This is a genomic window from Gottfriedia acidiceleris, from assembly GCF_036421055.1.
GTDB lineage: Bacteria > Bacillota > Bacilli > Bacillales > Bacillaceae_G > Gottfriedia > Gottfriedia acidiceleris_C.
Genome location: NZ_JAZGQS010000002.1, coordinates 1 through 230,686 on the forward strand (window position 1 = coordinate 1; position 230,686 = coordinate 230,686).

Annotated in this window: 220 protein-coding genes, 2 tRNA genes, 2 riboswitches and 7 other annotated features (1 of these 231 cut by a window edge); of the genes, 174 read left to right on the forward strand and 48 right to left on the reverse strand. The window is 33.1% G+C overall.

The window, feature by feature from the left end; translation table 11 throughout:
* Positions 1-132: 132 nt before the first annotated feature.
* Positions 133-969 (forward strand): DUF2935 domain-containing protein, encoded by an 837-nt coding sequence (locus RAH41_RS02690; RefSeq protein ID WP_331220432.1) that lies wholly within the window; start codon positions 133-135, stop codon positions 967-969.
* A 131-nt stretch (positions 970-1,100) separates the two neighbouring features.
* Here the strand turns inward: RAH41_RS02690 and RAH41_RS02695 are convergent, their stop codons facing one another.
* Together RAH41_RS02695 and RAH41_RS02700 are read right to left on the reverse strand one after the other, a co-directional pair.
* The gene (locus RAH41_RS02695; protein ID WP_331220433.1) at positions 1,101-1,574 is read right to left on the reverse strand and encodes a pentapeptide repeat-containing protein; all 474 of its coding nucleotides are present in this window, start codon (positions 1,572-1,574) and stop codon (positions 1,101-1,103) included.
* Positions 1,575-1,759: 185 nt separating this feature from the next.
* Positions 1,760-2,233 (reverse strand): hypothetical protein, encoded by a 474-nt coding sequence (locus RAH41_RS02700; protein ID WP_331220434.1) that lies wholly within the window; start codon positions 2,231-2,233, stop codon positions 1,760-1,762.
* Between the two features lie 230 nt (positions 2,234-2,463).
* Between RAH41_RS02700 and RAH41_RS02705 the strand changes: the two genes are divergently transcribed.
* The 5 genes from RAH41_RS02705 (at position 2,464) to RAH41_RS02725 (ending at position 7,151) form a co-directional block, all read left to right on the forward strand.
* Entirely contained in the window at positions 2,464-3,354 is an 891-nt protein-coding gene (locus RAH41_RS02705) for a PhzF family phenazine biosynthesis protein (RefSeq protein ID WP_331220435.1), read from the forward strand.
* An 18-nt stretch (positions 3,355-3,372) separates the two neighbouring features.
* On the forward strand, positions 3,373-4,347 hold the full coding sequence (locus RAH41_RS02710; protein WP_331220436.1) for an HD domain-containing protein: 975 nt from the start codon (positions 3,373-3,375) through the stop codon (positions 4,345-4,347).
* 49 nt (positions 4,348-4,396) lie between these two features.
* Positions 4,397-5,071: a GNAT family N-acetyltransferase gene (locus tag RAH41_RS02715; RefSeq protein WP_331220438.1), complete on the forward strand. Its 675-nt coding sequence runs from the start codon at positions 4,397-4,399 to the stop codon at positions 5,069-5,071.
* Between the two features lie 37 nt (positions 5,072-5,108).
* A complete protein-coding gene (locus tag RAH41_RS02720; RefSeq protein ID WP_331220439.1) occupies positions 5,109-5,645 on the forward strand; it encodes a 2'-5' RNA ligase family protein in 537 nt (178 codons plus the stop codon).
* 180 nt (positions 5,646-5,825) lie between these two features.
* Positions 5,826-7,151, forward strand: a complete 1,326-nt coding sequence (locus RAH41_RS02725) for a Na+/H+ antiporter NhaC family protein (protein WP_331220440.1) — start codon at positions 5,826-5,828, stop codon at positions 7,149-7,151.
* 80 nt (positions 7,152-7,231) lie between these two features.
* Here RAH41_RS02725 and RAH41_RS02730 read toward each other — a convergent pair whose 3' ends face one another.
* Positions 7,232-7,519: a hypothetical protein gene (locus RAH41_RS02730; RefSeq protein ID WP_331220441.1), complete on the reverse strand. Its 288-nt coding sequence runs from the start codon at positions 7,517-7,519 to the stop codon at positions 7,232-7,234.
* A gap of 322 nt (positions 7,520-7,841) precedes the next feature.
* On the opposite strand from RAH41_RS02730, the gene RAH41_RS02735 reads away from it, so the two are divergent.
* Positions 7,842-8,102, forward strand: a complete 261-nt coding sequence (locus RAH41_RS02735; RefSeq protein WP_331220442.1) for a DUF1292 domain-containing protein — start codon at positions 7,842-7,844, stop codon at positions 8,100-8,102.
* A 214-nt stretch (positions 8,103-8,316) separates the two neighbouring features.
* A complete protein-coding gene (locus RAH41_RS02740) occupies positions 8,317-9,525 on the forward strand; it encodes a dicarboxylate/amino acid:cation symporter (protein WP_331220443.1) in 1,209 nt (402 codons plus the stop codon).
* Positions 9,526-9,580: 55 nt separating this feature from the next.
* On the opposite strand, the gene RAH41_RS02745 is transcribed toward RAH41_RS02740, so the two are convergent.
* Both RAH41_RS02745 and RAH41_RS02750 read right to left on the reverse strand, forming a co-directional pair.
* On the reverse strand, positions 9,581-10,480 hold the full coding sequence (locus RAH41_RS02745) for an SDR family oxidoreductase (protein WP_331220444.1): 900 nt from the start codon (positions 10,478-10,480) through the stop codon (positions 9,581-9,583).
* A gap of 129 nt (positions 10,481-10,609) precedes the next feature.
* Complete coding sequence (locus RAH41_RS02750; RefSeq protein WP_331220446.1) at positions 10,610-11,725, reverse strand: aminopeptidase; 1,116 nt, start codon at positions 11,723-11,725, stop codon at positions 10,610-10,612.
* 199 nt (positions 11,726-11,924) lie between these two features.
* On the opposite strand from RAH41_RS02750, the gene RAH41_RS02755 reads away from it, so the two are divergent.
* The 12 genes from RAH41_RS02755 (at position 11,925) to RAH41_RS02810 (ending at position 25,210) form a co-directional block, all read left to right on the forward strand.
* Positions 11,925-12,422: a DUF948 domain-containing protein gene (locus RAH41_RS02755; protein ID WP_331220448.1), complete on the forward strand. Its 498-nt coding sequence runs from the start codon at positions 11,925-11,927 to the stop codon at positions 12,420-12,422.
* A complete protein-coding gene (gene ytxJ / locus RAH41_RS02760; protein WP_331220450.1) occupies positions 12,388-12,717 on the forward strand; it encodes a bacillithiol system redox-active protein YtxJ in 330 nt (109 codons plus the stop codon). Before RAH41_RS02755 ends, ytxJ begins: the two co-directional genes overlap by 35 nt.
* 435 nt (positions 12,718-13,152) lie before the next feature.
* Positions 13,153-14,433 (forward strand): hypothetical protein, encoded by a 1,281-nt coding sequence (locus tag RAH41_RS02765; RefSeq protein ID WP_331220452.1) that lies wholly within the window; start codon positions 13,153-13,155, stop codon positions 14,431-14,433.
* 145 nt (positions 14,434-14,578) lie between these two features.
* A complete protein-coding gene (locus RAH41_RS02770) occupies positions 14,579-15,475 on the forward strand; it encodes a sugar ABC transporter permease (protein WP_331220453.1) in 897 nt (298 codons plus the stop codon).
* 16 nt (positions 15,476-15,491) lie between these two features.
* Entirely contained in the window at positions 15,492-16,322 is an 831-nt protein-coding gene (locus RAH41_RS02775; RefSeq protein ID WP_331220455.1) for a carbohydrate ABC transporter permease, read from the forward strand.
* Between the two features lie 49 nt (positions 16,323-16,371).
* Positions 16,372-17,316 carry a glycoside hydrolase family 43 protein gene (locus tag RAH41_RS02780; RefSeq protein ID WP_331220458.1) on the forward strand — a complete coding sequence of 315 codons (945 nt, stop codon included), beginning with the start codon at positions 16,372-16,374 and terminating at the stop codon, positions 17,314-17,316.
* Between the two features lie 85 nt (positions 17,317-17,401).
* Positions 17,402-18,385 carry a LacI family DNA-binding transcriptional regulator gene (locus RAH41_RS02785; RefSeq protein ID WP_331220459.1) on the forward strand — a complete coding sequence of 328 codons (984 nt, stop codon included), beginning with the start codon at positions 17,402-17,404 and terminating at the stop codon, positions 18,383-18,385.
* Between the two features lie 214 nt (positions 18,386-18,599).
* Positions 18,600-20,396, forward strand: coding sequence for a glycoside hydrolase family 2 protein (locus RAH41_RS02790; RefSeq protein ID WP_331220461.1), 1,797 nt, complete (start codon positions 18,600-18,602; stop codon positions 20,394-20,396).
* 72 nt (positions 20,397-20,468) lie between these two features.
* Positions 20,469-21,650 carry a galactokinase gene (locus RAH41_RS02795; protein ID WP_331220462.1) on the forward strand — a complete coding sequence of 394 codons (1,182 nt, stop codon included), beginning with the start codon at positions 20,469-20,471 and terminating at the stop codon, positions 21,648-21,650.
* Positions 21,647-22,636, forward strand: coding sequence for a UDP-glucose 4-epimerase GalE (gene galE / locus RAH41_RS02800; protein ID WP_331220463.1), 990 nt, complete (start codon positions 21,647-21,649; stop codon positions 22,634-22,636). Before RAH41_RS02795 ends, galE begins: the two co-directional genes overlap by 4 nt.
* A gap of 12 nt (positions 22,637-22,648) precedes the next feature.
* Positions 22,649-24,142 (forward strand): UDP-glucose--hexose-1-phosphate uridylyltransferase, encoded by a 1,494-nt coding sequence (gene galT / locus RAH41_RS02805; RefSeq protein ID WP_331220464.1) that lies wholly within the window; start codon positions 22,649-22,651, stop codon positions 24,140-24,142.
* Positions 24,143-24,160: 18 nt separating this feature from the next.
* Positions 24,161-25,210, forward strand: coding sequence for an aldose epimerase family protein (locus tag RAH41_RS02810; protein WP_331220465.1), 1,050 nt, complete (start codon positions 24,161-24,163; stop codon positions 25,208-25,210).
* A gap of 66 nt (positions 25,211-25,276) precedes the next feature.
* Here RAH41_RS02810 and RAH41_RS02815 read toward each other — a convergent pair whose 3' ends face one another.
* On the reverse strand, positions 25,277-25,666 hold the full coding sequence (locus tag RAH41_RS02815) for a rhodanese-like domain-containing protein (protein ID WP_331220466.1): 390 nt from the start codon (positions 25,664-25,666) through the stop codon (positions 25,277-25,279).
* Positions 25,667-25,900: 234 nt separating this feature from the next.
* Between RAH41_RS02815 and RAH41_RS02820 the strand changes: the two genes are divergently transcribed.
* From RAH41_RS02820 to ccpA, 4 genes are all read left to right on the forward strand, one after another.
* Positions 25,901-26,848, forward strand: coding sequence for an acetamidase/formamidase family protein (locus RAH41_RS02820; RefSeq protein ID WP_331220467.1), 948 nt, complete (start codon positions 25,901-25,903; stop codon positions 26,846-26,848).
* Between the two features lie 35 nt (positions 26,849-26,883).
* Positions 26,884-27,723: an alpha/beta hydrolase gene (locus RAH41_RS02825; RefSeq protein WP_331220468.1), complete on the forward strand. Its 840-nt coding sequence runs from the start codon at positions 26,884-26,886 to the stop codon at positions 27,721-27,723.
* A gap of 176 nt (positions 27,724-27,899) precedes the next feature.
* Complete coding sequence (locus RAH41_RS02830) at positions 27,900-28,970, forward strand: bifunctional 3-deoxy-7-phosphoheptulonate synthase/chorismate mutase (protein WP_056473486.1); 1,071 nt, start codon at positions 27,900-27,902, stop codon at positions 28,968-28,970.
* A 259-nt stretch (positions 28,971-29,229) separates the two neighbouring features.
* A complete protein-coding gene (ccpA, locus tag RAH41_RS02835; RefSeq protein WP_331220471.1) occupies positions 29,230-30,228 on the forward strand; it encodes a catabolite control protein A in 999 nt (332 codons plus the stop codon).
* A 372-nt stretch (positions 30,229-30,600) separates the two neighbouring features.
* Here the strand turns inward: ccpA and RAH41_RS02840 are convergent, their stop codons facing one another.
* From RAH41_RS02840 to RAH41_RS02850, 3 genes are read right to left on the reverse strand one after another with little or no spacing between them, the layout of a single operon-like run.
* Positions 30,601-31,773 carry an acetoin utilization protein AcuC gene (locus tag RAH41_RS02840; RefSeq protein WP_331221044.1) on the reverse strand — a complete coding sequence of 391 codons (1,173 nt, stop codon included), beginning with the start codon at positions 31,771-31,773 and terminating at the stop codon, positions 30,601-30,603.
* Positions 31,773-32,414 carry an acetoin utilization AcuB family protein gene (locus tag RAH41_RS02845; protein WP_331220473.1) on the reverse strand — a complete coding sequence of 214 codons (642 nt, stop codon included), beginning with the start codon at positions 32,412-32,414 and terminating at the stop codon, positions 31,773-31,775. Before RAH41_RS02845 ends, RAH41_RS02840 begins: the two co-directional genes overlap by 1 nt.
* Before the next feature lie 35 nt (positions 32,415-32,449).
* The gene (locus RAH41_RS02850) at positions 32,450-33,082 is read right to left on the reverse strand and encodes a GNAT family N-acetyltransferase (RefSeq protein WP_091023612.1); all 633 of its coding nucleotides are present in this window, start codon (positions 33,080-33,082) and stop codon (positions 32,450-32,452) included.
* A gap of 180 nt (positions 33,083-33,262) precedes the next feature.
* Here RAH41_RS02850 and acsA point away from each other — a divergent pair, with 180 nt between their 5' ends.
* Positions 33,263-34,981 (forward strand): acetate--CoA ligase, encoded by a 1,719-nt coding sequence (acsA, locus tag RAH41_RS02855; RefSeq protein ID WP_331220478.1) that lies wholly within the window; start codon positions 33,263-33,265, stop codon positions 34,979-34,981.
* A 47-nt stretch (positions 34,982-35,028) separates the two neighbouring features.
* Here the strand turns inward: acsA and RAH41_RS02860 are convergent, their stop codons facing one another.
* Positions 35,029-35,754 carry a TPM domain-containing protein gene (locus RAH41_RS02860; protein ID WP_331220481.1) on the reverse strand — a complete coding sequence of 242 codons (726 nt, stop codon included), beginning with the start codon at positions 35,752-35,754 and terminating at the stop codon, positions 35,029-35,031.
* Positions 35,751-36,326: a LemA family protein gene (locus RAH41_RS02865; protein ID WP_331220483.1), complete on the reverse strand. Its 576-nt coding sequence runs from the start codon at positions 36,324-36,326 to the stop codon at positions 35,751-35,753. The genes RAH41_RS02860 and RAH41_RS02865 overlap by 4 nt, the downstream gene beginning before the upstream one ends.
* Positions 36,327-36,513: 187 nt before the next feature.
* Positions 36,514-36,745 (forward strand) — a binding site (T-box leader).
* A gap of 66 nt (positions 36,746-36,811) precedes the next feature.
* Between RAH41_RS02865 and tyrS the strand changes: the two genes are divergently transcribed.
* From tyrS to RAH41_RS02895, 6 genes are all read left to right on the forward strand, one after another.
* The gene (gene tyrS, locus RAH41_RS02870; RefSeq protein ID WP_331220486.1) at positions 36,812-38,068 is read left to right on the forward strand and encodes a tyrosine--tRNA ligase; all 1,257 of its coding nucleotides are present in this window, start codon (positions 36,812-36,814) and stop codon (positions 38,066-38,068) included.
* 4 nt (positions 38,069-38,072) lie between these two features.
* Positions 38,073-38,315: a binding site (T-box leader), on the forward strand.
* 137 nt (positions 38,316-38,452) lie between these two features.
* Entirely contained in the window at positions 38,453-38,914 is a 462-nt protein-coding gene (locus RAH41_RS02875; protein WP_331220488.1) for a GNAT family N-acetyltransferase, read from the forward strand.
* A 19-nt stretch (positions 38,915-38,933) separates the two neighbouring features.
* Complete coding sequence (gene nhaC, locus RAH41_RS02880) at positions 38,934-40,313, forward strand: Na+/H+ antiporter NhaC (RefSeq protein ID WP_331220490.1); 1,380 nt, start codon at positions 38,934-38,936, stop codon at positions 40,311-40,313.
* Positions 40,314-40,371: 58 nt separating this feature from the next.
* A complete protein-coding gene (locus RAH41_RS02885; protein WP_088013475.1) occupies positions 40,372-40,506 on the forward strand; it encodes a hypothetical protein in 135 nt (44 codons plus the stop codon).
* A gap of 200 nt (positions 40,507-40,706) precedes the next feature.
* A complete protein-coding gene (locus RAH41_RS02890) occupies positions 40,707-41,288 on the forward strand; it encodes a YdcF family protein (protein ID WP_331220495.1) in 582 nt (193 codons plus the stop codon).
* 131 nt (positions 41,289-41,419) lie between these two features.
* Positions 41,420-41,791, forward strand: a complete 372-nt coding sequence (locus RAH41_RS02895) for a hypothetical protein (RefSeq protein ID WP_331220497.1) — start codon at positions 41,420-41,422, stop codon at positions 41,789-41,791.
* 142 nt (positions 41,792-41,933) lie between these two features.
* Here RAH41_RS02895 and rpsD read toward each other — a convergent pair whose 3' ends face one another.
* A complete protein-coding gene (gene rpsD, locus RAH41_RS02900; protein WP_331220499.1) occupies positions 41,934-42,536 on the reverse strand; it encodes a 30S ribosomal protein S4 in 603 nt (200 codons plus the stop codon).
* Positions 42,537-42,823: 287 nt separating this feature from the next.
* On the reverse strand, positions 42,824-43,312 hold the full coding sequence (locus tag RAH41_RS02905) for a GAF domain-containing protein (protein ID WP_331220501.1): 489 nt from the start codon (positions 43,310-43,312) through the stop codon (positions 42,824-42,826).
* Positions 43,313-43,458: 146 nt separating this feature from the next.
* Here RAH41_RS02905 and refZ point away from each other — a divergent pair, with 146 nt between their 5' ends.
* The 11 genes from refZ to tpx all read left to right on the forward strand — a co-directional run bounded on the left by refZ (position 43,459) and on the right by tpx (position 55,181).
* Positions 43,459-44,106 (forward strand): forespore capture DNA-binding protein RefZ, encoded by a 648-nt coding sequence (refZ, locus tag RAH41_RS02910; protein WP_331220503.1) that lies wholly within the window; start codon positions 43,459-43,461, stop codon positions 44,104-44,106.
* Positions 44,107-44,368: 262 nt separating this feature from the next.
* On the forward strand, positions 44,369-46,087 hold the full coding sequence (ezrA, locus tag RAH41_RS02915) for a septation ring formation regulator EzrA (protein ID WP_331220505.1): 1,719 nt from the start codon (positions 44,369-44,371) through the stop codon (positions 46,085-46,087).
* 78 nt (positions 46,088-46,165) lie between these two features.
* A complete protein-coding gene (locus tag RAH41_RS02920) occupies positions 46,166-47,308 on the forward strand; it encodes a cysteine desulfurase family protein (protein WP_331220506.1) in 1,143 nt (380 codons plus the stop codon).
* Positions 47,309-47,312: 4 nt separating this feature from the next.
* Complete coding sequence (gene thiI, locus RAH41_RS02925) at positions 47,313-48,542, forward strand: tRNA uracil 4-sulfurtransferase ThiI (protein WP_331220508.1); 1,230 nt, start codon at positions 47,313-47,315, stop codon at positions 48,540-48,542.
* An 81-nt stretch (positions 48,543-48,623) separates the two neighbouring features.
* Positions 48,624-48,833 carry an alpha/beta-type small acid-soluble spore protein gene (locus RAH41_RS02930; protein WP_331220510.1) on the forward strand — a complete coding sequence of 70 codons (210 nt, stop codon included), beginning with the start codon at positions 48,624-48,626 and terminating at the stop codon, positions 48,831-48,833.
* Positions 48,834-48,969: 136 nt separating this feature from the next.
* Positions 48,970-49,842 carry an aldose 1-epimerase family protein gene (locus tag RAH41_RS02935; protein WP_331220512.1) on the forward strand — a complete coding sequence of 291 codons (873 nt, stop codon included), beginning with the start codon at positions 48,970-48,972 and terminating at the stop codon, positions 49,840-49,842.
* 223 nt (positions 49,843-50,065) lie between these two features.
* A complete protein-coding gene (mbcS, locus tag RAH41_RS02940; RefSeq protein ID WP_331220514.1) occupies positions 50,066-51,640 on the forward strand; it encodes an acyl-CoA synthetase MbcS in 1,575 nt (524 codons plus the stop codon).
* 105 nt (positions 51,641-51,745) lie between these two features.
* Positions 51,746-53,320, forward strand: a complete 1,575-nt coding sequence (locus RAH41_RS02945; protein WP_331220515.1) for an amidohydrolase — start codon at positions 51,746-51,748, stop codon at positions 53,318-53,320.
* Positions 53,321-53,627: 307 nt separating this feature from the next.
* Complete coding sequence (locus RAH41_RS02950) at positions 53,628-54,134, forward strand: DUF2953 domain-containing protein (RefSeq protein ID WP_331220516.1); 507 nt, start codon at positions 53,628-53,630, stop codon at positions 54,132-54,134.
* Positions 54,135-54,146: 12 nt separating this feature from the next.
* Positions 54,147-54,590, forward strand: a complete 444-nt coding sequence (gene ytfJ / locus RAH41_RS02955) for a GerW family sporulation protein (protein WP_331220517.1) — start codon at positions 54,147-54,149, stop codon at positions 54,588-54,590.
* 90 nt (positions 54,591-54,680) lie between these two features.
* The gene (gene tpx / locus RAH41_RS02960; protein ID WP_056472180.1) at positions 54,681-55,181 is read left to right on the forward strand and encodes a thiol peroxidase; all 501 of its coding nucleotides are present in this window, start codon (positions 54,681-54,683) and stop codon (positions 55,179-55,181) included.
* A 121-nt stretch (positions 55,182-55,302) separates the two neighbouring features.
* On the opposite strand, the gene proC is transcribed toward tpx, so the two are convergent.
* Entirely contained in the window at positions 55,303-56,109 is an 807-nt protein-coding gene (gene proC, locus RAH41_RS02965) for a pyrroline-5-carboxylate reductase (RefSeq protein WP_331220519.1), read from the reverse strand.
* 165 nt (positions 56,110-56,274) lie between these two features.
* Between proC and RAH41_RS02970 the strand changes: the two genes are divergently transcribed.
* The 5 genes from RAH41_RS02970 (at position 56,275) to RAH41_RS02990 (ending at position 61,577) form a co-directional block, all read left to right on the forward strand.
* Positions 56,275-57,318, forward strand: a complete 1,044-nt coding sequence (locus RAH41_RS02970) for a phosphatidylglycerol lysyltransferase domain-containing protein (RefSeq protein WP_331220521.1) — start codon at positions 56,275-56,277, stop codon at positions 57,316-57,318.
* A gap of 664 nt (positions 57,319-57,982) precedes the next feature.
* Positions 57,983-58,975, forward strand: a complete 993-nt coding sequence (locus RAH41_RS02975; RefSeq protein WP_331220523.1) for a class I SAM-dependent methyltransferase — start codon at positions 57,983-57,985, stop codon at positions 58,973-58,975.
* A gap of 90 nt (positions 58,976-59,065) precedes the next feature.
* Entirely contained in the window at positions 59,066-60,256 is a 1,191-nt protein-coding gene (locus RAH41_RS02980; protein ID WP_331220524.1) for an acetate kinase, read from the forward strand.
* Positions 60,257-60,362: 106 nt separating this feature from the next.
* Positions 60,363-61,214, forward strand: a complete 852-nt coding sequence (locus RAH41_RS02985) for an EcsC family protein (RefSeq protein WP_331220525.1) — start codon at positions 60,363-60,365, stop codon at positions 61,212-61,214.
* Between the two features lie 174 nt (positions 61,215-61,388).
* Positions 61,389-61,577, forward strand: a complete 189-nt coding sequence (locus RAH41_RS02990) for a hypothetical protein (RefSeq protein WP_056472195.1) — start codon at positions 61,389-61,391, stop codon at positions 61,575-61,577.
* Positions 61,578-61,624: 47 nt separating this feature from the next.
* Here RAH41_RS02990 and RAH41_RS02995 read toward each other — a convergent pair whose 3' ends face one another.
* Positions 61,625-61,948, reverse strand: coding sequence for a hypothetical protein (locus RAH41_RS02995; RefSeq protein ID WP_331220527.1), 324 nt, complete (start codon positions 61,946-61,948; stop codon positions 61,625-61,627).
* A gap of 372 nt (positions 61,949-62,320) precedes the next feature.
* Between RAH41_RS02995 and RAH41_RS03000 the strand changes: the two genes are divergently transcribed.
* The 3 genes from RAH41_RS03000 (at position 62,321) to RAH41_RS03010 (ending at position 64,769) form a co-directional block, all read left to right on the forward strand.
* Positions 62,321-63,094 (forward strand): SDR family oxidoreductase, encoded by a 774-nt coding sequence (locus RAH41_RS03000; RefSeq protein ID WP_331220529.1) that lies wholly within the window; start codon positions 62,321-62,323, stop codon positions 63,092-63,094.
* Between the two features lie 196 nt (positions 63,095-63,290).
* Positions 63,291-64,424 carry an alanine dehydrogenase gene (ald, locus tag RAH41_RS03005; protein ID WP_331220531.1) on the forward strand — a complete coding sequence of 378 codons (1,134 nt, stop codon included), beginning with the start codon at positions 63,291-63,293 and terminating at the stop codon, positions 64,422-64,424.
* Positions 64,425-64,553: 129 nt separating this feature from the next.
* Positions 64,554-64,769 (forward strand): hypothetical protein, encoded by a 216-nt coding sequence (locus tag RAH41_RS03010; RefSeq protein WP_331220533.1) that lies wholly within the window; start codon positions 64,554-64,556, stop codon positions 64,767-64,769.
* A 276-nt stretch (positions 64,770-65,045) separates the two neighbouring features.
* Here RAH41_RS03010 and RAH41_RS03015 read toward each other — a convergent pair whose 3' ends face one another.
* Both RAH41_RS03015 and RAH41_RS03020 read right to left on the reverse strand, forming a co-directional pair.
* On the reverse strand, positions 65,046-65,567 hold the full coding sequence (locus tag RAH41_RS03015) for a GNAT family protein (RefSeq protein ID WP_331220534.1): 522 nt from the start codon (positions 65,565-65,567) through the stop codon (positions 65,046-65,048).
* A 1-nt stretch (position 65,568) separates the two neighbouring features.
* Positions 65,569-66,663 carry a M24 family metallopeptidase gene (locus RAH41_RS03020; protein ID WP_098426562.1) on the reverse strand — a complete coding sequence of 365 codons (1,095 nt, stop codon included), beginning with the start codon at positions 66,661-66,663 and terminating at the stop codon, positions 65,569-65,571.
* Positions 66,664-66,853: 190 nt separating this feature from the next.
* Here RAH41_RS03020 and RAH41_RS03025 point away from each other — a divergent pair, with 190 nt between their 5' ends.
* Both RAH41_RS03025 and RAH41_RS03030 read left to right on the forward strand, forming a co-directional pair.
* On the forward strand, positions 66,854-67,540 hold the full coding sequence (locus tag RAH41_RS03025) for a metal-dependent hydrolase (RefSeq protein ID WP_331220538.1): 687 nt from the start codon (positions 66,854-66,856) through the stop codon (positions 67,538-67,540).
* Between the two features lie 130 nt (positions 67,541-67,670).
* A complete protein-coding gene (locus RAH41_RS03030) occupies positions 67,671-68,987 on the forward strand; it encodes a DRTGG domain-containing protein (RefSeq protein ID WP_331220540.1) in 1,317 nt (438 codons plus the stop codon).
* A gap of 115 nt (positions 68,988-69,102) precedes the next feature.
* Here the strand turns inward: RAH41_RS03030 and RAH41_RS03035 are convergent, their stop codons facing one another.
* Both RAH41_RS03035 and RAH41_RS03040 read right to left on the reverse strand, forming a co-directional pair.
* The gene (locus RAH41_RS03035) at positions 69,103-70,116 is read right to left on the reverse strand and encodes a hypothetical protein (RefSeq protein ID WP_331220541.1); all 1,014 of its coding nucleotides are present in this window, start codon (positions 70,114-70,116) and stop codon (positions 69,103-69,105) included.
* A gap of 33 nt (positions 70,117-70,149) precedes the next feature.
* Entirely contained in the window at positions 70,150-70,440 is a 291-nt protein-coding gene (locus tag RAH41_RS03040; RefSeq protein ID WP_331220542.1) for a YtpI family protein, read from the reverse strand.
* A gap of 93 nt (positions 70,441-70,533) precedes the next feature.
* Here RAH41_RS03040 and RAH41_RS03045 point away from each other — a divergent pair, with 93 nt between their 5' ends.
* On the forward strand, positions 70,534-71,472 hold the full coding sequence (locus RAH41_RS03045; RefSeq protein ID WP_331221045.1) for a bifunctional oligoribonuclease/PAP phosphatase NrnA: 939 nt from the start codon (positions 70,534-70,536) through the stop codon (positions 71,470-71,472).
* Positions 71,473-71,521: 49 nt separating this feature from the next.
* Here RAH41_RS03045 and ytrI read toward each other — a convergent pair whose 3' ends face one another.
* Together ytrI and RAH41_RS03055 are read right to left on the reverse strand one after the other, a co-directional pair.
* Positions 71,522-72,025, reverse strand: a complete 504-nt coding sequence (ytrI, locus tag RAH41_RS03050; RefSeq protein ID WP_331220543.1) for a sporulation membrane protein YtrI — start codon at positions 72,023-72,025, stop codon at positions 71,522-71,524.
* Positions 72,025-72,321, reverse strand: coding sequence for a YtrH family sporulation protein (locus RAH41_RS03055; RefSeq protein ID WP_091023738.1), 297 nt, complete (start codon positions 72,319-72,321; stop codon positions 72,025-72,027). The genes ytrI and RAH41_RS03055 overlap by 1 nt, the downstream gene beginning before the upstream one ends.
* A gap of 212 nt (positions 72,322-72,533) precedes the next feature.
* On the opposite strand from RAH41_RS03055, the gene dnaE reads away from it, so the two are divergent.
* The 7 genes from dnaE (at position 72,534) to RAH41_RS03090 (ending at position 82,910) form a co-directional block, all read left to right on the forward strand.
* Positions 72,534-75,878 (forward strand): DNA polymerase III subunit alpha, encoded by a 3,345-nt coding sequence (dnaE, locus tag RAH41_RS03060; RefSeq protein WP_331220545.1) that lies wholly within the window; start codon positions 72,534-72,536, stop codon positions 75,876-75,878.
* Between the two features lie 136 nt (positions 75,879-76,014).
* The gene (locus tag RAH41_RS03065; protein ID WP_056472228.1) at positions 76,015-77,247 is read left to right on the forward strand and encodes an NAD(P)-dependent malic enzyme; all 1,233 of its coding nucleotides are present in this window, start codon (positions 76,015-76,017) and stop codon (positions 77,245-77,247) included.
* A gap of 370 nt (positions 77,248-77,617) precedes the next feature.
* The gene (accD, locus tag RAH41_RS03070) at positions 77,618-78,418 is read left to right on the forward strand and encodes an acetyl-CoA carboxylase, carboxyltransferase subunit beta (RefSeq protein ID WP_098232217.1); all 801 of its coding nucleotides are present in this window, start codon (positions 77,618-77,620) and stop codon (positions 78,416-78,418) included.
* On the forward strand, positions 78,418-79,374 hold the full coding sequence (accA, locus tag RAH41_RS03075) for an acetyl-CoA carboxylase carboxyl transferase subunit alpha (protein WP_419471556.1): 957 nt from the start codon (positions 78,418-78,420) through the stop codon (positions 79,372-79,374). Before accD ends, accA begins: the two co-directional genes overlap by 1 nt.
* A 245-nt stretch (positions 79,375-79,619) precedes the next feature.
* Entirely contained in the window at positions 79,620-80,579 is a 960-nt protein-coding gene (pfkA, locus tag RAH41_RS03080; protein ID WP_069034601.1) for a 6-phosphofructokinase, read from the forward strand.
* Positions 80,580-80,656: 77 nt separating this feature from the next.
* On the forward strand, positions 80,657-82,411 hold the full coding sequence (gene pyk, locus RAH41_RS03085; protein ID WP_331220549.1) for a pyruvate kinase: 1,755 nt from the start codon (positions 80,657-80,659) through the stop codon (positions 82,409-82,411).
* 103 nt (positions 82,412-82,514) lie between these two features.
* Positions 82,515-82,910, forward strand: a complete 396-nt coding sequence (locus tag RAH41_RS03090; protein WP_331220551.1) for an FxsA family protein — start codon at positions 82,515-82,517, stop codon at positions 82,908-82,910.
* A 95-nt stretch (positions 82,911-83,005) separates the two neighbouring features.
* Here the strand turns inward: RAH41_RS03090 and ytvI are convergent, their stop codons facing one another.
* Positions 83,006-84,118 (reverse strand): sporulation integral membrane protein YtvI, encoded by a 1,113-nt coding sequence (gene ytvI, locus RAH41_RS03095; protein WP_331220553.1) that lies wholly within the window; start codon positions 84,116-84,118, stop codon positions 83,006-83,008.
* Between the two features lie 123 nt (positions 84,119-84,241).
* Between ytvI and RAH41_RS03100 the strand changes: the two genes are divergently transcribed.
* The 4 genes from RAH41_RS03100 to mdh all read left to right on the forward strand — a co-directional run bounded on the left by RAH41_RS03100 (position 84,242) and on the right by mdh (position 88,383).
* Positions 84,242-84,700, forward strand: coding sequence for a DUF441 domain-containing protein (locus RAH41_RS03100; protein ID WP_331220555.1), 459 nt, complete (start codon positions 84,242-84,244; stop codon positions 84,698-84,700).
* 174 nt (positions 84,701-84,874) lie between these two features.
* The gene (gene citZ, locus RAH41_RS03105; RefSeq protein WP_331220557.1) at positions 84,875-85,993 is read left to right on the forward strand and encodes a citrate synthase; all 1,119 of its coding nucleotides are present in this window, start codon (positions 84,875-84,877) and stop codon (positions 85,991-85,993) included.
* Between the two features lie 134 nt (positions 85,994-86,127).
* The gene (icd, locus tag RAH41_RS03110) at positions 86,128-87,408 is read left to right on the forward strand and encodes an NADP-dependent isocitrate dehydrogenase (RefSeq protein ID WP_097979088.1); all 1,281 of its coding nucleotides are present in this window, start codon (positions 86,128-86,130) and stop codon (positions 87,406-87,408) included.
* Between the two features lie 36 nt (positions 87,409-87,444).
* The gene (gene mdh / locus RAH41_RS03115; RefSeq protein WP_098862867.1) at positions 87,445-88,383 is read left to right on the forward strand and encodes a malate dehydrogenase; all 939 of its coding nucleotides are present in this window, start codon (positions 87,445-87,447) and stop codon (positions 88,381-88,383) included.
* Positions 88,384-88,442: 59 nt separating this feature from the next.
* Here mdh and RAH41_RS03120 read toward each other — a convergent pair whose 3' ends face one another.
* Positions 88,443-88,907, reverse strand: a complete 465-nt coding sequence (locus tag RAH41_RS03120; RefSeq protein ID WP_331220560.1) for a phage tail protein — start codon at positions 88,905-88,907, stop codon at positions 88,443-88,445.
* A 317-nt stretch (positions 88,908-89,224) separates the two neighbouring features.
* Here RAH41_RS03120 and RAH41_RS03125 point away from each other — a divergent pair, with 317 nt between their 5' ends.
* The 17 genes from RAH41_RS03125 to rplT all read left to right on the forward strand — a co-directional run bounded on the left by RAH41_RS03125 (position 89,225) and on the right by rplT (position 105,483).
* Complete coding sequence (locus tag RAH41_RS03125; protein WP_331220561.1) at positions 89,225-89,695, forward strand: MaoC/PaaZ C-terminal domain-containing protein; 471 nt, start codon at positions 89,225-89,227, stop codon at positions 89,693-89,695.
* A 178-nt stretch (positions 89,696-89,873) separates the two neighbouring features.
* Positions 89,874-90,590: a response regulator transcription factor gene (locus tag RAH41_RS03130; protein WP_331220562.1), complete on the forward strand. Its 717-nt coding sequence runs from the start codon at positions 89,874-89,876 to the stop codon at positions 90,588-90,590.
* Positions 90,583-92,349 (forward strand): two-component system histidine kinase PnpS, encoded by a 1,767-nt coding sequence (pnpS, locus tag RAH41_RS03135; RefSeq protein WP_331220563.1) that lies wholly within the window; start codon positions 90,583-90,585, stop codon positions 92,347-92,349. The genes RAH41_RS03130 and pnpS overlap by 8 nt, the downstream gene beginning before the upstream one ends.
* Positions 92,350-92,716: 367 nt before the next feature.
* A complete protein-coding gene (locus RAH41_RS03140) occupies positions 92,717-92,893 on the forward strand; it encodes a DUF4177 domain-containing protein (RefSeq protein WP_167555369.1) in 177 nt (58 codons plus the stop codon).
* Between the two features lie 219 nt (positions 92,894-93,112).
* A complete protein-coding gene (polA, locus tag RAH41_RS03145) occupies positions 93,113-95,737 on the forward strand; it encodes a DNA polymerase I (protein WP_331220566.1) in 2,625 nt (874 codons plus the stop codon).
* 19 nt (positions 95,738-95,756) lie between these two features.
* Entirely contained in the window at positions 95,757-96,590 is an 834-nt protein-coding gene (gene mutM, locus RAH41_RS03150) for a DNA-formamidopyrimidine glycosylase (RefSeq protein WP_331220568.1), read from the forward strand.
* Between the two features lie 19 nt (positions 96,591-96,609).
* Positions 96,610-97,293, forward strand: a complete 684-nt coding sequence (gene ytaF, locus RAH41_RS03155; protein ID WP_286134016.1) for a sporulation membrane protein YtaF — start codon at positions 96,610-96,612, stop codon at positions 97,291-97,293.
* A 76-nt stretch (positions 97,294-97,369) separates the two neighbouring features.
* Positions 97,370-97,966 (forward strand): dephospho-CoA kinase, encoded by a 597-nt coding sequence (coaE, locus tag RAH41_RS03160; RefSeq protein ID WP_331220570.1) that lies wholly within the window; start codon positions 97,370-97,372, stop codon positions 97,964-97,966.
* Between the two features lie 92 nt (positions 97,967-98,058).
* On the forward strand, positions 98,059-99,078 hold the full coding sequence (locus tag RAH41_RS03165) for a glyceraldehyde-3-phosphate dehydrogenase (RefSeq protein WP_331220571.1): 1,020 nt from the start codon (positions 98,059-98,061) through the stop codon (positions 99,076-99,078).
* Between the two features lie 486 nt (positions 99,079-99,564).
* Positions 99,565-99,951, forward strand: coding sequence for an adenosylmethionine decarboxylase (gene speD / locus RAH41_RS03170; protein WP_088013420.1), 387 nt, complete (start codon positions 99,565-99,567; stop codon positions 99,949-99,951).
* Positions 99,952-100,193: 242 nt separating this feature from the next.
* Positions 100,194-100,664, forward strand: coding sequence for a transcriptional regulator NrdR (gene nrdR, locus RAH41_RS03175; RefSeq protein WP_025568424.1), 471 nt, complete (start codon positions 100,194-100,196; stop codon positions 100,662-100,664).
* Positions 100,665-100,700: 36 nt separating this feature from the next.
* Positions 100,701-102,128 (forward strand): replication initiation and membrane attachment family protein, encoded by a 1,428-nt coding sequence (locus tag RAH41_RS03180; RefSeq protein WP_331220576.1) that lies wholly within the window; start codon positions 100,701-100,703, stop codon positions 102,126-102,128.
* A gap of 14 nt (positions 102,129-102,142) precedes the next feature.
* On the forward strand, positions 102,143-103,078 hold the full coding sequence (gene dnaI / locus RAH41_RS03185) for a primosomal protein DnaI (protein WP_331220578.1): 936 nt from the start codon (positions 102,143-102,145) through the stop codon (positions 103,076-103,078).
* Between the two features lie 111 nt (positions 103,079-103,189).
* Positions 103,190-104,023 carry a sporulation protein YtxC gene (gene ytxC, locus RAH41_RS03190; RefSeq protein ID WP_331220580.1) on the forward strand — a complete coding sequence of 278 codons (834 nt, stop codon included), beginning with the start codon at positions 103,190-103,192 and terminating at the stop codon, positions 104,021-104,023.
* Between the two features lie 132 nt (positions 104,024-104,155).
* Positions 104,156-104,282: a sequence feature (ribosomal protein L20 leader region), on the forward strand.
* A 74-nt stretch (positions 104,283-104,356) separates the two neighbouring features.
* Positions 104,357-104,860, forward strand: coding sequence for a translation initiation factor IF-3 (gene infC, locus RAH41_RS03195; protein WP_069034593.1), 504 nt, complete (start codon positions 104,357-104,359; stop codon positions 104,858-104,860).
* A 23-nt stretch (positions 104,861-104,883) separates the two neighbouring features.
* Positions 104,884-105,084 (forward strand): 50S ribosomal protein L35, encoded by a 201-nt coding sequence (gene rpmI / locus RAH41_RS03200; RefSeq protein ID WP_025568429.1) that lies wholly within the window; start codon positions 104,884-104,886, stop codon positions 105,082-105,084.
* Positions 105,085-105,126: 42 nt separating this feature from the next.
* A complete protein-coding gene (gene rplT / locus RAH41_RS03205) occupies positions 105,127-105,483 on the forward strand; it encodes a 50S ribosomal protein L20 (RefSeq protein WP_025568430.1) in 357 nt (118 codons plus the stop codon).
* A gap of 181 nt (positions 105,484-105,664) precedes the next feature.
* Here the strand turns inward: rplT and RAH41_RS03210 are convergent, their stop codons facing one another.
* The gene (locus tag RAH41_RS03210; RefSeq protein ID WP_331220585.1) at positions 105,665-106,486 is read right to left on the reverse strand and encodes an MBL fold metallo-hydrolase; all 822 of its coding nucleotides are present in this window, start codon (positions 106,484-106,486) and stop codon (positions 105,665-105,667) included.
* Between the two features lie 121 nt (positions 106,487-106,607).
* On the reverse strand, positions 106,608-107,678 hold the full coding sequence (locus RAH41_RS03215) for a nitric oxide synthase oxygenase (RefSeq protein WP_331221047.1): 1,071 nt from the start codon (positions 107,676-107,678) through the stop codon (positions 106,608-106,610).
* Between the two features lie 202 nt (positions 107,679-107,880).
* Here RAH41_RS03215 and RAH41_RS03220 point away from each other — a divergent pair, with 202 nt between their 5' ends.
* The 3 genes from RAH41_RS03220 (at position 107,881) to RAH41_RS03230 (ending at position 112,468) form a co-directional block, all read left to right on the forward strand.
* Positions 107,881-108,972: a M42 family metallopeptidase gene (locus RAH41_RS03220; RefSeq protein ID WP_419471557.1), complete on the forward strand. Its 1,092-nt coding sequence runs from the start codon at positions 107,881-107,883 to the stop codon at positions 108,970-108,972.
* A 549-nt stretch (positions 108,973-109,521) separates the two neighbouring features.
* Positions 109,522-110,724, forward strand: coding sequence for a glycine betaine/L-proline ABC transporter ATP-binding protein (locus tag RAH41_RS03225; protein WP_331220590.1), 1,203 nt, complete (start codon positions 109,522-109,524; stop codon positions 110,722-110,724).
* 4 nt (positions 110,725-110,728) lie between these two features.
* Complete coding sequence (locus RAH41_RS03230) at positions 110,729-112,468, forward strand: glycine betaine ABC transporter substrate-binding protein (RefSeq protein ID WP_331220592.1); 1,740 nt, start codon at positions 110,729-110,731, stop codon at positions 112,466-112,468.
* A gap of 70 nt (positions 112,469-112,538) precedes the next feature.
* Here RAH41_RS03230 and sspI read toward each other — a convergent pair whose 3' ends face one another.
* Positions 112,539-112,748, reverse strand: a complete 210-nt coding sequence (gene sspI, locus RAH41_RS03235) for a small acid-soluble spore protein SspI (RefSeq protein WP_025568436.1) — start codon at positions 112,746-112,748, stop codon at positions 112,539-112,541.
* Positions 112,749-112,851: 103 nt separating this feature from the next.
* Here sspI and RAH41_RS03240 point away from each other — a divergent pair, with 103 nt between their 5' ends.
* From RAH41_RS03240 to RAH41_RS03265, 6 genes are all read left to right on the forward strand, one after another.
* A complete protein-coding gene (locus RAH41_RS03240) occupies positions 112,852-113,601 on the forward strand; it encodes an RNA methyltransferase (protein WP_331220593.1) in 750 nt (249 codons plus the stop codon).
* Between the two features lie 130 nt (positions 113,602-113,731).
* Positions 113,732-113,981: a binding site (T-box leader), on the forward strand.
* Between the two features lie 54 nt (positions 113,982-114,035).
* Positions 114,036-115,070: a phenylalanine--tRNA ligase subunit alpha gene (gene pheS / locus RAH41_RS03245; protein ID WP_331220595.1), complete on the forward strand. Its 1,035-nt coding sequence runs from the start codon at positions 114,036-114,038 to the stop codon at positions 115,068-115,070.
* 19 nt (positions 115,071-115,089) lie between these two features.
* Complete coding sequence (gene pheT / locus RAH41_RS03250; protein WP_331220597.1) at positions 115,090-117,504, forward strand: phenylalanine--tRNA ligase subunit beta; 2,415 nt, start codon at positions 115,090-115,092, stop codon at positions 117,502-117,504.
* A 239-nt stretch (positions 117,505-117,743) separates the two neighbouring features.
* A complete protein-coding gene (locus tag RAH41_RS03255; protein ID WP_331220599.1) occupies positions 117,744-119,306 on the forward strand; it encodes an exosporium glycoprotein BclB-related protein in 1,563 nt (520 codons plus the stop codon).
* Between the two features lie 203 nt (positions 119,307-119,509).
* Complete coding sequence (locus RAH41_RS03260; protein ID WP_331220601.1) at positions 119,510-121,189, forward strand: hypothetical protein; 1,680 nt, start codon at positions 119,510-119,512, stop codon at positions 121,187-121,189.
* Between the two features lie 226 nt (positions 121,190-121,415).
* The gene (locus RAH41_RS03265; protein ID WP_331220603.1) at positions 121,416-122,792 is read left to right on the forward strand and encodes a glycosyltransferase; all 1,377 of its coding nucleotides are present in this window, start codon (positions 121,416-121,418) and stop codon (positions 122,790-122,792) included.
* Between the two features lie 22 nt (positions 122,793-122,814).
* Here RAH41_RS03265 and RAH41_RS03270 read toward each other — a convergent pair whose 3' ends face one another.
* Both RAH41_RS03270 and RAH41_RS03275 read right to left on the reverse strand, forming a co-directional pair.
* A complete protein-coding gene (locus RAH41_RS03270; RefSeq protein WP_331220605.1) occupies positions 122,815-123,873 on the reverse strand; it encodes a glycosyltransferase in 1,059 nt (352 codons plus the stop codon).
* Between the two features lie 103 nt (positions 123,874-123,976).
* Positions 123,977-125,062, reverse strand: a complete 1,086-nt coding sequence (locus RAH41_RS03275) for a glycosyltransferase (RefSeq protein WP_331220607.1) — start codon at positions 125,060-125,062, stop codon at positions 123,977-123,979.
* A 122-nt stretch (positions 125,063-125,184) separates the two neighbouring features.
* Positions 125,185-125,405: a binding site (T-box leader), on the forward strand.
* Between the two features lie 42 nt (positions 125,406-125,447).
* Here RAH41_RS03275 and argS point away from each other — a divergent pair.
* On the forward strand, positions 125,448-127,136 hold the full coding sequence (gene argS, locus RAH41_RS03280; protein ID WP_331220609.1) for an arginine--tRNA ligase: 1,689 nt from the start codon (positions 125,448-125,450) through the stop codon (positions 127,134-127,136).
* A 251-nt stretch (positions 127,137-127,387) separates the two neighbouring features.
* Positions 127,388-127,981, forward strand: a complete 594-nt coding sequence (locus RAH41_RS03285; RefSeq protein WP_331220611.1) for a nitroreductase — start codon at positions 127,388-127,390, stop codon at positions 127,979-127,981.
* 48 nt (positions 127,982-128,029) lie between these two features.
* Here the strand turns inward: RAH41_RS03285 and RAH41_RS03290 are convergent, their stop codons facing one another.
* A complete protein-coding gene (locus RAH41_RS03290) occupies positions 128,030-129,586 on the reverse strand; it encodes an ABC-F family ATP-binding cassette domain-containing protein (RefSeq protein ID WP_331220614.1) in 1,557 nt (518 codons plus the stop codon).
* Positions 129,587-129,899: 313 nt separating this feature from the next.
* On the opposite strand from RAH41_RS03290, the gene RAH41_RS03295 reads away from it, so the two are divergent.
* Positions 129,900-130,514, forward strand: coding sequence for a PH domain-containing protein (locus RAH41_RS03295; RefSeq protein ID WP_331220616.1), 615 nt, complete (start codon positions 129,900-129,902; stop codon positions 130,512-130,514).
* A gap of 201 nt (positions 130,515-130,715) precedes the next feature.
* Here RAH41_RS03295 and RAH41_RS03300 read toward each other — a convergent pair whose 3' ends face one another.
* Together RAH41_RS03300 and RAH41_RS03305 are read right to left on the reverse strand one after the other, a co-directional pair.
* The gene (locus tag RAH41_RS03300; RefSeq protein ID WP_331220618.1) at positions 130,716-131,165 is read right to left on the reverse strand and encodes a PH domain-containing protein; all 450 of its coding nucleotides are present in this window, start codon (positions 131,163-131,165) and stop codon (positions 130,716-130,718) included.
* Positions 131,166-131,180: 15 nt separating this feature from the next.
* Positions 131,181-131,621, reverse strand: coding sequence for a DinB family protein (locus tag RAH41_RS03305; RefSeq protein WP_331220620.1), 441 nt, complete (start codon positions 131,619-131,621; stop codon positions 131,181-131,183).
* A 119-nt stretch (positions 131,622-131,740) separates the two neighbouring features.
* Here RAH41_RS03305 and RAH41_RS03310 point away from each other — a divergent pair, with 119 nt between their 5' ends.
* Positions 131,741-132,013 carry a hypothetical protein gene (locus RAH41_RS03310; protein WP_331220622.1) on the forward strand — a complete coding sequence of 91 codons (273 nt, stop codon included), beginning with the start codon at positions 131,741-131,743 and terminating at the stop codon, positions 132,011-132,013.
* Positions 132,014-132,069: 56 nt separating this feature from the next.
* Here RAH41_RS03310 and rnhC read toward each other — a convergent pair whose 3' ends face one another.
* Positions 132,070-133,002, reverse strand: coding sequence for a ribonuclease HIII (gene rnhC / locus RAH41_RS03315; protein ID WP_331220624.1), 933 nt, complete (start codon positions 133,000-133,002; stop codon positions 132,070-132,072).
* A gap of 97 nt (positions 133,003-133,099) precedes the next feature.
* Here rnhC and zapA point away from each other — a divergent pair, with 97 nt between their 5' ends.
* From zapA to RAH41_RS03345, 6 genes are all read left to right on the forward strand, one after another.
* Positions 133,100-133,390: a cell division protein ZapA gene (zapA, locus tag RAH41_RS03320; protein ID WP_419471558.1), complete on the forward strand. Its 291-nt coding sequence runs from the start codon at positions 133,100-133,102 to the stop codon at positions 133,388-133,390.
* The gene (locus RAH41_RS03325) at positions 133,383-133,913 is read left to right on the forward strand and encodes a CvpA family protein (protein WP_331220626.1); all 531 of its coding nucleotides are present in this window, start codon (positions 133,383-133,385) and stop codon (positions 133,911-133,913) included. Before zapA ends, RAH41_RS03325 begins: the two co-directional genes overlap by 8 nt.
* Positions 133,914-133,959: 46 nt before the next feature.
* Positions 133,960-135,684: a DNA polymerase/3'-5' exonuclease PolX gene (gene polX, locus RAH41_RS03330; protein ID WP_331220627.1), complete on the forward strand. Its 1,725-nt coding sequence runs from the start codon at positions 133,960-133,962 to the stop codon at positions 135,682-135,684.
* Positions 135,685-135,700: 16 nt separating this feature from the next.
* A complete protein-coding gene (locus tag RAH41_RS03335) occupies positions 135,701-138,055 on the forward strand; it encodes an endonuclease MutS2 (protein ID WP_331220628.1) in 2,355 nt (784 codons plus the stop codon).
* 227 nt (positions 138,056-138,282) lie between these two features.
* Positions 138,283-139,152: an alpha/beta hydrolase gene (locus tag RAH41_RS03340; RefSeq protein WP_331220629.1), complete on the forward strand. Its 870-nt coding sequence runs from the start codon at positions 138,283-138,285 to the stop codon at positions 139,150-139,152.
* 9 nt (positions 139,153-139,161) lie between these two features.
* On the forward strand, positions 139,162-139,617 hold the full coding sequence (locus tag RAH41_RS03345; RefSeq protein WP_331220631.1) for a GNAT family N-acetyltransferase: 456 nt from the start codon (positions 139,162-139,164) through the stop codon (positions 139,615-139,617).
* 42 nt (positions 139,618-139,659) lie between these two features.
* Here the strand turns inward: RAH41_RS03345 and RAH41_RS03350 are convergent, their stop codons facing one another.
* Complete coding sequence (locus RAH41_RS03350) at positions 139,660-140,100, reverse strand: hypothetical protein (protein ID WP_331220632.1); 441 nt, start codon at positions 140,098-140,100, stop codon at positions 139,660-139,662.
* Positions 140,101-140,192: 92 nt separating this feature from the next.
* On the opposite strand from RAH41_RS03350, the gene RAH41_RS03355 reads away from it, so the two are divergent.
* The 7 genes from RAH41_RS03355 to RAH41_RS03385 all read left to right on the forward strand — a co-directional run bounded on the left by RAH41_RS03355 (position 140,193) and on the right by RAH41_RS03385 (position 145,125).
* Positions 140,193-140,459, forward strand: a complete 267-nt coding sequence (locus RAH41_RS03355) for a hypothetical protein (RefSeq protein ID WP_331220634.1) — start codon at positions 140,193-140,195, stop codon at positions 140,457-140,459.
* Positions 140,425-140,709 (forward strand): hypothetical protein, encoded by a 285-nt coding sequence (locus tag RAH41_RS03360; RefSeq protein WP_331220635.1) that lies wholly within the window; start codon positions 140,425-140,427, stop codon positions 140,707-140,709. Before RAH41_RS03355 ends, RAH41_RS03360 begins: the two co-directional genes overlap by 35 nt.
* A gap of 99 nt (positions 140,710-140,808) precedes the next feature.
* Entirely contained in the window at positions 140,809-141,165 is a 357-nt protein-coding gene (locus RAH41_RS03365; RefSeq protein ID WP_331220636.1) for a hypothetical protein, read from the forward strand.
* Positions 141,166-141,167: 2 nt separating this feature from the next.
* Positions 141,168-142,412 carry a glutathionylspermidine synthase family protein gene (locus RAH41_RS03370; protein ID WP_331220637.1) on the forward strand — a complete coding sequence of 415 codons (1,245 nt, stop codon included), beginning with the start codon at positions 141,168-141,170 and terminating at the stop codon, positions 142,410-142,412.
* Between the two features lie 23 nt (positions 142,413-142,435).
* Complete coding sequence (locus tag RAH41_RS03375) at positions 142,436-142,837, forward strand: DUF350 domain-containing protein (RefSeq protein WP_331220638.1); 402 nt, start codon at positions 142,436-142,438, stop codon at positions 142,835-142,837.
* 173 nt (positions 142,838-143,010) lie between these two features.
* On the forward strand, positions 143,011-143,895 hold the full coding sequence (locus RAH41_RS03380) for an ABC transporter ATP-binding protein (protein WP_331220640.1): 885 nt from the start codon (positions 143,011-143,013) through the stop codon (positions 143,893-143,895).
* Positions 143,896-145,125, forward strand: coding sequence for an ABC transporter permease (locus tag RAH41_RS03385; protein WP_331220642.1), 1,230 nt, complete (start codon positions 143,896-143,898; stop codon positions 145,123-145,125).
* A 90-nt stretch (positions 145,126-145,215) separates the two neighbouring features.
* Here RAH41_RS03385 and RAH41_RS03390 read toward each other — a convergent pair whose 3' ends face one another.
* Both RAH41_RS03390 and dat read right to left on the reverse strand, forming a co-directional pair.
* The gene (locus tag RAH41_RS03390; RefSeq protein WP_331220644.1) at positions 145,216-146,016 is read right to left on the reverse strand and encodes an SGNH/GDSL hydrolase family protein; all 801 of its coding nucleotides are present in this window, start codon (positions 146,014-146,016) and stop codon (positions 145,216-145,218) included.
* Positions 146,017-146,234: 218 nt separating this feature from the next.
* The gene (gene dat, locus RAH41_RS03395; protein ID WP_331220646.1) at positions 146,235-147,119 is read right to left on the reverse strand and encodes a D-amino-acid transaminase; all 885 of its coding nucleotides are present in this window, start codon (positions 147,117-147,119) and stop codon (positions 146,235-146,237) included.
* A 155-nt stretch (positions 147,120-147,274) separates the two neighbouring features.
* Between dat and RAH41_RS03400 the strand changes: the two genes are divergently transcribed.
* The 6 genes from RAH41_RS03400 (at position 147,275) to RAH41_RS03425 (ending at position 153,458) form a co-directional block, all read left to right on the forward strand.
* Positions 147,275-148,084, forward strand: coding sequence for a sugar nucleotide-binding protein (locus tag RAH41_RS03400; RefSeq protein ID WP_331220648.1), 810 nt, complete (start codon positions 147,275-147,277; stop codon positions 148,082-148,084).
* Positions 148,085-148,211: 127 nt separating this feature from the next.
* Positions 148,212-149,918 carry an AMP-binding protein gene (locus RAH41_RS03405; protein ID WP_331220649.1) on the forward strand — a complete coding sequence of 569 codons (1,707 nt, stop codon included), beginning with the start codon at positions 148,212-148,214 and terminating at the stop codon, positions 149,916-149,918.
* Positions 149,919-150,187: 269 nt separating this feature from the next.
* Positions 150,188-150,775: a TetR/AcrR family transcriptional regulator gene (locus RAH41_RS03410; RefSeq protein ID WP_331220651.1), complete on the forward strand. Its 588-nt coding sequence runs from the start codon at positions 150,188-150,190 to the stop codon at positions 150,773-150,775.
* Positions 150,776-150,812: 37 nt separating this feature from the next.
* Positions 150,813-151,583, forward strand: a complete 771-nt coding sequence (locus RAH41_RS03415; protein ID WP_331220653.1) for an enoyl-CoA hydratase — start codon at positions 150,813-150,815, stop codon at positions 151,581-151,583.
* 56 nt (positions 151,584-151,639) lie between these two features.
* Positions 151,640-152,413: an electron transfer flavoprotein subunit beta/FixA family protein gene (locus RAH41_RS03420; RefSeq protein ID WP_331220655.1), complete on the forward strand. Its 774-nt coding sequence runs from the start codon at positions 151,640-151,642 to the stop codon at positions 152,411-152,413.
* A 67-nt stretch (positions 152,414-152,480) separates the two neighbouring features.
* Entirely contained in the window at positions 152,481-153,458 is a 978-nt protein-coding gene (locus RAH41_RS03425; RefSeq protein ID WP_331220657.1) for an electron transfer flavoprotein subunit alpha/FixB family protein, read from the forward strand.
* Positions 153,459-153,641: 183 nt separating this feature from the next.
* Here RAH41_RS03425 and RAH41_RS03430 read toward each other — a convergent pair whose 3' ends face one another.
* From RAH41_RS03430 to RAH41_RS03440, 3 genes are all read right to left on the reverse strand, one after another.
* Positions 153,642-153,881, reverse strand: a complete 240-nt coding sequence (locus RAH41_RS03430; protein ID WP_331220659.1) for a hypothetical protein — start codon at positions 153,879-153,881, stop codon at positions 153,642-153,644.
* Between the two features lie 291 nt (positions 153,882-154,172).
* Complete coding sequence (locus RAH41_RS03435) at positions 154,173-154,331, reverse strand: FbpB family small basic protein (RefSeq protein ID WP_331220661.1); 159 nt, start codon at positions 154,329-154,331, stop codon at positions 154,173-154,175.
* 207 nt (positions 154,332-154,538) lie between these two features.
* Complete coding sequence (locus RAH41_RS03440) at positions 154,539-155,009, reverse strand: GNAT family N-acetyltransferase (RefSeq protein WP_331220663.1); 471 nt, start codon at positions 155,007-155,009, stop codon at positions 154,539-154,541.
* Positions 155,010-155,179: 170 nt separating this feature from the next.
* On the opposite strand from RAH41_RS03440, the gene trxA reads away from it, so the two are divergent.
* The 3 genes from trxA (at position 155,180) to RAH41_RS03455 (ending at position 157,924) form a co-directional block, all read left to right on the forward strand.
* Positions 155,180-155,497 (forward strand): thioredoxin, encoded by a 318-nt coding sequence (gene trxA / locus RAH41_RS03445; RefSeq protein WP_088068441.1) that lies wholly within the window; start codon positions 155,180-155,182, stop codon positions 155,495-155,497.
* Between the two features lie 283 nt (positions 155,498-155,780).
* Positions 155,781-156,218 (forward strand): MarR family transcriptional regulator, encoded by a 438-nt coding sequence (locus tag RAH41_RS03450; RefSeq protein WP_331220667.1) that lies wholly within the window; start codon positions 155,781-155,783, stop codon positions 156,216-156,218.
* A gap of 77 nt (positions 156,219-156,295) precedes the next feature.
* Positions 156,296-157,924: an MDR family MFS transporter gene (locus RAH41_RS03455; RefSeq protein ID WP_331220669.1), complete on the forward strand. Its 1,629-nt coding sequence runs from the start codon at positions 156,296-156,298 to the stop codon at positions 157,922-157,924.
* Positions 157,925-158,443: 519 nt separating this feature from the next.
* Here RAH41_RS03455 and RAH41_RS03460 read toward each other — a convergent pair.
* Positions 158,444-158,875 carry a hypothetical protein gene (locus RAH41_RS03460; RefSeq protein WP_331220670.1) on the reverse strand — a complete coding sequence of 144 codons (432 nt, stop codon included), beginning with the start codon at positions 158,873-158,875 and terminating at the stop codon, positions 158,444-158,446.
* Positions 158,876-159,022: 147 nt separating this feature from the next.
* On the opposite strand from RAH41_RS03460, the gene uvrC reads away from it, so the two are divergent.
* The 3 genes from uvrC to RAH41_RS03475 all read left to right on the forward strand — a co-directional run bounded on the left by uvrC (position 159,023) and on the right by RAH41_RS03475 (position 162,815).
* Positions 159,023-160,798 (forward strand): excinuclease ABC subunit UvrC, encoded by a 1,776-nt coding sequence (gene uvrC / locus RAH41_RS03465; protein ID WP_331220671.1) that lies wholly within the window; start codon positions 159,023-159,025, stop codon positions 160,796-160,798.
* A 72-nt stretch (positions 160,799-160,870) separates the two neighbouring features.
* A riboswitch (Lysine riboswitch) is annotated at positions 160,871-161,046 on the forward strand.
* Positions 161,047-161,151: 105 nt separating this feature from the next.
* Positions 161,152-162,393, forward strand: coding sequence for an aspartate kinase (locus RAH41_RS03470; protein WP_331220672.1), 1,242 nt, complete (start codon positions 161,152-161,154; stop codon positions 162,391-162,393).
* 227 nt (positions 162,394-162,620) lie between these two features.
* The gene (locus tag RAH41_RS03475) at positions 162,621-162,815 is read left to right on the forward strand and encodes a hypothetical protein (protein ID WP_331220674.1); all 195 of its coding nucleotides are present in this window, start codon (positions 162,621-162,623) and stop codon (positions 162,813-162,815) included.
* 171 nt (positions 162,816-162,986) lie between these two features.
* On the opposite strand, the gene RAH41_RS03480 is transcribed toward RAH41_RS03475, so the two are convergent.
* Positions 162,987-163,433, reverse strand: coding sequence for a YslB family protein (locus RAH41_RS03480; protein ID WP_331220676.1), 447 nt, complete (start codon positions 163,431-163,433; stop codon positions 162,987-162,989).
* Positions 163,434-163,734: 301 nt separating this feature from the next.
* Here RAH41_RS03480 and RAH41_RS03485 point away from each other — a divergent pair, with 301 nt between their 5' ends.
* From RAH41_RS03485 to RAH41_RS03520, 8 genes are all read left to right on the forward strand, one after another.
* Positions 163,735-164,370: a succinate dehydrogenase cytochrome b558 subunit gene (locus RAH41_RS03485; RefSeq protein ID WP_331220677.1), complete on the forward strand. Its 636-nt coding sequence runs from the start codon at positions 163,735-163,737 to the stop codon at positions 164,368-164,370.
* Positions 164,371-164,382: 12 nt separating this feature from the next.
* Positions 164,383-166,149 (forward strand): succinate dehydrogenase flavoprotein subunit, encoded by a 1,767-nt coding sequence (gene sdhA, locus RAH41_RS03490; protein WP_331220678.1) that lies wholly within the window; start codon positions 164,383-164,385, stop codon positions 166,147-166,149.
* Between the two features lie 7 nt (positions 166,150-166,156).
* On the forward strand, positions 166,157-166,918 hold the full coding sequence (gene sdhB / locus RAH41_RS03495) for a succinate dehydrogenase iron-sulfur subunit (RefSeq protein ID WP_098848600.1): 762 nt from the start codon (positions 166,157-166,159) through the stop codon (positions 166,916-166,918).
* A 164-nt stretch (positions 166,919-167,082) separates the two neighbouring features.
* On the forward strand, positions 167,083-167,790 hold the full coding sequence (locus tag RAH41_RS03500; RefSeq protein WP_331220680.1) for a hypothetical protein: 708 nt from the start codon (positions 167,083-167,085) through the stop codon (positions 167,788-167,790).
* Between the two features lie 177 nt (positions 167,791-167,967).
* Positions 167,968-168,441: a thioesterase family protein gene (locus RAH41_RS03505; protein ID WP_331220681.1), complete on the forward strand. Its 474-nt coding sequence runs from the start codon at positions 167,968-167,970 to the stop codon at positions 168,439-168,441.
* A gap of 406 nt (positions 168,442-168,847) precedes the next feature.
* Positions 168,848-170,764 (forward strand): threonine--tRNA ligase, encoded by a 1,917-nt coding sequence (gene thrS, locus RAH41_RS03510; protein WP_331220683.1) that lies wholly within the window; start codon positions 168,848-168,850, stop codon positions 170,762-170,764.
* 239 nt (positions 170,765-171,003) lie between these two features.
* Entirely contained in the window at positions 171,004-172,683 is a 1,680-nt protein-coding gene (locus RAH41_RS03515) for a DUF2339 domain-containing protein (RefSeq protein WP_331220684.1), read from the forward strand.
* A 17-nt stretch (positions 172,684-172,700) separates the two neighbouring features.
* A complete protein-coding gene (locus RAH41_RS03520; RefSeq protein WP_331220685.1) occupies positions 172,701-173,207 on the forward strand; it encodes a GNAT family N-acetyltransferase in 507 nt (168 codons plus the stop codon).
* A gap of 295 nt (positions 173,208-173,502) precedes the next feature.
* Here the strand turns inward: RAH41_RS03520 and hmpA are convergent, their stop codons facing one another.
* Complete coding sequence (gene hmpA / locus RAH41_RS03525; RefSeq protein ID WP_331220686.1) at positions 173,503-174,750, reverse strand: NO-inducible flavohemoprotein; 1,248 nt, start codon at positions 174,748-174,750, stop codon at positions 173,503-173,505.
* A 186-nt stretch (positions 174,751-174,936) separates the two neighbouring features.
* Between hmpA and RAH41_RS03530 the strand changes: the two genes are divergently transcribed.
* The gene (locus RAH41_RS03530) at positions 174,937-175,380 is read left to right on the forward strand and encodes an RrF2 family transcriptional regulator (RefSeq protein ID WP_331220688.1); all 444 of its coding nucleotides are present in this window, start codon (positions 174,937-174,939) and stop codon (positions 175,378-175,380) included.
* 90 nt (positions 175,381-175,470) lie between these two features.
* Here RAH41_RS03530 and racE read toward each other — a convergent pair whose 3' ends face one another.
* Entirely contained in the window at positions 175,471-176,262 is a 792-nt protein-coding gene (gene racE / locus RAH41_RS03535; RefSeq protein WP_331220689.1) for a glutamate racemase, read from the reverse strand.
* A gap of 230 nt (positions 176,263-176,492) precedes the next feature.
* Positions 176,493-176,602, forward strand: a riboswitch (TPP riboswitch).
* An 89-nt stretch (positions 176,603-176,691) separates the two neighbouring features.
* Between racE and RAH41_RS03540 the strand changes: the two genes are divergently transcribed.
* The 5 genes from RAH41_RS03540 to RAH41_RS03560 are packed head-to-tail and all read left to right on the forward strand — an operon-like array spanning position 176,692 to position 180,254.
* Entirely contained in the window at positions 176,692-177,684 is a 993-nt protein-coding gene (locus tag RAH41_RS03540) for an ABC transporter substrate-binding protein (protein ID WP_331220690.1), read from the forward strand.
* 12 nt (positions 177,685-177,696) lie between these two features.
* Positions 177,697-177,987, forward strand: coding sequence for a thiamine-binding protein (locus RAH41_RS03545; RefSeq protein ID WP_331220692.1), 291 nt, complete (start codon positions 177,697-177,699; stop codon positions 177,985-177,987).
* Complete coding sequence (locus tag RAH41_RS03550) at positions 177,987-178,754, forward strand: ABC transporter permease (RefSeq protein ID WP_331220694.1); 768 nt, start codon at positions 177,987-177,989, stop codon at positions 178,752-178,754. The genes RAH41_RS03545 and RAH41_RS03550 overlap by 1 nt, the downstream gene beginning before the upstream one ends.
* On the forward strand, positions 178,751-179,482 hold the full coding sequence (locus tag RAH41_RS03555; protein ID WP_331220696.1) for an ABC transporter ATP-binding protein: 732 nt from the start codon (positions 178,751-178,753) through the stop codon (positions 179,480-179,482). Before RAH41_RS03550 ends, RAH41_RS03555 begins: the two co-directional genes overlap by 4 nt.
* 4 nt (positions 179,483-179,486) lie before the next feature.
* The gene (locus tag RAH41_RS03560; RefSeq protein WP_331220698.1) at positions 179,487-180,254 is read left to right on the forward strand and encodes a TatD family hydrolase; all 768 of its coding nucleotides are present in this window, start codon (positions 179,487-179,489) and stop codon (positions 180,252-180,254) included.
* Positions 180,255-180,546: 292 nt separating this feature from the next.
* On the opposite strand, the gene RAH41_RS03565 is transcribed toward RAH41_RS03560, so the two are convergent.
* The gene (locus RAH41_RS03565) at positions 180,547-180,771 is read right to left on the reverse strand and encodes a helix-turn-helix domain-containing protein (RefSeq protein ID WP_056472461.1); all 225 of its coding nucleotides are present in this window, start codon (positions 180,769-180,771) and stop codon (positions 180,547-180,549) included.
* Positions 180,772-180,971: 200 nt separating this feature from the next.
* On the opposite strand from RAH41_RS03565, the gene RAH41_RS03570 reads away from it, so the two are divergent.
* From RAH41_RS03570 to yihA, 13 genes are all read left to right on the forward strand, one after another.
* A complete protein-coding gene (locus RAH41_RS03570; protein WP_419471559.1) occupies positions 180,972-182,015 on the forward strand; it encodes a GerMN domain-containing protein in 1,044 nt (347 codons plus the stop codon).
* 187 nt (positions 182,016-182,202) lie between these two features.
* A complete protein-coding gene (gene rph, locus RAH41_RS03575) occupies positions 182,203-182,943 on the forward strand; it encodes a ribonuclease PH (RefSeq protein ID WP_098231844.1) in 741 nt (246 codons plus the stop codon).
* A gap of 23 nt (positions 182,944-182,966) precedes the next feature.
* Positions 182,967-183,590, forward strand: coding sequence for an XTP/dITP diphosphatase (locus RAH41_RS03580; protein ID WP_331220705.1), 624 nt, complete (start codon positions 182,967-182,969; stop codon positions 183,588-183,590).
* Positions 183,587-184,090 carry a metallophosphoesterase gene (locus RAH41_RS03585; RefSeq protein ID WP_331220707.1) on the forward strand — a complete coding sequence of 168 codons (504 nt, stop codon included), beginning with the start codon at positions 183,587-183,589 and terminating at the stop codon, positions 184,088-184,090. The genes RAH41_RS03580 and RAH41_RS03585 overlap by 4 nt, the downstream gene beginning before the upstream one ends.
* A 308-nt stretch (positions 184,091-184,398) precedes the next feature.
* Positions 184,399-184,472: transfer RNA gene (locus RAH41_RS03590), tRNA-Gly, on the forward strand.
* A gap of 3 nt (positions 184,473-184,475) precedes the next feature.
* Positions 184,476-184,549 (forward strand) — tRNA-Arg (locus RAH41_RS03595).
* Positions 184,550-184,760: 211 nt separating this feature from the next.
* A complete protein-coding gene (locus RAH41_RS03600; RefSeq protein ID WP_331220709.1) occupies positions 184,761-185,318 on the forward strand; it encodes a DUF4240 domain-containing protein in 558 nt (185 codons plus the stop codon).
* Positions 185,319-185,435: 117 nt separating this feature from the next.
* On the forward strand, positions 185,436-186,419 hold the full coding sequence (locus RAH41_RS03605; RefSeq protein WP_331220710.1) for a hypothetical protein: 984 nt from the start codon (positions 185,436-185,438) through the stop codon (positions 186,417-186,419).
* 508 nt (positions 186,420-186,927) lie between these two features.
* Positions 186,928-188,208, forward strand: coding sequence for a trigger factor (gene tig / locus RAH41_RS03610; protein ID WP_331220711.1), 1,281 nt, complete (start codon positions 186,928-186,930; stop codon positions 188,206-188,208).
* Positions 188,209-188,560: 352 nt separating this feature from the next.
* On the forward strand, positions 188,561-189,832 hold the full coding sequence (clpX, locus tag RAH41_RS03615; RefSeq protein ID WP_098231850.1) for an ATP-dependent protease ATP-binding subunit ClpX: 1,272 nt from the start codon (positions 188,561-188,563) through the stop codon (positions 189,830-189,832).
* A 188-nt stretch (positions 189,833-190,020) separates the two neighbouring features.
* A complete protein-coding gene (gene lonB / locus RAH41_RS03620; protein WP_331220713.1) occupies positions 190,021-191,721 on the forward strand; it encodes an ATP-dependent protease LonB in 1,701 nt (566 codons plus the stop codon).
* A 613-nt stretch (positions 191,722-192,334) separates the two neighbouring features.
* On the forward strand, positions 192,335-194,659 hold the full coding sequence (gene lon / locus RAH41_RS03625; protein WP_331220715.1) for an endopeptidase La: 2,325 nt from the start codon (positions 192,335-192,337) through the stop codon (positions 194,657-194,659).
* Positions 194,656-195,240 (forward strand): ribosome biogenesis GTP-binding protein YihA/YsxC, encoded by a 585-nt coding sequence (gene yihA, locus RAH41_RS03630; protein ID WP_069035199.1) that lies wholly within the window; start codon positions 194,656-194,658, stop codon positions 195,238-195,240. Before lon ends, yihA begins: the two co-directional genes overlap by 4 nt.
* Positions 195,241-195,558: 318 nt before the next feature.
* On the opposite strand, the gene RAH41_RS03635 is transcribed toward yihA, so the two are convergent.
* Complete coding sequence (locus tag RAH41_RS03635) at positions 195,559-196,041, reverse strand: hypothetical protein (RefSeq protein WP_331220722.1); 483 nt, start codon at positions 196,039-196,041, stop codon at positions 195,559-195,561.
* Positions 196,042-196,259: 218 nt separating this feature from the next.
* On the opposite strand from RAH41_RS03635, the gene hemA reads away from it, so the two are divergent.
* From hemA to ysxE, 8 genes are all read left to right on the forward strand, one after another.
* Positions 196,260-197,612 (forward strand): glutamyl-tRNA reductase, encoded by a 1,353-nt coding sequence (hemA, locus tag RAH41_RS03640; RefSeq protein WP_331220725.1) that lies wholly within the window; start codon positions 196,260-196,262, stop codon positions 197,610-197,612.
* A 10-nt stretch (positions 197,613-197,622) separates the two neighbouring features.
* Positions 197,623-198,456, forward strand: coding sequence for a cytochrome c biogenesis protein CcsA (ccsA, locus tag RAH41_RS03645; protein WP_331220727.1), 834 nt, complete (start codon positions 197,623-197,625; stop codon positions 198,454-198,456).
* Positions 198,457-198,468: 12 nt separating this feature from the next.
* Positions 198,469-199,401 carry a hydroxymethylbilane synthase gene (hemC, locus tag RAH41_RS03650; RefSeq protein WP_331220729.1) on the forward strand — a complete coding sequence of 311 codons (933 nt, stop codon included), beginning with the start codon at positions 198,469-198,471 and terminating at the stop codon, positions 199,399-199,401.
* Positions 199,394-200,158 carry a uroporphyrinogen-III synthase gene (locus RAH41_RS03655; protein WP_331220731.1) on the forward strand — a complete coding sequence of 255 codons (765 nt, stop codon included), beginning with the start codon at positions 199,394-199,396 and terminating at the stop codon, positions 200,156-200,158. Before hemC ends, RAH41_RS03655 begins: the two co-directional genes overlap by 8 nt.
* A 31-nt stretch (positions 200,159-200,189) precedes the next feature.
* Positions 200,190-201,176 carry a porphobilinogen synthase gene (gene hemB / locus RAH41_RS03660; protein ID WP_097978417.1) on the forward strand — a complete coding sequence of 329 codons (987 nt, stop codon included), beginning with the start codon at positions 200,190-200,192 and terminating at the stop codon, positions 201,174-201,176.
* Positions 201,177-201,182: 6 nt separating this feature from the next.
* Complete coding sequence (gene hemL, locus RAH41_RS03665; RefSeq protein WP_331220735.1) at positions 201,183-202,469, forward strand: glutamate-1-semialdehyde 2,1-aminomutase; 1,287 nt, start codon at positions 201,183-201,185, stop codon at positions 202,467-202,469.
* A 405-nt stretch (positions 202,470-202,874) separates the two neighbouring features.
* Positions 202,875-204,758: a LysM peptidoglycan-binding domain-containing protein gene (locus RAH41_RS03670; RefSeq protein ID WP_331220737.1), complete on the forward strand. Its 1,884-nt coding sequence runs from the start codon at positions 202,875-202,877 to the stop codon at positions 204,756-204,758.
* A gap of 87 nt (positions 204,759-204,845) precedes the next feature.
* Positions 204,846-205,877 (forward strand): spore coat protein YsxE, encoded by a 1,032-nt coding sequence (gene ysxE / locus RAH41_RS03675; RefSeq protein ID WP_331220739.1) that lies wholly within the window; start codon positions 204,846-204,848, stop codon positions 205,875-205,877.
* A 79-nt stretch (positions 205,878-205,956) separates the two neighbouring features.
* On the opposite strand, the gene RAH41_RS03680 is transcribed toward ysxE, so the two are convergent.
* A complete protein-coding gene (locus RAH41_RS03680; protein WP_331220741.1) occupies positions 205,957-206,721 on the reverse strand; it encodes a sporulation protein in 765 nt (254 codons plus the stop codon).
* Positions 206,722-206,948: 227 nt separating this feature from the next.
* Positions 206,949-207,190, forward strand: a binding site (T-box leader).
* A 55-nt stretch (positions 207,191-207,245) separates the two neighbouring features.
* On the opposite strand from RAH41_RS03680, the gene RAH41_RS03685 reads away from it, so the two are divergent.
* From RAH41_RS03685 to RAH41_RS03745, 13 genes are all read left to right on the forward strand, one after another.
* Complete coding sequence (locus tag RAH41_RS03685) at positions 207,246-209,888, forward strand: valine--tRNA ligase (RefSeq protein WP_331220744.1); 2,643 nt, start codon at positions 207,246-207,248, stop codon at positions 209,886-209,888.
* Between the two features lie 87 nt (positions 209,889-209,975).
* The gene (locus RAH41_RS03690) at positions 209,976-211,277 is read left to right on the forward strand and encodes a folylpolyglutamate synthase/dihydrofolate synthase family protein (RefSeq protein WP_331220746.1); all 1,302 of its coding nucleotides are present in this window, start codon (positions 209,976-209,978) and stop codon (positions 211,275-211,277) included.
* Between the two features lie 24 nt (positions 211,278-211,301).
* Positions 211,302-213,017, forward strand: a complete 1,716-nt coding sequence (locus RAH41_RS03695; RefSeq protein WP_331220748.1) for a sensor domain-containing diguanylate cyclase — start codon at positions 211,302-211,304, stop codon at positions 213,015-213,017.
* A gap of 171 nt (positions 213,018-213,188) precedes the next feature.
* Positions 213,189-214,160, forward strand: a complete 972-nt coding sequence (locus RAH41_RS03700) for a hypothetical protein (RefSeq protein WP_331220751.1) — start codon at positions 213,189-213,191, stop codon at positions 214,158-214,160.
* A 620-nt stretch (positions 214,161-214,780) separates the two neighbouring features.
* Positions 214,781-215,341 carry a Maf family protein gene (locus RAH41_RS03705; RefSeq protein ID WP_331220753.1) on the forward strand — a complete coding sequence of 187 codons (561 nt, stop codon included), beginning with the start codon at positions 214,781-214,783 and terminating at the stop codon, positions 215,339-215,341.
* 21 nt (positions 215,342-215,362) lie between these two features.
* Complete coding sequence (gene radC, locus RAH41_RS03710; protein ID WP_331220755.1) at positions 215,363-216,049, forward strand: RadC family protein; 687 nt, start codon at positions 215,363-215,365, stop codon at positions 216,047-216,049.
* Between the two features lie 135 nt (positions 216,050-216,184).
* Positions 216,185-217,225 carry a rod shape-determining protein gene (locus RAH41_RS03715; protein ID WP_331220757.1) on the forward strand — a complete coding sequence of 347 codons (1,041 nt, stop codon included), beginning with the start codon at positions 216,185-216,187 and terminating at the stop codon, positions 217,223-217,225.
* 172 nt (positions 217,226-217,397) lie between these two features.
* A complete protein-coding gene (gene mreC, locus RAH41_RS03720; RefSeq protein ID WP_069035182.1) occupies positions 217,398-218,252 on the forward strand; it encodes a rod shape-determining protein MreC in 855 nt (284 codons plus the stop codon).
* Between the two features lie 7 nt (positions 218,253-218,259).
* A complete protein-coding gene (gene mreD / locus RAH41_RS03725) occupies positions 218,260-218,778 on the forward strand; it encodes a rod shape-determining protein MreD (protein ID WP_331220760.1) in 519 nt (172 codons plus the stop codon).
* Between the two features lie 47 nt (positions 218,779-218,825).
* A complete protein-coding gene (gene minC, locus RAH41_RS03730) occupies positions 218,826-219,512 on the forward strand; it encodes a septum site-determining protein MinC (protein ID WP_088014420.1) in 687 nt (228 codons plus the stop codon).
* Between the two features lie 2 nt (positions 219,513-219,514).
* The gene (gene minD, locus RAH41_RS03735) at positions 219,515-220,309 is read left to right on the forward strand and encodes a septum site-determining protein MinD (protein WP_331220761.1); all 795 of its coding nucleotides are present in this window, start codon (positions 219,515-219,517) and stop codon (positions 220,307-220,309) included.
* A gap of 169 nt (positions 220,310-220,478) precedes the next feature.
* Complete coding sequence (locus tag RAH41_RS03740) at positions 220,479-221,249, forward strand: M23 family metallopeptidase (protein WP_331220762.1); 771 nt, start codon at positions 220,479-220,481, stop codon at positions 221,247-221,249.
* Positions 221,242-222,102, forward strand: coding sequence for a site-2 protease family protein (locus RAH41_RS03745; protein ID WP_331220763.1), 861 nt, complete (start codon positions 221,242-221,244; stop codon positions 222,100-222,102). The genes RAH41_RS03740 and RAH41_RS03745 overlap by 8 nt, the downstream gene beginning before the upstream one ends.
* 175 nt (positions 222,103-222,277) lie before the next feature.
* Here RAH41_RS03745 and RAH41_RS03750 read toward each other — a convergent pair whose 3' ends face one another.
* Positions 222,278-222,844 (reverse strand): glycosyltransferase family A protein, encoded by a 567-nt coding sequence (locus RAH41_RS03750; RefSeq protein WP_331220765.1) that lies wholly within the window; start codon positions 222,842-222,844, stop codon positions 222,278-222,280.
* A gap of 187 nt (positions 222,845-223,031) precedes the next feature.
* On the opposite strand from RAH41_RS03750, the gene RAH41_RS03755 reads away from it, so the two are divergent.
* From RAH41_RS03755 to obgE, 6 genes are all read left to right on the forward strand, one after another.
* Positions 223,032-224,489, forward strand: a complete 1,458-nt coding sequence (locus RAH41_RS03755) for a ribonuclease E/G (RefSeq protein ID WP_331220766.1) — start codon at positions 223,032-223,034, stop codon at positions 224,487-224,489.
* A 61-nt stretch (positions 224,490-224,550) separates the two neighbouring features.
* Positions 224,551-224,628: a sequence feature (ribosomal protein L21 leader region), on the forward strand.
* 13 nt (positions 224,629-224,641) lie between these two features.
* Positions 224,642-224,950, forward strand: a complete 309-nt coding sequence (rplU, locus tag RAH41_RS03760) for a 50S ribosomal protein L21 (protein WP_025672164.1) — start codon at positions 224,642-224,644, stop codon at positions 224,948-224,950.
* 9 nt (positions 224,951-224,959) lie between these two features.
* A complete protein-coding gene (locus tag RAH41_RS03765) occupies positions 224,960-225,295 on the forward strand; it encodes a ribosomal-processing cysteine protease Prp (protein ID WP_331220768.1) in 336 nt (111 codons plus the stop codon).
* Positions 225,296-225,311: 16 nt separating this feature from the next.
* A complete protein-coding gene (gene rpmA / locus RAH41_RS03770; RefSeq protein ID WP_025672162.1) occupies positions 225,312-225,602 on the forward strand; it encodes a 50S ribosomal protein L27 in 291 nt (96 codons plus the stop codon).
* 250 nt (positions 225,603-225,852) lie between these two features.
* The gene (locus tag RAH41_RS03775; RefSeq protein WP_331220770.1) at positions 225,853-226,395 is read left to right on the forward strand and encodes a Spo0B C-terminal domain-containing protein; all 543 of its coding nucleotides are present in this window, start codon (positions 225,853-225,855) and stop codon (positions 226,393-226,395) included.
* A 15-nt stretch (positions 226,396-226,410) separates the two neighbouring features.
* Positions 226,411-227,697 carry a GTPase ObgE gene (gene obgE / locus RAH41_RS03780; RefSeq protein ID WP_331220772.1) on the forward strand — a complete coding sequence of 429 codons (1,287 nt, stop codon included), beginning with the start codon at positions 226,411-226,413 and terminating at the stop codon, positions 227,695-227,697.
* 524 nt (positions 227,698-228,221) lie between these two features.
* Here the strand turns inward: obgE and RAH41_RS03785 are convergent.
* Together RAH41_RS03785 and RAH41_RS03790 are read right to left on the reverse strand one after the other, a co-directional pair.
* A complete protein-coding gene (locus RAH41_RS03785) occupies positions 228,222-228,758 on the reverse strand; it encodes a transcription repressor NadR (RefSeq protein ID WP_331220774.1) in 537 nt (178 codons plus the stop codon).
* A gap of 14 nt (positions 228,759-228,772) precedes the next feature.
* A complete protein-coding gene (locus RAH41_RS03790) occupies positions 228,773-229,903 on the reverse strand; it encodes an IscS subfamily cysteine desulfurase (protein ID WP_331220776.1) in 1,131 nt (376 codons plus the stop codon).
* Positions 229,904-230,041: 138 nt separating this feature from the next.
* On the opposite strand from RAH41_RS03790, the gene nadB reads away from it, so the two are divergent.
* Positions 230,042-230,686: the 5' portion of an L-aspartate oxidase gene (gene nadB, locus RAH41_RS03795; protein WP_331220778.1), read on the forward strand. Its footprint extends 837 nt past the window's final position; the window shows 645 of its 1,482 coding nt (coding positions 1-645); it begins with the start codon at positions 230,042-230,044; the stop codon falls past the right edge of the window.

Consider the following 230,686-nt stretch of genomic DNA (forward strand, 5'->3'; position numbering starts at 1 on the left):
ATTACTTCAATTGAAGTAATGCTTTTTTTATAATTAATTTTAAATTTAAGTAGACTAATAGCTAATCTACTTAATAAAGATGTATCTGTAATAATTCATTTTTTTATCAATATATTAGAAGTGAAATGAAGTATGTTAGGAGGGGTCCGATTGTCAGATTTATTTATAGCACGTTCTTTAGATGAAATCCTGTTTTGGTCAAGGATCATGAAAGAGCATTCACTTTTTCTTAAATTAGGCTTTAATTGTGATGATACAGAGCTAATACAAGAAGCAGATCAATTTTATCAAGTTTTTGAAGCAATTGGAAATAAAGCCCAATCATTTTCGCTTCAAACCGATCCTCAACAAATTAAACAGTTTAATAGTGAAGTTCATCAAGCAGCTTCCATGATTTGGGCCTATAAGCGGAAAATCCTTAATTTACTCCTTACTTGTAAAATAACGGGCAATAACTTTCCATTATTAGTTGACCATACAAGTAGAGAAGCGGCCTATTTTGCCAATCGCTTAACTGAATTAAATAATGGTCAACTCCAACCGTTACCTGCTGCAATTATCCAGGAAAATGTTTTCTTTTTAAGAATTATGGCAGACCATGCAAAATTTATTGGACATTTATTAGATCCATCAGAAAGAAAACTAGTAGATCAAGCCAGGGAGTTTAGCCATGATTTTGATCAACTTCTATACCAAGCCGTCGATTTAGAATCAATGAGACCACAATCGGAAACTGTTCCGATACTTGACCAATTCCTTGATGAAAACCGAGTATCGGTAAAATCACTTAGAGATTTTAAGAAAACAGCTCGCGACCTAATTGAAGCTTGTAGAATTAAAAGTATCATTCACCCACTGCTAGCTGACCATGTATTTAGAGAAGCAGATCGATTTTTGCACATAATTGACGCGTTTGAAGCACAGTTAACAGGAACGGGGAATAGGAATATTGTACTGGACGACCATTAATAACACCGCAAGTTACCATAGAAACGAAAAAAGAATCTGATTAAAGATTCTTTTTTATTGCTTGAAATGGATAGATAACTCATGAGTAAGAAAAAGGGCTTATATAATTGACTACGGTCTTTATGTAGAAATTATTTTCTCTGACTATAATCCTTTAACAAATCCTCAATTAAAATGCCATTAATTTTCACTCCAGATAAATTGCAGTTATTAATTTCGACATGACTTAAATCACAGTTTGTGAACTGACTATTTGTTAAATTGCAATTTTCAAATTTAATCGAATTAGCGTGATCGTCAAGATTTAGATCTTCCGGAATAAAAATATTTCGGAAGATTGTACCAGCTAAATGAACATGATCAATCACTAAGTCTCTTAAATTACCATTTGTTATTATTGTACTAGATAAATTAACATCTGAAATACGAGTGCCGAATAAATTCACGTCATTTAATTCGAGATTTCTCATGTTTGCATTTGTAAATTTCGAATTTATCAAGCTTACATTTTTAAAGTTTAAGTGTTCAGCTCTTACTTCATTAAATGTAGAAAAAGACATATCTGTTTTTTGTAACTCAAATAGTGCAGTTTTCCAATTTGACATTTCTTCTCCTCCTAAAGCTTTGATAATTGAATATATTTAACTTTATTTCTGAGAATCCCTTCACTCTATTTCATTTTTATTTTCGACAAAGAACCATGTAAATGAAAAAAGTAAAAAAGCATTAATAATCAGTTTGATCATTAATGCTTTTCTTATGGAAAAAAATAAAATAATTGCTAAACAATTTAATATAAAACACCAATAAATTCAAACGCTGTAAATATAAAAGACCCAAAAATAATGGTTGCACCTGTTGAAGTGAAATATTCATCAGGATCAATGATCACAGATGTTGTATGCCATCCACCAATATCTGGTGTTGCCTCACCAGTTGTACGTGGAGCAAATTTAATATAAAGCATGAGTAATAGAGCAAAAAGTCCGACAAACGGTGCAGTAGATGAAAATGACATATTAAAATAAAGTGCAATCAAAAACGATATAAAATATAAAACGATAATTGATATACTTAATTTTAAGAATTGTTTAAGCCAGTAACTGCGTCGATTGATTGGTTGGTCCCGCAATACCTCTTTCATTTTCTGTGCATCCTTGTATCGGAAATATAATCCGATAGGCCATGCAATTAAGAAGCAAATTAAAGTAAAGGCCAAGCATAGTATAAGTTTTCCTCCGAAAGCTGTTATGAATAATAACATAATTTCCTCCAAATTTAAAAGATTAATATTATTTTATCAAACTTTTAAAATTAAAAATATTGGGAAAATGTATTATCATATAGAAAATATAATCGTTTTATTTAATTCCTTTAATAATTAGATTTCTAAATAATTGAATAGAAGTACTGATCTAACAATTTAAAAAAATTCGTTATGTTTGATTTGATGGTAGAGAATAGAATATAAAAAGCACTTTATGAGGTGAGAAAATGAAAAATATTACAGTATACCATTACGATGCTTTTAGTAAAGAGCCCAATAAAGGAAATCCGGCTGGAGTCGTTTTAGATTGTGATACTTTGACTGATTATGAAATGCAGGATATTGCGAAACAAGTGGGGTTTAATGAAACTTCATTTCTACTAAATTCGAAAGTTGCTGATTATAAAATTCGTTATTTTACACCTGGGCATGAAATGGATTTATGTGGTCACGGGACAATGGCAGTAATATATGCTTTGGTCACAAGAGGGATAATTGAGTTTAAAAGTGAGTTAACGATTGAAACAAAAGCTGGGATTTTGCCAATCAAGATTCACAATTCGAATAATGAGATCTACATAACAATGAAACAAAAAAAACCAGAATTTGTAGAGTTTAAAGGCTCTACTGATAAAGTAGCGTCCTCAATTGGTATTAGTGTAGAAGAAATTGATACAAGTCTACCAATTCTTTATGGAAGTACTGGTGCCTGGAATTTACTTTTACCGATCAAAAAATTATCGTCATTCGAGAAAATGAAACCTAATAATCTACTTTTTCCAAGTATTTTAACAGAAATTCCGAAAGCGTCCATTCATCCGTTTTGCCTAGAAACATTCGATTCAAATGCAGATTTTCATGCTCGTCATTTTTCTTCTGCATTTTCAGGAACGATTGAAGATCCGGTTACAGGCACTGCTTCTGGGATTATGGGAGCTTATTATGCAAAATATATTCATAATGATGTTAGTGATGCAGTTGAATTAGTTGTTGAACAAGGAACAGAAATTCAAAAAGATGGACGTGTAAAAGTAAATGTAAAAAAAGTAAATTCGACTTATGACATAGAAATTACTGGAAATGCTGTTTATGTTAAGGAGATGGAATTTCAAATATAAAATGAAAAGGAGTACAGTATGTTTTTGAGCGATAGGCTATACGGACAATACGATATTGATCAAGTTCTTATTGAATTAATTGATACAAAACCAGTTCAACGGTTAAAAAAAATTCACCAAGCTGGTGCTACCTTTTTAGTCAATCAACATTTTAATGGAACTCGATATGACCATTCAATTGGCGTTATGTTGTTAATAAAAAGGTTAGGGGGTTCGGTCAACGAACAAATAGCAGGTTTATTACATGATGTTTCACACACGGCATTTTCCCATGTAATTGATTTTGTATTTGATAATAGTGAAGAAAATTATCATGAAACAATCTTTGAAAAAGTAATTTTAGATTCAGAGATCCCCTCTATACTTGAAAAATATCATATCGATAGTAAAGAAATTTTTGATCTAGATAAATGGGAAATACTTGAAAAAGAGCTACCGAAGCTCTGTGCAGATCGAATAGATTATACATTAAGAGATATGCATGCCTATTTCGGAACACCTAAAAAAGAAATTGAATCATTTTTAAATTCATTAATTATTGTAAATGGAGAAATCTGTGTAAACTCTATTGAGATGGCTGAGTGGTTTACAGAGCTTTATTATAAGCTTGCGATTGATTATTTTTTAGGTCCAATCAGTATTTATTCATATGATTCACTTGCCATGATTATTAAACTAGCATTACAAAAAGAAATAATTAAGTTAAACGATTTATTATTGAACGATATGCAGTTAATGACATTAATTCAAGAAAGCAATGATAAAGATATTCAAGAATTAATCAATAATTTATACGCAAAAGTTGAGCTCGAAGAAAACGAGCAGGATTATGATATTCATCGAAAGGCTAAAAAAAGGATTATCGATGTGTCTGTGTCTCTAGACGGAAAAAATGTTCAACAATCATCTCTTCTATCAGAAAACATTGCTAAAATAAACAAAATCGCAATTGAAAAGTCTGAAAAAGGAACATTTGTAAAAATTAAAAGATAGTGTAAAAAGAAATTTGACTGTAAATTAACTAGTGCTAGGGGGAATCCTTTTGAAATCACAGCTAGAACTTATGGAAATGCATATTAACGTATTATTTAAACACGATGAATTTGGAAAAATAACACAAATAAATGAACCACCCTATACAAAAGCACCGCGATTTTATATAGGAAGCACCAAAATGGGAAATGTGAAAAGGTTTTTAGATTGTCTTAAAAACGAGGAACTAATTGAAATAGAGAAAGTCTTAGACATGAACTCTAGTATACCCTTAGTAAATATTATGCAGATTTTAAGTAAAATCCATCCGATAGACAGTTTATGGATGGGTCCTGCATATGTATTTCAAACAGTTGAAAAAGCAGTATCAAAAGCAATAAAAATTACCCAGGCAAATAAACAATATTTACTACCAAATTTTCCTTATACTTATGAGGAGCTAGAAAGTAAAGAACCATGCTATGCAATTATTGAAAATAACATAGCTGTGTCGATTTGCTGTAGTGCCAGACAAACAGTAGAAGCTGCTGAAGCAAGCGTATATACACTCGAAGATTTTCGTGGAAAAGAGTATGGATTAATCGTTTCAAATGCATGGGCTGCGGACATCCAAAGCCAAGGACGAACTGCTTTGTATAGTACATCTTGGGATAATTATGCATCTCAAGCTGTTGCGCGAAAATTAAAATTAGTCCAATATGGAACGGATATACATTTTAGTTAACGAAAATTCTCTTAAGGACTATTAAAGGAGTGTTTAAATGCAATACTTTATCGGAATTGCACCTCCAGATGCTTTTATGAAAAAAATTGTAAAGTTCCAACAGCAATGGGAGAATAATAGACTAGTTGAAGGTGTCGAACCACATATTACCGTAAAGGCTCAAGGGGCACTAACCCCTGATATGAAATGGCTAGAAAGGGTAAAAAAGATATGTGAAAACTTTTTATCTTTTAAAGTTAAGATAAGCAATCCAAAATTTTTTGGTGAAGATATATTGTATTTAAGCGTAGAGTCTGATGAATTAATTAAATTGCATGAAATAGTAGTTGAAGCCATTTCACCCCCGCAGGAATTAATTAAAACTTATTTTGAACTTGATGAATATATCCCGCATTTAACGATTGGTCAAACACACTTTGGGTTAACAAATTTAGAGTTAAATGATATGGCAATAAAAGCTATTGAAGAACTAACTCCTTCTGAAACTTTTAAAGTAGAATTCGTTAGAGTTTATGAATCGACAGAAACGGGTAAATACATAAAATTGATAGATATCCCACTAAAGAATATCTAATTAACTAGACTAAAGAAATAGGCAATCAATTAATTAAAATCAATAAGTCGCATTACTGCTTAAACTGAAGTAGTGCTTTTTAATTTAAATATAAGTGTATTCTAACTTGAAAGCTTATATAATTATGAATGACATTTATCAATTTAAATGTCATAACTCTGTTCGAAAGAAGGAGAATAGATGGATCAATATTCAGTTCAACAGGCAAGTTTCCTAATATTAGTAACTTTGACTGGAATTATTAGTTCCGTCATATTACATATCTCTCTTGTATTTGGAATTTTACCAGGATTAATTTTTTTAATCGTATTAAGTTTAAAAAGAGGATATGAAGTTAGAAATATTATGAAGTTAAGCTATCAAGGAATGGGAAAAGTTAAAATTGTACTCTTTATCTTATTTTTAATTAGCTTCTTACTTCCATCATGGTATTTATCAGGAACGATCACATCAATGGTTTCGATTACTTTACAGGCAATTAATCCACATCATTTTTTTGTATTTTGTTTTCTAACGACGATGATTTTTTCAATGATTTTGGGTTCGTCGATTGGAACATTAAGTGCATTAGGGGTTCCTCTTATTAGTAGTGCTATACTACTACATATACCGGTGGAAATATCGGCGGGAGCAGTTATTTCGGGAGCATTTGTCGGTGATCGAACTTCACCTTTTTCAAGTGCGCATCAACTTTTAGCTAACATTCTTGAAACAACTGTCAAAAAACAAGGTAAAGCGATGCTTTTTACATCAATTACTGCTGTAGTCGTAACAATCTTATTTTTTAGCGTAATGGATTTACAGTTTGCGAAAGGAATTACCCAGGCACATCATGAAATCGTGAGCACTAAGGATATTTCGTTTATTCAATTTATCCCACCGATTTTATTAGTTGTACTTGTTTTATTTCGAATCAATATTATTTATTCTTATGTCATTAGTATTTTATCTGGAAGTTTAATAGCATTGTTTAATGGAATTTCTTTTAGTAAAATTGTCAATTCTTTTTGGAACGGAATTAATGGACTTGGTGGAGGGCTAAGTCATATGTATAGCTTATTATTGTTTATTGCAATAGCAGGAATTTATAATGCGTTATTGGAGGAGCTTAATATTATTCAGCCTATGTTAGATAAATGGCTTCAAACCTCAACTTCAATGCTATCCGATTCTTTAAAAACAATTGGTGCTACAGCTGTAATATGTGTAATAGCAGGAAACCAAACGATGCCGATCATTTTAACAGGGCGCTCTTTTTTGTCGCATTGGTCAACTAAATATAACAAAGAAGAATTGGCTCGATTAATGGCAGATACAACTTTATTATTTCCAGCGATGATCCCTTGGAATGTACTTGCAATCATGAGCAGTACAGTCATTAATATGAAAATACATGAGTATTTACCTTATGCAATATTCCTATGGCTACTTCCGTGCTTAACGATTTTCATCAATATGTTTAAAAAAGTTAAGTCATATGAAACGAAGTATGAGGTTAGTTCTTAATTAGGAAAAATTATAATTCAAGAGAAATGAACATAGAAAAAGAGATAAGTAGCTACTATGCTATTTATCTCTTTTTTATTTTATACAACACTAGCAGACTGTATTTCCTTTAATTGTCTAACAGTAATACTATATTTTGTACGAATAGCTTCTAATTCCATAATAGCTACATCAATGTATTCAGGATCCGCATAAATAAAATTAATTTCTTTTAGCTCTAAAAGTTTTTGTAAACTTCTTAACTCATTATGTAAAAGTTGTGATGGCGTTTCATCAATTAATTGATTTTTAGTAAAACGTTGAAAGAATGATTTAAAATTGACAGTTTTTCTACTAGTTTGTTCTTGACCCATTATTAATTTTGACATTCAGTAATCCTCCCTAAATAAGAAAATAATCTACTATTTGAAGATATAGGCTTGTCCAACTTAATAAACTTGATAGAAACTTAAGAATTGGTTGTTCTAAATCTTATTACAGTGTTAGTAAGAATATTCATGTAAATTTAAAAAAAAATAATTTTTACTACTAAAGTTGATTCTCCAGAAAAAGATGGTTTAAAACTTGAACGATTTAGAAAAGCTTTAAGTGTATTTACAATTTAACGTTTTGCATCATTCTGTTACACTAAAGGAACATAAAGGTTTTTCTTTATGCAAAATGAATTTGAAATAAGTGAGGTCAAGATTTATGGAAAAGATTGAAGTAGGCGAAATTCTTACACTTAGCTATGATGAAGGAGACGAGCAAGATTACGAAGTACTAGGCTCAATTACGATTGAAGGTCATGAATACATAGCAGTAGGTTTACTAGAAGAAGTAGAAAAAGAAAGTGAAGATGATATTGACGTTTTCTTCTTAAGAGTCGAAGAAGATGGCGAGTTTTATGATATAGAAACAGAAGAAGAGTTTGAAAAAGTTTCAGCTGCTTTTGATGAAGTATTAAGATAATTAAATTAGAAAATGTAGGATTAAAGAATAGGAATACGGGCAAGGGTATAGGAAGTATTTCTTAATTTTAATGAAAGAAGAACACTTGTAGATAATACAAAGTGTTCTTTTTTGTATGATTATGTAGATATATGTAGTTTTTATTAAAATTTTGGAGTACAAACTATCAAATTTTCGGTATACTACTAAGTAGCAATTATTTAGGAGGAAGCTTATGAAATTTTCACTTAGAAATTACGCTTTCCCTTTGATTTTACTAAGTAGTATCATCATTGGTTCAGTCATCGGTTATAATTTTGAAAGCGTAGGAGTTGCCCTAAAGCCAATAGGGGATTTCTTTTTAAACTTATTATTCGTGGTAGTTGTACCGCTTGTATTTTTCTCTGTTGCTTCAAGTTTTGCAAATGGCGGAGGAGAAAAATTCGGTAAGATTATTCGAAACATGTCAGGTGTATTCTTATTTACAGGTATTATTGCAGCAATTATAATGCTTGTTGTTATGAAAGTTTATCCACCTGCACAGGGCGTTCATATTCCAATTATTAAACCAGATGCAGCTGAAAAAGTATCAGTGGCAGAACAAATTGTTAACACATTTACTGTTAATGATTTCTCTGGATTGTTTTCAAGAAGTAATATGTTGGCGATCATCGTATTTGCTGTATTAGTTGGATTAGCAACGAATAAAGCTGGCGATAAAGCAGATATCGTCAAAAAATTATTATCAAGTAGTAATGTAGTGATTATGAATATGGTTAACTATATTATGTATCTTGCACCTGTAGGACTTGGAGCATATTTTGCATATCTTGTTCCAACTTACGGTAAGCATTTAATTGGTTCATATGGCCGAGTTTTTATTTTATACTATGTAACTGCAATTCTATTTTATTTTATCGTTTATAGTATTATTGCTTATATGGCCGGTGGTAGTTATGGTTTTAAAATTTATTGGAAAAACGTATTACCTTCAACGTTAACCTCTTTAGGTACTTGTAGTAGTGCGGCAACTATTCCAACAAATTTTGAATCAGCTGAAAAAATGGGCGTATCTAAAAATATTAGAGAGACAGTTATTCCTTTAGCTAGCGCATTACACAAAGATGGATCTGTTTTGGGTGGAGTAGTAAAAATTGCCTTTGCCTTTGGTGTATTTGGAATGAATTTCTCAGGTTTGAATATTTATCTTGTAACAATTGGTATTGCTTTACTAGTAGGTATGGTAATGGGGGCAATTCCAAATGGTGGAATGATTGGTGAAATGTTGATTCTTTCTCTGTTTGGATTACCGGTAGAATCATTACCAATCCTTGCAGCAATTAGTACGATAATTGACCCACCTGCAACAATGTTAAATGCAACAGGCGATCTATCTGTAAGTATGCTAGTTGAGAGATTGACTAATGGTAAAAAAGCCGCGTAAAAATGAAGACTGGGAATCTCCCAGTCTTTTATATTTGTAATAGTATTTTTTGTTTTTAAGTTTCAGTCATAATGCCGCCATTTACATGTAGTACTTGGCCTGTTACAAAAGAAGAGTCATCAGAAGCAAGATAAATATAGGTTGGGGCAAGTTCGAATGGTTGACCGGCTCGTTTCATAGCAGTATCTAAACCAAATGTTTTTACATACTCTGCAGAGTAGCTTGAAACGATTAGCGGAGTCCAGATAGGTCCAGGGGCAACTGCATTTACACGGATTCCTTTTTTAGCTAGTTGAAGTGATAGAGAGCGAGTAAACGAAACAATTGCGCCTTTTGTAGACGAATAATCGATGAGTAATGGAGCACCGGCATAAGCTGTAACAGAGGCTGTAGAAATGATTGAACTACCTTCTTTTAAATAGGGTAGAGCAGCTTTTGTTAAGTAAAACATTGGAAAAATATTCGTTTGATAAGTAAGTCCTATTTGCTCATTCGAAATATTTTCGATACTTTCTTGAGGAAATTGGACACCTTGATTCATAATAAGAATGTCTAATCTACCATAAGATTCAATGGTTTTCTTTATGACATTATTACAAAAATCGGGATTTCTGAGATCACCTTCGATTAATAAACAATTTTTCCCATAATTTTCGACCATCTTTTTCGTCGCTTCAGCATCTTCTCGTTCGTATAAGTAGGCAATAACTATGCTAGCTCCTTCTTTTGCAAATCCAATCGCAACAGCACGACCAATGCCACTATCGCCACCTGTAATAATAGCCACTTTTCCTGTCAACTTACCGCTGCCTTTATATTCAGGATTATCTGATATTGGTACAGGATTCATTAAATATTCCAATCCAGGCTGCATATCCTGATGTTGAGGTGGAAAAGTATTTGGAACTTGTTCACATTTTTCTTCGTAACTATAGTAAGGATAATTTGGAATCAAGTAACATCCCCCCTATACTTATTTAGTCAAAGCAAGATATTCGCTTAAGACAATATTTATGCAAGTCAGAAACATAGCAAACCATAAAAAAAGAACACATAGCTTAATATGCGTTCTTTTTTCTAAAGATTATTTTAAGTTTTCAGGGTTTAATCCTTTTAATTCTTCGATTACGAAAAGACCATCTTTGCGGATTAATACGTCATCGAAATAGATTTCTCCTCCGCCATATTCAGGGCGTTGGATACAAACCATATCCCAGTGGATATTTGAGTTGTTACCGTTGTATGCTTCATCATAAGCTTGACCAGGTGTAAAGTGGAAGCTTCCATCGATTTTTTCATCGAATAAGATGTCTCCCATTGGGTGTAAGATGTATGGATTTACACCAATTGCGAATTCACCGATAAAGCGTGCACCTTCATCTGTATCAAAGATTTTGTTGATACGCTCAGTGTCATTAGCAGTTGCTTCTACAATTTTACCATCTTTGAATTTAAGTTGAACATTTTCAAAAGTAAATCCATTGTTAGGAGATGGAGTGTTGTAAGAAAGTGTACCATTTACTGAATTTCGAACAGGTGCCGTAAATACTTCACCATCAGGAATATTCATTTCACCAGCACATTTAATAGCTGGGATATCTTTAATTGAGAATGTAAGATCAGTTCCAGGACCTTTAATTTGAACTTTATCTGTACGGTTCATTAATTCAACAAGAGCATCCATTGCTTTGTCCATTTTACCGTAATCTAAATTACATACATCAAAATAGAAATCTTCAAATGCTTCAGTGCTCATTTTTGCTGATTGAGCCATTGAATCAGTTGGGTAACGTAGTACAACCCATTTAGTTTTTGGAACACGAATTGCTCTATGTACTTTTTGACCTACTGTTTTACCATGGATTTTAGTTTTTTCGTCTGGTACATCAGAAAGTTCATTAATATTAACACCCGAACGTAAACCGATATAAGCGTCCATATCTTTCATAACATTTGCTTCGTATTCTGCTACTTTATTAAAGTGTTCTTCAGTAGCACCCATTAATAATGCACGATCTACTTTATGATCCTTGATTGATACGAAAGGAAAACCACCAGCAGCGTATGCTTCTTTAACTAAAGCTGTAACTAATTCAGTTTCTAGCTTAAAGTTTTCAATTAAGATTTTTTCTCCTGGTTGTAATTTTACTGAGTAATTGATTAAGTTTTTAGCTAATTTTGAAATACGTGGATCTTTCATTGAAAATTCCCTCCAATAATTATAACTATATACCTATTGTAAACTATTTAGTCAGTTTTGTTTACTAAAGTATTCTTTTTTTACTAAAGAATTCGAAAACTTGTTTTACGACAAGTTTAGTGTTTGGTAAAATTTGTAGTATAATACGAAATAAGTGATTAAATTTGTGGAAGGCTATGAAGGAAAGGGGTTTTTTCGAATGGATTTAATTTCTATTAGTGCATTAATTGCAGCAGTTGCATTTGTGATCTTAGTTGTATTTATTAGTCGTACTTTATTCCGACTAGAAAGGGTATTTAGAGGTGTAGAGTCTACTATTGCTGAAACACAAAAAGATTTACACAATGTTTGTGTCGAAGCCGTTCAATTAGTACATACTTCGAATCATTTAGCAAATGAGGCTAAAATTTTTGTGAATAATTCGAATGAACTTACGAAAGATATGCGTGAACGAGCAAAATCCCTTGATGTATTAGCTAAATCAGTCGAAGAAGTTGGAGTTACAATCTCAGAAATGAATGAAAAAGTACGAGATACTGCTAATAATGTATCGAATACTGTAAAAGTTAGTACTGAAAAAATGTCCCAATTGGTAAATTGGGGAAATACAGCAATGGATTTATGGGAAAAGTACAAAACGAAGCGTGAGGGAAAAAAGAGAAATGGTAAATCGAATAGCAACGATTCAACAATTTGATGAACTAATTAACACCGAAGAGAAATTTGTGTTTTTAAAGCATAGTACAACATGCCCAATTAGTCATGCAGCTTATACTGAATTTTTAGCATTTGCATCCGCATATGAGAATGTACCATTATATTTTTTACAAGTTCAAGATGACAGAGAATTGTCTAACTATATTGCTGAGAAAACGGCAATAAAACATGAATCTCCTCAATTATTTATTTTTGAAAATGGGGAAACTGTTTATAATACTTCACATTTTTCAATTAAGAAAGATTCAATCGAAAATGCTTTACTCAAAAAATAATCATTTATTTTTTTATAAAAAGAACTCCGACTTGTAATTGGGGTTCTTTTTGTTTTGTTCTTTGTTAAGAATAAGTTTGGCTAACCTTGAGGTCTTAGTGCAATGTGAATGTAATGGATCATCTATTAAATTATTTAGTAAAATTTTCATGTTAGTAAATTCATTCTGTATTATTCCTTTTGAATTACAAAAAATTTCAAGTAAAGTTTTACTTGATTAATAGTTTAATTTTAAAGTCATTTAGTAATTTTCTAATTAAAAAATTTAATTTGAATATAGAAAAAGAAAAAAATACTGATGAAATCAATAACTTAAAAGTAAGTTAAAATTTTTAGTAAAAACTTTAGTAAAATATATTGACTGTAAATTAAGAATATACTATCCTTACTTTGAAGGCGCTTTCAGATTGTGCTAATAATAGGAAGGAGAAACAAAATGAAAATCTCAAAGATATTTGCTTTAGTGGTTTCAGTATTTTTAGTACTTGCTGGTTGCTCTGGCGGTAAATCTACTAATTCAGATGCAAACACAAATGGTGATGGTAAAGTAAAGATTTCCTTTATTAATGGTTTTACTGGTGGAGATGGTGTTTACATGAAAAAAATTACTGACGCCTTCAACGCCTCTCAAGATAAGTATGTTGTTACAGAGTTACAAGAAAAAGATCATTATACTAAATTTAAATCAGGAGATTATGACCTTGTTGTAATCCACGGTAATAACCTTAAAACATATAAAGAAGATGGATTAATTCAAGATATAAAGCCGGTGCTTGATAAAGCTGGAATAAAAGAAACTGATTTCCATAAAGCCGGGATGGATATTGTAAACATAGATGGTAAAATGATGGCTGCGCCGCTGGATATTCATCCGTTAACAATGTTCTACAATAAAGAGTTCGTAAAAGAAGCTCCAAAAACATATCAAGATTTACTTAAAATAAATACAACACTTCAAGCTGAGAATAAAGATCTTTATGCTCTTGGGGTTCCTTCAAGTGGATTAGTAGAATTCTACATGTTTATGATTGCCGTTCAAAATGGTATTGATTTAAAAGAAGGTAATCAATTAAATTTTGCGCAACCTAAATTTGCGGATGCATTAATGAAGTTTCATGATATGGTTTGGAAGGATAAAGTGTCTCCATCAGGATTAGGATTAGACGGTGAATTCCAAACTTTCATGAAAGAAGCAAAGAATGGAAAAGCTTATCAAACTGCTGTAGCACTTACGGGCCCTTGGTTCTATGGTGCAGCTAAAGAAAAGTATGGAGAAAATTTAGGGGTGGCACCAATTCCTCAAATTGGCAGTAAACTAGCTGCTTATGGTAATGCACACACAATTGCTCTATCTTCAAAAGTAAAAGATCAAAAAGTTTTAAATGGGATATCTGAATATTTAAAATTTATGTTCACTCCTGAAAACTTAATTCATTGGGCTGAAGGTGGTCAAGCTCCTGTGCATCTTGCTACTCTAGAAAAAATTAAAGCTGAACCAGATAAGTACCAAATCGCTTACCAAAACTCTCAACAATTTGCTAACTTTGTCAGCCCTCCAGCAGTTTATCAATATGGTGAACAAATGAGATATATGAATGAAACCGTATTTGGAAAACTAGTAAAAACTAAGAATTTTACAAAGGCTGATTTAATGAAAGAATTAAAAAAAGCAACAAAAATGGCTAAACAAATCGCAGATACAGCACCACAAAAGTAAAAATGTGCGAAGAATGACTCTGTATAAAAACGGAGTCATTCTTTCTAATAATCTATTAAAATTAATGTAAGAGTTTTCTTTGATAAAGTATTAAATAACTAAATGAAATTAGTGAATATTTAAGGTTCACATAGGAGGTCACAATATGTATAAAGGAGCATCCTATAAAGTTTGGTCATTGCTTATGGTATCCCCTTTTGTCATTTTATTTTTACTATTTTGGGTGATTCCGTTGGTTTTAGGAGTTTGGATAAGCTTCCATAATTGGAATATTTCCTCAGGGAACTTGGGGTTTAATGGCCTAGAAAACTATAAAGCTATTCTTACACCGGACACAATTTATAATGAATTATTTATAAAAGGGTTAAAAAACACTCTTTATTTTGTAGTTCTAAGTGTTCCGCCACTAGTTATAATTAGTTTAGGACTTGCGCTTATTATTGATAAACTCCCCAAAAAATTTAAAGGCATTTACCGCACAATCTTTTTTATTTCATACTCTGTTTCAGTTACAGCAGTATCATCAATATTTCTTTGGTTGCTGAATAGTAACGGAGGTTATGTAAATAATGTACTTTTGTCTATTGGAGTCATAAGGGAGCCAATCAATTGGTTAGGTGATCAACCATTTGCGTGGATTGGCGTATTAATTGCTACAATTTGGTGGACAATTGGGTTTAATATGATGTTATTTATTAATGCATTAGATGAAGTCGATCCTTCATTATATGAGGCTGCAGATTTAGATGGTGCGGGCAATTGGGCGAAATTCCTCTATATTACTTTACCGCAAATAAAAAATGTTGCTTTCTTTATTCTAATCATGACTGTGATTGCTTCCTTTAATCTTTATGGACAAACAAAGTTAATTACTGCCGGTGGTCCTGAACAATCAACAAATACACTCATAATGAATATTCAAACGTCGGTATTCGGTATGAACCAACTTGGAATTGGTTCATCAATGGCAATTCTCATGGGACTAATTATGATGTTAATTACTGGGATTCAATATTGGGTTTCTTATCGAAAGAAAGATTGAAAAGGAAGTGATAAAAATGAGTAAAACTACAAAGAAAGCACTCCCAATTCTAATTTTAGCTACTATAATAGCTATTTTATTTCTCTTGCCATTAATATGGATGGTTTTTACATCTTTTAAAACGTTAAGTGAATCAATGTCAAGTTCGAGTATTTTACCTACGAAGTGGACAATTGAAAATTATACAAGTATTTTTAGCTCGGTATCAGATACGCCAATTTTAAAGTGGTTGTTTAATACAGCTTTTATTACAATAATTGGCACAATTTTAGTAGTATTCGTGGATATTTTAGCGGCATATGCATTAGCAAGATTGAATGTTCCAGGTAAAAAATTTATTATGGGGATGATATTTTTTTCGCTAGCAGTTCCTGGGATTGTTACTCTTTTCCCTGCGTTTTATCTGTTTAAGTCTTTAAATCTATTAAACTCCTTTATTCCTTTGATTCTTCCGTATTCTGCAAGTACAATGGGAGTGTTTTTAATATATAATTTTCTAATTTCATTTCCAAAAGACTTAGAAGAAGCAGCTCATATTGATGGAGCAACGCGATGGCAAATTCTTTTTCATGTAATATTTCCTGCGATTAAACCTGTAGCGATGACGTTAAGTGTAATTACGTTCTTAGCAATATACAATGATTTCCTTTGGCCTTCTTTAGTAACGGATTCAAATGAAATGAAAACTATTACACTAGGAGTAGCAACACTAATTCAAGGATCAAATTTTGTTAATCCTGCCAAAATGATGGCATCAACTGTAATCGCTACAATCCCTGGGATTATTGTTTTCTTAATAGCAAATAAATACATTGTAAAAAGCGTTACTAACACTGGTATTAAATAAAATAATTAGTTATGTAGTAGTAGTTTAATATTAAGAATAGGAGAAGAATATGAACCCAGGATTTCGAACAATTAGAAAATATAAAACAGATATGATTCATATGAGAGATCCTTTTATCTTTACATATCCTAAAGAACAAAAGTATTATCTATATGGTACAACTTTTGCAGATGGATGTGGTGATAAAGATCCAGTTTTTGAAGTATTTGTTAGTGATGATCTAGAAGAATGGGAAGGTCCATATGTGGCATTTGATCCACCAAAGGGTTTTTGGGGAGTTAGACATTACTGGGCTCCTGAAGTCTTCGAAATAGATGGTCTATTTTATATGTTTGCATCGTTTAAAGGTGGGATTGGTGAGCATCGTGGAACTGGTATTTTAGTAGCAGAACACCCTGCAGGTCCTTATATTCCTCATAGTGAAGGGGCTATTACTCCTAAAGACTGGGAATGCTTAGATGGAACGTTTTATGAAGATAATAAAGGTGTACGTTGGATGGTTTTTTGTCACGAATGGACTCAATTATATGAAGGTAGAATAAAAGCAGTGAGGTTGTCGGAGGATTTAAAAAAATCCGTAGGTGAGCCAATTGAAATATTAAATGCTGCAGATATGCCGTGGATTCGTCATTTTAGCGATTCAAGAATTGAGAAAAAGGGTTATTTAACTGACGCACCATTTATGTATAAAGCTAAAAATGGAGAACTAATAATGATGTGGTCAAGTTATTCTATTCCTAACTATGGAGATGTTGGGATGGGAGGGTATACTGTAGCGATTGCAAGATCAAAAAATGATGAGATAACTGGTGAATGGGAACATGACTTTAAATTACTTCTAGATCGAAATGCAGGTCATTCTAGTCTTTTTCGTGATCTGCAAGACCAGTTATATATTTGCACACATTATCCTGATACTCCTCACGGTAGTGAAAGACCTTTGTTTATAAAAATTGTAGAAACAGTAGATGGAATAATGATCGAAGATAAATAAAAAATTGGGAGAATTTCGTTCTAAGAGATATATTTAAATATGAGAGGAAAATGATTCCTTTCAATTAGAAAAAAAGGGGTATACTATGGCAACCATTAAAGATATTGCTGACCGTATAGGTGTCTCTATTGCTACAGTTTCAAGAGTACTTAATTATGATACGACATTATCTGTAAGTGACGAAACAAAACAAAGAGTATTTGAAGTAGCTGAAGAGCTTTCCTATAGAAAGAAAAATGGAAGACGTCCTACGTCCTATAAAATTGCAATTGTACACTGGTACACTGAGAAAGAAGAGTTAGATGATATGTATTATATGTCAATCCGACATGGTGTGGAAAAACAGTGTGAAGAGCAAAACATACAAACAATAAAGATGTATATGGATGCACAAAATAGTAATGAAGAATTTCATGGGATTATAGCAATAGGCAAATTTAGTACGAAGCAAGCAGAAGAGTTAAGTAAACGAACGGAAAACATTGTATTTGTAGATTCTTCACCTGATGATGATCGATTTGACTCTGTCGTTAGTAATTTTACTAAGGCGACAGAAAATGCTCTTCAATATTTTATTGATCATGGTCATACTAATATTGGGTATATTGGTGGAAAAGAGACATACAAGGATCAGACTTCTGATATTGATGATCCACGAAAAGTTAGTTTTGAGAGATTTCTATCAGAAAAAGGACTGTATAACGATTCCTCAGTCTATATTGGAACATTCTCCGTAAATGATGGATATAAACTTATGAAGCAGGCAATACGTAAACAAAAAGATAATTTACCTACAGCGTTCTTTGTTGGTAATGACCCACTTGCAATTGGGGCCTTAAAGGCTCTTAATGAGGAAAATATTAAAGTACCCGATAGAGTAAGTATTATTGGAGTAAATGATATTAGCGTTTCTAAATATGTACATCCTCCTTTAAGTACAGTTAAAGTTTTTACTGAAATTATGGGAGCCACTGCTGTTGATTTATTATTAGAAAAATTGGCAGATCGACAAGTCACAAAGAAGGTTAGTATTTCTACTAAATTAGTGATTAGAGAAAGTAGTAATTAGTTAAAAACACATGATTAAGGCACTTTTAGCCAAGAGTCATGTGTTTTTTTATTTTTTTACAGAAACACATTAAAAATAAGTTGATTTTTTTAGTTAAATTTTTAGTAAAAACATTGACTGTTTTTTACTTTTTTAATAAAATTAGTTAAAAGCGCTTTCAATGGTATGTACTTAGAAAAATATATTTTTACTAAATAATGAGGAGAGATTGTATATGACTCATCGCCATGAATATCCAAGACCACAGTTAGTTCGTAAACAATGGCTTAACTTAAATGGAAAGTGGAGCTTTACATTTGATGATGATAATGTAGGTTCTAAACAGAAATGGTATAAAAATAATTGGAATTTTGATAAAGAGATTGAAGTACCATTTGCATTTCAAACGAAACTTAGTGGAATAAACGACAGTACTTTCCATGATGTTGTTTGGTATAAGAGAGACTTTGAAGTACCTGAAAACTGGAGTGGTAAAAGTGTCATTTTACATTTTGGTGCTGTAGATTATCGTGCCTGGGTTTACGTAAATGAACAATTCGTTGGGCTCCATGAGGGTGGGAATACTGCATTCAAATTCGATATTACAAATTATTTAACAAATGGTAAACAAACAGTAGTTGTTAAAGTAGAGGATCCTTCAACAGATGAAACGATTCCACGGGGAAAACAATATTGGATAGAGAAATCTGATAGCATTTGGTACACACGTACAACAGGGATTTGGCAAACGGTTTGGCTTGAAACGTTAAATCCTACTCATATTTCGAAATTACGATTTACACCAGATATAGATAAAGGTGAGATAGGTGTTGAATTTGAGCTTGAAGGTAATTTTTTAGATAAAGTAGTTCAGTTTGAGGTTGAATTTAAAGGTCAAAGAGTACTTAAAGATAAGATAATAATTCATGAAAAGTATAATAGAAGATCCTTTAACCTATATAATCAAAGAATTTTTCGTACAAGTTTTCACCATGATGGGTGGAACTGGACACCTGAAAATCCTAACTTATTTGATGTGAAAATTACATTATTCGAAGGGGATAATCAGCTAGACGAAATCAAATCCTATTTTGGAATGAGAAAAATTCATATCGAAAACAAAATGATTTATTTAAATAATCGTCCTTATTATCAAAAATTAGTTTTAGACCAAGGTTACTGGCCAGATGGGTTATTGACTGCTCCAACTGATGAAGATTTAAAAAAGGATATTATTTTTTCGAAGGAAATGGGATTTAATGGTTGTCGTAAGCATCAAAAGGTAGAAGATCCGAGGTTTTTATATTGGGCAGATAAACTAGGGTTTCTAGTTTGGGGAGAATGCGCTGCAAGTCCATCTTATAGTGAGGATGCTGCAGCGCGGTTAATGAAGGAATGGGTTGAAATTGTTGAAAGAGACTATAATCACCCATCAATAGTTGCTTGGGTACCGCTCAATGAAAGCTGGGGTATTCCTAATGTAAGAGATAACCGACAGCAGCAACATCATTCACAGGCAATGTATCATTTAATACATTCGATTGATCCAACTAGACTTGTTATTTCAAACGATGGCTGGGAATTAACAAAATCAGATATAGTAGCAGTTCATAATTATAATCATGGAAATAAAGATGAAGGTTTGAAATACGATGGTTTTATAGAGGAACTAGCTACGGAAGATGCTATTCTTTCCTCAATGCCAGCAAGAAGATCGATTTTTGCAAATGGTTTCAAGTATGAAGGTCAGCCAATATTATTAACAGAATTTGGAGGGATTGGCTACAAAGTCGGGGACGATACAGGATGGGGATACACATCAGTAGCAAATGAAGATGATTTTATTAATGATTATTCAAGAATTATGCAAGCAGTATATAGTTCTAAAATTCTACATGGGTATTGCTACACACAATTAACAGATGTTGAACAAGAGATTAATGGATTACTAACTTATAACCGTGAACCAAAATGCGATTTAAAAGAAATTAAGAAGATTAATGATATGTGGCATTCAGTAATAGTTAAGTAATTGATTTTTTACTGATATTTATAAAGGGATTATATTCAATAGAAAATTGGAAGTACTTTTGGAGGAATTTGTATGGATTTATCACCTTTAAGAAAAAAATTCTCTGATATATTTGCTATACCTCATAATCGCTATTTCTTTGCCCCTGGTCGAATAAATTTAATTGGAGAGCACACAGATTATAATGGTGGAAATGTGTTTCCATGTGCCATTACATTTGGGACTTATGGATTGGCAAGAAAAAGAGATAATGACTTGATAAGGCTATATTCAATGAACTTTCCAGAAAGCGGGGTTATTGAATTCAGCCTCCAGGATTTAGATTACAATGAAGAACACACTTGGGCGAACTATCCAAAAGGAATAATTAAGTTCCTTTTGGAGGAAAACTACCAGATTAATTCTGGTGTTGACATTTTATATTACGGTAACATTCCCAGTGGAGCAGGATTGTCTTCATCTGCATCAATTGAACTAGTAACGGGTGTAATTATAGATTCTTTGTTTGAACTAAATGTTGATCGTTTGAAATTGGTGAAAATAGGTAAAAAGGTTGAAAATGAATTCATAGGTGTAAATAGTGGAATCATGGATCAATTTGCAATTGGAATGGGCTCAGCAGGTTGTGGAATATTACTAGATTGTCAAACACTAAAATATGAGTATGCACCCATTCATTTAGAAAACCATCATCTTATTATTATGAATACGAATAAAAGGCGAGAATTAGTAAGCTCTAAGTATAATGAGCGTAGAGATGAGTGTCAACAGGCACTCGCTTATATACAAAAACTTATAAAGATTGAATCATTAGGACAATTGACAGAACAAGAGTTTGAAATGGTTAAATATATGATAAAGAATGAAACAGTAAGAAAAAGAGCAAAACATGTTGTTTATGAAAATCATCGAACATTAAAAGCTTTAAAAGAATTAAAGAATAATAATTTAAGAGAATTTGGGGAGCTAATGAACCTATCACATATATCATTGCGTGATGATTATGAAGTTACAGGGCTGGAGCTTGATACGCTTGTAGAAGTTGCTTGGCAACAACCAGGTGTAATTGGTGCTAGGATGACAGGAGCAGGTTTTGGTGGTTGTGCAATTGCGATTGTAGAGAAAGAACGTACTCAGGTGTTTATTGAAAATGTTGGCAAGGTTTACAAAGAGAAAATAGGATATGAAACAAATTTTTATATCGCCGGTATTGGTGATGGTGCAAAGGAAATTACAATGGAGGTCTTACAATGAGTATTCTAGTTCTTGGTGGCGCTGGATATATTGGCTCCCACGCTGTGTATCAGTTAATTGATCAAAAATATGATGTTGTTGTTGTTGATAATCTTCAGACAGGTCACCGAAAAGCAATACATCCAAATGCTAAATTCTATCATGGAGATATTCGTGATAAATGTTTTTTACAGAAAGTATTTGAAAATGAGAAAATAGAAGGTGTTTTACATTTCGCTGCTAGCTCTTTAGTAGGGGAATCTATGATTCATCCAATAAAATATTTTAATAATAATGTTTATGGAACTCAAGTATTACTTGAAGTCATGGTCGAGTACGGTGTGAAAAATATTGTGTTCTCTTCAACAGCAGCAACGTATGGTGAACAAGAAGTTATGCCAATTACTGAAGAAATGAATACTGTTCCCACAAATGCTTATGGAGAAACAAAGTTAATGATGGAGAAACTTATGAAATGGTGTGATATTGCCCATGACATTAAATTTGTTTCTCTAAGATATTTTAATGTTGCTGGTGCTCGATTAACTGGAGAGATTGGTGAAGATCATAATCCAGAAACCCATCTAATTCCATTAGTACTTCAAGTGGCATCAAATCATCGCGAATTTATTTCAATTTTTGGTGATGATTATGACACAAATGATGGCACTTGTATCCGGGATTATATACATGTTGAAGATTTAATTGATGCACATATTCTTTCGTTACGATATTTGCAAAATGGTGGAGCAAGCAATATTTTCAACCTTGGAAGTAGTCAAGGCTACTCTGTAATAGAAATTATTGAGTCTGCAAGAGAAGTTACTGGGCATGAAATCCCAACTAAGATAGTTGAACGAAGAGCGGGTGATCCTAGTAAGTTAATTGCATCTTCTACGAAAGCAATTGAAGTATTAGGTTGGCAACCCAAACATGCTTCCATCAAGCAAATCATTCAAGATGCTTGGAACTGGCATAAGTCAAATCTCGATGGATACAATGACTAGGAGTGATTAAATATGAATATCTATGCTTTAATCCAAGGACTTCTGCAAAAAGTTATTTCATTAGATTTGATTGATTCAGAAGATGAGATTTACTCCCGAAATAAAATCATGAGTCTATTATCTTTGGAAGCATTTCCTAAACAAGTACTATTTAATAGTAATAAGGATATTCCTGAACTTCTAGAAGAAATTACTGACTATGCAATAAAAGAGGGGCGTATTAAGAACCAGTCTGTTGAAATAGAGATTTTTTTAAGTGAATTGATGGATATATTTTTACCAAGACCTTCAGACTTGAATGACAGGTTTTATCGGAAATTTCAAAATGATCCAAAATTAGCTACTAATTATTTTTATAAAATTAGCCAAAATAGTAATTATATTAAAACGAAAGATATCTCAAAAAATATTAGCTATAAAGTCAATACTAATTATGGAGAATTAGATATCACGATAAACTTATCTAAGCCAGAGAAAGACCCAAAGCAAATTGCTTTGGAACGTAAAATGAAATCAGAAACTTCTACTTACCCAAATTGTCTTTTATGTATCGAAAACGAAGGATATATCGGAAGAGTTGGGCATCCTGCACGTTCAAACCATCGAATGATACGCATACATGTAAACGACGAGAAATGGTTATTACAATACTCACCGTATGTTTATTACAATGAACATTGCATCCTTTTATCGAATACTCACCGTGAGATGAAAATAGATCGTGAAACTTTTACTAGATTACTAGATTTCATAGAAAAGTTTCCTCATTATTTTATTGGGTCTAATGCTGATTTACCAATCGTAGGAGGATCTATTCTCTCACATGATCATTATCAAGGTGGAAATTATGAATTTGCAATGGCAAAAGCAGTAAATGAATTTGAATTTAAGATGAATGATTTTCCGTTAATATCTGCCTCGATCCTTAAATGGCCAGTCTCAGTCATACGTCTTAGAGGAGGTAATAAAAGCGACCTTATAAATGCATCAGAGTATATTTTAGATAAGTGGAAGAATTATAGTGATCATGAAGTTAATATCGTGGCGTATACCGGTGAAGTTCGTCATAATACAATTACACCGATTGCTCGTATTAAAAGTAATAATGAATTTGAAATCGACCTAGTTTTACGAAATAACAGAACAAATGAAGAGCATCCAATGGGAATCTTTCACCCCCATGAGGATGTTCACCATATTAAGAAAGAGAATATCGGTTTAATAGAAGTGATGGGTTTAGCTGTCCTCCCCGCAAGGCTAGATCAAGAAATTACTGAAATCGAAAAATATCTACTTGGACAAGCAAATGAAATAGAGGCATACCACATAGCTTGGGCAGAGGATATGAAAAAACGTTACGTAGGAAAAATTTCAACTCAAACCGTGTCTGAAATAGTTCGAAATGAGATAGGTAGGAAATTTCTAAGAGCACTAGAAGATGCAGGAGTATATAAGTGGGATGAAAAAGGAATAAAAGCATTCCATCGGTTTATTGAAATATTATGATAAATAGGAGTTAAAATCATGAAAGGGTTTAAGGAGAAGTTTGGTGAGATAGATGGGCAAATAATTTCGGCATATACAATGATAAATTCTCATGGAATGGAAGTAACCTGTCTAGATTACGGATGCATAATTAACAAAATCATCGTTCCTGATAAATATGGAAAGTTTGAAAATGTAGTTCTTGGATTTGATTCGATTAATGAATATGTTGAGCTGTCCCCTTATTTTGGAGCAGTAATTGGCCGAATAGCGGGAAGGATTAATAAAGCTAAATTTGAATTAAATAATCAGAATTATCAACTTGCTATTAATAATAAGAATAATCATCTTCACGGTGGTTTAAAAGGTTTCGATAAGGTTATTTGGGATACAGAGATTATAGAAAATAAAGAAAATATTAGTCTTGTATTTACTTATCAAAGTCCAGATGGTGAAGAAGGATATCCAGGGAATATAAATATGAAGGTTATCTATTCATTAAACAATAAAAATGAGTTAGTTATGACGTATGAAGGAAAAACAGATCAAAGAACATTGTTAAATGTAACAAATCATTCTTATTTTAATTTATCAGGAGATTTAAAAAGAGATGTTTTAAATCACACCTTGAAACTAAAAAGTAAACACTTTGTTGAACTTGATTATGAATTAATTCCAACTGGAAGGTTATTAGATGTCAATAACACACCATTTGATTTTACGGAAGGTAGGAAATTAATTGATGGAGTAGAATCATCCCATCCTCAAAATGTTTTAGCAGGAAATGGATATGATCACCCCTTTCTTTTAGAGGAAAATGATACTGAGCAGATTATACTTAGTGATGAAGAAAATGGCCGTGTACTAATGATTGAAACGAATCAACCTGGGGTGGTTCTTTATACTGGTACACAACTTTTAAATGATTTTTCAATCAGAGGCATTCAATCTAGAAAGTATCTTGGACTCTGTCTAGAGACTCAAGGACTTCCTGACTCTATTCATCACAATAACTTTCCATCTTGTATTATTGAAAAAGATGAGGATTATCATTCCTTTACTAAGTTATTGTTTTTAGTTGATAAATAAATAAATTATTAAAAAACGTGTAGGTTTTCTACACGTTTTTTAGAATTTGTTGACTTAAGTAAATAATTATTCTACGTCAAAACCAGCAGCTTTCCACGCAGCAGTACCACCATCAATATATGCTACATCAGTAAATCCCATTTTTTTAAGTAAATATGCTCCTAAAGTTGCTTGGCCACCTGCACCACATGTTACAAGAACAGGGCGGTTTCGATCTGCTAACTTAGGCTCACGTAAATGTTCTGGTAATTCTAAATCTGCACGGATTGGTAGCATGCCAAGTGAGATATTCAAACTGCTTGGTATTAATCCACAAGCACCTGCATCAGCTGCGTCTTGAACATCAATTACTAATGTATCAGGATTAGAATTAATTTTTTCACGAGCATCTGCTGAACTTATTCCTTGTACATTTTCGCGTGCTTCCGCAACCATTTGTTTAAATGTAATTGCCATTTTTATTCCTCCAATATAATGAAATAATTAGAAATTCCTAAATTTGGAAACCTCATCTATACAATACACCGAAAGTCTTATGCAATTCAAATTGATCGAGCTAATCATAGCATTTATAGGAAAAAAGTAATGAAAATTTAAAATTAAAACAAGGGAAATGAAGTTACGTGCAGAAATTAAATATAGTTAAATTATTTTACATACTAAAATTGAGCGTTGAAAGAAGGAATAAATATGCCAGAAACATATAAATTTAAGACATCAAATCAGCATTTGCATGCATCTTTTAGTAACGTATATGAACCAATTCAACTTATTCGTTCTGGTGATTCGATTGAATTTGATACGATTGATATCGGGTGGGGATATTCGCATCAAAATGGAGAAAGAGTAAGATTCAAGTCAAGGGAAAAGGAAGAAAAATGGGGTCATCCTATGATTGGTCCAATCTTTGTAGAAGGTGCTAAACCGGGGATGACACTTGAAATTAAAATAAACGAATTAAAAGCTGGTTGGTATGGCTGGAATTGTGCAGGTGGTAATAAGAATTGGCAAAATAACGCATTAGGTATTTCAGAAGAACTAGAAGTGACATTAAATTGGTTAATCAATGAAAAAAACAATACAGCGAAGACTAAAATCAGAGATAAGGAAGTTTCAGTACCTGTCGCTCCATTTTTAGGAGTCCTAGGTACAGCTCCTTCTGAATCAGGTGTTCATTCGACTATACCACCGAGATATTGTGGGGGAAATATAGACTGTAAAGAGTTAGTAGAAGGTAGTACTTTGTATTTACCTATAGCTGTTGAAGGAGCACTTTTTTCTGCAGGTGATGGACACGCTGCACAAGGAGATGGGGAAGTATCGGGTCAAGCGATCGAATCTCCTTTTGATAAAGTGAATCTAACTCTTACAGTAAAAGAGGACATGCAAATTAATATGCCACGAGCTAACACACCAGTAGGGTGGCTTACTTTTGGTTTTGACGAAGATTTAAATATAGCAACTAAAACTGCATTAAATGGCATGGTCGAGTTAATTCAAGAGCTATATGCTATTGAAAAAACAGAAGCCGTTGCTTTAGCTAGTGTTTGTGTTGATTTGAGAATAACTCAAATTGTTAACCATGTTAAAGGTGTCCATGCTGTTTTGCCTCATAATATTAATATCTCTTCAATTTAAAAAATGAATAGATTTGTAAAAAGGAGGGTCACAATTTGCCGTTTTGTACTATAAATAATGTTGATTTAAACTATGAAATAATGGGAGAAGGAAAACCAATCGTTATGATTCATGGGTTTACCCCAGACTCTAGGTTAATGCAAGGTTGCATGGAACCGATTTTTACAAAGAAAAGCGGTTATAAAAGGATTTACTTTGACCTTCCAGGTATGGGTAAAACTAAGGGTGGAACAAACATTAATACGACAGATGATATGCTGAATATCGTCTTAAAATTTATTGATACGATCATTCCGGGTCAATCATTTTTATTAGCCGGAGAATCTTACGGAGGATATTTAGCACGAGGAATAATTGCAAATAGACCTGAAAAAGTTAAAGGTGCTGCATTTATTTGCCCAGTGATCATTCCACAATTAGAGAAAAGGTCGTTACCAAACCATACCGTAATAGTCGAAGATAAAACTTTTTTAAATCAATTAAATGAACTTGAAGAAACTGAATTTCGTTCAAATAACGTAGTTTTAGATGAAAAAACTTGGGTTCGTTATAAAGATGAAATTGTAAGTGGATGTTCAATCGCTGATCAAGAAATTTTATCTAAAATAAGGAATAACTACGGATTTTCATTTGAAATAGATAAAATTAAGTATAAAAAACCTAGTCTATTTTTATTAGGATTACAAGACTCGGTCGTTGGATTTAAAGACGCATTTACTATTCTTGAAAATTTTCCAAGAGCATCATTTGCAATTTTAGACAAAGCTGGCCATAATCTTCAAATAGAACAAGAGCACTTATTCAACTCGCTTGTCAATGAATGGTTAGACAGAGTATTAGAAGATGAAGAAGGACATACTATTACTTTAGTTTAAATGGAAGAGTTACTAAGCTAACTCTTCTTTTTATTTGGTCATTAACGACCCCCAACGAGAAAACAAAATATTCACTAAAAAAACATTTTTTTAAAATAATGCTCAAGTTTTGATTAGCTTTCAATAAAGTGTCATAATAACAAATGAGATATTGGTATTTGCAAGGAGGATTTAATTTGACTAAAAATGATTTAGAACAACTTAGAATTGAAATAGACGAGATTAATCATCAAATATTTGAGTTACTAAATAAAAGAGGCGAAATCGCAAAGAAAATTGGAATAGCAAAAATTGATCAAGGTGTAAAACGTTATGACCCAGTTAGAGAACGTAAAATGCTAGATCATATTGCCGAAATCAATGAAGGTCCTTTTAGTACGGCTACCCTCCAACATATTTTTAAAGAAATTTTTAAAAGCAGCTTAGAGCTACAAGAGGAAGACGATAAAAAAGTTCTCCTTGTTTCAAGAAAAAGAAAATCAGAAAACACAATCGTCAATGTAAATGGCGTTAATATTGGCGATGGAAGCCCAATTATTATTGCAGGTCCATGTGCAGTCGAGAGCTATGAACAAGTTGATTCAGTTGCGAAAGTGTTAAAGGAACAAGGAATAAAAATTATGCGTGGTGGTGCATTTAAACCACGTACTTCTCCTTATGACTTCCAAGGACTAGGTGAAGAGGGATTAAAGATTTTAAAAGAGGTTGGCCAAAACCATGGGTTAGCAATTATTAGTGAAATAGTAAGCCCAGAACATATTGAAATGGCATTAGATTATGTTGATATCATTCAAATCGGCGCAAGAAATATGCAGAACTTTGAATTATTAAAAGCAGCAGGTTCTGTAAATAAACCAATCTTATTAAAACGAGGTTTATCAGCGACAATCGAAGAATTCATTTATGCAGCTGAATATATCATGTCAGAAGGTAATCAAGAAATTATTTTATGTGAACGTGGCATAAGAACTTATGAAAAAGCTACGAGAAATACATTAGATATAACAGCTGTTCCAATTTTAAAACAAGAAACACATTTACCAGTATTAGTAGATGTTACACATTCGACAGGTAGAAGAGACTTACTAATACCTGCAGCAAAAGCGGGACTAGCAATTGGAGCTGATGGTATTATGGCAGAGGTTCATCCTGATCCTGCTACTGCTTTAAGTGACTCATCTCAGCAAATGAATTTTGATCAATTTGACCAATTTATGTCTGAAGTTAATTCTTTCATAAATCGATAATCAACATATAAGCGCTGGCTGAAGAAAATCAGTCGGCGCTTTTTGAATAATTTGTGAACGTTTGTTTTAAATTAGCAATATATCGTGATAAACTACGAATAATTTACATTTTTTTCTAATAGGTGTATTGAACGAATATTCGTTTCACTATAAGATAGAATGAAGCACTATTTTTGTGGAATATTACGTTTTATGACTATTTTACCTAAATAAAAAACAAACTACATAATAGATAGAATAAAATAGAGGAGTGATGAAAATGACGGTTACGATTTATGATGTAGCACGTGAAGCAAACGTTTCCATGGCTACAGTTTCACGAGTAGTTAATGGTAATCCAAATGTTAAGCCTACTACACGAAAAAAAGTAAACGAAGCGATCAGCCGTTTAGGATATAGACCAAATGCTGTAGCAAGAGGACTAGCAAGTAAAAAAACAACAACAGTTGGTGTAATTATTCCAGACATTTCAAATACTTTTTATGCAGAACTAGCACGTGGTATTGAAGATATTGCAACAATGTATAAATACAATATTATCTTAAGTAACTCGGATGAGAATATTGAGAAAGAAATAACATTAATAAATAATATGTTAGCAAAACAAGTTGACGGAATTTTATTTATTGGTGGAACAATTACGGATATTCATCAAGAAGAGTATGAAAAGGCTGGTGTTCCAATCGTATTAGCAACTACATATGATGAAGCTAATAAAATCCCTTCAGTGAATATCGACTATGCTCAGGCGGCATTTGATGCAGTAGATTACTTAATTAAAAAAGGTCACCAAAAGGTAGCATTCGTAAACGGACCTACTGAAACGAATATTATCGGATTAAGTAAGTTAGAAGGATATAAACGTGCTTTACAAGAAAATGGTATCGAATTCGATGAAGAGTTAGTAACTTATGGTGATAATACGTATGAATCAGGTAGTGAAGCTTTTGAAGCTTTCCATGAGCGTAATATTATTCCAAGCGCCATTTTCGTAGCATCTGATGAAATGGCGATTGGTGTTATCCACAGTGCCCAAGACCATGGAATATTAGTACCGAATAACCTTGAGGTTTTTGGATTTGATAATACAAGGCTGGCATTAATGGTGCGTCCAAAATTATCATCTGTTGCTCAACCAATGTATGATATTGGTGCTGTTGCAATGAGATTATTAACGAAGTATATGAATAAAGAGACAGTGGAAGATCATACAGTCATTCTTCCGCATCATCTTCAAATTAGACAATCAACAAAATAAATGATGAAAAAGTTTAGAATTTTAGTGATTCTAGGCTTTTTTTGTTGTTTAGGGAGTGCAAATAAACAATAGAATGTTGCAAATAAAGTTTAAAAAGTGCAATTAAAATCTGAGAACCGCAATTAAATTTGATAAATCTACAATTAAAATGATCGTAATCACAAATAAGATAATATTTTACCTATACTGGTTGGGGGATAAAGAGCTAATTTCCTACAATAATAGGTTCCTTTTTTAAGGAAAACTGGTAAATTAACCGGAAAGCTATCTAAAAATGAACCATTATTGAATTGAAGTTTACTTTTTCAAGATCAAAAATTACCCAAAATTAAAAAACGCCGTCGAGTTACCCTCTCAGGCGGCGTGTAGTATTCAAATAAAAGGCTTCTTTTGCTGAATATGTAATGGCTCAAGTGCTCGGTATAAGATTTGTTCGTTATATTCCTCTATTTCCTTTTTTCTTGGAATAGGCTTTACGATAGATGGATTGTCTGTCCACGTTGTAGGTAACTTAACATTAGAAATTTTCTGCCATTTTTCTAGCCAACTATTCGGTATTAGGTTAGTAGTTGGTTGTTGATTTGTCATAGCTAGCCATACTTGTGACCAAGCCCTTGGTACTACTCTCCAGTAATCGTATCCTCCTCCAGCAACTGCAATCCATTTGCCATCGCAATATTTATGAGCGATTTCGTGTGCGATTTTTGGGATTTCCTCGAATGTTTTCATTGTCGTGCAAAGATGAGTTAATGGATCGTAACAATGCGAATCAGAGCCATTTTGGGTGAGAATTACGTCTGGTTTGAAGTATTGAGCTATATCATTTATTGCTTTTTTATAGCTTAATAGAAATGATTCATCCTCGGTGAATGCATCGATTGGAATGTTAAATGAGTATCCTAAACCATTCCCTTGTCCTCTTTCGGTTACAGCACCTGTACCGGGAAATAGATATCTACCAGTTTCATGGATTGAGAGTGTACAAACAGTCGGATCATCATAAAATGCCCATTGAACTCCGTCACCATGGTGCGCGTCCGTATCTACATATAACACCTTTAAACCATATTTTTGTTGAATATATTTTATAGCGATTGCACAGTCATTATAAATACAAAAACCAGAAGCTTTTCGTTTAAAGCCGTGATGTAGTCCACCACCTAAATTAAAAGCATGATTGGATTTACCTTCTAAAACGGCATCTACAGCAGTTAAGGTGCCACCAACAATTAGTGAACTGGCCTCGTGCATATTTTTAAAAATGGGTGTATCTTCAGTTCCAAGTCCAAATTGTTCAGCAATATTTGCACTAACTGGTTCGTAGCTTGCTTTTTTAACTTGTTCGATAAATTGTAAATCATGAAAAAGGAGTAGCTCGTCATCTGTTGCCAATCTTGGTGGGATAATATCAGCATCGTTTAATAGATTACTAGATGTTAATAGTTCATAAACTAATTGGGAGCGAATCGGATTAAATGGATGTTTTTCATTAAATTGATAGGCATGGTACTCTTCGCTATATACTAAGTATGCATCCTTTTTCATCATGATTCACTCGCTTCATTTGGCCAAAGAATTTTATATCCTTCAGTTTTTAAGGTTTGAATAATCGAAAGTGGATTCATCGTTTGAATTCGAAATACAAGAACCTTATGATCCACTTCTTTTGCAGGGTAAACAAGGACACTTACAATATTAATGTTTTCTTTTGAAAATACGTTAACAACGTCACTTAAAATGCCTGGATGATCATGGACTAAAATTTCTATTTGTGAGCTTGGTTGATATGCTCCTGTTAAAGTTACTAGAGTGTGTAATACATCAATTTCAGTGATAAGTCCTATTAATTTTCCGCTAGATACGACAGGTAGACAGCCTATTTTATATTGATAGAAATAAGTTGCTACTTCTTCAACAAAGTCAATCGGACTGCAAGTAATGACATTAGTAGTCATAATTTTTTCAACTGGAACCTCCAGAACAGATGAAAATGCTTCAGGAAATAATGTTGAAGGTAAAGCATCGCGTACATCTCGATCAGAAATGATCCCAACCACTTGAGCATCTTCATTTATGATTGGAATATGGCGTACCTCACCTGTTCGAAAAATGGTTACTGCATCACCGATTGTATTTTCTTTTTTTAAAGTAATGTTTGAACTGCGCATAATATCTTGAATAAGCATTATTTTGAATCCTACCTTTCGAGATTAAAGTTCAATTAGTACATATATCTTTGTAAAAAGCGTAGTGCGTCAAATGCTTGAATTTCTTCAGTTGTTACTCGTTTTCCCATTCTTACCATTAAACAATTTGCTGGATGGGAACAGATTTCAGGATCATCAGTTGCAAATTGGATGAGTCCACCGGCATTCATCATTTTTTCCATCATTTTCCGATATTCCCAGACATTTAAACCAGTACCTTTTAAATCCCAATGCCAATAATACTCTGTTGTGATAATGATATAGTCTTCCATTGCATCATCTAGCATTGAGAGAATTAACATATTTTTAGCAACTGAAAAACCTCGGAATTCAGGTATTACCTCAATTGCTCCAAGCTCGATTAAATTTTCTAGAGTTGTTTTTGACCATCTTTCAAGTGGGTCTGGATATAAATAAGTTACGTAGCCAACTATTGTTTGATCAAGTCTAGCAATAATAATTCTAGCTTCAGGTAGACTAGCAATTTCAACAATTGCTTTATGTTGCTGTGCTGGTTGTCTAAAAGATGTTAAATTTTCATGAAAATGATATGTTTCAAGTAAGGCAGATTCGACTGGTCCCTCTATAATTAATTCACCATGCACAGTTTGGATTGTTTTTGAAAAATATTTTTTTGGGTGATCCAATATTTCTCACTCCCTTTAGAAAACACCTTTTTAATAATCATACTAAAAAATGCAAGAAAGACATACAGGAAAAAAAACAGTATGTGTCTAATACATATAAATGGGTAATTTATTAAAAATACTGAAAATTAAATCTTATCATTGTATAATGATAGTAGAGAATATCAAGGAGGGATTTATATGAAGGTGGAAGCGCTTCCTGTAAAAAACGGACAATTTAATTTAAAAAACTATGAGGAAACTTATAAAAATTTTAAGTGGGAAGATGTAGAAAAAGAGTTTTCTTGGTATACAACAAAAAAGTATAATATGGCTTTTGAAGCGATCGATCGTCATGCAAATTCTAATCAAAAAGATAAAGTTGCTTTGTATTACAAAGATGATAAACGAAATGAAAAATATACGTTTGAAGAAATGAAAATTAATTCAAATAAGGCTGCAAATGTTTTAAAACAATTCGGTGACGTTGAAAAAGGTGATCGAGTATTTATTTTCATGCCTCGTCAACCAGAGTTGTATTTTGCACTTTTAGGAGCTTTAAAATTAGGTGCTATTGTTGGACCTTTATTCGAGGCATTTATGGAAGGCGCTGTTAAAGATCGTTTAGAGGATAGTGAGGCAAAGGTATTAGTTACAACACCTGAATTATTATCACGTGTTCCAGTTAATGATCTACCTGCGTTAAAAACAATCTTCCTTGTAGGTGATAACGTTGAGGAAGGCGGTAAATTTGTAGATTTTAAGGCTCAATATAAAGAGGCGAAAACAGATTTTGAGATTACATGGTTAAATCGTCATGATGGTTTAATTTTACATTATACATCTGGGTCGACTGGAAAACCAAAAGGTGTTCTTCACGTTCAACAAGCGATGATTCAACACTATCAAACTGGTAAATGGGTGACGGATCTTCAAGAAGATGATGTATATTGGTGTACAGCGGATCCAGGTTGGGTAACTGGAACTTCTTACGGTATTTTTGGACCTTGGTTAAATGGTGCTTCTAACGTCATATTAGGAGGTCGTTTCAGTCCTGATGCTTGGTATGAAACCATTCAAGAATTCGGTGTTACGGTTTGGTATAGTGCTCCGACAGCATTCCGTATGCTTATGGGTTCAGGGGAAGACATTCTTAAGAAATATGATTTAAGTTCGCTTCGACATATTTTAAGTGTTGGTGAGCCTTTAAATCCAGAGGTAGTTCGTTGGGGAGCAAAAGTATTTAATTTGCGAATCCATGATAATTGGTGGATGACAGAAACTGGCGCTTCATTAATTTGTAACTATCCATGTATGCCAATTCGCCCAGGTTCAATGGGTAAACCATTCCCTGGAATAAAGGCAGCAATTGTTGATAATAACGGTAATGAAGTTGCTCCATATACGATGGGAAATCTAGCAATTAAAAAGGGTTGGCCATCAATGATGAACACAATTTGGAATAATGAAGCAAAATTCCAATCCTATTTCTTAAATGATGAGTGGTATGTTTCAGGTGATTCAGCTTATATGGATGAGGATGGATATTTCTGGTTCCAAGGTCGAGTAGACGACGTCATTATGACTTCTGGTGAGAGAGTAGGTCCATTTGAAGTAGAAAGTAAGCTTGTCGAGCATCCTGCGATTGCAGAAGCTGGTGTAATCGGTATACCGGATCCTGTAAGAGGTGAGATTATTAAAGCATTTGTTGCGCTAAGAGATGGTTATGTTGCTTCAGATGAATTGAAAGAAGAAATCCGTAACTTTGTAAAACTAGGACTAGCAGCTCATGCGGCACCTAGACAAATCGAATTCCGTGATAAATTACCAAAAACTCGAAGCGGAAAAATTATGCGAAGAGTATTAAAAGCATGGGAGTTAGACCTTCCAACTGGTGATTTATCAACGATGGAAGATTAATTAAAAAAGAAAACCATTGGAAAAAAATCCAATGGTTTTTTGTTAGTCTAAAATTTTCGATCGGCGCCACCGCCACCGGAGCTTCCTCCGCCACCACCTCTTGGGCCACCGCCACCTGAGGAGTTTAATAGCGCAGGTAATAAATTCAAAATGAAATAAGTAAGTACACCATTAAAGAAAATCATATCAATGATGATCATCGCGATTACAATCGCAATGATGATGAATACTTTTAAATTATCCCATAAATTACTTGTTTTAGAATGACCAGTTTGTTCAGAGCCATTTAAAATAACATTATATAGTGATTTATATGTGTTTGTTATCGCAAGAGATTCTTCACCTTTTTTCAAATATGGAATAGCGCTCTGGTCCAAAATGTTACCAGATCTAATATCTGTTACAACTCCTTCTAATCCATATCCTACTTCGATTCTGATTTGTCTGTCTTTTTTAGCATATAACAAAAGAACACCATTATTTTTCTCTTTATTACCTAAACCATATGTTCGAAATGCTGTATTAGCATATTCTTTAATATCGTTTCCTTCGAGACTTGGTATTGTTAATACCGCAAGTTGAGCAGAGGTAGTGTCTTCTAACTTTCTCCCTAATTGAATTAGAGTTTGTGTATCTTCTCTGTTAAGAACATTTGCATAATCTTGTACATATATGTCTCCTACTTGAGAAGGGACTTTAATTTCAGCATTTGCTCCTGTAGCAAATGAAAGAAGAAATCCTATTAAGAATATTGATGAGAGAAATTTTCTCATTTATTACCATCGCCACTAAAGTCAACCTCAGGTGTAGCTTTATCTTTTTCAGATACTTCAAAGTAATCTTTCTTCTCGAATCCAAAAGGTCGAGCTACTAGCACACCCGGGAATTTTTTAATTTTTTGGTTGTATACAGTTACTGCATCATTATAATCTTTACGAGCAATAGCTAATCGGTTTTCAGTTCCTTCTAGGCTATCCATTAATGCTTGGAAATTTTGATTTGATTTTAAATCAGGATAGTTTTCTACGACAACTAAAAGACGACTAAGCGCCCCAGACAACTCTGCATCAGCTTTACTTTTATCGGCAGTCGTTTGAGCACCAGCTAATTTTGCGCGTGCATCCGTTACTGAAGCAATCACATCTTTTTCTTGTTTAGCATATCCTTTTACTGTATTTACTAAGTTTGGTATTAAATCTGAACGACGTTTTAGTTGATTATCAACTTGCGACATTTTATTTGTTACATTTTCTTCCTGAGTCACAAAGCTATTATAGCTACCGACGCCCATAAAGATTAGAATGACTACAATAATTAAAGCAATCCATATTCCTTTATTCTTCAAGAAAAAACACTCCATTTCCAAAATATGTATTTTTAAAGATGTTAGTAATAATATTTAACCATATTATTTGATTTAAAGCATTTTTATTCAAATATTGAATGACAATTTAAATTAAATTAATAAAAATTTAATTATCTATTTGACTTAAACGTTTTATTTGTGATATAAATGTTTCATAACATTTTAATAGTGAGCGTTGAAAGGCTTAGTAGTGTGAATGGTATTGGATCAGAGAGCTAATGGTTGGTGAGAATTAGCACAGACATTGACATGAATTACACCCTGGAGCATTCTTTTTCGAAATTTGTTTTATGCAAATTAGGATTAGAACGGTTAACAACCGTTAATTGTATGAGAGGTAGCTAGTTTTATTAGCTACAACTAGGGTGGTACCGCGATTTTAATTATTCGTCCCTACTGTTTATCAGTAGGGACTTTTTATTTTGTTTAAACGACGTATAGAGCATAGAAGGGGTGGACTGAAAATGGAAAATATCTTACAAGATTTAGAATTTCGTGGATTAATTAATCAAATGACAGATGAAGAAGGTCTACAAAAAATATTAAGCGAAGAATCTGTTTCATTATATTGTGGTTTCGACCCAACTGGTGATAGCTTACACATTGGTCACTTATTACCAGTGTTAATGTTAAAAAGATTTCAAGTTGCAGGTCATAAACCGATTGGTTTAGTAGGTGGAGCAACTGGAATGATCGGTGATCCAAGTGGTAAGAAGGCAGAACGTACGTTAAATACTGCTGATACAGTAAAAATGTTCAGTGAACGAATTCGTACACAATTATTACCATTTTTAAACTTCGAAGGTGAAAATGCTGCTAAAGTAGTTAATAACTTTGATTGGACAGGCGAATTAGATGTTATTACTTTCTTACGTGACATCGGTAAAAACTTCGGATTAAATTACATGCTAGCTAAAGATTCAGTTGCATCACGATTAGAAGCAGGTATTTCATTTACTGAATTCAGTTACATGATTTTACAATCATATGATTTCTTAAAATTATACCAAGACCATAACTGTAAATTACAAATTGGTGGTAGTGACCAATGGGGTAATATTACAGCAGGTATGGAACTAATCCGTAAGACAGAAGAAGATTCAAAAGCTTTTGGTCTTACAGTACCTTTAGTAACAAAAGCTGATGGTTCTAAATTTGGTAAAACAGAAGGCGGAGCAGTTTGGTTAGACCCTGAAAAAACAACTCCATACGAATTCTACCAATTCTGGATTAATACAGATGACCGTGATGTAGTTAAATACTTGAAATACTTTACTTTCTTAACGAAAGAGGAAATTTTAGAGCTTGAGAAACAATTTAATGAAGCACCAGAACAACGTATTGCTCAAAAAGCATTAGCTGCTGAAGTAACGAAACTTGTTCATGGTGAAGCGGCTCTTGATCAAGCAATTAAGATTACAGAAGCATTATTTAGTGGATCTGTAAAAGAATTAACGGCTGCTGAAATCAAACAAGGTTTTAAAGACGTACCTTCATTCAATTTAAGTGAAGCAGAAAAAGGATTAGTAGACTTACTAGTTGAAGCAAAAATTTCTCCATCAAAACGTCAAGCACGTGAAGATGTACAAAACGGTGCGGTTTATGTAAATGGAGATCGTATACAAGACGTTGCAACTGTGTTAACTAAACAAGATGCAATTGAAGAGCAATTTATTATTATCCGTCGTGGTAAGAAGAAATACCACTTGGTTACATTATAATATCGAACAAACAGTGAACGAAAAAGCAGTAGTTTGGTTGGGAGTAGTCTAGAGAGCGAGTGGTTGGTGAAAACTCGTCTACACAATCAAATGAATTACATTTCGTGAGTTTTCTTTTCGAAGTTAGTTGTACTAATGGAGGGAAGAACGTAAATCTACGTTACAGATTCGAGTGATAAGGATTTTTACTAGTAATCGTATTTATTCTTATAACTAGGGTGGTAACGCGATCGAGGTCGTCCCTACTTTAATAGGGGGGGGCCTCGATTTTTTATTGCACTTTAATAGGCATAAGTTGGCAGCGATGATCCTTGCTCGACGTAGTAGCTAAAAGGCTCGTTAATCAACGTGTTTTCTTTATCTTTTTTTGAAAGGGTTAAAATTATGGAGATATTTGCAACGAGAGATTACCGAATATTGGCAAAACTTAATGAAGATGTACAAAATTTACATGCTGAATTGTTGCCAGAATTTTTTAAGGTTCACAATCTAGCGGAGATAACTGAGTTTTTCAAGAGTGTAGTAGATAAACCAGATCATCATTTTTTCGTAGTTAAAGATATTGAAGATTTGATCGGATATGCTTGGATTGAAATAAAACATATACCTGAAGGACCGATTAAAAAAGCTTTTCGGTTAGGTTATGTTCATCAAATAAGTATTAAAGAAGAAAAAAGAAATAAAGGATACGGTTCATTTTTAATCCATAAAATTGCTTCATTTGCTCGTGAAAATCATCTTTCTAGAATTGAACTAGATTATTGGATCGACAATAAATATGCAAGAAGCTTTTATGAGAAACTTGGGTTCATAAAGTTTCGTGAACACGTATATTTGGATATATAAATAAGGGAGAGTATATAAAATGAAAAATATTGAATTAGGTGCGTTAATCGCACTGTTTGCAGTGATTATGTCTTGTTGTCTAGTTATATTAAAATCGGATCCACAAATTCCACTTTTATTATGTGTTGTTTGTTTAGCAGTTTTTGGACTTTTTAAAGGATATAAATGGGAACAGATTGAAAATGGTATGAAAAAGGGAATTCAAAATGGTTTGTCACCTACATTAATCTTAATGATGATCGGTCTATTAATCGGTTCTTGGATGCTAAGTGGTACAGTACCTACATTATTATTTTACGGAATATCTGTTCTTTCAGCTAAATGGTTTGCGATCAGTGCCATTTTTATTACAATCATTGTTGCTAGTTTCACAGGTAGCACTTTTACAACTATCGCTACAGTTGGTGTAGCGTTAATGGGTATCGCACATATTATGGGGATTCCACCAGCAATTGCAGCAGGTGCGATTATTAGTGGAGCTTGTTTTGGTGATAAGATGTCACCAATTTCAGATACAACAAATTTCGTTCCAAGTATTTTAGGAATAAAAGTTAATGAGCATATTCGACACATGGCATATACAACAATACCAGCATTAATTGTTACAGTTATTTTATTCTTAATCATCGGAATGGGCCATGGAAATACAGATATGTCGCAAGTTACACAAATGAAAAAAGCAATTTCATCTAGCTTTGAAGTGAATCCGTTATTATTAATCCCTTGTTTAATTGTTTTTATTATGGCATTCAGAGGTTTTTCAACTTTACCAACGATGTCTGCTGGTATTGTTAGCTCATTAGTTTTAGCATTTTTCATTCAAAAGGATATTACGCTTGCAAAAGTGTTTACAACATTACAAAATGGATTCCAAACGGATACAGGAAATGAAATGCTTAATTCGATTGTTAACCGAGGAGGATTACAATCGATGATGTGGTCCGTGTCATTAATATTTATTGCACTTGCTTTAGGCGGATTATTACAAGAGTTACGTGTATTCGAGACATTAATACAGTCATTATCTAATTTAAAACGTAAAGGGAATATCATTATTGCAAGTACATTATCTGCAATGAGTGTAAATCTTTTAACAGGTGAACAATACTTATCAATTCTACTTCCTGGGCAATTATTAAAGGATGTATTTATTAAAAAAAATATTCCACTTAAAAACTTATCACGTGCGTTAGAGGATGGTGGAACCTTATTTAATCCAATTATTCCTTGGAGTGTAAGTGGAGCATTTTTTGCTTCAACATTAGGAGTACCTGTTATTGATTACTTACCGTTTTCATTCGTATTATTTATTACACCATTATTCAGTATGTTAGCCGCTTTAATGGGTAAAGGATTAGAAGTTGAAAATAATGGTGAAAGTTCAAGAAAAGTCGCATAAACAAATTGTTTCTACGTAAACTAGTTTTTGTACGAACTGGTTAATGGAGGGAAAGAAAATGAGTCATGCAGCAGGTGGTTCAAAGAAAAATCGTCCAAGTGATGCAAATCATGTAGATGCAAAAACGAAAGCACATCAAAAAAGGCTTTCGAAGGATCAACATAATCCAATGGGCGAAAAGTATCCTAGATAATTGAATAAATAATTTTAAATCAATCCTTTATATGAAAGAAATGACATCCATTTCTTTTCATATAGGGGATTTTTTATTTGCAACCTATTTTTATGAGGAAAAGTGTTAAACATTTGTGGAATATTCCGAATTTTAGTGAATTCCACTTAATTATTCGTTAAAATAAAATTTAAAGTAATTTTACTTAAGGAGAAAAGGGAATGAGCTTTTTTAAAATAATTACATATACAATTATTATTGGGATATTAAGTTATGTTTTCTGCATCGTTTTTATTGGTGTAAATAGCTTTTTACAATATCAGCATAAAGTACCTAAAAACGCTGATTATGTTATTGTGCTAGGTGCTGGTCTGAAAAAGGATAAGCCAACTAGAGCTTTACGTTTTCGAATTGAAACAGCAGCTAAATATGCTAAGGAAAATAAAAGTGCAAAAATTATTGTCTCAGGTGGAAAAGGAAACGATGAATTGATATCAGAGGCTGAATGTATGAAGGTAGAATTAATCAAATTAGGAATTGAAGAAGATCGAATTGTGAAAGAAGATTTATCAACAAATACATATGAGAATATGAAATTCTCCAAAAAACTTATTAACAAAGATCAAGCTCTAGGCGTCGTTGTTTCAAATGATTATCATTTATTTAGATCTTTAAAATTAGCTAAAAAACAAGGATTAAATGTAGTAGGTCTTCCTGCAAAAACACCAAAAGTAATCATACCAACAGCATACTTTAGAGAATGTTTATCTATTTTAAAAGCAGCTTACTATAAACAAATTTAGTTTTAGGTAATCTATCATTTTTATTAAAACTATTCTTTAATTTGTACCAATGTCCGTTTCATTTCTACTGATTGAAACATTTTATATTATATGGATTTGCTTGTCCAAATAATATGAAAGGAGTGACGTTGATGTCGTCAAAATTTTTATCAACTGGCGTTTTAAGAAGACATTCAGATACTCAATTTTTAACAGTTGAAGCAGTTAATCTTGATCCAGAGGACGCTCGTTCTGTGAGTGTATTAATGTTTGACTGGTCAAGTGGTTCACCAGTGATTCTTCCTATGGTTGACCCATCTTCAGTAACAATTCCACCAAATCAATATAGAACATTTAGATCTTTCCAACTTCCAGCAACTTTATTCGCTTATGAAGTAAGAATTCTTCATCCGAAAGATCGTGATGTTGTAGTAAATGTATTTGGACTTAGTGACATTGCATTTGATCCTCAAGAAGGTAATAATGCAATGCAACATGACTTAGCGGTAGTGAAATTAAAATAATATAAAAGGTTATTTTAATCCACCCCTCATTTCCGCATAAGTAGCCCTTCGAGTAAAGTCGAGGGCTTTTTTTTGATTGAAATCAAAAAAAACCACAATCAATTGATTGTGGTTTTTCATCGCTTTCTATGAAGCGATATAATTAACGGTTGTAGAATTCAACGATAAGAGCTTCGTTGATTTCAGCTGGTAATTCAGAACGCTCTGGTAAGCGGTTGAAAGTACCTTCTAATTTGTCAGCGTTGAAAGTGATGTACTCAGGTACAAAGTTGTTAACTTCAACAGCTTCTTTAACTACAGCTAAGTTTTGTGATTTTTCACGTAAGCTGATAGTTTGGCCAATTTTCACACGGAAAGAAGGGATGTCTACACGTTTGCCATCAACTAAGATATGACCGTGGTTAACTAATTGACGAGCAGCACGACGAGTACGAGCAAGACCCATACGGTAAACTACGTTGTCTAAACGAGTTTCTAATAAGATCATGAAGTTTTCACCATGTTTACCAGTTAATTTACCAGCGATATCAAAAGTGCGACGGAATTGACGCTCATTAACACCGTACATGTGACGTAATTTTTGTTTTTCAGTTAATTGTAAACCGTATTCTGATAATTTTTTACGTTGGTTAGGTCCGTGTTGACCTGGTGCGTAAGGGCGTTTTTCTAATTCTTTACCTGTTCCGCTTAATGAAATGCCTAAACGGCGAGATAATTTCCAAGTAGATCCTGTATAACGAGACATTGAGTGTCTCCTCCTTTAGTTTTTATTTTGGAGTAAAATAAAAACGTTCGTGTAGCCCCAAGTCTTGTTTATTTTGCTTTCATGTATCCTCGCTCCAGCAGCCAGAGTTACGCGATGACACCTCTTAAACAGTAGAGGAACAAAATAAATATCAAGCCTGTGCTTACAACGCTGCGTTATTTTACACAAAAAATATTATAACCAGATAGTATAAAATAGTCAAGGCCAGTTTTGTTTTAGCATTTTATAAAAAGAAAATAAAGAATTTCTTTTTGAATCAAATTTTCTTATCTAATTGTTTCTTCAATTAAATTTACGATTGCTTGAAGATATTTTTGATCCGTTTCATCAAAACGATTGAAATCTGGACTATCGATATCTAATACACCAATTACTTCACCGTTATGCATCAAAGGAATAACAATCTCTGAATTCGATGCAGCGTCACAAGCGATGTGGCCAGGGAAATCGTGAACATTATCGATTCTTTGAACTGTTTTTGTTTGAGCAGATGTCCCGCAAACTCCCTTGCCGTATGGTATACGAACACACGCAGGAAGACCTACAAATGGGCCTAAAACTAATTCATTTCGATCTCCATCTTTTAAATAAAATCCAACCCAATTTATTTGGTGCAAAAACTGATTTAATAAGGCAGATGTGTTTGCTAAATTAGCAATTAGGTTATGTTCGCCATCTATTAAAGCTTTAACTTGTGCTGTTAGCGTATTATATTGTTGTTCTTTTGTGCCTGAATATTCGACTTTTTGAAACATTTGTAGACCCCTTTCCCTATATCATGTGAAATATCATAGCATATTTCGAAAGATTACTGGTAATTTTGTCGACCGATTTGTAGAGGAAATTATCATCATTTCGCTAATTAATAAAGGAATTGAAGTTGTAAAAGAGGGTGACGAGTATGGAGCAAGATAAACTTGCAACAAAGAAGAAAGTCATCGAGACAGCGCTTACGTTATTTAAAATTAATGGATACCATGGTACTTCAGTAAGGGATATTTCTAAAAAGGCAAATGTAAATATTGCGACGATTTCATATTATTTTAAAGGTAAACAAGGTTTACTTGAACATATCATAGTAGATTTTTTGGAAGGATACGTGGAAATCTTAGATAAACATAGTTTGTCATTGTATGATAAAAACGCAAATTTAATTTTAATGAACCTTGTTGATGAAGTACTTAATTATTACTTTTTAAAGAAGGAATATGCTTCAATTTTTTACAGAGAGCTGACAATTGACTCTGTCTTTATTCGTGAAATTATGATGACTTATTTAGCAAGAGAGCGTTATACTTTTACTCAAATTTATGATGCTGTTCGTATTTCGAATGCGAAACTAACAATGCCATTTTCAGTCTTTTTTGTTCAATTAAAATCCTTCCTTTCAACACCGTACTTATTTCCAGGCTATTTAAATGAAGTATTGTATATACAGCAAAATGATCTGTATTTTTTTGAGAGATATAAAGAATATGTAGAAAAGTGGATCGAATCACTATTCGATAAGGATGAGAGACTAGTTAGTCGAGTAGAACTTTCATCCTAAAAGTTCGCCTTTTTCATTGTGAAAAATTACAATGAAAAGGCGTTTTTCGTTGTTTAAAAATCTGAAATTTCTACAAGCTTTTACAGTATTTATTATAGTTTGATAAAAATATGAAAAAATTGAAAAAATTAAGCCAAAAATCAACTTTATCATGTTATTATTAACTATGACCTAAATTAGAGCGATTTATTAATTCAAAAAATAACGTACAAATAAATATAAATAGATTCAGATGGCAGTAAAAGGAGGTACATCAGGGAAAATGACAATGACATTCTATGTAATTTTAGTCGTAATAGCTATTGTTATCGCATTAATGATTGTAGCCTTAACAATTCGACAACGTTTATTCAAAAAACTCGATGAACTTGAAGCGTGGAGAATGCAGTTAATGAGTAAGCCAGTTACGGATGAACTTTCAAAGCTAAAGGCCTTAAATATGACGGGCCAAACGGAAGAGCTTTTTGATAAATGGAGAACTGATTGGGATGAACTAGTTACAACTTTTTTACCGAAAGTAACTGATTCCATCTCAGTAATTGATGAGGCAATTAATAAATATCATTTCATGAAAGCTAAAGCAGGAATTAGTGAAATTGAAGGAAACCTTACTGAAGCAGAGGCAAGCATCGAAAACATTCTAAATGAGGTAAGCGACCTAGTAGGAAGTGAAGAACAAAATAATTCGGATATTGAAATATTAAACCAAGAGTACCTTGAGCAAAGAAAGCTTTTATTAACACATCGTCATTTATATTCAATATCTGAAACTCAGTTGGAACAAAAAATGGATGATATTAAACAACAAATCCAATTATTTAATGAAACAACTGAAAAAGGAAACTATTTAGAAGCAAGAGGCTTAGTAAAAGAAATTGCTGATCAAGTACATATACTGAAAACAAATATGCAAATCATTCCGGATATTTATATTGAATCTTCTACAACAATGCCTTCTCAAATACATAATTTAACAGATGGTTTGAAGCAAATGAAAGCAGAAGGATATGCGCTTGATTTTGAAGCATTAGAAAATGAAACAATCGATTGTTCTAAAATATGTATTGAATGTGTCGAATTAATTAAAAAACTAGAAATCACAGAAGCGAATGACAAGCTTGAATTTGTGAAAGCAAAAGTCGATTCAATCTATGATTTATTAGAAAAAGAAGTAGAGAGTAAATTTGTTGTAGAAAAAGAAATATGGGCTTCTCAAGAAGAAATTCAAAGTATTCGAGAAGATAATCTAAAAACAAAAGAAGAGACTCAATTAGTTCAGCAAATTTATGAATTAAGTGATGAAGATACACAAGCTCAAAAAATGGTTGAAAAGCAAGTAAGTATCATTACAAAACGCTTTGAATTATTGCAGATTCGTGTAGCAGAACAAGATCTTGCTTTTTCCGTAATAAGAGAAGAATTAGATTTACTAAAAAAGCAAATGGAAGATGTTAAAGAATCTCATTTGATGTATGTTGAAATGCTAAAAGCACTTCGTAAAGATGAATTACAAGCTCGTGATCAATTAATTGAAATGAAACGATTAATGTTAGAGGTCAAACGTCTTGTTCAAATTTCTAATTTACCTGGTATGCCAATTTCTTCTATGAAACAAATTCAAGATGCTCAAGAAAGTATGCAAATTGTTTATTTGGAATTAGAGAAAAAGCCTTTAAAAATGACGCATGTATCATTTTTACTAGAAAAAGCAACAAAAGCTGTACAGGATTGCTATAATGATACGAAATATATGATAGAACAAGGTTATTTCGTTGAAAAAGTGATACAATATGGAAATCGCTATAGAAGTACAAATGTACAAATGGCAACGTCAATGGACAAGGCAGAGCAATTATTTAGAGAATTCCAATATAATGAAGCTCTAGAAGAAGCCGCTGTTTCAATTGAAAAAGTTGAACCTGGTGCAATCGATAAATTACAAGAAATACTAAATGAACAAAAGTACACACTACCCCTATAGATGAAAATCTTAGGGGTTTCGTCTGTTTTCAGATATAATGAAAAATGGACTCAAGCAATATGGAGGTACGGAAAAAATATGATTTATTTTGATAATAGCGCGACTACTAAACCTTATAAAGAGGTTTTAGACACATATATTACTGTTTCAGACCAGTTTTTTGGAAATCCCTCTTCGATTCATAAGCTAGGTGGACGCTCAGAGCAATTACTCTCAAAAGCTAGAAACCAAATTGCAGAGCTTTTATCAGTTCTACCATCAGAGATTATCTTTACTTCAGGTGGGACAGAGGGGAATAATTTAGCAATAAAAGGAACAGCTATGATGCATCGTTCAAGAGGAAAGCATTTGATTACGACTGAAATTGAACATCCTTCAATTTATGAAGCGTATAAACAATTAGAGGAACTAGGATTTGAAGTAACCTACTTATCCCCAAGTGAAGATGGATTTATTTCTGTTGACCAATTAAAAAATGCGTTAAGAGATGATACGATATTAGTTTCTGTCATTCATGTAAATAATGAAACAGGAGCAATTCAACCGATAGCCGAAATTGGAAAATTATTAAGGGATTATCCAAAAGTATTTTTCCATGTTGACGCTGTTCAAGGGATAGGGAAAGTTCCATTAAATATTAAACAAGCTGCGATTGATTTATTATCAATTTCCGGTCACAAATTTCATAGTGTAAAAGGAACTGGAATTTTATATATTAGAGATGGTGTGACATTATCATCATTAATGACAGGTGGTTCACAGGAAAGAGAGATTCGTTCAGGAACAGAAAATCTAGCAGGAAGTGTTGCGATGGCAAAAGCGTTGAGAATCACGCTAGAAAAACAAAAAACAATGATTGATCACCTATATAATATGAGAAATGAACTTATTCAAAATTTGGAAATGATTGACGGCGCAGTTATGAACTCACCAAAATCAGATTTTGCTCCTCATATAATAAATATTTCATTTGTAGGATTAAAGCCAGAAGTAATTGTACATGCTCTATCTGAAGAAAATGTTTTTATATCTACAAAATCGGCATGTTCTTCTAAAACTTTCGAGATAAGCCGAGTATTACAAAGTATGGGTAAGAGTGAAAAAGTAGCAAGTAGTGCTGTCAGAATAAGTCTTTCTTATGAAAATACAATGAGTGAAGTAATGCAGTTTAACAAAATAATTAAAGAAGTAATTAAAAATTTATATAAAGTAATGGGGTAACAGCATGAATGTTGAATATATTTTAATTCGTTATGGAGAAATGACTACAAAAGGAAAAAATCGAGGCCGATTTACAAGTATATTAAGAGAAAATGTTCGAAATCGATTAAAAGCTTTTGAAAAAATTAAAATCACAGCAACGCGTGATCGTATGTATATAAAATTAAATGGTGAAGACCATGAGAAGGTTGCTGCCAATCTTAAAGAAGTTTTCGGGATTCATACGTTTAGTTATGCTAGAAAAGTTGATACTGAATTAGATGCAATTAAAAAAGGTGCTCTTGAGGCTATTAAAGAGCTTGGTGATAGTGTTAAAACGTTTAAAGTGAACGTACAACGTAGTTATAAACAATTCCCATTAAACACGCCACAGTTAAATCGCGAGCTAGGTGGGTATATTCTTCAAAATACAGAACACTTAACTGTAGATGTTCATCAGCCAGATGTAGCTGTACGAGTAGAAGTGCGTGATGATGCTACTTATATTACTTGTGGAGAAGAATACGGTGCAGGTGGCTATCCAGTTGGAGTTGGCGGAAAAGTTATGTTATTACTTTCTGGAGGAATCGATAGTCCGGTAGCAGCGTACATGTTGTTAAAACGAGGGGTGTCAATAGAAGCCATTCATTTTGAAAGTCCCCCATTTACGAGTGATCGTGCAAAACAAAAAGTAATGGATTTAGCAAGTAAACTAACTAGATATTGTAGACGAGTGACTTTACATGTTATACCATTTACTGAAATTCAAAAAGCAATTCATAAAGAGATGCCTGCAAGCTATACAATGACAATTATGAGACGCGTGATGCTTAGAATTGCTGAGCAAGTTTCTGTTAATCGTAAAGCACTTGCATTAGCAACTGGAGAAAGCTTAGGACAAGTGGCAAGCCAAACATTGGAAAGTATGCATACAATCAATGAAGTAACGAATTATCCAGTTTTAAGACCACTATTGGCTATGGATAAATTAGAGATTATGGATATTGCTAAAAAAATTGATACGTATGATATCAGTATTAGACCTTATGAGGATTGCTGTACAATCTTTACTCCAGCTAATCCAACTACAAAACCAAAACGTGATAAGGTGGCTCGTTACGAGAGTCGTTTTGACTTTACTGAACTAATAAATGAAGCTGTTGTTAATAGAGAATCAATCATTTTTGAGAACGAAATGATTCGAAATCAATCGTCAACAAAAGAAGAAGAAATCGATATCGACGCACTTTTATAAAATTACTAAAAATTACCAGTCGAAATATGAATGAAGATCTGTGTTTTGTCACACTCTATACTCACAAGGAGGTGACAACACATGTCAAATAGAAATAATTCAGGTAGCAATCAATTATTAGTTGATGGTGCTCAAAATGCTTTAGACCAAATGAAGTATGAAATCGCTACAGAATTTGGTGTAAACCTTGGTCCAGATTCAACTTCACGTGCGAATGGTTCTGTTGGTGGTGAAATCACAAAGCGTTTAGTACAAATGGCTGAACAAAGCCTTGGTGGATTTTCTCGATAATCAATTTAAATAATTATGGATTAAGGGGTAGGGTAAAACCTACCTCTTTTCTATTTGTTCAATCTCTTCGCTTAATTTAATATTTAAGAATAACTTTGCTATAATAGAGGGAATAAATTAAAGGAGAGACCTGTTCATGTCATATATTGAAAATGAATTTATTAAAATTACAACCAAATCACAGGGAGCAGAGTTGACGGGTATCTATACAAAAAAAGATAATTTAAATTATTTATGGAATGCTAACCCAACATATTGGGGGAGACATGCGCCAGTTTTATTTCCAAATGTAGGGAAATTAATTGATAATCAATATAAAGTGGATAATAAAGTTTATGAGCTATCTCAACATGGTTTTGCAAGAGATATGGATTTTCAATTAACTGAAATGAAAGAAAACTATATCAACTATGAGTTAATCAGTAGTGAACAAACGCTTTTAAAATATCCATTTCAATTTTCTTTAAATATTAATTATATGATTAAGAACAATACTGTTTTTATTAAATATGTTGTAACGAATAATGATGAGAAATCAATGCCATTTTCAATAGGAGCTCATCCAGCGTTTAATATACCTCTTAAGGAAGATGAAACTTTTGAGGATTATTACTTACAATTTGAAGAGGAAGAAAGACTAGAAACAATTAAATTAGAAGGATCATATCGTAGTGGTAAAAGAGAGCTAATTGGTCAAAATATAAAAAACTTACCATTAACTCGAGAACTGTTTAAGAATGATGCATTAATTTTTGAAAAACTTAATAAAAACGTGCTGACAATTCGTTCGAAAAACCATAGTAATAAAATCAAAGTTCATTTTGAAGGGTTTCCATACGTTGGAATATGGACTACACAAACAGCACCATTTCTATGTATTGAACCTTGGTATGGAATTGCAGATGAAATCGGCCCAGTAAAAGAAATGAAAAATAGACTTGGTATTCAAATGCTAAATCCAAATGAAACTTTTACTTGTACATACAGTATTACCGTTGAAAGTGATTAATTTACAGGAAAGGCAAATGACGATTTGTATAGAGCGCGCTATTTTGATGAAATAAACTATCTTTTCTGGATAGTTTATTTTTTTGTGTATTTTTATTTAAATTTTCTGAAAAATAGTCAGAAAATAGCAGGAATTGACTATACAATTAACGAAACCATTATTATTCTATTTTGCAAAATTCAAAATATAATTTTAGTAATGATCAAAAGGGGGACTAACTAAGATGAACAGTACAAGTCTAATCGCTCCAAAAGTATATAATCTCGTTTGGGAAATTGAAAAATTTGCTTCAACTGATAAAGTGGCGTTAAAGTGGGTTGACCTAAATGGAGTATCCCATCAATTAACATATAAGGAACTTTATAATAAAGTTCACCAATATGCTTTTACATTTAAAAATAGTGGCATTGAAAAAGGGGACAAACTTTTTGTGATGATGCCAAGATGTATTGAGACTTATGTTGTTTATTTAGCTATTTTAAAAATTGGATGTGTTGTAATTCCAGGATCAGAAATGTTAACGGTTAAGGATATTAGGTACCGTCTTGAACATGGAGAAGTAAAAGCAATTGTATCGCATGATGAATATATAGCTACCTTTAGCGATATTGCTAAAACTGGAAAATATAAATTATTTACCATTCATAATCAACAATCCGTGTGGACGTCATTAAATGACCAAGCAATTAGTGGAGCACATGTATTAACTGTGGAAACAAAAAGTGATGATTTAGCATTTATTTCATATACGTCAGGAACGACTGGTAATCCTAAAGGTGTCGTACACACTCACAGTTGGGGTTATGCACATATTCGTACAGTTGCTTCGAATTGGTTGGATGTGACAGAAGATGATACTGTATGGGCAACTGCAGGTCCAGGATGGCAAAAGTGGATATGGAGTCCATTTTTAGCGACATTAGGCAGTGGGGCAACAGGGTTCTTTTATGAAGGGAAATTTGATGCAAATACATTCCTAACATTGCTAAAGGAACAAAATATAACAGTATTTTGTAGTACGCCAACCGAATATCGATTTATGGCAAAGGTTGAAAATCTAGATCAATATCAATTACCTACATTAAGAAGTGCTGTATCAGCAGGAGAACCTTTAAATCAAGAAGTAATCCGAACATTTAAAAAGCATTTCAATATTGATGTAAGAGATGGGTATGGACAAACTGAAAATACATTATTAATCGGAACGATGAAGGATATTAAAGCTAAAGTAGGTTCAATGGGTATTCCAACGCCAGGAAACTTAGTTGAAATCGTTGATGATGAAGGAAATCCAATCGGTGTTAATGAAGTGGGGCATATTGCAGTACATTTAAGCTCTCCAGCATTATTTAAACATTATTATAATGATATGGAACGTACAATAGCACAAAGAAAAGGTCAGTATTATTTAACGGGTGACCGAGCTAAGAAGGATGAAGATGGCTACTATTGGTTTGATGGACGTAGTGACGACATAATTATTAGTTCTGGCTATACAATTGGTCCTTTTGAAATAGAAGATGCTTTAGTACAGCATAAGCTTGTAAAAGAATGTGCAGTTGTTGCTAGTCCAGATCCATTACGTGGCAACGTTGTTAAAGCATTTGTTGTTTTGACTGAAAATGCCTCCAATCAAGATGACTTAGTATCTGAACTGCAAGAACATGTGAAAAAAATTACGGCACCATATAAATATCCACGTAAAATTGAATTTGTCCAAGAACTACCAAAAACTACTTCTGGTAAAATTCGCCGAGTAGAATTACGTGCGATGGAACAATTACGTGAATCAAATTAAATACTTATGTTAAAATGAGGGAAAATTCCCTCTTTTTTTGATTTTGGGACAATTTATCATGCAGGAAATAGTAGATTTTATTTAATGAACGGATGGTGGTATGAAATGAAGAAGCTTTGGCATAATGGTTTGTTTTATACAATGGAAAAGGAAGGGGAAACGGTAGACTCAATCATTACTGAAGATGAACAAATTTTAAAAACAGGAACATATGCAGCCCTGCTTTCTTTTTTAGATGGTGAACAATTTGAGAAAATCAATTGTAACGGAAAAATTGGTTTTCCAGGTTTTATTGATAGTCATTTACATTTAATAGGTCATGGAGAAGCGATGAATCGTGTCGATTTGTCAAAATGTCAATCATATGACGAGATGATTAGTCGAATGAAAACAGTTGTAAAGGATGCGCACCCGAATGAGTGGATTGTTGGAGAAGGTTGGAATGAAAACGAATGGGAATCAAAAACAGTATTCTGCATTGACGATTTAAATAGTTTATCAAGTACAAATCCAATTGTATTAAAAAGAACTTGTAGGCATGTCTATTTTGTAAATTCTCTTGCACTTAGTCATGCTGCAATAAATGAACATATGCAAATCGAAGGAGGTCAAGTTGGCTGCTCTGAAGATGGTCGTTTAAATGGATTATTGTATGATGAAGCTGTTAATTTAATCATTAAAGCAATGCCGGCACCTGACGACCAGTATTTGTCAAAAGCGATCATTTCCGCCATTAAAGATTGTTATCAATATGGTATTGTTGGTGCGGTAACAGAGGATTTATCCTATTATGGAAATGCAAATTTAGTGATCGATTTATATGAGAGATTGTTAAATGAAGTTCCATTTCATACTCATGTTTTAATTCATCATACAACTTTAGATGAAGTCAAAGGAAGATTACATAAAGGGAACAACAATGTATCATTTGGAGGCGTAAAAGCATTTATTGATGGCTCATTTGGTGGTCGCACTGCTCTTTTAGAAAAACCTTATGACGACGATCAAAGCATAACAGGATTACAAGTGACTTCTCCAAAAAAATTAGAAGTAATTACAAAAAAAGCGCGTGAAAATGAGTTACCAATAGCATTTCATATGATTGGAGATCTAGCTGTTAAGCAAGCCATTGATGTAGTTAAAAAATATCCTAATCAAACTCGGCTACCTGATCGATTTATACATTGTGCACTATTATCCCCAAGATTAATTGAGGAAATGAAAGAATTAAATATTGTTGTAGATGTGCAAACATCATTTATATATGCTGATTACCCATGGCTAGTAGAACGTATTGGTCAAAATCGAAATGAATATGCATTTTTAATTAAAACACTGTTAAAAGAATCAATCGCTATAGCAAATGGTTCAGACACACCGATTGATACAATTAATCCTTGGCAAGGTATCTATACAGCGGTTACTCGAAAAGCAAAAGACGGGGTAGCATATAATATCGAGGAAGCAATTAGCCTATTTGAAGCAATTAAACTTTATACAATTGATAGTGCAGCTTCGTTTCGTCAAGAAGACAAAAGAGGTCTCCTAAAAGAAGGATATTCTGCTGACTTTGTTTTATTTGATGAAAATCCATTTAAGTTAGAAAAAGATGATTTACTGTACGTGAAATGTAGTGAAACTATTTGCCGAGGAAATATTGTCTATAAAAGACATGGGTAAGTTATTGAAAGGACAAGCGAGTGTATCCTAGAAGGTATTTGTTATCAAAAAACAACTAGAATTTATCAACGAAGTTCAAAATCTTATATTTTTCTACTGAAAAAGAATGGTATGTAATTTTACCATTCTTTTTTGTTTATCCAGAAGTTGGTTTGCCCATACTGATACAAAAAAGGGTGGTTTTTTGCTTTACATATACTCTATTCTAATTTTTATTGCAATCGTTTTTTTACTGTTAATCATTTTCGTACTTTTTATAAATATGAAGGTCAATATTTTATCCGTTTATACAAATGAAGAGCGATTTATGAATATTAAACTGTCTATCTTGAACAACCTATTGCATTTTGCCTTTACGATTCCTTTAAAGAGACCAAAAGAGGTAAAGGAGGATGTATCAGATTTAGAGAAAAAAAGGGATTTGTCTGTCTTTCAACAAATTGATTTTTTCATAAATTTATACTCCAATGGACATACTATCATTACAAAATTTTTAAACACTGTACAAATTTACAATTTTACTTATCATATTCATTTCGGTGTCGGAAATTCTGCTTTAACAGGGATATCTATTGGAACAGCATATAGTGCGATCGGAATTTTTGAAAACTTATTAAAGAAATTTACGATATTACATCATCCGCCAACTATAGATATCACTCCCAACTATTATACGTCCGTAATGGAAACTACAGGTAAGATACGGTTTTCATTTTCAGTAAGAAAGGCAGTCTTTACGGGATTATTATTACTTAAAGCATATTTAAAAACTAGAAAAGAATTTAAAGCAACACATCCAATCGAAACTAATTAGAGGTGATTAATAATGAGTCAACATCCTATTGGAGACTTAATGCACGCGGCAATGGAAAATTTATCAGCAATGATTAATGTAAATACAATTATTGGTGATCCAATTTCAACACCAGATGGAAGCTTAATCTTAACCGTATCAAAAGTAGGGGTTGGCTTTGCAGCTGGAGGAAGTGAATTTCGAAATTACCATTTAGTAGATGGTGTTAAAGAAGCAGAAGTAAGAAGTCCACATCCATTTGGAGGAGGTACAGGTGGAGGTGCATCAATTACTCCAATTGCATTTTTAATTGTTGGTAAAGATGGAGTAAAATTACTTCACTTAGATCAAAATACACATTTAATTGAAAAGCTGATGGATATAGCGCCACAAGCGCTTGAAAAAGCAAAGAAATATATGAAGAAAAAAGATAATTCTGTTGATGATGAAGCAATTTTTGATACAGATTTAGATTAAATTTAAAATTTAAGTAAAGTTAATTGCATTCAAGGTTTCCTTCCAGTAAGATAAATGTTGTGAACATTTTGTATTTTGGGAGGAAATATCATGGCATCTGTAACATTTAAAAACAATCCAGTAACTCTTATTGGACAAGAAGTAAAAGTAGGAGAAAAAGCTCCAAGCTTTACTGTATTAGCAAATGATTTAAGCCCTGTAACTTTAGAGGCTTCAGCTGGTAAAGTACGCTTAATTAGCGCAGTACCTTCTGTAGATACTGGAATTTGTGATGCACAAACTCGTCGTTTTAATGAAGAATTATCAAACGTAGAAAACGTTGAAGTTTTAACAATTTCAATGGATTTACCATTCGCACAAAAAAGATGGTGTGCTGCAAGTGGTTTAGAAAATGTACATACTTACTCTGATCACCGTGATGCATCATTTGGTGAAGCATTTGGTGTATTAATGCAAGAATTACGTTTATTAGCTCGTGCAGTATTCGTAGTAGATTCAAATGATGTTGTTACTTACGTTGAGTACGTAGCTGAAGGTACAACTCATCCAAACTATGAAGCAGCAATCGAAGCTGTAAAAGCTGCAAAATAATAACAATCACTCTATTAAGAGGTAAAAAGCTGTCGAGGAGATCTCGGCAGTTTTTTTGCATTAAAAAGGCATTCATAAATATGAATGCTTTTTAATGTATATTATCAGACTATTGCCAAGATTATTTACCTAAAGATACTGATTTCTCGGTACAACGTTCCATAGCCGAAATAATAGATGAGCGGAAGCCCTGTTTTTCTAATTCTGCAATCGCTTCGATAGTTGCCCCACCTGGTGTGCAAACTTGGTCCTTTAATTCTCCAGGATGTAATTCAGTTTCAAGTACCATCTTTGCTGCACCTAAAACTGCTTGGGCAGCTAACTTATATGCTTGGTCGCGCTTTATACCTTGTAATACAGCTCCATCTGCTAAAGCTTCGATCATTAAGTAAACATAAGCTGGTGAAGAACCACTAACGGCAGGAATCGCATCCATAAATTTTTCATTTACTAATTCACATTTTCCGAAGCTATTAAAAATTTCAATAACTTCACTTAATTCTTCATTGGTCACAACTTGATTATGACAAAGTGCACTCATGCCTTCTCTTACTAACGAAGGAGTATTTGGCATCGTTCTAACGATTTTAACCTCTTTACCGAATGATTTCTCAACACCTTCTAAAGTAATTCCAGCGGCAATCGTAATGATTACAGTGTTATTTGAAACAACTTCTTTAATTTCTTCAATAATAGTTGGATATAAATCAGGTTTAACTGCTAAAAACAAATAATCAACCTGACTTGCTAAATCCATATTACTATTTAATGTATGAACATTATATAAATCTTTCACTTTTACAAGTGTTTCATTAGACCTTGCACTTACATAAATTTGATGATTTTCAATTACATTCGAATCAATTAACCCACCAATCATAGCTTGGGCCATTTTACCGCAACCAATAAAACCAATCTTCTTATTCATTTGTTCTCACATCCAATATATTTAATAAATTGAATTATACAGGAGGGGTCACATATTACCAAATAATACATGATTAAAAAAATATAATGTACGGATATCCACAAGGAATTATTTTTTGTAAAATAGAAATTGTAAAGAAAATTGACTCTTTGTTTTGGGGGTATTATGAAACAAATTTTAAAAGAATCAAATCATAAAACTACAATTGAGATTATTCAACAACTAATTCAAACATATGGTGGAACTTCATTAACACATTTAGGATTACTTGGGGATAAAAAAGTATATCTTTCAGAAGATCAAAAATCTGCATTTGTTTACCGTAAACAAGGTAATAAATTAGTTGTTCTATGCAATCCAATTGGTGAGGTTTCTTTTGAAAAAATAAAGGAGTTTGAAAAGTATTCAAGGACTATAAAATGTATTCCGTGCTTTTATCAAATAAACGAAAACTCAAAAATGTTGTATGAAAAAGCTGGCTATCGATTGTTAAAATTAGGTGAAGAAGCGATAGTTGAACTAGAGAATTTCGAAATTGTAGGTAAAAAAGGAGCAAAACTAAGAACAAAGAGGAACAAATTCATTCGACAAGGATATCAATTTGAAGTGGCTATGCCTGGACATTCTATCGGTTTACTTCAAGAGCTAAAAGGAGTTTCGGATGTATGGTTAAACGGAAGAGAAGAGCTTTCCTTTTCAGTTGGTTCATTTCATTTTGATTATGTTTCAAATTTTCCGATAGGAATCTTAAGGGATAAAAATGGTCAAGTTATTGCCTTTGCAACATTACCGATACAAGGTGACAATATAACAATTGATTTAATGAGATATTTAAAGGAATTACCTTATGGAACGATGGATATGCTTTTTGTTTCGATTATGTTTTGGGCAAAAGAAAATGGATTTAAAAGCTGTAGCCTTGGAATGGCTCCTTTAGCAAATGTTGGCATTGATCCAAAATCATCAATCATCGAAAAATCTGCAAAAATGATTTTTAAATATGGTAGCTCAATATATAACTTCAAAGGATTATTAACTTTTAAAAGCAAATTTGCGAATAAATGGGAGTCAAAGTACTTAGCATATAAACCATTTACATTACTCTCTGTTATCACAAGCATATATCGCCTAGTACATGGAACGAATTCCTTTAACTATATAACTCGATTTAAAAAACCTTTAGAAAAGAAGAAAGTAAAAATTAGTTAAACTGAAGCACACAAAATAAATCTATCGTTATACATATCTTTAAGAGACAAAATTAGGAACTCAATTAATGAGATCTTTAGCTTGTTGAAATAAAACATAGTCAAGTGAGTATTACTTATCTATAAAAGGCTCATAATTCCTACAAACTGATAAATGAAAAAGTGTTAGTTTCATTAGAGTAAAGGGTATTTGATTAGGTTATATTGTAGAGACTTTATTGATGAATAAGTTGATTGGAGCGGATAGAGCTCGACTCCGATGAGATTAGCGGAAAGGCTATAGACCCCGCAGGCTTGCCGAGGAGGCGAAAGAATCTCGCCCCTTAGAAATCGAGCATCCTGTAATGGAAATCAACATCATTCTACGCCTTTTACGAAAATTTGATGATTTTGACAAGGTAGTTTTTCAACAGCATAAAGACCTCACTTAAGGAGGTCTTTTTTTTATATGTACTGATAATTTAAAAACTACATAAAAAGTTCAAAATGTATTAAATTAAAATAAACATTCATCAATTAAAATTAAAATTAACAGTACTGGATTAAAATTGATTAAAAAAACCAAATACTTTCTAATAGAAGAATTTATTAAAGTGGACACGTTTAAGAGGCATACGTATAATGAAACACAATGACTGTTCTATTATGAAAGTGAGGAATGAAAAATGGTAAAAGAAAATTCAGTGGAATTTTTATTTAATTACATAGATGAATCGACAGAATGTTTAAAAGATAATTTGGAAATTTCTTATTTAGAAGCATTAATTGAAACTGGTGAAAATTTCTTTGAAGGTGAAGTTTTACAAGAAGAAATGCATGGTTTACAAAAAGATCAGCTTATGAATACAATTCATCAATTTACATCGGCTTCAAAAGATAATGAGAGTATCCGTAGAGCATTTCAATTAGCAATATTAAAAGGAATGAAGCAAGGGGTACAAACTAATCATGAAATGACGCCAGATGGTATTGCTTTTATTATTACTTATTTAGTTGGAAAACTTACTGAGGGAAAACAAAATTTAACTATTTTAGATCCGGCAGTTGGTACTGGAAATCTTTTATTAACAATTTTAAATTCTTCAAAAGATAAATTTACTGAATCTGTCGGAATCGATGTAGACGATGTTCTTGTTAGAATCGCATTTGTTATTGGTAACCTACTTGGTCATGAAATAGAACTATTTAATCAAGACAGTTTAGCACCTTTATATGTAGATCCGGTTGATCTTGTTGTTTGTGATCTGCCAATTGGTTTTTATCCAAATGCTGAACGTGCAAAAGATTATACATTAAAAGCAAAAGAAGGCATGTCATATGCTCATCATTTATTTATTGAGCAAAGCATGAACCACTTAAAATCTGGAGGATTTTTCATCTCGTTAGTTCCAAATCACCTATTTACTTCAGAGCAATCTGCGCAATTACAAAGGTATATTAATGAAACAGGTGTTATTCAAGGATTGATACAGTTGCCAGTATCTGCCTTTAAGGACGAAAGACATCAAAAAAGTATATTAATAATCCGCAAAAATGCAGAAAATATGAAGAAGCCAAAACAGGCTTTATTAGTTGATTTCCCTAAGTTATCGAATATGAAAGCAGTTGAAGATATTATGCTTCAAATGAATCAATGGTTTAAAGAAAATTTACAATAATTGAACTTTTAAACACGTAAACTAATTTGTGTTATAATAATTTCAGCTAAAAAAATATAACAGTTTCATGTTTAAAGGAGATGTAAAAACATGGCAAATATTCTTGCTATTAATGCAGGTTCATCATCATTAAAATTTCAATTAATTGAAATGCCTAGCGAAAAAGTACTTACAATTGGTTTAGTAGAACGTATCGGTTTAAAGGACAGCGTTTTTGTCATTTCAGTAAACGGGGAAAAAGTTAAAGAAGTAACTGATATTGCGGATCACTCTGTAGCAGTAAAAATGCTTCTTGAAAAGCTAACAGGTTTAGGAATTATTTCTTCATTCGATGAAATTCATGGAGTTGGACATCGTGTCGTTCACGGTGGAGAACTATTTACAGATTCTGCTCTAATCACTGAAGATGTTGAAAAACAAATTGATCAACTTTCTGATTTAGCACCACTTCATAACCCAGCTAACCTAGTTGGTATTCGTGCATTTAAAGAATTATTACCTAATGTTCCTGCAGTAGCTGTATTCGATACTGCATTTCATCAAACAATGCCTGAAGAGTCTTACTTATATAGCTTACCGTATGAATACTATAAACAATTTGGTATTCGTAAATATGGATTCCACGGTACATCACATAAGTATGTAACAGAAAGAGCTGCTGAATTAATTGGTAAGCCACTAGAAGAGTTAAGACTTATTTCATGTCACTTAGGAAATGGTGCAAGTATTGCTGCAGTTGATGGTGGAAAATCAATTGATACTTCAATGGGATTCACTCCACTTGCAGGTGTAACAATGGGAACTCGTTCAGGTAACTTAGACCCAGCTTTAATACCATTTATTATGGAAAAAACAGGTAAAACAGCTGAGGAAGTACTTGATGTTTTAAATAAAGAGAGCGGTATGCTTGGAATCTCTGGATTCTCAAGTGACTTACGTGATATTGAGAGTGCGGCTGAAGAGGGTAATAAGCGTGCGAAGATTGCTCAAAGTGTATTCATAAACCGTATCCACAAATATTTAGGATCTTACGCTGCGCGTATGAAAGGCGTAGATGCGATTATTTTCACTGCTGGTATTGGTGAAAATGGACCAGAAATTCGTCAAGCTGTTTTAGAAGGTCTTGAATTTATGGGTGTTTATTTTGACCCAAGTAAAAATAACTTTAGAGGAAAAGAAGCGTTCATTAGCTTTGATCACTCTCCAGTTAAAGTAATCGTAATTCCAACTAATGAAGAAGTAGTAATCGCAAGAGATGTAGTACGAGTTGGAATGAAATAATCTGTTGATTAAACATAAACGTAGAGCATACAAAAATAGATGACCTCATATTCTTAAATTGAGATCACTTTTTGGCTCTACGTTTTTTTATATTCGGGGTGATAGTATGGATCAATTAAAAGAGTATAATTTATGGCTTGAACTGAACGATTTGGTTGAAATGAAACAACAAAAGCAAAGTTTAAATAAATTTGAACTAATCTATCAAAATGCTTCTAACTTTCTCCTTCAAAAAATACCTCAGAGCTATTCAAATACTTTTAATGAATTTTTTTCAACTGCATTTTTCCACACTCAATCTTTAATACAAACAACAAAACAGTTTCAAGAAAAGAAATTAGATATACTTAAACGAGCACAAATTTTAAGAAGTGATGTTAAGACAATAAGTGATTTAAGAAAGCTACCATTAAGACAATTGAATTTCTTAGCTGAGCAAGAAATATCGAAAGCATTAATCGTTTCAAGTGTTCAAGGTGGAATAAGTGGAACTAGTTCAAAACTCGCTTTTTTTGGTGATTTACCGGCTTTATTATTTATTAATCTTAAAACGGTACAAGAAATAGCCCTCTGTTATGGATATGATGTGAGTATTCCAAAAGAAATGGAATGTAGCTTGAAAGTACTACAAGGTGCAATCCTCCCATCAACCGAAAAATATGTTGTTTGGAGTAAATTAATGAACGATATTTTAAAGCATGAGGATTCTGACGTATTTGCAACTTGGGAAAATGAATTTAATGAAGAAGGGGTGTATTACACAGTCATATTACAAATGTGCAAGTTATTAATGATCCATTCATTGCGGAATAAGGTTTTAGGTGGTATTCCTTTATTAGGTGTTACTGTTGGGGCAAAATGGAATGAATCTTTTACAAAAAACATATTAGACTATACACAGAAATTTTATCAATATCGTATATTATCGGAACGGGTAAACCAGGATCCAACAGATTAAATCATTTTTAAGAAGCTAACATATTATCTGTTAGCTTTTTTAGAGTGTAAAATGAGTGAAAACCGAAATAATTGAACCTCCAACGGACAATTTACTCTTAGCTCAACGAATACCCGTTTGGTTGTAAACCAGTATATGGTATGCTAAAAGAAAACTATATTTAAGGAGACAAGTATGAAGCCTACATCAAGTTTTCAACTAGAACAATCCGTCGGAAAGTTACGAAAAGTGATTGACCAATTAAATAAGCAAATTAAAGAAGCATCTTCCGAAAAAGTTGCAAATGAAACAATCCGACTAAAAGAGGAATTGAAAACAATCGGAGACACACTTTTACAAATTCAAAAACGCGAAAATGAATAAACGGGTACAAACAAAATGAAAAAGCTAACAAATTTATTGTTAGCTTTTTAACCATGTATTTTTGTATCATTGGACATTTGTTGGTTACTTCTAAACCAAATCCATAGATCATTAATAATTGATGCTAATTCTGCAATTTCAGAATTTAATTTACAGCTCAAAGCAAAATCAGATTCATGATTTAATTGCTCTTGTTTATGATTAATCGAAAACTCTAAACGTTTAATTTGATCAGGTATTTCACCACGGATATATTCCCATTCAGTAATAATCTTTAGTTGTTGATCGTGAGAGTAATCTTCCCAATCCAGCTTCAGGCTTGGTAGAAAAATACCTAATCGTTCATCGTATGAAAAATAATCTTGTAACATTTTTTACTCCCCCTCATGACTATATTATACATTGAAAAAATATGTGAAACATATTGATTTTTAAAATTTTTGATTATGTGAAATAAAAATTGTTTGTAAATAGCCTAAAATCTAAAAATAAAAATTATTAAAATAAAAGGAAAATAATTCATAATAATAGAAAATATAGTTATCTTTTAATAAAATAATCTTACTAAATTAAAGATATATGTATAAGTGAATGACATATTTTTTTATGGATTGACTTTATGCTTAAATAACCAATAAAAAAGTTGAATGAGAATAGGTTTAACGAATACATACAATTGATTGATTTATCTAGATAATTTTCACAAATATATAAAATTATTTAGACTCGAAAGGAAGAGTTTTATGAGGCATGCTGTCATTACGGCAGGATCGAAGGGGTTAGGGAAGAAAGTAACTGAAGCATTTTTAAACGATGGTTATTCAGTAACTGTTACGTACTTTTCTGATGAACAAGCGATCAAAGAGCGAAAAGAAGAATGGAAGGATTATTCGGACCGAATTCTTTTTGTAAAAGGTGATATATGCGATAAAAATTTTATTAAGGAGATTGTCTCAAGAACGATGGAGAAATTCGGTAGGGTTGATTGCTTGATTAATAATGCTGGCCCTTATCTATTTAACCGTAAAAAACTGGCTGACTATACTGATGAAGAGTGGGAATACTTGTTGTATGGAAATTTGCACAGTGTGTTTTATCTTTTAAAGCAAATTATTCCAATTATGAGAAAGCAGAAATATGGACGTATCATAAATTATGGATTTCAAGGTGCCAATTCAGCTTCGGGATGGATTTATCGTTCTGCATTCAGTGCAGCTAAAGTAGGTCTAGTTTCATTAACTAAAACAATAGCTTATGAGGAAGCAGAGAATGGTATAACATCTAATATGATTTGTCCTGGGGATATTTTTGGTGAGATGAAAGAAGCAAATCAAACTGAAGCAAGTAAGGATGGGAAAGGTCTTGCACCAGTTGGAAGATCTGGTACTGGAGAAGATATAGCAAGAATGGTGCAATTTTTGTGTAAAGAAGAGTCTGATTTTATAACAGGTGATATATTTGAAGTCACCGGTGGCTTGGACGTCATTAATAAATACAGACATATTCCATTATCATGAGAATTCGTGGGACAATTCCATTTTTAAAGCATAATTTATAATAAAAAAGATTCTGAATTAATATTTATTAAACGAAATTAAGCGTTTTCATTTTCTGCACTATATGTTTTGTGTTAATATAAAAATGTATTATTTTTTAATAAATAGAGCTCATCCTAAGAGGCAGCGAATTAAATATATTTCAGGGGGAAATAACATGCGTATTGGGGTACCAAAAGAAATAAAAAACAACGAAAATCGTGTAGCAATGACACCAGCTGGAGTAATGAACTTAGTTGGACATGGACATTCAGTATACATTGAAACAAATGCTGGACTTGGTTCAGGATTTACTAATGAAGAATACGTAAATGCTGGCGCAACGATTGTTGAAACAGCTGAAGAGGCTTGGAATAATGAAATGGTTATGAAAGTTAAAGAACCAATTCCAAGTGAATATGGCTATTTCCGTGAAGGATTAATTTTATTCACATACTTACATTTAGCTCCAGAGCCTGAATTAACTAAGGCTTTAATTGATAATAAAGTAGTAGGAATTGCTTACGAAACTGTACAAGTTGGTAATACATTACCGTTATTAACTCCAATGAGTGAAGTAGCAGGACGTATGTCAGCTCAAATTGGTGCTCAATTCCTTGAGAAAAATAAAGGCGGAAAAGGTATTTTATTAGGTGGTGTACCAGGAGTACGTCGTGGAAATGTTACAATCATTGGTGGAGGTGTAGCAGGAACAAATGCTGCTAAAGTAGCAGTTGGTCTTGGTGCTCATGTAACGATGATTGACTTAAATCCAGATCGTTTACGTCAATTAGATGATATTTTTGGTCATCAAATTACGACTTTAATGTCTAACCCTTACAATATTGCTGAAGCGGTTAAAGAATCTGATCTTGTAATTGGTGCAGTATTAATTCCAGGTGCAAAAGCGCCAAAACTTGTTACAAAAGAAATGATTGAATCAATGGAACCAGGTTCAGTTGTAGTTGATATTGCAATTGACCAAGGTGGTATTTTCGAAACAACAGATCGTATTACAACTCATGATTTCCCAACATATGAGAAACATGGAGTAGTACACTACGCTGTAGCTAACATGCCTGGTGCAGTACCTCGTACTTCTACAATGGCATTAACAAATGTTACAGTACCTTATGCAGTTCAAATTGCTAACAAAGGTTATCAAAAAGCTTGCTTAGATAACTCTGCATTATTCAAAGGTATTAATACACTTGATGGATATGTAACTTACGAAGCAGTAGCAGAAGCTCACGGCTTAGAATACAAAGAAGCAACTACTTTATTACAAGGTACATCTGTTTCTACAAACTAATAATAATTAAAATCCCTTTATCGATGGCGGTAAAGGGATTTTATTTTATTCTCATTCTATAACATCCACTTTGAATATATAGTAAAATTATATCATAATTTCCATTTTATGTAAAAAGTAGTGAAAGTATTGGAATACATTTTTATTCTTATTTTTCTGATTGCAGGTATTTTTGGGTTTAACTGGCTAATGGGTTATCGTAATCAAAATATTACATTAGATTTAGATGAGCGTTATTTAAATCTAAATGACTATGCGAAGGCTGTTAAGGCTGAATTAGAAAGCCAAGGTAAAACAGTTGAATACAGAGGAAATAGACTTTTTATAATAAATGAGAAACAATAACATCTTATTGAACGAAATATATCAATGGGTGGTGTACCCTTACAACATACGATCCTTCAAATTTCAGACTGTCCGTCAAACGATCGCTTTCTTTGTTATTTCACCTTTCTGCGGTGCTCATTACCGTTAAAGGTAACTCCGCCTCACCAAGCTTCGTGCTTCGAAAGACAAGCGCTTGCAATCAGTCTGAAATGTCAAGTTTTAGAATTTTGTTTATTCAATTAAAAAATCCCAATCTTCAACTGAAGAAAGGGATTCTTTTTCTTTATTCATGACTCAATTATATTCTTCTTTCAACATGCTATATTGATACATATCACGATGAGCGCCTTTGAAAAACTCATGCTTGCGCAATATACCATCTAAATGAAAGCCTAATTTTGTAAGAAATTTTTGTGAAGTGATATTATATTCGTATACTTCACCATATATTTTTATGAGTTTTAATTCATTAAAAGCATAATTTAGTAGATAGCTTAATGCAAAGGAACCAATTCCTTTATTTTGCATTGATTGATCTCCAATAACGATACCAAAAGCGGCATGATTATTCTCTTTATCGAGATTTCCTAATTCAATTCTTCCTACACAATTACCTTTGTATTCGATTGTGAACAAGTGGAGATTAGGTTTAAGTCCGTCAAAATATTTTTCATAGCCTTGTACCATTTCATTTAAAGAACGTGGTTTTTCTATTCCTACAAGCTTACCAAGCTCATCGTCACATTCCCATTTATGCATAATAGGGATATCTGAGGGCAGAACTTGTCGAATATTTATTAATCCGTCTTGCTTCATATTATAGGATGATTAATTCTTTAGGGAACTTCGTTAATGTCATTGCACCTGTTTCTGTAATAACGATATCATCTTCAATTCGAACTCCACCAACATTTGGTACATAGATTCCTGGCTCTATTGTATATGACATACCAGTTTTAATAATACCAGTATTTGAATCATTTACTGATGGGTAATCATGGATACCAATACCTAAACCGTGACCAATACGGTGAACGAAGTATTCGCCATATCCAGCGTCTGTAATAATTTGACGAGCAGCACGATCAACATTTCCTAATACCTCGCCTGGTTTACTCACTTCGATTGCAGCAAGTTGACCTTTTAAAACGGTTTCATAAATTTCTCGTTGTTGCTCATTTGGTTGACCAAACATTACTGTACGCGTAATATCTGAGCAATACCCATCAACGATAAAACCTAAGTCCATAAGTACGAAATCACCTTTTTTAATTGGGTTTGTACCTGGATTTCCATGTGGTAATGCTGAGTTTGCACCAGTTAAAATTAAAGTACTAAATGAAGTTTTAGAAATACCTTTTTTCTTCATTTCGTATTCCATTTCAGCAATTAAATCCATTTCTGTTTTGCCTTCAGCAATACGATCAACAATAATTTGACATGCCATGTCAGCAGCTTCGGCAGCCACTTGCATACGACGAATTTCTTCACTATCTTTTATTAAACGTAAGTCATGTAATTTTTCTTCAGCTGCAAGGAATTGTACGCCAGGGAAAAGTTGTACTAATCTTTCATAGCGGCCAACAAGAAGATGTTCTTTTTCGATTGCCATACGATTTACTGTAATATTACGTTTTGCTAATGATTCTTGTATCATTGCCCAAGGATCTTGACTATCATTAAAGCCTATTACGTCATATTTCCAGCCTGCGTTTTGTACATGTCCAACTTCCATTTGTGGACATACAAGAATTGGTTCATCATTTGGAAATACAAGACAAGCTAGAAGACGTTCATGTGGATTACAATGGAAATTAGTTAAATAAAATACGTTCTCAGTAGATGTAATAAATCCTAGTTGAATATCTTGCTCTTTTAACCAAGTTGATAGATTTTGTATACGGTGTTCCATTTGTAACATCCTTTCTTAAAAAAACAAATTACTGCAATAAACAAAAAAGTCTTTACAGTTTATCACATTCTTATTTTATCATTTTTTATCGAATTACGTAAAATAGTTAACTTATTTCTTATTTTTGTAATAGAAAATAATCTGTTAAAATGTGGTAGAGACTAATTTTATAAAAAAGGAGCGACTTCATTTGAACATTACATATTTTGGGCATAGTGTTATTTTAGTAGAACACGGTCAAGATTCAATTATTATTGACCCATTTATTAACGGAAATCCACATACTAATGTGAAAGTAGAAAATATTAAAGTGAATTATATTTATGTAACACATGGTCATGGCGATCATTTAGGTGATACAGTTGAACTAGCAAAACGAAATGATGCAACTGTTATTGCTCCTGTGGAATTAGCAACTTGGATTTCGTGGCAAGGTGTCAAAGTTGTACCTATGCATATCGGGGGAGAAAAAGAGTTTTCATTTGGAAAATTAAAATTAGTAGAAGCAATCCATGGTTCAAGTATTGTTGATGAAGAAAATAAACAAATAATTAATGTAGGACCACCATCAGGCGTTTTATTAAAAATAGCTGGTAAAACAATTTATCATGCTGGTGATACTGCATTATACAGAGGTATGAAAACATTAGGCGAGTATGAAAAGATCGATCTAGCATATTTACCAATTGGTAACCACTTTACAATGGGAATCAGTGATGCAGTAATTGCTTCTGAATGGATTAATGCACAACAAGTAATTCCGATGCATTATAATACATTCCCACCAATCCAAGTGGACCCAAATGAGTTCCTTGCAAAATTACCAAAGAATAATGGTTTCATACATGAACCAAATACAACAATTTCACTATTGTAGTATAGGCCATCGAAGAAAATATTAGTACAGTATTAGAAGCACGTTGAAACGTGCTTTTTTTCATGGTATGAATTGTTATATAATAGTTAATAAAAATATTAATACAACCATTGAAAGCTTGGTGAGGTAATTGACTACAAAGCACGATCAAATACTAGAACATATTGAACAACTACCGGTCGGTCATAAAATATCAGTCAGACAAATTGCAAAAGATTTAAGTGTAAGTGAAGGTACTGCATATAGAGCAATTAAAGATGCGGAAAACAAAGGATTTGTTAGTACCATTGAACGTGTAGGTACGATTCGTATTGAAACGAAAAGAAAAGAAAATATTGAAAAATTAACTTTTGCCGAAGTTGTTAATATTGTTGATGGACAAGTTTTAGGTGGTAAAGAAGGATTACATAAAACACTTAATAAGTTTGTTATTGGTGCAATGCAGCTTGATGCGATGATGAGATATATTAGTGCAAATAATTTATTAATCGTCGGAAACCGAGTGAAAGCTCATGAATTAGCATTAAAAGAAGGATCAGCGGTATTAGTAACAGGTGGATTTGATACAGATGAAAGTGTAAAACGTCTTGCGGATGAAATGAAAATGCCGATTATTTCTTCTAGTTATGATACGTTTACTGTTGCGACCTTAATTAATAGAGCAATTTATGATCAATTAATTAAGAAGGATATAGTACTAGTTGAGGATATACTCATTCCAACTGAAAAAACAGCCACACTTTCTCCACTTGATGAAGTTGAAAAGTGGTATGAACATAATAGAGACACAGGTCATGGAAGATATCCAGTAATTGATGATCGAGGTAAGCTAATAGGAATCGTAACTTCAAAGGATATCATACATGAACAACGTACTCAAAGAATTGATAAAGTTATGACTAGACAACCAATAAGTGTAAATGAAAAGATGTCGGTTGCGGCAGCTGCTAGAATGATGGTTTGGGAAGGCATAGAGTTGCTACCAGTTGTAAATACATCCAATAACTTAATCGGTATTATAAGTCGTCAAGATGTACTTGAAGCTTTACAGCAATTGCAACGTCAACCTCAAGTAGGGGAAACAATTGATGATATAGTAACTAGTCAATTTCATAATAATAAAGATCAAAAAAATGATGACTTTACGATTAGATGTAATGTAACTCCTCAAATGACGAATGTAATTGGTACCCTTTCTCATGGCGTATTTACGACGATTGTAACCGAGGCAGGTAAAAGAGCAGTTCGTGATATGAAAAAAGGTGACTTAATCGTAGAGAATATTACAATTTACTTCGTACAGCCAGTTCAAATTGATGATGTAATTGAAATTAAACCAAAAGTATTAGAATTAGGTCGTAAATTTGGAAAAGTTGATGTTGAAGTATTTCAGCAAGGGATATTAGTAGGAAAAGCATTAATGATGATGCAGTTATTAGATCGATGAAAAATGGAAGCCATAATAGGCTTCCATTTTTTTGAATTACTTGAAATCAAGGGATAAAAAAAAGCAGGAAATCATTCCCCGCCTTTGAAATTTATGAAAAAATCATCCCGTATTTTTAATTCAAAAGTAGTTTATTAACTCGATTTACAAATTCATTATTTTCGTTTCTAGTATCAAAATCTTTTGCTAAGTCATATACAATTTTCTCTAATTTCTCTAAGTCATAAATAAATTCATCTTCATTTATTTTCAATTTTTTCGCCATAAATAATGCTGCTAGCCAAAACTCAAATTTGTATGATAGATTCGAAAGATTATCACATAAATCAACATGTTTATAGAACAATTCAATTGCTCTATCAGGATCACAATAAGTTAAAAAGATCATTTGTTCACTTAGTTCAGGAATGAATTTTGTGCGATTATATGTTACAAAATAAGCTTTTTGTTGAATAATTAATGCTTCATCTATTTTGCTTTCTTTTAATAAAGGAAGCAGTAATTTTGAGTAAGATTTGTGAATCGCTTCGTCACAATCTACTGAGCTATTCATTATTTTATTTTGTAAATTTAACGCTTCTTGAAGATGATTAGTATTTAGTAAATAAATCATTTCACCATACATTTCACATTTTTCACAATTACTTAAATGATCCCTTGGAGATTTTTTATATAGTTGATAGTTTTGTTTTGCGTAATCTATTTGATTTAAATATAAGTTCATTAGAAATAGAGCTTGAAAATAAGGTCTTAAAGAATAGTTAGCAATGACTAAACGATTCTTAAAATCTTCGAAATAATGGTGAATTTCTTCTAACGAGAATCTAAGGGACTGAGGTATTATTTCTAACAGCCACTTGTATAGCCATAGGATCTGCTCTTGCTCGATACGTTCTTCGTTTTGATCATATAAATCTACACACCACAAAAAGGTATCAATAAATAAATCTATTTCACCAATAGAAAAAGCAGTTTCTGCTAATTCCATATTAACGTAATATAAATATCCCCATTCCTCTTGATTCTCTAATTCTTCTGCAAAAGTAAGTAGCTCTTGCAGTTTCATACTAGAATGTGATAATTCTACTAGTTCATCAAATTTTGATGAAAATAGTTCTTCAGTCATCATGTAAGTTTTCTCACTTTCTAGATTACTATAAGATTAAACAGTTTGTTTATTTTCAATTGCTTTATAATGCTTATTCTGTAAGTATCCACGATATAGATTTGCCGCACCAAATAGAATGAAAACAATACCGACACAAATTGTTATTAATTCAAGCTTTGCGACCATTTGATTTATACCGTAAAGCAATAAGAATAATCCAAAAGTTAATCTTGCGCGTGATCCTGCAATTTTTTTTGTTAATAGTTCGCTTGTAAAGAAAAATTTGGTAACGTAAAATAAGAAGAATAGAAAAGATATAATTACGATTGTTGCAATGCTATTCACTTAGCTTCCACCTTTCAATGACTAATACATATTTCTATTTTACAGTCATAGATACTATATTTCAAAAGTTTTCATATAAAGGAGAGTTTAATGTTGAAGGAACAAATTTTAAAAGATATACACTCGTTTGATACGATAATCATTCATCGTCATGTACGCCCAGATCCAGATGCAATTGGTTCACAGTGCGGCTTAGCAGAAATGATTAAAGCAAGTTATCCTGCAAAAAAAGTATATGTAGTAGGACATCTACCGCAATCGCTAGAGTATTTATATAAAATGGATGAAATAGAAGATGAAGTATATAAGGATGCACTTGTCATTGTTTGCGACACTGCAAATACTGAACGAGTAGATGATGCAAGGTATTCAACTGGAAAGAAATTGATTAAAATTGACCATCACCCTAACGTAGATCAATACGGTGATATTATGCATGTTGATACTACTGCAAGCTCAACAAGTGAGTTGATTTTTGAACTTGCAGAGAGTAGTAATGGACAATTAGTCGTAACTGACAAAGCTGCGAGACTAATTTATGCGGGGATTATTGGAGATACAGGAAGATTCTTATTTCCAAGTACAACAGAAAGAACTTTTCATGCAGCTAGTCATTTGATAAAAAAGGATTTTTCTATTAATGAAATATATGACAATATGTATGAAACATCAATTGAGATGGCTCATTTAAATGGATATGTTCTTCAAAATTTTAAACTAACAGAAGAGGGAGTCGGTCATATAAACATGACAAAGGCTCTAATGGAAGAATACAATGTAAACTCTGAACAAGCCTCATTGGCTGTAAGTTCACTTGGACATATAAAAGGAGTAAAAGCTTGGGTTATCTTCTTAGAAGAAGATGATTTAATTCGAGTTCGTCTTCGTTCAAAAGGACCAGTTATAAATGGAGTAGCTGCTATGTTTAATGGTGGTGGACATCCGCTTGCATCTGGAGCGAAAGTCTTCTCATGGGAAGAAGCAGAAAAAGTAGTGGAAGAATTAAAAAAGGTTTGTAGGGAAGAAAAATAAAGTTTTGAAAATAAATTTGAGAGGCTAATTATAAATTCTAGCCTCTCATTTATTTTGTGCTTTTTATTTTTAATGTGATTTCTAATACGGTATCAAAGTAGATTGTATCTATTTCAAGTTTAAATCGCCGATCATCTTTAATATAAACTTTGTTTTCGATTGCGCGTCTTAATAATTCCCGATTTTGAGAAACGCTTTTTATATCTTGAGTAAGTAAATTACTTAAGTCATCCTTTACATCAGTAACAAGTTGATTATTAGTAAATGCATTTAAATTGTATTGTTTGTAGTTTAATATTGTCACTTTGATTTCTTGCACTGTTAATTTTCGTTTGTTTTCCTTGTTCATTCGCTCCATATTTTCAAAAAATATATTTTTATCTCTTAAATACTCTTTATTGAGCATTTTTAATTCAGATATTTGTTTTACTTGTTCTTCTTCTGTCACACCATAAAAATAAATAAAGACAAGCCAACTAATGATAAACCCGAAGAAAATGCCTACAAAAAATTTTGCCCAAGCCTGGGAGAGCTGTTCTGGAGGAGCTTTCATTAAACATGTTCTCCTGTAAACCATTGGATAATAATTGTCCCTGTATGAGTTCCTCCCATAGCGGCTATAATCATGAAAATTTGTTTAATGAATTCGATTGTTTCTCCTTCAAATAATCCTTTTTCAAAACTATAGAATGTATCAAATGTTCCGCCAATCGCCCCCACAATTGCCCAAATTCGTAACTTCATTGATAAATCATACATGCTGCTAAGTGGTGGCTGTCCAATGACGTAGTAACCAATTGAACCAATTATCGATCCACCTATTATGATTCCTAGTGAAATAAAATACATTGAAATTAATGCCGGTATAAATGGCAACTTAAGCTCCAATTGTCCTCACTCCCTCAATTAATATATATGGACAAAGTGTTATGTGTATGATGAGTATTAAAGTAAGTTTAAAATAAATCATTTGTTTTAATTTTCACGAACAAAAATAGAATGTAAGTTCGTATTTTGTGATAGAATAGATTATATTGAAAAGATGGTAAGGAGGAATGTAGATGAGTTTTGTTCATTTGCAAGTTCAAAGTTCTTATAGTTTATTGCAAAGCGCTTGTAAAATAGATGAATTAATTAATGCCGCTGTTAGAGAAGGACATCCTGCGCTTGCTATTGCAGATGAAAATGTCATGTACGGGGTTATTCCTTTTTATCATGCGTGTAAAAAAGCAGGAGTTAAGCCAATTATTGGAGTGAAAATCTCAATTTTAATGGATGAATATCAGTCTTATCCGATGCTTTTACTAGCGAAAGACTTGGCTGGTTATCAAAACCTTTTAAAACTTACAAGTATAATAGGGACAAAATCAAAAGAAGGCATTCCTAAAAAGTGGTTATCGGCATATAGTAACGGCGTGATTGCAATTACGCCAGGAATAGAGGGAGAAATTGAAAACTTACTAATGAATGGAGAAATCGAAAGAGCTATTGTTCATGTAAAAGAGTATCAATCAATTTTCGATCACTTTTTTGTCAGTATTCAAGATCATGGCTTATCTGAAGATCGTTCGCTATATCCATTAATTAAACAATTACAAAAAGAAACAAACATCAGTTTAGTTGTTACAAATGACGTTCGATATATTGAAAAAGAGGATGCACTTATTCAAGATGCATTATTTTCAGTTAAAAATGGTACTAAGTTATCAGACGAATCAAGACCAAGATTACATTCGAACGAATATTATTATAAATCGAAAGCCGAATTATTAAAGTTGTTTGCTGATGAGGAAGAAGCATTTCAAAACACAATACATATTTCAGAGATTTGTAATGTAACGATTCCTTTTCATCAGCCATTATTGCCTAAGTATCCAGTACCTGAAGGATATTCAACATTGGAATATTTAAAAATGGTATGTGAAAATGGCATGATTGAGCGGTATGGGGAAGTAAATGATGAACTTAAACAAAGATTAGCATTTGAGTTAAATACAATTAATAAGATGGGATTTAATGATTACTTCCTCATTGTCTGGGATTTCATTAAATATGCACTTGAACAAGGGATATTTGTTGGACCAGGACGTGGTTCAGCTGCGGGATCTTTAGTGGCTTACGTATTAAAAATTACGAATGTAGACCCAATCCATTATAATTTACTATTTGAACGTTTTTTAAATGAAGAAAGAATTACAATGCCAGATATTGATATTGACTTTCCAGATCATCGACGAGATGAAATGATTGATTATGTCGCTTCAAAATACGGTGATGTGCATGTTGCGCAAATTATTACATTCGGAACATTAGGAGCAAAAGCAGCAATTCGAGATATTGCCAGGGTAATGGGGCTTGCACCAACTGAAATAGATCGGTATTCAAAGTTAATTCCATCATCACTAGGAATTTCATTAAAAGATATTTATGAGCAATCAAATGCATTTAAAAGTCATGTTGAACATTCTGGTATTCATAAACGGATATTTGAAGTAGCTTGCCAAGTTGAAGGATTACCACGTCATACAAGCATCCATGCAGCAGGTGTAATTATATCTGAACTTCCGTTAACAAACGTTGTCCCGTTACAAGAGGGGAATCATGGAGTGTTTTTAACACAATATCCTGCGGAAATCCTTGAAGAACTTGGATTAGTAAAGATGGACTTCCTTGGCCTACGTAACTTAAGTTTATTGGAAGAGGTCTGTCGATTAATTTATGAAGCAAAAGGCGAAGTAATCAATTTGGAAGAAATTCCTTTACAAGATCTAAAAACATTTGAAATCCTTAGTAAAGGAGATACCTCAGGTGTTTTTCAGCTAGAATCTTCAGGAATGAGAAGAGTATTACAGCAATTACAACCTAATCAGTTTGAAGATATAGTGGCTGTAAATGCGTTATATCGTCCGGGTCCTATGGAGCAAATCCCTAGATTTATTCAATATAAGCATGGATTGGAGAAGGTTACGTATCCTCATCCAGTTTTAGAAAAAATATTAAAACCAACATATGGTGTCATCATATATCAAGAGCAAATCATGCAAATTGCTTCAACTCTTTCAGGATTTACTTTAAGTGAAGCAGATTTACTTCGAAGAGCTGTAAGTAAAAAGAAGAAGGAAGTTTTAGATGAAGAAAGAATTCATTTTGTAGAAGGTGCAATAGCTAAAGGTTATGATGAACAAGTAGCAAATGAAGTATACGATTTAATTGTCCAATTTGCTAACTATGGATTTAATAGGAGTCATGCTGTTGCGTATAGTATGATTGCGTATCAACTAGCATATTTAAAGGCAAATTTTCCTTTAGAATTTTATGCAGCACTTTTATCGAGTTTTATAGGGAGTGAAGAGAAAGTATCGAATTATATTGGTGAAGCAAAAATGAAAGGGATCCCAATCTATCCACCTTCAATCAATAAAAGTCATTATGCATTTGTAGTTGAAGGAAACGGAATTCGATATAGTTTATTAGCTATAAAAAATATAGGAATGGCAACTGTTAGAGAAATTCTACAAAAGAGGCCATATAAAGATTTTTTTGAAGTGTGCATTAAAATTTCACCAAAAGCATTAAACCGAAAAAGTATAGAAAATTTAATTTTTTCGGGATGCTTTGATGAGTTCGAGCTCGACCGAGCAACATTATTAGCAAATATTGATATGATTTTCGATTACGTAGATATAGTAAGACCTGAGAATGAAGATCAATTTGATTTATTTCTTGATGAAGATTTTGTGCCTAAACCAGAAATTATAAAAGTGGAGCCAATGAAAGTTTCAATTAAGCTTGAACTTGAAAAACAGGCATTAGGTACTTATTTATCAGGTCATCCGATTAGTCAGTACGAGAAGTTGCTGAATGAAAGCGATGCCGGGACTATTTCATCTATAATGATGAAGAAAGATAAAGAGCATCTATTATTTGTCTATATTAAGGATTTAAGAGTTACAAAAACAAAAAAACAACAGCATATGGCTTTTTTACAAGTTGAAGATTTAAGTACATCAATTGATGCTGTAGTATTTCCGACTACTTTTGAAAAATACCGTCATAAATTAAAAGAAAAAGAAGTAGTTGTAGTTAAAGTAAAAGTTGATGAACGGGATGAAAGAAAACAATTAATAATTAATGAAGTCCTTACAATCGAAGAAATGGAAGAAATAAACGACCAAAAGAAGTATACTTTATTTATTAAAATAACGGGACATACTAATAAAAATATTGCCTATACAATACAGCAAACGATTTCTAAGTTTAAAGGGCATGCAAAAGTGGTGCTTTATTATGAGGAAGATAAAAAAGCTGTTCAATTATCTGAACACTATTTTGTGAATCCTTCTGTGAATTGTCTTTCGATGTTAAGAAATATTGTTGGAGATGCAAATGTTGTATTAAAGAAATAGACATTCTCCTCTAAACTATTTATTATTAACATACATGTGATATCATACAAAAAGAAAATTTTACTTTTAAAGAGAAAATCACTAAGAAATATACAGTTGAAAAGTCAACTCGTCAACATTAGGGAGAGTGAATAGTTTGTCATTATTAAGTGAAGAAGCATTACATATGCATAGAGTACATCAAGGTAAATTAGAAACAGTGTCTAAGGTGCCAGTTACAAATGCTAAAGAATTAAGTTTAGCGTACTCACCAGGTGTTGCCGAGCCATGTAAAGAAATTTACGAAGAAAAAAGCAGAGTGTATGAATACACTATGAAAGGTAATATGGTTGGTGTAGTTTCGGATGGATCTGCTGTTCTTGGATTAGGCAATATTGGACCAGAGGCTGCATTGCCTGTAATGGAAGGTAAAGCTGCATTATTTAAAAGCTTTGCTGGTGTTGATGCATTTCCAATCTGCTTAAATACGCAAGATGTAGAGCAAATCATTCAAACAGTAAAATTGTTAGAACCTACATTTGGTGGAATAAATTTAGAGGATATTGCAGCTCCAAACTGCTTTATAATAGAAGAGCGCTTAAAGCGTGAAACAAATATTCCGATATTCCATGATGATCAACATGGAACGGCTATCGTTACACTTGCAGGTTTAGTAAATGCATTAAAAATAGTGAATAAAAATATGGCTGATATTAAAGTGGTCCTAAATGGTGCAGGAGCAGCGGGTATTGCTATATTAAAATTATTATATCGTTTTGGAGTTCGCCAAATTATTATGTGTGATACAAAAGGCGCGATTTACGAAGGACGTCCAAATGGTATGAATAGCGTAAAAAATGAAGTTGCAAAATACACAAATAAAGATAAAATTCAAGGTAGCCTTAAAGAAGTACTTGAAGGGGCAGACGTATTTATTGGGGTTTCCGTAAAAGGAGCAGTAACTCAAGAAATGGTTCGTTCGATGAATGAAAATCCAATTATTTTTGCAATGGCTAATCCTGATCCAGAAATTATGCCTGAAGATGCAAAAGAAGCAGGGGCTTTAGTAATTGGTACAGGTCGAAGTGATTATCCTAACCAAGTAAATAACGTTCTTGCATTCCCAGGAATTTTCCGTGGAGCATTAGATGTTCGTGCTACACATATTAATGAAGAGATGAAAATTGCGGCAGTAAATGCAATTGCAAGTTTAGTAAGTGAAGCTGATCTATCTCCAGATTTTATTATTCCAGCACCATTTGATCCTCGAGTAGCTCCAAAAGTAGCTGCTAGTGTGGCAAAAGCTGCAATGGAAACAGGGGTTGCTAGACTGAATGTTGACCCAAAAGAAATCGAAGAAAAAACAAAAAAACTAGCTTTAATTAAATAGTTTTATTACCAGATATCAATATTAATGGGGATAGTATTACAATACTAAAATTAAGTAATGTAGTACTATCCTTTTTTATCTGATATAATACTTAGATGTGGTAAAAAAGCGCAGAGAATGTTGGAAATTAAAGGAACTTCATAAAAATTGTATAAATTAATTTTTTAAGATTTTCTACAAATTTCAAGTTAGTTAAATGGTTGGAATGACGAAATTTAGCTGAATTTTATCGACAAATGTTAACAAAAAGTGTATAACATTTATAGTATCCTATTAGTATTTAGTACTAAAAAAGTTAGGAGGAATTAGGTTGCAAATCAAAGACTTATTTTCCAAAAAGAAAAAATATGCATCTATACCTTCAGAAGTAATGAGACAAGATTTACCTGACGGTGTTATGACAAAATGTCCTAAATGCAAAAAAATTAGTATTACAAAAGAATTAATAAAAAACCTAAAAGTTTGTAATAGTTGTGGATATCACCATCAAATGACAGCATTCGAAAGAATCGAAAGCTTAATTGATGAAGATACTTTTGAAGAGTTTGATCAAAATATGGTTTCTGCAAATCCTTTACACTTCCCTGATTACATAGAGAAGCTTGAAGGAGATCGTAAAAAAACAGAGCTTAACGAGGCGATTGTTACAGGAAAAGGAAAAATCGACGGAATTCCTGTTGTAATTGCAGTTATGGATGCAAGATTCCGAATGGGAAGCATGGGCTCTGTTGTCGGTGAGAAAATAACTCGTGCAGTTGAGCGAGCTTCATCTGACGGTTCACCATTTATTATTTTTACTGCATCTGGCGGGGCTCGTATGCAGGAAGGTATTTTAAGTTTAATGCAAATGGCAAAAACTAGTGCTGCGCTTAAAAAGCATAGCGAGCTAGGTTATTTAGCAATTTCAATTATGACAAATCCAACTACAGGTGGAGTATCTGCTAGTTTTGCATCTTTAGGTGATTTTAACTTTGCTGAGCCTGGTGCTTTAATTGGCTTTGCTGGTAGACGTATTATCGAGCAAACAATCCGTGAAGAACTACCTGAAGATTTCCAAACTGCTGAATTTCTTTTGAATCATGGTCAGCTTGATGCTGTCATTTCACGATTAGAATTACGTTCAAAATTATTTACAATCCTTAATTTACATCAAGGGGGTGTCTTGCAATAGTGGTTATGTTAGAATTCGAAAAACCGATTCATGAACTAAAGACAAAAATAGACGAACTTAAGGTTTATACAAGTCAACATGATGTTGATTTTTCTGAAGAAATCAGACGTTTAGAAGAACGTTTAAAAACCTTAGAAAATGAAATATACGGTAACATGGGAGTTTGGGATCGTGTACAAGTTGCTAGACATCCAGAACGACCAACTACTTTAGATTATGTTAATAGATTATTTACAGATTTCTTTGAATGTCATGGTGATCGATTATTTGGAGACGATGCTGCAATCGTTTCAGGTATCGCATCTTACCGTGGATTACCAGTTACGATCGTGGGACATCAGCGTGGTAAAGATACTAAAGAAAATATTAAACGTAATTTCGGTATGCCACATCCAGAAGGGTACCGAAAAGCACTTCGTTTAATGAAGCAAGCAGAGAAATTTAACAGACCGATTATCGCTTTTATTGATACAAAAGGTGCTTATCCTGGTAAGGCAGCTGAAGAGCGTGGACAAAGTGAAGCAATTGCCCGAAATATTTTTGAAATGGCAGGCTTAAAAGTACCTACTATTTGTATTGTAATTGGTGAAGGTGGTAGTGGTGGAGCGTTAGCATTAGGAATTGGTAATAAGTTACTGATGTTAGAAAACTCAACTTACTCTGTTATTTCACCAGAAGGCGCAGCAGCACTATTGTGGAAAGATTCTTCACAAGCACGTAGAGCAGCTGAAACAATGAAAATCACAGCTCCAGACTTATTAGAATTAGGTGTAGTTGACCAAATTATTCCTGAAGTAAAAGGTGGAGCACAAAATGATGTTGAACAACAGGCTAAGTATATCGACAAGTACTTATACGAAACATTAAAGTCACTGTTAACGATGGATAAAGAAGAGCTAGTTCAACAACGATATGAAAAACACGCAAAGTTAGGGAAAATTTCTTTTAACCAATAATATTTAGTTTAACTTCTAGAGTGTGTGAAACAATTTGTTAGCATGCTCTTTTTGTATTTTTTTTATAAAATTAGTAAAAAATAGCAATATGCTTTAAGGTGTCGTCATACTTTTTAAAAGTGTTTTATTCATTAAAAAAAGTTTATGAAAAAGTTCACATTATTTCTATTGTTTAAAAAGGCATTACATGGTACTTTATAAAAATGAATAAGTGCATAAGGTAAAATCATTGAGGTGAATACATAATGAAAAGAATTGGCGTATTAACTAGTGGAGGAGATTCTCCAGGAATGAACGCTGCTGTACGTGCAGTTGTAAGGAAAGCGATTTTCCATGGTCTAGAAGTTTATGGGGTATACCAAGGATATTCAGGACTTATTAATGGAAATATCGAGAAGCTAGAGTTAGGTTCTGTTGGTGATATTATTCATCGTGGTGGGACAAAACTACTTAGTGCACGTTGTCCAGAATTTAAAACATTAGAAGGACAAATGAAAGGAATCGAACAGCTTAAAAAGTTTGGTATTGAAGGATTAGTTGTTATTGGTGGGGATGGATCATACCAAGGTGCAAAGAAGTTGACTGAACATGGTTATCCTTGCGTTGGTGTTCCAGGTACAATTGATAATGATATTCCAGGTACTGATTTTACAATTGGATTCGATACAGCATTAAATACAGTAATTGATGCGATTGATAAAATTCGTGATACAGCGACATCACATGAGCGTACATATGTAATTGAAGTAATGGGTCGTAATGCAGGTGATATTGCATTATGGGCAGGATTAGCTGATGGAGCAGAAACGATTTTAATACCTGAATGTGACTATGATATGGATGATATTATTAGTAAATTAAACCGTGGTAGTGAACGTGGTAAAAAACACAGTATCATTGTAGTGGCAGAAGGCGTCGGAAGTGCAATTGAGATTGGTAAAGTAATACAAGAACGAACTCACTTTGATACGCGTGTAACAGTTTTAGGACATGTTCAACGTGGTGGTTCACCAAGTGCTGCTGATCGAGTTTTAGCGAGTCGTCTAGGAGCAAGAGCGGTTGAACTACTTATGGAGGGTAAAGGTGGACGTTGCGTTGGAATCCAAAATAATAAGTTAGTTGACCATGACATTATCGAAGCACTATCTAAAAAGCATGAACTTGACCGAGATATGTATCAATTATCTCAAGAACTTTCAATTTAATTAGTTAGATTTAATTGGGCAATCGATTTCATAAATTTCGTAATAAAATAGAGTTTTATAAATTTGGAGGGTAAAAAATGCGTAAAACAAAAATAGTTTGTACGATTGGTCCTGCTAGTGAATCGGTAGAAAAATTAGTAGAGTTAATTAATGCAGGAATGAACGTAGCACGTTTAAACTTCTCGCATGGTTCTCATGAAGAGCATGCTGCAAGAATTACAAGTATCCGAGAGGCTTCAAAAAAAACTGGTAGAACTGTAGCGATTCTTTTAGATACAAAAGGACCAGAAATTCGAACTTTAGATTTTGAAGGTGGCCAAGCAGAATTAAAAACAGGAAATGAAGTTATTATTACTACGGAACCAGTAGTAGGTACAGCAGAAAAATTTGCAGTTTCTTACGAAGGATTAATTGACGACGTACATGTTGGTTCTAAAATTCTTATCGATGATGGATTAATAGGATTAGAAGTAATCGGTATTGAAGGAAATGATATTCGTACTAAAGTGTTAAACAGCGGTTTAGTAAAAAATAAAAAAGGTGTAAACGTACCAAATGTACGTGTAAATTTACCTGGTATTACAGAAAAAGATATAAGCGATATCGAATTTGGTATTGAGCAAAAAGTAGATTTTATTGCGGCATCCTTCGTTCGTAAAGCTTCTGATGTATTAGAAATTCGTGAGCTTTTAGGTAAACATGGCGCTGAGTATATTCAAATCATACCAAAAATCGAAAACCAAGAAGGGATCGATAATATCGATGAAATTCTCGAGGTTTCAGATGGTTTAATGGTTGCACGTGGCGATATGGGTGTAGAAATTCCACCAGAAGAGGTACCAATCGTTCAAAAACTATTAATAAAAAAATGTAATAATTTAGGTAAGCCAGTAATTACTGCTACTCAAATGTTAGATTCTATGCAACGTAATCCTCGACCAACACGAGCAGAGGCAAGTGACGTTGCAAATGCCATTCTTGATGGTACTGATGCAATTATGTTATCAGGTGAAACTGCTGCAGGTTCATATCCAGTTGAATCTGTCTCAATGATGAACTCAATTGCGCTTCGAATTGAAAAAAGCTTACAATACGAAGAATTATTTAAAAAGCGCCAAAGAGAAAATAAAGGTACAATTACAGATGCGATTGGTCAATCAGTTGCAGCAACGGCTTTAAACTTAAAAGTAGCTGCAATTATTGCTCCTACAGAGAGTGGACATACTGCGAAAATGATTTCAAAATATCGTCCAAAAGCGCCTATTTTAGCTATTACATCCGATATTCGTATTTGTCGCCGTCTTACTTTAGTTTGGGGAGTTCAAACTGAATATAGAGAAAGAGCAAACTCAACTGATGAAATGTTACAACATGCGATGGAAGCGGCTCAAGACGCAAAATTTGTTTCAAATGGTGATACTGTCATCATTACGGCTGGATTACCAGTTGGCGAAACAGGTATGACAAATATGATGAAAATCCATGTAGTAGGTGACGTGATCGCTCAAGGTCAAGGTATTGGTCGCAAAACTGCCGCAGGAAAAGTTGTCATCGCAAAAACAGGTGAAGAAGCTGTTTCGAAAGTTACACCAGGAAGTATTCTTGTAACAAATAGTACCGATAGAGACATGATGCCAGCGATTGAAAGAGCAGCAGCTATTATTACTGAAGAAGGTGGATTAACAAGCCATGCTGCAGTAGTAGGTGTTAGCTTAGGAATTCCAGTAATTGTTGGAGTTGAAAATGCAACGAACATTTTAGTAAATGGTCAAGCAGTTACAGTAGATGCTTCTAGAGGAATAGTTAGTACAGGACATAAAAGCATATTTTAAGATATAATAAAGAGAAGGACAAAGTTTCCTTCTCTTTATTTTTTAACTTGAATATGATTATTAAGAGATATATTTTTAATTCTAAGCAAGAGGTGAAACTATCATGAAAAAACTTGTTGGTTGGCTATTGTTAATCCCATTAATTGATTTAATCTGTTTAACTTTACTTGGTAGAGTAATTGGTTCCTTATCAGTATTTCTTTGGCTAATCGGTACGCTTTTGATTGGTATATATATCATGAGAACCGTTTGGGTTACAGTTAAACAACAAGCCGGAGAACAGCTTCGGGCAGGCAAAATGCCAGATTTAATCATGATAGAGGGATTATCATTTTTCCTAATTGGCCTCCTATTTTTTATTCCAGGACCAATTACCGACTTACTAGCAATCGTTTTGTTAATTAAACCAGTTAGAATCAAATTTGTTCAACAACTAATTTATTTTGTAATGAAAAAGCTAAAAGGTAATGTTGTATGGACGGGATATATAAAGAAATAAACAGCAGAAAGGCAAGAGCTTTTTATATGAGACAAAAAAAACGAGAAAGCAGTTTAGCTTTCTCGTTTTCATTTGCAATAAATAAAAATTTGAGTTTAATGCGAACCTCTAATATAATACCAAAGTTCATGGAAGACTCTTGCTCGATACAAAGTTGATAAAACTACTAAAGTTACTGGACCGACAATCAATCCTAATAAACCAAAAAATTTAAAACCTACAAATAACGAGATTAAAGTAGGAAGCGGTTGTAGTCCGATATTTGAAGATAGAACTTTTGGCTCTGCAAGTTGACGTTGGACAATTACAACACCATATAAAATTGCGAGACCAATCGTTAATTTATAATCATTTGACAAAAATGTATATAAGATCCATGGTACAAAAATTAAGCCAGTTCCTAAGTAAGGAAGTAAGTCGATGAAACCGATTAGAATAGCTATAGTGATTGCAAAAGGAATTCTTAATATTAATAATCCGATTAAGACTAGCACAGTCGTCATAGAAATAAGAGTGATATGTGCCTTAATAAAACCAAATAAAGCTTTTCGTAAATCAATAAATATTGTTTTGCTGTAATGTTGAATTCGATCTGGAGTATATTTTGCGAATAAATTTTTTATTTTGTACCAATCTTTACTAATAAAGAATGTTGCTAATAAAGAAACGAATATTAAAGTAGCAGTATTTGGTAATAAAGCGATTACTAGTTTAATCCCTACAATAATTCCGTTTAATGCTTCTTTTCCTAGATTAATTGCAGAATCGCCAATCGATTGTATATTTGTGCGAATCGTTTGTTGTTGACCAGCACCTAGTTGACTATATTTACTCATAATTAAGTCATATAAAGGAATCACCTTGTCAGTAACAATATTTTCTACGAAATAAATTAATCGTTCAAAGCTTTCTGGAACAACTTGAATTAAATAAGTTGAACCCGAAATAATTTCCGTAATTAATAATGTAAATAATCCTGCTAGTACAGCTAGTAGTAAAACAATTGATAAAAATGCTGCTATTCCTCTTGGTATTCTGGCTTTCTCGTTTAATAAATTTACTAGTGGATTTAAAAGATATGCGATGATTAAAGCAATGATGAAAGGGTATGTAAGTTTTGAGATGAATAGTGCCACGTAAAGACCTAAAATAGTACATACGATTACAAATAAAAACCGAATGATCTGAAAAACTAAAGTTCTATTCAAACTTTTACCTCCTTCCAAAGTGAAATGAGTCCTCTTGTCTTATTTTATCAAGAATTATTTTTTTATAATAGTAAAGTTTAATAGTATTTATTAATAAATTATACATTAAGGGGATATTAACAAATGAGTCAATCGACAATTTTTCTTTTAGTTTTATTATTAATTGGTGCAGTTGCTAAAAATAACTCTTTAATTATTTCAATTATAGTATTGTTAGTACTAAAATATACGCCTCTGGGAGTACGTGTATTTCCTTATATGCAATCAAAAGGTATTAATTTAGGCGTAACGATCATTACGATTGCTGTATTAGTACCAATCGCGACCGGTGAAATCGGTTTTAAAAATTTGATTGATGCATTAAAAACCCCTGTTGCTTGGATCGCACTACTCTCTGGTATCGCCGTAGCTCTATTGGCAAAAGGTGGAGTACAATTATTAGCTACTAGTCCACAAATTACAGCAGCTTTAGTACTAGGTACTGTACTGTCTGTAGCGGTATTTAAAGGGGTTGCAGTAGGGCCTTTAATTGGTGCTGGAATCGCATATCTATTCATTTGGATTGTAGAATTAATTAAGTAATTGAATAATAATTATATTTTAGTAAATTGTTTTCATTCACAAAAGTCAGATTATTGTTTATAATAAATGATAGTAGGGTTCCTTTCTATGTATACTCGGTAATTTAAAAGAGTTATACCAGTATATGTATGTATAAATACTAGGGAAATTTTTGCGTAAAGGAGAGAGGGGAATATGACAGTTAAAAGTGGTTTAGAGGGTGTTGTAGCAGCTACGACTTCTATAAGTTCTATTATTGATGATACATTAACTTATGTAGGTATCGGTATTGATGAATTAGCAGAATATGCAAGTTTTGAAGAAGTAGTATATTTATTATGGCATCGCAAATTACCAAATAAGGATCAACTTAAAGAACTTACTTCTCAATTAGCAAATAATGCTGAGTTACCAGAAGAAGTTATTGCTTACTTAAAATCAACAAACTTAAAAAATGTACATCCTATGACTGTATTACGTACAGTTATTTCAATGCTAGCATTGTATGACAAAAATGCTGAAGCAATGGACGCAGATTCAAATTATCTTAAAGCAATCCAACTTCAAGCTAAAATTTCAACATTTGTGGCAGCGTTTTCTCGAATCCGTCAAGGGCTTGAACCAGTCGCTCCTAATAAAGATTTATCATTCTCAGCTAATTTCTTATACATGCTAACTGGTGACAAACCTAATGCAATTGCTGAAGAAGCAATTAATAAGGCTTTAGTACTTCATGCTGATCATGAATTAAATGCTTCAACTTTTACTGCACGCGTTTGCGTAGCTACATTATCTGATATTTATTCAGGTATTACAGCTGCGATTGGTGCTTTAAAAGGTCCATTACACGGTGGCGCAAATGAAAGCGTTATGAAAATGTTAGCTGAAATTGGTGAGATAGAAAATGTTGAATCTTACATTCAGGAAAAAATGGATGCTAAAGCTAAAATTATGGGATTCGGTCATCGCGTATACCGTGGTGGGGACCCACGTGCGAAACATTTAAAAGAAATGTCTCGTCAATTAGGTGCAATTACTGGAGAGTTAAAATGGTACACAATGTCTGAAAAAATTGAAGAACTTGTTACAACTCAAAAGAATATTCCACCAAATGTAGATTTCTACTCTGCATCTGTTTATCACAGCTTAGGAATTGAACATGATTTATTTACTCCAATCTTTGCTATTAGCCGAATGTCTGGCTGGACTGCTCACATTCTAGAACAATATGAAAATAATCGTATTATTCGTCCGCGTGCAGATTATACAGGACCAGAGAAAAACTCTTACATTCCAATTGAAGAGCGTGCATAAAGAAATAATTGAATACTTAAAATAGTATTTAATATTCGAATAATAGTGGTATAGTAAAGAGAGGAAGAGGAATCTTCCTCTCAAAAGCATGTATTTTAATGAATTTAATTTATTTATACAAGGGGGAGCATGTAATGCAAGCTGAAAAAATTACATTAGTAGACGGCCAATTAAACGTGCCAAACAATCCAATTATTCCTTTTATTGAAGGCGACGGTACAGGCCCAGATATTTGGGCAGCATCTTCACGTGTTTTAGATGCAGCTGTTGAAAAAGCATATAATGGTAATCGTAAAATTGAATGGAAAGAAGTTCTTGCTGGTGAAAAAGCATTTAATGTTACTGGTGAATGGTTACCACAAGAAACTTTAAATTTAATTGAAGAGTACATGATTGCAATTAAAGGACCTTTAACGACTCCAGTTGGTGGTGGTATTCGTTCTTTAAACGTTGCTCTACGTCAAGAATTAGATTTATTTGTGTGCTTACGCCCTGTTCGTTACTTTGAAGGTGTACCTTCACCAGTTAAGCGTCCAGAAGATACAGATATGGTAATTTTCCGTGAAAACACTGAAGATATCTATGCTGGTATCGAATATGAAAAAGGTTCTGAAGCAGTTCAAAAAGTTATCGAATTCTTACAAAAAGAAATGGGTGTTAATAAAATCCGTTTCCCAGAAACATCTGGTATTGGTATTAAACCAATTTCTGAAGAAGGTACAAAACGTCTTGTACGTGCAGCAATTAATTATGCAATTCAAGAAAACCGTAAATCTTTAACTTTAGTTCATAAAGGCAATATCATGAAATTTACTGAAGGTGCATTTAAGAATTGGGGTTATGAAGTTGCTGAGCAAGAATTCGGCGATAAAGTATTTACATGGGCAGAATACGATCGCATTGTAGAAACAAGCGGTAAAGATGCTGCTAACAAAGCAATGGATGAAGCTGAAAAAGCTGGTAAAATCCTAGTAAAAGATAGCATTGCTGATATCTTCTTACAACAAATTTTAACTAGACCACGTGAGTTCGATGTAGTAGCTACAATGAACTTAAATGGTGACTATATTTCTGATGCACTTGCTGCTCAAGTTGGTGGAATTGGTATCGCTCCTGGAGCAAATATCAACTACGAAACTGGACATGCTATTTTTGAAGCTACTCATGGTACAGCACCTAAATACGCTGGACTAGATAAAGTAAACCCATCTTCAGTTATTCTTTCTGGAGTATTAATGCTTGAGCATATGGGTTGGAATGAGGCAGCTTCTATGATTCTTAAATCAATGGAAAAAACAATCGCTTCAAAAGTTGTTACTTATGACTTTGCTCGTCTAATGGATGGAGCTACTGAAGTGAAATGTTCTGAATTTGCAAACGAATTAATTTCAAATATGGAATCAGTTCTTGTATAATTAAATTGTGTTTGTAAATTAAAGGGAGGTATTTGTATGTCAATTCGCAGACGTAAAATTTCCGTAGTAGGTGCTGGGTTTACTGGTGCTACAACAGCTTTCTTGCTTGCACAAAAAGAATTAGGGGATGTAGTAATAGTTGATATTCCACAACTAGAGAACCCTACTAAGGGCAAAGCCTTAGATATGCTTGAAGCAAGTCCAGTTCAAGGATTTGATGCTAACATTATTGGTACTAGTGATTATGCTGACACAGCTAATTCAGATGTAGTAGTAATCACAGCAGGTATCGCTCGTAAACCGGGTATGAGCCGTGATGATCTAGTATCAACTAACTCAAACATCATGAAAGCAGTTACTCGCGAAATCGTAAAATACTCTCCTAACTGTACAATTGTTGTTTTAACGAATCCGGTTGATGCAATGACTTATACAGTATACAAAGAAGCTGGTTTTCCTAAACACCGCGTTATTGGACAATCTGGAGTTCTTGACACAGCTCGTTTTAGAACGTTTGTAGCGCAAGAATTAAATCTATCCGTTAAAGATATTTCTGGATTTGTTTTAGGTGGTCACGGAGACGATATGGTACCATTAGTGCGTTATTCATATGCCGGTGGTATTCCATTAGAAAAATTAATTCCAAAAGATCGTTTAGATGCTATTGTTGAACGTACTCGTAAGGGTGGCGGAGAAATCGTTAATCTACTAGGTAACGGAAGTGCTTATTATGCACCTGCTGCATCTTTAGTAGAAATGGTTGAAGCTATACTTAAGGATCAACGTCGCGTGTTACCTACAATCGCTTATTTAGAAGGCGAATATGGCTACAGCGGTATTTACTTAGGAGTTCCTACAATAATTGGCGGAAACGGTATTGAACAAATTATCGAATTAGATTTAACAGCTGAAGAAAAAACAGCGTTAGATCGTTCAGTTGCAGCTGTCAAAAACGTTATGAACGTTTTAGCTTAAAAAGAAGACCCACAAGTTATTTTCTAACTACCTTGTGGGTCTTTGATTTTTAATCTATTTTAATATTCACCTTTAATAACAAAATATGAGCCACGAATCGTTCCAGCTAATTTAGACTTCTGCCTAGCAAACTTAAACTTGTCTACTAACTCCATTGGAATTTCCATTCCGTCTGAAAGTTTAAAGCCAACAGCACGCTTTTTAGGATCATCAACCGTATACATTACGTTAATCGAAAGTCCATCCTCATAAAAGACGTAGGCAAATTTAATGTTAGCCACTTGAAAGCGAGAAGTTTCTAACGGTTTAGCAGCGAATACGATATCACGTTCTTCTTTCAAAATTCGGTTAACATAATCAAGTGTCTCCTGGCTTTCACTAGCAGGTACAACCGTAAATTCATGTTTGTACTTGTTCATAAAATAACGAGCTTCATTAGCGCGTAAACCAGCAAGTGCATCTGCTACGGGGGAAGACTCTAAACCAACTGTAGACACATTTTTAAAATCAACTGTATAGGACATGTCCATCTCTCCTTTTAACTTAGCCAATCTTTCATTTAAACATCTTTACTACTAGATTATACCAAAAAATTATGCTCCGAAATGACGTTTCACGGTATAAGTATGTACATGTTTTTTATGCAACAAACTAACATGATTTTTAAAGACAGTACTTCAATAGAGTATTTATATTACTTATTAAGGAGAAAGATGGAATTTTATTTTACATAAAGGAGAAAATAAATATAAAGTTTTTTATAAAAATTTTGCCGATTAAGAAGGAAATTTGCTGTTGTTTATCGAATTTTTAAAATATTAAGATAAACAGGGGGTTTAATATGTTAACTAAAAAAGCAAAAATCGGACGAAAACTTGAAGACATTTCAATTGGTGAAAAGTTAATTGTAACAGAACATATTGATGAAAAACATATTTACTTATACCTGGCTTTAACAGGCGATACCAACCCATTATATACTCAATATAACTATGCTTCACAAACAAAATATAATAAACCGATTGTTCCAAGTTTTATTATAAGTGGGTTAGTTTCCGCAGCAGTTACAAAACATTTACCTGGCCCAGGAAGTCATATTATTAAAAAGGAACTCCAATTTGATCAACATATATACCACAATGAAACAATTTCAATTCATTTTGAAGTAGTCGAAATTAACTTAGATTTAAATGAAGTATATATTAATGTAAGCGTTTTAAATAAAACGCAAACTGAAATCGCTAATGGAAAACTAACGGTAATTCCACCAACTGTAAACCAATCAAATGCTTTACTATATGAAAACTTTTAAAAAAAGAATGTCCACTGACATTCTTTTTTTTGTGTTTTACTTTTGAAGGAACCTTCCATCCTTACTTTTTTACGTTTTACGTCTGTTAGAATTTTTAGTATGATTAAAAAGTAGATATAGAAAAATAATATAAGATTCAAGTGGATGAGGGTTTATCAATGACCTGGAGGAATAGGAAATGAACAATAAAATTCTTGTAGTTGACGATGAAGAGCATATCTTAACTTTAATCAAATTTAATCTAGAACAGGCAGGCTTTCAAGTAGTTACAGCTACTGATGGGGAAGAAGGTTTACAAAAGGCTATAGAGGAAAAACCAGAATTAATTGTTTTAGATCTAATGCTACCTAAAAAAGATGGTATGGAAGTATGTAAAGAATTAAGACTTCAAAGAAATACGACGCCTATTTTAATGGTTACAGCAAAAGATGATGAATTTGATAAAGTGTTAGGACTTGAACTCGGTGCCGATGATTACATGACAAAACCATTTAGCCCAAGAGAAGTCGTAGCTAGGGTTAAAGCGATTTTAAGAAGATCGAAAATTACTGAGACACCAGTACAGACAAACGACGATGCTGATACATTAATAATAGCTGAGTTAAAAATCCTACCAGAGTACTATGAAGCATATTTCCAAGGTGAAAAACTAGAGTTAACACCTAAGGAATTTGAGTTATTATTATATTTAACGAAAAATAAAGGTAGAGTATTAACTCGAGATCAATTATTAAGTGCCGTTTGGAATTATGATTTTGCTGGAGACACTAGAATTGTCGATGTTCATATTAGCCATTTAAGAGAAAAGATTGAACTAGACTCGAAAAAACCAGTTTATATAAAAACAATTCGTGGATTAGGATATAAATTAGAGGAACCAAGATTAAATGAGTAATCTAAATCGGAAATTGCTTTATGGATTCTCTGCAATAATAATCGTTATTCTTGTTATATTAGGAATCGTATTAGGGCAAATATTTAAATCCTTTTATCTGACAAACTATGATCAGAGAATTGAGAAAGAGACTAACTTAATTGCTTCAATAATGGAGTCAAATACTCCATTAACAAAGAATATATCGAATCAAACGTTAAAAAAGATATCTAAGGACTTAAATATCGATATTATTTTATTTGATGATCAGTATAATCTTATCGCTAAATCTAGCAATGAGAATGTGGAATTGAATATATCATCAAAGAATTTAAAAGCTTATCTAGAACGACTTGATAAAGTAGATACTGCAACTAAATTTATTGAAAAAGATACTGCAGCTAAATATTACGGGAAGAAAATAACAGATAAACATGGTAATAAGCAATTTTTGATTGTTGATTATTCAACTAAATCAATCAAAGAAGTTTACCGAAGTATTTCGATGTTATTATTTTCATTATTAGGTTTTGTTCTATTTGCCATCATAATTTTATTGATACGTTACTCGCATCAATTTTCAAAACCAATTGAAGATATTACACAAGTTGCAATTGAATTATCAAAAGGGAATTATAAGGCTAGAACATTAGCCGAAAGTAATGAATCGACAACAATGCTAAGCCAAGCAATGAATGTACTTGCTAAAAATCTACAAGAAATGACTAGTCAACAAGAAATGCAGCAAGATCGATTAAACACTTTAATCCATAATATTGGTAGCGGAGTTGTTTTAATTAATAGTAGAGGTCATGTTAACCTAATTAATAAAACATATCGAGAAACGTTCAAAATTGACTCCAGAAGTATACTAGGGGAACTTTATTATGACGCATTTAAACATAAAGAAGTCATTGAAATTGTAGAAGAAATTTTTCTAAAAGAAATAAAAGTTAGAAAGCAAATTATTCTGCCATTATCAATTGAGAGAAAACATTTTGAAATATATGGTGCGCCAATTATTGGGATAAATCACGAGTGGAAAGGAATCGTTCTTGTTTTCCATGACATAAGTGAATTAAAGAAATTAGAGCAAGTTCGAAAAGATTTTTTTGCAAATGTATCTCACGAGCTTAAGACGCCAATTACATCTATTAAAGGTTTTACTGAAACTTTACTAGATGGAGCAATGGAAAATGATGAGTTATGTAAAAACTTCTTATCAATTATTTTAACGGAAAGTGATCGTATGCAGACACTTATTCAAGACTTGTTAGACCTATCTAAAATTGAGCAACAGAATTTTAAATTAGATCTTGCAGAAGTATCCGCAAAACAAGTTATTGAAGATGTACAGCAAATGCTTAATCAAAAAGCAGAAGAGAAGAATATAGACTTCAAATTATATTTAAATAGTCCGTTAGTTGTCTATGCTGATGCATTGAGATTAAAACAAGTAATTATTAATTTAGTTGATAACGCAATTCACTATACTCCAGCTGGTGGTAAAGTATTTATTACTGCCTCTGAGACAAATGAGCATATTGTTTTAAAGGTCAATGACACAGGAGTTGGAATTGGAAAAGAAGACATATCTCGTATTTTCGAACGTTTTTACAGAGTAGATAAAGCAAGAAGTAGAAACTCTGGAGGGACAGGCCTAGGACTAGCAATCGTAAAACATCTTGTCGAAGCTCATAAAGGCAAAATCGAAGTTGAAAGTAAACTAGGCCATGGGACATCATTCATTGTAACATTAAACAAAAATATTTCGATGTGACATTTACATTGTTTTTACATTGTATTTATTAATAATTAATAAAAAATTGTTATAGTTATGATGAAAACCCCTTCATCCAAGGAGTTATCTTAAACCGGGAGTATTATACTTCCGGGATTTTTTATATTTCATACTGTTTTATTTTTTCTTTAACGTGTCCATACTAGTGGATACCTTTTTTATTGCACTTTAAGATCGTATAAATTGACAGTGCGTAATCACCAATTTTAGGAATAAAGTATAAGTGCCACTACGCTTATGGCTAAAAGGCTTGTCAGTCGACGAGTTTTCTTTATTTGATCATATTACTTTTATAATTTTTGGGGAAATTATGAGTGTTGAGTCATACATCGGAGGGTGGATACAGATGTACGAATACGAATTTGTAAAAGTTAACACGAAATCATCAAATCGTCATTATTATGATGTAGTTGGGAACTATGCTAAAAGTGGCTGGCGCCTTCATCAGGTTGTAAACAATCAGCAAGCAATAGAAGGTTCATGTGTTGAACTAATATTTGAGCGAGAAATCGACTTAAATTAATTACAGAGGTAGTCTTACGATTCATTCTTAAAAGTCATATTATTCAACTTTATTCTCAAGTGAATAAAAACTTTTAATCTGCTTGAATCAAAGACGACCTCTTTTTCTTTTATGAATAGTTCGTGTTAAAATGTTAAGAGCAAGGAAATAAGGAAAAAAAGTACGAAATAAAAATACATAATAAAGATAGTGAGATTTGTGATAGGAAGGGGATCTATTTTGAAGAAAAAATTGGTTTTAATTGATGGGAATAGTATTGCCTATAGAGCTTTCTTTGCATTGCCACTTTTGAGTAATGATAAAGGTGTACATACGAATGCAATTTATGGATTTACAATGATGTTAATGAAAATTCTTGAAGATGAAAAACCGACCCATATGCTTGTTGCATTTGATGCAGGTAAAACAACATTTAGACATAGTACATTTAAAGAATATAAAGGTGGAAGACAAAAGACTCCACCAGAATTAAGTGAACAGTTTCCACTTGTTCGCCAGCTATTAGATACATACGGAATTGCACGTTATGAATTAGAGAATTATGAAGCGGATGACATTATTGGTACACTTGCAGGTCAAGCTTCTAAAGATGATTATGAAGTAAAAGTCATCTCAGGTGATCGAGATTTATTACAGCTAGTTGATGATCGAATTACAGTAAGTATGACTAAAAAGGGTATTACTGAAGTTGAAGAGTATACTCCTGCAGCAATTCATGAAAAGTATGAGATTACACCTGATCAAATTATTGATATGAAAGGATTAATGGGTGATAAATCTGATAATATTCCTGGTGTACCAGGTATTGGGGAAAAGACTGCAATTAAACTTTTAAAACAGTTTCAAACAGTAGAAGGGCTTTATGAAAATATAGAGGAAGTTAGTGGAGCTAAGCTGCTTCAAAACTTAAGTGAAAATAAAGAACAAGCCTTAATGAGTAAGCAATTAGCGACAATTAATAAAAACTCACCAATTGAATTAACTGTAAATGATACAACACTTCCCGAAGCGGATCCAAATAAAGTAGCGGAATTTTTTAAATCTCTTGGATTTACATCATTATTAGCTAAATTGGACATTAAAGAATCGGTTGAAGATCTAGAAGAGATTAACTATGAAGTACTAGATTCAATAGAAGAGAAACATCTAGCTAATTATTCAAGCTTAATCGTTGAAATGATCGGAGAAAATTATCATACTGAAGAAATTCAAGGATTTGGTCTTTCGAATGAAAAAGGTCATTTCTTTATTCCAACAGCTGTAGGGTTCGAGTCCGATTTATTTAAAAGATGGCTCGAGGATGAGAATGTATATAAGAATGTATATGATGCAAAAGGTGCGTATGTTGCTCTAAAGTGGAGAGGAATTAAGTTAAATGGTGTTAATTTCGATCCGTTACTTGCTTCATATATCTATGACCCTGCTCAGTCTAATAAAGAATTTGCGGATATAGTAAATGGTAAAATAGATTTTTCAATTCAAACTGCAGAGGCGATTTACGGTAAGGGTGCAAAGCAAACTAAGCCATCAGATGAAGTTTTATCAGAATATATTGTTCGTAAAACAATTGCTATTAGTAAATTAAAAGAAACTTTAGAGGAATCTTTACGAAAAAACAGTCAATTTGAACTACTAACCGAATTAGAATTACCATTAACGTTTATTTTAGGTGATATGGAATTTGAAGGAGTAACAGTTAGAGAAGAGACTCTTCGCACGATGGGTTCAGAACTAGCCAATAAGTTAAAAGAGCTTGAAGAGACGATTTATGAGTTAGCCGGTGAAAAATTTAATATCAACTCACCAAAGCAATTAGGTGTTATTTTATTTGAAAAGTTAAATTTGCCATCTGGTAAAAAAACAAAAACTGGTTATTCGACTTCTGCTGATGTACTAGAAAAATTAGAGGCAGAACATGAAATCATTCGATTAATTCTTCACTATCGTCAAGTTGGTAAATTAAATTCTACCTATGTAGAAGGTTTATTAAAAGTGATAAATGAGTCAGATTCCAAGGTTCATACACGATTTAATCAAGTATTAGCACAAACTGGTCGCTTAAGCTCAATCGATCCTAACCTACAAAACATTCCTATTCGTTTAGAAGAAGGTAGAAAAATTAGGAAAGCTTTTGTCGCATCTAAAAAAGACTGGCTGATTTTTGCTGCCGATTATTCTCAAATTGAGTTAAGGGTTCTAGCACATATAGCACAAGACGATAATTTAATGGATGCATTTAAAAATGACTTTGATGTTCATACAAAGACTGCAATGGATGTTTTCCATGTTAGTGCTGATGAGGTAACAAGTAATATGAGAAGACAAGCAAAAGCTGTTAACTTTGGGATTGTCTATGGAATTAGTGATTATGGATTATCACAAGGATTAGGTATTACAAGAAAAGAAGCATCTATATTTATTGAAAAGTACTTTGCTAGTTTTCCAAAAGTAAAAGATTATATGTCAGATATTGTTCAAAAGGCCAAACTAGAAGGATTTGTAAGTACAATCCTAAATAGACGTCGTTATATTCCTGAAATTTCAAGCTCAAACTTTAATGTTCGTGGTTTTGCCGAAAGAACAGCGATGAATACACCAATCCAAGGTAGTGCTGCAGATATTATTAAAAAGGCTATGATTTTACTTGATGAGCGTCTTAAAGCAGAAAAACTTCAGGCAAAACTAATTTTACAAGTACATGATGAATTAATATTAGAAGCTCCAAAAGAAGAATTAGCAATTTTAGAAAAAATCGTACCAGAAGTAATGGAACATGCAGTCGAGCTAGTAGTGCCATTAAAGGTTGATTATAATTTTGGAGAATCTTGGTTTGAAGCAAAATAAATAGATAGGATGACTTTGTATGCCTGAATTACCAGAAGTTGAAACGGTCAGACGAACTTTACTGGATTTAATAGTTGGAAAAACAATCTCAACAGTAATCGTTTCATGGGGGAAAATAATAAAGAAACCTAATGAAGTTGAGGAGTTTCAGATTTTACTAAAAGGTCAAACAGTAGAAGATATAAATCGTCGAGGTAAATTTCTATTATTTCAATTAAGTGATTTTACACTTGTTTCGCATTTAAGAATGGAAGGGAAATTTCGCGTGTTCCCAGCGGAAGAACCTGTAGCACCTCATACTCACGTTCGATTCCTATTTGAAGATGGAACAGAACTTCGGTATCAAGATGTTCGTAAATTTGGCACAATGCACTTATTTAATAAAGGTGAGGAGAATGAGGGACCTCCCCTTGCTAAATTAGGTCCAGAGCCATTTTCCGATGAATTTACTGCTGATTATTTAAGGAAAAAGCTTAAAAATACAAACCGAAAAATTAAAGTGGTTTTATTAGATCAGGAATTAGTGGTCGGTTTAGGCAATATTTATGTTGATGAGGTTTTGTTTAGGGCTAAGATTCATCCCGAAACACCTGCATCATCATTAAAGCCTAAACAAATAAAAATACTTGCAGAATCCATTACAGAAACTTTACAAGTGGCTGTGGATTTAGGTGGAAGCACCATTCGTTCTTATGTAAATTCACAAGGGCAAATAGGAACTTTTCAAGATACCATGAAAGTATATGGCAGAAAGGGTCTAGAGTGTCATAATTGTGGCCAACCGATAGAAAAAATAAAAGTTGGCGGCAGAGGTACTTCTTTTTGCCCGGTCTGTCAGCCTAAAAAAAATTAACATAAGGTTCCTTTCTTTCATACTATATCAAGAGTACGAAAGAGAGGAGCCTATTTTTATGGTAAATATGCTATCATTAATACTACTAGCATGTGCGCTAAGCCTAGATAGTTGTAGTGTTGGATTTACTTATGGACTTCGAAAAGTAAAAATTCCTTTAAAATCAATCATTACAATTGCATCTTGTTCAGGGATCATATTAATGACATCCATGGGGATTGGGCATGCAATTACTGACTTTTTTTCACCAATAATAGCAAAAAGAATCGGAGGATTTGTACTTGTATGTATAGGGTTATGGGTACTATTTCAATTTTACCGATCAAATAAAGGATCAAATATAGAAGAAAAGAATGAGATAGAAGATAAAGGGATTGACTGGGAATTTGAAATTTTAGGTGTAGTCGTAAAAATTTTAAAGAAACCGACAACTGCTGACATAGATCGTTCAGGTAGTATTAATGGATTAGAAGCGATGTTACTTGGGTTTGCACTTTCACTTGATGCCTTTGGGGCTGGTATAGGTGCATCATTACTGGGGTTTTCACCACTATTGACAGCAATCGTAACATCTACTGCAAGTGCTTTATTCCTATTATTTGGTATGAAATTAGGAAATGTGTTATCAAAAACATTGTGGCTTCAAAAGTTAACCTTTTTACCAGGTGTTTTTTTAATTTTAATTGGATTAATGAAGATGTAATAAAAATAATAAAAGAGTGTGTCCGAATGGATTTATTCCATTTGGTCCTCTTTATCTTGTGTAAGGAGAATAATAGATGGGTAAAATTTTTGGACTAACTGGTAGCATTGCAAGTGGAAAAAGTACAGTTTCCAATTTCTTTAAGGAATTAAATGTTCCAATTGTTGATGCAGACGTAATTGCAAAAGAAGTGGTTGAAATCGGACAACCTGCATATAAAAAAATTGTTGAAGCTTTCGGAAGTGAGATTCTTTTAGATTCTGGTGAAATTAACCGACCATTTCTTGGAAGTATTATTTTTAACAATAAAGAAAAGCGCTTACAACTTAATGAAATAGTACACCCTGAAGTGAGACGTGAAATGAAAGAACAAGCAGATCGATACATAAAACAAGGCGAACCACTTGTTATTTTAGATATTCCTCTTTTATATGAGGGGAACTCAATTGAATTGGTGGAAAAAGTAATTGTAGTATCAGTGTCTGAAGAAAATCAACTAAAGCGTTTGATGAAACGTAATGGTTTATCGAAAGAGGATGCACTTTTACGTATTGCATCTCAAATACCGGTTAAGGAAAAAGCGGCACGAGCTGACTATGTAATAAATAACAATGGAGACCTTGAGGATACAAAAAGACAAGTTAAAGACCTCTTAAATAAAATTATTTCATAAAATAATGTAAATAGTTTAACCAAAATCCAAGTTATGTGTTATACTAATTGCAGGGAGATAATAAACAGTATAACTTAATTGGGGGTTTACTTATGGTAAATGTAGCAATAAATGGATTTGGTCGAATTGGACGCATGGTTTTCCGTCAAGCAATTAAAAATGGAGATTATAATATCGTTGCAATTAATGCAAGTTATCCTTCTGAAACTTTAGCGCACTTAATTAAATATGATACAGTTCATGGCAAGTTTGATGGTGAAGTAATTGCAAATGCAGATCATTTAATCGTTGATGGTAAGCGTATTGAATTAATTAGTGAAAGAAATCCTGAGTTACTTCCATGGAACGAGCTAAATGTTGATATAGTTATTGAAGCAACTGGAAAATTTAATGATGCTGAAAAAGCAAAAATGCACATTACTGCTGGAGCTCAAAAAGTAATTTTAACAGCACCTGGTAAAAATGAAGATATCACAGTAGTAATTGGTGTAAATGATGATAAATTAGACCTAGAAAATCATCATATTATTTCAAACGCATCTTGTACAACTAACTGTTTAGCGCCAGTTGTAAAAGTACTAGATGAGCAATTCGGAATTGTTAATGGATTAATGACAACTGTTCATTCATTTACAAATGATCAAAAAAATATTGATAATCCACACAAAGATTTACGTCGTGCACGTGCTTGCAGTCAATCAATTATTCCAACAACTACAGGTGCAGCAAAAGCATTATCTAAAGTACTTCCACATTTAAATGGTAAGTTACATGGTATGGCTTTACGTGTTCCTACACCAAACGTATCACTTGTTGACTTAGTTGTTGACTTAAAGAGAGAAGTAACGGTTGAAGAAATTAATGAAGTATTTGAAACAGCTTCTAAAGGTTCAATGCACGGAATTATCGAATATTGTAACGAACCATTAGTATCAATTGATTTCAATACAAATACACACTCTGCAATTATTGATTCTCTTTCTACAATGGTAATCGATGGTACAAAAGTTAAAGTATTAGCTTGGTATGATAATGAGTGGGGCTACTCAAGACGCGTAGTTGACTTAGTGTCAATCGTTGCATCAAAAATAAAAAAGCTTGAAACTGTTTAATCATTAAACAATTGTATTTTATAAAAAATTGTAAACGAATACAAAAGGCTAACTAGTTTATCTGGTTAGTCTTTTTGAAGTTGTATAACATATTAAGTGGAAATGTGAATTTATGACTAAGCTTAGTTGTAATATGTGACTTAATATCTAATAAAGAAGAACGTTGATTTCCCTAAAAGAGTCTCGCTTTACAATACCAGATAACAATATCCACTCTAAAAAACATGTACCTCTGTTTCCTTGCTATACATGTATTTATCGCACTTTTAGACTTATTTTCTTCACAATTAATTCAGTAAATAACAAAAAAATAAAATTTATCTTGCAATTCAAATTTAAAAAAAGTATACTAACTTTCGTGAACTTCTAAAAGTATAACTAATTACTTAAAGGGTTAGGACCTCTTTGGACTAACTTTCCCCCGTGGTAGTTGATCATACTTTCGCAATAGAAGTCATGACAAATTATTTTAAGGGGGAAATGAATATGGATACTATGGGTCGTCACGTCATTTCAGAATTATGGGGTTGTAATACAGAAAAATTAAATGATATGAAATTTATTGAGGAGACTTTTGTTGATGCTGCGTTACGCTCTGGTGCAGAAGTTCGTGAAGTTGCTTTTCACAAGTTCGCTCCTCATGGCGTTAGTGGTGTCGTAATCATTTCAGAATCACACTTAACTATTCACAGTTTTCCTGAGCATGGTTATGCAAGTATTGATGTTTACACTTGCGGTGATAGAATTGATCCGAATGTAGCTGCAAACTTTATCGCTGAAGCTTTAGAAGCTGATACTCGCGAAAACGTTGAGTTACCAAGAGGAATGGGTCCCATTCAAGTTGATAATGTAAAAGTTGTAAATGGTAACTAAAAAGAATTGAGAGAGGTGATTTTTCATCTCTCTTTTTTGTTTTTTAAACATAAACTTTGCTTTTATAGCCTTCTGGAGAATGAACTAGCTTTACAACGTGAAAAATATTTCCATAATATAAAATAATGAAAATGTGCTTTGTGACTTTTAACAAATAAACTTTAGTTTATTTTGGATTTGTTATAGTATAGAGTTATAATAATACGTTTAAACAATTAAGTGTTTGGAGTTGAACTATAACGATGAGATGTCCAACGTGTAACTTTAATGGGACAAGAGTACTTGATAGTAGACCAGTAGATGAAGGTCGTTCAATTAGAAGAAGACGTGAATGTGAAGAATGTCAGCATCGTTTTACAACTTTTGAGCGAGTTGAAGATAATCCTATATTAGTTGTAAAAAAAGAAGGAGCTCGTGAAGAATTTAGTAAAGATAAGATGTTAAGGGGACTGATCAAAGCGTGTGAAAAACGCCCTGTCTCTTTATCTCAACTAGAAGATATTATTCATAGCATTGAAAAAGAACTGAAAAATAGTGGCACATCAGAAGTACCGAGTGAAGTTCTAGGTGAAATGGTTATGGAGCATTTATCTAAAGTTGATGAAGTTGCATATGTACGATTTGCGTCAGTTTATCGTCAATTTAAGGATATTAATGTATTCATTGATGAATTAAAAGATTTAATTAACAAAGAGCGAGGTAAAGACGAATAATACTTCGCTCTTTTGATACAAGAAAGGAATGTTTGAATGTCTATTGATAAGCAACATTGGATGGATGTTCTACCTGCGGATCCTTATACTGTAATGGCAGCTGGGTATTTACATAGTTTTCATAGGCAAGTATTGACGATGTTGTATCAACCAATAATTGGTAGTCAAGCCTTAAGTTTATATATGACGCTTTGGAGTGAATGTGAACAAACGGACCTTAATCCGAATACGTTAACACATCATTCTTTAATGCTTGGAATGAAAAGTAATTTAAAATCAATTTATGAACAAAGATTAATCCTCGAAGGAATCGGCTTACTTAAAGTTTATGAAGGATTTGAAAATAGTACAAAAAAGCTTCTATATGAGCTTCAATCTCCGCTAGATCCTCATTCTTTTTTCGAAGACCCTATTCTAAATATCTTTCTGTTTAAAACAATTGGAAAAACACAATATCAACGAACTAAAACCTTTTTTAGTAGACAGGCATTTTCGAAAGAAGGCTTTCGTGAGATTTCACGTTCATTTGATTCAGTATTCCAAGCAATTACTGTTGAGCAATTAAATGAAATTCAGCAAAGTAACGATCTTTCTACGTCAAATGATCGTAGAATTTTACAAGACAATCAGCCAATTAAAATATCTGTCAAAATGGAAGAGTTTGACTATGCTTTATTTTTAGACGGACTTTCAGATTCGTTTGTTCCAAAAAGAGCATTTACTACAGAAGTAAAAGAAACAATTTTAAAACTTGCATTTTTATATGGAATAAATCCAATTCAAATGAAAACGATTGTTATGCGCTCTTTAAATGAAGATAATAAAATAAATATTGAGACGCTTCGACTTGAAGCAAGAGACTGGTATCAATTCCAACATCATGAAGCGCTACCGACGATTGTGGAAAAGGTTCAACCTATTCAGCATAGACAAATGATCAATGAGCAGCCATCAACTCAAGAAGAAAAATTAATTCATTGCTTCGAAACAATTTCTCCTCGCCAGTACCTTAAGGAGATATCGGGTGGAGCTGAACCAAGTGAAGCTGATTTGAAAATTATTGAAGAGATTTTGATTGATCAAAAGCTTCTACCTGGAGTCGCAAATGTGTTAATTGACTATGTAATGATCCGTTTAGATAAAAAGCTTTCTAGAAATTACGTCATTAAGATAGCAAGTCATTGGGCGAGAAAAGGTGTAACAACAGTTAAACAGGCAATGGATCTTGCCCGTAAAGAGTTTGAAGAAACTAAACAAAGTGCAACTGCTGCAAAAACTCGTTCAAGTAGACGAAATAAAACAATTCGAACTGAGATTGTACCTGACTGGCTTCAATCGAGTGAGTCAAATGATTCACAGGGTCCAGAGGCAATAATCAATAACCAAAATGATTCTTCGATAGATGAAGAACGAAAACGATTAGAAAAAGAACTAGAAATGTTTAAAAATAAAAAGAAACGTTAAATGGGAGGACGCTAATGGAACCTATTCAAAACGCATTTAGTGCATTAATGAAAAATAAACAATTCCAGGACACATTCCAAAAAATGCGACAAGAAGTCCGTAGTCACCCAAAAATCATTTCATTTTTAGCTGAGCATAAAAATGAAATTACGGATCAAATGATTGATAGTAGCCTAGTTAAGCTATATGAGTATATTGGACAAAGTGTAAATTGCGTAGATTGTCCATCTTTTAATGAGTGTAAAAATATGGTGCATGGTTATCATCCTCATTTGATCATTCAAGGGAAACGCATCGATGTTCAATATGATCGTTGCCCAAATGGTGTGAAAAATGATAAACGCAAAAAACATGAGTCATTGATAAAATGCATGTACTTACCGAAGGATGTTCTTCAAGCTTCTATGTCAAACTTGTCTTTAGAAGACCCTGGCCGTTTTGAAGCTATATCTGCAGCTAGGCAGTTTATTATGAACTATGAAAAAGGAAAAATGGCTCAAGGTTTATATTTACATGGTCCATTTGGGGTTGGAAAAACGTATATTCTTGGGGCTATCGCAAATGAACTAGCAGAGGAAGAAATAACTTCAATGCTCGTATATTTACCAGAATTTTTACGCGAGCTAAAAAGCTCTATTAGTGATGGCACATTAGAGGAAAAAATTGAAGCTGTAAAAAAAGTGGAAGTTCTAATGTTAGATGATATTGGTGCAGAGCAAATGTCGAGTTGGGCAAGAGATGAAATATTAGGTACAATTCTTCAATACCGCATGCTAGAAAAATTGCCTACTTTCTTTACATCTAATGCTGATTTAAATCAATTAGAGCATCACTTAACATATTCTCAACGTGGGGAAGAAGAAAGGGTTAAGGCAGCGCGTATTGTAGATCGCGTTAAATTTTTAGCCAAACCAGTTAAAATTTCAGGTTCAAATTTAAGACATTCATAAAAAAATCAAAAAATGGCGTAAAATCACAAATTACTAAGTGATTTTGCGTCATTTTTTAATTATTTCTTTAATATATATAGGACTAGGTGGTGCTAGAAAGGGGGGAACAGGGTGATTGAAATTTTTTTCAATGAACCCATTGACGCAGCTTATGTCTACGAACGATTACAAAAACGTTTAAAAAAGCAATCGAGACCATACATTTTAAGAAGACACAAAATCAATACAATTTTAATCACATTTCCTCAAAACACTGAAGATTTAATAAAAAGTATTTTAGTTCCGACACTAGTACAATTTATTTTACTTCAAAAAGAAGATAAGTGGATTCAATCCATTTTACATACATCTTTTTTCTATGAGGAAGACGAGCAAAGTCAAATCATACCGATCGCACAATCATTATTAAGAGGAACTAGAAGAAGCATACCAAACCAGAAAAAAATTCGTAGAAGTAAGAATTTAGTTTCATATGCACTTTCTGAGTATATAAAAGATGGAGTGAATTTTAGTTTCGATTCATTTATTACATTTCGTTTGAAGGAATATTATAAGCAGTTAGCTTATGTTTGTGAAATTGCAATCGATGAGTACAAATTAGAAAACGAATACCAGAATCTTATTGAGAGTCTAAGACAGCAGGTTCTTAAAACGGATGCTCTTATTCCTCATGTGCATATAGTGTTTGACGGGAAATTTAGCATATATGATCATTTATTTTTACCACTTACTAAAGATGTATTAAAAGAATACGGTAAACAAGTGGAAAATAGAGAGTATATTGATAACGAATTAATTTTGCCCTTAACGGCAATTGCACCTAAAAGAATTCATTTATACACTTCATCTGTCGATATTTCATTAATTATTACACTTCAAAATATCTTTCAAGAACGAGTCCTAATACATACATTACAAGAGTTTTCACAGGAAAAATTGAAATGAGAATTTATAATTTAAAAAAGCATTGTCATAAATAAGTTTCTTTGATATAATAAATTTCGTTGCGAACAAAGCATACGAATATTGACAACATCATGTCGCTATGTTATAGTAACGAAAGAAAAGAATACTTATTTGTTGAAGAAGAAGCACCCGCTTCTCACCTGGATGACGCTACATGCTGTTATCAGGTAACAGAATCATTAATTACTTTGATACTGTCAGTGTGGGTGTATTTATATACCCACACTTTTTTGTTGGGTTATGATTGCTTCAACGATACAAATTAAGATCATTCTTACAATACCTTGGAGGTGTTTTACTATTAGCAAAGACATGATGGTAAACGATGGAATTCGTGCTCGTGAAGTTCGATTAATTGGTCCTAACGGAGATCAACTTGGAATCAAGACAAAACAAGAGGCTCTTGAGTTAGCTTCGAATGTTAATCTTGATCTAGTGATGGTAGCACCAACGGCTAAACCACCTGTATGTCGTATTATGGACTACGGAAAATTCCGTTTCGAGCAACAAAAGAAAGACAAAGAGAGCCGTAAAAACCAAAAAATTATTAGCATGAAAGAAGTTCGTTTAAGTCCTACAATCGATGAACATGACTTTAACACAAAGCTTCGTAATGCAATTAAGTTCTTAGAAAAAGGCGATAAAGTTAAAGCGTCTATTCGTTTCAAAGGACGCGCTATTACGCATAAGGAAATTGGACAACGAGTACTTGATCGTTTCTCAACTGCTTGTGCAGAAGTTGCAACTGTTGAGTCACATCCAAAAATGGACGGTCGTAGTATGTTCTTAGTCTTAGCACCTAAAAACGAAAAGTAATTTATTTGAGGAGGAAACACGATATGCCTAAAATGAAAACTCACCGTGGTTCAGCAAAACGTTTTAAAAAGACTGGATCTGGTAAATTAAAACGTGGTCGTGCTTACACAAGCCACTTATTCGCTAACAAATCTACAAAAGCAAAACGTAAATTACGTAAAGCTTCATTAGTAAGCAAAGGCGATTTCAAACGTATCCGCTTTATGCTTACAAACATGAAATAAGAACGATAAACGTATTAGATAGATATCTAGGAGGGAAACAATATGCCAAGAGTTAAAGGCGGTACAGTTACACGCGCTCGTCGTAAAAAGGTTATTAAATTAGCAAAAGGTTATTACGGTTCTAAACATACATTATTCAAAGTTGCAAACCAACAAGTTATGAAATCATTAATGTATGCTTACCGTGACCGTCGTCAAAAGAAACGTGATTTCCGTAAATTATGGATCACTCGTATCAACGCGGCTGCTCGTATGAACGGACTTTCTTACAGCCGTTTAATGCACGGATTAAAATTAGCAGGTATCGAAGTTAACCGTAAAATGTTAGCTGACCTAGCTGTTGCTGACGAAAAAGCATTTGCTGAATTAGCAAACGCTGCAAAAGCTAACTTAAAATAATTCGTTTCGTTTAAAAAATCCTTAACATTTGTTAAGGATTTTTTTTTCACTTTAAAGTATAAATTGGCAATGAGGAAGTTAATGCGACGTGGTATCCAATTTTAAAGTATAAGTGCAACTAAACCTCTGTCTTCGCCTTTAGGTTTGCCAATCGGCAAGTTTTCTTTATTTGAATAAAATTTTAAACGAAACTAAATTCTTTTTTCATGTTCGTAATGTTTGATTCATGGCAATATTTTGTGAAACCAGATGGAAAAGAAAACTCTTTTTCTAACGAATTTATAGCTGCCTCATTATTATCCTGTACAGCTTCTTGAAGTCTTTTTAAGTAACTTCTACCTAGCTCAATTCGAGTAGCAATCTCTTCTTTATTTGATGAGACATGACCATGGCCTGGAACTAACAATGATAATTCAAACTTACTAATCAATTCTTCTACCTTGTCTAAAGTATTATAATAACTTTTTACGCTATCAAATACGATTGGAAGTTCAAAATCAGATAAATAATCCCCTGTAACCCAGATTCCTAAATTTTCAATATAAAGAAATAAACCATCTTTCGTATGCCCAGGAGAATGATAAAATCTTAAAGTTGTCTGCCCGATTTTAATTTCCTGGCCATCTTCACTAATGATTAGATCAATCTTTGGGAATTGTATAGGCCAGGTATGATTAATATAATTATCATTGTAAAATTGACGGATTTTTGAAAGTTTAATATCTTTTTCAGGATGGTTATGTAAATTTTCGCTACCAATAGTCTTAACGTTAGGAAATGCATAATAACCAATAATGTGATCAAAATCTCCATGTGTAAAGTATAAATAAATTGGTCGTTCATTTTTAATTGATTCAACAAATTCCTTTATCTCATTTATTTCATGAGGTAACCAAGTTGGATCCACAATAATGATACAATCGTCTGTTGCTACAACCGTTGAATTTGTTTGAAATAATGCACTTTGAAATACGGTAATATTGTCATTTTGAAATAAAATCATTGAATCACTCCTTTAATTTTTAGAAAATTATGTTGATACTTAATATTGTATCAAATAATAGAAAAAAACCTTAATGAATTACCAACAAATGTGTCAGTACATTAAGGTTATAGCTAATTGATTATCTTGGAAAGAAATTAGGCTTAACAATTGTATCATCGTATCGATTATGAAATACATGAGTTGATGCAGGAGACATAGGCGGAATTAACCACTTCCAATTACCAGTTAGCTCACGGCCACATAACTCTTCTTGTTTTTCAAATTGGAGAAATTGCTGTGCAGCAGAATGATGATCAACAATACTAACACCATTTTTTTTATATGAATATAAAACGGCAATATTTAATTCAACTAAAGCACGATCTTTCCAAAGTGTACTGTTTCTTTTTGTATCTTGACCAATAATTTTTGCTACTTTAGGCAACAGATTGTAACGAAATTCATCAGCAAAATTTCGAGCACCGATTTCAGTTCCCATATACCATCCATTAAATGGGGCAGCACTATAAGATATACCACCAATCTCTAAAGTCATATCTGATATCATCGGAACAGCATACCATTTTGTATTTAGAGGCGAAAAATCATATTCAGGATGTTCGATAGGTACTTCGAGTACGATTTCATTTGGGATTGTAAAATAGTTTGATTTATGATTGTCTAGGGAATAAACAATTGGCAAAATATCGAAGTTAGTACCATTTCCTTTCCAACCAAGACTCTCGCATTCCTTTGTAAACTCAATCGATTTTGGGTCTCCAATTATTCCATTTTCTGTTTCGTAGCCAGCATATCGGATCAGCTGGTGATTATGGATTTTAAGAGTATTATTTGTTCCTAGATTTGGTTTGAAAATTGTAATTGTAGGTAAAATCTTACCCGAATTTGTAGCATAGTTTATATGGTGTAATATTTCGTGCTCTATACTATTATCATCATTAATATGGCGAGCATCTAAAACATGAAGCTTATCCCAAAATAGTCTACCGATACAGCGGTTACTATTGCGCCACGCCATTTTCGCACCATGCTCTAATTCCTCAAAAGTATGAGTGTAAAAACCAGTATCTCTTATTTCAGCTTCGATACTTTTTAACCGTTTTTCGATTTGATCGGATTTATCGAGTTCCTTATAGCATTGTGATATAAAGGTAAATGCATCTTTATATAAAGCGGAAGTTGTTATCATATTAATCTCCAGATGGTTAAATTTTAAAAAATCGTAATAATTTATAAGCTCCATTATTATACCCCACAAATAATTTGGAGAAAATTAATATAAAATTTATATCTTTTAATATGAGGGTTAAGAACTGTCTAAAAATTTTGTCAAAAGGAATCCCAAATTGTATAATGTTATATGTACATAATCTTAATTAAAAAAAGGATGGATGAGTTTGTCTACTTTAGATGCAAAGTTACAAATGTTAAAAGAACTAACGGATGCAAACGGCGTAGCTGGATTTGAACATGAACCACGTGAAGTAATGAGAAAATATATTACACCATTTGCTGATGAGGTTGTAACTGATAATTTAGGAAGCTTAATAGCAGTTAAAACCGGAGACCCAAATGGTCCAAGAATTAAAGTTGCTGGACATCTTGATGAAGTTGGATTTATGGTTACACAAATTGATGACAAAGGATTTTTACGTTTTCAAACAATTGGTGGCTGGTGGGCACAAGTAATGCTTGCTCAGCGTGTTACCATCTCAACAAAAGAAGGTAATATTACAGGTATTATTGGTTCAAAACCGCCTCATATTATGAGTCCAGAAGCGAGAAGAAAAGTAGTAGACATAAAGGATATGTTTATTGATATCGGTGCTTCAAGTAAAGAAGAAGCATTAGGATTTGGGGTTCGTCCTGGCGATCAAGTTGTTCCTTATTTCGAATTCCAAACGATGAAAAACGAAAAATTATTATTAGCAAAAGCATGGGATAACCGTATTGGTTGTGCTATTGCAATTGATGTTTTAGAACAATTACAAGGCCAAGCACATCCAAATATTGTATTTGGAGTTGGAACGGTACAAGAAGAAGTAGGACTTCGTGGTGCAAAAACATCTACGTATAAAATTGAACCAGATATCGGTTTTGCATTAGATGTAGGTGTTGCAGGTGATATGCCAGGTGTATCTGAAAGAGAAGCACAAGGTAAATTAGGCAAAGGCCCACAAATCGTTTTATATGATGCATCAATGGTGTCTCATAAAGATTTACGTGAATTTGTAGTTAATGTGGCAGATGAAATTGGAATTCCTTATCAATACGAATCCATGCCTGGGGGAGGAACTGACGCTGGTTCAATGCATATTACTATGAGAGGTGTTCCAGCATTAGCAATCACAATTCCAACGAGATATATTCATTCTCATTCTGGAATTCTTCATCGTGATGACTATGAAAATACAGTTAAATTAATCGTAGAAGTAATCAAACGATTAGACCGCGATACAGTAGAGCGTTTAACATATAACTAAGAAAAATCAATCCCTCTTTTATTGAGGGATTTTTTTGTAGTTTTATTTGAAATTTCCTACTAGCTTATTTGATTAACTAAATACACCTCATAAACTTCTAGTGAGGAATTAAGTTCTTCAGCTATCTCATCCTCATAAATCTTACTTAAGATAGTATTTTTCGTATCTCTGAAAAACCATCATTTATTAAGGTTTTTTTTGCTTTTTCTACGTACTTATCCAACTCGGTTTTCCAACTTTTTCCTTCCTTGACGTTATCGAACTGAAACAAATTGTATTATTCCTATAACTAGTTTGAAATAGTTTTGTCATATCTTATTGTTATCATGAATGCACGCTTTTCAAATAAGGATACTCGGAAATAGGATATAAAAAAATGGTTTCTTAGGGAATTTTTTAAAGCTTATAAATAAAAATTTAGACTCCAATTTTGTAAATGGAGTTTTTAAGGAGCCAAGACTTAATTAGTACTTGGCTAATTTTTTTATAGATAAGAATCCTTATTGAAAATTGGAGAAGCAAAAAAATAGAAAGTTTTGAGGTGAGTTAATGAAAGCAAAAGTTAAAGTGAAAAACGTAACAAAGGTTTTCGGTAAGTCTCCAAAGAACGCCATAAAGTTACTAGAAAAGGGATATTCAAAAAAGCAAATATTAGAGCAGACAAACTCAACAATCGGGGTAAATAATGCAAGCTTTGAAATATTCCCGGGTGAAATTTTTGTTGTAATGGGACTGTCAGGTAGTGGTAAATCGACCTTGATTCGAATGCTCAACCGATTAATTGAACCAACTACTGGACAAATCTTGATAGACGATGAGGATATTGTAAAAATGAATCCTCAGCAGTTAAGAGATGTACGTCGTAAAAAAATTAGTATGGTATTTCAAAATTTTGCTCTATTCCCGCACAAGACAATTCTTGAGAATACAGAATATGGTTTAGAAGTACAAAATATTTCACAGGATGAAAGAACAGAAAAAGCTCTGAAGTCATTAGAAATAGTTGGCTTAAAGGGATATGAGCATCAATTTCCGTCACAATTAAGTGGTGGTATGCAACAACGTGTTGGCCTTGCAAGGGCACTAACAAGTGATACAGATATTTTATTAATGGATGAAGCTTTTAGCGCGCTCGATCCATTAATACGTAAAGATATGCAGGATGAATTATTGGAACTGCAAGATACGATGAAAAAAACGATTATATTTATAACACATGATCTAGATGAGGCCCTGCGAATTGGAGACAGAATTGCTCTAATGAAAGATGGTAACATAATGCAAATTGGTTCTCCCGAGGAGATCATGGTGAATCCAGCCAATGAATATGTTGAACGATTTGTAGAAGATGTAGACCTATCAAAAGTTTTAACGGCGGCTCATGTACAAAAGCGTGCTGAAAGAATTACGCCTGACCGCGGAACACGTGTAGCTTTACAAGTAATGAGAGACCAAGGATATTCAAGTATATTTGTGGTTGATCGTAGACAAAAGCTACTAGGAGCAATTACTGCTGATGATGCTTCAAATGCTCTAATTAAAAATAAATCAGTAGAGGAAGCTATGCAGAAGGAAATTGTGACTGTCTATGAAGATACTTTATTAACTGATGTAATTGGAGCACTTGCAACTTCTGAACTTCCATTAGCAGTTATTGATAAAAATGATCGATTAAAAGGTGTCATTATCCGTGGAGCAGTAATCGGTGCGTTAGCGGGTAAAACAGACGATTTAAATATAGAGGGAGGTTAAACATATGGGTATTCCAAAAATTCCGTTAGCAGAATGGATTGATAAAATTGTTGATTTAATTATTAAAACTTTCCATCCTCTATTCGGCGCAATAACCAACATCACAGAAACCCTTTTAAATAACCTTGTTAAAGTTTTAGGACTTGGCCCATCAATTATTCTAATAATACTAATTTCATTACTTGCTTTTTATACAAGTAGGTGGACAGTAGGTCTGTTTACATTACTTGGTTTATTATTAATTGATAATCTTGGACTGTGGGATGCTACAGTTGATTCTTTAGCATTGATCTTATCATCAATCGTTATTACGGTTGTAATTGGAATTCCTTTAGGGATTTGGATGTCGCAAAACGATCGAGTAAAACAAGTGATCACACCAATACTAGACTTTATGCAAACAATGCCAGCATTTGTCTATTTAATTCCAGCAATTCTCTTTTTCGGAATTGGTGTAGTTCCTGGTATTTTAGCTTCTGTCATTTTTGCAATTCCTCCAACTATACGATTAACGAATTTAGGTATACGAGAGGTTCCAAATGATTTAATAGAAGCATCTAATGCGTTTGGATCAACAACGTGGCAAAGACTCTTTAAAGTACAGCTACCTTTAGCAGCGCCGACAATTCTAGCTGGTATAAATCAAAGTATCATGCTTGCATTATCGATGGTAGTTATTTCATCACTCGTAGGTGCTCCAGGATTAGGTGCAGAAGTTTATCGTGCTGTAACTCAGATTAAAGTAGGTGAAGGTTTCGAAGCAGGGATATCAATTGTAATCGTTGCAATTATTCTAGATCGAATTTCTCAAAATCTTCGTCAACCTGCATATGCGAAAAAATTTGCAAAAAAATATGTTTATGGATTTACTGTATTAATCTTTTGTATTTCGGCCATTTCAGTTGCTTTTGCAGGTGGTAAGGATCAAAAAACAGCTTCAAATAAAATAGGTACCCAGGTTAATTTTGAGATAACTGGAATTGATCCAGGAGCCGGGTTAATGAAAGCAACTGAAAAAGCGATGAAGGATTATGATTTAAACGATTGGACATTAAAAGAAGGATCTTCAGCAGCGATGACTGCTGAATTGAAAAAAGCGTATGAAAATAAAGATCCGATAATTGTTACAGGATGGACACCCCACTGGATGTTTTCAAAATATAAATTAAAGTATTTAGAAGATCCAAAAGGGTCATTTGGTAAGGATGAAGAAATTCATACAGTGGTAAGAAAAGGATTAAAAGAAGAAGAGCCTGGTGCGTACAAGATTTTAGATAGCTTTTCATGGAAACCATCTGATATGGAAGAAGTTATGAGTGATATTCAAGACGGTGCGAAACCTGAAAATGCAGCGGCGAAATGGATTAAAAAGCATCAAAATCAAGTGAATAATTGGACGAAAGATGCATCAAAAGGAAATGGTGATAAGATCAGTCTCGTTTATGTTTCATGGGAATCTGAAGTTGCCAGTACAAATGTGATTGGAAAAGTACTTGAAAACCAAGGCTATGACGTTACATTAAAACAGGTTGAGGCAGGACCGATGTTTGCTGGTATCTCTGATGGAAGTGCAGATGCAATGGTGGCAGCTTGGCTTCCAACGACTCATAAAGATTATATGAATGAGTACAAAAAACAATTGATTGATCTTGGACCGAATTTAAAAGGGACAAAATTAGGCTTAGTCGTACCAGAATATATGAAGATTAATTCAATCGATGATTTGAAAGGTAAAACGAAATAGCCAAAATAAAAGGACTAACAAAAAGTTTATAACTTTAGTTAGTCCTTTACTATGTTATTAACAGGTTAGATTACTGACTTACTCCATTTTCTAAAACTGTAAGAAGTTCATGCTTTTGATTTTCTGAAGCGTGATTCCAAAAAACTTCGAGAAGTACACCTAAACCTGGTAATACTTTTTCTTCGCCACTTTGAATAGCATCTACAATTGTTGCTTCTAATTGATCACTTTTATTACCTGAAATATTGTGAAGAACTGCTCCGCGAATATTAAAATTCATTTGGATTCTCCTTTCATATTAAGCTTTATGTAGTATTTGTAAACGGAAACGATTTTATGTATGATAAACTCATATGAGATACGATGAAAGGTAAAGGAAACTTATGAAACAAATTGATTCCATACAAAATAATTCTGTTAAGGCTTGGAAAAAGTTACATACAAAAAAAGGAAGAGATAAAGCTAAACAATATATCGTAGAAGGTTTTCATTTAGTCGAGGAGGCAATTAAGCATGATGCACCGATTCTTCATTTATTAATTAGTGAAGAGATTGACTTGCCTTCTAAATTTTCAACAGGGTCATTTGAGATTACGTATATATCAAAAGAGGTTAGCAAGGAATTAAGCGAAACAGAAACATCTCAAGGAATTTTTGCAATTATTGAATTTTCTTTTGTAAGAATTGATTTTGAGAAAGTGTCAAAATTATTATTAATTGATGAAGTTCAAGATCCGGGGAATGTTGGAACAATGATTCGAACAGCGGATGCTGCGGGTTTTGATGGGGTTATTTTAGGTTCGGGTACTAGTGACCTATATAACGCTAAAACAATTCGATCCACCCAAGGATCATTATTCCATTTACCAATATTACGTGGTGATTTAGTTGAAGCAGTTTCTAATTTGAAAGATAAAGGATTAACTGTCTATGGAACATCTCTTCAAAATGCAAAACCTTTTAATGAAGTAAACGTTACAAATCGTTTTGCCATTATTGTAGGAAATGAAGGTAAAGGCGTGAATTCAACATTACTTTCATTAACTGATGAAAATCTATATATACCGATTTATGGTAAAGCCGAATCATTAAACGTTGGTATTGCAGCTGGGATTCTAATGTATAGCTTGTGAAAAATAATAGAAGCCTCATTAGAGCTTTCTAGATCAGTAAAAATGATTCAAATCATTTAGTAAATAATGATGTTGAGCAGTTGCATTAATTGAAAAAAATCAATATAATTAATTAAGAAAATTTAATACATAAAAAGCTTTGACAGAGAATAGTAAATTTGAATCTCTATTTAGGGAAAAAGTGCCGTAGACTGTAAGCACTTTTATAGTAGACCAAATTGAATTCACCTCTTGAGCTAGCGCCGGGACCATTTTTGAATGTAAAGGCGACTCGGTCTATCTAAGTAGATCGTTATATGAATGAAGTGAGCAGTTAGTTTCTGTAACAAACATAATAACTGTTAATTAGGGTGGTACCGCGATCAATCCTCGTCCCTTTTTTGGGAGCGAGGTTTTTTTATGTTTAAATTTGAATTTGAATAGGAGGATTATTCATGCAAGAGCGTTTAGTTTCTTTACAAGCAGAAGCGATTAAGCAAATAGAAGAAGCAAAAGATTTAAAAGCATTAAATGAAATCAGAATTGCCTATCTAGGTAAAAAAGGTCCGATTACTGAGGCAATGAAAGCAATGAAGGATTTAACTCCTGAAGAGCGCCCAAAAATGGGAGCTGTTGCTAATGAAGTACGTGCGGCAATACAAGAAAAACTTGAAGCAAAGCAAGTTGTATTAGAACAAAATGCAATTAATGAAAAATTAGAAAGTGAATCAATTGACGTTACACTTCCAGGAAGACCAGTTCATGCAGGTGGAGCTCACCCATTAAGAGCGGTTATTCAAGAAATTGAAGATTTATTTATTGGAATGGGATATGAAATCGCAGAAGGTCCAGAAGTAGAAAAAGACTATTATAATTTCGAAGCATTAAATTTACCAAAAGGTCACCCAGCTCGTGATATGCAGGATTCATTCTATATTTCTGAAGAAACATTAATGAGAACTCATACTTCACCTGTTCAAGCTAGAACAATGGAAGCAAATGTGGAAAAAGGTCCAATTAAAATAATTTGTCCTGGTAAAGTTTATCGCCGTGATGACGATGATGCTACACATTCTCACCAATTTATGCAAATCGAAGGTCTTGTAATTGGTGAAAACATTTCAATGAGTGACTTAAAAGGTACTTTACAACTTTTTGCAAAAAAAATGTTTGGTGAAGATCGTGAAATTCGCTTACGCCCAAGCTTCTTCCCATTCACTGAGCCCTCAGTAGAAATGGATATTTCTTGTATGAAATGTGGAGGGAAAGGCTGTAATATGTGTAAACACACTGGATGGATTGAAATTTTAGGTGCGGGAATGGTACATCCAAACGTGCTTGAGATGGCAGGATATAATCCAAAAGAAGTGCAAGGATTTGCTTTCGGTATGGGTCCAGAACGTATTGCATTATTAAAATATGGTATTGATGATATTCGTCATTTCTATACGAACGATATAAGATTCTTAAAGCAATTCCAACAAATGTAAGGTAGGAGGGGACTAAAACATGTTTGTATCAACAAAATGGTTACAAGAGTACGTTGATTTAAGTGGTGTTACACCAGACGAACTTGCAAAATTAATAACAAAAGCAGGTATTGAAGTTGAAGGTGTTAATCATCTTTCAGAAGGAATTAAAAATGTCGTTGTTGGTTATGTAATGGAACGTGAACAACATCCAGAGGCAGACAAATTATCAAAATGTACTGTTGATGTTGGAGAAGAGCAACCAGTACAAATTATTTGTGGCGCACCGAATGTTGCTAAGGGGCAAAAAGTAATCGTAGCAAAGGTAGGCGCTGTTTTACCGGGGAACTTCAAAATTAAAAAAGCAAAATTACGTGGAGAAGTTTCTGAAGGAATGATTTGCTCTCTGCAAGAATTAGGAATTGAAGGCAAAGTAGTAGCAAAAGAATTCTCAAATGGTATTTTTGTTTTACCAAGTGATGCTGAAGTAGGAGCAGATGCATTAGATGTACTTTATCGTGATGATGCAGTATTAGAACTTGGATTAACACCAAACCGTGCTGATTGCTTAAATATGATTGGTGTTGCCTATGAGGTAGCTGCAATTTTAGATCGTGATGTGAAGCTTCCAGCAATTAGCGCTCAATCAGCTACAGTTGCTGATTATGTTTCAGTTTCAATTGAATCAAAAGAAGATGCACCATATTATAGTGCTAAATTAGTGAAAGGTGTAAAAGTTGGTCCTTCACCATTATGGATGCAAGCTCGTTTAATGAGTGCTGGTATTCGTCCGATTAATAATGTTGTAGATATAACAAATTATATTTTAATTGAATATGGTCAACCATTACATGCGTTTGATTTTAATAAATTAAATAGTCATCAACTAATCGTTCGTCATGCGAAAGAAAACGAAAAGATCGTTACGCTTGATGGTGAAGAGCGCACATTACAGCCACATAATTTAGTAATCGCAACAGAAAAAGAAGCAGTAGCAGTTGCAGGTGTAATGGGCGGTCAAAGTACTGAGGTTGATGTTGAAACTGTAGACGTATTAATTGAATCAGCTGTTTTCAGAGGTCAAAGTGTTCGCCAAACTTCAAAAGACCTAGGCTTACGTAGTGATTCAAGTGCTCGTTTTGAAAAAGGTATCGATGCTTCTCGTACATTCCCTGCTTCTGAACGTGCTGCTCAGTTAATGGCTGAATTAGCTGGTGGAACAATAGTAGAAGGTACTGTAATTGCCGACAACTTAGTTGAAGATGTTAAAAAAGTATCAGTTTCTGTAAGTAAGATTAATGGTGTACTTGGTACATCAATTGATGCTGAGACAGTAAAAGATATTTTCCGTCGCTTAAGATTAGAAGCTACTGTGAACGGTGAAGTATTTACAGTTACTGTTCCAAGTCGTCGTGGTGATCTTTCAATCGAAGAAGATTTAGTTGAAGAAGTAGGAAGACTATATGGCTATGATCATATTCCGGCTACTTTACCAACAGGTGTTGCTAGTCGTGGACAATTAACACCATACCAAGCAAAACGTAGAAAAATTCGTCAGTATCTACAGCATGCAGGTCTTTATGAAGCTGTCACGTATTCTTTAACAAGCAATAATAAAGTAAAACGCTTTGCATTAGAAACAGTAGATGCAGAACCAGTACGTTTAGCTTTACCTATGAGTGAAGAACGCAGCGAGTTACGTTTCAGTTTAGTTCCACATTTATTAGATGCGATTGCATATAATGTTGCACGTAAAGAAGAAAATGTTCAACTATTCGAAACAGGCTCTGTATTCTTAACAAAGGAAAATAACGATTTACCACATGAAGAAGAGTATCTAGCTGGTGCGTTAACTGGCTTATGGTTACAACATGCTTGGCAAGGCGAGAAAAAAGCTGTGGATTTCTATGTTGTAAAAGGTATTTTAGATGGATTATTTAATGAATTAGGTTTAACTAGTAAAATTTCATACGTTGCAGCTAAAAAAGAAGAATTACACCCAGGACGTACTGCAAGTATTTTATTAAACGGAGAAGAAATTGGTTTTATCGGTCAAGTTCATCCTGTTACTGAAAAAGAATGGGATCTTAAAGAAACGTATGTATTCCAATTATCTCTTGAAAAGCTATTAAATACTGAATTTGATGATATTTTATACAATGCAATTCCTCGTTTCCCATCAATGAACCGAGATATGGCATTGGTAGTTGATTCAAAAGTATTTGCAGGTGATATTTTATCTACAATTCGTTCAACTGGTGGAAGACTTCTAAAGGATGCTACAATCTTTGATTTATACGAAGGTGATAAGATGGAAGCTGGTAAAAAATCAGTAGCCTTCTCATTAACATACTTCGACCCAGAACGCACTTTAACGGATGAAGAAGTAACGAAAGCTCATTCAAAAGTATTAAAGGCTGTAGAAGAAACTCATAATGCTCAATTACGAGGATAAATAATAGCTATCATAAATGTATAAAAAAACCAAATTCTTTTTTTTAGAATTTGGTTTTTTTGTGCTGTTGAAAAACTACCTTGTCAATATCAAAAGTATTGAAGTCTAGAACTATTATATTAAAATAATAATGAATTTGTACATGTTTTTTGACTCATTTTTTTAATAATAATGAACCAATTTGTCCTTTTTTTATACAATAAATTGTACAATTAAAATTTTTTGAGAGGTGTATTTTTTTGCCACTACCACCAATTCCACCACTACCACAACAACCATCAGAAGAACCAAATCAACCAGATACTACACAAAGCACAGATCAATCAGAATTATTACAACAAATTTCTTCATTCCTTCCAAAACCAGTAATGGGTCCAACAGGAGCAACAGGAGCAACAGGTCCACGTGGTCCTGAAGGTAAACAAGGTCCTCGTGGAGAAAGAGGTAAACGAGGAAAAGAAGGAGAAGATGGAGACAGAGGTCCAAGGGGTCCGATGGGGCCGATGGGTCCAATGGGTCCAATGGGACCAATGGGTCCAGCAGGAACTCCTGGTACTGCAGGAGCAACAGGAGCAACAGGCCCAGCGGGAGCAACAGGTCCTGCAGGAGGCCCAGCAGGTCCAGCAGGAGCAACAGGTCCACAAGGGGCAACAGGCCCACAAGGAGCAACAGGCCCAGTAGGCCCAGCAGGAGCAACAGGTCCACAAGGAATCCCAGGTCAAGTAGGTCCAACAGGTTCAGCAGGTCCAGCAGGATTTCCAGGTCCAACAGGTCCAGCAGGTCCTCAAGGAACACCGGGTCCACAAGGAGCAACGGGCCCAGCAGGAATACCAGGCCCAGCAGGAGCAACAGGCCCAGCAGGAACACCAGGTGCAGCAGGAGCAACAGGCCCAGTAGGAGCAACAGGCCCAGCAGGAGCAACAGGCCCAGCAGGAACAACAGGTGCAGCAGGAGCAACAGGCCCAGCAGGAGCAACAGGCCCAGCAGGAACACCAGGTGCAGCAGGAGCAACAGGCGCACCGGGAGCAACAGGCCCAGCAGGAGCAACAGGCCCAGCAGGAACACCAGGTGCAGCAGGAGCAACAGGCCCAGCAGGAGCAACAGGCCCAGCAGGAGCAACAGGCCCAGCAGGAACACCAGGTGCAGCAGGAGCAACAGGCCCAGCGGGAGCAACAGGCCCAGCGGGAGCAACAGGCCCAGCAGGAGCAACAGGTCCAGCAGGAACACCGGGCGCAGCAGGAGCAACAGGCCCAGCGGGAGCGACTGGTATAGCAGGTACAGGTGCAATTATTCCGTTTGCATCAGGTGCACCAGTAGTAATGTCAACAGTTGCAGGTGGATTAGCGGGAACAGCAGGTCTTGTAGGATTTGGAAGTTCAATTCCAAATGTTGCATTACTTCCTGGACCAGCGATTGATTTAACTGGAACTGGTTTACCAACTGAAATTCTTGATTTTGCATTCTCAATGCCTAGAGCTGGTATTATTACAGCAATTTCAGCATCCTATAGTAATGTAGTTGCTTTGTCAATTTTAGGAACAAATATAGTGGTCACTGCACAATTATATAGTGCACCAATAAATAGTAATAACTTTACTCCAGTTGCAGGTGCAAGTGTCACTTTACCGGCTCTAGCAGGTCCGCTTTCATTAGGCCAAATCACTAGCGGTATTTCTACACCTTTAGCAGTACCAATTGCAGCACAAACTCGTTTAATGATGGTATTTACTGCAACTGCAAACGGTATTAGCCTTGTTAATACTGTTACTGGATATGCTAGCGCAGGAGTATCTATAAACTAATTAATAAATAGAAGTAAGAAAAATATATTTTTACAATAACTCTACTAAACTAGATCGCTTTTGACTATCAATGATAGTTTTGAATCTAGTAAGTAGAGTTTTTTTGCGGATTTTTAATAGAAATGATAAAAATATCCAAACCAAACTTGTCCATCAAAAATAGTATAAGGTGTACGTCAAAATATTTTTGGAGGTGTATCTATTTGCCAATACCACCAGGCCCAACAAGTTCACCATTATTTTCATTTCCGCCTAGTCCAACAGGTCCAACAGGAGCAGCATTACCACCAGGCCCAGCAGTACCTCCAGGTCCATCAGGTCCAGTAGGTCCAACAGGTCCAGTAGGTCCGACAGGTCCACAAGGCCCAGCGGGAGCAACAGGTCCAACAGGAGCAACAGGCCCAGCAGGAGCAACAGGTCCAGCAGGAGCAACAGGCCCAGCAGGAGCAACAGGTCCAGCGGGAGCAACAGGCCCAGCGGGAGCAACAGGCCCAGCGGGAGCAACAGGCCCAGCGGGAGCAACAGGTCCAGCGGGAGCAACAGGTCCAGCGGGAGCAACAGGCCCAGCAGGAGCAACAGGAGCAGACGGAGCAACAGGCCCAGCAGGAGCAACAGGTCCAGCAGGAGCAACAGGTCCAGCAGGAGCAACAGGTCCAGCGGGAGCAACAGGAGCAGACGGAGCAACAGGCCCAGCAGGAGCAACAGGTCCAGCGGGAGCAACAGGAGCAGACGGAGCGACAGGTCCAGCAGGAGCAACAGGAGCAGACGGAGCGACAGGCCCAGCAGGAGCAACAGGTCCAGCGGGAGCAACAGGAGCAGACGGAGCAACAGGTCCAGCGGGAGCAACAGGAGCAGACGGAGCAACAGGCCCAGCAGGAGCAACAGGTCCAGCGGGAGCAACAGGTCCAGCGGGAGCAACAGGTCCAGCGGGAGCGACAGGAGCAGACGGAGCGACAGGTCCAGCAGGGGCAACAGGTCCAGCGGGAGCGACAGGAGCAGACGGAGCAACAGGTCCAGCGGGAGCAACAGGAGCAGACGGAGCAACAGGCCCAGCAGGAGCAACAGGTCCAGCGGGAGCGACAGGAGCAGACGGAGCAACAGGTCCAGCGGGAGCAACAGGTCCAGCGGGAGCAACAGGAGCAGACGGAGCAACAGGCCCAGCAGGAGCAACAGGTCCAGCGGGAGCAACAGGAGCAGATGGAGCGACAGGCCCAGCAGGAGCGACAGGTCCAGCGGGAGCAACAGGAGCAGACGGAGCGACAGGCCCAGCAGGAGCAACAGGTCCAGCAGGAGCGACAGGAGCAGACGGAGCAACAGGTCCAGCAGGGGCAACAGGTCCAGCGGGAGCAACAGGAGCAGACGGAGCGACAGGCCCAGCAGGAGCGACAGGTCCGAGTCTGACTTCAACTGGATTCTCAGCATTCATTCCAAGTGTGAATACTGCTACTACAGCTCAATTAACTAACTGGAGTGTTGCTAGTCCACATTTCAGTTCACCTGCTTTTGATCCAACACTTGGTAATTTTACAGTACCTGCTACAGGAAGGTATACTTTTGAAGCAACAATTAACTATTCAACAACTACAACATTAACGGCTGCTATCGGAGCAGGAATAAATCCTTCTTTTGTAATACGTAGAACTGCTCCTACTACTGCTGACTTAATAAGTGGTTTAGTACCAATTTTAGATGTAAATATAATTGCAGTACTGAACTTAAGAGCAATTCTAGGAGATGGAGCTGTCACGATTACTGGAGATTTAGAATTAACTGCCGGAGATGTGATTGGTCTCTTCTATGAAGCAGATGGATTGACAGTTCAGCTTACTTTAGGTGGAAATAATACAGCTGGTATCACTTGGTCAGTTCACCGTATTTCGTAATGATCACTCTTAGAGATTAGTAGTCTTAAGGTGATGACAGTCCTCATTAATTATTCAATAGTAATCTATTCGAATAAATTAATGAGGATTTTTTTATTAAATAATTATTACTGACCAAATATTTCCATCTTGAATATAGTAATTATTGCATGGGTTATTTAGATACATGAATTTAAAAGAAATTATACTTGCTATTGCAGTGAGATCCTAAGAAGGTGTTTAATGAATGAAAACTAGTATTATTATTTTGACTTATAATCAGCTCGAGGTATCGAAAAAATGTTTTGAAAGTCTTGCTAAATATACAAAGGAAGATGAAGTAGAAATCATTGTTATTGATAATGGCTCGACTGATGGCACTCGAGATTATTTAAAGAATAAACCTTCTTTTATTACAATCTTTAATGAGATAAATATGGGGTTTGCTAAAGGGTGTAATCAAGGAATCGAAGTCGCTACAGGTGATAACTTGTTATTTTTAAATAATGATACAATCGTTACAGAAAATTGGTTAGAGGCTATGCTTACTCTTTTATATAGTAATGATAAAATTGGCATGGTTGGACCTGTAAGTAATTATGTAAGTGGATTGCAGCGAATAAATGTTGATTATCAAAATGATCAAGAAATTAATGATTTTTCATTGAGATATTGTGCAAATGTAAAAGGAATGTCTAAGCAAGTATTAAGATTAGTAGGATTTTGTTTATTAGTTAAACGAGAATTAATTGATCGTTTAGTAGGATTTGATGAAAGGTTTAAACTAGGTTCATTTGAAGATGATGATATTTGTTTAAGAACTATTTTAGAAGGATATGAATTGCATATTGCTTTAGATTCATTTGTTCATCATTATGGGCACATGACATTCAATGGAAATAGTGATATTAATATAAATCACCTATATATAGAAAATAGAATGAAGTATATCGAAAAGTGGGGAAACAATTTAATAGATATTGGGTATCCGAAGACAGAAATTATTGAAATGGTTCCAGGTAACATAAATAATGTATTAGAAATAGGTTGCTTAGCTGGCGCGACAGGTTTAGAAATTAAAAATCTATACAAATGTGAATTATATGGAACAGAAAGTGATTCCGAATTATCCTCAATTGCATCACAATTTTATAAGAGGATTGATACAATTAGTATAGGTGAAGTTTCCTATAATTACCCTGAGGCGTTTTTTGATTTAATCATCATTGATAATATTGTTAACCATCTTGTAGATCCTTGGAGTTTTGCAAAAGAGATCACCAAACTATTAAAGCCATCTGGTTCAATTATTTGTAGAGTTCCAAATGTTTCGCATGGTGAAGTTCTCTTTCAATTATTACAAGGCCAATGGAATTATCTTCACGCTGGAATATTGAAAAAAGAAAATATTAGATTTTTCACGCCTCAAACAATTAATACGCTATTTCCAACTGACCAATTTGAAGTTGTGAAAAAAAAGAATGAAAATATAAATGTAGATTTAAATATTAAATTATTTTTTGAAGAAGTAGTTCATTTAGCTCATGGTTTTGGAATAAATCTTGATCAACTAACTTCAAATCTTGAAATATATAATATGCTCTTGTTAATAAGAAAAAAATGATTAAAAGGCAGTTGAGGGGTCCTCAGCTGCCTTCGTTATTTAATCTATTTGCAAAATACTTTCTATTTGAAAGAATGCTTGGGTGTGTTGGGTAAAAATGATAAGCTAATTCATTGTGCTCATTTGCAAGGTGCAATTCACCAATCCTGTCATAGCATACAGCTAGCTGTAAATGTGGTAGCCAAGTAGTACAGGATGGGTTGAGAAGAATTAAACGATTGTTCACCTTATTTAAGGTTGCTTCTCTATACCAATATATAGCTGAATTGAAATTATTTTTCTCAAAAAATGTATAAGCTAATCTACAACATGTTTCTGGATGAGTATTGCCATATTTAAGAGCCCTTAATAACCAAGTTGTTTCCATGTCTCTTAGATTAAACTCGTGATAACAATTAGCAATATAATGACATGCAAGAATATTAAGTTCTTCAAATGGTTGATTTAATCTCAAAAATTTTAAAAAATACTTTATTGATTGATCATGTTGATGATCTGAACTTAATTCTTTTGCATAGTAAAACAAATCCATTGTTGACAGATTAAGGTTGTTAGTTAACATTTGTTCATATATTTGAATATTTTCTTTTGTATTTTGTGTAAAAGGAAGATCTGTAATAACAAAATTAGTAGATAATGATTCCGAGGATTGTTCATTTTTCAAATTCGGGGAGTGACTATTTGGACTTAATCTTTTAAATAACCTATTAATTTTTTGTTTACTTTTTACATTCCAACCGATTTGATAATCAACAGCTACAGTATAAACTTCATTGTTTATTGACTGTTTTAGCTTAGAAAATGTTAAACGATCATTTTCTAGTAAAACTTCACTATGATTTAGTAAAAGTATAAAGTCTTTTGTTGCCAATGATTTAGAAAAATTTAATGCATCTATTTCATTCACACCGTCAAAGACATGTATTTGGTCTGTAAACTGTCTTGCTAGCTCAATCGTTCGATCGTGGGAATTCATATCAACGATGATAATTTCATCAACTATGCTACTAACTGAACTAAGACATCTTTCAATTGTGGCTTCATTATTTTTTACAACTATGCATAAACTGACTGTGATCAAGCTATCACCCTTTTCTATAATTGTGAGTTTGTATTAAATCATTGATGATAAACTAAACAGATAGGATCTAAGGAAATAGAATGTTAGTAGATAGAAGGGTGAGTTATTGATCTTTAAAATATGAGCGGAAATACTCTTTGTTGTGAAGAACTGAAGGGTTATTCGGAACATAACTTGCGGCTATATCATTATATTTTCTAGCAGTAAGTTGATCACCTAATCGACTATAGCAAACACATAACTGTAGATTAGGTAACCAAGTGTAGCAAGCTTGATTGATAAATGGACTACTTGTTGGAACCTCAACAAGTGTAGCAAGTTTATACCACGATATAGCACGTGTAAAATCACCTTGTTGAAGATACACGAATCCTAAACGGCAGCAGTTTTCTCCACGTGGACCATCATATGAAAAAGATCTTAGACAACTATTTATCGCTTTTTCTAATTCGTTTAGATTAAAATAGCAGTCTGCCATTTTTCCACAGGCTTGAATATTATCTTCGTACCAGCCTTTTCCCTCATTAAGAAATAATTCATACCATTCAATCGCTTTCTCGTATAGCTGATGATCTACGCATTCATTAGCATAATAGTATTTGTCACGAGGACTTAATTCATTTCCTGATAAAATCGCATTTTCATAAATCTTTAAATTACGATCAGAAAACTCTTTATCTTTTTGATGAATAATTGCAGCATCTGATTGAATAATTTCGCCGTAAACCTCTAAATATTCATGTACGAAACCAATCCATTTAAAGTTTCTTTCTCGCTTAACGATTCTATTCCGTACTGAACTAAAGCTTGGATTTCCATTTTCATCGAAAGCTAAATGATATTTCATTCCGACAGCGTCGACATTTTTAGTTAAGGACTTTTTTAATGTGAGTATTTTTTTTGCATTTTCGTCAGTGATAATATCATCAGCATCAAGCCACATAATATAATCCTTCGTTGCCTTAGAAAAAGCAAAATTTCTTGCTGCAGAAAAATCATTAATCCATGTAAAATCGTAAATAAGATTTGTAAACTTTTTAGCTATTTCTTTTGTTTTATCTGTTGATCCAGTATCAATAATGACAATTTCGTCTACTATATTAGATACAGATGATAAACATCTGGAAAGTACTGCTTCTTCGTTTTTAACAATCATACAAAGACTTAAAGTTATTGGTTTATTTTTCATGAATATCACCTCAATTTCTATGTTATTAAGGTTGTCAGCAAATGGTGTCATTCATAAAGTTTAAAAAAGATTTAATCTTGAATTTCTCCATTAGATATGATTAAATGGAAAAAATGAATATTGAAAATTTTTAGATGAAGAGAGTAATCTTATTTTGATTCTTCTAGAGAGTTGGGGATGGTGGAAGCCTAACAGAGCGAATAAGATGAAGCGCACTTCGGAGAAGCAGTCTGAATTAATAGTAGGACTTTGCCGGGGAAGACCTCGTTAACAAATTTTAAAGCTGGTTCAATAAATTGAACAATTAGAGTGGTACCGCGGATTAGTTAAACCCGTCTCTTATGATAGAGACGGGTTTTTTATATTTTGGAGAGGATTGATCAAAATGAATTATGTAAATATGTATAGTGAACAAATTGAAAAAGCTTTAAATGGATCACTAACTTTAACTGAAATTAACTCATTTATCGAAAAACCGAATTATGCAGACCAAGGTGATTTAGCATTTCCTTGTTTCCAATTAGCAAAAGCATTAAAAAAATCTCCAGTCATAATTGCAAAGGAAATTGCAACACAAATTAATCATGAATTAATTGAAAAAGTAGAAGCGAACGGCCCGTACGTAAACTGCTTTTTGAATAAAAAGCTAGTAAGTAAGCAAGTAATTGAATTAGTTCTTGGCCAAGGGAAGGAATATGGAAATCAAGTAATTGGTAAAGACAAAACGGTTGCGATTGATTGTTCCTCACCTAATATTGCAAAGCCGTTTTCAATGGGGCACTTGCGTTCAACAATGATTGGAAATTCAATTGCTAAAATAGCTGAAAAAAATGGGTATAAATCAATAAAAATTAATCACCTAGGAGACTGGGGAACACAGTTTGGAAAATTAATTGTGGCTTATAAACTTTGGGGTAATCAGGACGCAGTAAAAGAAAATCCAATCAAAGAACTTCTAAAATTATATGTTAAATTTCATGAAGAAGTTGAAAAAGAGCCTCAACTAGAGGAAGAAGCTAGAAGTTGGTTTAAGCAATTGGAGGAAAAAAACGAAGAAGCTTTACACTTATGGAAATGGTTCCGAGATGAGTCTCTTAAAGAATTCATGTTAGTTTATGATTTATTAGGTGTTAACTTTGATAGTTTTAACGGAGAAGCATTTTACAATGATAAAATGGACCGAGTAATTGAACTGCTAGAGCAAAAAAACCTTTTAGTGGAATCTGAAGGTGCTGATGTTGTTGAATTAACTGAAAAGGAATTACCACCATGCTTAATTAGAAAATCAGACGGAGCTACGCTGTATGCTACAAGAGATTTAGCAGCTGCACTTTATCGTAAAGAAACATACGATTTTGATAAAGCATTATATGTTGTAGGTGGAGAACAAGCATTGCATTTTGATCAAGTATTTACTGTTTTGAAGAAAATGGGTTACGAATGGGCAAATGAAATGGTACATGTTCCATTTGGTTTAATCCTACAAAACGGTAAAAAAATGTCAACACGAAAAGGGAAAATTGTTCTTTTAGAAGAGGTAATTGAGGAAGCGATTAGTTTAGCTAGTCAAAATATCGCAGAAAAAAATCCTACATTAAAAAATAAAGAAGATGTTGCAAAAATGGTTGGGGTCGGTGCAATCATTTTCCAAGATTTAAAAAATGATCGTATGAATAACATCGAATTTTCACTAGATCAGATGCTAAAATTTGAAGGTGAAACAGGGCCATATGTACAATACTCAATTGCGAGAACAAATTCGATTTTAAATAAAGCTTCATCACACGAATTAAATAAACAAGACGGACTGGACGATTCATATAGTTGGGACATCATAAAACATATACTTGAGTTCCCTAACAAAGTTACACGTAGTTTTGAACAATTTGAACCATCTGTCATTGCTAAATATACAATAGATTTGGCACAAAGCTTTAATAAATATTATGGAAATACTCATATTCTTACAAATGATGACCAATTAGAGAGTAGATTAGCATTAATTAAAGTTGTTTCCATTGTTTTAGAAGAAGGATTAAGATTATTAGGAATTCGTGCTCCAAAAGAAATGTAAAGTAAAGGTATTGAAGAAATTTTTATCTTCAATACCTTTTTTTGATTTGATTGTAGAGCTCAAAACACAGTCTTTCTAATTTCTATTAACATATAATTAATAATGTAATGATTTCGATTAACAATGTATTCAAATGAAAAAGGATTAACATAGTCATAAAAACAGTTAACATTTAAAAGTTTTATTGAAAATGATTATCATTTAAAATTATAATAAGTTTAAGTATTTTAGAGAATAAGGGGAAACGTTCAATGTCGATATTAAATTTTATTAAAAATAGAAGAACGATTAGAGATACAAAAAAGGATCCAATTAATATGGAAGATTTAATGGAGCTACTTGAAGTTGCATCTTATGCTCCTTTCCATAGCAAAGAAGAGCCTTGGCAATTTATTATGGTTTCAGAGGAAAAAGAAAAAGAATATTATGCTTCAAAAATTGTAGATAGTTACGAAAGAATGGAATTAACTGAAACATATACAGTTGAGAAAATTAAAAAATCAACGGAATTTTTTCAAACATATATTGCTGATACACCTATGCATTTAATAATAACGACAGACCACTCAGAAAATGAAAAGAAAAATTTAGAAGCGATTGGAGCAACCTGTGCATTTGTTCAAAATTTACAATTAGCAGCTTGGGAAAAGAATATTGGAATGGTGTGGCGAACAAATCCCTATATTTTCGATAAACAATTTTACAAAGAGATGGGTATACCAGAAAATCGAAAAATTTTAGGAGCTCTTCATATTGGTTATATAAATTCAATGCCAAAAGGAACAAAGAAAAGAAAACATCCAAGTGAATGGATTACAAAGCTAAGTCAAAATATTTCACTTTAGTAAGTGATAAAAAAAGAGAGACCAAATCGTCTCTCTTTTTTGTATTCATTAAAACACCTTAGTAGTCCAGTTTTCACCATTCCATACATCTGTAACTAATCCTTGGTAGAATTCAGGTTCGTGACAGATAATTAAAAGACTTCCTTTGTACTCTTTTAGTGCGCGTTTTAGTTCTTCTTTAGCATCTACATCTAAATGGTTAGTAGGCTCGTCGAGAACAAGTAAGTTTGTTTCTTGATTAATTAACTTACATAAACGAACTTTCGCCTTTTCTCCACCACTTAAAACTGCAACTTTACTCTCAATATGCTTTGTCGTTAAACCACATTTTGCAAGTGCAGAACGAACTTCATATTGTGTAAATGATGGGAATTCATCCCAAACTTCATCGATACAAGTCTTATTATTATCACTTTTTACTTCTTGTTCGAAGTAACCAATGTGAAGGAATTCACCGCGCTCAACTTCACCAGAAATTGGCTTAATATCACCAAGTAAACTACGCATTAAAGTCGTTTTACCGATCCCGTTTGCACCAACCAAAGCAATTTTCTGTCCACGTTCCATACGAAGATTCAAAGGTTTTGATAGTGGCTCATCGTAACCAATTACTAAATCTTTTGCTTCAAATATTAATTTACCTGAAGTACGAGCTGGTTTGAAGTTGAATTCTGGTTTTGGCTTTTCACGTGCAAGCTCAATTACATCCATCTTATCAAGTTTCTTTTGGCGTGACATAGCCATATTACGAGTAGAAACACGAGCTTTATTACGAGCAACGAAATCTTTTAGTTCAGAGATTTCTTGTTGTTGACGTTTATAAGCTGATTCTAATTGTGATTTTTTCATTTCATAAATTCCTTTGAAATTATCATAATCACCAACATAACGATTTAATTCTTGGTTTTCCATATGATAAATCAAGTTAATAACACTATTTAAAAACGGAATATCATGTGAAATTAAAATAAATGCATTTTCATACTCTTGTAAATAACGCTTTAACCATTCAATATGTTGCTCATCTAAATAGTTAGTAGGCTCATCGAGTAATAGGATATCTGGTTTTTCTAAAAGAAGTTTTGATAGAAGAACCTTTGAACGTTGACCACCAGAAAGTTCTGTTACGTCACGATCAAGTCCGATATCTTCTAAACCTAAACCACGACCAATTTCTTCAACTTTAGCATCAATGATATAAAAATCATTATTTGTTAAAGTATCTTGAAGAACACCTACATCTTCAAGCATTTTCTCCATTTCTTCGGGAGTTGCTTCAGCCATTTTCACATATAAATCATTAATTTCATTTTCCATATCAAACATATATTGGAAAGCACTTTTTAAAACGTCACGAATTGTCATACCTGGCTGTAATACAGCATGCTGATCTAAATAACCTACACGTACTTTTTTAGACCATTCAACTTTCCCTTCATCAGGCTGTAATTTTCCAGTAACGATATTCATGAAAGTTGATTTACCTTCACCATTTGCACCAATAAGACCGATATGTTCACCTTTTAATAGACGGAATGATACATCATTAAAAATTGCACGATCACCGAATCCATGGCTTAAGTTTTTTACAGTTAAAATACTCATAGATCGACACCTTTTCTTTATTTTTCATATAATAATGTTCTTAATGAAAGAACGTAATTTAAACAGTCACCATCTAATTATAGTCTGCAACTAGGTATGTGTTCAACAATAAATTAAGTTATAACTTAAGGGGGCGGGTTAGAACCGAGAGGACTTTTTAAATAAGGAAATAAAATCCATATCCCCCTTCTATTCCTATCCCCATATTTTTGTATTTAATGTATAATTCAGAAGTGTAATAGTCAAAAAGTGGGTTTTGAAGGCGTACAAATATAAAATTAGCCATACCTACTATTTACGAGGAGGAAGTTTAATGTTTGGTAAAGTTGCTGCAGATATGCTTGGTTTAAGTGATGTAGGTAGTGTAATTGATCCTAAAAATTATGACAAAGTTGATTCTGACGATTATGTAATGCATGAAGATAATGAAAAAATTTATTTCTTAATTAAATCAAAATCAGATGAGTATTGCTTTACGAATAAGGCTTTAATTCATTTAGACGGTACAAGTGCAATAAGTAAGAAGCGTACACTTCATCGTTATAATTATCACACACATAAAATTACTCATGTTGTACTTGAAACAGCCGGTACAATTGATTTAGATGTTGAAATTAAGTTCAACATTGGTGGTAGAGAGTTTTCAATCGATGTTCATAAAAAACATATTGAACAAGTTAAAGATCTATATAAAGCTTTACTAATGATTGCTGAAATTAGTCATGAAAACGAACAAGCACTTGGATATGCAAAAGAAAGCATCGAAATTGCTTCTACAACATTAGGCCGTGTAACTTCAAATGAAAATAATGTAGTCAACAGTTTTAAAGAAATTAATGAAGCTGCTTTTGAATGGTTAATGAAGTCTAGAGAGCAATACAAAGTGAAAGATTTCGGATCAGTATTTGAGAAGTATATTAATAATTAATGATGTAAAGAGAGGTCTCGTAAGTCAATGTGCTTATGAGACCTTTTTTGCTGGTGAATTTCTTAGATTAGCGGAATACGAATAAGGGTTCATGATTGAAATTTCCTTAGAATTTAAGTTACCGAATAAAGAATAAACAAAGAAAACTCACAAGGAACGCAATACCTTGTGAATTTTCTTTGTGTAAAGATCTCAATTAATTTAAACTTCTTTCCTTTGACGATTTAAAATTGTAGCATTTGGACAGCGTTTTTTTATTTCTTGTAAAAAAAATTCTTCGTCTTTTGGAAGTGAAAGTAAGGCAAATCCGTACTTTTTGTATTCGATTTTCAAACGTTTGAAGGTCCATGCAGGTGAAGAAACTGGATTATTGGAGAAATTAACTGTTCTAATTTCACTATATGGAATAAGAATTGTTATAAATCCAAAATTTGATTTGAATTCAGTGTCGGTTAATTCATGGTATGTGTTGAATAATGCACAAACTAGAACAAGCAAAATTGGTAATAAGAAGACAAAGACTACTAAACTTATGATGATTCCTGTACGTTCACCTTTCATAAAGCTGATGATGGGAACTGAAATAATGATGGGAACTAAGCTTAGAATTAGGACGACTAATAGAGGGTTTTTCTTCACCTTAAATTTCATGACGACACCTTGAACCTATCCCAAAATTTGATTTAAATGATGCTTCATATGGTCAATATAGTCAGTAAATAACCAACTTAACGTAACAGATTCATCATTTTGACTAATATATTGCAGTTTCCATTGGTCTTCTGAAATGTTTGAGAGCACATTCATGAAACGTAAATTTAGAGCAGTCCATAAAGTAAGAATTTCTTCAATTGTATAGCTATTTTGATAATCATTTAATGCTACCCATGAATTTTGTTTATAAAGCTCCAAAACTAGTTCATCATTAGAGGACAATCGATCTATAAATCTTTTATGATTCATCGTCGCAGAATCGCAAAGATGACCAAGTATTTCTTTCTTAGACCATTTTGTAGGACTTGGTTTATAATCTGTATTCGATAAGGCTCTGATGATTTTTGGAACTGATTGGATTAGACTACTAAATTCGTTTATTAAATTATTCATCTAACTATTCCTCCTTCGTTTCTACATGTTATGAATATGTTTAAACATTTTTCTTTATGAGTCTTTAGACAAGCCATAGATGAATAGGTTATTAGTAGGACAATCTTGGAGGTGGCTTGATGTTAATCTTTTTACTTTATGTCGGATTGTTAGTTGGAGTGTTAGCAGTTTATAAAGATGCCATTAAGCGGGATATTAATAATTTAGGGTTTCAAATGATCGGTTATTATGTACTAGCTTCTTTACCATTTAGGTTATTTTGGTTACCGATCCCTTTTGGATTTTTGATTTGTTTATTTTTATTATCTAAACCGATGCTTCGATATAAAAAACAAAAACAAGTTGCTAGCCTATTAGGTTTCATTCTATTTATAGTAGATGCTGTATTCTAAATAAATGTTTAGAATACAGCTTTTTTGATGTTTTCATATTCTTTAGAATAGGAATATCATTTTTTAGCAATTTTTAATGCTTTTTCGGTATTAGCGAAATGTAATTTCGTTAAACTTCGTAAAGCTTCAAAACCTTTTGATTTAATTAGTTTTGCTGCAGCTTGATCAACTTTTGCACCAGCACCTTTAGGTAAGGTCATGCCAGCTTTTTCACTTAATTGATCCATTTGTTGTAGGAAAGCATAGCGAGCTAAAATAGAAGAAACTGCAACTGAGAGATGCAAACCTTCTGCTTTTGTAGCAAATTGAACTTTATCACGAATGACTTCTTTTGTTCCTTTTAAATAGCCATAATACAGATTTGGAGGAGTAAATTGATCAATTAAGATTGCATCATATTTTTTTTCTTCCAATTTAGAAATCGTATTTCGAATTGCTTGGTTATGTAAAAGAGCCTTTAGTTTATTCATATTATAGCCTTTTTCTTGCATAGCATTGTATTTCTCATTGTGTAGTACTAAGAGGCTGTAGGTTACGACATGAACAATTTTTTTTGCTATATTACATATGGCATCGTCAGTTAGTTCTTTGGAATCTTTTACACCTAATTCTTTTAATAATTCGAATTGGCTTGGTTCTACAAAAGAAGCTACTACAGTCATCGGGCCAAAGTAGTCGCCTGTACCAACTTCATCACTACCTATTACTGCCAGACTTGAAAAGTTTTTTGGTAAAGTTGAATTCGTATTTGTAGGGTTTACCTTTTTATTTGTTTGGCTAGACGATTTACCTTGCCATTTACTTACTTCAGCATCACAATTTGAGCCTTGAAACATTACTTTACCAGATTTATATGCAGTGATTGTACAGCCACTTGGTTTGGCCATAAATACTCCACCTTGTGGTACTTTTGATTGGAGGCTACTTTGGTAGTGTGCTTTCATCTGTAAGAGAGTATCCTCAGAAACTGTTAATACAGTGTTTGACATAAATTTCTCCTTTATAAATGGATATTTTCCAATACTTTTGATTGTATTGAATTTCATGTTATAGTTAAGGTTAGAATGTTTATAGCTGAATGGAGGTATGAAGTTGTCCAATTCTTCATCGAAACAAAAACTAAATGTAACTATTTATGGGCAACATTATGCAATTACTGGTGACGAGTCAACAGATCATATTCGCCATGTTGCCTCAATTGTAGATGATAAAATGAAAGAAATAAATAAAAAAAATCCATTATTAGATACTAATAAATTAGCTGTATTAACAGCAATAAATATTGTAAGTGATTATGTGAAATTAAAAGAAAGAGCTGAAATGCTCGAAAAATTATTAGAAAAACAAACGAAAAGTGAGAAGAAAGAGAATGATTGATTTAATTATACTGATTATTTTTATTTTAGGAATTTTGACAGGTTGGAAAAGAGGATTTATTAGCAGCCTTGTACGATTACTAGGTTTTTTACTATCCATATACCTAGCTTATCATTATTATGAGCAGACCGCTACTTCGCTTCAAAAAATATTTCCAATTCATATAAGCGGTAGTCAAGTCGTGAATGCAGAGCAGTATGTATATGAAATTATTGCATTTGCTTTACTATTTATTGGGACAAGGCTAGTTATTTCATTTATTGGTTCGTTATTAAATGGAGTTTTCCAATTACCTGTTTTAAAGCAGATGAACTCCTTCTTAGGTGGAATTTTTGGTTTTATAGAGGTTTATTTATTTGCGGTGTTGGCGCTTTTTATAGCTTTAATTGTACCAATAGATACGCTTCATGTTTTATTACTTAAATCCAATATTGCTCATTTTATGGTTCAAAATACACCATTTATATCAAATCAATTAATAGAATTATGGAACAACGGATTACATAGTTCAGAAATTCTTTAATAAGTTTAAGTGAAAAACAATTTCTATGTTAAGTAGGTGACTTAAAATGCACAAAAAAGAGTTAATTAAACTATTAGAACAAATTGCTACTTATTTAGAACTAAAAGGTGAGAATGCTTTTAAAATATCAGCATTTCGTAAAGCGGCAAATGCATTAGAAACTGATGAAAGAAGTCTTGAGCAAATTGACGATTTTACTGCTATAAAAGGGATCGGAAAAGGAACTTCTGCAGTAATTTTAGAATATATCGAAACTGGTAAAAGTACGGTATTGGAAGAACTACAAGAGTCATTGCCTAAAACTTTACTTCCTTTACTCAGATTACCAGGATTAGGTGGGAAAAAAGTAGCTAAGCTTTATCAATCATTACAAATTGAAAGCATGGAGCAGTTAAAAGAAGCATGCATAAATGGCAAGTTACAAGGGCTAGCTGGATTCGGAAAAAAGACAGAGCAAAATATTTTAGAATCAATCGAGGAGTTTGGTAAGCAGCCTGAACGTTTGCCACTAGCAGATGTATTGCCGATTGCTGATAAAATTGAAGCTTATTTAGCAGAAATGAAGGATGTTGAAAAGTACTCAAGAGCAGGAAGTTTACGAAGAGTACGTGAAACAGTTAAAGATTTAGACTTCATTGTTGCATCAAATAAACCGGAAAGCATTAAAGAACAATTACTTTCAATGCCGGAAATCGTTCGAATCATTGCACAAGGGGATACAAAAGTGTCTCTTGTTTTAAAAGGTGTTGAATATGAGATTTCAGTTGACTTCAGAATTATTCACCCTAAGGAGTTTGCTACTACACTGCATCATTTTACTGGTTCTAAGGACCATAATGTAGCTATGCGCCAATTGGCTAAAGAGCGTGATGAAAAAATTAGTGAGTACGGCGTTGAAAACGTTAATACTGGAGAAGTTTTAACATTTGAAAATGAAGAAGAATTTTATGCTCACTTTAATTTACCTTGTTTTCCACCTGAGATTCGAGAGGATGGGAAGGAAGTATCAACTTTTACAAACGATTATCCATTAATTCGTTTAGAAGATATGAAATCTGATTTACATATGCACTCTACTTGGAGTGATGGTGGCTATTCAATCGAAGAAATGGCCGATGCATGTCGCGCTAAAGGGTATAAATATATTGTCATCACAGACCATTCACAATATTTAAAGGTTGCGAACGGGTTAACTCCTGAGCGCTTATGGAAACAAAAAGAAGAAATTCAGCGTGTTAATGAAAAATATACTGATTTTACAATTCTGCATGGGGTAGAAATGGATATTTTACCTGATGGATCGTTAGATTATGAAGATGATGTTTTACGTTCACTTGATTTTGTTATTGCTTCAATTCATTCTAGTTTTAGTCAAGATGAAGAGACAATCATGATGCGTTTAAAAAATGCAATGAGAAATCCTTATGTTAGCATGATTGGGCATCCAACAGGCCGCAAAATTGGCAGAAGAGCTGGGTACAAAGTAAATGCTGAAGAATTAATTTCTGTAGCAAAAGAAACAGGTACAATTTTAGAATTAAATGCAAATCCAAATCGATTAGATTTAAATAAAGAAATGTTAATGATGGCACAGGAAGCTGGTGTGATGCTATCTATTAATACGGATGCACATAACATTGATATGCTAGACCATATGACTGTTGGGGTTAGTGCGGCCAAGAAGGCTTGGTTAAAAAGAGAAAATATTGTAAATACATTTGAATTACACGAACTTTTAAGTTTAATTGAAAGGAAACGTAATCGAGTGTAAGGAGGTTCGACGGGGTATGCAACGTACATTAAGAGTATTAGAGTACGATAAAATAAAAGAACAATTACTTAAACACGCTTCATCTTCACTAGGTAAAGAACGGATAAAAAACCTTTTACCTAGTACTAGTTATGATGAAGTTGTAGAATTACATGAATCAACTGACGAAGCTGTGAAAGTTATTCGTCTTCGAGGAAATGTACCTCTTGGTGGATTATCAGATATTAGAATGCAAGTAAAAAGGGCAGATATTGGTGGAATGCTATCTCCTTCTGAGCTAATTGCGATTTCGGGTGTTACATATGCCGGGCGTCAAATGATTCGATTTATTGAGGGTTTAATTGAGAGTGAAGTAGAAATTCCATACTTAGAATCATTAAGCGAGCAAATCATTCCTTTATTAGAATTAGATAAAAATATAAAGGCTGCAATTGGTGATAATGGAGAAGTTTTAGATGACGCTAGTGTGACGCTTCGAACGATTCGTGGACAAGTTCGAACAGCTGAAGCTCGAATTCGCGAAAAATTAGAGAGTTTAACTAGAGGGACCAATGCACAAAAAATGTTATCAGATTCAATTGTAACGATTCGTAATGATCGTTTCGTTATTCCAGTAAAACAAGAATATCGACATGTTTATGGTGGTATTGTTCATGATCAATCGTCTTCTGGTCAAACATTATTTATCGAGCCACAAGCTGTCGTTACATTAAACAATAGTTTACAAGAAGCTAAAGTGAAAGAAGAACAAGAAATTGAGAAAATTTTAATGGCATTAACAGGCCAAGTAGCTGAGGCTTCAGCGGATTTATTGCAAAATGTTGAAATTTTAGCTGAAATGGATTTCTTATTTGCAAAAGCTAACTATTCGCATTCAATTAAGGCAAGTAAACCAATCTTAAATAACGATCGATATTTTAAATTAAAAAGAGCACGTCATCCTCTCATTCCAAGGGATGTAGTAGTAGCTAATGATATTGAATTAGGTAAAGATTTTACTACAATTGTCATTACTGGTCCAAATACGGGTGGTAAGACGGTTACTTTAAAAACGATTGGTATTTGTGTTTTAATGGCACAGTCTGGTCTACAAATTCCAGCACTAGACGGTTCAGAAATCTGCGTGTTTGAGCAAATTTTCGCTGATATTGGTGATGAACAATCAATCGAACAGAGCTTAAGTACATTCTCTTCTCATATGGTAAATATTGTAGATATTTTAAAACATGTTAATCATAGTAGTCTTGTATTATTTGATGAATTAGGAGCTGGAACTGATCCTCAGGAAGGAGCGGCATTAGCAATCTCAATTCTAGATGAGGTAAGTGAATACGGTGCAAGAGTAGTAGCGACAACGCATTATCCTGAATTAAAAGCATATAGTTACAATCGAGAGCACGTTATGAATGCTAGTGTTGAATTTGATGTAGAAACATTAAGTCCGACTTATCGACTTTTAATTGGTGTTCCAGGTAGAAGTAATGCATTTGAGATTTCTAGAAGACTTGGACTTTCGAATCGTGTAATTGAAAAAGCAAGAAATCATGTAAGTGAAGAAAGTAATGAAGTTGAAAATATGATTGCATCTTTAGAAACAAGTAGAAAAGGTGCAGAAACAGAATGGAAAGAAGCAGAAGATTTCCGCAAAGAATCAGAGCGTGTATTCAAAGACTTACAAAAGCAAATGATGGAATTTTATGAGCACCGTGATGAATTATATCGTGGAGCACAGGAAGAAGCTAAAAAGCGTGTCAGAGTAGCACAACAAGAAGCTGAAGAAATTATTAAAGAGCTAAGATCTTTAAAGAATAGCCAATTAGCTTCTATTAAAGATCATGAATTAATTGAGGCAAGAACTCGATTGGAAGGGGCAATTCCTTATGCTCCAAAGAAAACAATTCCACAGGCCACACCGAAGAAACAAAGAAAGCTTCGTGAAGGGGACGAAGTAAAAGTAATTAGCTTTAATCAAAAAGGGACACTACTTGATCAAGTTAGTGAAGGTGAATGGCAAGTTCAGCTCGGTATTATTAAGATGAAAGTTAAAGAAAAAGATATCGAATATATTAGTTCACCTAAAGAAGTAAAAGAACGAACGGTTACTTCTGTAAAAGGTAAGGATTTTCATGTTAATCTTGAGCTGGATCTTAGAGGTGAAAGATATGAAGATGCGCTAATTCGTGTTGAAAAATATATCGATGATGCATTATTAGCCGGTTATCCTCGAATTAATATCATTCATGGAAAAGGAACTGGCGCACTGAGACAAGGGGTACAGGAATACTTAAAAAAACACAGATCAGTTAAATCCTATCGATATGGAGCAGCCTCAGAGGGCGGAATAGGTGTTACTGTTGTCGATTTAAAATAAGGTATTAGGGGTTCTAAGATGGAAAAGTTGGCAAAAATATTATTTGCGGTTTGTGCAGTATTTTTAATTTGGGGAATTTTGTATGTAACAGTTATTAAATAAAGTAAATGAGGCTAGCATCATAAGTGTATTCTATTAATTTATGTAGACGTTAAAATCTTACATAACAATGAACTTAGAAAACATCACCTGAGTTAGCCTTTTTTTTTATAGAAAGGTGAATTGGCTTGAAGAAAATCATTTTAGCATTAGTCATCTTTGTTATTGTCTTTGTTGGATTTAATGGTTTTCAACATAAACACCAAAAAAAGATAAATGATGTAAGTAAAGATATTATTGTGCAAAGAGATGTGCGTTACACAAATCCTGCCCAGGTTCCACAAACCTTTGATATATACCGATCTAAAAATTCACATGGTCCTTCTCCAACGTTGATATTTGTCCATGGTGGTTCTTGGAGATATGGAAGTAAAGCGTTAAATAAACGATGGAGTACAATTTTTAATGAAATAGTAAAAGATGGATATACAGCAATTAGTATAGACTACACACTTTATTCAAAAGAAAATTATTCATATAACTTTCCAGTTCGTGACGTGAAAACAGCAATTGACTTTATTTACAGAAATTCAACTGAATTAGGAATTGATCGAAATCAAATCGGGATAGCTGGTGCTTCTGCTGGTGGACATTTAGCCTTATTAACTGGTCTTCAGCCCGATATACAAAACAAAATAAAATATATTATAGCTTGGTATCCAATTTCAGACTTAACGACCATGAATCAATCTCCTTCTTCAAGAAGTTCAGAAATCGTAGATAAATATATGAATAGTACTGTTGATCAAATGACAGATGAGTATAATCGCATGAGTCCTATTCAATATGTAGAAATGACAAAAGTCCCGATTTTTATCGTACATGGCACAGGAGATAAACTTGTTCCGTTCAGTCAATCTAAGAGATTTGCTAAAAAGAATCCAAAAATGGTTACGTTAATTGCACTTAAAAATGGAAACCATGGATTTACTAATCTTTCGGTACAAAAATCTACCAATGATACGATAAATTACTTGAAGGCAAGACTAAAAAAGTAAGGAGTATCAATGAAACAGATTAATAAAATTCAATTTCTAACAAAAGAGCATTGGAATCTATTACTACTAGCTGATCCATCAAAAGAAATGGTAGATAACTATATTCAAAAGAGTAATATTTTTGAATTAATTGACCAAAATTTACTCGTGGGTGTATTAGTATTAATGGAGAATTCAAATGAAGAGGTTGAAATTAAAAATATTGCAATTGATCCGGCCTTCCAAGGACAAGGGGTTGGAAAAAATTTAATTCAATATGGAATTAATGAATCTAAAAAACTTGGTTTTTCTAAAATTTCAATCTGTACGGGAAACTCAAGTATATACCAATTAGCATTATATAAAAATTTAGGATTTCAAATCAGTACTGTTTTTCACAATTTCTTTATTGATCATTATGATGAAGAAATATGGGAAAATGGCATACAGTGTAAGGATTTAATCAAGCTAGAACAAAATTTATAGTATATACAGAAGCTACCTAAGGAGACTTAGGTAGCTTATTTTTTATTCATTATAAGGTTTGACATACATCACGTAAGTATTACGGTCTTGATCAACTTCATTTGAAGTTTGCTCATAAATTTGATGATTAATTGTTAAATAAGTTGATTGTAGCCAGGAAAGTAGGTCCAATTCATCTCCGCTCTCATAGAAATGAATTTCATCAAAAGTATCAACATCTCTAATTTCAATGCCTAAAGGTCTGTTTAAATGGTAAAAAGGAGTATTTTCCATATCTGATTCAATTACTTCAATTATGTATCGATCTTCCTCAATATAAGAGCCCCTATTCTCGTAAACGAAACCATTTAAAATAAAGTAATCGCAATATCTTCTTGTAAAGATTTGGACCTTCGATAAAAATGGAAAGTGGTAAATAGGTCGTGTAAATTCTCCATCAAGTAACCGATATTCAAGAACAAAGATGTTGTTTGTATTAAACATTGTTCAAACTCCTTTAAAAATTGTATATACATTAGTATATAACACAGTTTAGGATAGAAATGTATGTTTATATATTGAACTATAGGAATACAATGTCAAAAACAACAAAATTAATGAAAAAAGTGAGTATTGCTCTAACAAGTGGTATTGTAATAAGTTCATTAACTGGGTGTGGTTCTGAACTAGAATCGATTGAGACAGCCGATAACTCACAAGATTATTATGAAACAAGTCAACCAGTCTATGAAAATACAAAGCAAGTAAATGAGGTTGATGAAGAGACGACGACTGAAGATAGTTTAGATGGGACTGATCATACGGATAGTGAAGAAACAAAAATTTGCGTATTCAGATACTGAAATGCCTGATGACGAAAATTGTAGTGATTGGGAATTTGACTATGAAGATAATATTTGGATTTGTGATGATCGTTCAAGCTCATTTTATCGGAACTTCTTCTTTTTAGGCTCATTCTTTGCAACAAAAAATATGTTATATAGCAACAATGATTTTAATCAATACAAATCCTCAGGCATTATTAACGGAACAAATTCTTCTGTTAAAAAAAGTGGTTTTGGTAGTGGAGTTTCTGGAGGATTTGGTGGTTAGTTTAAAAGATAACGAGAGAAAGAGGGATTCCTATATACTTTAATAGAGAGATTAGTTTAGTATAGATTAGAATAATTCAATACTAGAAAGGAGATCCCAATGTCAAAAACATCATTATTAATGAAAAAAGTGAGTATCGCATTAACGAGCGGATTAGCAGTAAGTACATTAGCTGGCTGTGGTTCCCAAAATGCAGATAGACCAGATAAACCGAAAAATGACGATTGTCGTGATTGGGAGTTTGACGATGACGAAGGTGTTTGGGTTTGTGATGATAGCACTAGTCATTACTATCATAGTTATTATCATGGAGGTATGTTTTATCCAACAAGAAAGGCACTTCATGGTAGTAGTTCTTATAAGAGCTATAAATCTTCTAGTAAATATGCAGGGCATACTTCATCTTCAAGTAAAAGTGGTTTTGGAAAAGGTTCATCTGGAGGATTTGGTGGTTAATAATGGATAATGCGAATTTACACAATCACAGTCGAGAACGTAAAGAAGTATATCAAAAGCTCCCAGATTTTTGGGCTAATCTACAAGATTCATATTATGCTTTATTAGACTATTATCCATTGACTGAAAGTGAAGTTGATGAAATTCATGCAATTACAGAACAAATTGGAAAAATCTATGATAAAACTGCTCGGTTAATGAGACAGTTACCAGATGATATTTTTTATATGCTCGGTTATTCAAAGGAAATCGTGCCTTTTTTACGGCATAAAACGATTGAAAGTGAAGGCATTATTAGAAGAATTGACCTTGTTCGTACAGTTGATGGTTGGAAACATTATGAATGCAATAGTGACACGCCAACTTTTATTATGGAGACCCATCATGTCAATGGCTACATTATGGATTATTTTAACTTGAAAAATCCTAATGCTGATAGTGAAATGAAACTTTCTAATGTCATCAATCATGTTATCAAAAAAAGTATAAAAGGGTTAGATGAACCAATTATTGTTTTTACAGCTCATGGTGATCATGAAGAAGATTGGAAGACAGCTAAATATATCCAATCCCTATACAATGGTAAGAGTCAATTAATTTCGCTAGAGGATTTACAGATTATTGAAAACGATGGACTTTATACACCTAAAGGGGAAAGAATACATATTCTTTACCGACAAACCTATCCGATTGAACATCTTGAGCATGATCAATCTTCAGATGGAACAAAGATTGGCCTGGCACTATTAGAACTTGTAAAAGACGGTAAATTAATTATTTTCAATCCAATATCCTCATTCTTACTACAGTCCAAGGCTGTTCAAGCATTAATCTGGAGTTTACATATAGAGCAGTCAGATGTTTTTACTTTAGAAGAACATGATGTCATTAGAAAACATTTTCTACCTACATTTTTAGAGCCAGATTTCTTTATAAAAAGCAATCTACCATATGTTGAGAAACCTGCATTTGGCCGTGAAGGAGATTCTATTAAGATCATTAACGGAGAAAACCGTCACCAAAGTAAACAAAATAACTATCATGATCAAGTTATGGTGTTTCAACAGTATTCACCTTTACCTATGAGAAAGGTTATGACTCCTGATGGAATGCTAAATTTACATATATTAATAGGTAGTTTTTTGATTAAGGAAGAATACGGTGCAATTGGTGTACGTGCTGGGAATATTATTACTGGAAACGAAAGTTGTTTTTTACCAGTAGGTATCGTTGAAGAAAAAAATTAATTAATGAAGGGATGAGAAGATAATTGGATAGTATTGTTAGTACTTTGATGTATTTAGGATCAGGACTTATTCTTTTATTTGTTGGATTTTTAGCTTTTACTTTTACCACTAAAATGAGTGAACAAAAATTAATTTTAGAGGATGGCAATATTGCAGTTGCTCTAAAATTAGCGGGAAAATTAGTAGGCTTAGCAATTGTTATCATGTCAGCAGCAAAGTATTCAGTTAACTACAGTGATTTCATTATTTGGAGCTTAGTTGGTATTATAGCTCAAATGGTTACGTATTGGGTTGCAGAATTTGTACTATTTCCAAAAATTTCATTTGTTAAAAAGGTTGAAGAAGGAAATATTGCAGTAGCTACTTTATTGTTTACTTTAAGTGTAACAGTAGGTTTATTAATTTCAGGTAGTATTTCATATTAATGTCTATAAACTAGAATGAGAATACTAGATCAGTATTCTCATTTTTGCATTTAGTATAAAAGAGTTTGAATTCCAATTTTTACCTTTTATTAAAATTCTTTTAAATGTATGCTTAATGTATAGGAATAAATTTAAGTATATTTTTACTTAAACTTCAAAAAGGGGGAAGAGCGTTGACTTTAGAAATAAAACAGCTTTCTAAAAAATTTGGAGATACGATTGCCGTTAACGAATTGTCATTGACTTTGCCTACAGGAAGAGTATTAGGTTTATTAGGCAGAAATGGAGCAGGTAAAACGACCACCATTAAAATGTTATTAGGTCTACTTACACCTACAAAAGGAGAAATAACTTGGAAAGGGAGCCCATTTAAAGCTGATAAAGTTAAGATAGGGTATTTACCAGAAGAAAGAGGATTATTTACCAAAAGCAAGGTTGTTGATCAGCTTAAATACTTCGGGAAATTAGAAGGTATGTCTAATAAAGAAGTTGATGTGGCAATAACATATTGGTTAGACCGTCTAGAAATACCACATTATCGAAATAAAAAGGCTGGGGAACTTTCAAAAGGAAACCAACAAAAAATTCAACTAATTGTAACCTTATTACATAACCCTGAATTGATTATTTTAGATGAGCCATTTAGTGGACTAGATCCAGTTAATGCCGAGTTAATGGCTTCAATTATTACCGAACAAATTCAGAAAGGGAAAACGGTTATTTTATCAAGTCACCGTATGGATCAAGTAGAGGCTTTTTGTGAGCATGTTTGTATCCTGAAGAACGGTAATGTAGTCGCCCAAGGTAGTTTAAATAGCTTAAAAGAAGACTATGGGTATAGAAATTTAATTTTAGAAGATCTAACATCGATTAAAGAAATACTAGATTCCAATCATGTTAGGTATGAACAGAAGCAATTAGGAATTTACGTAAAGGTAAAAAGTGATGAGGAGGCTTTTACGATTTTAAATCGTATTAAGTCAGACTTGGGTTCTATTAAGAAGTTCCAATTATTAGAGCCTACACTAAATGATATCTTTATAGAGAGGGCGAGATAAATGAAGAAGTTTAGTACGGTCTTTTTATTTCATTTACGTGAAGGCCTTTTGGCGAGAGCAACGATGATTATGAGTATTATTTTATTTGTTTTAGTCGTTGGAATATTTGGAGTGCAAAAATATTTTGCTGGTACAGAAAAGAGTAATAAGGATAAAGATAAAATTGTATTAATAGATAACTCGAAAAATTATTCAGTAGATATTGCTAGTTTAAACAAAATGATTAAATCTGCAAAGATTGAGCAGAGCGATGTATCAAAAGAAAAAAATTTAAAAAATCAGATTGAAGATGGTTCTAAAGATGGACTGCTTATTCTTACCGAAAAGAACAATGTCCCGTCAGTTCAATATACGTATAAAAAGTTCTCAAATAGTGAATTGCTTTCAGCCGTAAATATGAATTTACAGCAAAATTACTTAAATAAAACTGCTAAAGATTTAAAGCTATCGCCTCAATCTGCAACAAAGTTATTGCAAAAAGTAGAAGTAAATGAAAATGTTCTAAAAAATCCGATGGCTACATTCGGAATTGCTTATTTTTTCGGTTTCTTATTGTATATGTTTCTATTAATTTATGGAAACTCAATTGCAACAGGAATTGTTGCTGAGAAGTCTTCTAGGGTAATGGAGGTATTACTACCAAAAGTAAGTCCTGTCGTGACTTTATACGGAAGAGTCATTGCGGTATTTTTTGTAGCTTGTGCACAATTAATTGTATTAGGAATAGCATTTCTTTTTGCCAATTTATTAGGCTGGGTTAATACGAATGCGATATCTTTTTTCGGAATGAAAATAGATTTAGAGGCATTAGATGCTTCAACCATCATTGCATTTGTAGTTTATTTCTTATTAGGCTATTTACTTTATGGATTACTTTACGCTGCAATTGGATCAGTTGTTTCAAGAACAGAAGAGCTCCAAATGGTTCTGATGCCAATTACTATTTTAGTCGTAGCGGCATTCTTTATTAGTATCAATGCATTAGTAAATCCAGCTGGTACATTTGTTCAAATTAGCTCATATATCCCATTTTTTGCTCCACTTGTAGCATTTTCTAGATTTGTAAGTGGAGAAATGAATTTTATCGAAATAAGTGCTAGTATATTAATTTTAATCGTTTCAATAATGATTTTAACCCGTGTTGCTAGTCGTATTTATGTGAATGGGGTAATGTATTACAGTGAAAAAGTAAAGTGGAAAGATGTAGCTAGATTAGTAAAAAGACAATAAAAAAAATAGATCTCATCGGTCAAATTACAGACTCTTGAGATCTATTTTTTGATTGCTTAATTTTCTGTTGGATGATGATTACCCTCTTCTTCAATCCTTTTTAACATCTTGCTGTAGAACTTCTAACTCTCCAATTACAATTTCCGAGACACGTTTATATCCTCTTGTTTTATTAGGATGCATACTATCAATTAAATAATATTCACCGTTCATTCGATTCCACCCGACATTAGCGTATAGGTCGATGCATGGCAATGCGTAAAATGCAGCTACATCTTTTACAGCATTAGCATAATCAGATGTTAAATAACCGGCTTTATTTTTATCTTCATATTTTCCGTTGTGATATCTAGGTACGGGCGTCATAAGAATGATCCTACAATTTGGTAACCTTTTTTGTATTTTTTCAATCATTGAACACAAAGCACCGATAAATGTAGATTCGTCTAAATTGGGTCGTTCATTTGTTGGGAACCCTTTTCCTAAAGGTATACCTCTACCAAAGTCATTTGTTCCACCCATTATTGTTAAAAGTTGAGTATTAAGTGGAATGGTAGCATTAATTCTTTGGCTGTTACACATACTTGATAAAATTTCTGTCGTTCCTTTTGGCTGTGGTTTAGGTGGTTGACCTTTGTAATTTCCATTCTTATCAATCCAAGCAATCGAACCATTTTCAGCTATGGTTGTGCCCCCAATCCCTCTATTCACATGCGTCAATCCTAACTTTTCCGCTACAGCAGGCTGCCATCCGTTAGACGAAGTGATACTATCTCCATAACTAATCCAATTTTTTGATTTGTTACCGGTTATTTTTTTTCCTTTTGTCTCAGCTAAATTTGTAAATAATGAATTAAAAATACGTTTTACATAAGAAGTTAAACTTGCCATAGCAATCACCCTTTTTACATATTTACATCATAAACATGTAAAGCCTATTTACTAAAAATGAAATTACGATGACAGTATAGGAATTTGCAGTATGTAACATTTTATATATACAATATTATATTTATTCAAATATAAAAAAGAAAATTGCACTTCGTTTGTAATCGAAAACAACAAAAGAGGTGCAATTAATGTGGTATTTATTGACTATATAGTTTATGCTAGTTTGTTGATTGATCCTGCGGAATTTTATTAATTAAATGAGTGTATGAATCTTGAATTCTCTTTGTAATTTCTCCACGCTTTCCTAAACCGATAGAATAGGATTTTTCATCAATTAAAACTGAAGTAACAGGTATAATGTCAGAAACTGATGCTGTTGTAAAAGCTTCATCCGCATTTAAGAGTTCATCAATTGAGAATGGAATCTCTTTTACTTCGAGTCTTTCTTTTTTAGCAATTTCAATTACTACTTTTCGAGTAATGCCATTTAGAATTAAGTGATTGGCAGGATGAGTGTATAGAGTAGAGTTTTTTACGATAAAAACGTTTGTTGCTGATCCTTCTGTAATGATCCCATCTCTATGCAAAATTGCTTCTTTCGCTCCTTTAGCGTAAGCCTCATTTTTTACTAAAACACTACCTAATAAGTTTAAACTTTTTATATCACAGCGGAGCCATCGAATATCATTTGTTAGATAGGCAGTTATTCCTTTTTCCATTTGTTGTAATGGTCTATGATCTTCTCTTACTGTATAAGCAATCAGTTGAGGCTTTAAATTAGCTTCGTCTTGGTAAATATGATTTCGATTCATTACACCTCTACTAATTTGGATATAAAGATATCCGTTCTCATAATCGCAAGTGTTCATTAAATAAACTAAATCACTTTCAAGCTTTTTAAGGTGCATTTTAAAAGGTATTAATATTTTTTCACAGCTTTCCTTCAAGCGAATTAAATGTGCATCGAGTTCGAAATAAGACTTATTGAAAAAACGAATTACCTCATAAACGCCATCTCCAAATTGATAACCACGATCTAAAATATTTACATTTGCAGATTTTAAATCGACAATACGGTTGTTTAAAAGAACCTTTGTTTTCATATGAACCCCACTCCCTGTTATCATTTAAGTCTGTTTGATTAAAAGCTTTCATAATAGTTTGGACTTTCAATTTATGACCTTTGTAAACGCTGTTTATTATGATACATTCAATATATCACAAGTTTATTAAATATTTTGTAAAAAGGAGAGAGACAATGAAATTATTAATTTTAGGTGCTAGCGGACTAGTTGGGAAAGCTTTAATAAAAGAATTTTCTCCTGATTATGACGTTTATGGAACGTTTAATCAAACAAAATTAGATTTGAAAGATGACCATCAATTACAATGGGATATTCATGATTCAGAGCAAATATTGACCTGGATTGACCATATTTGCCCAGATGTAATTGTTTCTTGTTTACGTGGTGATTTTAATGTTCAATTTGAGGCGCATTCTAGAATAGTAGAAAAAATAAAATCAACTTCAACGAAAATTCTATTTTCTTCTACAACAAATGTTTTTGATGGAGAAGTTTCAAAGCATCACGCTGAAAACGATTTTCCTGTTGCCGAATCTGACTATGGACAATTTAAAATAAAGTGTGAAGAATTAATAAAAAATGAGATGGGCGATAATGGAATCGTATTAAGATTGCCAATGGTTTGGGGAAAAAATTCACCAAGATTAAATGAAATAAAGGATAAAATAGAAAAGGGTCAAGAAATTGACGCATATGATAATATTTTTTTAAATCATGCAATTGATACAGGTATTGCTAAGCAAGTAAGAAAAATTATTGAAAATCATTTAAATGGGATATTTCACCTTGCAACAACTACTATTGATTCGCAATATTCATTTATATATAAACTTGTAAAAACATTATCAAATGAGGGGAAAGTCAACTCTCTTACTTTAGAAAACTATGATGAATACAATTTTGGATTGTTGACTAATCGTACCGATTTGCCTCCAAATTTTTACTATGATAGCGATGAAGTAATTGATGAATTAGTTCATTAAATTCAAAAAAAAACTCAAAAAACCACTAGTGATTAAATATTCTTAATATTTTGATTGTATAGCTGAAATTTGTAACATATACTAATTTTAGTATGAACATACTTTTAAAATACTGGTGGTGAATGGTATGGAGGAACCAAGATTAAAGCCTTGGGTGAGTCAGTATCCAGAGCAAATACCAGCTACATTAGACGAACAGTTTGATTTATTACCAACATATTTAAAGCAAACAGCTTCAAAATATCCAGCTAAGAAAGCGCTTAATTTTCTAGGGAAATCAATGACTTTTAATGAAATTTATATTCAGTCTTTAAGATTTGCCAATTTTTTAAGGAATTTAGGAATTAAAAAAGGCGATCGAGTTGCAATTATGCTTCCTAATTGCCCTCAAGCGGTGATTGCTTATTATGGGATTCTTTTTGCAGAAGCAATTATCGTCCAAACAAATCCGCTATATACTGAACGTGAGCTTGAATATCAAATGAATGATAGTGGTGCAATAGCTATTATTTGTTTAGATTTATTAATTAATAGAGTGTGCGAAGTAAAAAAATCTACTAATCTTCAACATATTTTCGTTACTGGAATTAAGGACTATTTACCATTTTTTAAAAAGCTGTTATATCCTTATTCAAAACAGCCAAAGGCACCTGAGATTCCTAATGATCATTCGGTTCATCAATTTAGTTTTATTATGCAAATATCTGCACCGATTGAACAGAATCTCTCAAGTAGTAGTGTAGAAGATGTAGCAATACTTCAATATACAGGAGGAACTACTGGATTTCCTAAAGGTGTAATGCTTACACATAAAAATTTAGCATCAAATACATTGATGGCAGAAAAATGGTTATATAAAAGTAAGAAGGGCCAAGAAAAGATTTTGACTGTCTTACCTTTTTTTCATGTATATGGAATGACGACATGTATGAATTTATCTATCATGTGTGCATATGAAATGATTATCGTTCCGAGATTTGATGCAACGCAAATGCTTAAGGCGATCAATAAATATCGGCCTACATTGTTTCCAGGTGCACCAACAATGTATATTGCATTATTAAATCATCCTGATTTAAAGAATAACGATATATCAAGTATTCATGCTTGCTTAAGTGGTTCCGCAGCATTACCTGTTGAAGTTCAAGACCAATTTGAAAAGGTGACAGGTGGAAAATTGGTAGAGGGCTATGGTTTATCAGAAGCTTCTCCAGTTACACATAGTAATTTCCTATGGGATAAGCGAGTAACGGGCAGCATTGGAGTTCCTTGGCCAAGTACGGATGCTAAAATAGTATCTCTAGAAACTGATGAAGAGTTACCTTATCGTGAAATTGGGGAATTAATCGTTTCAGGACCACAAGTAATGAAGGGGTATTGGAATCGACCAGAGGAAACCGCTACAACGTTAAAAAATGGCTGGTTATATACAGGTGATTTAGGCTATATGGATGAGGAAGGCTTCTTTTATATCGTTGACCGTAAGAAAGATATGATTAATGCAGGAGGGTTTAACGTTTATCCTAGAGATATAGAGGAAGTATTATATGAACACGAGGCTATTAAAGAAGCGGTTATAGTTGGTATTCCTGATGCATATCGAGGAGAAACAGTTAAAGCTTACATTGTATTAAAAGAAGGAAAATCAGTAACCGAGGCTGAATTAGATGATTTTTGTCGAAAATATTTAGCAGCTTATAAGGTTCCTAAAATTTATGAATTTAGGAATGAATTACCAAAAACGATGATTGGTAAAATCTTAAGAAGAACATTACTAGAAGAAGAAAAACAAAAGAATACAATACCTGATGATTCAGATGAAAATTTAATATAATAAAATATGAGGGATGATAATATAAGCATCCCTCTTTAATTTTACGAACTAATATAAAAATACTTTATTAAAATAAATAGAAAGAGGATTGAAAAAGAAACCTGATAAAATTTAATGAAAGTACAAAGATTAAAAAAGAATACTAAAAGCTTTTGTACAGAAACTTTATACACAAAAATATTACAGGACAATTGACAATTTTCTGATAAATTTGTATTATGAGAATATGAATGATTATTCATTCACTGTAAGAAGGGGTTAAATAAAAAATGAAAAGAGATAAACCAAAATATAAACAAATAATTGATGCTGCGGTTGTTGTAATTGCCGAAAATGGTTACCATCAGGCGCAAGTTTCTAAAATTGCAAAACAGGCTGGTGTAGCTGACGGAACAATCTATTTATATTTTAAAAATAAAGAATCCATCTTAATTTCACTGTTTGAAGAGAAGATGGGAAATTTTACTCAAAAAATTCGTGAAAAAATTGAAGGTAAACCGGACGCGATATCGAAATTATTAATGTTGGTAAAAACTCACTTTTATGAAATGTCTAAAGATTCGCATTTAGCAATCGTTATGCAATTGGAAGTAAGACAAACAAATATCGACCTTAGATTAAGAATAAATGAGGTACTAAAAGAGTATCTACATATCATTGATTCAATTTTAAATGAAGGAGTCAATACTGGTTTGTTCGACAGACAATTGGATATTCGTACAGCTAGACAAATGATTTTCGGCACGATTGATGAAGTGATGACACATTGGGTAATGACAGGTCAAAAACAAGATTTAGAGTCAAAAGCCGATAAAGTTCACCAACTATTAATAAGAGGATGCGGTTACCAAAATTAACGTTCTAGTACATTTTGAAAAATAGGGAGGAATAGCTATGAGTTTAATTCAATGTAAAATATCCGATGGTATTGCATTATTAACAATTCAAAATCCACCAGCAAATGCAATGTCTTCGGTTGTATTTGCTGATTTAGTTAAGCGTTTAGATGAATTAGAAAATAACAATGATGTAAGCGTTTTAGTTGTTCATGGAGAAGGTAGATTTTTCTCTGCAGGTGCAGATATAAAAGAATTTACTTCTTTCAAAAATGCTGAAGATGCAGCAGCTGTTGCAAGAAGAGGTCAATTAGTTTTTGATCGTGTTGAAAATTATTCTAAGCCGATTATCGCAGCAATTCACGGGGCTGCATTAGGTGGCGGATTAGAATTTGCAATGAGCTGTCACATTCGAGTTGTTGCAGAAAACGCAAAACTTGGTTTACCTGAATTAAACTTAGGAATTATTCCTGGGTTTGCTGGGACACAACGATTACCACGTTATGTAGGTAAAGATAAAGCGTTAGTTATGCTTGCGACTTCAGAACCAATTTCTGGTGTTGAAGCTAAGGAAATTGGATTAGCTACAATGGTAGTACCAGAAGAAACTTTATTAGATGAAGCAAATGCATTAGCAGCGAAAATTGCTAATAAAAGTATGCAATCAATCCAATATATTCAACAACTACTATCTTCTACTAGAACTACTTCCTATCATGAAGCGGTGGAAGAAGAGTCTAAATTATTTGGAGAGATTTTTACAACTGAAAATGCAAAAGAGGGTATTTCGGCATTTTTAGAAAAAAGAAAACCAGTGTTTAATAAATAAGTAGTTTAATATTTTAAAAAAATAGATGTAGTTACATTTCCTGGGAGGGTATAACAATGAACATTTATGTACTATTAAAAAGAACATTTGACACTGAAGAGAAAATTACAATTTCAAATGGTGCAATCCAAGAAGATGGCGCTGAATTTATTATAAATCCATACGATGAGTATGCAGTTGAAGAGGCGATTCAAATTCGTGACGCTCATGGTGGCGAAGTAACTGTCATTACAATTGGTAACGAAGATAGTGAAAAAGAACTTCGTACAGCACTAGCTATGGGTGCTGATAAAGCTGTATTAATTAACGTTGAAGATGACATAACAAATGCTGATCAATATACAACTTCTAAACTTATTGCTAAATACTTAGAAGATAAAGATCCTTCAATTATTTTAGCAGGTAATGTTGCAATTGATGGAGGTACTGGTCAAGTAGGTCCACGCGTTGCTGAATTATTAAATATTCCTTACGTGACAACAATTACTAAAATTGACATTAATGGTACGACAGCTACAATCGAACGTGATGTAGAGGGAGATACAGAAATCATTGAAACATCTTTACCATTATTAATCACTGCTCAACAAGGCTTAAATGAACCAAGATATCCTTCTTTACCTGGTATTATGAAAGCTAAGAAAAAGCCTTTAGATGAATTAGAATTAGATGATCTAGATTTAGAAGAAGATGAAGTTCAAGCAAAAACGAAAACAATTGAAATTTACCTACCTGCGAAAAAAGAAGCAGGCAAAGTGTTAACTGGTGAATTAAAGGATCAAGTAAAAGAATTAGTTTCGTTATTACGTTCTGAAGCAAAAGTAATCTAATTTTATTGAATAGTAGAACTTAAATAATAGATTAATATCGTAATAGAAAATTTTGGAGGGAAATAACATGTCACGTAAAGTATTAGTATTAGGCGAAGTTCGTGAAGGATTACTACGAAATGTTTCTTTTGAGGCAGTAAGCACGGCTAAGACAGTTGCTGAGGGCGGAGAAGTAGTTGCTGTATTAGTAGGTAAATCAGTTAGTGCATTAGCTACTGAAATGATTCAATACGGTGCAGATCGTGCAATCGTTGTTGAAGATGAAAAATTAGCATCATATACTTCAGATGGATATTCTCAAGCACTTTTAGCTGTTATTGATCAAGAAAAACCAGATGGGCTAGTATTCGGTCATACAGCTTTAGGTAAGGATTTATCTCCGAAACTTGCTGCTCGTATGCAAAGTGGTCTAATTTCAGATGTTACAGCAATCGAAGTAGCTGGTGGAAATATTGTTTTCACTCGTCCGATTTACTCAGGTAAGGCATTTGAGAAAAAAGTTATGGTAGATCCATTTATTTTTGCAACAATCCGTCCAAATAACATTTCAGCATTAGAAAAAGATGCTACTCGCACTGGTGATGTAGCAACTGTTTCAGTTGAGATTAAAGACTTACGTTCAATCGTTAAAGATGTTGTGCGTAAAGCGAGTGAAGGTGTAGACCTTTCAGAAGCGAAAGTGGTCGTTGCTGGTGGTCGTGGAGTTAAGAGTGAAGAAGGCTTTAATCCATTAAAAGAATTAGCTTCAGTACTAGGTGCTGCTGTAGGTGCATCTCGTGGTGCATGTGATGCTAACTATTGTGACTACTCTTTACAAATTGGTCAAACTGGTAAAGTTGTAACACCTGATTTATATATTGCATGTGGTATTTCAGGAGCTATTCAACATTTAGCTGGTATGTCAAACTCTAAAGTAATCGTTGCAATTAACAAGGATCCAGAAGCGAATATCTTCAAAGTAGCTGATTACGGAATCGTTGGTGACTTATTCGAAGTATTACCTTTATTAACAGAAGAATTTAAAGCTGTATTAGTTAACTCTTAATATAGAAGCAATAAATGATGCCCACAAGAACATTAGTATCTTGTGGGTTATTTTGTGTATTTTTCAAGTTTACGTCACCTAAGTACCTTAAAAAATTAACAATAAAAAAGAGGGGTTCAAAAGTAATTTTGCTTTTGGAACACCTCCTTTATTGTTTTTCTAATCTCTTACAAGCCATTGTCATTACATCCTAACAATGACTGACCCACCGCCACTTGTTACAACTTGATTTTGTTTTTGTTCAAGTTGTCTAAGTAATTCATTATTTGCTTCGATTGCTTTTACAAGGTTTGTAATTTGATTTTCAAGATTCATAAACATTTGCATGATTGATTGATGATCAGTTTGTACATGACCTTGAACACCGTTTCTCATAGGATGTTGGGGATGATGCGGATATGAATTCCAAAATGGATGATGCATACGTTTACCTCCAATTTCTAGACCAATGTACTATATAGTACGTCTTACTATTATAAGAGTTCGCCTATTTTAGTTGATTAATTATTGCTACTTTTATAAGAGAAGTTTAATTAACAAATTTGATTTCGTTAGAATGAATTTTGCAGTATACATAAGGAAAAAGAAGTGATTTTTTACATGTGGTTTATGCTTATATTGGAGAAGGTGAAAATAGGTAGTATTAAGAGAATGGATTAAATTATTATTCGTACAACACAAAAAAAGTAATCCCTCCCAAGGATTACTTAAAATTTATGATATAGCTTTGTTTAGTTTGTTTTTTTCAGATAATAATTCGTGGCGCTTTTCAATTTTTCTTTCAATTTTTTCAATTTCTTCTTTGTTTCTTAATAAAGATTGTTTATTCTCATTAACTAATTGATTAAACGATTTACGTAAAGGTTTTCTCATAAATGCCACTCCTATCGTGTTAAATTTTTTGAATATTATTATTATATTCAACAATATATTAACATAAAAATCTGACATTAATTCGAGTAAGATTTTACGAATTTGTGACAAAAGTAGCGAATTGAATTGTTACTCATGGACTAGATCGATTAACTTAACGTCTCATGCAGCAAACAATCAATACTTTAACACTTAAATATGAAAATATCATGAATAAATCTTTTCATAAACTTCTACTTCAATACCATCTGCATTCTGTTTATTTTCTACATATTTAAAACCTTGTGATTTCCAAAAAGATTTTGCTTGTTGGTTATTAATTAGCACACCTAATCGTAAACCGTGAATATTTCTTTTTATAAGTAATTCTTCAAATAATACAAATGCGTTTGTTCCAAATCCATATCCATGGTAATCATGATGGATCATTAAAAGACCTAACCACGGAAAGCCATCTTTAGGATTTAGCGCTAAAAAATCAATTAATCCTATATAGGTTTCATCTAATTTGATAAAATAAGTTTCCGTTTGTTGTGAGGAAACAAAATATTCCTTTATTAGTTCTTCTTTCGTTCGTGTTAAACGACCATTCTCCATTAAATTGTAATTTTGATTTGAATTTGTAATTTCTTCGATTACTTCAATTAAGTCTGTTGTAATTCTTTCAAATGTTATCACTTTTTTATTCCTTTCATTCGTATATCAACTATTTGTTTGGAAATAGTAAGTTTGAGCAAATAAATAGAAAATGCTAATTCTCATATGGTATACTTTCTTTAAAATTATAACAAATTATGTCAATCTACATATTTTACTAATGTAGCTTGCGCAGGTAGGAGGAAAAATAAATGGCAATTGTTAATGCAACAAACGCAACGTTTGCAGAAGAAACAAAAGAAGGTGTAGTATTAGTTGATTTTTGGGCAACTTGGTGTGGTCCTTGTAAAATGATTGCTCCAGTATTAGAAGAATTAGCTTCTGAATACGGAGATAAAGTTAAAATTGTTAAAGTTGATGTTGATGAAAACCAAGAAACAGCAGCTAAATTTGAAGTTATGAGCATTCCATCATTATTCGTTCTTAAAGACGGCGAAGTAGTTGAAAAAACTTTAGGTTTCAAACCAAAAGAAGCATTAGAAGAATTAATTACTCCACATATTGGTTAATTATAATTTGTAAGAAATGCACTCATAATATGAGTGCATTTCTTTTTTTTTGCATTTTTAACTAAAAAAAAAATTCGGTTAGAACAATATTTTATAAAACCAATATCTTAAGCCAATGTAAAGGTTTTCATTATAATTATCAAAATCATCAATTAGAGAAGTTAAAAATTTCTAATGTAAATGAGATTGACTATTTTTCTGTCACGTTTTATATTTAATAAGCATTAATATTTAACAGACATTAAATATTTATTTAGGTTAATTTTTAAAGGAGGTTAACTTTTTGGGTAACAAAAATGAGTACATTGAACGAATTCAGATTGCACTTCAAAGTACTATTCATAAAATGCAACCAAAAGTGACAGAAAGTATGAATAGTCATGGTGTAACAGCTACTCAATTTTTTGTTTTAATGTACTTACGAAAAAAAGAAAGCTGTAAAATATCTGAAATAGCAGAGATGATGGGTGTAAAACCAAGTGCGGTATCATTTATGATTGATCGACTTGAACATAATGACTTTGTATATAGAGAACATGATAAAAAAGACCGCAGAGTTGTAAATATTATGTTAACTGAGGAAGGTATTAAAAAATTAGAATCAGTGATAAAAGATCGAAAAGAAATTTTTGAAAGTTTCTTGTTTAACCTTTCTGACGATGAGTTATTACAATTTGCTCAGATTACTGAAAAGCTTGCAAATGCTGCAGCTGATTTATAGAAATTTTTACAAAATACTTTTTTGTATTAGTAAATATAAAAAGAAAAAAGATATGGAAGAGAAGGGAGAAATATATTTTGACTTCAAATACAGTTGGACAAAAAGAAGGCAATCGTAAACTATTGCTAATTGGTCTAATAATTGCAATGTTTTTCTCAGCATTGGATGGCACGATAGTTGGTACTGCAATGCCTAAAATAGTTGGGGACCTTGGTGGTTTAAGTATGATGACTTGGCTTACAACAGCATACTTATTAACTTCAACTACTGTAGTGCCAATCGCAGGAAAATTAGCAGACTTATTAGGTCGTAGAAGTGTTTATATTGCAGGTTTAGTTATATTTATGGCAGCTTCCGCATTATGTGGTATTGCCCACAACATGACTGAATTAATTATTTACCGTGGTATTCAAGGTATCGGTGGCGGCGTAATGATGCCAATGGCGATGATTGTAATCGGGGATTTATTTACAGGTAAAGAACGTGCGAAATTCCAAGGGGTTTTCGGTGGTATTTATGGTTTAGCTTCAGTAATCGGTCCACAAATCGGTGGTTGGATTGTTGATTCATTAAACTGGAAATGGGTATTCTACATTAACCTTCCAGTAGGGATTATCGCAACAATTTTTATTGCATTAGGTTTAAAAGGAAGAAAAAATACTGGACCAATCAATTTCGATATCGCTGGTATGGTGACGATGATTATCGGTGTTGTAAGCTTACTCCTTGCTTTAAGTTTAGGTGGAGTTAAGTATGATTGGAATTCATGGCAAATCATTAGTTTATTTGTATTAGCAGTAATTGGAATCATTAGCTTTGTTATCGCAGAAAATAAAGCTAAAGAACCGATTCTACCAATGCATTTATTTAAAAATAGAACTTTTGTAACATTAAACTTAATTGGTTTCTTTATGACAATAGCTATGTTTGGTGCAATTATGTTCGTACCATTCTTCATGCAAGGTATTGTTGGAGTAAGTGCAACACAATCAGGAACAATTATGACGCCAATGATGATCACTATGATTATTGCAAGTATTATTGGTGGTCAGGTTGTATTTAAAGTAGGTATTAAACCACAAATTATTACAGGAATGTTTGTAATTGCATTAGGTTTATACTTATTAACAACTTTAGATATGGATTCAAGTAAAACAATTGCAACAATCTTTATGGGAGTTATGGGTCTTGGTATTGGTTTAGTAATGCCGACAATTACACTAGCTCTACAAGAAGTATTTGATAAGAAGGAATTAGGGATTGTAACATCTTCTAGCCAATTCTTCCGTTCAATCGGTGGTACTTTTGGTGCAACTGTTTTAGGTGCTGTAATGAACAGTAAATCAGGAACACTTCTAAATAATGATTTGGTTCCATTTTTAAATAAATTACCAGCACAAGCTGCGCCATTAGTAGACAAATTTAAAGATATGATTAATACAACTCCTCAATCTGTATTTACAATGTTATTTAATGCGGATGCTAAGAAGCTAATTCCTAAGCCAATTTTAGAAGGTATGTTACCAATCATTAAAACATCTTTAATGGATTCATTACACCAAGTATTCTTTGTTGGTTTAGGATTCATCATAATTGGTGTCATCGTAACATTATTCTTAACACCAATTAAATTAACGAATAGAAAAGCTGGAGATAAAGAAGGTAATGGGCAAGAACAAGTTGAAGTGGAAACTGCGACTTCTTAATTTCTAAGCTATAATTTAAAATAAAAACCATCCTTTTGGATGGTTTTAGACCAGTCTGAAAATCAAGTTTTTAGTACTTTGTCTACACACTGAAGGGACACTAACTATATAGTGTCCTTTTTTACTGTTGAAAAAATACCTTGTTAATTCATTAAAATTTCCGTAAAAGGAGTAGAGTGATGTTGATTTCCATTTCAGTCTTTCGCCTCCTCGGCAAGCCTGCAGGGTCTTTAGCCTTCCCGCTAATCCCATAGGAGTCGAGCACCCCTCCATTCCAATCAACTTATTCATCAAAAAGTGTCCTGAGATAAACACTAATCAAATACCTTTACTTAGCGTAATGTAACTTTTTAAAATCATTAAAAGGACATTCAAAAAATGCTATTTATCATATTTAAAAGATCTATTAAAGTCTATTTTTCCTATTGACTATTTTATAATGCCAATTCACCACTGATTTGGAATCTGAAAAAAAAGAGAGGTCCCATAAAAGATTTACTTTTCGGGACACTCTCTTTCTTAAATAGCCATTGTTACTTTTTCTTTTCTTTTTTTGATTTTTCGTTTATTATTCCACAAAATCCAAGATAGAGCTAATCCTGTTCCTGTAAGTATGAAAAGACCGATACCACTAATTAAACCAATTATACCGGTATGTAAGCTTTTCACTGAAAATGCAGACTGCTCAGGTCTCTTTCCAAAATTTTGAAATGGAGTTTGAGTATTATCTCCACTTTGTCCATTTTGAAGTGTAGTATTTTGATCGCTATTTTGAGATTGTTGGTTTCCATTAAACTGTCCACCCGATGGAAACTGACCTTGCATAGAAAATCTTCCTTTTTCTTCGCCACCTTTATTGAAATACAGGATAATTCCTGTAGCAGATTCGATTAGTAGGAAAACCGAAACAATCACACCAATCCAAAAATGAACTACTCTTACTTTTTTCATCTCAACATTTCTCCTTTTCTTCTATTGATGAAATTAAAGTTACTATAGAAAACTTAATTTTTACTTAATACCATTAAAGTATTTTCAGTTTTTAAATGTGGAGATTATAATATTAAGTGTACAAATGCACGAAAGAGGTGAGAGGAAATGGACAATCACTTAAAAGAAAAATTAGCACTTCTACCTGATCAGCCTGGTTGCTATTTGATGAAAGATATTCAAGGGACAATCATTTACGTAGGAAAAGCTAAAGTTTTAAAAAATAGAGTTAGATCTTATTTCACGGGATCCCATGATGGTAAGACATATCGATTAGTTCAAGAGATAACTGACTTTGAATATATTGTTACTTCTTCAAATATGGAAGCTTTAATTCTTGAGATGAATTTAATTAAGAAATATGATCCGAAATATAATATCATGTTGAAGGATGATAAATCATACCCCTTTATTAAAATAACTGCTGAAAAGCATCCTCGCTTATTGATTACGCGAAATGTAAAAAAAGATAAAGGAAAATATTTTGGACCATTCCCTAATGCTACAGCCGCTAATGAAACAAAAAAATTATTAGATCGTCTATATCCATTACGAAAATGTTCTTCACTACCAGATAAAGTTTGTTTATATTATCATATTGGTCAGTGTCTTGCGCCTTGTGTAAAAGAAGTAACTGATCAACAAAATCAAGAAATAGTTAATGAAATTGCTCGTTTTCTAAACGGTGGGGAAGATCAAATTCGAAAAGAATTAGAGGCAAAAATGCTTGCTGCATCTGAACAATTAGATTTCGAGCGTGCGAAAGAGTATCGAGACCAAATTGTATCAATTGAAGCGACTATGGAAAAGCAGAAAATGATGAGTAGTGATTTAGTTGATCGAGATGTATTTGGATATGCGGTTGATAAGGGATGGATGTGTGTTCAAGTATTCTTTGTGCGTAGAGGAAAATTAATTGAAAGAGATGTATCATATTTTCCAATTTACGATGAACCAGAAGAAGAGTTCCTATCATTTATTGGGCAATTTTATGAAAAACCACACAATATAAAACCAAAAGAAATTTTTGTACCAGATAAAGTGGATACTGAAATTTTAAAAGGTTTACTGAAAATTCCTGTATTCCAACCAAAAAGAGGCCAAAAAAAGGAACTTGTTGTATTAGCAAATAAAAATGCCAAAATTGGTCTAGGTGAGAAGTTTAAATTAATTGAGCGAGATGAAGAAAGAACGGTTAAAGCAATAGAAAAACTAGGGGATATTTTAAATATTGAAACCCCGTATCGAATTGAAGCATTTGATAATTCAAATATTCAAGGAACAAATCCTGTTTCAGCTATGGTTGTCTTTATAGACGGAAAACCTTCAAAAAAAGATTATCGTAAATATAAAATCAAAACTGTCGTAGGTCCTGATGATTACGATTCAATGCGTGAGGTTGTACGTAGAAGATATTCGAGAGCATTAAAAGAAAATCTACCTTTACCAAACTTAATAATTGTGGATGGTGGGAAAGGCCATCTAGCTGCAGTTGAAGATGTACTCCATAATGAGTTAGGTCTATTCATCCCAACAGCTGGGCTTGTTAAAGATGAAAAGCATCGCACTTCTGAGTTATTAATAGGACAACCGCCTCAAATTGTCCAACTTGGAAGACAGAGCCAAGAATTCTTTTTATTACAAAGAATTCAAGACGAGGTACACAGATTTGCGATAGAATTCTATCGTCAGCTACACAGTAAATCAATGGTTCAATCTGCTTTAGATGGTATAGCAGGAGTGGGTGGAACAAGAAAGAAAGCTCTTCTTAAACATTTTGGATCAGTCAAAAAAATAAAAGAGGCATCAATCGATGAGTTAATAGAAGCTAAAATGCCAAAAAATGTTGCTGAGGAAATTTTTCATCATTTCCATAAAGAGTGATCTAGTTCCAAATTTTTATCTTGACACTATTTTCAAAATAATTTATATTTTAGTTAAAATTAAATGATTTTCTCTCGTAATAGAGGTGCAAAACTTAAAAGTATGCTGTCATAGACGTGTGGCGTTGTAATGGACAGTTGAAAGGAAGTTTTGCCGAAATAAAATGAATCCACAATTCATTTTGTTGGGACTGCATTTAAGAAATGTAGTACTGTCGCATAATATTTATGCGGGGAGCTATTGAAGAGATGTTGATGATATGTCTATTTTATTTTATTTAAAATTAGGCGCGTGAACATTGCTTCACGCGCTTTTTTGTATTCTTTTTTAAGAAAAAAGTGAGGATGAGAAAAATGGGAATTATTGTTCAGAAATTCGGCGGTACTTCAGTAGGCTCAATTGAACGAATTCAGCATGTTGCTGAAACAGTAACCAAATCATATAAAGAAGGAAACCAAGTTGTTACAGTTGTGTCTGCGATGGGACATCATACAGACGAACTAGTTAGTTTAGCAGCTCAAATTAGTCCGCAAAACAGTAAACGTGAATTAGATATGTTACTTACTACAGGGGAACAAGTATCAATTTCGCTACTAGCTATGGCAATCCAAGCAAAAGGTTTTAAAGCTATTTCACTAACTGGTTGGCAGGCTGGAATTCAAACTGAATCTGTCCATGGAAATGCACGGATAGAAACCATTCATACTGATCGAATTCAACAATTACTAGATGAAGGGTATATCGTAATTGTTGCTGGCTTCCAAGGTTTAAGTGACAACAATGAAATTACTACATTAGGTCGTGGTGGTTCAGATACTACAGCTGTTGCATTGGCCGCTGCTCTAAATGCAGAACGTTGTGATATTTATACGGACGTATTAGGTGTTTATACTACGGATCCAAGAGTTGAGCCGAATGCATCTAAATTAAGCCATGTCTCTTATGATGAAATGCTAGAGCTTGCAGCTTTAGGAGCAGCGGTTTTACATCCAAGAGCAGTAGAATTCGCAAAAAATTATAATTTAATTATTCAAGTTCGTTCAAGTCAACATGATGAAATTGGTACATTTATTGGGGAGGAAACACTAATGGAGCAACAATCAGTCGTAAGAGGAATCGCATTTGAATCAAATGTAACAAGGATGACTTTAAATGGTTTAAATAACCATGTAGATTTATTACCTAAAATCTTTACTTTATTAGCAAGTGAAGGTATTGATGTAGATATTATTATCCAAAGCGTAACATCAGATAACTTAGTAAATCTTTCATTCTCAATCAAATCTGAAAATATGATGGAAGCAATAACGGTTCTAGAATCAAAGAAAGAATTTTTAGGTTACCGTTCATTTGATTTTGAAAGTGAACTTGCTAAAGTTTCAATTGTGGGCAGTGGAATGGTTTCAAATCCAGGAGTTGCTGCTAAAATGTTTAAATTTTTAGCTGAAAGTGAAATCCCTGTAAAAATGGTAAGTACATCTGAAATTAAAGTCTCAACAGTTGTACCAAAATCAAAATTACAAGAAGCAGTTCACGCTCTTCATAAAGGATATGAATTAGATCGTATTAATGAAGAAGTAGTAGTAGAAAACTAAATAGAAATTAAACCCTTTTAGCGTACAAATTCTCATATATATAGGCGGCTTTGAAATATTGATTTTTTAATATTCATCACGTTCAGATATACCGAGCCGTATAGTATAGAGATAGCGCTTAAAAGGGTTTTTTATTTGTTGAGCGAATAAATTATATAAAGATTCTGTAAATTTATAATAAGTAAGGCGAACGGCTAAATGGTAAATAAAAGAAGGAGGTATTAATAATGAGGCATAGTATACTTGCCTACGGATATGGAGAAATTGTGCTACAGTTCGTTCTATTAATACTCGCCATTTTGTTTTTTGTTTCTATTTGTTTAGTCTTGTTAAATTCTATTATTAAAGGAGTTAAAAGAAACAAGAATTTTGAGGGGATTAGAAGGCAGGATCCAAGTAAGGAAAGGAAAGAGAAGGGGTAAGGAAATTAATATTTAGTAGACTTAACTGATCTTTTCCTTAAATTAAAGTAATAATATAAACCCAATGATTAATTTGTAAATACTCATTGTTTTACTCGTATTTGAACTTATATTTCAATGTTTCAAAAGAAAAACACCACAATGCCTAAATTCCTTGTGGTGTTTTTCGAGTTATTTTCTTGTTATAGGATCCTTTAAATCCCATTTTACTTGAAACTTTACTTTGTCGCCTCTTTTGCTATGTTCTTCATACGTTTCAGCTATAACATCGATTTGCTGTTGAATTTGCATCGCTAGAAATCCAGCTTCTAATTGGTAAGATACGTTCTTTTTTTGTTGATTTCTGTATGTAATTAATTCAGAAGATAGTGTTAAATGAACTTCTTGCTTCTTTTCTTCTTCAACAGTAAGAGTACCCCAACCAGCTTGATCAAAAAATTCTATAATTTCTTCAAATGTTGCTAAAGGATATTTTCTGGCAATCATTTTACCCGCCCAATATAAAATATCATTTTGCTCTTTTCCTAATAAATCATTCAATAAATCATTACGTATTAGCTCATAGCCAAAACCAGAAATATTTCCCGGAATATTTAAATTTTCAATGCCGTTCGTCATGGTCGGATAACTCTCCCTTTCCTAAAAAAACATGTTTTTATTATATACAATATTTAATAGTAAAAACAATAATTCGTCATATGTAGATTACAAGGATTACCAATCTAAATGAGAAGTTTTTTCAGTAAAGAAAAATGTACGCGTTTTCTTGACCTCCTATATTATCAGGAGTAAAATGGGTTGTAGATAATTGTCATAAAAATTTCGACTTTTTATGCGAATTGCTTATTTATTCTATTTTATTAGAATAATAGAGGAATTAATTTTTCATGTGCACAAACTAAAGGGGGCAGGGGTTTACATGAGCAACAAGAATGGAAGGGAGTTTTTCTTTAGAAAACTTCATTCATTGCTAGGAGTTATTCCAGTTGGGATCTTTTTAACACAGCACTTAGTTGTCAATCATTTTGCAACAAATGGAGCAACATCTTTCAACAAAGCTGCTGAATTTATGGCGAATTTACCATTCCGCTATTTTTTAGAAGTTTTTGTCATTTTCTTACCAATTTTATACCATGCAATTTACGGACTATACATTGCGTTCACAGGAACTAGCAATGTTAAAAATTATGGATACTTACGTAACTGGTTATATTTATTCCAACGTATTTCTGGTGTAATTACTTTAATTTTTATTACTTGGCACGTATGGCAAACACGTATTGCTGCTCAAATGGGAGCAACAGTTGATTATAATATGATGGCTGATATTTTTCATTCAAAATTTATGTTAGTTTTCTATATAGTAGGTGTTATTTCAACAATCTTCCACTTTGCTAATGGATTATGGTCATTCTTCGTATCTTGGGGAATTACTGTTACACCTAGATCACAACGTATTTCAACATATGTAACATTAGGTGTTTTCGTAGTATTATCAATCGTTGGATTACGTGCTATCTTTGCATTCATTGATCCACAACTAGCGAATTTGTAAGGAGAGAGAGTCATGAGTGGGAAAATAATTATCGTCGGTGGCGGATTAGCTGGTCTTATGGCAACAATTAAAGCCGCTGAAGCTGGCACAAAAGTAGATTTATTTTCATTAGTTCCCGTAAAACGATCACATTCAGTATGTGCTCAAGGTGGAATTAATGGTGCGGTTAATACAAAAGGTGAAGGTGACTCTCCTTGGGAGCACTTTGATGATACAATTTATGGTGGGGATTTCTTAGCAAACCAACCACCTGTAAAGGCAATGGCAGAAGCAGCACCAGGTATCATTCATATGATGGACCGTATGGGTGTAATGTTCAACCGTACGCCTGAGGGACTATTAGACTTCCGTCGTTTCGGTGGAACGCAACATCACCGTACAGCATTTGCTGGTGCTACGACTGGGCAACAATTATTATATGCATTAGATGAGCAAGTTCGTCGTTACGAGTCTGAAGGTCTTGTTCAAAAGTATGAAGGTTGGGAATTTTTAAGAGTTGTTGTTGATGATGAAGGAGTATGTCGTGGTATCGTTGGACAAAACTTAACATCAATGGAAATCGTAAGTTTCCCTGCGGATGCTGTAATTATGGCATCTGGTGGTCCTGGAATTATCTTTGGTAAAACTACAAATTCAATTATCAACACTGGTTCAGCTGCTGCAGCTGTATATCGTCAAGGTGCAGTTTATTCAAATGGTGAATTTATTCAAATCCATCCAACTGCAATTCCTGGAGATGATAAAAACCGTTTAATGAGTGAAAGTGCTCGTGGTGAAGGTGGACGAGTTTGGACGTATAAAGATGGTAAACCATGGTATTTCTTAGAAGAGAAATATCCTGCATATGGAAATCTTGTACCAAGGGATATTGCTACACGTGAGATTTTCTCTGTATGTGTTGACCACAAGCTTGGTATTAATGGTGAAAACATGGTTTATCTAGATCTTTCACATAAAGATCCACATGAACTTGATGTAAAACTTGGTGGAATCATCGAGATTTATGAGAAATTCACAGGTGATGATCCGAAAAAAGTTCCAATGAAGATCTTCCCAGCAGTTCACTATTCAATGGGTGGATTATGGGTTGACTATGACCAAATGACGACAATTCCTGGATTATTTGCTGCTGGTGAGTGTGATTACTCAATGCACGGAGCTAACCGTTTAGGAGCTAACTCATTACTTTCTGCTATTTATGGTGGAATGGTAGCTGGACCAAATGCTGTAAGATACGTTAATGGTTTAGCTAAATCTTCAGATGATGTTTCAACTTCTGTATACGAATCAAATGCTAATGAAGAAAAAGAAAAAATGAATCGTATTTATAAAATGGACGGTAAAGAAAATGCATACCTTCTTCATAAAGAGCTTGGAGAGTGGATGACAGACAATGTTACTGTAGTTCGATTCAATGATCGCTTATTAAAAACTGATGAAAAAATTCAAGAGCTTTATGAGCGCTATCAAAACATTAATATTAATGATACAGCTAAATGGAGTAACCAAGGTGCTTCATTTACTCGTCAACTTGAAAACATGCTTCACTTATCACGTGTTATCACATTAGGAGCATATAACCGTAATGAAAGCCGTGGAGCTCACTATAAACCTGAATTCCCAGAACGTAATGATGAGGAATTCTTAAAAACTACAATGGCTAAATTTGATGAAAAATCAAATTCACCATTATTCCATTACGAAGATGTTGATACATCATTAATCCAACCAAGAAAACGAGATTATTCTAAGAAGAAGGAGGACAAAGCAAATGCATAATGGAACAATGACTGCTGAAAAGACAATTACTGTAATTGTTAAACGTCAAGATTCACCAAATACTGCGCCATATGAAGAAACATTTACTGTCCCTTATCGTCCGAATATGAACGTAATCTCGGCGTTAATGGAAATTCGTAAAAATCCAGTTAATTCAAATGGAAAAGAAACGACTGCAATTTCTTGGGACATGAACTGTCTTGAAGAGGTTTGTGGAGCATGTTCTATGATTATCAATGGCAAACCAAGACAATCATGTTCGGCGCTTATTGACAAATTGGAACAACCAATTCGTCTTGAGCCAATGAGCACATTCCCAGTAGTACGTGACTTACAAGTTGATCGTAGCCGCATGTTCGATTCTTTAAAACGAGTTAAAGCTTGGATTCCAATAGATGGAACGCATGACTTAGGTCCTGGACCAAGAATGCCTGAAAGAAAACGTCAATGGGCTTATGAATTATCAAAATGTATGACTTGTGGTGTATGTTTAGAAGCTTGTCCAAACGTTAATAGTAAATCTAACTTTATTGGACCTGCACCACTTTCACAAGTACGTTTATTTAATGCTCATCCAACTGGAGAAATGAATAAAGAAGAACGTCTACATGCAATTATGGGAGACGGTGGACTATCAAACTGTGGTAACTCACAAAACTGTGTACAATCTTGTCCAAAAGGTATTCCTTTAACAACTTCAATTGCAGCATTAAACCGTGCAACTACAATCCAATCTTTCAAAGACTTTTTTGGAAGTGACGAAATTTAATAAACAAAAAAGCATGTCCTTTTGGGACATGCTTTTTTTTGCATTTTTAATAAAATATCTTCTAATAAACTCCCATATCAAGTCATATCAATAGTAAAGGCAGCAAAGGGATAGATGGTTACTTATCATATTAAATCACTCCTTTCGAACGGAGGTTGACTTAAATGCAACAGTTTGAAGTGACATTTGAGACAAAGTGCTATGAAAAAGATTGGGAAATACTTTTAAAGACAGATCGGATCGAAAAAATGATTGAGTTTAACCTATATCATTTTAAAGAAAAAATTTTATATATTAATAACGTACAAGACGTAAGAGAGGTCAGTCGTTACGCAGATAAACTTGTTGCAAGGGATGTTTTATCCTCATATGTAATAGTAGATGATTTTTCAAACGAAGCCCTTAATTATTTTGAGATTACTAAGGAGAGCTTCAAAGGTGGCTATTACTATTCAATCTCAGAACTTGTAAGTATCTATCTTTGCAAAACAGAATATCTACTCCATTTTTCAAGTGATTCCATTTTAGAAAAGCCTTTTAATTGGATTGATTTATCAATATTAAAACTTCAAGATGATGAAAGAATTAAAGTAGCAAATCCAGTATGGAATGGGAATAGTTTTGAGGCAAAACAAGAATCAATCGTTGAAGATGAAAACTTTTATATTGGTTATGGATTTTCAGATCAATGTTACTTAATCAGGACAAATGAATTTAAAAAGAAGATATATAATGAAAAAAATCCTATATCAGAAAGATACCCAATATATGGGGGAGAGCTATTTGAAAAACGTGTAGATGCTTGGATGCGAAATAACCATTTTAAAAGAATCACATTCAAACATGGAAATTATATTCATCAAAACTATTGAATGTTAAGGATGATTTTTACTAACTAAACAGGGTTAGGTTAAAGAAAGGGAAACAGTAGATAGAAAAGCAGTAGAAGATCCCTTATTATCTTGATCCTGCCCCCTTTTGAAACTGAATGAATATTCATTCTTTAATGAAATTAATGATATACTATAGATAGTAAGGGGGCAAATTCGATGGGGAAAATGAATTATGTATCTAATATACAGGAGTGGCAATCTGAGTTTTCATTTAAGATAACGATTAAAGTTCGCTTTAGTGAAACGGATATGTTTGGGCATATGAATAATACAGTTCCATTCGTTTATTTTGAAGAAGCACGTATTGAGTATTTAAAGCATTTAGGGCTTATGCAAGTATGGACGGCAAATCATAGTGAATATATTCCAGTTGTTGCTGATTTACAATGTGATTACCTTCGACAAGTATTTTTTAATGAAATGATCGATGTGTATGTAAAAATTGCAAAAGTAGGAAATTCATCAATCGATTTACACTATATGGGGATTAATCCACAAAATGAAATTTGCTTTACTGGACGCAATTCTTTAGTAAATATTAATCGCAATACAGGGCGAAGTGAACAATGGAAAAATCAATGGAAAGAAAAATTATTAAATGAAATAAAGAATTCAGTAGCTAGTGTTTAAAACGAGTAATGTTATCACATACTGAATAAAGATTGAATAGAATGATAAACAATTAAATTTATCTTAAGATGAGTACTTGAAGTATTCAATGACATTCTATATAATACTTTTATACGAATAAGGAAAAGCAAAGATCAAGGACACGAGCGTTCAAGACGATAGTAAGAGAGGAATTCATTTGGTGCGAGAATTCTCTATACGTTGAATGACTTACCACCTTGTAGCTATAGTGGGGAACGTAACTTTTTTTACAAGTAACTACTATCGGTGTAGACCGTTAAAACGTTGAGATTTTGTATACTTATTTTGTGTACATTAAATTAGGGTGGAACCACGAGCACATTCGTCCCTACGAGTGTGCTCTTTTTTTATTGTCAAAATTAATATGAAAAAGGAGTGAACTTAAATGATTTCAATTAAATTACCAGATGGATCAATTCGCGAGGTGGAACAAAATACAACAGTTGAAGATTTCGCGGGTTCAATCTCCATTAGCTTAAAGAAAAAAGCGCTTGGTGGAAAAATTAATGGAAAATTAGTGGATTTAAATACACCTATTACTGAAGATTGTGAAGTTCAAATAATTACTCAAGATGACCAAGATGGATTAGAAATGATGCGTCATAGTTCAGCACATATTTTAGCTCAAGCAGTAAAACGTCTTTATAAAGGCGAAAAAGCTGCATTTGGGGTTGGTCCAGTAACTGCTGACGGTTTCTATTATGATATTGATCTTCCTGTTTCAATTAAAGTAGAAGACCTACCTAAAATTGAAAAAGAAATGGAAAAAATTATTAAAGAAAACTTACCGATTACTCGTTCAGAAGTAAGTCGTGAAGAGGCAATTAAATTCTTCACTGAATTAGATGATGAGTTTAAATTAGAATTAATCCGTGATTTACCAGAAGATGCAGTTATTTCAATGTATACTCAAGGTGAATTCGTAGACCTTTGCCGTGGACCACATGTTCCTACAACTGGCCGTGTAAAAGCAATTAAGTTATTATCAGTTGCTGGGGCTTATTGGAGAGGCGATGCGAATAATAAAATGCTTCAACGAGTTTATGGTACTGCTTTCCCAAGTAAGAAAGAATTAGAAGAACATTTACACTTATTAGAAGAAGCTAAAAAACGTGATCACCGAAAATTAGGTAAAGAGCTTGAATTATTCATGTTCTCAGAAGAAGCACCTGGTATGCCATTCTTCTTACCAAAAGGTACTATTATCCGTAATGAATTAGAACAATATGAGCGCGGATTACAAACTTCAAAAGATTATAAAGAAGTTCGTACACCATTCATTATGAATCAAAGATTATGGGAGCAATCAGGTCACTGGCATCACTACCATGAAAACATGTACTTTACTGAGGTTGATGAAACAAAATTCGCATTAAAACCGATGAACTGCCCAGGTCATATGTTAGTTTATAAAAATAAACTACATTCATACCGTGATCTACCGGTTCGTATGTGTGAAAATGGTCAAGTTCACCGTCATGAATATTCTGGAGCATTAAATGGTATGATGCGTGTTCGTACTTTTACTCAAGATGATGCACATATTTTCTGTCGTCCAGACCAAATTGAAGGCGAAATTATTGAAGTAATTAACTTAATTAAAGAAATTTACGGCGTATTCGGATTCACTTACAAAGTAGAATTATCAACTCGTCCAGAAGATTCAATGGGTTCAGAAGAGTTATGGAACTCAGCAGAGCAGGCATTAGAAAATGTTCTTAAATCTGAGAACTTAGACTTTAAATTAAACCCAGGCGATGGCGCATTCTATGGACCAAAAATCGATTTCCATATTCAAGATGCATTAAAACGTAGCTGGCAATGTGCTACAATTCAATTAGATTTCCAAATGCCTGAGAAATTTGATTTAACTTATGTTAATGAAGATAACCAAAAAGAACGTCCAGTTGTTATCCACCGTGCAATTTATGGTTCAATTGACCGTTTCTTAGGAATTTTAACTGAACATTTTGCTGGAGCATTCCCATTGTGGTTAGCGCCAGTTCAAGTAGCAGTATTACCAATTTCAAGTGTTCACAATGAATATGCACAAAAACTTGCAGATCAATTAAAAGCTGCTGGAATCCGTGTTGAAGCTGATTTACGTGGCGAAAAAATTGGATATAAAATCCGTGAAGCACAGCTTCAAAAATTACCTTATATGTTAGTAGTTGGTGATCAAGAGGTTGAAAATAATACTGTAGCTATTCGTAAACGTGGCGAAGGTGACATTGGTACACAACCATTCGAGAGCTTCTTAGAAATGATCAAACAACAAAAATTAGAAAAAGTTCTATTTTAATTTTAAAAATCCTCTATTTTTATAATAGAGGATTTTTTTACTCATATAATTATTAACGTTTGTTTTCTAGAAGAACTGAGCGCCTTTATTTTCTGGGAAATATGACGAAATTTGGAAAAAACATACTTCATAAACATTTTTTATAGGATAAATCTTAGGAAATAGCGAACTTATATGAAGGATGTATTTCAGTTATTTAGTCTCAATAAAATACATAGTTATGATAAGAGGTGATGCAGTTGGATAATCAGAATCAAGATCTTCAAAAAAAGGTAGATAAGCTTGAAGAAGAAGTCAGAGAAATGAAGAAACAAATTGAATTTCTCTTAATCACGAAAGAAACTTCAAACGAGATGAAACAAATAAGTCAAACGAAAGTAAATAACCCCAAACCACAAAAAACAGTTAGTAGACAGGTTAAAGTAACAGTTGAAAATGAAAAGGTAGATTATGAAGCACTTATTTTCCAAAAGTGGTTACCAAGATTTTTTATATTTATTTTCATTTTAGGCGTAATGTGGGGATTTAAAGCGGCATCAGATTATGGGGTATTAAATAAATATGCAAAAGTAGGAATTGGATTTGTTATAGCCATTGCTTTATTCTGGTACGGTAATCGTCAAATGAAAGCTAAGCGATCAACACTTGGGCAATCATTAATTGGTGGCGTGCTACCGGTATTGTTTTTAACTACATTTGCCATGCATCATTTATATCACATGGTTGGGTCAACGATTGCATTTACCCTTTTAATTATTTGGGTTTGTATTGGTTTTTATTCTACGAATAGATACAATTCAGAAATAATTGGATTAATAAGTATAGTAGGAGCTGTTTTTGTCCCTTTCCTAGTTAAAAGTAATTCACCAAACTATTTATTTTTCGCTATCTATGAAACTGTGATTTACTTATGCTTTATGTTTTATGCAGCATTTAGAAAATATAAATTCATTTATCTTTCGTCTGCAATATTATTGCATTTATCCTATTTAATTGTTGCTTTAGTTAATTTTAATACGAATGGAATTAAATATTTCGCACTTAGTATTCTCGTTCAACATATTAGTTTGCTAGCTATATTAATCAAATTTAAACTTACTATTAAAAAGCAAATATTAATTCTTCACACCAGTTTTATTTTAACAATTGGTTGGATGTTTAGTGCATTTGAAGACCAGACTAGAACAATGATTTTAATCTTTTTATGTTTAGGATATTTATTCCTGACCTTTTATTATAAAAAGAAATCGGATTTTTTCTTTGGATTTTCGACTAATTTTATTTTAGCCATTTCATTCCTTTGTTTGGATAGTGTTTCAGAAAACTTACTATGTGTAGTATTAATAATTCAAGCGGTATCAACTTATTTATTTTATTTAAGATATCGAGATCTACTGAAATTAATTATAGCTGCTCTTACATTCATTCCTGTAGGTATATCCATTTTATCAGTTGGAATAGATTCTTTTTGGTCTTTTGAAACGATGAATTGGCTTGTTTTAATTGTAGCTCTTATTACAATTGCATTTTTGGCTTATAAAAATGAAGATGAAAAGCAATTTATCTTATTAAGCAGTTCTTTGTTAATTACGGTTATTCTAATTGCTTTTATTACACAAATTGTTCAGATACTTGCGGTAGATCAGTCTGATAATATGATTCGATTATTCATTAATATAAGTTGGATCTTGCTTTCAATTTTAGCCATGATACTTGGTAACATTAAGAAGTTTAAAGTTTGGACCTATACGGGGATAGGTTTATTGCTACTTACGCTAGGAAAACTTGTATTAATAGATTTACCAAATATTACATTGATGGTTAGAGCTGGTTTATTTATACTGCTTGGCTTAATTGGATTAGTAATTTCTAGACTATTTTTTAAGGGAAGCAGTAGTCAAAAAAACTATAAAATTTAATATACAGGAGTCAGTTAATGCTAATCACTGAAACTAAAAACTTACTATTAATGACCTTTACAGCAGAAGCGATGATTTCTGTTTTAAGTGGAAATAAAGAGTTAGAATTTGAAAATCAATTTTACAGATTCGCTAATGGGTGGCCAATTCTTGTATATAAAAATCTTTTCCCTTATAAAATCTCCCGTTTTCAAACTCATCCTGCTGAAGAAAAATATGAAGGAATTATTATTCATAAAAAAGATCGAGTAATTATTGGGGACATGGGATTTAAAGGTGGTCCTGATGAAACTGGTATTATGGAAATAGGTTATAGTATTGCACCTAGTTATCAAGGTAAAGGGTATGCAACTGAAATGGGTAGGGCTTTTTGTAATTGGGGCTTACAGAAAGAAAATGTCACAAGAATTACTGCAATTTGTTCCATTTATAATCATGCCTCTATTAGAGTGTTAGAGAAAATTGGAATGGTAAAAGAAAAAGAAGAAATTGAAAAATATTATTGGAAGTTAGATAAAAAATAAATTTGTGATTTTCATTGATTAAAATAATTAATTTTACTAAAAGAAGGTGGGCTTATTCTTACAACAAGAAATGCATCTATCATCTTTATGGTCATAACTAAACGTGAATTTGGTCAATTCTTTTTGTACGATCTTATGATTAGTAGCTTAGTATATGGTACTCTAAGAAAATACTACTCAAGTGACCTAATCGCAATTTTTGGTAGCTTCACAATACCGACAGCTTTAAAAAGAGTGGCTGTGCTACTAGAACAGAAATGAAAAGGATGCTCTTAATTGAGCATCCTTTTACATATTAACCTTGATGTATAGGGCTTTTAGGTTCAGTATCTAAATTCATTGCTGGTCCGAAGAATTCATAATGAATTTGTGTATCTTTAATACCTAATTCTTTTAAACTTGTTATAATAACTTTTAAAAATGGTACCGGTCCACATACGTAATAATCCGCATTGTCTGATTTAACATTGTTATTTAACCATTCTGCATCAATATAACCCTGCTTTTTAAAGTTGTTGTTATTTTGAACATCTTCCTCAGATGGATTTTCATAAACAAATGATAAATTGTAATTCGTTAATTGCTCTTTTAATTGGTCTAGTTCATTTTCAAATGCTTGTAATTTACCGTTTCTTGAAGCGCTTACGAAGCTAACTTGACGATTTGGTTGATTGCTTGCAATTGACTTTGCCATACTGATTAATGGTGTAATTCCAACACCACCACTTAAGAAAACAACATCTGAATTATTTTCAGTATTTAAAGTAAATTCACCCGCTGGAGCAGTAATTTCTATTGTATCACCAACATTTACTTGATTGTGCAAGTAGTTTGAGAATTTACCTAGTGGTTGGTTTTCTTCAGCTTCTTTTTTGACTGAAATTCTAAAGTGTTTTTTACCAGGTGCATCAGATAGACTATATTGTCTGTTAGATAAATATTCTTCACCTGGAATTTGTGAACGAACAGTAATATATTGACCAGGTAAGAAAGTAGGAACTGAAGAACCATCTTTAGGAACTAAGTAGAATGATGTTATTACATCGCTTTCTTCAACTTTTTTGATGATTTTAAACTCTTTAAACTCAGACCAACCTCCTTGTTGAGAAGCTGCTTCCTCATACATTTCTTTTTCGATATCGATAAATACTTGTGCAATAATTCCATATGCTTCAGCCCAAGCACCTAGTATTTCATCAGTTGCAACATCGCCAAGTACTTCTTTAATTGCCCCTAGTAGATGTTGCCCAACGATTGGATAGTGCTCAGGCTTAACTTGAAGACTACGGTGTTTTTGCGCGATTTGTTTTACTACAGGAATAATTGTTGCTAGTTTATCAATGTTCTGTGCAGCAGCTAAAACAGTATTTGCAAGAGCAGTTTGTTGTCTACCTTGTTGTTGATTTGTATGATTAAATACATTTAATAGTTCAGGATGATTAGTAAATAAATTTTTATAGAATACTTTAGTGATCTCTGTACCCTTTACTTCTAAGACTGGAACTGTTGACTTAATAATATCAATTGTTTTTTGAGATAGCATGAAAAATCCCCCTAATCACGTTTTAAAGTAGTATTGTAAATACATCTTTATCTTAGACTTAGAATTTATTTAAAGCAATATATAAAATACTTCTTTTGTGAATTTCTTTGCCAAAATACATAAAAGTTTAAAAAAAGTTCACAATTATGCTATGATTAATTTTAAATAAAACAGTGAGGACAAGTTATGCGTTTAACAACTTATTCGGATTACTCTCTTCGTGTACTAATATTTCTAAGCTCTGAGCCACGTGAAAAATTAGTTAATATTAAGGACATCGCTGAAGCTTATGATATTTCTAAAAACCATTTAATGAAAATCATTTATAATTTAGGAAAGATGGGTTACATCGAAACGATCCGTGGTAGAAACGGTGGAATCCGTTTAGCTAAATTGCCAACAGAAATAAATATCGGTGAAATAATTCGTAAAACTGAAGAAGACTTCAATATTGTAGAATGTTTTGAACACGGAAATACTTGTGTTATTACACCAGTTTGTTCTTTAAAACATATATTTAATAATGCATTAGAACAATTTTTAAAAGTTTTAGATCAATATACATTAGATGATATAGTGAAGAACAATGCGATGCTTAAAGATTATTTTTCAAGTAATACAAAAGAATAAATTTTATGAAATACAAGAGCGTTCATAATTTAAAACACAAAAACCAACAAAGTTTGTTGGTTTTTGTGTTTTAATGTGGTCTATTGACCTTTATAGTTTAATATACTTTACGTTTTCCATTGGTTCTTGGAATAAGGATGAAGCTATTTTACTAAAAATGGTTGGATCCCCAGTTGTAAAAAATTCATGTGAAGTGATTTCGGAGTTAGATAATCTATTTTGTTGATCCAAAATTGCACTTACTTCTAAAGCTGTTTCATCACCAGAGCTGATAAGTTGAATTGATGGACCCATCACCTTTTGGATGATTGGACTTAATAATGGGTAATGCGTGCAACCAAGTATTAAGGTATCAATATTTGAATTAATAAGCGGTGCAAGAGTGTGTTTAACAATCTCAAATATTTCAGGTTTATTGTAGTCCCCATTTTCAACAATTCCAGCAAACTCTGGGCATGCTAAACCTTTAATTATAACTTTGTCATTAATCCGCTTTAGTGCAGAATGATATGCTTTACTATTAATAGTAGCATTCGTTCCAATAACACCGATTTGGTCATTTTGGGTTAGTTTTATTGCTGCTCTAGCACCTGGGCGGACAACTCCAATGACTGGGATTTGAAGTTTTTCTCTCATTTCATTTAAGACTACTGAAGTTGCTGTATTGCAAGCGATGACTAACATTTTTATATCTTTCTCCATTAGAAAATTAGTCATTTCCCAAGTGAATTCTCTTATTTCAGAATATGGTCGTGATCCGTATGGACATCTAGCAGTATCGCCTAAGTATAAAATGTCCTCTTTAGGTAATTGTCTTATAATTTGTTTGGCAACTGTTAAGCCCCCAACACCTGAGTCAATGACTCCGATAGGTTTATTCAAAAAATCCCCTCATTTTACTTAATAATTTGTTGATGTAGTATATTCTTTATTCATTTAAGATTTTACTATAAGAAATGATATTTTTGTTTATCATTCTCTTTTTAAAAATGTAAAAATTTCATAGTTTTATTACGCCTATTAACAGAGTATTGAAACATTTAAAAACAAGTTAAAAATAATCGTAAATTCAATCATTATCTGTTATATTAATGAGGAAAAGTTTATATATGAGAAAAATGTGGAGGAGCCAGTGTTGCTGGCTGAGATAGCATCCTTAAGATGTTGACTCTTAGAACCTGATCTGGGTGATGCCAGCGTAGGGAACAGTATCTCTTTTTAGATATGTTTTTTACAGCGCATTTACGTCCGGGTTAGTATCCGGACGTTTTCTTTTTGTATAAACCAAAAAACATAAAGGAGATATAGATAATGAAAAAATTAATAGTATTTTTAGTAGCTATTTGTTTAATGTTAACCGGATGTGGTCAAAACAAAACTGCTACTAAAAAAAAGACAAAGCAATTAAAAAAGGTGACTGTCGTACTAGACTGGACGCCAAATACAAATCATACTGGGCTATTTGTTGCTAAGGAAAAAGATTACTTTAAGGAACAAGGACTTGATGTAGATATAATCAGTCCAGGAGAAACAGGTGCAGACCAATTGGTCGCATCAGGTAAAGCAGACTTTGGTGTTTCTTATCAAGAGTCAATTACACAAGCAAGAGTTCAAAATGTACCGATTGTTTCAATTGCAGCAATTATTCAACATAATACTTCTGGATTTGCATCACCAGTGAATAAAGGTATTAAGTCTCCAAAAGATTTCGTTGGAAAAACGTATGGTGGATGGGGTTCACCGGTAGAAAAAGCTATTCTAAAATCACTTATGTCAGAAGAAAATGCTAATGTTAATAAGTTAAATATCGTTAATATGGGCGATGCTGATTTCTTTACAGCAGTTAAAAGAGATATCGATTTTGCGTGGATTTATCAAGGGTGGACAGGGATTGAAGCTGAGTTACGTGGAGAAAAATTAAATATGATTTATTTAACTGATTATAGTAAAAAACTAGATTACTATACTCCAGTTTTAGCTACGAATGAAAAAATGATTAGTAAAAACCCTAAAATCGTTAAAGAGTTTGTGGCTGCAGCATCAAAAGGATATAATTTTGCGATTGATAACCCAAAAGAAGCTGCATCGATTTTAATAAAGGATAATCCGGATCTAGATAAAAAATTAGTAGAAAAAAGTCAGGAATGGTTAGCATCTAAATATAAAGATGATGCAGACCGTTGGGGTGAGCAAAAGTTATCAGTTTGGAAAAATTATGCTGATTTTCTAGCTGAAAATAAATTATTAGAAGGAAACTTTAAGCCAAAAGAAGCATTTACGAATGATTTCTTACCAGCGAAATAAGGAGGAGCAAAAATGCAAACTACTTTAATGAGTGTCCAAATTATACCGAAAACAAATAAAATTGAGGATGTTATTCCTGCAGTTGATGAAGCAATCAAAATTATTGATGAATCAGGTGTAAAATATCAAGTCCAACCGTTGGAAACAACTATGGAAGGTGACTTGAATCAATTATTAATGGTTGTTCAAAAAATGAATGAAAAAATGATTGAAATAGGTTGCCACAATGTAATAACTCAAATGAAAATACTTTATCAACCACAAGGTATTACGATGGATGTGTTAACGGAGAAGTACCGTTAATGAAATCTAAACATATAAAAGGATGGCAACCAATCGTTGTCATCCTGCTTTTTTTAATTTGTTGGCAGCTAAGTATTAAAATTTGGAAAATCGAATCATGGTTATTACCAGGACCTATCGCAATTTTTAAAGAAGGAATGAAATCAACTGATTCACTACTACCTCATATTTCTTCTACAATTCAATTAACGATTATTGGTTTGTTAATTGGTAGTTTATTAGGTTTTTTAATCGCATTTCTATTGCATTTAATTCCAGGAGTTAGGGAAGCTTTTTACCCATTATTAATTCTTTCGCAAAATGTACCAATTATCGTGTTGGCACCACTATTAATTATTTGGTTTGGATTTGGTGTATTACCTAAATTAATTATCATTTCTCTCGTTTGTTTTTTTCCAGTTACAGTTTCAGCGTTGGATGGTTTTCGACAAACACCAAGTGAACTAATAAATTATATGAAAATGGCGGGAGCATCCAAATCACAAATTTTTTGGAAAGTTGAATTGCCATTTTCTCTACCTTCCATTTTTTCCGGCTTAAAGATTTCAGCAACTTATAGTGTTATGGGGGCAGTTATATCTGAATGGCTAGGAGCGAAATCTGGAATTGGAGTGTATATGACTTTAGCTTCATCTTCATTTAGAACAGATCGAGTATTCGTTTCAATTTTTATCATTATGTTTTTAAGTATGCTTTTCTTCTTCCTAATAGTTGTAATTGAACGTTATACTGTTAAATGGAAAGTTAAAGGGGAGAAACGGAAATGACATTACAAGTTAAACAATTATCAATGAGTTATAACGGTCATCAAGTGTTAGATAATATATCCCTTTATGTAAACGAGGGTGAATTTGTATCGATTCTAGGTCCATCTGGAAGTGGGAAAAGTACATTATTTCATCTGATTGGAGGCTTAGTAAAACCAGATTCTGGAGAAGTGAAGTTAAATGGTTCGACTATAAATGGAGAACTTGGTCATGTTAGTTTTATGCCTCAGGATCATTCATTACTACCGTGGAGAACCGTATTAAAAAATATTGTTTTATCACAAGAACTAAAATATAAACCTGATGAAAAATTGGCAAGAGACTGGCTTAAAAGAACTGGTTTAGAAAACTATGAGAATGCTTACCCTCATGAATTATCTGGTGGTATGAAACAAAGAGTTTCATTTTTAAGGTCTCTACTAGCACCGCAGTCGTTCATGTGTATGGATGAGCCTTTTTCAGCTTTAGATGAGTTCACTAGACTTGAAATGCAACAATGGCTTTTATCAATTTGGGAGGAACAACGACGATCAATTTTATTAGTTACACACAATATTGATGAAGCGTTGTTACTGTCTGATCGAATCTATATATTTTCTGATAAACCTGCCAAAATTAAAGAAGAAATCATTGTGCCATTTCCAAGACCTCGTAAAAAAGAATTATTATTAAGTGATGAATTTACGGAATATAAAAGAAAAATCTATTTGGCTTTAGAGAAGGAGTAATGCGATGAAAATGATAGATGCTCATATTCATTTAGATTCTTATGATACTAGTCAAAGAGAAGAAATAGTAAATAATTTAGAAAGACACGAAATTGAGGCGCTCATTTCGGTTTCGATGGATTTAAAATCTAGTAAGAGAAATTTAGAGTTAAAAAATCAATTTAATAGTGTCTATCCATCATTCGGATTCCATCCTGAACAACAAATCCCATCTGATGAAGAGGTTGATCAATTAATTGAATGGATTAGGAACCATCAGGATGAAATGGTCGCAATTGGAGAAGTTGGATTACCATATTATAAGAATTTAGAAGAACAGATTGATTACGTACCTTATATTCAATTACTAGAAAAATTTATATCACTTGCAAAAGAGTTAAATAAACCAATCATATTACATGCGGTTTATGATGACGCTGAAACTGTATGTAATCTATTAGAAAAATATTTCATTAAAAAAGCTCATTTTCATTGGTTTAAAGGAGAAGAACGTACAATTAAACGAATGATCAATAATGAGTATTTTATCTCAATTACGCCAGATGTATTATATGAAAATGAGATTCAAAACTTAGTAAAAAAGTATCCTTTAGAATTAATGATGATCGAAACAGATGGTCCTTGGCCGTTTGAAGGGCCTTTTGAGAATGAATGGACTCAACCTAAATTTATGCATCAATCAGTTGCAAAGATCGCCCAGTTAAAAAACATAGATTTATCAAGTGCATATAAAACTTTATATGAAAATACTAAGAAGTTTTATAGTATATAGAATAAGGAAATCGTTATCCAACAGGAAACGATTTTTTTATTTTAAATTAAATAGGTAAAAAGAGCTAAAATAAAATCCCCCTATAGCAGAGCATCTATCCTAATTTACAGATAGGCTTTTTTATCTACTATAAGTAGGATATAAAGTAAAACATTCAAATTAGATAATCAGATTTTTTACAAGAAAGAAAATAGAAAATGAAAAACTTAAGTTTCAATGTAAATACCAAAACCGGCATGTCGATTAGAATGCCGGCAGTATGTTGGTTTGTAGAAGTGCTTCTACAAAATAACTACAGTTCAAGCTCTCCCATACGAAGAAGCTCAATAACTGCTTGTGATCGCCCCTTAACCCCAAGCTTCTGCATTGCATTTGAAATATGATTTCTCACAGTTTTTTCACTTATAAAAAGTTCTTCAGCAATTTCTCTTGTAGTCTTATCTTGAACAAGAAGCTCGAATACTTCTTTTTCACGCTTTGTGAGTGTGTGCTTTGTTTGATAGTCTCTATCCTTCAACTGTGCTAACCCTCCTTGCTTGACCGAGCTGTTCTTCGGATGGGTATTCATTTAGTCTTTTTATCATATGAACGATAGGTCTTTTAGGTGAATATTTCCAGTAAATTTAGAGCTAGATTTAAATTATTTATTTTTTTCTATTTAGCTTGTTCTAAAAAATGTACAGGCTCGTATAAATAGTAAAAAAGCGTGGGGGGAGTATGGTGATGAAAAAAAGATTGTTAGTAACAGCGGTAGCGGTATGTGGAATTGCAACAATGAGTGGATGTAGTTTACTTCCAACGAAATCTTCAACTGACATTGATCCACCTAAAACTGTAGTTTATAAAAGTGATCAACCTTCAAAAGAAGTAGCAAAGAAAGAGGAAACTGTTAAAAGGGAATTATATTTAATTGACCGTAACGGGTATGTTGTACCTCAAACATTCCAATTACCTAAGTCTACTAGCTTGGCTAAACAAGCGTTAGAGTACTTAGTAAAAGATGGTCCTGTGACAGATGAATTACCAAATGGTTTCCAAGCAGTTTTACCTCCGAATACAGAAGTTTTAGGTGTTCAAACTCAAAAGGATGGTACAATTATTGCTGATTTTTCACCAGAATTTAAGCAATACCGTGCTGAAGATGAGTTAAAAGTGTTTCAAGCTGTTACTTGGACATTAACTCAATTTGATAATGTGACAAAGGTAAAAATTCGAATAAACGGAAAAGACCTTGCATCGATGCCAGTAAATAAAGCTCAAATTGGTGATGGATTAACAAGAGATGATGGAATTAACTTTGATAAAGGTGACATTGTTGATATTATGAACTCTAGACCTGTTACGCTATATTATGTTTCACAAGGTGAAATGGGAGACACTTATTATGTACCTGTAACGACTAGGATTTCAAATGCTGAAAAAGATTCATATTCAGCAATTGTAAATGAACTTGTAAAAGGACCGTCTGAATATTCGAATTTAGTTTCCGATTTTGGAACTGATACGAAATTAGTTAGTCAACCTGTTTTCAAAGGCGGCAAACTAGTACTTAATTTTAACGATGGTATCTATGGTAATATTGCAAAAAATATGATCAATAATGATGTATTACAGCCACTTGTTCTTTCTTTAACAGAGCAAAAAGGTGTTAAGTCCATTGAAATTCAAATCAATGGTAAATTAACTGCGCTAGACCAACAAGGCAAGCCTTTAAGCCAACCTGTTTCAAGACCTAAGGATGTAAATACGAAAAAATTGTAAGCCGGTGGTCAGGAAAAGATCATAATTGCCCTTCAATAAAATGTTTTAAATAGTAACCTTGTACAAAAATTGTGATGATTTTTGTACAAGGTTTTTAATTTTATCTTTAAAATACATCTAATAAGTAGAAATGAAATCACATTTTTGTCTATACTAGTATTTGGAAGATTTTGTAGGAGGAACAATTATGACAAGAACAGATGGAAGATTAAATAATGAACTTAGACCTATAGAGATTATTACTCACTATACAAAGCATGCAGAAGGTTCTGTGCTTATCAGTATTGGTGATACGAAGGTAATTTGTAATGCAACAGTTGAGGACCGTGTTCCACCATTTTTGAGAAATAGTGGGAAAGGTTGGATTTCAGCTGAATATTCAATGTTACCTAGGGCTACTCAAGAGCGTACAATACGTGAATCATCTAAAGGTAAAGTTACTGGTCGAACAATGGAAATTCAACGATTAATAGGAAGAGCGTTAAGAGCAGTAGTTGATTTAGAAGCACTTGGTGAAAAGACAATTTGGATTGATTGTGATGTAATTCAAGCTGATGGAGGAACGCGAACTACTTCAATTACTGGTGCATTTGTTGCAATGATGCTTGCTTTTGATAAATTAATTAAAATGGATAAATTGAAATCGTATCCTGTAAAAGATTATTTAGCAGCAACTTCGGTTGGTATTTTAGATGACCTTGGACCAGTACTAGATTTATATTATGTAGAAGATTCGGCTGCAAGTGTTGATATGAATATTATAATGACTGGAAAAGGACAGTTTGTTGAACTTCAAGGTACTGGTGAAGAAGCAACATTTTCAAGAGAAGAATTAAATGAGTTACTATCTTTAGGTGAATTAGGAATTAAATCTCTAATTGAAAAACAAAAAGAAGTGTTATTACAAGAAGGTATTAAATTTCAATAATATTTCGAGGAGAGACTTTAAGGATGGAAACAATCATAATTGCGACAAATAATCTTGGCAAAGTGAAGGATTTTGAAGCACTTTTTAACCCGATGGGATTTCAAATTAAGTCTTTAAAAGATTTTCCTGAAATTCAAGAAGTTGAAGAAACAGGAACCACATTTGAAGAAAATGCAATTTTAAAAGCTGAGTATTTAGCGAGTAAGTTAAAGACGCCAGTGATTGCAGATGACTCTGGTTTAATCGTGGATGCACTTGAAGGTAGACCAGGAGTTTATTCTGCCAGGTATGCTGGATTACATAAAAGTGACGAAGATAATTTACAAAAAGTATTAAGCGAACTAGATGGCGTTTTTCCTGGTAAAAGAACGGCACGATTTTATTGTGCTTTAGCTTTAGCAGTTCCAGGTAAAGAAACAATCACTGTTCATGGTACAGTTGAAGGGTATATTGCCAATGAAAAAAGAGGAACAAACGGTTTTGGCTACGATCCAATATTCTTTTTGCCGGAATTAGATAAAACGATGGCTGAATTAACAACAGATGAAAAAGGTGGTTTAAGTCATCGCGCAAATGCAATTAAATCATTAATGAATGTTATAAATAAAGAAGATAAAGACTTTTTATTTAGAGGATCAAATGAATGAAAGTACTAATTGTAAGTGATAGCCATGGATTGACAAAACCATTGCAAGAAATTGCCAAGCGATATATTGACAATGTAGATTTAATGATACACTGTGGAGATTCGGAATTGGAAGTAAATGCCAAGGAACTAAAGGATTATAATGTAGTAAGAGGAAATTGTGATTTCAGAGGAGAATTCCCTGAAGAATTTATTCATCGTGGGAATGAATATACAATCTATGCAACACATGGTCATTTACATGGGATAAAACAGTCATTACAAAAGCTGTATTATCGTTGTAAAGAAGTTGGAGCAACAATTGCTTGTTTTGGTCACTCACATGTATTAGGAGCCGAATTAATTGATGACGTGCTCTTTATTAACCCTGGCAGCATTTTATTACCGAGAATGCGTAAAGAAAAGACTTATGCTATTCTTGAAATAATTGATAAGAAAGCTAATGTTATTTTTTATAATACAGATGGAACGGTTCTTACTACTTCCTCATTTGAATTATAATGAATTAAATGAGGTTTTAGACTGCCCGCCAAACGCTCGCAATCGTTTGAAATCAAGTTTATAGAATTTTGTCTACACAATGTGGTTAGTAGCTTATTTGCTACTAACCTTATCTAAAAACAAAAAAAATCAAAGTACTAAAAGCTAAAAAGCCCTAATAAACTAAGGTAATTAAACAACTTTTAAATTTTTTCCTTTATTTTGGAAAAAAAGTTTTAAAATAGTGTTGACTTTATTTTGCATAGTGACTATAATAAATTATGTCGACAGGGTGATGTCGCAAAGAAAGAAAAAGAAACAAAACATATGCGGGTGTAGTTTAATGGTAAAATAGAAGCCTTCCAAGCTTCGGTCGTGGGTTCGATTCCCATCACCCGCTCCATATGTCCTGGTAGCTCAGCAGGATAGAGCAACGGCCTTCTAAGCCGTCGGTCGGGGGTTCGAATCCCTCTCAGGACGTCCAAAAGACACTTGTTTTACTTAATGTAAAATAAGTGTCTTTTTTTGTGTTTAACAACATTTTATTAAAGAACCTTAGAAATAAAATGATGAATTAAGTTCACGATATAAATTAGGATCAATTCATATCAATAAATAGAAGTCTTAAATCAACATTAAATTTATACCTGATATGTTATTCTAGTATAAATAAAAGAGTGGAGTGATATAAATGAATGAAAAAGAATTTTGGAGCTTAATATCCAAAATGCATATTGTAGAAGAACCGTATGAATGGGTGATAAATCATTTAGCTAAACAATCAGAGGAAGAAATAGCTAGTTTTGAAATACATTTTGAAACCTTTTTTTCCAAAGCGTATACCTCAAGTCTTTTAAAAGCTGCATGGATCATCATGGATGGTTGTTCTGAGGATTCATTTGCACATTTTAGAGCTTGGTTAATCGGTCAAGGTGAACAAGTTTACAAGAAAACGTTAAATGACCCGGATTATTTAGCTGAATATATTTTTCCTATTTATGAAGAAGAAGGACTTACACCAGAATTAGAAGATATGTTAGATTTAGCTTTACAAGCATATACAATCAAGCGTAAAGGTGATGATGATTGGGATGATCAATTGTGGAATGAGTTCAATAAACTAATTGAAAGCAAAGGTTATGATTATCCTGAACAACAATTAACAATCGATTGGAAGTCAAAAGACGAATTAAAAGCTAAGTTTCCAAAGCTATGGAAAAGATTTGGAAATAAACCATTAGGATACTAAAGCTAAAAACAGATTCGTGCATCCTAGTATCTTTAATATTTTAAATAATTTTAATTCATGATACACTTTTTCATAACTAGTTTGTGCAGGAAATAACAAATGTTAGGGGAGAGTAACATGGAAGACAATATTGTCTTTTTTCCTAAACTGAAGGATCGGATAATAAATTTAGGTAAAAAAGCTTTAGAAGAAAAAAATTTTAGTAAAGCTTTAATGTTATGTAATCAATTAAAAGAAATGAATGAGCATAATTCACAAACAGAGCTTGCTGCTGTCGCGTGTCTTTTAGAAGGGAATCGGGCTAGGGAAGCTAAGGAAAGATGTGAAGATCTAGTTTTCGGACCATTTGAGAGTGATGAAGCAATTGAAGTATACATAAGTATTTTATTTCAATTAAAAGAATATGAAGAATTACAAAAAAATATAAAAAGATTACTCACACAAAATCGGATTGATGAAAATCAGATGGATAAGTTTCAGGCGATGCTCTCATTATCAAAGAAAGTAATTTCAGATCGCGAAGGCATTAAAGGGAAAGTTATTAATTTACATATGATCGTTGAAAATTCTGAGCCGATTGATAAGCAACTTGAGTTAATTAATGAATTAAGAGGCTTAGATTGTAATCTTGTTATCGACCAAATTAGCGAAATATTAAAAAGCACAAAAGCAAATCCGTTAATTCAAAGTTTTATTCTGTTTATTATACAAGAACAATCAATCGATCAAGATTTTGAACTTAACAAAGTAAACCAAAGGATGATTTGGAATACATCGGTTTCAGTCGATGAACATAAAATCTTTGTAGATGCTATATTAAAAAAGCTAAGTGACGTATTAGAAAGTGAAGACCCTTCTGCTTTCGAAATCGCAAAAACACACTTCCAACATTTTATAACAATTTACTTCCCGTTTATCCCAATACCAGCAGATATAAATATATGGGCAGCCTGTTTTTATTGCATCGTCCAACAATTTTTTGATCGTAGTGTAGATGAAGAGGAATTAAAAGACGTATTTAATGTAGATTATTTTCCTGTGAAAAGTGCAGTTGCTTTAGTAAAACGTTTTGAAGATGAAGGGTATTTTAATATAAAATGAAATGTCAGACTGACCGCCAATTGCTCGCAATTTAGTCTGACAATGAAGTTTGTAGAACTTTTCTATAACATAATTTTATCTAAATAAATAGTTGAAAAAAACATAGATGTTCCATTTTGGACTTCTATGTTTTTTTTTTATGTAAAAAAACGTATTTAAAAAATGATGGAAACGGCGAAAACAAATTCTAATTGGAGCGAATGCGATTAGGGGCTTAGGTCGACCTAGGGAAAGTGAGCAATAGGGATGGAAGACATCGTTCTTATTTCTATAGTATTTCTATAGGAACTAAACTGATTTAAAATTCGAAATTAAAAATTTCTAATATTTTCTCCTTATAAAATTAGGAAATATTGAAACAAAAAAGGAATGTGTTATAATAGAATGGTTGTAACGACTATTTACTTAATTATACATGAATTTTCTTTATAAAAATTGGACAGGCATGTATAGTACGAAAATACGTAAACACATATATTTTTTTAGATAATTTTGGAGGGAACTAACAATGACTGCTAAATGGGAAAAATTAGAAGCTAACGTTGGTCTATTAACTGTAGAAGTTGAAGCTTCTGAAGTAGATAAAGGTTTAGATGCAGCTTTCAAAAAAGTTGTTAAAACTATCAATGTACCGGGATTCCGTAAAGGGAAATTACCTCGCCCAATTTTTGAACAAAAATTTGGTATTGAAGCACTTTACAATGATGCTTTAGATGTAATTTTACCAGAAGCATACAGCAAAGCTGTTGTAGAGGTTGGTATTGAGCCAGTTGACCGTCCAGAAGTTGACGTTGAGCAAATGGAAAAAGGTAAAACATTAATCTTCAAAGCAAAAGTTACTGTAAAACCTGAAGTAAAATTAGGCGAATACAAAGGCTTAGAAGTTGAAGAAATGGATGCTACTGTAACTGATGAAGACGTACAAGCTGAATTAACTACATTACAAGAGCGTCAAGCTGAGTTAGTAGTTAAAGAAGATGGTACTGTTGAAAAAGGTGATACAGCTGTAATTGATTTCGAAGGTTTCGTTGATGGCGTAGCTTTCGAAGGTGGAAAAGGTGAAAACTATCCATTAGAAATCGGTTCAGGTTCTTTCATTCCTGGATTTGAAGAAGCTTTAATCGGTGCTAAATCTGGTGTGGAAACTGATGTTAATGTAACATTCCCAGAAGAATACCACAGTGCTGAATTAGCAGGAAAAGCTGCTACTTTCAAAGTAACTGTTCATGAAATTAAAGCGAAAGAACTTCCTGAGTTAAACGACGAGTTTGCTAAAGACGTAAATGACGAAGTAGAAACTTTAGAAGATCTTAAAGCTAAAATCAAAAATGATTTAGTAGAATCTAAAAAATCTCAAGCTGAAGGTAACTTACGTGATGCTTTAGTTCAAAAAGCAGCTGAAAATGCTGAAATCGAAATCCCAGAAGTAATGTTCGAAAGCCAAGTTGACCGTATGGTTAAAGACTTTGAACAACGTATTGCACAACAAGGATTAAACTTAGAGCTTTACTACCAATTCACTGGTACTAAAGAAGAAGATCTTCGTGCTCAAATGCGTCAAGATGCTGAAGCTCGTGTAAGAATCGACTTAACAATCGATGCAATCATCGAAGCTGAAAAAATCGATGCAACTGAAGAAGAAATGAACGAAGAATTAGCTCGTTTATCTGAAATGTACAACATTCCTTCTGAGCAATTAGTAACTATGCTAGGTGGAACTGACGCTGTACGTGATGATATTCAAATCCGTAAAGCTGTTGAATTATTAGTAGATAGCAGAAAAAAATAAGCGTTAAATAAACATATATTGACTTAAACAAGGCGCGAGATTTTTCGTGCCTTGTTTTTAAATAATGAAATATTTGGTAAAGTGAACTGTTTCCTTTAAAATACACATATACATATGTTAGAATCTGTTATACAGATTTTAAAAAATTATTGTGGCTATACTAAAAATAATTCTTCAAAAGAAGGATTATTAGCTTTAGATTAGAATATATATATTCTAAAAATTTAAACAATTTTAGAGTAGTAATTAATTGCTTTGTTTATTTTGTATGCTATTATATAGCTACAAGATACATATTTTGGAATTACATACATATTGAGTGTTTTTAGAAATTTTTAGAGGGAGTGAACATATGTTCAAATTTAACGAAGAAAAAGGACAGCTAAAATGTTCGTTCTGTGGGAAGTCACAGTCTCAGGTTAGAAAATTAGTTGCAGGACCTGGTGTATATATTTGTGACGAGTGTATTGAACTTTGTACTGAAATTGTTCAAGAAGAGCTAGCAAAAGAAGAGGAAGTAGAGTTTAAAGACGTTCCGAAACCGAAAGAAATTTGCGAAATTCTTGATGAATACGTTATTGGACAGGACAATGCAAAAAAAGCGTTATCTGTTGCTGTATATAATCACTACAAACGTATTAATTCAAATAGCAAAATTGATGAGGTTGAATTATCAAAAAGTAATATTGCAATGATTGGGCCAACTGGTAGTGGTAAAACATTATTAGCTCAAACTTTAGCACGAATTTTAAATGTACCATTTGCTATTGCAGATGCAACTTCATTAACTGAAGCTGGATATGTTGGGGAAGATGTTGAAAACATTCTTTTAAAATTAATCCAAGCAGCTGATTATGATGTAGAACGCGCTGAAAAAGGTATTATTTATATCGATGAAATTGATAAAGTTGCACGTAAGTCTGAAAACCCTTCAATTACACGTGATGTGTCAGGAGAAGGTGTTCAGCAAGCACTTTTAAAAATTCTTGAAGGAACAGTTGCAAGCGTACCTCCTCAAGGTGGTCGTAAGCATCCACATCAAGAATTCATTCAAATTGATACGACAAATATTTTATTTATTTGTGGTGGAGCATTTGATGGCATCGAACAAATTATCAAACGTCGTTTAGGTAAAAAGGTAATTGGTTTTAGTGGTGATTCAGAAAAGAGCGATTTAAACTCAAAAGAAATCTTAAACCACGTATTACCAGAAGACTTATTACGCTTTGGTTTAATTCCGGAGTTCATCGGTCGTTTACCAGTTTTAGCTAATTTAGAGCAACTTGATGAAGCATCATTAGTTGAAATTTTAACTAAACCAAAAAATGCTTTAATTAAGCAATATCAAAAATTACTAGAGCTTGACCAAGTTGAACTTGAGTTTGAGGATAACGCATTAACTGAAATTGCTAAAAAAGCAATTGAGCGTAAAACTGGAGCTCGTGGACTACGTTCGATCATTGAAGGGATTATGTTAGATATTATGTTTGAATTACCTTCACGCGAGGATATTCAAAAATGTATTATCTCAGCAGAAACTGTGAAAACTGGTGCAGCTCCTAAGCTTGTACTAGAAGATGGAACAGAATTAGAGTTAAAGAAAAAAGCAAATAAATTAGCTTAAGTAAAGAAACCAAATGCATTTGCATTTGGTTTTTTTATTTTGACTTTTTTAAGTGATTTTTTAAAACTTTCTTAAATGCATTTGAATTTTACTTGGTAAACCTTACCTTTAATTTTTAAAATTTGGTTTATCCTTCCATTTCGAGGGCGATACTAAAATTAATTTCTACTTCAGTGGAGGGGTAAAGAATGAGTTTAACAACTATTATATTATTAGCTCAATTAGCATTAGGTACAATCGTTGCATTGTATTTTATTCATTTATTAAAGGGTCAACGAACAACTAAAGTTTCGATTGACAGGGAATCTAAAAAAGAAATGGAGCAGTTACGTAAATTAAAGTCAATCTCTTTAACTGTTCCGTTAGCCGAGAGAGTTAGACCAACCACTTTTGATGATATAGTTGGCCAAGAGGATGGAATCAAAGCATTAAAAGCATCACTTTGCAGTGCAAATCCTCAACATGTAATCATTTACGGACCGCCTGGTGTTGGGAAAACGGCAGCGGCTAGACTCGTATTAGAAGAAGCGAAAAAGAGCCCTAATACACCTTTTAAACAAGACGCAGTATTTATAGAATTAGACGCTACAACTGCCAGGTTTGATGAAAGAGGAATTGCGGATCCTTTAATCGGTTCAGTTCACGATCCAATCTATCAAGGTGCAGGTGCAATGGGGCAAGCAGGTGTGCCTCAACCTAAAAAAGGAGCAGTAACAGACGCGCATGGAGGAATTTTATTTATTGATGAAATTGGCGAGCTTCATCCTATTCAAATGAATAAAATGTTGAAGGTACTTGAGGACCGTAAAGTAAAATTTGAAAGTGCTTATTACCAAGAAGAAAATCCTTCTATACCAGCACATATTCATGAAATTTTTAAACACGGTTTACCAGCAGATTTCAGATTAGTAGGTGCAACAACAAGATCACCAGAAGATATCCCCCCGGCAATTCGTTCACGTTGTTTAGAAATATTTTTTAGAGAATTAGAACAGGATGAAATTCAAGCAGTAGCTAAACGATCTGCTGAAAAAATTGAATTAAGCCTCTCAGAAAAAGCCTTAGAGTTGGTAGGTACATATGCGAAAAATGGTCGTGAAGCGATTAACTTGATTCAGTTAGCTGGCGGAATGGTTTTAACTTCTGGACGAAAAGAATTAATAGAAGATGATATTGGGTGGGTAGTTTCTGTAAGCCGTTTATCACCAAGACTTGTTAATAAAATTCCAGAAACTCCAACAGTAGGATTAGTGAACGGTTTGGCTGTTTATGGAGCAAATATTGGTGCGTTACTACCGATTGAAGTCAGTGCAATGAAGGCAAAAGAAATCGGCAAAGGTTCAATTACAATAACTGGAATTGTTGAGGAAGAAAGCCTAGGTAATCAAGCTAAATCCATTCGAAGAAAAAGTATGGCAAAAGGCTCTTTAGAAAATGTTACGACAATCTTACGAAAAATTGGTGTACCAATCGATGACTTTACGATTCACATTAATTTTCCAAGTGGCGCATTAATTGACGGCCCATCTGCAGGGATTGCAATGGTAGTTGGTATTTTTTCAGCTGTTAATAATGTTCCAGTATTAAATACGATCGCTTTGACTGGTGAAATGAGCATTCAAGGTGATGTAAAACCAGTTGGCGGTGTTCCAGAAAAAGTAAAGGCAGCGGTTAAAGCAGGAGCAACAAAAATTATTGTACCGAAAGAGAACGATCAAGCTACATTGCATCAATATAAGGATGTAGAAATATTAGCTGTAGATCGCATAGAAAAAGTACTCCATGAAGTCTTTAAAGATAATTGGAAATTTGAACTACCAACTCAAACAACAAAAACTGATTTCCAGCAATTAACATTGTTTGAAGAGAATCAATCGCAATCCATGTAGATAAAAATAAGTGTTCGAATCACTTCATTTTGAATAAATAAAGAATACAAACTATTATTGCATTCTATTTATCAAAAGAAGTGATTGAACACTTTTTATTTTGTAGAAAAACATTCTATATGATTTAATCTTATTACGAGTCTTACTTCGTATCTCAAGTTCATATCAAGATTATCGCGAAAACTTATTCTATTTCATAACTTGCAATTTGATTACTAAAGGTGATCAATTCGTTTAATTGCCTAGTCTATTGGTTTTTAAGAATATATTTTTTATAAAGAACTTGATTGGAACAAAAGAGATCGACTCTTATGGGATATGTGGGAAGGCTAAAGACCCCACAGGCAATCCGAGGAGGCTAAAGAATCTCGCCCCATGGAAAGCGAGCACCTTGTAGTGGAAAACAATTTCAAACAATTTATCAATGATCAATCTAACAATTTAATTGACAAATTCTTTTTCAACAGCATGAACATATTATATATATAATGTTCTAGGCAATTGTTGATTGATTATGTTGTTACTTTATTTCTTTTAATGCATATCATTGTAAATGATATATATGTTAAGGTAAAATAACTAAATAGAATGAAAAACATGGAGGTGTAACGTAATGAATGTTACAAAAGAAAAAGTTGTACCCCTCCTACCTTTAAGAGGAATTAGTGTATTTCCTGCCACTATTGCACATCTAGATGTAGGAAGAACGAAATCGATAAAAGCTATACAAGAAGCTGATGAGTTAGATCATTTAATTTTTGTTGTTACTCAAATAGATGCAGATACTGAAAATCCTAAGATAGACGAATTGTACCAATTTGGAACTTTAGCTAAATTAACACAAAAAATTACACTTCCAAATGGCACTGTTCGTATAACTGTCGAAGGATTACACAGAGGAAAAATCAATTCAATAATTGATCAAAATGATTTCTTAACTGCAAAGGTAGAAGAATATCCAGATGTAGAAGATGAATCGAAAGAGCTTCGTGCTTTAATGAGAACTTTATTGCAGCATTTTAAACAATACAGTAAATTATCAAAGCGAATTTTGCCAGAGACAATAGCTTCGATTGTTAAGCAAGACCGCCCAGGTAAACTTGCAGATGCAATGATCGATTCAATTCCATTAAGGGAAGAAGAAAAACAAAAAATATTAGCAACAATTGATGTTACTGAACGAATACATATTATCTTAAATTTCCTTCAAGATGAAAAAGAATTACTAAAGCTTGAGGAAAAGATTGGCCTACAAGTTAAGAAAAATATTGATAAAACACAAAAAGAATATTTCTTAAGAGAGCAATTAAAGGTAATTCAACGCGAACTAGGTGATCGTGAAGGTAAAACTGAAGAAGTTGATAAGTTTTTAACAAAAATCGAAGAGGCGAATATGCCTGAAGAAACAAAGGAAGTAGTACTAAAAGAGTTAGCTCGATATGAGAAACTACCTCCTAATGCCGCAGAAGCAGGTGTAGTTCGTACATATTTAGATTGGATGGTAGCACTACCATGGTCTAAGCAAACAGAAGACACACTAGATATACATCGTTCCGAAAAGATATTGAATAATGAACATGAAGGTCTCGAAAAAGTAAAAGAGAGAATATTAGAATATCTAGCTGTTCAACAACTTACGAATTCATTACGTGGTCCAATTTTATGTTTAGCTGGTCCTCCTGGAGTTGGTAAAACATCTTTAGCGAAATCAATCGCAAACGCTTTGTCTAGAAACTTTGTACGCGTTTCTTTAGGTGGAGTAAGAGATGAATCAGAAATAAGAGGACATAGAAGAACATACATCGGAGCTATGCCAGGTCGAATTATCCAAGGTATGAAGAAAGCAGGTACAAATAACCCTGTATTCTTACTTGATGAAATTGATAAAATGTCGAGCGATTTTAGAGGGGATCCAGCATCAGCAATGTTAGAAGTTTTGGACCCTGAACAAAATCATACTTTTAGTGATCATTACATCGAAGAGCCATTTGATTTATCTCAAGTTTTATTTGTAGCAACAGCAAATGATTTATCAACTATTCCAGGTCCATTACGTGATCGAATGGAGATTATTACTTTATCTGGATATACTGAACTTGAAAAAGTTAATATAGCTAAAAAACATTTATTTCCTAAAAAATTAGCAGAGCATGGCTTAAATAAATCTACTGTACAAATTCGTGAGAGTGCACTCTCAGCAATTATTCGTCATTATACACGTGAAGCAGGAGTAAGATCATTAGAGCGAGTTCTAGCAACACTATGTAGAAAAGCTGCTAAGTTGATTGTTTCAAACGAACGACAAAAAATAATATTTACCGATAAAAATATTGAAGAATTTTTAGGTAAGAAAACATTCTCTTATGGTCAAATGGAAAGTGAAGACCAAATAGGTGTAGCTACAGGTTTAGCGTATACTGCATTTGGTGGAGACACACTTTCTATTGAAGTATCACTCTATCCTGGAAAGGGTAAGCTAACCTTAACTGGTAAGCTAGGGGATGTAATGAAGGAGTCAGCACAGGCTGCATTTAGCTATATACGCTCAAAAGCAGAAGAGCTAAATATTGACCAAAATTTCCATGAGAAATATGATATTCATATTCATGTTCCAGAAGGTGCGGTTCCAAAAGATGGCCCTTCAGCAGGTATAACGATGGCAACAGCATTGATTTCAGCATTAACAAATAAACCAATCCGTAAAGAGGTTGGAATGACTGGTGAAATCACATTACGTGGTCGCGTCTTACCAATTGGTGGATTAAAAGAAAAAATGCTTAGTGCGCATCGTGCAGGTTTAACGACTGTTATCATACCAAAAGAAAACGAAAAAGATTTAGAAGATGTACCACCAATGGTGAAAGAAGGTTTAACTGTTATACCTGTTTCCCATTTAGATGAAGTACTTGCGCATGCAATAGTAGGAGTGAAAAAATGAAAGTAACAACAGCGGATATTGTCATTAGTGCAGTCCGACCAAATCAATATCCAGATACACAATTTCCTGAAATCGCTTTGGCAGGTCGTTCAAATGTTGGGAAATCTTCATTTATTAATAAAATGTTAAATCGTAAAGCATTAGCCCGAACATCATCAAAACCTGGAAAAACGCAAACATTAAATTTCTTTTTAATTAATGAACAGCTTTTCTACGTTGACGTACCAGGTTATGGCTATGCTAAAGTTTCTAAAAAGGAACGAGAAGCATGGGGGAAAATGATCGAAACATATATTACAACTCGTGAGCAATTAAGAGCTGTTATTTTATTAGTTGATTTACGTCATTCTCCAACAGAAGATGATGTAATGATGTATGATTTCTTAAAGCATTACCAAATCCCAGTTATTATAGTAGCTACAAAAGCAGATAAAATCCCTAAAGGAAAATGGGATAAACATGCAAAAGTAGTTCGTGAAAAGTTACAGATTGAAGAAGGGGATGAATTAATTTTATTCTCATCTGAAACTGGTATGGGTAAAGAAAAAGCATGGTCAGTAATTGATCGTATGTGTAAATAAAAAATGCTGGTGGCTAAAATGCCACCAGCATTTTTTATGTGCAGGTCTCTTCACTCTAAAAGGAATCATCAATTTTTTATATTAGTAAGCCTATAATACCGGCCAAAGAATATTAAGCATTTTCCTGCAACAGTTTTTGGTAAGAAATATCCGTAGTCTATATCGAATATGTATAGCTAATGGATCAAAAGAAACAATTAGAATAGATAATAGAATTAAATGAAACATAATTAAATGATACAAATTTTTTCAATCGTACAAGGAAGTATACAAAGATATTTCTCCTTTTAAAACACTAGTTATGTATAAAAAGTATGTTTATTTCTTAGAAAAAATAAGATATAAACCGATAACAGCAATCAATATTGGCCAATAGTTCTGGAAATAAGAGACTTGTGATTGGAGTGAACTAAGCATTGTTGCAAGCTTTTCATTAAAAAGGAAAAATAAAGACATAATAAATAATAGTATACCAGGTAATAGCTCACCTTTTCCTTTTTGTGATTGTAGTAACATTCCGATTGAAATGATGAGTGTTAGAACGGACCAATGGTTTGGCCAATTTTGAAAATGTTCGATGGCATAAAAATGAATTCCAAATCCAAGAACGACAATTCCCGGGAATACATAATGAGTTTCTCTTCCTTTAAGGGCTTGAACGAGAAGTGCAATCCCAGTTATCATGATCGGAGTCGTCCAAAATGTGACAGTATGTAAAGCTGGGACTTGCCATTTTGAAATAAGATAATAAATACCAAAGCCAATTAATAGGATTCCAATAAATAATCGATTTTTTTTCATAGCAACTCCTGTTTAACATTATTTGTAATCACTTTTATTTTAAAATTATTGTATAATAAAATTTGTGTACATTTAATAGTATAAATCGGATTAAAAATTCTACAAAATATTACATTTATGATAGCATATTGATGTAGAACATAGATATGATATTTTGCTAAGCAAAGATAGATATAAAACACAAGTTTGTACTAAGTTTTTTAGGGGGGCTTTAGGGCATGCACATCATTACAATAGGGATTAATTATAAAACTGCCCCAGTTGAAGTGCGAGAAAGGGTAGCGTTTGCTCCAAATGAACTACAGGACGCAATGAACTCATTAAAAAAAGAAAAAAGCATTTTAGAAAACATTATTGTTTCTACTTGTAATCGTACGGAGATTTATGCAGTTGTTGATCAAGTTCATACTGGTCAATATTATATGAAACGCTTTTTATTACAACGTTTTGACTTAAAAGACGAGGAATTATCACCATATTTAATCATTAAAACTGGAAATGATGCAATCAACCATTTATTCACTGTAGCAAGTGGTCTAGATTCAATGGTAATTGGTGAGACTCAGATTCTTGGACAAGTAAAAGATAGTTATTTACTTGCTCAAGAGATTCATGTTATTGGTACGATCTTTAATCAATTATTTAAGCAAGCAATTACATTTGCAAAAAAAGTTCACTCAGAAACTGGAATCGGTGAAAATGCTGTATCTGTAAGTTATGCTGCTGTAGAGCTCTCAAAAAAGATTTTTAGCAATTTAAAAGGCTGCAATGTACTGATTGTTGGAGCAGGAAAAATGAGTAACTTAGCATTACAAAACTTGTATTCTCAAGGAGTAGGAAAAGTTACAGTTATTAACCGAACTGTAGAAAATGCTGTTAAACTTGCAGACCAATTCAATGGAATCGGAAAAGGGTTAGAATCACTTGAAAATGCTTTAAAAGAAGCAGATATCGTGATTAGTTCAACTGGGTCAAAAGAGTACGTGATTACGGAAAAAATGATTCGTCGAATTGAAAAATCAAGAAAAGGTAACCCACTATTCTTAGTTGATATTGCTGTCCCAAGAGATATAGAGCCATCAATTCATCATATTGATAGTGCATTCTTATATGATATTGATGATCTTCAAGGGATTGTTGCAGAGAATTTAGCAGAACGTGAACGTGAGGCAGTAAAAATTAAGAAGGCAATAACTGAAGAAATTGATATTTTTCAGTCTTGGTTATCAATGCTAGGGGTTGTTCCAGTGATCTCTGCATTACGTGAAAAGGCGTTAGATATTCAAGCAGATACAATGAGTAGTCTAGAGAGAAAACTTCCTCATTTATCAGAAAGAGATTTAAAAATTATTCAAAAGCACACAAAAAGTATCGTAAATCAACTTTTACGAGATCCAATTATGAAAGCAAAAGAAATGGGTACATCTAAACACTCAGAAGCACAAATTGCCCTTTTTAAAGAAATATTTAGTCTAGATGAAATATTAGAAGAATCTAAAGATGAAAAACGCATGCAAACTACTCAAGAAAAAGAGACTATTTCTTTAAAACAAAACTTAGGTTTTTTATGAGGTTTAGTTAGTGGCGCTTTTGGAAAGTAGTTTTATCTATCACTTATTGATCTTATTGTTTGCATGGAGTATCGTTTTTTCTTTTATAGATTTTGTAGATACAAATAGGATGGCAAGTCGGGTAGCATTTTATTTGCTAGCAATTGTTTGGGTGTTTTCTTCTATTTTAATTATTTACACCATTAGTCAATACAGTTTATATTCCTTTATTACTTCCAGGGAAGGGCTATATATTTATGTATGGATTATCATATCCCTATCATTGTTTATTAATTGGGTAGTAAAACTTGAGTACTTAGTTTTCTTTACAAATGTTGTTTCATTTTTAGTATTTTCATTATCAATTTTAATTCCGAAGGCGGGTAAAACAGCTACATTAGTCGATCAATTAAAATCGGAGTTACTATATATCCATATTGGACTTGCTTTCTTAGCATATGGTGCATTTACCCTGTCTTTTATTTTTTCGGTTATGTACATTTTTCAATATGTTTTATTAAAAAAGAAGAAATGGTCTACACATTTAAAGAAATTGGGGAGTTTAGGTAAGTTGGAAAAAATGTTTATTACATTTAACTTATTTGGAGTTCCATTAATGCTAACTTCCCTTATTTTAGGTGTTATTTGGGCCAGTATTCGATTACACACATTTGTTTGGTATGATATGAAAGTAATAGGCTCATTTTTCGTTTTAATCATGTATAGTACATTTATGTATTTAAAGGTAAGCAACCGTTTCTATGGCAAATCTCTTTGCATATTTAACATCTGTTGCTTCTTAGTTTTGTTCGGAAATTATGTTGTTTCAAATCTATATTCAAAGTTTCATTTATGGAGTACGTAAGGAGATGTAACAATGCGTAAAATTATAGTTGGTACAAGAAGAAGTAAACTAGCATTAACACAAACGAAATGGTTTGTAGAAAAACTAAAAGAAGTAGCACCCGATTATGAGTTTGAGTTAAAGGAAATCGTTACAAAAGGTGATGTAATACTTGATGTAACCCTTTCAAAGGTTGGTGGAAAAGGTTTATTCGTTAAAGAAATTGAACATGCAATGTTAACGAATGAAATTGATTTAGCTGTACATAGTATGAAGGATATGCCAGCTATTTTACCTGAAGGATTAATGATTGGATGTACTCCAAAACGCGTTGATCCTAGAGATGCCCTACTTTCAAATAGTGGAAAAGGATTAATGGAACTTGAAGAAGGATCAATTGTCGGTACAAGTAGTTTAAGAAGAAGTGCGCAAATTAAAGCTGTTCGTCCAGATCTACAAATCAAATGGATTCGTGGAAATATCGATACACGTATTCAAAAGCTTAAGGATAATGAATACGATGCGATAATTCTTGCAGCAGCTGGTTTAACAAGAATGGGTTGGGCTGAAGAAAGTATAACTGAATACATTGACGAAACAATCTGCGTACCAGCAGTAGGTCAAGGTTCACTTGCTATCGAATGTCGTGAAAATGATACAGAAATCCGTGAATTACTAAATAGACTGAATGATGAATTAACATATACAACTGTAGAAGCTGAACGTGTATTTCTTCATAAAATGGAAGGCGGTTGCCAAGTTCCGATTGCTGGATTTGCAACGATGGATGACAAAGAAGAAATCACATTAACTGCATTAGTAGCTAAACCAGATGGAACAATCATCTTAAAAGAAACGGTTAAAGGTACTGATCCAACTGAGATTGGAGAAAAAGCTGCAAATCTATTAATTGAACGTGGAGCAAAGGATATTATAGATTCTGTAAAAGAGGCTGCGGATGAATAATTCCTTAAATGGAATGAAAATATTAGTGACAAGGGCAGTGCAACAAGCTGATGAATTCAATCAATTAATTCATCAGTTTGGTGGATGTCCTATTAATCTTCCACTTCAAAAAATAGTTAAAAGTGATATTTCAATTACTGAATTGGAAAAATTAGTTCTTGATACAGAATGGATTTTATTTACAAGTGTTAATTCAGTAAATTACTTTGTGCAAAGTATTACAAAGGATCTTAAACAAAAAATTTTTCAAAAAAAAATTGGTGCTGTCGGAGAAAAAACAAAGAACCGATTAGTTGAAGAAGGATTTGAAGTAGCTTTCCTTCCAAGTCAATTTACTGGTAAAACATTTGCTTCTGAGTTAAGTTACATAGTAGAAAAAGGAACAAAATTTTTATTTTTACGTGGCTCTTTAGCGAGTGATAACGTACCAAAAATACTTGGAGAAAATGGTCATATAGTTAATTTATTAACTGTTTATGAGACCATTGCAAATCTAGGTATTAAAAATGAACTGTTAAATTTATTACTCAATAAAAAACTGGATGTGATTACATTTTTGAATCCATTTAGTGTAGAACAGTTTTGCTTTTTAATTGGAAATACAATAAGAATGGAAGATTTAAAAAACATTCAAATTGCTTGTATTGGTGAAGTAACCGCACAAAAAGCTAGAGAAAAAGGTTTGAATAATATTATAGTTCCTAGTAAATTTACAACAGAGGCTTTAATTAAAAAAATAGTAGATGATATTGATTAATCAAATTGTCTTTAAAAAGAAGGAGAAAAAAATGACTTATTCTATTCCGTTTGATCGTCACCGCCGTTTAAGAAGTACTCAAGCATTACGCTCTATGGTTAGAGAAACTCATTTACATAAAGAAGATTTTATTTATCCTCTTTTTGTTGTTGAAGGACAAGGAGTAAAAAATCCTATCAGTTCAATGCCAGGTGTATTTCAGTTTTCGTTAGATGAATTAAAAAAAGAAATGGATGAAATTGTATCATTAGGTATAAAATCTGTCATATTCTTTGGTATTCCTGATGTAAAAGACGCAGTAGGGTCTGAGGCGTACTGTGCAACTGGAATCGTTCAACGTGCGATTTCACAAACGAAAGAACAATATCCTGAAATGATTGTTATAGCAGATACCTGTTTATGTGAGTATACAGATCATGGACATTGTGGAGTTTTAGAAGATGGGTATGTTAATAATGATGAATCGTTAATACTATTAGCTAAAACAGCAGTAAGCCAAGCACAGGCTGGCGCAGATATTATTGCTCCTTCAAATATGATGGATGGATTCGTAGCAACAATTCGCCATGCTTTAGATGAAGCTGGATTTGATAATATTCCAATTATGTCATATGCAGTAAAATATGCTTCAGCATTTTATGGACCATTCCGTGAGGCAGCTCAAAGTGCTCCCGGACAAGGTGATCGTAAGGCATATCAAATGGACCCTGCAAATCGTTTAGAAGCGTTCCGTGAAGCAGAATCAGATACAGTTGAAGGTGCAGATTTCTTAATCATTAAACCAGCTCTTTCATATTTAGATATCATTCGTGATATCAGAAATAACTATCACCAACCAATCGTTGCTTATAATGTTAGTGGAGAATATGCAATGGTTAAAGCTGCTGCATTAAATGGTTGGATTGAAGAAGAAAAAGTAGTAATGGAAAAATTAATTAGTATGAAACGTGCTGGTGCAGATATGATTATGACTTATCATGCTAAAGATGCTTGCAGATGGTTATCAGAAGGGAAGTAATAATAAATGAGATCATATAACAAGTCAATTGAAGCTTTTGAAGAGGCAAAACAAGTACTTCCTGGTGGAGTAAATAGTCCGGTACGTGCATTTAAAAGTGTTAATATGTCACCAATTTTTATGAGTCATGGAAAAGGTTCTAAAATATATGATATAGACGGCAATGAGTATATTGATTATGTATTATCATGGGGACCTCTTATTTTAGGTCACTCAAATGAGCGTGTAGTTGAAGGCTTAAAGCGTACAGCAGAAACTGGAACTAGTTTTGGGGCACCAACATTAAAAGAAACAGAATTAGCTAAACTTGTTATCGAAAGAGTACCTTCGATTGAAGTTGTTCGAATGGTTAACTCAGGAACAGAAGCGACAATGAGCGCTTTACGTCTTGCTCGCGGATTTACTGGTCGAAACAAAATCTTAAAATTTGAAGGATGCTACCACGGACATGGTGATTCCTTATTAATTAAAGCAGGTTCTGGTGTAGCTACGCTTGGATTACCAGATAGCCCTGGTGTACCTGAAGGTGTTGCATCAAATACAATCACTGTTCCTTATAATGATTTAGAAAGTATAAGATATGCTTTTGAACAATTTGGAGATGACTTAGCAGCGGTTATTGTTGAGCCGGTTGCAGGTAATATGGGTGTTGTTCCGCCAGTTGAAGGTTTCTTAGAAGGCTTAAGAGAAATTACGACTCAATATGGTACATTATTGATTTTTGATGAAGTTATGACTGGCTTCCGTGTTGGATATAATTGTGCTCAAGGTCATTTTGGTGTAACACCTGATATCACTTGCTTAGGAAAAGTAATCGGTGGAGGTTTACCAGTAGGTGCATATGGTGGTAAAGCTGAAATCATGAATCAAATTGCTCCAAGTGGTCCAATTTATCAAGCTGGAACTCTTTCAGGAAATCCTTTAGCGATGACGGCTGGTTACGAAACATTAAGTCAACTATCTAAAGAAGATTATGTAGAATTTAATCGTAAAGCTGATTTGCTAGAAGCTGGTTATAAAGCAGCAGCTGAAAAATACAATATTCCTCATTGTATTAATCGTGCAGGTTCAATGGTTGGATTCTTCTTCACAAACGAAAAAGTTGAAAATTACGAAACAGCAAAAACTTCTAATTTAGAAATGTTTGCTCAATACTATCAACTAATGGCTGAACAAGGTGTCTTCTTACCGCCATCACAATTTGAAGGTTTATTCTTATCAACTTCACATACAGACGAAGATATTCAAAAAACGATTGCAGCTGCTGAATACGCATTTTCGCAATTAGTTTAATTTAAGGTGGTGTCCTATTTTTAGGGCACTATTTTTTTTTAGCAAATAGATTTAGTAAAGCTTCATTAGAACACTTTATAGAAACATAGAGAGGTTCAAGTTGCAAATGGATCTATGTAAATAGTTGAGATATACTAAAGAAAAGTAGTAAAATCTGCTAATTGATTTCAATTAATATTTGCCCAATTATATTATTAGTTTTTTTAATACTATTCGTCCAGTGCTTCCTAAATACCACTCTTTATTTTTCCTTTTCCTATTCCCTTATCACTGTTTTTCTTTTACCCAGCGATCATTAAACCTTTCTTAATATAAAATAACAATCTTTTCTTCATAAATTTTTCGTTTCTTTCATAAAAATGTATTGTCATAGACCAAATTGGACGATGAGAGGAGGACATTAAGGTGTCTTCAGAAAATCAAACAAATATTCGCTTTTCACTGAAAGAAACTGTCTGGTTCCAAAAAGGACAGGAAGTTAAAGAGGTAAGGTCACTCTCGTTAAATCCAGACATTACTATACAGCAATTTGAGGAATATGTTCAAGTTAAGGGTGTCTTAACCTTAGAAGGTAATTACACACCTGATTTATCAAATCAAGGTGATTATTACTCATTAAGGGAATTAGCACCTTCAAGAATGATCGAAAATGTAATCGTTCTTGAAGATGGAAGTTGTGATTTGAATCATCAGTTCCCTGTAGATATTTCAATTCCATTAACTAGGATTACTGATCTTGAAAATCTTTGTGTTTCAGTAGAGACATTTGATTATCAATTAGCTGAAAAAGGTAGTATTCAAATTGCTGCTGATTTATGTATTTCTGGATTACATGACCATAATAGAGCTGTAGAAACTTATCAAGAACAAAGAGGGTATGAGCAATATAATAGCTACGCATACGAAAATGAATATCGCTCAAGTAATGAAGAAAATGCAGGTTATGAGTATCAGGAAGAAAGAGAGCAAGAAGAACAATTCCAGTTCTTTCATCAGCCAACCTCGGAACAGGAAACAAGTGAACAAAATAATCTTTACGGCAGTGATTGGATTCAATCCCTTGAAGAGAATGATGAGGAAGAAGAACAAGACACATATCCTGGGCAACCTACTTACTTAGAGGTTTTTCAGCCTGAAGAAGTAGTTGAAGATCGAGTCGAAGCAGTTGAAAATGAAGTAGAACATTATTATGAGCTAGAAGAAAGCGATGAACAAATTTATGAAGAAGAACAAGTAGCAGAACAATCTAATGTTGAAATGATGGTCCAGGCAGAGCAGTTTGAACAGTCAGAACAGTTTGAGGAACAGTTTGAAGAACAGTTTGAAGAACAATCAGAACAGTTTGAGGAACAGTTAGAAGAACAAGTAGAACAGTTAGAAGAACAATCAGAAGCTCAAGAAGAATATGAAGAAGTATTTAGAGGCTTTAATATATCAGCTGAAGCAATAGAGCCCAAAGCAATGGAACCACAAGCCATGGAACCACAAGCCATGGAACCACAAGCCATGGATACAACCCCAAGTTTCTTAATGAATAATAATGATGCAGAAGATAGTCAAAGTGAAAATGATGCACAGGTATCTAACGATGTTAATAATACGTATAATGAGCGACCTAGTTTCTTGAATAATGATTTTAATGTACACAGTTATTTAAACAATTCATTAAATAGTAGACCTAGCTTCTTAGATAATGATTTTAGTACTTTGCAAAATGCTAGTAACGAAAGCAACGCACAAAAAGAAATAGAAAAATATGAAGAGCTATATAATCGAACTTTAGAGCAAAACTATCAACCATATGTTAATCAACAATTTCAGCAAGCACCATTTGCATATAATCAAAATCAGCAACAATTCTATCAAAATCCATTACCTCAAGTAAATCAAGAAAATACTTTTGAGAATCCAAATGATGTACGTCAAACACCACCATATTATGCTGATTATTATCAAGCGCAAGTGGAGCAGCAAGAAGCACCGCCTGAATTACCAAAAGTAGAAATAAAAGCTGATCCAATTGGTAAAAAAGAAGAAAAAGAAGAAGTAAGCGAAGTCAGAAGTGTTAAAAGTGACAATCTACTTTCAAGTTTGTTTTCTGGCGAAGGAAGAGAAGATTCTTATACTAAATTAAAATTATATTTAGCTCAAAATGGAGATACAATTGAATCTGTAGCTAAAAAATATAATCTACAAACTCAGCAGTTGAATCGAGTTAATAACTTGAATGATGAGTTTCTTTCGGAAGGGCAAATCATTTATATACCTGTAGCTGCTATAAAACAATAACAATATGGTGAGAGCTTTGTATTAGTTAAGACACTTGTCTACTAATACAAGGCTTTTACGCATTTAGGAAAGTGAGAGTGACGCATCTTGTATAGAAAACCTAAAGATGATATAAGCGTCATTTTAGCACAGTATCATATAGTACCAAATTATTTTGAAACTGTTGGCAAGGTAGTTAAAATCTATACGAATCAAGGTGTATTCGCATTAAAAGAGGCAAATGTGAATCGAGTTTATAGAAATAATTTGATTGAAAATGTACGTTCTTTACAAGATAAAGGTTTTCGAAATGTTGTACCAATCTATCATACCCAGAGTGGAGATTATATTGTTGAGTTTAATACGAAGCATTACTATTTAATGCCGTGGATTGAAGGTGTTGATGAAAAGTCAGATGAGAATTTACATTTTCAACGAATGTTTACTTCACTAGGTAAGATGCACAATAGTACACAAAAAGAGAAAAAGGTAGATAAAGATCAATTACAAATCCATTATGATACATTAACTAAAAGGTGGAGTAAAGATAAAGAAGTATTGGAAAATTTCATTGAAGTTGCAGAAGATAATTGGTATATGTCACCTTATGAACTAAGCTATTGTACGTATTTTCATAAAATATTAAGTGCACATCAATTTGCTAAAGGACAATTAGATGAATGGTTTAAAAAAATGAAGGAAACCGAAAATACTAGAGTTGTCATGAACCATGGAAATTTATCTATTTCTCACTTTCTTGTAAATAAAAGAGGTGAAGGTGTCTTTATTAATCTAGAAAATGCACAGGAAACTACACCAATTCAAGATTTAACGAACTATTATAAGAATTCTTTTAAAACATATCCTATTCAGCAATCTGATCGTAATAATTGGCTTAAAATGTATGAGAAGAATTTTTCATTAAGAGAAGAGGAAAGAATGTTATTTTTAAGCTATATGGCATATCCAACTCAGTTTTCTTCCAAAATTTCTAAATATTTAAAGCGATCCGGGGTTAATAATGAAAAAGACAATGTAAGAGATTTATTAAATGCATACTGGCATATGATTAATATTGAATATTTTGTCTCTAAAATACAAGAGGATATTGAAGCAGAGAAATCTATAGAAGGTTTGTGAAGAGAGAAAATAAAAACATCTATCCTAAAAATGTATCACTGCATTAATTTTAGCAACATGGATAGATGTTTTTAATATTTTATTTTACATGACGTTTTATAGCATTTACTACACTTTTACGTACAAAATCCTTGTCCGTAATATGATCCTTTGAAAAAGAGATTCGAACATTATCTTCTTCAGTTCCAAATAACTTAGAAAACTTACTAGATGTCTCTTTTTGTTTTTGATTAAGTTGAAGGATTAAGTCGACTGTTTTGTCAAAGCTTAAATAATTAACTTCAACCTCTTCTAATTTCCCACGGAATTCACCATTCATTGGGTAAAATTCAAATTCTTGAATAATTTTTCCATATTTCTTTTTGTTTAAACTATCTCTTAATACAAATCCTTCTTCTTGAAGTGCCTGAATGACCGTTTTTAATCCTACTGAAGGAACTACTTGAACGCCATCAGCATCATATTGGTCAACAGCTTTTTCTATTTCTAAATGAGTTTTAATCCAAATATGGGATTTGTGAAGTGATACTGGTGTATTTTCAGATAAGGTGAAAAAGAAAGGAATAACAACTTCTTCATTTGCATTTATTATACGATCAACTGATACGATAAATTTTTGTAAAGTACCATTCTTATTAATAATCTTATCATTTGATTCAACTTGAAATTCAGTCATAACATGTAAAAAGACGGAATCTAGTTCTTGTTTAACTCGACCACCTTTTATATATAATTCACCCTTTACTCGTTCTCCAGCTTGATATTCTGTTTTTTCAAGCTTTGTATCAATTCTCGTTCCACCAATTCCGAGAACACGAGCTAATGTATTTTTAAATAAACCCATGTATATCCCCCTAAAAATTATATCTACATACTATATAATTATCGCATAATTAAATAAGTACTAGTATACCAGAATGTTAAATAATCATTACAATTATTTGTCGTATTTTTTTTATGTATTAAAAAATGTGGTACGATATTGACACATATTGAATAATCTAGAAAGAAATTAGAAATAATGTTGACTAAGCTTAAGTAAATTTTGTAGACTATTACATATATTCATAATGAAATGCAATGATAGGGAAGAGTACAACGAACTAGTTCTTCAGAGAGGAAACCATTTGGTGGGAGGTTTCTAGAAAATAGAGTTGGAATGTCGCCCTTGAGCAGTGACTTCGAAAGCAAAGCTTTTGGTGATTAGAAGTTACCGGATGATCCGTTATCTTTTTAAGTGTGTCAGATAAAACAAAAGTTTTTTTCTGACAAAAAAAGGTGGTACCGCGAATTCAACTCCATTCGTCCTTTTCAAGGATGAGTGGAGTTTTTTTATTTTTCAATAATTATTAGAGGAGATGAATCCGAATGGAAACTACAAAAAAATCATTACCAACAAAATATGATCCGAATTTAGTTGAAAAAGATCGTTACCAATTTTGGTTAGATGGGAAATTCTTTGAAGCACAAGTGGAATCAGAAAAGCCGAAATATACAATCGTAATTCCTCCACCAAACGTAACTGGAAAATTACACCTAGGTCATGCTTGGGATACAACATTACAAGATATCTTAACTCGTACGAAACGAATGCAAGGTTATGATGTACTTTATTTACCGGGTATGGACCATGCTGGTATTGCTACACAAGCAAAAGTAGAAGCCAAATTACGAGAAGAAGGCTTATCAAGATATGATTTAGGACGTGAAAAATTCCTAGAAAAAGCTTGGGAGTGGAAAGAAGAATATGCTTCTCACATTCGTTCTCAATGGGAAAAAATCGGTTTAGGTTTAGATTACTCTCGTGAACGATTCACATTAGATGAGGGTCTATCTGATGCAGTTAAAGAAGTATTCGTTAAGCTATACAACAAGGGATTAATCTATCGTGGTGAATATATCATCAACTGGGATCCAGCAACAAAAACTGCTTTATCAGATATCGAAGTTATTTATAAGGATGTTCAAGGTGCATTCTACCATATGCAATATCCATTAACAGACGGAACTGGAAAAATTCAAATTGCAACTACTCGTCCTGAAACAATGCTTGGGGATACTGCTATTGCGGTTCATCCAGAAGACGAGAGATATAAATCAATGGTTGGTAAAACAGTTACACTTCCTATCGTTAATCGTGAAATTCCAATTATCGCTGACGATTATGTTGATATGGAATTTGGTACTGGAGTTGTAAAAATTACACCTGCCCATGACCCTAATGATTTTGAAGTTGGAAACCGTCATGACTTACCTCGCATTCTTGTAATGAATGAAGATGGTACGATGAATGAAAAAGCAGGAAAGTACAATGGTATGGATCGCTTTGAATGTCGTAAACAAATCGTTAAAGATTTACAAGAGATGGGTGTTCTTGTTGAAATCGAAGAACATTTGCATTCTGTAGGTCATAGTGAACGTAGCGGAGCGGTTGTTGAGCCATATTTGTCAACTCAATGGTTTGTTAAAATGCAACCACTAGCTGATGCTGCAGTAGCATTACAAAATTCAGATGATAGCGTAAAATTTGTACCGGATCGTTTTGAAAAAACGTATCTACGTTGGATGGAAAATATCCGTGACTGGTGTATTTCACGCCAATTATGGTGGGGACATCGTATTCCGGCTTGGTACCATAAAGAAACTGGTGAGATCTATGTAAATCAAGAGCCACCAGCTGATATTGAAAATTGGAATCAAGATAACGACGTTTTAGATACTTGGTTCAGCTCAGCATTATGGCCATTCTCAACTTTAGGTTGGCCAAATGAAGAAAGTAAGGATTTCCAAGCTTACTTCCCAACAAATGTATTAGTAACTGGTTATGATATTATTTTCTTCTGGGTATCACGAATGATTTTCCAAGGGATTGAATTTACTGGTAAACGTCCATTTAATGATGTTTTAATTCATGGCTTAGTACGTGATGAGCAAGGACGTAAGATGAGTAAATCGCTTGGTAATGGTGTTGACCCAATGGATGTTATTGAGAAATATGGAGCAGATTCATTACGTTACTTCTTAACAACAGGAAGTTCACCAGGCCAAGATTTACGTTTTAGTATTGAGAAAGTTGAAGCTACTTGGAACTTTGTAAACAAAATTTGGAATGCTTCTCGTTTTGCTTTAATGAATATGGAAGGTTTCACATATGAAAATATCGATTTAACGAAAGAAAAATCTGTTGCTGACGAATGGATTTTAACTCGTTTAAATGAAACAATTGAAAGTGTAACAGCTTTAATCGATCGTTATGAATTTGGTGAAGTTGGACGTGTACTTTATAACTTCATTTGGGACGATGTTTGTGACTGGTATATTGAAATGGCAAAGATTCCTTTATACGGTGACAATGAAGATGCAAAAAATATGACTCGTTCAGTTCTCGCTCATGTATTAGAAAGTACAATGAAGCTTTTACATCCATTTATGCCTTTCGTTACTGAAGAAATTTGGCAATCTCTACCACACCAAGGGGAGTCTATTACAGTTTCTGCTTGGCCAACAGTTAGAGAGGAATTAACAAATAAAGAAGCTTCTGAAACGATGAAAATATTAGTTGAGTTAATTCGTTCAGTTCGTAATATTCGTGCAGAAGTAAACACGCCAATGAGCAAAAAAGTTCAATTAATGATTTCTGCAAAGGATGAAACGATTGCAGCTGCATTAGAAGAAAATCGTTCATATATTGAGCGCTTCTGTAATCCAGAAGAATTAACAATTTCTACGAACCTAACTGCTCCAGAAAAATCAATGTCAGCAGTAATTAGTGGGGCTGAGCTTTATCTTCCTCTAGAAGGTTTAATTAATCTTGAAGAAGAGAAAAAACGTTTAGAAAAAGAATTAGAAAAATGGACTAGTGAAGTTGAACGAGTTCAAAAGAAACTAAGTAACCAAGGATTTGTAGCGAAAGCGCCTGCAGCAGTTATTGAAGAAGAGCGTCGTAAAGAAAAAGATTATCTTGAAAAACAAGAATCTGTAAGAGCTCGAATTGCAGAACTAAGTAAATAAGTAGTACCGATTTTAAAAAGTTAGTAAAATAAAAACGACGAATTGAGTTAATGATTCGTCGTTTTTTACTATAAAGGTAGGGTTAAGATGGTTAATACATATAAGGAAGCACTGAAATGGATGTACAACAGAACAAAATTTGGCATTGTACCTGGACTACAAAGAATGGAAGAAATGCTAGTTAGACTAGGAAATCCTCAGTTAAGTGTCAAAGCAATTCATGTCGCAGGAACGAATGGAAAAGGTTCTACAATTGCTTTTCTTCAAAGCATTTTATTAGATGCAGGGTATAGTGTAGGAACTTTTACATCACCATATATATTAGATTATCGTGAACAAATTATGTTCGGCGGTGAAATGATTAGTGAACAAGAATTTATTCAACTAGTAAACTGTATGATTCCAGTGGTTGAAGAAGTTGAACAGTTACCTTGTGGTGCTCCAACTGAATTTGAAATTATTACAACAATGGCTTTTTACTTTTTCGGAAAAATGAAAGAACATGATATATTTTTAGTAGAAGCTGGTTTAGGTGGGTTAGAGGATTGCACAAATGTAATGACACCTCTAATTAGTATTATTACGAGTATTGGCCATGATCATCAACAAATTCTTGGGGAAACAATTGAAGAAATCACTAAGCATAAGGCAGGAATTATTAAAAAGGGAATTCCAATTGTTACAGCAGAAATGAAAGGAGAAGCTTTAACTATTATTCAAAATGCCGCAATCAAAAATGAAGCTGATTATTTTGAATATGGTAAGAATTTTTTTGCTTCTCCTTTGAAAGATCCACATTATGAAAAGTTTAATTACAAAGACAATGACAGGTTAATTGAAAATATTGAGTTATCAATGCTTGGGCACCATCAAATAAGGAATGCTTCCTGCGCAATCTGTGTTGTTCAATTATTACAATATAAATATGGAATGAAGTTTAATGAAGAGAATATCAAAAGAGGATTAAAACTAGCTCAAAAAGCAGGTAGATTAGAACTAATAGTTTCTAATCCTGTCATTTATATTGATGGCGCACATAATGTTGAAGGAATTAAAAGTTTAGTGGAGACGATGAATAATCGTTTTCTTGATAAGCAAATAAAGATTCTGTTTTCTGCCTTGAAAGATAAAAATGCCCTAGAGATGTTAAATGAATTACGAGAAATAACAAATAAAATTGTAATGACAACTTTTGATTTTCCTAGAGCGATGAATAAAGACGAATTAATTTCGAATGCTAATAAACTTAATATAAAATATGAAAGTGATTTATCTATTGCAATCGATAAGAATTTAAAGGATTTACAGGAAAATGAGATCCTGTTAATAACCGGTTCTTTATATTTTATCTCAGTAGTAAGAAAATATTTGCTAAAAAAATTCGATTAGAATTGTAAAGGAGGGCCCATAGTCTTGATTAGTAAGCATAGTAATAGGTTGATTTGGATTACATGGATTGTTCTAATGCCTATCATATTTTATTATGCTAATATGGTTTGCCCTCTTGTACATATAGATCGTTCAAATTTTTTCATTATAATCGCGTTATTTCTAATTGTAGCGAATATGCCGATTAAAATTAATGATGCTACTTTTTCTTTTATTTTCGGAATATCAATATTGGTTTTTTTATCGTATGGTTTAGTTGCAGAACTTTTAATAAGTCAATTAGCCTATTCGATTCTGTATATAAGATTGAGTATTACAAAAAAAACTCTCTACCGAATGCCGCTTAATTCGTTAATGTTTGCACTATGTTCCATTGGTAGTGCGCTACTTTATTATTTAGTTGGGGGAAAGATTGAACCTATTGGGACTAAAGAAATATTGGACAGCTTAATACCAATCCTCATTTACACACTTGCCTCTTTTTGGATAAATCAAATCGGTATTTATTTTATTACGATTTACTTGTATAAAAGAAAAATGAAATTGATTAATAGGGAATTTAAGTGGGATTTGTTTATCTATCTATTAATGTATCCAATCGGAATAAGTCTTTATTTAATGTTAGAGACAAAAGGATATATTACGATCATTTACATAACGATATACTATATTATCTTAATGATTATTTTAAACTCTTTATCCTCTGCTTTAAATATGAACAAATATTTACAGAAAACGATGAAAATAAGCCAAAAACTGTCTCAAAGAATGGAAGAAGAGGAAGTAATCGATGAGTTTTTTGAACAATTAACTACTTTAATTCCAGTTTCTTATGGAATTTTATTTATAGTTGAAGATCAATCGCTTAAATTAAAAAGATATTTTCAATATACATGTGATGAAAAACTATATACTTGTCCTTACTTTGATACGCTTGAAGGCTCGATATCTGAAAAAGTATTTTTTGAAAAAAGAAGATATAGTTTTAACAGACGATCACAATGGTACACAAATGATCATATGAAATTTTTAGAAGCAGAAAGTTTATTATCCATCCCAGTTATAAAAAATCAAAAAGTAGTTGGTGTACTCACAATTGCATCAGAACAAAAAAATGCTTTTAAAAAGTACCAAGTAGTTCTAATCGAAATACTTGCTTTATACCTCGCAATTGCGATTGAGAATGCAAGGTTTTACTTACAAACAAAAATCAGAAGTGAAACTGATTCTTTAACCGGATTATATAATCTTGAATATCTCGAATCCAAAATTAAAGATGAATTTGAACGGTTGAAAACCTTCAAGATAAAGTCAATTTCATTACTTCTTATTGATTTAGATTATTTTAAAAGAGTGAATGACGAATACGGTCATCAAGCAGGTAATGAAGTATTATTTGAAGTTGCAAGACGGATTAAAATGGTAGTGAATCAAAGTGGTTTAGTTGCTCGTTTTGGTGGAGAAGAATTTTCAGTACTGCTTGTAAATCATAGTGAAAGAGAAACATATGATATAGCAGAAGAAATTAGAAAATCACTTGAAATTATTCCATTTTACATTACAAATTATATGACGAACGAAGATGAACAGATTAAATTAACAGTAACAGCAAGTATAGGTGCAGCAATTGCACCATTTGTGGCGAGAGAACCGTCAGACTTAATTAGATGTGCAGACAGAGCCATGTATTCAAAAGCAAAAAATTCCGGAAGAAATAAAGTGGCATTGTATAGCAAATAACCACCGGGAATCCTACGGTGGTTATTTATTTATGTAGTTAAAAAATGGGCAAGTTTTTGTAATTTTTTGTTGCACGATACCTGTTAGCCCTCGACAAATGTCGGCGTGTTTTTCTGGAATTATATGTTAGTATTTTTTTACGTTTAAAAATAAAGTAGTAGGAGGATTCATATGGACAAGTCCTCAAAGATATCAATTAAAATTAATGGCGAGGAAAAAGCGTTTAAAGAAGGTGACGTGACTTCCAAAGATCCGCAGGTAGAGGAGAAGAATGGGGAATTTGGATGGGTTTTACCGACCCCTGATGGGTTAGGGAAAAAAGTAATCGTTTTAGATGATGTTAAAAAGAAGAAAAAGATTAAGCCAGCGCAAAAGGTGAAGGAGAAAAAGAAGATTTCTTTTTTTACAAAAAAGTCACCTTCGAAAAGTATTATTATTTCAATTATAGGTGCAAGTTTAATAGGACTATGCTTTGGATTTGTATTTTTAGGGATATTTAAACAATCAAAGCCAGATGCACTTAACCCAACTAAAAATAGTGTATCGGTTTCTGGTACAGCATCGAATCAAGTACAAATGAAGATTCCAGCAGTGAAGTTTGATCTAGCACAAGTTGGAATGTATAAAAGTATGGAATCAGCGAAGAAAAATGAAAAAGAAGTATCAACAAATGGTTTTACCCCTGTCATTTATGAAAAAAATAACAATTATTTCGTCGTTATTGCTTTAAGCGGGAAAGATAGCACATTTCTAGCAGATGAAGTTAAGAAAAAATTAAAAAGTACTTATTTAAAAGAAGAAACAATTGGCGGACAAGTATACAAAGGCCCAAAGCAATCAGTAGATATGTATAAAGCTGAAGTAGAAACATTTAATTTTATGTTATCATATTTAACAAATCAAAACTTTAATAATGAAAAGCAGCTTGAACAAATAAGCTCAACGATGTTAATTCTGAGCAAGCAAAAAGATTATATTAAAAATAAGCAATTACAAAATGGACTTAAGCATTTACAAAACATCGAAAAAGTTCTGTCCTCAAATAAGAAACAAAATCTAAATAAAGTAACCCAATCAGTCCAATATGACATGTTATCCTTATTTAAAATATTAAAAGAACAAAAAAATACACTAACAAATTAAATTTTGTTAGTGTATTTGATGTGTTGAATTTTAAAAAGATCAAAAAGGAAAATGCACTATAAGTGAACAGTTATATGATTAAATAATCATTTTTTGATGAATTAGTTGATTGGAATGGAGGGGGGCTCGACTCCTATGGGAAATGCGGGAAGCCTGAGACCCCACAGGAACGAACGTGACGAGGAGGCGAAAGAATCTCGCCTCAAGGAAAGCGAGCATCCCGTAGTGGAAATCATCAAGACATTACTTATTTAATTGACAGCTTCTATTTTCGGAAAAAGTGAAAACACTGACAAATTATATTTTTTTGTAAGTGTATTTTTTATTACAAAGTGAATGAAAGAAATTAATAATTATCATTAAAAACTTCTTATTGTAATTTATATCTATTCAAATTTTAAACAAATTTTATTATGAAAAGACTGGATTTTGACATAAAATATTTTAAAATGAAATTTTATTATTAGGGTATTTTAATACTTAACAAAACTTTCATTTTTATTACATTTTAATAACGAATAGGCAACGAAAAGTGTTTTTTACTAATTTGTGTTATAGTGATTACTTGGGTAGGATAGTCATGTATCCTTCCTTTTAAAATAAAATAATAGGTGAATGAAATGAAAAAACTTATATTAGCCTCTGCATCTCCTCGAAGAAAAGAACTTCTTAGCATGTTAAATATCCCTTTTATCATTGAAACTAGTGATGTTGAAGAAGTAATGGAGCAGAATTTGCAGTCTTCTGAGATTGTAATCAAATTGGCGGAAGAAAAAGCTATAGATGTATCTAATAAATTCCCAAATGCAGTAGTAATCGGTGCTGATACAATCGTTACTTATAATGATAAAAAACTAGGTAAGCCTACCTCAAAAGAAGATGCATTTGCAATGTTAAAAATGCTATCTGGAAAAACACACGAGGTTTTTACTGGCGTTTCTATTATTAATGAAGGTAAAAGTAGTAGCTTTTATCAATGTACAAAAATTACCTTTAGTGAGCTAAGTGATCAAGAAATAATTGATTATATCAATACTAATGAACCGATGGATAAAGCTGGTTCTTACGGCATACAAGGATATGGCGGAACATTTGTAGAGAAAATAGACGGCGACTATTATTCTGTTGTTGGACTTCCGATCAATCAAGTTAAGAAAAAACTAAGAGAATTAAATTTTTAACTTTTGATTTGAGGTGATACATTGTCAATTTCGCTTCTCATTAAAGATTTTCCGAAAGATGAAAGGCCAAGAGAGCGATTATTAAAATTTGGTCCCGGTAGTTTGTCTAACCAGGATTTACTGGCGATTTTATTAAGGACAGGGACAAAAAATGAATCGGTTTTAAAAGTTTCAACTGAACTTTTATTGAAATTTGATGGACTAAGATTACTAATGAATGCGTCTGTTGAAGAAATATCAAATATTAAAGGGATCGGTGAAGCGAAAGCTGTACAGTTAATTGCTGCATTTGAATTAGGAAAAAGGATTAATCGTCTTCAATATGACGAAAGATTCATTATTAAAAGTCCAGATGATTGTGCTAATTTTATGATGGATGAAATGCGATTTCTTGAACAAGAGCATTTTGTATGTTTATACTTAAATACGAAAAATCAAGTTATTGCCCGCGAAACTATTTTTAAAGGTAGTTTAAATGCTTCGATTGTCCATCCTCGTGAAGTTTTTAAAGAAGCTTTTCGTAGATCTGCAAGCTCGATTATTTGTTTACACAATCATCCAAGTGGGGATCCAACTCCAAGTCGAGAAGATATCGAAGTAACAAAACGATTAGTTGAATGTGGAAAAATAATTGGAATTGAATTACTAGACCATATTATAATTGGTGAACATAAGTATGTCAGTTTAAAAGAAAAAGGTTACGTTTAAGGGTGTTCATTAGTAGCTAATTGTTTTATAATGTAAGTTATGGATAAAAACCTGTTATTTACTAACGATAAGAGAATATAGTATAGATACATTAAATAAGAATTTAAGTTGTACGTTTTAGAAAGGAAGATACATATGTTTGGATTAGGTGGATTTACTCGTGATTTAGGAATAGACTTAGGTACAGCGAATACTTTAGTCTTTGTAAAAGGAAAAGGAATAGTAGTTAGAGAACCTTCTGTTGTTGCTTTAAGGACGGATACGAAACAAATTGTTGCTGTAGGTAATTCAGCAAAACTAATGATTGGTCGTACTCCAGGAAATGTTGTTGCAACTAGACCAATGAAAGATGGTGTAATTGCTGATTTTGAAACAACAGCAACAATGATGAAACACTATATTGATCAAGCTCAAAAAAGTAACGGATTTTTCTCACGTAAACCTTACGTAATGGTATGTGTACCATCAGGTATTACTGCTGTTGAAAAAAGAGCCGTTATCGATGCAACAAGACAAGCTGGTGCACGCGATGCTTTCTTAATTGAAGAACCGTTTGCTGCTGCAATTGGTGCTAATTTACCGGTTATGGAACCAACAGGTAGTATGGTTGTTGATATTGGTGGAGGAACAACTGAAGTTGCAATTATTTCATTAGGTGGTATCGTTACAAGTCAATCGATTCGTACTGCCGGAGATGATATGGACGAAGCGATTATTCAATATATTAAAAAGAACTATAACTTATCAATTGGTGAACGAACTGCCGAACAGTTAAAGCTTGAAATTGGTTCAGCTATCAAAACTGAATCAGATGAACAAATGGATATTCGTGGTCGTGATTTAATTTCAGGTTTACCTAAAACTATTACAATCCATGGAGAAGAAATTGCAACAGCATTAAGTGATACAGTTGCGGCAATTGTTGAATCCGTAAAAAATACTTTAGAGAAAACACCACCTGAGTTAGCAGCAGATATTATTGATCGTGGAATCGTACTTACAGGCGGTGGAGCACTTCTTCGTAATATTGATAAAGTAATTGCTCAAGAAACAAATATGCCTGTAATAGTTGCAGAAGACCCTCTTGACTGTGTTGCAATGGGGACAGGTAAAGCATTAGATAATATCGATATTTTCAAAAAGAATTTTGGTGCAAATTCAAATCAATATCGATAAAATTGAATGAAAATGGTTAAAAAATAAGCTAGTTTTCTAAAAAAGTGAACTACTATATAAGTTCTTTAATAAGAAGATTAGTAAAAATGTGTAATCCTCACTATCATTAGTGAGGATTACACGCATGAAATAGCTGGAACAAAAAGTTGAATTGTTATAAGAGGGTGTAAGAATGCCACAATTTTTTCAAAATAAACGTTTAATGATTGTCTTAGCTGCTATTATCTTACTAGTGGCACTTCTAGGTTATTCTTTAAGAAGTAATAGAAACCTTTCAATTCCTGAGCAGTTTATTAAAGATACAGTAAGTTTGACTGAAAAAGTATTTAATAAGCCCGCACAACTTATTGCGGGTTTATTTAATAATATTGCGGACTTAAAAGATACATATGATGAAAATCAAGTTTTGAAAAGTAAGCTCGATAAATATGTTGAATTATCTGTTCGTGAGAAAGCATTAGAAAAAGAAAATAAAGAATTAAAAGACATGATTGGAATCAAAAAAAGTTTAAGTGATTATGATACATTTCAAGCAACAGTAACTATAAGAGATCCGGATAAATGGCAACAAATCATTACCATTGATAAAGGGTCAATAAGTGGAATTGAAAAAGAAATGGCAGTTATCACTTCTAAAGGCTTAATTGGTAAAGTTAAAAATGTTTCTAAATTTTCATCAACTGTACAATTATTAAGTTCTTCAGATCGTACTAATCGTATTTCTGCTAAAATTCAGCAAAAAGATACGGTTTTTGGTTTGATAGAAGGTTATGATGTTGAGAAACAAGCTTTATTATTCAAACGAATTCCTTCAAATGCAAAAGTAAAAAAAGGACAAATAGTCGTGACTTCAGGTCTTGGAGGTGTTTTCCCAGCTAATCTACCAATAGGTAAAGTTGAGGAAGTTGTGCCTGATGAACATGGGCTAACTCAAACAGCGTATATTAAACCGCAAGCAGATTTCAATGACATCAATCATGTGCTAGCTGTTAAGCGTTCAATTGATCAGCCACAGAAAGGAGAGTAATTAGTAAATGAGTAAGTTTGGTTTACCTCTCCTTTTGACATTTCTGTTTATTTTAGAAAATATTTATGTATCAACTGTATCGCCAAACATTCTTGGTCACAATGCGATTATTGTTCCGCATTTTTTATTTTTTGGTTTATTATTTATTACATTATATTACAATCCGAAGAAGGCACTAATGTATGGTGTTATCTTTGGATTCATTTATGATATTGTTTATACAGAGATTATAGGTATCTATTTAGCTGCTTTTCCTTTATTTATCTTTTTAATAAGTCAAGCAATTAAAATACTTTATGCGAATTTATTTGTTCGAAGTATTCTTGTTTTAATATGGACAGCAGCCTTAGAATATTTAGTATACGGATTAAATGCGTTGTTCGGATTTACTAATATGAATAATACATACTTTTTGAATCATCGATTATTACCGACATTATTACTGAATGCACTATTTATATTAATTTTTGCATATCCTTTCTCATCATTATTAAGAACAATTAGTGAAAATAATGAGGAAAAATAAAGGATTTTTCGGGTGCATGTCGAATTATACAATCGGGGTGAACACTTATCATGGAACAGAGGCAACAATATGTTACAATAAAAGGTACGAAAGATGGTCTAACACTGCACCTCGATGATACATGTTCTTTTCAAATTTTAGTAGATGAAATTGAAGAAAGACTGTCTACCCACTTGTTTGAGAGCAATGATCGTCCCTTACTTGCAGTTCGTTTAAAAATAGGAAATCGTTTTTTATCTCCCGAACAAGATGAAATTATTCGTTCAATTGTTCGTAAAAAGAATAATCTTGTAGTTGAAACAATCGAAAGTAATGTGATTTCAAAGCAAGAAGCTATTGAATGGATGAAAAGGGAGGAAATTGTACCTATTTGTAGAATGGTAAGATCCGGTCAGATTCTCCAAGTGAAAGGTGATTTACTGTTAATCGGTGATGTTAACCCAGGTGGAACTGTTATTGCGGGTGGAAATATCTTTATTATGGGTGCACTAAGAGGTACTGCTCATGCCGGTTTTAATGGTAATAAGGAGGCAGTTATTGCGGCATCAATAATGAGACCAATGCAGTTGAGAATTTGCAGCATAATGAACAGAGCACCGGATCATTATGGTGATGAAGGCAATGAGATGGAATGCGCGTATATAAACGAAGACAGCCAAATCATTGTCGATCGCATACAATTTCTGACTCATCTTAGACCTAGTTTGACAAGGTTAGAAAGGGGCATGATGTAACTGTGGGAGAGGCTATAGTAATTACATCTGGTAAAGGTGGAGTTGGTAAAACAACTACATCAGCAAATTTAGGAACAGCATTAGCGATGTTTGGAAAAAAAGTGTGCTTAATTGACACTGATATCGGCCTACGTAACTTAGACGTTGTCATGGGTTTAGAAAACCGCATCGTCTATGATTTAGTGGACGTTGTTGAAGGTCGTTGTAAAACGCATCAGGCATTAATAAAAGATAAGCGTTTTGAATGCTTATATTTATTACCTGCTGCACAAACAAGTGATAAAACTGCTGTTTCTCCTGAACAAATGAGAGAGCTTGTTGATGAATTAAAAAAAGACTATGATTATATATTAATAGACTGCCCTGCTGGTATTGAGCAAGGATATAAAAATGCAGTAGCAGGTGCAGATAAAGCGATTGTTGTCACAACTCCTGAAGTTTCTTCAATTCGTGATGCAGATCGTATTATTGGATTATTAGATCAAGAGGATATTGAGCCTCCTAAACTAGTAATCAATCGTATTAGAAGTCATATGATGGAAAATAAAGATAGCTTAGATGTTGATGAAATTACAACAATGTTAGCTGTAGATTTAATTGGTATTGTCCAAGATGATGAAAACGTTATTAAGGCAACAAATAGTGGTGAACCTGTAGCATTGAATCCAAATTCAAAAGCTTCTATTGCATATAGAAATATTGCAAGAAGAGTGCTAGGGGAATCTGTACCATTACAATCATTAGAAACTGAAAAGAGCATTTTCTTTAAAGTGAAAAAATTATTTGGTATTCGATAACACTTCGTAAATAGCGAAGTGTTTTTCTTTTTTTATTTTTCAATTGTCCTCTTTAATCACTTCCTTAAACTGCCTAATAGCTTTGTCCACTTTTCAAATTATCTACTCATAAGTCGTCCTATTGATTCATATAAATTAAATAACTAGGTTCTAAAGGAGAGGTGACACTTTGAGTAAGCGCGTAGATGATATAAGAAAGCGGATCGCTAAACGGCGAGAACAAGAAGAAAAATGGGGAAATCCGAATCAATTGATGAGCAAATTTCCGGTAAAAGAAGTGCAAAATAATGAGGGCGGATACACTTATACTTATGATGATTTAGTAGAAGAGCAAGGTAAGAAAATAATGAATAGCTCTAACTTTATGTTTAGAAGTTTATTATGCGCAATAATTGTACTAGCTTTAGCCATCATCTTAAAAAGTAACTCACCTATGGCATCTCAAGTTCGGCATGGTCTTTCACAAGTTTATGAAAGTGAATTTCAGTTTGCTTCATTACAGAAATGGTATGAAGATCGGTTTGGAAGTCCTATTGCTTTTTTACCGCAATTAAATAATCAAAAAGAGAATGTTGGAAATGATAATTATGCTGTTCCTGCAAGCGGTAAAGTACTGCAAAGTTTTAAAGCGGACGGACAAGGGATATTGATTCAAACTGAAGCTAACCAAAAAGTAGAGTCAATTAAAAAAGGCCGCGTACTTTTTGTAGGAAAGAAAGATAATTTAGGGAATACAGTCATTATTCAACACGCTGATGGTTCAGAATCTTGGTACGGAAAATTAGGGACAACTAATGTAAAAGTTTATGACGAAGTGGATAGTAAAAATGTTATCGGAACGGTATCATCCAATGATGAAGGGAATCTAGGTACTTATTATTTCGCAATTAAAATGGGGGAAAAATTTATAGATCCGAAAAAGGTGATTTCATTTGAATAAATGGCTAATTCTTCCTTCCAAAATTTCTGTTCATCCACTGTATTTATTAATTGCATGTATTGGTATTATGACAGCTAATTTTTGGTCAGTATTGTTTGTATCAATTATTATTTTCTGCCACGAGTTAGGTCATGCCATTGCTGCTACTTCATTAAATTGGAGAATAAATAAAATTACGCTACTTCCGTTTGGGGGAGTAGTAGATCTTGATGAACATGGAAATCGACCAACTTACGAGGAGTTTATTGTTACAATTTCTGGCCCCATTCAACATTTAACTTTATATATAATCGCTAACTTCCTATTTAAAATGAATTTAATGCCTGAAAACCTCTATACACTATTTATCAATTACAATCTTAGTATTCTTTGTTTTAATTTATTACCAATATGGCCATTAGACGGTGGGAAATTTATCTATCAGTTATTTTCTCTAATCTTTCCGTTCGTTAGAGCTCATATATATAGCTTGTACTCATCATTTGTGTTTTTATTGTTATCCTCATTACTTACAATCATAATACAACCTATGAATATTACAATTTGGGTTTGTCTATTATTTTTAATCGTTTCCTTATGGGGTGAATGGAAAAATAGGCATTTTGTTGTTATACGATTTTTAATGGAACGGTTTTATGGAAACAAACAATATATCCAAAAAATCAAATCAATCTCTTTAAATAAAGAAACAAAATTATTTCAAGTTTTTTCTAACTTTCAAAAAGGATATAAATATAACGTCGTCTTTTCTCTTGATAAAAAAAATCAACAAATGTTAGATGAAAATGAATTATTACATGCATACTTTACTGAGAAGAAAGCAACGTATTCGCTTGAAGAACTAATTAGTTAGATTTCATTTATTTTATATTTTTCTATAAAATGAGATGGTATAGTTTGAAGCTATTTTTAAAGTGTTTGAAAATTAAATGACTCAGTCTATTAGCAGGTCAGATTTTAGTTAAAATAGTTTAGTTTGCAAAAAAAAAAGATGGTCTCTAGTGAGGCCATTTTTTAGTTGTTTTTATTCAAACATACCACGAGGAGTCTTTTGGAATATAGTCATAGTAATACAGTATAGAAGGGATCCTTTTTTGAATTATGATATCGTTTGAAACTCGTCTACCCCATTCATCGTCTTCTCCAAAACTGATATTAAGAAATTTATGTGCCGAAGCAATCTTCTTTGAATAGCACATTAAATGATTTGGTTTTCGATAATAATAATTTTCATCTTCCCCATGTGTAAACTCTTTCCCATATTTACAAACTTTAGAATATTGGTTATTAAAATTTACTAAAACGTCAAATACAATACAGTCAACATTAGGCGTTTCATTGATTGCTGAGCACAATAATTCAATATAATTTGGTTCTATTCGATCATCGTCATCTATAAATACAACATAATCTCCTTTGGCTTGCTCAATTAGAACATTTCTTTTTTCACCAATGCTTCTTTTTTTATTTTCCAAAAGTACTAATATTTCAACAGGATATGTTTTACTTTGTTTATCTAATTCATTAATCAGATTATTTAAATACCCCATTCTTTCGGGGACGGTTGGAATAAGAATTGAAAGAATTATATCCATATAATCGCTCCTATCTAAATCGGGGGATTAAGTAAAAGAAAAGGGAAAATGTAAGAGAAATCTTAATATAATATTCAATTTCTACTATTCATGTGAGTAGACGGACTAATTAGATTAGATTAACTAGCTTTTTTCTATTTAAATGAATAAAATGTGATAGATACTATACATAGTTAGGAAGATGAATTTGAAGAAAGTTATTATGAATGTAAAACATTCAGAGAAAAGAATTGCTGTAACTGAAAATGACCAGCTAGTTGAATGGTTTTCTTCTGCAGACCAAAATACATATGTAGGGAATATATATGTAGGGCAAATCCAAGAAGTAATGCCGAAATTAAATGCAATTTTTGTAAATATTGGTTTAAATAAAAATGGCTTCATGAGATTCGAAGATACAATCGAGGGGAAAGAATCTGAAATTAATAAAGACGAATTAATAAGAAAAAAGTTCCAAAAAGGACAATATATTTTGGTTCAAGTAATAAAGGATGCGTTTGATGAGAAAGGTCCTAAGCTTACAAATAATCTTGAGTTCTCTGGTGATTACGTTGTATATTTCCCTCTTTCTAAACAAGTTGCTGTTTCAAATAAAATAAAAAAAGAATCGAAACGAAATAAATTATACTCATTAGGTCGAGATTACACTAGTGATAATGAGGGGTTAATTTTCAGATCTTCCTGTGAAAATGCCGAATCAGATGTGATTTTAAATGAGTTAAAAGGGTTTCAAACATTTTATGAGTCATTAAAAAATACAAGTTTTAAAAAAATCACTCTTGTCTGGGAAGCGAACTCTTTGTTTACTAAGTTTTTTAAATTTCATCCTAAAGATACGATCAGTGAGTTAATCATTGATGATTTAGCAGCTTATAAAAATTATTTGCCTGAAGATCTCCAAATAATTAGTTATAGAGGAAATGAAAATATTTTTGTGGCTTTTAAAATTGAAGAACAAATAGAGAAATCCTTTAAACAAATTGTATGGTTAAAAAATGGTTCATTTCTACTGATCGAGCAAACTGAGGCTATGACAGTGATTGATGTAAATACAGGTAAATTTAGCGGAAAAAAAAATCGTGAAGAAACTGTGTATCATACAAATCAATTAGCTGCAATTGAGATTGTTCGCCAATTAAGACTTCGTGATATTGGTGGAATGATTATTATTGATTTTATAAATATGAAGTCCGTTGAACAGCAAAAAAGGATAGGCGAACTATTAAAAGAAGCTTTTAAAAATGATCGAGCATATACAAAATTATTTGGATTTTCAGATCTTGGCTTATTTGAACTTACACGCAAAAGAACAGCCCACTCACATATTGAAGCAACCCATCAAAAGTGCCCTGAGTGTAATGGTAGTGGGCTTGTAAAGAACACAGTTCAGACAGTATTTGAGCTAGAAAGAGCTCTTTGGGAGCTCTCAACAAGTCGTGATATCGAGGCTTTACTTGTTGAATGTAGTGAGGATGTCGCAAAAGCGTTAAATGGAGATCAAAATAATCATGTACAAAGACTAGAAAAAGCAATGTTTATAAAAATCTGTTTAAAGATTATATCTTCAAAAACACCATTTTATAATATAGTTAGAACAGGTACGGCCAAGGAAATAACAAGTTATTTAGAAACAGTCATTAACTGAAGTAGTTGTTGACATTCGACATGCCCCGTGGTAACATCATAATGTTATTGTTTGTAGCGCACCCGTGCTACAACCGCGCATAATAGGTATTAAATTGCTATTTTTAGCATGCCTATTGGTGGCGAGTCTTAGACTATTGAGGAGGTGCAATTATGTACGCAATTATTGAAACTGGTGGTAAACAAATCAAAGTTGAAGAAGGTCAAGCAATCTACATCGAAAAACTTGATACTAACGCAGGTGAAACTGTAACATTCGACAAAGTTTTATTCGTAGGTGGCGAAAACATCAAAGTTGGTAGCCCAACTGTTGAGGGAGCTACTGTAACTGCAAAAGTTGAAAAGAACGGTAAAGCTAAAAAGATTCTTGTATTCAAATACAAATCTAAAAAGAACTACCGTCGTAAGCAAGGTCATCGTCAACCTTACACTAAAGTTGTTATCGAAAAAATCAACGCTTAATATTAAGTAATGACTAGAATAACAATTGAACGTTTAAAAGATGGACGTATTGGTTCCTTTAAAATAAGTGGACATGCATTTTTTTCTGATGCTGGGACTGACATTGTTTGTGCCGGTATATCAGCAGTTTCAGTAGGAACTGTAAATGCTTTGGAAGCAATTTGCCGTATAGATTCTGAGTTAAATACAGTAATTGATGAAAAGAAAGGTTTCTTGAAGTATCAATTACCGATTGATTTAAATGAAGATAATATGCAAAAAGCGCAACTTATCCTTGAAGCGATGATCGTATCTTTACAAACTATCGCTGCAAGTTACGGTGACTATGTCACTATAAACGAGTAAAACAGGAGGTGTAACCATGTTAAAATTAAATCTTCAGTTATTTGCTTCTAAAAAGGGAGTAGGTTCTACAAAAAACGGTCGTGACTCAATGTCAAAACGTCTTGGCGCTAAACGTGCTGATGGACAATTCGTAACTGGTGGTTCAATTCTTTACCGTCAACGCGGCACTAAGATTTATCCAGGTGTAAACGTTGGTCGTGGTGGAGATGACACATTATTTGCGAAGGTTGATGGCGTAGTTAAATTCGAACGTTTAGGCCGTGACCGCAAACAAGTAAGTGTATACCCTGTAGCTCAAGAAGCTTAAGAAACTAACTTAGAAACTCTAACCTTTTAGGTTAGAGTTTTTCTGTACTTAAGACATTATTATATAATGAATTGCTATCAACATGGAAAAAGGTGATGTGATAGCAACCTCTCAAACAAATGCTCCAAAGACTCGGCTTTTTACAAGCTACACACTAGTTTGAGACTTTTAAATAACTAATCAAAATGCCGAGTCTAACTTTTTTATTACCTTCATAAATACCAAAAATGTAAACCTATAGGAGAATACAATGCAGGAGAAATGGGACGTTCTAGAGGTATTAAGACATTCACGTCATGATTGGTTAAATCGAATTCAATTAATAAAAGGATACATGGCCACAGGTCAATCTGACCAACTAGAAGAAACGATTACGAAAATTGTTGCTGATTCTTTGAATGAAGCTAAAATTTGTTCGTTACAAATTCCAGAGTTTGCAGAATTTATCATTACCTATAACTGGAGGCCTCGTACAATTGTACTAGATTATGAAATTTTAGGGGAACCATGTTCGCTTAAGAATTTAGACGAAGTGATGACAGTTTGGATTCAAAATTTTTTAGAAAAACTAGAATCTTGGGTACATATTTATGAGGAAAATTTTGTTAGTTTAACAATTGAAATAAATGATAAAACAGTTAGTTTCTTTTTTGACTTCAGAGGTAAACTAACAAAGAAAGAAGATATGTTGAAGTGGATTGTTTCATCATCAAATGACAGCTCAAAAATTAGAATGATGTCATATTTTTGTGAGACAGAAGAATGCAGTATCGAATTTAAAATGGAAAAATAAAAGAGTGGTGGATTTATGTTTATTGATCAAGTCAAGATATATGTAAAAGGTGGAGACGGTGGAAACGGTATGGTAGCCTTCCGTCGTGAAAAATATGTTCCAAAAGGTGGCCCTGCTGGTGGAGACGGTGGTAGAGGAGCTAATGTTGTATTTAAAGTAGATGAAGGCTTAAGAACATTAATGGATTTCCGTTATAAACGTCATTTTAAAGCTGATCGTGGTCAACATGGTATGTCTAAAAATCAGCATGGTAAAAATGCAGAAGATATGATTGTAAAAGTACCACCTGGGACGATTGTAACAGATGCTGATTCAGGTGAATTAATAGCTGACCTTACAATGGATGGTCAAACAGCTATTATTGCAAGAGGAGGCCGTGGAGGCCGTGGAAATAGTCGATTTGCAACACCTGCAAATCCGGCTCCTGAAATAGCTGAAAATGGTGAGCCAGGTAAGGAAAGAAACATTAAACTAGAACTTAAAGTCTTAGCTGATGTTGGATTAGTTGGTTTCCCAAGTGTTGGTAAATCAACATTACTATCTGTTGTAAGTTCTGCTAGACCAAAAATCGCTGAATATCATTTTACAACAATTGTTCCTAATTTAGGTGTTGTAGAAACTGAAGATAATCGTAGTTTTGTAATGGCCGATTTACCAGGGTTAATTGAAGGTGCACATCAAGGTGTAGGACTTGGGCATCAATTCCTACGTCATATTGAGAGAACACGTGTAATTGTTCATGTAATTGATATGTCAGGTCTTGAAGGCAGAGACCCTTATGAAGATTACTTAACGATTAATCAAGAGCTAAAAGAATATAATTTACGTTTAACTGAACGACCTCAAGTAGTCGTTGCAAATAAAATGGATATTCCAGAAGCTGAAGAAAACTTAATTAAGTTTAAAGAACAAGTTGGAGATGAAGTTCAAATTTTCCCAATTTCTGCGGTAACACGTCAAGGTTTACGTGATTTATTATTTACAGTTGCAGATTTAGTTGAAACAACTCCAGAATTCCCACTTCATGACGAAGAGGAAGACAAACCATTACGAGTTCTTTATAAATATCAAAAAGAAGAACCTACTTTTGAAATTACTCGTGAAAGCGATGGAACGTTCGTCGTTAAAGGTGAAGAGCTTGAAAAACTATTCAAAATGACTAACTTTGAACGTGAAGAGTCAATTCGTCGATTTGCACGTCAAATGCGTGGAATGGGGATTGATGAAGCACTACGCCAACGTGGCGCGAAAAACGGAGATATCGTTAAAATTTCTGAATACGAATTCGAATTTATCGATTAATCATTCCTTTATAAAAAGGGGGTGCCTTGCACCCTCTTTTTTTATTGCAAAAAAGACTGGAGGGAATTGCCAATAAGAAGTCTAACTACGCAAATAAATAGTGAACAGGCAATTAAATTTGGAGAATAGCGATTAAAATTGTCAAAATCACAATTAAACTTCGAGAATCGCAATTAAACTTAGCAAAACTGCAAATAAATTTCCAGAATTGCAAATTAGATACAGTTTTACCCACCCATACTAGTAAGAGTATTTTTGACTTCGCATTGTACAAAAATAGAGCCCTATATAAGGGACAGGAGCAATTTTACACTGATTCTTCCTATTTCAACTTGAAAATTGATTAAAGCTTGTTGAAATGATCATAGCAAAATCGAAAACATCAACTACAATTTTAAAGTCTGACTAAGTTACCCCTGCTCTACATAAAAAAAGGATGCCCATATGTCTTTTACACTGACAGATGAGACAATCCCTTATTTGCTAAATCAAAGAATCTACTAACTACTTTTTTGAACCTACAATTATGGCGTGTCTACTAAAAAACCTTCATTTTTTAATTGTAAGATTGCACTTTCTAGTTGTTGTTCACTATCTGCTTCAACCGTATGGAGATGTGTTCCATTCGTTAAATTAGACAGTGGGACGGAGCTAGTTTCTCCCATTTTTTGTAGGAATAAGCTTATATCATATCGGTTCGCAATTTGTAATTGGGCAGTGATATATCCATAGACGGGATGTTCAACCATTACATCCTTAACTGTAACACCGTGATCGACTAATATTTCTAGTTCTTTTTGAGTTTCTTCAGCTGTATGATGACAAATTATTACTTTTCTAATTTTGTCGGTATCCTTGTTAGGATGTATATAAATATAACCTTGAGCAGTTGCTAGTATAGGCTCATTTTTCGCTTTTAAAAGTGTAATATCACCTACAACAACTTGTCGACTAACATTTGCTCTTTTAGCCAAGGAACTGCCTGATAAGGGAGACTCAGATTCCTTTAACCATTGTAAAACTTTCTTTCTTCTTTCTTCCCCTAAAAGTTTTTTATTCATATTAATTTCCTCGATTAAAAATTTTGATTAATGATTAATTTTAACACAGACGATAATTTGATTAAGTCTTCTTTTGTTGTCTGTTTCCCGACAGAAACTCTAAAGAATTGTTTTGCTTCATGAGGGTCTCTTCCGATTGCTAACATCGTTTCTGAAGGTTTCTGCATGCCAATTGCACAAGCACTTCCCGTTGAAATGGCAAATTGATGTCGATTACATTCAAGCATGACAAACTGACCTTCAAGTCCAATGATCCTCATTCCAATTATATTTGGAATACAATCTTCATCAGAACCTTCAAATTTTAGGAGATGTTGAACATCTTCTAATTGTGATTTTAAAACACTTTTTAAAAAGTGACATCTCTTTTGCTCTTCGTCTAGATTTTTTATTATATGACCGGCTGCTGTTACGAATGATGCAATTGCTGGAACATTAACTGTACCGGGACGAATCCCACTTTCATGAGATGTGCCGGGATAGATTGGTTGACAAGTTAATTTAGGATTTAAATAAAGGGCTCCGATCCCTTTTGGTCCATATAATTTATGACCTGAAATACTAAGACTAGAAATTTCATATTTTGAGACATCTATTGCTATTTTTCCAAATGATTGTACACAATCGCAATGAAGTAAAATATTTGATGAATTAAATAAATTTGCAATTTCGTTAATCGGTTGAATAGCTCCAATTTCAGAATTTACATGTTGAAAAATACCCAATACAGTGTCTTCACGAATTGCATTTTTAATCACTTCTAATGAGATAATCCCGCTTTTTGTAACTGGCAAATAAGAAACCTCATATCCTTGTTCTTCTAGTACTTTTAAATAATTACTAATTGAAGAATGCTCTAATGTGGTGGTTAATATGTGTTTTCCGACTTTTTTTGTACTCTTCAAGAGGGTTTGAATAGCAATTAAATTTGATTCAGTTCCTCCACTTGTAAAGTAAATTGAAGCGGGGCTAGCATTAATAAATCCTGCTAATTGCTTGCGGCATGCTTCAAGTAACAGTGATGCCTTTGAACCAATATCATGCAAACTTCGCTCATTTCCAAAGTAATTTTTAGAGGCAGTCACAAATGTCTCAATGGCTTCTTCACTCATTGGAGTTGTAGCAGCATAGTCTAAATAAATCAAATTAAAGTCTCCTTTTTTAAGCATTAAAAAAAAATTTCTTGTCATTAGTTTAAATATATGTAAATATAGGTGTCAAGACAGCTTTTTTATCTATAAGATAAAATTTAAATAGATGTACTGTAAATGGAGGGGGCAACTATGCGAACTGCAGACGTTGTCATTATTGGCAGTGGGATTGCTGCTTTAATGGCTGCTGAGAAAATTTGTCAGTCTAAAAATGTGATTCTATTCACAAAGAAAAAAATTTGGGACAGCAATTCGATGCTTGCACAAGGTGGAATTGCAGCTGTAATGTCTAAAGATGATTCTTGGGAACTTCATAAACAAGATACGCTCGAAGCAGGTTGTAATGAAAATAATATTGAAGCAGTAGAAGAACTAGTAAAGAACGGAACAGCGTCTATGAATGATCTAGTTTCTATTGGCATGAAGTTTGATAAAGATAAATTAGGTCAGTTTCATCTTGGTAGAGAAGGAGCGCATCGGAAAAATAGAATTTTACATTCTGGCGGAGATGCTACTGGAAAGCATTTAGTTGAAACTATTTATGCACGTATAAAAGATAAAATAACGATTATTGAACATGACATGGTAATTGATTTAATCATACAAGATGGAAAATGTAATGGTGTTTTAATACTTAATGAAAACGGGGAATTAGAATCCTGTTATGCAAACACAACACTTCTGGCAACTGGCGGTATTGGAGCAATGTATCAATTTAGTTCTAATAATCAGGCCATAACCGGAGATGGAATTGCTATGGCATATCGAGCTGGTTGT

Coding starts and splice junctions, on each gene's coding strand:
- RAH41_RS02690 (WP_331220432.1), top strand. CDS start 133: ATGTTAGGAGGGGTCCGATTGTCAGATTTATTTATAGCACGTTCTTTA.
- RAH41_RS02695 (WP_331220433.1), bottom strand. CDS start 1,574: ATGTCAAATTGGAAAACTGCACTATTTGAGTTACAAAAAACAGATATG.
- RAH41_RS02700 (WP_331220434.1), bottom strand. CDS start 2,233: ATGTTATTATTCATAACAGCTTTCGGAGGAAAACTTATACTATGCTTG.
- RAH41_RS02705 (WP_331220435.1), top strand. CDS start 2,464: ATGAAAAATATTACAGTATACCATTACGATGCTTTTAGTAAAGAGCCC.
- RAH41_RS02710 (WP_331220436.1), top strand. CDS start 3,373: ATGTTTTTGAGCGATAGGCTATACGGACAATACGATATTGATCAAGTT.
- RAH41_RS02720 (WP_331220439.1), top strand. CDS start 5,109: ATGCAATACTTTATCGGAATTGCACCTCCAGATGCTTTTATGAAAAAA.
- RAH41_RS02725 (WP_331220440.1), top strand. CDS start 5,826: ATGGATCAATATTCAGTTCAACAGGCAAGTTTCCTAATATTAGTAACT.
- RAH41_RS02730 (WP_331220441.1), bottom strand. CDS start 7,519: ATGTCAAAATTAATAATGGGTCAAGAACAAACTAGTAGAAAAACTGTC.
- RAH41_RS02735 (WP_331220442.1), top strand. CDS start 7,842: ATGGAAAAGATTGAAGTAGGCGAAATTCTTACACTTAGCTATGATGAA.
- RAH41_RS02740 (WP_331220443.1), top strand. CDS start 8,317: ATGAAATTTTCACTTAGAAATTACGCTTTCCCTTTGATTTTACTAAGT.
- RAH41_RS02750 (WP_331220446.1), bottom strand. CDS start 11,725: ATGAAAGATCCACGTATTTCAAAATTAGCTAAAAACTTAATCAATTAC.
- RAH41_RS02755 (WP_331220448.1), top strand. CDS start 11,925: ATGGATTTAATTTCTATTAGTGCATTAATTGCAGCAGTTGCATTTGTG.
- ytxJ (WP_331220450.1), top strand. CDS start 12,388: ATGGTAAATCGAATAGCAACGATTCAACAATTTGATGAACTAATTAAC.
- RAH41_RS02765 (WP_331220452.1), top strand. CDS start 13,153: ATGAAAATCTCAAAGATATTTGCTTTAGTGGTTTCAGTATTTTTAGTA.
- RAH41_RS02770 (WP_331220453.1), top strand. CDS start 14,579: ATGTATAAAGGAGCATCCTATAAAGTTTGGTCATTGCTTATGGTATCC.
- RAH41_RS02775 (WP_331220455.1), top strand. CDS start 15,492: ATGAGTAAAACTACAAAGAAAGCACTCCCAATTCTAATTTTAGCTACT.
- RAH41_RS02780 (WP_331220458.1), top strand. CDS start 16,372: ATGAACCCAGGATTTCGAACAATTAGAAAATATAAAACAGATATGATT.
- RAH41_RS02785 (WP_331220459.1), top strand. CDS start 17,402: ATGGCAACCATTAAAGATATTGCTGACCGTATAGGTGTCTCTATTGCT.
- RAH41_RS02790 (WP_331220461.1), top strand. CDS start 18,600: ATGACTCATCGCCATGAATATCCAAGACCACAGTTAGTTCGTAAACAA.
- RAH41_RS02795 (WP_331220462.1), top strand. CDS start 20,469: ATGGATTTATCACCTTTAAGAAAAAAATTCTCTGATATATTTGCTATA.
- galE (WP_331220463.1), top strand. CDS start 21,647: ATGAGTATTCTAGTTCTTGGTGGCGCTGGATATATTGGCTCCCACGCT.
- galT (WP_331220464.1), top strand. CDS start 22,649: ATGAATATCTATGCTTTAATCCAAGGACTTCTGCAAAAAGTTATTTCA.
- RAH41_RS02810 (WP_331220465.1), top strand. CDS start 24,161: ATGAAAGGGTTTAAGGAGAAGTTTGGTGAGATAGATGGGCAAATAATT.
- RAH41_RS02815 (WP_331220466.1), bottom strand. CDS start 25,666: ATGGCAATTACATTTAAACAAATGGTTGCGGAAGCACGCGAAAATGTA.
- RAH41_RS02820 (WP_331220467.1), top strand. CDS start 25,901: ATGCCAGAAACATATAAATTTAAGACATCAAATCAGCATTTGCATGCA.
- ccpA (WP_331220471.1), top strand. CDS start 29,230: ATGACGGTTACGATTTATGATGTAGCACGTGAAGCAAACGTTTCCATG.
- RAH41_RS02840 (WP_331221044.1), bottom strand. CDS start 31,773: ATGAAAAAGGATGCATACTTAGTATATAGCGAAGAGTACCATGCCTAT.
- RAH41_RS02845 (WP_331220473.1), bottom strand. CDS start 32,414: ATGCTTATTCAAGATATTATGCGCAGTTCAAACATTACTTTAAAAAAA.
- acsA (WP_331220478.1), top strand. CDS start 33,263: ATGAAGGTGGAAGCGCTTCCTGTAAAAAACGGACAATTTAATTTAAAA.
- RAH41_RS02860 (WP_331220481.1), bottom strand. CDS start 35,754: ATGAGAAAATTTCTCTCATCAATATTCTTAATAGGATTTCTTCTTTCA.
- tyrS (WP_331220486.1), top strand. CDS start 36,812: ATGGAAAATATCTTACAAGATTTAGAATTTCGTGGATTAATTAATCAA.
- RAH41_RS02875 (WP_331220488.1), top strand. CDS start 38,453: ATGGAGATATTTGCAACGAGAGATTACCGAATATTGGCAAAACTTAAT.
- nhaC (WP_331220490.1), top strand. CDS start 38,934: ATGAAAAATATTGAATTAGGTGCGTTAATCGCACTGTTTGCAGTGATT.
- RAH41_RS02885 (WP_088013475.1), top strand. CDS start 40,372: ATGAGTCATGCAGCAGGTGGTTCAAAGAAAAATCGTCCAAGTGATGCA.
- RAH41_RS02890 (WP_331220495.1), top strand. CDS start 40,707: ATGAGCTTTTTTAAAATAATTACATATACAATTATTATTGGGATATTA.
- RAH41_RS02895 (WP_331220497.1), top strand. CDS start 41,420: ATGTCGTCAAAATTTTTATCAACTGGCGTTTTAAGAAGACATTCAGAT.
- rpsD (WP_331220499.1), bottom strand. CDS start 42,536: ATGTCTCGTTATACAGGATCTACTTGGAAATTATCTCGCCGTTTAGGC.
- RAH41_RS02905 (WP_331220501.1), bottom strand. CDS start 43,312: ATGTTTCAAAAAGTCGAATATTCAGGCACAAAAGAACAACAATATAAT.
- refZ (WP_331220503.1), top strand. CDS start 43,459: ATGGAGCAAGATAAACTTGCAACAAAGAAGAAAGTCATCGAGACAGCG.
- ezrA (WP_331220505.1), top strand. CDS start 44,369: ATGACAATGACATTCTATGTAATTTTAGTCGTAATAGCTATTGTTATC.
- RAH41_RS02920 (WP_331220506.1), top strand. CDS start 46,166: ATGATTTATTTTGATAATAGCGCGACTACTAAACCTTATAAAGAGGTT.
- thiI (WP_331220508.1), top strand. CDS start 47,313: ATGAATGTTGAATATATTTTAATTCGTTATGGAGAAATGACTACAAAA.
- RAH41_RS02930 (WP_331220510.1), top strand. CDS start 48,624: ATGTCAAATAGAAATAATTCAGGTAGCAATCAATTATTAGTTGATGGT.
- RAH41_RS02935 (WP_331220512.1), top strand. CDS start 48,970: ATGTCATATATTGAAAATGAATTTATTAAAATTACAACCAAATCACAG.
- mbcS (WP_331220514.1), top strand. CDS start 50,066: ATGAACAGTACAAGTCTAATCGCTCCAAAAGTATATAATCTCGTTTGG.
- RAH41_RS02945 (WP_331220515.1), top strand. CDS start 51,746: ATGAAGAAGCTTTGGCATAATGGTTTGTTTTATACAATGGAAAAGGAA.
- RAH41_RS02950 (WP_331220516.1), top strand. CDS start 53,628: ATGAATATTAAACTGTCTATCTTGAACAACCTATTGCATTTTGCCTTT.
- ytfJ (WP_331220517.1), top strand. CDS start 54,147: ATGAGTCAACATCCTATTGGAGACTTAATGCACGCGGCAATGGAAAAT.
- tpx (WP_056472180.1), top strand. CDS start 54,681: ATGGCATCTGTAACATTTAAAAACAATCCAGTAACTCTTATTGGACAA.
- proC (WP_331220519.1), bottom strand. CDS start 56,109: ATGAATAAGAAGATTGGTTTTATTGGTTGCGGTAAAATGGCCCAAGCT.
- RAH41_RS02970 (WP_331220521.1), top strand. CDS start 56,275: ATGAAACAAATTTTAAAAGAATCAAATCATAAAACTACAATTGAGATT.
- RAH41_RS02975 (WP_331220523.1), top strand. CDS start 57,983: ATGGTAAAAGAAAATTCAGTGGAATTTTTATTTAATTACATAGATGAA.
- RAH41_RS02980 (WP_331220524.1), top strand. CDS start 59,066: ATGGCAAATATTCTTGCTATTAATGCAGGTTCATCATCATTAAAATTT.
- RAH41_RS02985 (WP_331220525.1), top strand. CDS start 60,363: ATGGATCAATTAAAAGAGTATAATTTATGGCTTGAACTGAACGATTTG.
- RAH41_RS02990 (WP_056472195.1), top strand. CDS start 61,389: ATGAAGCCTACATCAAGTTTTCAACTAGAACAATCCGTCGGAAAGTTA.
- RAH41_RS02995 (WP_331220527.1), bottom strand. CDS start 61,948: ATGTTACAAGATTATTTTTCATACGATGAACGATTAGGTATTTTTCTA.
- RAH41_RS03000 (WP_331220529.1), top strand. CDS start 62,321: ATGAGGCATGCTGTCATTACGGCAGGATCGAAGGGGTTAGGGAAGAAA.
- ald (WP_331220531.1), top strand. CDS start 63,291: ATGCGTATTGGGGTACCAAAAGAAATAAAAAACAACGAAAATCGTGTA.
- RAH41_RS03015 (WP_331220534.1), bottom strand. CDS start 65,567: ATGAAGCAAGACGGATTAATAAATATTCGACAAGTTCTGCCCTCAGAT.
- RAH41_RS03020 (WP_098426562.1), bottom strand. CDS start 66,663: ATGGAACACCGTATACAAAATCTATCAACTTGGTTAAAAGAGCAAGAT.
- RAH41_RS03035 (WP_331220541.1), bottom strand. CDS start 70,116: ATGATGACTGAAGAACTATTTTCATCAAAATTTGATGAACTAGTAGAA.
- ytrI (WP_331220543.1), bottom strand. CDS start 72,025: ATGAAAGCTCCTCCAGAACAGCTCTCCCAGGCTTGGGCAAAATTTTTT.
- RAH41_RS03055 (WP_091023738.1), bottom strand. CDS start 72,321: ATGTATTTTATTTCACTAGGAATCATAATAGGTGGATCGATAATTGGT.
- dnaE (WP_331220545.1), top strand. CDS start 72,534: ATGAGTTTTGTTCATTTGCAAGTTCAAAGTTCTTATAGTTTATTGCAA.
- accD (WP_098232217.1), top strand. CDS start 77,618: ATGAGACAAGATTTACCTGACGGTGTTATGACAAAATGTCCTAAATGC.
- pfkA (WP_069034601.1), top strand. CDS start 79,620: ATGAAAAGAATTGGCGTATTAACTAGTGGAGGAGATTCTCCAGGAATG.
- pyk (WP_331220549.1), top strand. CDS start 80,657: ATGCGTAAAACAAAAATAGTTTGTACGATTGGTCCTGCTAGTGAATCG.
- RAH41_RS03090 (WP_331220551.1), top strand. CDS start 82,515: ATGAAAAAACTTGTTGGTTGGCTATTGTTAATCCCATTAATTGATTTA.
- RAH41_RS03100 (WP_331220555.1), top strand. CDS start 84,242: ATGAGTCAATCGACAATTTTTCTTTTAGTTTTATTATTAATTGGTGCA.
- citZ (WP_331220557.1), top strand. CDS start 84,875: ATGACAGTTAAAAGTGGTTTAGAGGGTGTTGTAGCAGCTACGACTTCT.
- icd (WP_097979088.1), top strand. CDS start 86,128: ATGCAAGCTGAAAAAATTACATTAGTAGACGGCCAATTAAACGTGCCA.
- mdh (WP_098862867.1), top strand. CDS start 87,445: ATGTCAATTCGCAGACGTAAAATTTCCGTAGTAGGTGCTGGGTTTACT.
- RAH41_RS03120 (WP_331220560.1), bottom strand. CDS start 88,907: ATGTCCTATACAGTTGATTTTAAAAATGTGTCTACAGTTGGTTTAGAG.
- RAH41_RS03125 (WP_331220561.1), top strand. CDS start 89,225: ATGTTAACTAAAAAAGCAAAAATCGGACGAAAACTTGAAGACATTTCA.
- RAH41_RS03130 (WP_331220562.1), top strand. CDS start 89,874: ATGAACAATAAAATTCTTGTAGTTGACGATGAAGAGCATATCTTAACT.
- pnpS (WP_331220563.1), top strand. CDS start 90,583: ATGAGTAATCTAAATCGGAAATTGCTTTATGGATTCTCTGCAATAATA.
- RAH41_RS03140 (WP_167555369.1), top strand. CDS start 92,717: ATGTACGAATACGAATTTGTAAAAGTTAACACGAAATCATCAAATCGT.
- mutM (WP_331220568.1), top strand. CDS start 95,757: ATGCCTGAATTACCAGAAGTTGAAACGGTCAGACGAACTTTACTGGAT.
- coaE (WP_331220570.1), top strand. CDS start 97,370: ATGGGTAAAATTTTTGGACTAACTGGTAGCATTGCAAGTGGAAAAAGT.
- RAH41_RS03165 (WP_331220571.1), top strand. CDS start 98,059: ATGGTAAATGTAGCAATAAATGGATTTGGTCGAATTGGACGCATGGTT.
- speD (WP_088013420.1), top strand. CDS start 99,565: ATGGATACTATGGGTCGTCACGTCATTTCAGAATTATGGGGTTGTAAT.
- nrdR (WP_025568424.1), top strand. CDS start 100,194: ATGAGATGTCCAACGTGTAACTTTAATGGGACAAGAGTACTTGATAGT.
- RAH41_RS03180 (WP_331220576.1), top strand. CDS start 100,701: ATGTCTATTGATAAGCAACATTGGATGGATGTTCTACCTGCGGATCCT.
- dnaI (WP_331220578.1), top strand. CDS start 102,143: ATGGAACCTATTCAAAACGCATTTAGTGCATTAATGAAAAATAAACAA.
- infC (WP_069034593.1), top strand. CDS start 104,357: ATGATGGTAAACGATGGAATTCGTGCTCGTGAAGTTCGATTAATTGGT.
- rpmI (WP_025568429.1), top strand. CDS start 104,884: ATGCCTAAAATGAAAACTCACCGTGGTTCAGCAAAACGTTTTAAAAAG.
- rplT (WP_025568430.1), top strand. CDS start 105,127: ATGCCAAGAGTTAAAGGCGGTACAGTTACACGCGCTCGTCGTAAAAAG.
- RAH41_RS03210 (WP_331220585.1), bottom strand. CDS start 106,486: ATGATTTTATTTCAAAATGACAATATTACCGTATTTCAAAGTGCATTA.
- RAH41_RS03215 (WP_331221047.1), bottom strand. CDS start 107,678: ATGATAACAACTTCCGCTTTATATAAAGATGCATTTACCTTTATATCA.
- RAH41_RS03220 (WP_419471557.1), top strand. CDS start 107,881: ATGAGTTTGTCTACTTTAGATGCAAAGTTACAAATGTTAAAAGAACTA.
- RAH41_RS03225 (WP_331220590.1), top strand. CDS start 109,522: ATGAAAGCAAAAGTTAAAGTGAAAAACGTAACAAAGGTTTTCGGTAAG.
- RAH41_RS03230 (WP_331220592.1), top strand. CDS start 110,729: ATGGGTATTCCAAAAATTCCGTTAGCAGAATGGATTGATAAAATTGTT.
- sspI (WP_025568436.1), bottom strand. CDS start 112,748: ATGAATTTTAATATTCGCGGAGCAGTTCTTCACAATATTTCAGGTAAT.
- RAH41_RS03240 (WP_331220593.1), top strand. CDS start 112,852: ATGAAACAAATTGATTCCATACAAAATAATTCTGTTAAGGCTTGGAAA.
- pheS (WP_331220595.1), top strand. CDS start 114,036: ATGCAAGAGCGTTTAGTTTCTTTACAAGCAGAAGCGATTAAGCAAATA.
- pheT (WP_331220597.1), top strand. CDS start 115,090: ATGTTTGTATCAACAAAATGGTTACAAGAGTACGTTGATTTAAGTGGT.
- RAH41_RS03265 (WP_331220603.1), top strand. CDS start 121,416: ATGAAAACTAGTATTATTATTTTGACTTATAATCAGCTCGAGGTATCG.
- RAH41_RS03275 (WP_331220607.1), bottom strand. CDS start 125,062: ATGAAAAATAAACCAATAACTTTAAGTCTTTGTATGATTGTTAAAAAC.
- argS (WP_331220609.1), top strand. CDS start 125,448: ATGAATTATGTAAATATGTATAGTGAACAAATTGAAAAAGCTTTAAAT.
- RAH41_RS03285 (WP_331220611.1), top strand. CDS start 127,388: ATGTCGATATTAAATTTTATTAAAAATAGAAGAACGATTAGAGATACA.
- RAH41_RS03290 (WP_331220614.1), bottom strand. CDS start 129,586: ATGAGTATTTTAACTGTAAAAAACTTAAGCCATGGATTCGGTGATCGT.
- RAH41_RS03295 (WP_331220616.1), top strand. CDS start 129,900: ATGTTTGGTAAAGTTGCTGCAGATATGCTTGGTTTAAGTGATGTAGGT.
- RAH41_RS03300 (WP_331220618.1), bottom strand. CDS start 131,165: ATGAAATTTAAGGTGAAGAAAAACCCTCTATTAGTCGTCCTAATTCTA.
- RAH41_RS03305 (WP_331220620.1), bottom strand. CDS start 131,621: ATGAATAATTTAATAAACGAATTTAGTAGTCTAATCCAATCAGTTCCA.
- RAH41_RS03310 (WP_331220622.1), top strand. CDS start 131,741: ATGTTAATCTTTTTACTTTATGTCGGATTGTTAGTTGGAGTGTTAGCA.
- rnhC (WP_331220624.1), bottom strand. CDS start 133,002: ATGTCAAACACTGTATTAACAGTTTCTGAGGATACTCTCTTACAGATG.
- zapA (WP_419471558.1), top strand. CDS start 133,100: ATGAAGTTGTCCAATTCTTCATCGAAACAAAAACTAAATGTAACTATT.
- RAH41_RS03325 (WP_331220626.1), top strand. CDS start 133,383: ATGATTGATTTAATTATACTGATTATTTTTATTTTAGGAATTTTGACA.
- polX (WP_331220627.1), top strand. CDS start 133,960: ATGCACAAAAAAGAGTTAATTAAACTATTAGAACAAATTGCTACTTAT.
- RAH41_RS03335 (WP_331220628.1), top strand. CDS start 135,701: ATGCAACGTACATTAAGAGTATTAGAGTACGATAAAATAAAAGAACAA.
- RAH41_RS03345 (WP_331220631.1), top strand. CDS start 139,162: ATGAAACAGATTAATAAAATTCAATTTCTAACAAAAGAGCATTGGAAT.
- RAH41_RS03350 (WP_331220632.1), bottom strand. CDS start 140,100: ATGTTTAATACAAACAACATCTTTGTTCTTGAATATCGGTTACTTGAT.
- RAH41_RS03355 (WP_331220634.1), top strand. CDS start 140,193: ATGTCAAAAACAACAAAATTAATGAAAAAAGTGAGTATTGCTCTAACA.
- RAH41_RS03365 (WP_331220636.1), top strand. CDS start 140,809: ATGTCAAAAACATCATTATTAATGAAAAAAGTGAGTATCGCATTAACG.
- RAH41_RS03370 (WP_331220637.1), top strand. CDS start 141,168: ATGGATAATGCGAATTTACACAATCACAGTCGAGAACGTAAAGAAGTA.
- RAH41_RS03385 (WP_331220642.1), top strand. CDS start 143,896: ATGAAGAAGTTTAGTACGGTCTTTTTATTTCATTTACGTGAAGGCCTT.
- RAH41_RS03390 (WP_331220644.1), bottom strand. CDS start 146,016: ATGGCAAGTTTAACTTCTTATGTAAAACGTATTTTTAATTCATTATTT.
- dat (WP_331220646.1), bottom strand. CDS start 147,119: ATGAAAACAAAGGTTCTTTTAAACAACCGTATTGTCGATTTAAAATCT.
- RAH41_RS03400 (WP_331220648.1), top strand. CDS start 147,275: ATGAAATTATTAATTTTAGGTGCTAGCGGACTAGTTGGGAAAGCTTTA.
- RAH41_RS03405 (WP_331220649.1), top strand. CDS start 148,212: ATGGAGGAACCAAGATTAAAGCCTTGGGTGAGTCAGTATCCAGAGCAA.
- RAH41_RS03410 (WP_331220651.1), top strand. CDS start 150,188: ATGAAAAGAGATAAACCAAAATATAAACAAATAATTGATGCTGCGGTT.
- RAH41_RS03415 (WP_331220653.1), top strand. CDS start 150,813: ATGAGTTTAATTCAATGTAAAATATCCGATGGTATTGCATTATTAACA.
- RAH41_RS03420 (WP_331220655.1), top strand. CDS start 151,640: ATGAACATTTATGTACTATTAAAAAGAACATTTGACACTGAAGAGAAA.
- RAH41_RS03425 (WP_331220657.1), top strand. CDS start 152,481: ATGTCACGTAAAGTATTAGTATTAGGCGAAGTTCGTGAAGGATTACTA.
- RAH41_RS03430 (WP_331220659.1), bottom strand. CDS start 153,881: ATGCATCATCCATTTTGGAATTCATATCCGCATCATCCCCAACATCCT.
- RAH41_RS03435 (WP_331220661.1), bottom strand. CDS start 154,331: ATGAGAAAACCTTTACGTAAATCGTTTAATCAATTAGTTAATGAGAAT.
- trxA (WP_088068441.1), top strand. CDS start 155,180: ATGGCAATTGTTAATGCAACAAACGCAACGTTTGCAGAAGAAACAAAA.
- RAH41_RS03460 (WP_331220670.1), bottom strand. CDS start 158,875: ATGAAAAAAGTAAGAGTAGTTCATTTTTGGATTGGTGTGATTGTTTCG.
- uvrC (WP_331220671.1), top strand. CDS start 159,023: ATGGACAATCACTTAAAAGAAAAATTAGCACTTCTACCTGATCAGCCT.
- RAH41_RS03470 (WP_331220672.1), top strand. CDS start 161,152: ATGGGAATTATTGTTCAGAAATTCGGCGGTACTTCAGTAGGCTCAATT.
- RAH41_RS03475 (WP_331220674.1), top strand. CDS start 162,621: ATGAGGCATAGTATACTTGCCTACGGATATGGAGAAATTGTGCTACAG.
- RAH41_RS03480 (WP_331220676.1), bottom strand. CDS start 163,433: ATGACGAACGGCATTGAAAATTTAAATATTCCGGGAAATATTTCTGGT.
- RAH41_RS03485 (WP_331220677.1), top strand. CDS start 163,735: ATGAGCAACAAGAATGGAAGGGAGTTTTTCTTTAGAAAACTTCATTCA.
- sdhA (WP_331220678.1), top strand. CDS start 164,383: ATGAGTGGGAAAATAATTATCGTCGGTGGCGGATTAGCTGGTCTTATG.
- sdhB (WP_098848600.1), top strand. CDS start 166,157: ATGACTGCTGAAAAGACAATTACTGTAATTGTTAAACGTCAAGATTCA.
- RAH41_RS03500 (WP_331220680.1), top strand. CDS start 167,083: ATGCAACAGTTTGAAGTGACATTTGAGACAAAGTGCTATGAAAAAGAT.
- RAH41_RS03505 (WP_331220681.1), top strand. CDS start 167,968: ATGGGGAAAATGAATTATGTATCTAATATACAGGAGTGGCAATCTGAG.
- thrS (WP_331220683.1), top strand. CDS start 168,848: ATGATTTCAATTAAATTACCAGATGGATCAATTCGCGAGGTGGAACAA.
- RAH41_RS03520 (WP_331220685.1), top strand. CDS start 172,701: ATGCTAATCACTGAAACTAAAAACTTACTATTAATGACCTTTACAGCA.
- hmpA (WP_331220686.1), bottom strand. CDS start 174,750: ATGCTATCTCAAAAAACAATTGATATTATTAAGTCAACAGTTCCAGTC.
- RAH41_RS03530 (WP_331220688.1), top strand. CDS start 174,937: ATGCGTTTAACAACTTATTCGGATTACTCTCTTCGTGTACTAATATTT.
- RAH41_RS03540 (WP_331220690.1), top strand. CDS start 176,692: ATGAAAAAATTAATAGTATTTTTAGTAGCTATTTGTTTAATGTTAACC.
- RAH41_RS03545 (WP_331220692.1), top strand. CDS start 177,697: ATGCAAACTACTTTAATGAGTGTCCAAATTATACCGAAAACAAATAAA.
- RAH41_RS03550 (WP_331220694.1), top strand. CDS start 177,987: ATGAAATCTAAACATATAAAAGGATGGCAACCAATCGTTGTCATCCTG.
- RAH41_RS03555 (WP_331220696.1), top strand. CDS start 178,751: ATGACATTACAAGTTAAACAATTATCAATGAGTTATAACGGTCATCAA.
- RAH41_RS03560 (WP_331220698.1), top strand. CDS start 179,487: ATGAAAATGATAGATGCTCATATTCATTTAGATTCTTATGATACTAGT.
- RAH41_RS03570 (WP_419471559.1), top strand. CDS start 180,972: ATGGTGATGAAAAAAAGATTGTTAGTAACAGCGGTAGCGGTATGTGGA.
- rph (WP_098231844.1), top strand. CDS start 182,203: ATGACAAGAACAGATGGAAGATTAAATAATGAACTTAGACCTATAGAG.
- RAH41_RS03580 (WP_331220705.1), top strand. CDS start 182,967: ATGGAAACAATCATAATTGCGACAAATAATCTTGGCAAAGTGAAGGAT.
- RAH41_RS03585 (WP_331220707.1), top strand. CDS start 183,587: ATGAAAGTACTAATTGTAAGTGATAGCCATGGATTGACAAAACCATTG.
- RAH41_RS03600 (WP_331220709.1), top strand. CDS start 184,761: ATGAATGAAAAAGAATTTTGGAGCTTAATATCCAAAATGCATATTGTA.
- RAH41_RS03605 (WP_331220710.1), top strand. CDS start 185,436: ATGGAAGACAATATTGTCTTTTTTCCTAAACTGAAGGATCGGATAATA.
- tig (WP_331220711.1), top strand. CDS start 186,928: ATGACTGCTAAATGGGAAAAATTAGAAGCTAACGTTGGTCTATTAACT.
- clpX (WP_098231850.1), top strand. CDS start 188,561: ATGTTCAAATTTAACGAAGAAAAAGGACAGCTAAAATGTTCGTTCTGT.
- lonB (WP_331220713.1), top strand. CDS start 190,021: ATGAGTTTAACAACTATTATATTATTAGCTCAATTAGCATTAGGTACA.
- lon (WP_331220715.1), top strand. CDS start 192,335: ATGAATGTTACAAAAGAAAAAGTTGTACCCCTCCTACCTTTAAGAGGA.
- yihA (WP_069035199.1), top strand. CDS start 194,656: ATGAAAGTAACAACAGCGGATATTGTCATTAGTGCAGTCCGACCAAAT.
- RAH41_RS03635 (WP_331220722.1), bottom strand. CDS start 196,041: ATGAAAAAAAATCGATTATTTATTGGAATCCTATTAATTGGCTTTGGT.
- hemA (WP_331220725.1), top strand. CDS start 196,260: ATGCACATCATTACAATAGGGATTAATTATAAAACTGCCCCAGTTGAA.
- hemC (WP_331220729.1), top strand. CDS start 198,469: ATGCGTAAAATTATAGTTGGTACAAGAAGAAGTAAACTAGCATTAACA.
- RAH41_RS03655 (WP_331220731.1), top strand. CDS start 199,394: ATGAATAATTCCTTAAATGGAATGAAAATATTAGTGACAAGGGCAGTG.
- hemB (WP_097978417.1), top strand. CDS start 200,190: ATGACTTATTCTATTCCGTTTGATCGTCACCGCCGTTTAAGAAGTACT.
- hemL (WP_331220735.1), top strand. CDS start 201,183: ATGAGATCATATAACAAGTCAATTGAAGCTTTTGAAGAGGCAAAACAA.
- RAH41_RS03680 (WP_331220741.1), bottom strand. CDS start 206,721: ATGGGTTTATTTAAAAATACATTAGCTCGTGTTCTCGGAATTGGTGGA.
- RAH41_RS03685 (WP_331220744.1), top strand. CDS start 207,246: ATGGAAACTACAAAAAAATCATTACCAACAAAATATGATCCGAATTTA.
- RAH41_RS03690 (WP_331220746.1), top strand. CDS start 209,976: ATGGTTAATACATATAAGGAAGCACTGAAATGGATGTACAACAGAACA.
- RAH41_RS03700 (WP_331220751.1), top strand. CDS start 213,189: ATGGACAAGTCCTCAAAGATATCAATTAAAATTAATGGCGAGGAAAAA.
- RAH41_RS03705 (WP_331220753.1), top strand. CDS start 214,781: ATGAAAAAACTTATATTAGCCTCTGCATCTCCTCGAAGAAAAGAACTT.
- RAH41_RS03715 (WP_331220757.1), top strand. CDS start 216,185: ATGTTTGGATTAGGTGGATTTACTCGTGATTTAGGAATAGACTTAGGT.
- mreC (WP_069035182.1), top strand. CDS start 217,398: ATGCCACAATTTTTTCAAAATAAACGTTTAATGATTGTCTTAGCTGCT.
- mreD (WP_331220760.1), top strand. CDS start 218,260: ATGAGTAAGTTTGGTTTACCTCTCCTTTTGACATTTCTGTTTATTTTA.
- RAH41_RS03750 (WP_331220765.1), bottom strand. CDS start 222,844: ATGGATATAATTCTTTCAATTCTTATTCCAACCGTCCCCGAAAGAATG.
- rplU (WP_025672164.1), top strand. CDS start 224,642: ATGTACGCAATTATTGAAACTGGTGGTAAACAAATCAAAGTTGAAGAA.
- RAH41_RS03765 (WP_331220768.1), top strand. CDS start 224,960: ATGACTAGAATAACAATTGAACGTTTAAAAGATGGACGTATTGGTTCC.
- rpmA (WP_025672162.1), top strand. CDS start 225,312: ATGTTAAAATTAAATCTTCAGTTATTTGCTTCTAAAAAGGGAGTAGGT.
- RAH41_RS03775 (WP_331220770.1), top strand. CDS start 225,853: ATGCAGGAGAAATGGGACGTTCTAGAGGTATTAAGACATTCACGTCAT.
- obgE (WP_331220772.1), top strand. CDS start 226,411: ATGTTTATTGATCAAGTCAAGATATATGTAAAAGGTGGAGACGGTGGA.
- RAH41_RS03785 (WP_331220774.1), bottom strand. CDS start 228,758: ATGAATAAAAAACTTTTAGGGGAAGAAAGAAGAAAGAAAGTTTTACAA.